The following is a 195,228-nucleotide window of genomic DNA, read 5'->3' as shown; positions in this document are numbered from 1 at the left end:
AGAGTCGTCTCACAAGTAGTAAAAACCTACTTATGGGACAGCCCCTTTCCACGTCATTGACATTACTCAAACGATTTAATGAAGGAAGCTTATTACAGCTCCAGCTTCCTCGCTTGTTCCTTGATGTAATCGGCGGTTCGCAGAGCCAGTGACATTACGGTATTCGTCGGGTTAGCTCCGCCGGATGTCACGAACATGCTGGCATCGCAGACGAACAAATTGGGAATATCATGGCATTGCCCATACGAATTGACGACAGAAGTCTGCGGATTCGTGCCCATTCGGCAGCCACCCATGAGATGAGCGGTATCCGGCACGACATATTTGACATCGCCGCCTTCCGCTTCCAGAATTGCGCTCATTTTGCCAACGGCATGCTCGATTAGCTTCCGGTCGTTCTCTCCATAGCTGAACGTTACCTTGGCCCGCGGTACTCCATTCTCATCCTTTTCACCGGCAAGCGTTACCCGATTGTCCGGGTTCGGCAGCACCTCTCCTACCATCGTAATTCTTCCGTAGTAATTATAGTCCAGCAGCTCTTCCTTAAGCCGGCTTCCCCAGATTGGGCCTGTCCGAGACTTGCTCAAGCCCTGAGCGAACCCGACGGGTCTGGCGCCATGTGCATGAAGGGTGTAGCCTCGCGCGAACCCCCTGCTTTTGTCTGTCTCATAGAAGTCTTGCGTCGTCGCCAGTACCGGAGTTCCCTTGTACAACCGTATATCGCGATCGAACTTGGCATATACATCTTCACTACTGTGCGGCATTATCGCTTTGCCAACCCAACCACTGCTATTGGCAAGTCCATCCGGATAGCGGTTATTCGCGGAGTGAAGCAGCAGTCTCGGCGTCTCTACCGCGAAAGCGGACAAGATGACTACTTTTGCCTTCTGCGAATAAGTCACGCCTTCATGCACGAACGCTACGCCCGTTACCTTGCCATCGCTTCCCGTTATCACTTGGGTTACCATGCAATCGGCTAGCACCTCCGCTCCTGCAGCGATAGCCTTCGGAATATGCACAATTAACGTGCTGAATTTCGAATTCGGCATGCATCCTTGGTTGCAGAAGCCCCTGTTGATGCATGGCGGACGGCCGTCGAACGGCGCGGATATGATGGCTAGCGGCGGAACAGACGAACGAATCCCCAAATTCTCGCAGCCCTTCATGAATAAATAAGCATTCGGACTCAGCGGATCCCGTTCTGGATACGGATAAGGCCCATGGTAGCTGCCCCAAGGGAAATGCTTCGGACCGGATACCGCAATCTCTTTCTCAATACGCGAGTAATACGGCTCAAGATCCTCATAACGTATGGGCCAGTCTTCTCCAACGCCATCCAGAGTCTTGGTACGGAAGTCAGATTCATGGAATCGAAGAAACACGGCCGTAAAATGCACCGTTCCTCCGCCTACACCGCGACCGGAGTTGTTATGACCCATCGTCAGCGGGTCTTTTCCGTCTACTATGCGGGTGTCCTGCCAGCCCAAGTTTTTCATGGTGAGCTCGTCGCTTGCAAAGTCCTGCTGCGGATCGCGAAACGGCCCGGCCTCCAGTACAACGACACGGAACCCGGCCTCGCTCAATTCCTTAGCAAGCACGCCGCCGGCGGCACCGGCGCCAACGATTACAACGTCCGCCTCATCAGCAAATTTACGCAGTATCATGCTTCTTCCTTCGCCTCCCATGGATCAAGCTGTCCGATATCGCCACGAACATAGCCGCGCGGGTATGCAGGGCCGGCATACCCCATCTCAGACCACACGATAGGATGCGAGCAATACGCCTCGACAGTCAGATTAAGCATCTTCACGAACCATTCGCGTTGAAGATTGCTGGGCCATTTCGAATAATCCGCTCGTCCATCGCTAATTTGCCGAAGCACCTCGGTAAGCTGCTGTGCTTCACATTTGCTCGCTTTTTTCCCCGTAACTTGCAACAGGAACTTGTCTAAATGCTGAATCCCTTCAAGAATAAGCATTTTGCGCTCCGGCACGCCCGTTCTGCGTTCCCCTTCTCCCGTCGTCGTATCCTTTAATGTCTGGTCTACGTGGGCGAGCACATATTGAATTACTTCCTCTCTCTCGTCATCGACGAGCGCGGAACATACCTGTAGCAGCAGCTTATATTCCTCACCATCTAACACGGTGCAGGACTGCGACTTACTTATTCTGCTCGTCACGATGGCTTGGGTATGGGTATCCCATGCCTCGCGTTCATCCAGTACATTGAATGAAGGATACCGAGTTCTTCTCACCATCAATCTCACTCCAGTACAGTCATCTTCAACCATTACGCTCGCCAATACAGCGCTATAATCCCAAGCAGGCTCATCGCGGTAATCATGAGCGGCATGATGACAGGAGGCCCAATTAGAAAGTTATGTGATTGATAACCCCCGACCCGCTTTCCTACACCACGAACATGAAAATAAAAACCGACCAGTCCCGCCAAAGCTCCAACCCACATAAGGATTTGGAAAAAAACACGCAGCCATGCCACGTGAAAGCAGACGAGAATCAACCCGAACACAAAAAACAACGGAGCTGCCAGCACGGGCACCCACATCGCTTTATGGTGAAAATTTTGCCGATAATGAGACATCGTCACTTGTATGCCGATTAAACAAAAGGCTAAACTGACGAATAAAATGAGCATCCGCTCGATTGGCCAACCTTCCCATCCCATCGCGTTCCCTCTTTCGTACGAATCATAATTTTTTTCTTTTGCGATAGCCGCTTATAAAAGTGTTCCAACATATCCCATACTTAAAACATAAGTCATCATTTCTATTAGGAGGTTGCTCTTGCTCATTCACAAGATCGACACGTACCCGTTGTTATATCGAATCCCCCATCCCTACGGAGATGCCAATGGCTTGAAGAAGTTCCGTTCCGCTTACCTGATCAAAATTACGACGAAATCCGGACTTACTGGATGGGGTGAATGTTCGGGATGGCTGCCTGCTCTGGAAGCTGAGTTTGAACACGCCGTCATTCCATTCCTACTTGGCAAGGATGCCCGGGAACGAAATGCCATTATCACTGCATTATCCAAGCAGAAGCATGATAGACCCGCAGCTGCGGTCAGCATGGCGCTGACGGAAATCGTTGCGCACAGCGCGAAATTATCAATTTGCGAGCTTTGGGGTGGCACGGTTAGACGTTCGCTCCCCTTGTACGCATCGCTTCAATCGTATTCAGATGCATCGGATTGGGTAGTCCAATCGCTAAAGGATATGGAGCAGGCGGTTCAAGAGGGGTTTATTAACGTGAAAATAAAAGTGGGCGGGAAATCACTCACTGATGATATTCGCCATGTCCGCGCCGTCCAAGAACAGTACGGGCAGCGTGTACGAATTGCATTGGACGCCAATGGAAGCTATGATGCTGCCACGGCCAGCAGCTGGAACTCCTTGGTCATTCAATACGAAAATTGGCTCTGGTTCGAAGAGCCATTGCCCTTGAACGCATGGGATCAATTCGCGCATTGTCGACTTCGACTGAACATTCCGGTTGCAGGCGGTGAAAATGCCACGACTCCCTCGCTATTCCATCAAGCCATCGTTCAGCAAGCGCTGGATATTGTTCAGCCCGATCCGCTTCATCTTGGCGGTATCGATGCCTATCGCGACGTACTAAAGCTCGCACGCACAGCGACCATTCGCGTATCCCCGCATACCTTCGATGGCGCTTTAGCCCGCTGCTACGCGCTATTCGCTCACGCTTGCTTGCCTGCCTGGAGCAAAATGGACGCCGACGAAGCGGTTGAACCGATAGAGTGGGACGTAATGGACAATCCATTTACGGCCTTGGTTCCGCTTCACATTCATCATGGAACCGTCGATATTCCGAACGGCCCCGGCATCGGGACAGCCATCGATGAAGACATGCTTAGCCATTACCGCTGGGACGGATCGCGTTTCTGGTAAATGAATCTGACCAGCATTTCTTTTGCGCAACGAAAAGAGGCGAAGCTCTGGCTTCGCCCAACAATATTGCAATCGTATTTATAGATCCATTTACGAGAAATATTATCGCTTCAGGCTCCTTGAACCTCGCTGTTTCTTCGGCCATGGGGCCAGCAGCAGCGTTACAGGCAGCAGCAGTAAGCCAACGATGAGCACGGTCCAAATGACGTCATTCTGCATATTTTTCTCATGGGCTATGATAGCATCCAGCGACGAACCTACGACATATCCTCTTTCGATCGTTTCCGGCTTGTCCTTCGGCGCATAGGGCGGCAAGCCTCCATACAAGACGGAATCCGTGCCATTTGGAAATGACATTGGCTTCAGCTGTCCTTCTTCTGCCTGCCCGAGTATGGTAACCTCCTCACCATTTGGAACGCCGGCATAGCTCAGTGCCGACTCATTCGGCGCCACTACCAGTACTCGGTTGTTCTCGACCTCTTCGTTCGGATTGCGGAGCGTCACCTCGTGCAGCGGCACAGTAAGATTGGTCAGGCGGAATACGGACGGCTGAAGTGGGATCCCGTTCACCGACAATCCGTTCACATCACCCACTGTAGTCGTCATTGTTGTCACATAACTGCACTTGCGAGAGTTGCATGACCACCTTCGATCCTCTTTCACGAGCAGCGCATAAGATGAAGCCAAATGTTCATCCAGGGCAGGATTTCGAGAGGTAAGCGTACCTGTTATCGCTACGATGCCTGTCATTTCTGGAGTCACCGTTTCAACAGGGACCGCATTCTGTAATTCCTTTTCCCAGGCGTTAGACTCACTGTACATGATAGCAAAGCCGCCGAAAACGAGCAGATCCGTTAGAAGAAAAAAGATAAACCAACCACTCACACGTCGTGACCTTGTCACTTTTCCTGTTGTACCTTGATGACGCAGCTTCGTCACGTTCTATCACCTTCTCTCAATCATTGCTTGCGCATCCTCATACCTGAATGGTCGATACGAGCAATGGTGGCATTGCAAAAAAAACAGAAATACGCCCTATGCCAATGCGTAAGGACGTTATGTTCTGCTTGAATGCGTATCGGAATCATCGCCTTGCGTATTCCTCCGCACTGGAAGCTCGCAGCCATTAGAGTTGCATTGGCCAGCAGGAACAATCGTGCGTCTTGAAGCGATGTATCGATATAGTTTCCCGCCAATTCCCAGCTTCATGCTGAGCCATATGAACGGACTAATCGGCATTAATATCGGCACCCTCATACAGAGTGCATGCACCGCCTCGATACCGGAAAGAATGCGTCCGCTGCTTGATTCCCGCGCATGCATGCTGTCCACCAGATTGTCCATGGACACTGGAATCCGTTCCATCACATGCTGATCGCGTATCGAGTAAAATCGCAGCACATGCAGCCAATCCCATCGTTCCAATCGTGAGCGTATTCCCGTACAAAGCGGACACCAACTATCATAATACACCTCAAGCATGCGGCGTTTACGTATGCTCATCTGTCCTCACCCGCTTCTTCCTTCAACAATTGTATATCCCTCACATCCCGTTACGAGTAGAACACCGTAAATTGCACGACCGCTTCCTCATCGCCTACATTGGCATACATATGCGTTTCGGTAGCGGAAAATTGAATGGAGTCAAATTGGTGCAGCGTATACGTATCTTCTCCAATGGTCAATTGCACCGTACCCGACATCACCGTAGCAATTTCCACTGTCCATGGGTGATTTGGCTCTGGTTCGTAGACGCAATTGGGCTTTAGCCGTGCACGCAGCATCTCCATCTTCTCGCGCAGATCCGTAAAAACAGGCTCCAATATCCATTGTCCGGATTCACTCTCATAGGTAGGGCCATGACCTGATCGAGAGATGCGCACTGACTTATCCGGCATGAGCAGCGTCATCAGAGGAACAGACAAATGCCGCGATATTTTCCACATCATCCCGATTGTTGGGTTCGTATCTCCACGCTCAATGTTGCCAAGAGTAAGCTTGCTAACCCCTGACAGAGCGGACAATTCCTCAAGACTTAGCTGCTTATCTTTCCTCAGCTTCCGCAAATTCGCGCCTACCGATTGCATCAATTGCTTCGTTTCGTGCTCATTCATCGAATGTTTCCCCCAATTCGAACGAAAAATTTACAATCATTATGCAAATATTTGTTACATTATACTTTACTTTAAAAATAATATAGTATATTATACTTTACTGGATACACAATTGAAAATGATTTTCAAGTAGAGGTAAGGTGAGCATCATGAGAGCCATATTTGTTGGCATTTTAGCATCCATGTTTTTTTCATCCACATTCATTATTAACCGCGCGATGAACCTGTCCGGAACAAGCTGGGCTTGGACCGCATCGCTGCGCTTTCTACTTGCGATTCCCATACTGCTTGCGATTGTCGCATTTCGCAAAAACCTTCCGCCTCTCTTCCGTGAAATGCGTAAGCATCCCTTGCAGTGGCTAACATGGGGTTCCCTGTGTGGAGTCGCGTTCTATTCGCTGCTCAGCTTTGCAGCAGTCTATGCACCGTCTTGGCTCACATCGGGAACATGGCAAATTACGATATTAATTGGCGCGTGCTTGTCGCCACTGTTCTTCGAGACACGCCAGACACCGAATGGCCCGGTAAGAGTACGCCAGTCCATTCCGTTCAAGAGTATGCGCATTTCCGTCATTATACTTATCGGTGTAGTACTCATGCAAGTGTCTGAAGCAAGCAATGTTACCTTATCGGAATTACTTCTGGGCTTCATACCTGTTATTATCGGAGCTACTTTCTATCCGCTTGGCAACCGTAAAATGATGGCGCTCTGCGGCAACAAGCTGGATTCCTTCCAGCGCACACTCGGCATGGCACTTGGCAGTATGCCTATAGCTATCCTGCTTGGCATATACGGAACTATGTCTGTAGGTTTGCCATCCGCCTCTCAGTTCGGACAAGCATTCCTGCTTGCCATCAGTTCTGGCGTAATCGCAAGTCTGCTCTTCTTCTTGGCAACAGACATGGCGAAGCATAATACAGCACTGCTTGCTGGAGTTGAGTCCACACAGGCTGGCATTCTGATCTTCACCGTGCTTGGTGAGGTACTGCTTCTGAACGGTACATTCCCGCAAGGCTGGTCGCTCGTTGGGATGTTCGTCATTATCGCCGGGATGATTGCAACGAGCTTGGCGAACCGTAAAATTGCGCCAGCAAAGCCGAAGCCAGCACCAACACTATCCAAGAGAACAGCCTAATACACAGAAATAGCGAAAGAGCGCCGCATACAGCCTATTAAGTATGCGGCGCTCTTTCTATTATATAAGGTGGAGGCAAAACTAACCATGGTAAGTTATTATTTTCACAAAGTATTTGAAACGAAAGTCATTTCTTGTTATGCGTAATAAGCATTCAGCAGTTCACGTGTTTCTTCTTCCGGCTTAGCTGCAAGACCCTGGTCAGCCCAGCATTGTCTGCACTCTTCTTCTGTCGTGCATCTGTCATTATCGTCACACATATAGCAAAGTTGAAGGAAGTTGCGAGTTACTTGATCCGTTGTGTCAAATGTTTTGAATGTTCTCATCTTTATCACTCCCTGTTCTTTATGGTTACACTATATCATGGAATTGAGTGATAGTATGTGAATTAAATCACAACACTATATAGTCATATATACAAAAGCTGCAGTCCCCTCGAAACCATATGGTTACGGTAGGACTGCAGCTAACTGCTGAAGCTTCTTATATTATTTATTTCGTGTCCTTCATTTCTAATCTGAATTTGGCTACATCGAATAAGTCCGCCGCCGTGACATAATCTGTTGGATTCTTCGTTAAATACTGGATAGCCCATTCAAAGTTCGTAATGCTGCTCTCTTCTAAATTTTTCTCGACCGACTTTAGATCTGCCAGTTCCGTCTTCAGCTTAGCTAACGGCTTCGAGAATTGAGCATCAATCTCTTCTTTATTAGCTTGAGGTGCACTCGCTCCCTCTTCCCCGTTCTTCTGCAGATTGTTCTTCGCAAGCTCCGCTTCGAACTTCTTCATCAGGGCAACATAAGATTGCTGCCACGCCTTGAATTGTTCTTGTTCTCTATCTTCCGCAGCCAACTTGTTCAGTTCAGCTAACATTTGCTTCATATTCGCTCCAAGTGCTTGCGCTTCATCAGCCGCAAGTTTTGCCGCACTATAGTTCTTCTTCGTATATAAAATCTCTGCAGCAGCTTTATATTGTTCAGGAGTGTGTGCGATACTCAGTGCTACATTTACATCTTTCTTCAAGAAATATTGGAATCGTTCACGGAAATCTCCTTCATCGAACACGTTGCGAACACCCCAATGTGTACTTTCGCTCGAGTTCTTCAGAACAGCTAGAACGGATTTCGCCTCATCATCGAAGGCATAAGCACCAGTGTCCATATATAATGCCTTCAAGTGGATGGAAATAGCTGCTAGTGTGTTCGGATCATTTGGCTTACCAGCACCCTTGTAATGCTTTTTCACCGCATTGATCCAATTATTCACTACGGAATCGAACTGCTTATTTGATTTGCGAAGGTTGGCATCTGCCTTCGTATACGCATTTTTCTTCGCGTTGATATTTTTTTGCATAGCAGCCGTTGGAGCACCAAATACGTACACATCAATCGTCTCTCCGAAAATATTCTTTTTCTTTTCAGTTCGGAGATAGTAATGATAGCCCGCATATCCATTCTGAGAGTATCCACTCTTGTCTGGATTCTGTATGATCATGCCCGCTGTGGATGAGTTTGCTAGCGTATGATTGCCTTCTGCGGTGCTCGAACCTATCACGTACAGCGGTGATCGTTGATCAATGTAACCTTGAACATAGTAAAGCTTATCGTTCAATGCCAACTCATATGCAGCTAGCGCCTTTTCGTATGTACTATACATTTGATGATATGGACCGCTAACTTTGTCATACGCGTTACTATATGCATCTTCATTTGGAATCGCCGCAACATGTACCTTGTCCAACTGATTCACGAGCTCCAGCTTCACATTATTCAGCAATGCACCGTAAGACAAAGGTACAGCAACGCCACCTTTCTCGAATAGAACAGCTTCAGGCAGCGGCAGTGCAGCTCCGTCCACCTTCCCCTGCTTGCTGTTGGCTGTGAATACGAAGGTATGCTCTTGATTTTTCAATGTCAATATCTTCGATGTTTTGTTCCAATCCGCTTGGAACCCGAAGATGTCTGTAAATGGCTTCAAGCCGAGATACAGTCCATCCGTAGATGTCTCTACATAGTGCCTGCCTAGGAACTCGCGCTTCCCGTTCCATTCCAGCAGTGAATAATCATACAGCTTCATTGTTCCTACGGTTGAAGAAGCTGCGGCAGCATAAGCTGGCTGTATACTGCTCCCAATTCCCGTTAGAAGCAATGACACAACCAGCAGCCACGTCCATATTCTCTTTCTCACGTTGACCCCTCCATCATATATCACCATAATTCGGCATAATCTACCAACATATTATAACATGGCGAGAATCATAGACGAGTGACTTTTTACCAACATTTTCGTTCCGTGAAGGTAGAAATGACTCCCCTTATCGCTTCGGCAGCAGCTGAACGTATTCATCCGACAGCTTCATAAGAGTGAGAATATAGTCATAGTCCTTGCGGTACGCTTCCTTCATAGGCACGGGCTGCAATGTCTTTAGCGATATCGCTGTACCATCATCGAACCCTTCACCAGGTACGAACATCACTTCATTGTTGAAGAAGGAGCCTGTTGGCAGATAGTAGCGCATACCGACTACATTATTTTCTGTATTCAACATATCGCGACCAAGTGCAAGGAATTGCTTCTCTTGCAGGGATATACCGAGCAGGTTGGCAGCTGTCGGCATAATGTCGATTTGACCGCCCGTCCTTTCGATTATCTTAGACTCAGCTTGCTTCGGCACATGAATGATCAACGGAATATTGAAGCGGCTTACTTCATTCGAATAGGGAACACCGAGTCGATCGGTTATTTCCTTGTCGCTTGCTTCCTTCGGATTCACGCCAAAGTGATCGCCATACACGACAAGCATTGTCTTATCCCATATCCCCTGCTTCTTCAACTCCTCGATAAACTGTCCCAGTGCATAATCGGTATAATTGATTGCCGTCAAATAGTTCCCTAGGTACGAGCCCTCCATATCGGCAGGAAGCGTCAACTTCCGCAGCTTGTCTGGCACAACAAATGGCGCATGACTGGATGTCGTCACGAATTGAGCGTAGAATGGCTGATTTCGCTTCGTCATCTCCCGAATTTGCTCCGCACCGACTCTATACAATTCTTCATCAGAAGCACCAAAATCATTGAAGAAATCGTTCGTGTAGTACGGCTTGTCATAATAATGGTCAAATGCTAGTCCAGGATAGAGCAAATGCCGGTTCCAGAATGTCACATCATTGACGTGAAACGTTGCCGCTTGATAATTCAAGTCATGAAGAAGACGAGGCATACTCGGAAGCTCTCTCTTCCCAAAGCCTGTAGACATCGCTACCGTTCCCGTCGGATATATGGACGTATTGGACAAGAATTCCGCATCCGATGTATTTCCTTGGCCGATTTGCTGATATATATTCGGGAAGTAATAGCTCTCCTTCACGAGCTTATTCAGTACAGGTGTAATCTCTTGTCCTTCCAGCTTGGCCTGGATCGGGAAGTTCTGAAAGGCTTCCAGTTGAACAACAATCACGTTGGCACCGCGGGCCAATCCGAAACCCTCCGGCTGTCCAGACGGATTGTTTTCCTTACGATAAGGATATGCCGCTTGGAGCTCTTGGATTTTCACTTTCGTCTCATCCAAATTCCCATTCGCAATGATCTCATTCTCACGTATGATTTTCAGCGCTGTTGCAGCTTGATAGTTGAGATAGCCAATCTTCTCTGACTTCACCGTCTCATTGCTGATCGATTCTGCCTTGTCTATTACGAACCAGGAATAGCTCATGCAGCCGATCAAAATCAGGGCAGCGGCAGTTCTCCACATCCAACCTGCATACCGTTGTGGCGGGGATGAATCCATCCAAGCTTGCTGCTGCGAATACGTCCTACGGATCAACCAACGAAATGCAACAAATATTCCAGCCACCACGATATCTGCAAAGTACAAAAAGTGTGAGAACTTCACAAGCGGCCCGATACTGCCGCGTATTTGTGGAACCTGTCCCATTTCATCAAATGCAGTAAAGGTTGGTACTGTATTAAAGTGAATATGGTACAGTGTTGCAGCAAACATCAAAATAGAGAAAATGACCTGAAAGATCCAATATAACGTACCTTTGCCGAATCGAGGCAGCACCATCTCGAAGAGACTGACAATAAGAAGTACGGAAATGATATCGGTAAGCAAGCCTGATACGGTAATCGAATCATAGACGAAGTGGCGCAGCAGCGTTAATTTGACTACCAGAAGCAGGGTCAGCAGCGCGCCTTGCGGAAGCTGAACCCGCTTGCGTTCCACCCTGGCCAATGAAATATTGCTCATAATCGTTCATCCTTTGCAATGATGTAGTGTCGTGGTGATGATGTCTCATCGTGCATAATAGCCGATTGGAGCTGCGCATATGTTTGCTTTACGGTATCCAGCACCTTCATATGTCCCATTATATTGCTCAATAGGGTGATGACTGCACACGCCGCTACAATGCCAGTAAGCACACGGCGAGCCTGTCCTCGCAGACGATGAATGAACCACGCCATTAACAAGAATAAGGCAAAGAGATAATGCCCCGCATATAGGTACATATCATATTCAAATGTTCGTAGACCGAAGCCGACGACAAGGTGAAGCAAAATGGCAAACAGCGGATACACGTTCAAGGACCACACTTCAGCCGAACGATACCCTTTCCCAATTGCCATCAAACTCAAGACGATGACAACTGCACCGACAAGATGACCGTACCATGGGAATGGATAAGCTAAATTTGTGACAAACGCCATAATCGAGTCGCTCATTAAAACAAGGTTCGGCGTAATAATCGGACTCTCGATCATGGAATAGACTGCCTTCCAATGATGCTGGAACGAGAATGGAGAGACATAGCTCATGCCCCCAGCTTCAATGTTGTGCTGCCAGGAGGATACCCACGTATTGCCGGTAAATAAGACATGCTGGAGCACCGTCAACAGCGCAACCATCACGGCAAATATCCCCGCAACCTTCACCCATTTCACAATAAACTGCTTGCCTTGTCCCAGTGAGCAGAAGAATAGGACACCAGCCGCTGTAGCAACATTCGTAATGGTAATCCCAAAGTTCAATACAAGCAGCAGCGCGACCGGTATAAGGGAAAATCGGTTATTCTGTCTGCAATACTGAGCATACAGTACCGTCAGAAGAATCCCGAATACCGCATATGGATAGGAGTCAGGAATAAGGGCAGTGAAAATACTGTACGAACTCGCCCCGAAGAATGCAGCAGTACTAATAGACAACCAATTACAGCACAGATTGCGGCGCAAGTAATAATACAGAATGACAACACAGAGCGCATTCATCATACTTTGAACTCCAACAAAGAGCGCATTGCCAATTGTTGCTTTGGCGAGTGCCTTCAAGGGTGTCGCAACAAAATTGAGCAGTGGATGAATGAAAGAAGACTGCGGCGCATAATAAAGCGACGGGTCAAAATTAAAGAGATTCAAGGTAAAGGGCGCGTCGTTAAATGGACTGCGCGGTAACAGTATGTCCTTATACTCTTCCATATAAGTTAAATAAGGAATATTCAATAGAATATAGAGCAGTGAAAAAATAACAAAAAGAATAAGCGCGGTGCGATTATCCTTCTTGTCAGCAAACACAGACTTCCAAAACTTCATGATGATATATCCTCCGTTACTACAAAATGACTAGAAATCATGATTAGGCGGGTATTCGTATGAGTACCAACTCGATCCCGACCTCATAGAATATTTCGCCTCCCTACCGATTTCCTCCTATGTACAACTAAGCTCGCTATTGAACTAGAATAACCAATCCTAACCCGATGACACCAATTCCCGCTACCTTATGCCAACCTACCGATTCCTTGAACCACCATTTAGCCAAACAGAGTGTCCACACATAAGTTAGCGCATTCGCTGGAAGAACAAGTGTATACGGCAAAAACCGCAGTAAATAGATATTGAGAAGCGCCCCTATCCCATACAGCATAAATCCGGTAAGCAGAATCCACTTGCGGTGGCGTATGGAGTACCATTTAAAGCACGCGCTTCCTAAAGAGCCGAACCATGTCATGAAGATAAGCAGCACCCACAACCATTCATTTCTCATAGCTGATCAACCCCACGCCAAGCATTAACAGCAGCACGGCAATTCCCTTTTGCAAGGTAATGGCTTCGTTCAAAAATAATCCTCCATAAATCAAAGCAAATATATAGCTGGTGGACATCAGTGGATACGCAACGGACAACTTCTCCATGGAAAGCGACTTGATCATGAGAAGCGCCCCCACGCCGTAAAAAACGAATCCGACTCCGACATATAAAATGTGGTGCACGCCCCACTTCCAAAAAAGTTGTCCTGTTGCCGTGCAGAAGGCGGAGAAGATCATAAGCAGCTTCCCCAAGTGTCGGGATGTTATCTGTTCCATCTACGTTCCTCCAATCCGTGAGCAGCCTCGGAAGCACGATTGACAACATAGCGGTGCTTCACCAATTGCAGCATAGGCAGGTCGCTCAAGCAATCCGAATACGCACAGGATGATTCATAGTCAATCGTGAACCGCTGTTCGCTCGCATATTGGCGAATACGAACAACCTTCTCATTCGCCTTGCAATTTACCCCGACAATGCGAGATGTATATCGATCGTTGCTCTTCTCCAGTTGGGTTCCAATGACCTCATGCACACAGCCCAGCTTCTTGAAGTATTTCATATAAGCATGCGGAGACGCAGACACTAGAAGTACATGGTATCCTTCCGTATACTTGCGGCGAATTTCCTCAACTGCCTCTTCATACACATCGTTGGCGAGAATCTTGTCATAGAAGGCCTCAAGATCTGCTTCGTCCATATAATTAATTGCACAGAAAAAGGCTTCCTTTGCCTTATCGGCAGGAATTCTCCCCGTCTTGTACAGCAGCAAATTCCATAACACCGAGGTCAAATGAACAGCAGCCCGCGGTCTGGTTGCGATGCCGTACTTCAAGAACAGCAGCATCGAATCGTGCTTCGTAATCGTTTTGTCAATATCAAATAAAGCTAGTTTAGTACGTGTCAAACCGTCCGTTCATCCCCTATCCAATTATTCAAAAATAAGCAGTATAGACAACACACTCGCGATATACAGCACTACCGTCACAAGAATATGCTTGTCCTCTACCAGCAGGCGATCCGGTGCTCCACCCTTGTTCTCGATGTGAATCAAGTACAAATAGCGGAAGATGCCGTAAATGACAAATGGGATCGTCCACATGAGATAAATCGTTCGGCCAGCTGTTAACGTGAATAGCGAGTAGCTAATAATCGTAGCCGTCGCAACGATGCTCGTTAGTTGGTCAAGCAGTGTGAACGAATACTTGTCCAACACCTTGCGATGGGCATCCTTCTGCTTGTCAAGCAAGAACAGCTCGTGCCGCCGCTTGCCAATTGCAAGGAATAGGGACAGCAGCATCGTACACAGCAAAAACCATGGCGTCAGATGCACGTTAATGGCCAATCCTCCTGCGATTGCTCGAAGCACGAAGCCTGAGGCGATCACCATAATGTCCATAATGACCACATGCTTCAGCTTAAGGGAATACGACACATTCATGGCAAAATAGACAGCTAACAAGAGCATCAAGAGCGGGTTAATCTTATACGATACCACCAATGAGCAAACGAGCAATATCCCCCCAAATACCAAAGCGCCTGTTGGATTCAATGCACCGGACGCCATAGGACGAAACTTCTTGACCGGGTGATTGCGGTCTGCTTCCCGATCCACATAATCATTCAATATATACACGCATCCTGATACGAAGCTGAATAGAAAGAAAGTCGTCAGGGTATTCACGATTGCCGACACGTTAATGGCTTTTAAGGAAAAGATAAGCGCTGCAAATACGAGCAAATTTTTCGTCCACTGCTTCGGTCTCAGCTGCTTGAACAGCAATCGAATAACCGAGCTTTGACTCACTTCCTGGTATGCCTCTGATCGATCAGCGGTATGACTTGCTTGCAACTTCATCACTTGCACCTCCTAGCTGTAGTAGCAATATTTACATCTTTACATACCGACCTATTATAATACAGAACCTATCGAATGAATATGGTTATTATGGATCACGAGGATATGATTACTAGTGAGTATTAGTGCTAGATTCCACTCCTGCATCATAAAAAAGCGCCCCAAAGAATTGGGACGCTTCATTCTATTTTGCCTGTTTCCAGTTGCTTTGAGACTACGATATAAGAAGGAGCAGAGCCATACTAAATTTGTGTGCTCTTCTTAAAGATGGCGATCTCGGCTTTAAGCTCCCGGACAGCTTCATTTACATTCGCACGCGTGTATCCTTCTGACTTCAGATGTCTCATGACCTCAATCGTTTTTTCTCCCAATTGCCATTTGGCCTGAATGAATTCACTACCTGTTTGCTGAAGCAACCACGATACCTCCTCATACAGCTGCTGAAGTTCAGTAGTATCTACGATCCCGCTGTCCCCTACTTGTACCGTAGAACGGAAGGTTTCTGACTTGCCATTGTAGTTCATTGTAACGTTAACCGCTGCCGTACCTGGTTTTACCCCCTTCATGGTCACGCTGTTACTGGATTCACTGATTTTCTCAACCGCATCACCGATGACTTCCCAATGATAGATAGCATCTTCTGTAGGTACAGCATATCCATTGGCATACTGGCTCAGCAATCTAATCGTTCTTTCCTGTGCTGGAGTAGAAAAGAATTGATAGGTTCCCTGCCAGCCAACCTTCTCTCCCTGTTCCAATACAACTGATTTGTTAAAGACTTGCAGGAAGTAGGATTTCCCATACTTCTGAGTAAAGACAATCGGTTGATCATCAGCCAGATATTGCAATTTACCAAGTCCGTAATTGCGATTCAGCGTCACGAGCAGCTGATGCTGGCTCCCATCCTGTACTGCTGAACTCAGCCAATACTTATCTACGTCTGGATGCTGGGCTTTCGTTCCCGAATCACTATACACACCCGAGCCGCTTCTGCCTACTTCCGTCTCCCCTGCATAGTAGCGTACTTCTTGATTCCATGCTCCGTTGACGGACTGCAATCCATAATAACGATATAACGTAATCTCTTCCAGAGGCATAATTTCCGTATGAACTTGTACTTTGCCGCCTTCGATTTCATACGTAACCGTCTCCTGCAAGATTTCACGACCACGTCCGTCCTGCTCCTTCGTATTGAAGCCCTGAATTCGATTCACAACCTCAATTTTCACCTTGGTCCCGGCGATTGCTGTCCCATCTTGAAGCTGTTTCCCGTCCACCCACACATTATATTTAACGGTTCTTCCTGTCGTAGAACTGTTCTCGCCGCCATCATAATTATGATTGCCACCCGTGAAATCCTGACCTTTGCCGTTGCCATTATCATTGGCACCAACGATATAAGGGCCAATCCAATCCGATATATCAGGCCACAACATAGTCGATGGGCGCGTCAAGTCGGGATCGGCATCCTTGTCCACATTCGGACTAAGCCTCCATTCTTTCATCCCGTAGAGCTTATTCGCACCAGCATGATCGAACACAATCCACATATCATTGCAGTCATTGTACTTGTGAGCAATCTTCAAGTTGCTGCCGGTTTTCATGACATATTGCGTTCCACCCTGCAATGGATCGTGAAGTACTGGATTTTGGAAGCCATGGTTGATAGATAGTGGTGTTTCATTCCCCATTATCTGATTATAGGCCCAAGGAGCAACCTCAATTACGACAGACTCCACTTCTACCGGACCTACTTGTGCGCGAATCACGACAGTTCCAGGCTTGATAGCCTGCAGCTTGCCATCTGAGGTCACTTCAACAATGCTTGAGTCCGAGCTCGCGAAGACCGCATGTACTTTCTTTTGTTGGGCATCATTTTTGTCGATTACAATAGGTGTCCACAACGCCCCAACATCCATGGTTTCCAGCTTAGAAGGAAGCATGATCCGATATTCCGGAGCAGTACGGTTCGCTTCATATTTTAATAGCTTCAGATCATCAAGGTAAAACGTGGCGTCCTCCGATTGCCTGTTGCGCATAAGGGCAAAGCGAATGATATTTTCCGTATTGATTCCTGCCTGCTTCAGCTCCTGAATCGACTTCGTAATAATGGTCCATTGACCAGGCGGGAACATGATGTTTCTGGCATAGGTCTTGCCCCAATCATATTCATACATATAGACCTCGCGAATCTCCTGTGGCTTGGAAGAAGCATTGTATACCGCATAGCTAACAGCATCATACTCGCTCCAATCCTTGAGTGCATAGGCTGGATAGGATTCTTCTGGAAGCTCCTTCTCGAACCCGTCATAATCGGAGTCGATATACGCCGCGATCCAGCTATGTGGATACGCCTTGAAATCAATCTTCAGCGACTTCTCTCCTTGCAGCACGTATGTAGCATCTGTAACCGTTGTCCGCTTGACATGGTCACCGTTATTCGTTCCAGATTTAATATCGCTTTCAAAATCTACGAGCGAACGAGATTCTGTTACTGTCGACTCACCAGAATTCTCTAGCATAATATCGCGATAAATCGTCTGCTTATCATGGATGTTGACGCCAATAGATTTGCTGGATAATCCTTGTTTCTCTACGACAAAGGAATTCTCTGTTGCATACAGACCGTTCATCGCGAACTGACCATCTGTATCAGTGGTGACAGCATTCCCTGCCTTATCCGTTAACGTTGCTCCTGCGATACCATTGCCCTGACGATCAACTACTCTGCCTGCAAAATTCCCTTGCGGAGGAATAAACTTGCCCGTGGCAAACCTGTATAGATCCGTATACATCTGCTTCGCCTCCGGTACCTCAGAATGATAGAGATCATAGATTGCGTACACGTCTTGATAATACGCAAGAAGAGACTGATTCATAAACTGCTTCTTCACACCTGTAATTAAATAGTTGTAAAATGCTTGACGATACCGCGGAGCGTCCACAATACGCTGATCAAGCTCTACTTTGACTCCCGCTTCATTGGCATAAGCCAAGTCCGCTATCTCTTCCACCCGCTCAATTGTGGTGCTGTCGTCGCCATAATGGTTCGGCTGAAGGGCTGAGAAGTCAAAGCCTAGCCGGTTCCCATTCGCCTTCTCCCCTGCACCATACCACGGAAGCCAGCCCAGACGCATGCCGTGCTGCTGCTGCAAATACTGGGATGCGAATGCCGTACTCTCCTGCTCCCCAGGTACAGTTGTATCGAGATCCTCTTGGAGCCAATAGAAGCCGCTCAGCTTCAAATGCTTATACTGCTGTTGCTCGAAACGAGCGGTTAACGTGTCGATGTACCAGCGGATTAACTCTTTGCGCGTGTTCAAGTTTTCTAGATTTTTCACTGTGCCATCGCCATTGAAATCCCCAAAGTTCTTGCTCTGTGGATCTGGGAAAGGCAATGTAACGTACACGTTTACCTTTTTATTTGGTTCATGCAAATCCTTCCCCACCTGTTCAACTGCTGCATCCAAGCCATCAAGCTGCAACCCCTTCTCGAACAAGCGATCTATCGACCATTTCCAATCCTGCCAAGTTCCTGGATTGCTTCCTGCCGCCCATGGGTAATAGCGAGTGAGACTGCCCTTGTAGGGGGATGTCTTCGTGAGCAGGAGGAATGTATCGAAGAACGCATCCTCTGCAATTCCATCTTGATTCAAGTATCCTACATAAGGGAGAAAATGATCCTTCCCGTACTCCCCTCTCTTCGTGCCATTCGTATTCTCTCGGTTATCATATCCGGTGTTCATAATCACAATATTCGAAGCGCCATTGGATTTTTCACTGTTTTTGGGCAAATAATCTGCAGACACTATTGTTGAGAAAAACGATGTCATGATCACAGAAGCAAGCATGAAGGAAGCAGTCAGCAGGCTTATGCTTTTCTTTACTTTCACAAATTCACTCTCCTTTAATCTTTGCAATAAAGCGTTTACATAAAATTGATAGCAAAACGCTTACAATTCTCTTCGTACCCACTCCCTTCATGAATCGACCTCTCATTTTTGGATAATTCAACCTATCTCATCATATCAAACTGGATAAACTATTCAACTAATAAATATTCTATTCTCTGAGAAGTCATGCAAAAGAGCTGCCATGCGGCAGCCCCATTTTTTAGAACATCTGTATTAGCACTTGCAGTTCCGTAATCTCATCATGCGGCTTCAAAAACACCGATGGATGACCAGAGTATGGCCCATAGAAATAAAAAGAAGATGAACCGGAGTGCACCGTAGCCATCTTCTATAAGCCGAACCAATTATCGAGGCTGCTTCTGATACGTACCCATCACAAATTGGTACATCCAATCATAAAGCTCACGAATCCGCGGATCACTGCTGCGAGAACTGTCGAGCAGGGCATCTACACCTTGGTAATAAGCCATGAATGCTTCGTTCATATAGCCAAAGTCGACCCCTCCATTCAAATAATCAATGTAATAGTCGCGTGATGCATCATTCGTGAATGCATCCTCATCCATCTCCATCTCAATACCTAGACCGTGATGCTTCGCTAAGTACGCCGCATCTTCAATCCGATCTGGGTTAGTTCCACCCCAATAATGGTTCGGCTGCAGCGCTGTCGCGTCGAACCCTATCGCACGTGCTGCATAGTTCCTGTTGCCACCAAAATTCGGAACCCAGAACAGCTTCTGTCCTCTCTTATGCACGATATCTCCAGCATACTTGACCAACTTCTCGTCCGATGAATTGTCTCGTCCCATCGATTCGGCCATCCAATACATTCCAACCAATTCCAAACGGTCGTATCGGCCTTTCATCCATTTTGTTCTTACTTGATCCAAATACCAATCAACAGCCTTTTTCCGATTCGTAAAGGATTGTTCCGCGCCAACATCACTAGGCACAAAGTTCTCAGAGATCCCGTCCCCATCGACATCTCCAAAATTGGAAATCGTCTCACCAGGATTCGGAATCATAATGACGACTTTCATCTTATGATGCGAATCATTCAGCTTATTCCCTGCTTCTGTCACAGCAGCATTTAACTCGCTCAAATCCCCGCCCGGCTTGAACATTTTGTTCAGATACCATTTCCAGTCATCAAGTACTGCGTTAATCCCAAAATCCCGCTGGTAATCCGCCGTACGAATGCCTAATAAAAGCGTTCCATCATACATCCAGTCCTGCGGCTCTCCGTTGATGTCAACATAACTGACGTACGGCATGAGCTTCTCCTTTGTCCAATTGCCGCGATCATTACTATACATACTGTTGTACATGAGCCACAGATCGTGAATGCCTGCCGTATCATTTCCCGGCTTCAAATAAGAAGATGTGACTGGGCGAAGCGCATATGCATCCGCTGTTTTTCCATCTACACCCCATATCTCCACTTCGTCCATGAACACCCAAATCTCTGTCGTAACGGCAATTTTCACATACCGGGCATAGATTTTCTTCGCTTGACTGGATGGATGGGGAACTCGATCTACCGCTGCGTCCCACACATAATCATAGGCTGCAGTCGGAATATTGGTCCAGAGCGGTACCGGAGAATTCATGTATTTTACAGGGGCCCAATTCATCCCGTCTTCTGAGGCATAATAGGAGACAATTTCTGGTGTATAGATGCCTACTTCATGATTGTAGAGAAAGTGAGACTTAATCTTCCCAATCGATTTGCTTTCGCCCAAATCAAATATGATTTCACGCGTCTTTCCTTTTAACAATGCGGTCCAGTTCGGATCCATAAAATCATTGGCATCTCCATACTTTCCATCTGTCAGCTTCGTTCCATCGTCTGGGTAATTTTCATCAGGTGGCTGATGGGTGAAGGAATACGAAATCCCGCTTGCCAAATTCCTCATCCCATCGGTGGCCACTGTAGGTTCAATATCTACCGCTAATGCAGCTTGGAAGGTGGACAGCAGCATGATAGAAGCTGCGACGAAGCTCACGACTCTCTTCAACTTAATCATCAATAAAAACCCCTCTCGTCGATTTTTCAATAAAATCGTGTATTGAGTAAGCATGGGTTGATCACCCATTCTTGATGACTTATGTCTATTCCGTGCTTCGCTGCGCTCCCCATTCATCGTTTATCGAGGCTTATCGAGGCTGCTTCTGATACGTCCCCTTCACAAATTGATACATCCAATCATATAGCTCACGAATCCGAGGGTCACTGCTGCGTGAACTGGTGAGCAAGGAATCAACTCCTTGGTAATAGGCCTTGAACGCTTCCGTCATGTATCCATAATCGACCCCACCGTTCAAGTAATCAATATAATTCCCGCGTGAAGCTTCATTCTCGAACATCGCTTCGTCTGTCTCTAACTCAACACCGAGACCATGATGCTTCGCCAAATAAGCTGCGTCCTCAATTCGTTCTGGATTGCTGCCGTCCCAGAAGTGGTTCGGCTGAAGCGCTGCTGCATCGAATCCCAGAGCCCGAGCCGCATAATTCTTATTCGCACCGAAGTATGGAATCCAGAACAGCTTCTGTCCGCGTTTATGCACAATTTCTCCAATATGCTTAATTAACCTTTCATCTGACGTCTTCCCGTTTGATACCCCTTCATCCAGCCAGTACATGCCGGAGATCTCCAAGCTGTCATAACGGCCTTTCATCCATTTTGTTCTGACTTGTTCCAAATACCAGTCAACAGCCTTCTGCCGATTCGCATAGGACTGCTCTTCCCCTACCTCACTTGGTACAAAGTTCTCAGAAATGCCATCTCCGTCGATATCTCCAAAGTTGGATATCCCCTCACCCGGATTCGGGATCATGATAACAACCTTCATCTTATGGTTCAGATCATTCAGCTTCTCTCCCACTTCTTTAACCGTGTCATTCAATGCGCTCAGGTCTCCGCCCGGCTTGAACGTCTTATCCAAATACCATTTCCAGTCTTCAAGATTTGCTGAATACCCAAAGTCCCGTTGGAAATCCGGCGTACGAAGGCCTAGCACGAGCGTGCCGTCATACATCCAGTCTGTCGGCTGACCATTACTATCGACGTAGCTGACATACGGCATGAGCTTCTCCTTCGTCCAATTGCCTCGATTATTATCGTACATTCCATTGTACATAAGCCACAGATCGCGGATTCCTGCTGTATCATTACCCGGCTTCAAATACGATGGTGTTACTGGACGAAGAGCATACGCATCAGACGTCTTGCCGTCAACACCCCAGATCTCTACCTCATCCATGAACACCCATATTTGTGTGGTGACTGCGATCTTCACATAGCGCGCATAGATCTTCTTCGCTTGACTGGAAGGATGAGGAACTCGATCTGTTGCAGCATCCCATACATATTCATAGCCAGCTGTCGGAATATCAGACCATAGCGGGGCTGGAGAATTCATGTACTTCACCGGAGCCCAATTCTGGCCATCCTCGGATGCATAGTAAGACACTATGGTCGGTGTATAAATGCCTACGCTGTTGTTATAGAGAAAGTGTGATTTAATTCGGCCGATCGACTTGCTCTCACCTAAGTCAAATGTGATTTCTCTCGTCTTCCCCTTCAACAATCCCGACCAGTTCCCATCCATGAAGTCATTGACGTCACCATATTTGCCATCTGTCAACTTCGTTCCATCATCTGGGTAATTTTCATGAGGGGGCTGAGAATAAGAATAAGATATTCCGCTCGCTACATTTCTCATTCCATCTGGCTCCTTGAGCTCATTTTCTTCGGCAAAGGCTGTGTGGAAGGTGAACATAAGCAGGACGGCAGCGACAATGAAGCTTGCCCATTTCTTCATCTTGTTCATCAATTCGACTCCTTTCGTTACATGAAATGTGTGAAATGCGAACTCCATCGCGAAGGAAGCGTTTTCAAGATGTTGCAACTATTATACCTGCTGTACAGGTTTATGGTTTTGATTATAGTCCATACTTATCGACTTATTGTCCACTTACCAGATACGAACCAAGAACTAGCACATCACCTTCCGAAGGAGACGGATTGAATCATTTACCAATCCAGCATGAAGTATGTTTACGACCATCACATATACCACCGTAAGATAGCATTTGGAACACAGCATGATGGTATTGTGGATCGGCTGCAGCGCCTATTATGGACGAATAAAAATAGGGCATGCAGATGCATCCCCTATCGAAACCAATACCTTATCGTTATGAGTATGGATTAGCGTTCTGGATTGTAAGTCACATGAACTGACTTGTATCCAAGCTGCTTAATCTGATCAGGTGTAACATAGAGTGTTCCTTCTTCCAGCACACTATTCTCCGCATTCAGCTCCATAGTTCGGCTGCCATTCACAAGCTTAAATCGATGAGCGCCATTCTGCTTTTTCAGCTTCTCTAGCTTGATAAGCTGCCAGCCGCATGCATCCGCGAGCGGTTTAACAGGGATACGAATATACCCTTTTTCTTCAAATACGATCGGCACGCGAATCGATGCCTTATCAACCTTAACCTCGTAATCGCGCTGGATCTTCATCGTTATTTTTTCCTCGGGCAATGCATCCAGATCGAAGTCAGTCGGCAAATCTGCGGTAGCATCCTTGGCATTGTCCATCTTCGGCAAATATGCCTCTGCAGCAGCCCAATCCTTCAACAGCTTGGATATCCGCTTCTTCAAGTCCAACACATATAGAGGACGATCCGGCTTATTCAATGTATATACCACGTATCCCTTCTCAGGATCAATGCCTCTAAGATTGCCGAATACGATCCGTTCCAATTGACTTGTTGCAGGGTCGAAGATCACAATCTCCTCTTGATTCGATTTCTCTCCATTCAACCGGCTGTATATGATGCGATTGTCCGAGAGCCAGACAGCCCCTGTCGAATAGCTAGTTCGAAGCCATTCCTTCGTATGCCCTGTTTGATTGTTGCGCAGTATATAGCTATGAACCGTGGTCATGTACCCTTCTGCAGTCGGTTCAAAATATAGCCGCTCATGGATTCCCCATTTGCGGTCTGGCGAGGAACGAAACACTTTACCCTTCACAACTCCCTGATCCTCAGGATCATACGTATACTGCATCCCGCCTTCAATATTATCTGCATAATTGGTCTTGAGCAGAGGATGCTGCTGACCCTTTTCTACTCGCATGCTCCGAATGCTCGGATCCCATTTCTTCCATTGCCCATCAGCCATTTGAACGACGACACGCTCCTCACGTGCCTCCAGATCAATTCGCTCAACATTATAATAGACCGCTCCGCTCTGCTGATCGGTGTACACCTTTTCGGCAGAGTATGTACCTGCTGCACCTGCGAGAGACGGCAAACTTAATCCCAAGAGGATCCCCCATGCCCATATCGTTGCTTTCAAGGAATCAACTCCTTTCCTCCATACCTTTTATACGAAATTAGTGATACGTCTGAATTGTATGCTCAGAGAAGTCCACATAAGTATCAACGTGATAGAACCAAAAATGTTTCATTTCATTTCATTTCCCCGAAGGGATAACGATACATATGGGACGCAACAGTAGGGGGTCTCCCCTTCATTCGTTGCATCATAGATAATAGCACATACAAAAAAACGCCCCCCGCAGATTGCGAAGAACGTCCTGATCTTCTTATTAACCAATCCATGCTGACCATAGATCGGGTTCTTACCTCTTACATAAGGAACATATAAATCGGTGTGAAAAGAATGGAGGTAATCAGGCCCGCTAACCCCATTGCCAATCCACTGAATGTCCCCTGCTTCTCTGAGTCCGCCAAGCTCTTCGCAGTCCCGAATCCATGCGCAGCCGTCCCCATTGCGATCCCAAGCGGCACTTCGCCGCGAATACCAGTCATCCGCAGGAAGGTTGTACCGAACAATGCACCAACAACCCCTGTGAATACGGTAAATACAGCAGACAGTTCAGGCATAGCACCCAATGACTTGGAAATTTCAACTGCGATTGGAGAACTGACTGATTTCGGCAGCATGCTCAGCATAACTTCCCTCGCCCCGTCTAAACTCATCATGATCGCCGCCACACTCACAATTCCCACGATAGAGCCGCACGTAATGGACAAGCAGATTGCAGCAAATTGCTTTTTGACTAGCTCGCGATATTTATAAATAGGAACACCGAGCGCGATTGTCGCTGGCCCAAGAATAAGTGCCAAAATATCTGCCCCATTTTTGTAATCCTGGAGCGGGATATTGCCAATGACGAGAAAACCGATCAACACCGCCGAGCAAAAGAGGATCGGATGCATCCATTTGAAACGCACATGCAGTACACGGGATAATGCATACACAACGATCGTTGCAGCTATTCCGAACAATGGCTGTTGTGTCCATGATAAAAGGTTCATGCTGCATCTTCCTTTCTTGTCGGCATCTCATTAGCTTCATCCGGTTTCTTCTCCATCTTCGAAGCAACGAAGCCTGTCATCCAGAGAACGACCAGTGTACTGCCTATAATTCCAGCAGAAATGCTGAACCAATGTGCACTCAAAACAGGCATAAATGCCATAATACCGACTACATAAGGGATGAAGAACAACAACATATGATCAAGCAGGAATTGAGCGGATTGTTCAACCCACTCCAGCTTCACCCACTTCATGCCAAGTGCAATCAGGAACAGCACCAAGCCAAGCACGTTGCCGGGCAGCGGGAGATGAAGCAAATTGTGCAGCCACACACCTGCGATGTTGAAGCCTAATAAAATTGCAAATCCTAGCATAAGGAACCACCTTCTGATGATAAGACTTTGATGAAAATCCGTTCCTATTCTGAAACACCCCTATTGTAACAGAACTATCGAGCGTGTCCCACCCGCGAGTACGGTCGAAAAGCAGAGCTGTAAGCGGTTTTTCACAATAAAAAAGGCCTGGAGCAGCCTCCAAGCCTTTTCATGTATTTTCTGTAACTTTCAAAATTTTATCATTTTCGTATGAAATGAATCACACTATCGCTGCAAACGCCGAATAATACGCGTTACCCGCCATACCGTCCAGTTCATATGACGCTGCTTGCGGAAAGCAATATACTGCGGCTCCCACGTAACATCGAATAATGCTAGCCATATTCTTCTATAGTTATTCATTGGATACAGCTCACGGATTCTTCGGAATATTGCAACGGCAGTTCGTTCTGTCCATAAATAGGGTGCACAATCCGATTCAACATGGGACAACGGTATTAATCCGCTGACTAGCTGCCTGCAATGATGATGCTGTCCGATCCATACGATGATATCACGTAGCTGCTGAAGTACTTCATCCTGTTCGGGTTGACATAAGCCGCGGCAAGAACGAATATCGCCGATCATTACCGTCCCAGAGGCCTCATCGACTCTCAGCACAACGTATCCAAGCAAGAGATCTCCATCCGTTTCATTAAATAAGCGAACGAGTTGGAGCGTGGCATCCGATACCGTCAGCAATCGTTGAAGCGTCTCGATATACCCTGGTGTCGCGGACTCCCAGCTGCTGGCCGCGTCTATGACTTGCTGAACATGTTCAGCTTCCAACGGGAAGCTGCTTTGCTCATACCGGTGCTCCGGCGATGCCATGCTCGGCTCGGTGAATTCATACCGTGCAATTTCCCCTACTTTGAAGAAGTCATTACCATAGTCATGAAGCAGTGGCATGCCATCTATGCCTGCTTGATAGAACACAATATCGAGACCGAAGCGATCCGCATGTTCGTACAGGGAATGAAGAGCATCATGTTCTTTCGCTTTCATCCGCTCCAGCTGCGGCATGCCAAGCATAATTACCCGCCGTCCCTTAATAATGAAGGGAAAGCGAATTTTGCCGCTGTTGACTGAGAAGACACGCTTGTCCGTAACATTCTGATACATCCAGCCATTAATGCCAGTCAGAAGCACTTGATCATCGCTACGCCAATCTCTACCTAGCGGCTTCTTCAGATGGCGCTCGAATACAAGTACCCCAATCACGTACATAATAGCCGCTACTAGCAGACCAGTAACTAGTGTTGTTGTAAATTGGCCATAGCTAAGTGTGTAAGTTGCTGCATCCGCAACCTTCTCATGGAATTCTGCTAGCATGTATCCCAGCATCATGTACAGAACCATGAGTAGTGATCCGAATAAGGTTGTGAAGAATATCGTACTCTTCGTTAACGGGAATCGATAACGAGTGAACTGTGAGCGAATAAGGAACAGGAACAGCAGCATCCCGCACAGCCACAACGTATGGCGAATCGTCGTTCCTAGCAGAAATGTCAGCAGCGTACATATCGCTAAGGCTGCCAGGGTCATCACATATGCCCGAATTGTGCGCTCGAAGAGTCCCTTCAATTGCAGCAGGATCAACAGGCTGGCACCAAGTAAGATACCATTCACAATCGGAAATACAGAACCATGAAATAACGGCAGAACGAACATGGATGATTCCCATGATGGCTCAGTGAACGTGTATGTAAATAAAAATATAGAAGTCATAAACAGCAAGATTACGACTGACCAAGCAGACAGCGAATTCCATAACGAGCGCTGTACGAACCACAAGATGCTGCCAGATTCAATATATGAACCTAACGTCGGGTGATCCTCGAACTTCTTGACCGCAACTTCGCCGAACTCGAATGCTGCGAAGATTAAGCCAAGTGTAAATGGGATGAAATAGTACACGGTCCGGTACAGCAGCAGTGCTGTAAATACTGTACTGTCTGCAACTCCTAATGCTTGCAAGCCGATTAAGAACGTAATATCGAATGTTCCGAATCCGCCGGGCACCATACTGATAAGGCCGGCTATGGCACTAACCGTAAATACACCGACGACTTCAGCGAAGGAGACGTCTGCTTTCAGCATAAGCAAGATAACGTATGCAACTGATCCTGCAGCGAGCCATTCGATAAATGACACAACCGTATATCCGAATGTCAGTTTGGCGTTCGCATTCGCTCTTCCCTTCCAACGTGAGAAGAGTAAATACACGGGGAAGAACAAAGCCACCCCGACTAGGACAACCCATAGCCACCCCTTGGCGGCGAGCAGTTCACTCGCAGGGAACACATGCAGCAGTACTAGGATGCCCAATAGGGACAACCCACTAATCATAGAAGGCGCCATCCATGCAATTGCAATCAGCAGCCTGCTGGCATCGCCTGTAAATTGACGATACAAAACGGTTCGAATCCCTACCCCTGCGATCCCACCAAAGCCGACAATCCCGTTAAAGGTATTCGCGATCCAGGATACTCGAAACGTTTTCCCTATGGTAACAGGAGCTTTAATTGAACGCAGAAGCAGGCGATCATAGAAAAACATGGTCGCAACCGCTAGTCCGCCTAGAACTATGAGCCCCGTAAAATACTCACTCGATATTAATCGTATCGCATGGAGCGATTCCCGAAGTGAAAATCTGGATAATTCCTTCTTTCCTTGAATAAAGACGAAAATGATGACTGCTAATGGAAAGGCTATTTTCAGCGTCTGAACAAGCCGCTTATTATGCAATAACGCTTGCAGCTTCGTCTTGATTGCATTCATTCAACCCCTCCTCTATTCCCTGATACCATATAGTGTGTAGTGAGGGCAGGTTCGTTATTCGTTTGCCTTCTTATTGTAAACGCATCAGCTGCATTGCTGCAAATATCTGCTTCAATTGATGAAGGTCAGCAGACGATTGATGGCTTCTTCTTTCTGCTTATCAGATACGTGAGTGTAGACCGTAGTTGTTTGAATGGAGGCATGTCCGAACATCTCCTGTACGGTTCGTATGTCTGCCTCGCTCTGCAGCAGCATCGTTGCAAAGGAATGGCTCACCAACCCGAAGACCCCCATATCCCATCAACATCAGAATTGCCAGATTGCGCTCCCGATACTTTCCTTCTGTCCGCACGAGAAGCTGGCGCAATTGTTCCGGGTTCATATACACTGGTGCACGATTCATCTCCGTCTTCGACTTCTTCACACCGATGGATGGATTCACATTCGTCAGCTCGAATTCATTTAGTGCTTTATAGAAACTTGTCACCGCACAATGCTTGCGATCCATAACGCATTTTCTCCCTCGATTATGCTGCAAAATAGCCTCAAAAAAACTGCGTATAATTGATATTATACGTAGTTTTGGATCTGAGTGGCAAATAAATCTGACCGCATCAATTGATTAAGCTAGCCTTTCAACCATTCATAGAAAAGCGACAACCATTACATTACATTACAATACCATAGCATCATAGCTATAGAGTCTTTGTTAAAAGAGAAGGCAGCATATGAAGGATCTTGGGGATTTTTCCAAGGTTCATTTTTATTTATATGGGTATTTCGACTTATCTAAAAAGGAATTGTTATCGTCCTGTCGAACTATTACATGGATCTACAAATTTCTACAAGGGGACGATTATGCATCATGTTTACAATCACAAATTGGAATAGCGAATTAAGCCATAGGCGATTCCGAATGAACTTTGCGCGCCTTGGGCTTTTTGCACTATTCCTTGCGCTAGTCTTTTACTTTATTTTTATGCCGCTTAATAAGGCAGCCGCAAACGCTGACTCAACGGCTTACACGCAGGATCAATTAGATGCCCTTGAGATGCTGAATGAGGTTCGCCTAAGTGTTGGCCTGCCGCCTGTAAAGCTTAATAAAGAAATAACGCAAGCAGCCATCAATCATGCAAAATATTATAATTTGCACGAACGCGGAAAGAAGGTTACCTTAAGTGCCCATCAAGAAAAAATGGGACTGGAAGGGTTCACGGGGACTGGACCTTTTGAACGAATGAAAGCCGCCGGCTGGAATTATGGAACTTCATACCGAACGGGTGAAGTCATGCATTTTGGACAGAAGAGCAGCACGATGGCCATGCAAGGATGGCTGGATACCGCCTATCATCGTGACATTATTTTAGGTTCTGCCTATAACGAGATCGGGATCGCGCTTGTTGATGGAACAGCTGTTGTGAATCTAGGCGGTTCATACCAGTCCTCCATGCAAAGTAACCGTATCTTTGTCTATCCTTATCAAGGGATGACCAATGTGCCAGTAGGATTCTACGGGAATGAAGTGCCGAATCCATTGGATCAGTTCAATGTCGAGCATTCAGGCTATATTATTTCCGCGTCAGTCCCTGGCAAGCTGGATTGGCATGAAGCAAGCATCTTGGACGAGAAGGGAAATAACGTTCCTTTTTATGCAGAAGTCTCGAGCGGGCGTACCCTATTCCTTTATCCGAAGTCCATATTACAGGGTTATCATACATATCGCATCAATCTGGCATACCGTACCGATAGCTCATCCGAGCCACAGCGCCTATCCTGGTCCTTCAAGACTGGCAAGGGCCATCAAATAGTAAGCATATCGGGAGCTCTGAAAGAGATTCTGATAAATGAAGGCGAAGAGACCTCCATTAAGATGATAGGACGATATGACGATAATGTCACGGAACCGTTGACAGACCAAGTACGTTATGTCAGCAGCAACGCAGCAGGTCTTAAGCTCGTGTCCACTGCTACCTTCAAGGGAATAAAAGCAGGCAATTATTACGTTACCGCTCATGTGGGGAATTTGTCCTCTGAACGAATTCAGGTCAAAGTGCTGCCGCGCTTAAAGACGAAGACTTATCCGCCACTCAATGCAAGTAAGCCTGCAAGCACGGTAACAGAGGCTGAATTCTGGATGATGTTCCTGCAACAGTATCAAATCCATATTGAGGATTACGCCCCATCTAAACAGAAGCATGCCGCTGATGCTGCCTACCGGATTGCTGAGATGCGAAACATCCCGCTGCTTGGATTGACCAGCATTCCAGCTAGAGATAAGCCAATTACGAGAGGAAAAGTTGCAGAAATTATAGCTGCGGCTGACGGCGTCCATTACGTCAATTACAATGCCATCTGGTATGTGCTTGGTATGAATTATATGAAAGGGACGACGGATTCAACGCTCACTGGCTTTGAGCCAGACCGTACAATGACTCGCGGAGAGGCTGTTCAATTGCTTACAGAACTGAAGCCGAAGCTGAAGTCATTGCGCGCAAGACCAGCCAGTCGGACACCTGTTGAATTCCTGCCTCCTTTACCTGAACGAGAAGTCTACAAAAAGCCTGAAGTGATCAAAGATTATACGCTTATCGCTACCTATCATCCTGATCGCACCTTAACGGTAGAAGGCAAATTCACCATTCTTGCTGGCCAACAGACGACGATGATGGTACAGACGGGCGGGAAGAAGCCAAAACAAATTGAAGATGTAACGGTATCCGTTGATCGTGAAGGCAACTTCAAAGTCACCTCTGGCCCGTACACAGAAGATTCCTTAAACCTAGACTTGAAGACACCTGGAGTTACGTATTGGATTTCTGTCGAAGCCAATGCGATGAATGTCAGTGAATATACACCCAAGCCATAATGCTAATAGTGGATTTTGTATGAACCTTTTTAGGGTGAACATATCTCGAATGTAATAAAACGAACTCCTTGTACTTTAGATGAACTATAACCCTTAATGTGAACAGGATAAAGAAAGCACTACGCTGCCAGAAGATGATTCCTATATTCGTTAGGAGTCATCTTCTTTAATGTCCATTGATATCGCTCGGTATTGTAAAAGTGAGTATACTCGTTAATGCGATTCCGAAGTTCGTCAATACTTGTACAATCTTTGTACTCTAATTCGTCTTTCATATGACCGAATTGACGAATGGTTCGATTAATTAGCTCGAAGAGCAATGGTGTGCTTAATGTTTGTCTTGCTTCGCCTGCCTTTCTAACGTACAGACCCGAGAGAGGCACTTGTTTTAAAGTGTCCATTTCTCGGCTCATAGTTCACCCAGCATCATGATTAGTGCTTAACAAAAAAAGCTCCCTTAACAGCAGCAGGCCCAAACATGAGCCTGTTTGCTATTAAGGAAGCTTCTTAAACGGATAATCGTCCACGCTTATTTCACAACTTATTCCTTAGTCACCAGCTTCAGCGGCGCAGGAATGGTTTTTTCCACTGTCTTGCCCTGCAGCACATCATATGCGGCTTGCACCGCAAGCTGTCCGATCAAGTCAGGCTGCTGTGCTACGGTTGCTGTCAGCTTGCCTTCCTGAATCGATTTTAATGCATCGTCATTGCCATCAAATCCGATAACCGGAATATTTTTGCCGGTGCTCTTAATGGCTTCAATCGCACCTAGCGCCATTTCGTCATTGTGTGCGAACACAGCTTGTACATCAGGATTTGCTTGAAGCAGGTTTTCCATCACGTTGAGACCTTTTGTACGGTCAAAGTCCGCCGTTTGCTTCGCAATAACTTTCAAAGTCTGGTCGGCCACTTCGTGGAAGCCTTTGCCGCGTTCACGGGTCGCCGATGCTCCCGCTACACCTTCAAGCTCAATGACTTTCGCATTTTTGCCGACCAGGTTCTCGATAAATTCAGCCGCCATGCGGCCGCCCTTGACATTATCTGAAGCCACCAGTGCTTCAACGTTGCCGTGATCCGCCGAACGGTCGAGCGTAATGACAGGAATACCAAGACTATTCGCCGATTGAACGGCAGTCGAGATGGCTGCGGAATCGGTAGGGTTAATTAGAAGTACATTAACGCCTTTTTGCATCAGGTCATCAACGTCATTGCTTTGTTTCGCCGAATCGTTTTGCGCGTCGACGACAATTGTTTCTATGCCGTGTTTTTTAGCTTCGGCTACAACGCCATCTTTCAAGGAAACAAAGAACGGGTTATTCAATGTAGAGACGGACAAACCGATTTTCATATCCTTTAAGTCCCCACCCGCTTTTGGCTTCGCCCAGCTTGGAGGCTCCAGAGAACAGCCGGTAGTTAAAATGAGCAATAACGCTGACAGTATTATCGTTAGCTTTTTCATGTGATTCTCTCCTCTCGCTTAAGCAGATTTCTTCCGGTCGATGAGCACCGCAATCAGAATAACGATACCTTTTACCACCATTTGATAGAAGGAAGATACGCCGAGCAGGTTAAGTCCGTTGTTCAGAGTACCGATAATGAGCGCACCAATCAGCGTACCGACAATTCGTCCGCGGCCTCCGGAAAGGCTTGTACCGCCCAAGACAACCGCAGCGATTGCGTCAAGTTCATAAGATGTACCTGCAGTCGGCTGCGCCGAGTTCAGACGCGAAGTCAAGATAGCCCCGGCCAAAGCGGAGAGCATACCTGCTAAGGAATAAATCATGATTTTAACGCGTGACACTTTAATACCGGATACGATAGCCGCTTTCTCGTTACCGCCGATTGCATAGGTTTTGCGTCCAAATGCAGTTTTGTGCAAAATCACCCACAATACTGCGAAGGCAATAATCATCGTGATTGCTGGAACCGGAATGCCGAACTGATAACCGCGTCCGAACAATTGGAATGTCATGCTGTCACCAAGCCCAGTAATCGGATTTCCGTCTGTATAAACAAGCGTCAAACCTCTAAATATCGTCATGGTTGCAAGTGTAGCGATAAACGGAGCCATTTTGCCCTGTGTAACCAGAAGACCGTTAATCATCCCCATCACACCACCGAGCAAACAGCCGGCGAGGATTGACAGAATTGGATCATATCCGGCTACGAGCATATTGGCTACAAACGCACTTGATAATGCCAGGGTTGAGCCGACGGACAAGTCGATCCCGCCCGTAAGAATGACGAAGGTCATGCCAAACGCAATCAGCGCGTTGATGGATACCTGCCGCAGCAAGTTCAAAATGTTAAGCGGTTCCAAAAAACTTGGGTTAAGAATGGATACAATGACAATCAGTATGAATAGACCAAGTAGTGGTCCGAGTTTCTGCGTCATTTGCGATAGTTGAAAGCCTTTGCTTGTTTTTGCATCGTTTATGGATGTCATATTACTGTCCCCCTGTCGCCAGCGTCATTATTTTTTCCTGTGTCGCTTCTGCTTTTGTTAATTCTCCAGTGATTCGCCCTTCGTGAACAACAACGATGCGGTCGCTCATGCCGAGCACTTCAGGCAATTCGGAAGATACCATAATGATGGCAACGCCATGGCCTGTCAGTTCGTTCATTAACTGGTAGATTTCGCGCTTAGCGCCAACGTCTACGCCCCGTGTCGGTTCGTCGAGGATTAACAGCTTCGGACCGATGCCTATCCACTTGGCAATAACCACCTTCTGCTGATTACCGCCGGACAAATTTCCAGCTGCGGTTTCCGCTGAATGTGTTTTGATCTGCAGCCGCTTAATTAAGGCATCCACGAACACCTTCTCACTTTGCGTCGAGATGATTCCTTTCTTTGTAAAACCGCTGATACTTGGAAGAACCATGTTATCCCGAACGGAAAAGTCCAGTACCAAGCCTTCGTCTTTGCGGTCTTCCGTAATGAAACCGATTCCATGATTAACTGCGTCGACCGGCTTTCTGATCTCGACCTTCTTGCCGAACATACGGACCTCGCCTTGATCCAGCCGATCCAATCCGAACAGTGCTCTCATGATTTCGGTGCGTCCAGAACCCATCAGGCCGGAGAAACCAACGATTTCACCTTGATGAACGCTGAAGCTTACATCTTCAAACGATCCTTTGCGAGTTGCATGCTCTACCTCCAGGACAACCTCACCTGGTGAAGGGTTGCGAGCAGGGTAGCGTTCGGTCAGCTCCCTGCCGACCATTTTCTTTACAACTTCATCGAAATTGGTTTCTGGAATTGGCTTGGTGTCTACCGTCCGGCCGTCACGCATAACTGTGATCCGGTCGCAAATTTCGAAGATCTCCTCCATCCGGTGTGAAATGTAAACAATCGATACTCCTTCTTTTTTCAAGGACTGAATGACTTCAAATAGTTTCTGAATTTCTCTTTCCGTCAGCGCAGAGGTTGGTTCGTCCATGATTATGACCTTGGTGTCCGTCAACAGTGCCTTGGCGATTTCAATCATCTGCTGCTGTCCTACCGAGCATTGTCCTGCTTCTATATTCAACGGTATATCAACGGAGAGTCTTTTGAATTGCTCAATTGCAAGCGCCTTCATTTCCTTGGATTTTAGAAGTCCCCAAGTCGAGGACATCTCCTTCCCGATGAACAGGTTGTCCACCACGGTCATGTCAGGCCATATATTTAGCTCCTGATGGATAAAAGCGATACCTTGCCGCTCCGCTTCTTTCGGATTGGCAAAATACGTTTCCTTGCCGTCGATCAGGATGGTTCCTTTATCTCTTGCATGCAGGCCCGTCAGAATGTTCATTAGGGTGGACTTGCCCGCACCGTTTTCGCCCATGAGGGCGTGAACCTCGCCTTCGCGCAGGTCAAAATCAACGCCGGATAGTACCTGGTTGCTGCCGAAGGCTTTGTGGATTCCTTTCATTTGAATCTGCATAATGGCTCCTCCTTACAAGTTTTGCGGAGCATGGCTCCTTTGATTGTTCTTCGCAGCAAAACTACTTCGGAAGCTTACGCTTAGTTTTGCGAACGTTGCTTCTCTGGATGTTCTTTGCAGCAAAACTTACTTCGTAAGCACTTGCTAACCGAAATAGACACCTGCTTGTAAAATGATATTGGCGAACGGTTTAGCCTCGCCCGTGCGAATCACAGCTTTGGCCTTGCGAGTCAGTTCCTTGAATTCTTCATGAGGACAATCCTCGATTTCACAATCTCCGAATTTATGCTGGATGTAAGCATTTGCTTCATGATTTTGCGCTTTGATTTCTTTCGCAATCACCACTTTTTCGATTTCCATATCGGCTGCAATGGCATTGACCGTTTCCTCAAAGCTTGGTGTACCTAACGTTAGCGCCAAATCAATTTTCTTGACCCCTTCCGGGATGGGAAGACCGACGTCGGCGACGACGATTGTATCTGTATGGCCCAAATCGGCCAAAATTTTCGAAATATGACTGTTCAAGATGCCTTGTTTTTTCATGTTACATCTGCGCCTCCACTTCTTGACGATATGGCATGCCGCCCTGCGCACCAAACTTCGTTACAGACAAGGAAGCTGCACGGTTGGCAAAACGGACGCTATCGTAAATCGCTGTTCCTTCAGCCAGTGCGACCGCAAAAGCGGCGTTAAAGGTATCCCCTGCGCCTGTCGTATCCACCACGGGCACTTTGTAAGATGGTACGAGTACTTCATTAGAGCCGTCGAAATAACGTACTCCGTTGCTGCCTTCGGTAATAAACAGTTTGTTCGGATATTTGCGCAGCGCCTCGGAAACGGTTAGAGATGAAAACAGGATTTTCGCTTCATGCTCATTTGGTGTAATATAAGCGGCATTTTCGATTACCTCATCATCAAGTGGACGTGCTGGCGCTGGGTTGAGCAGCAGCGGAATCCCAAGGTTCTTGCAGATCCGGCTGACATGAGTAACGGTTTCCACCGGAATCTCCTGCTGGATCATCACCATATCCGCTCCTTCAAAAGCTTCCCTCGTATGGTCGATATATTCCGGGGTAACTTCATTATTGGCTGCTTTCACAACAACAATACTGTTATCACCTTCTGCCAAAATGATATGCGCTGTTCCACTTTCCATGTGTGGAACCGGTTCCACATTGTCGACACAAACGTTGTTTTGCTTAAAGTTGTTCAAAATTTGCGCTGCGAATGCATCGTCTCCTACGCGCCCGATCATGGTTACGTCGGCTCCGAGCCGCGCTGCGGCAACGGCCTGGTTCGCTCCTTTGCCTCCAGGAACGGTTTTGAAGCTTTCCCCGAGAACCGTTTCACCGGCCCCCGGGCGTTTGGATGATGTAACGACCAAATCAATTGATGAGCTTCCTACTACAATAATTTTAGCCATGTTGCCCCACCTTCCTCATTGTTTCCCGCTCTGTAAATGTCACGGGCATTTGTATGATTTTCTGATCTACATTTTCATTCTCTAATAATTGTATTAAAAGGTCTGCCGAGGCTCTGCCCATATCATAAGCGGGCTGCCTGATCGTCGTCAGTGCTGGTGTTAAGAGACTGCTGAGCGGAATATCGTCAAAGCCGATGATTTGCACGTCATCCGGTACATTCTTGCCAAGCCTAAGCGCTTCATGAAGCACCGCCGTAGCAACAATGTCGTTGCTGGCAATGATGCCATCCGTGTCCGGATAACGCTCGAACAATTCCTTCGCCCATTTTCCTGCTTCCGTGAACGAAAACGATGTAGTCCGGATTACGTTGTAATCCATCCCATGACTGTTCAACACATCAATTGCGCCCTGATAACGATCCTGTGCCGGCCGAATGGAAGCCGGCCCCTGCATGACCGTAATCCGCTGACTGCCGCGGGCAATCATTTCATGGGCAGCTATTTTTCCACCTTCATGTCCGTCCGCATATACCGATGGGCGATTGTCCACCGTACGGTCGAGAAATACTACTGGAATCTTCAGCTTCCGATAAATATCTGCATCCGGATGATTCGTGGATGCAATCACGCCAACCACATTATTTTGTACGAAGGTCTGGATATATTCTTTTTCTTTTTGTATATTTTCATCGCTATTGCCAAAAATGATTCGAAAATCATTCTCCTGCATCTTATCCTCCACCCCACGCGCCAACTCAGGAAAAAAAGGGTTGGTGATATCAGGGAGTAGGAAACCGATCAGTCTGGATTTTCGCTTGTATAAGGATCTAGCTACTTCATTCGGCGTATAGTGAAGTTCTTTGATTGCGCTTTCAATCTTCCTACGGGTATCATCATGCACATATCCAGTATCGTTGATTACCCGCGATACGGTTGCTGCGGATACGCCCGCATGTTTCGCTACGTCTCTAATCGTTGCCATCGTTGTTAGTCACCTCTAAACATGAAACCGGTTACACATATAAAATAACACAATCATTTACCTTTGACAAGGTTTATGGCTGTTCCATTATCTAGGTAGGATGGCTGGCAGCATCTTTTTAGTGGTCATGGCAGGCTGCGGTTCTGATCAAGTAGAATCTGAGGAGTGTTTGTAGTTGAAAATCTACGACACAAACATTAGTCCTTGACCTTGGATTTCCACCCATTTAGTAAAGATGTTTTGAACCAATGTTTGTGTCGTTCTACAATCATCCTGTAATGCTGTAAAACGGAGGGCGGATCGCCTTCCTCCGAAATGAAGGAACTTTTGCTTGTTCGGAATCCTATCTCATGAAATCTTGAAGACTGATTTTTTGGACAATCTCATACCCATTCCCCGGCCCTTTGGGCTTAATCACAACAGTCCCCATATAAGGGATCTCACCGACAGCAACACCGGCAGGAAAAGCGTGACCGATAATTACTTTGTTCGTTCCAGACAGGGGTACTACCTCGAACATTTTCTCTACCTGCGTCACAATGCTTTGTTTCTCTGCAGCTGAAATTGTGCTATCGCTAAGCTTAGCGATAGCCGCCAAAGAAGGATCGACAGCCACATTGCCTGAACCAAAGGCAAGTTCTGCCGATTCTCGGGTTCGGCAATATGGACTCGCAACAACGGGATATTGAACAGGAATATTGAGTTTGCGCATAGACTCCCCAAGCATTTTAGCCTGCTCTCTTCCGGTATCACTCAGATTGCGCTGCGTCGAGCAATCATGAAAATCCACGGTCGGTCGATCCTGCCCAACCGTAGCTTCGCCATGCCTCATATACAAAATATATCCGCCTTTTTGTAAGGCGTGCACCACAGAGTCTAATTCATTTTCAGGCATATTCAATCGCACAATACTTCCGCTTTGGAAACCCGACATGAACATCAGAATAGCCATATATATTGGCAGGAGTACATGCTTTTTCATTCTCATATTGTTGGACACCCTCTCATGCACGTATGTACTCCTATGATTCGTTACATTCAGCTATTTATGCCTAGATTGATCCAAATGCTTCTTTCTGTGGAGCCACAACTGGTATTCCTCATCTAGTACCGTATACTTCTTATCTCCTGGTTTACACAGTGATAGCTCGGCTAAAATGTGGGATAACTTATGTTCTACCATTAACCGATCATACACCTCATCTGAGGAGGCCATCTGATCCGAACCTTGTCCATCATCGCCAACTTGCACTGCCTGACTTAATGAGCGTTGTGACAGTGTCACTTTGCCGTCATGAAAAACCAGCCATTTTTGACATACTCGTTCAAGAAAATACCGATCATGGGAAGCGATCAGCATCGTTCCAGAATACGAGGTTAACGTTTCCTCCAGTTGCGTCCTGCTCTGTAAATCCAAATGGTTCGTTGGTTCGTCCAAAACAAGAACGTCTGAACGATTGACGATCAAGTTCGCGATTTTGAGACGCATCCGTTCTCCTAGGCTCAGCTGCTTCATCGGCTTCATCAACATTTCTGCTTCAATCCCCATCTGAGCGAGTACCGTGCGTACTTCGGCAAGACTATCAGAGTCGTACCCGTACCATTCCAATGCGCATTGCTCCGCATCCAGATCGTCCAGCTCCTGAGATAAGTAGGCGGGCTTGATGCTTGGACTTAGCCAGATCTCTCCACGATCAGGTTGAAGCTGCCCTATTAACATCCGGATAAGTGTTGATTTCCCGCACCCATTTGGCCCTAGAAGTCCGATTCTATCTCCACGCTGAACGGTAAATGAACTATCCTGGAACAGCAGCTTATTCCCTGCAGATTTATGAATCCGATTGGCTTCCAACATTCGTCTCCCCCGTTTGTCGGGATGATCAAATTCAAAATAAATCTGCTGCTCCTTTCGCGGCTTCTGAATTCCTTCACATTCGATTCGACGAAGCCTTTTTATCCTCGATTTCACCTGTCGATCCATTTTCTTGGCCTTGGTACGATAGAACTCCTTGATCCCAGTACGCATCTCTACCATCTTGCCAACTTTGCCTGCTTCTCGATGCGCCTTGGAAGACCACTGTTCCAAGCGGTGGATTTCAACTTCTATTTTTGCCTTATACTTTTGCTCCGTCTCATATTGATGCAGCTGATTCTGATATCTTCGAGCTTTTTCATCCCGATACGCGCTGTAGTTCCCCATGTATTCATGAGCAACCCCATCCTCTAGCTCAATAGTGCGCTGAACCGTCCGATCAAGAAAATATCGATCATGCGAGATGACAAGCATCGAACCATCGTATGAATTCAGTTCTCGAATCAACCATTCCACACCATCCAAGTCAAGATGGTTCGTAGGCTCATCTAAAAGTAATAAATGAGGGCGAGTTGACCAGATATGAGCTAGCGCCAACTTTGTGCGCTCCCCTCCGCTCAGATGACGAGCTCTCTCCATTTCCCACGACTGCACCTGTCTTACGCCCATCATGCTTGTTGCAGTCATGAATGAGGAAGCCCCATCCTTCTCCAGCATGCACTCCGACATCTCACTGAACATTTGAACTGAATACGAAGTCGATTGCTTTAAATATCCAATATCAATCGAATCTCCGAAACAAGTGATCACACCTGTGTCCGGCTTTACTGTTCCATATAGTAACTGGGCGAGTGTCGTTTTGCCTGCACCATTGCATCCGACCAGTCCAATGCGATCCCCCTTGGCAATATCGAGCTGAACATTTCGTAGCACCTGTAAATCTCCAAAGGCTTTCGCTAAATTTCTGCAGCTTAACAACAACGTCATACGTTTACCTCCTTTATCCGCGCAACTAAGCGCAACAAAAAAACTCACCGGCCTCTGCCGATGAGTCACGATTAGATTGTGCGATAAAGAAACCCTAACGTAAACAAATAGCATACCCTCCATAAGCATTCTGTAGCTTACGCATAGGTACAAGTCGCGGCAAAACAAAACAGGAGCAAGCTAATTCAGCCTGCACTGCTTCCTCTGTCCGAACTATTACGATAAGGAGTATCTGTAAATAGGCACACGTGTTTTCTAACCATTCCACCATTGTGGCAGAGCACAGGATCGTTGTTATCCAATTCCATAACGAGTCCAATTAGTTAGTCCACATGTCCTTAAATAGATACCTCCTCTTACATATTCGTTTCTAGCCTATCACATTAAACTAAAAAAGTATACAAATATTGAACATTACTTCATAAATCTATTGCTTATTGAGTGGATATAATAGATGTGTTAGTTTCCATCTCTTTTGAAATAACTAACATCAAAATTACACACAGTTATTTGCCTAATTTGTACAATAACCATAGATTTTCAATCAAATAAAAGATGTATAATCCAATGACGATATATTTGTTGAATAGTCGCTTGGGTTGATGTTTGCTTTTTCGGCTCGGAAATGAATGGATCGTATCTTCACTCGCAAGTGTTTCTACTTTTGATCCAAATGAAGCGATTTTAGATAAAAGCAAACTAAACAAAATAACTTGAGACAGATAGCCGATAATCATTTGAATCACACTTATAATTTTCAGGAAACCCTTCGGTGAAAAATCTCCGTAACCAACTGTAAAAAAAGTAGTCGCACTAAAATAAATCGCATTCAGAAAACTAAGATTATATTTCACTCGTTCTATGGATTTGAAATCCACCTCACCATGTTCAGTACGTTTATATTCATTTTCCGGTATCGAGATATAATTACCCGTAGGCTCTTCAGTACGTATGCCTGATTCATAATTGAAATTGGGGAGTGCATAAGAGATTTCAGTTTGCGTTCTTATATTATTTGAATATCCCTGATATAGAATTCCGAACCCTGCAATAACAAGCATAATATAGAGAACGATTTCTGCGGTGACGAACAGCAAGCTTTTTGCTTTTTTTGAATATATAAAATAGACAAATTCTCCTATGCCAATCAATGCAAAGATGACAATAATCATCGGTGGTACCCAGAAAAACAATTGCCTCTCGTTATAACTATATATGCCTATTGTAGCTACCGCAGTCGTGATAAACCCCGCATAAACAGCAATGGTTCCTAATAGAGACCTATTTTTTGTATATAAAACAAAGATGAACATACTCACTACAAAATTCAGTATTACTAATGTAAGAGCAACATATACGAAGTTATTTTCACTCCACCCACCCGCATCTTTGATAAATACAGTAATATTCCATAATCCCGTTTTAGCATTTCTAGCTTCTTCTTGTTGAATCAATAAGTCAGGAAGCTCCTGATTGTCATTCGAAACAGTAACATAGCCTGACGTTACTGCAATTTGATTTAAGCTGTGCTTCTTGTCATGATCAAGGTAAACAATATAAGATTGACTTGTCCGAACTTCCTTAAGATACACACTTCTTCCAATCAATAATTCCTTATAAAATTGGAGCGCTCTATGTACCAAATGTTCGACCGATTCGCCTTTGAAATACGCCTTCGAAAATCCTGCGATGACCCCTGTCTCTGTCGGAAACAGAATCTCTTCTTTAAAAGATGTTACGTACTTTTGATAGTATTTACTATTTACGCCATACAACTTAATTTTTTTACCCTGATCCACTTCAATGGTCTCAAGGTCGATTACCGCATTTACTCGGGCTCTGATAAGTTCGCTTTCTTTCCCTATCGCATAGCTTCTCGATATTGGAGTGAATGAACTAATTAGTATGAAGAGTACGATGGTTACAGCCCATACTGCTCTAACTACTTTCATTCTCTTATCCCCCTATTTACTGGATTCATAAGGTACATGGATTATTCCCTTCAGTAAGTTTACATAATAAATATTGTTTAACGTATTGAACAGACGTATAAAGAACTACCCCTTAGATCAATGGATTACAAATAAAAACGGTATAAAAAACAAGAGAGCTGATGCCCTCTTGTTTTCATTGCTGCACTATTAAATCAATTTAATCAGTTTCTTTGTAAACCCTTCAGTACTCTCCGCTCTACAATTGCAAGCCGTGTGAACAGCGCAACAGCGCCTGCTGCTAGACCGCTAATCAGTCCGATCCAATAGCCATACGCTTGCAGATCCGTCCAGTTCGCCAGTACATAGCCTAACGGTAGACCAATAATCCAATACGAGGCGAAGGCGATCATGAACACGGCATTGACATCTTTATAGCCGCGAAGCGTTCCTTGCACCGGTGCCGCAACTGCATCAGACAGCTGGAAGAATATCGCGTACATTAGAAACGTCGATGTAATCTCGCGCACACCCGCTTCCTTCGTGTACATGCCTGCCACTTCATTATGGAACAAGAACAGAAATACCGCACAGAGCGAGGATAAGCCCACCGCTGTAAATATACCAAGTCTCGCATAGGTCTTCGCATCCTTGAATCGCTTAGCGCCTACCTCGAATCCAACGAGAATCGTTAATGACATCGCGATGCTCATCGGAAGCATGTATAATAATGAAGCAAAATTGAGAGCCGATTGATGTGCTGCAATTGTTGCCGTGTCATATTCACTCATGAATATGGTTACCATGGAGAAAATACTTACTTCAAAGAAAATCGATAATCCGATCGGCATCCCGATGCGAAGAATCTCTTTCCAATGGGTAAGCGATATCCCCTTCCAAGAACGAAACATGCCCATTTCCCGCATGCGATCGTTACGACGCAAAAATGCAAATGCGATGCATGTAATAATGAAATACGTAATTGCCGTTGCTATTCCAGCCCCTGCCCCACCGAACTGAGGAAGTCCCATTTTTCCGAAAATAAACAAGTAATTCAACAGCACGTTAATTGGGAAGGACAGCAGGGTAATGATCATCGTAACCCGAGTTAAGCCAAGTCCATCAATGCTAGCGCGCATTACGGTATAAAGGAAGGATGGAATGACTCCGAATCCGATTGCAGTCAAATATTCTCTTGCCACCCGGTGAACATCCGCATCCAGCTTCATAAAGGTTAGAATCGGATCAACCGCAAATATACCGATCCCAATGACAGCAGCTCCGAAGATAACCGCTAAATATGCTGCCTGGGTCACACTTGGAGCAATTAACTGCTTGCGTTCTGCTCCCATATGCTGCGCCACAATTGGCGTCACCGCAAGAAATATCCCGCTTATCCCTGTATATACAGGCACCCAAATACTCGTAGCGATCGCTACACCTGCCAAGTCAGAAGTTCGGTAGTTGCCTGACATGACCGTATCAAAGAATGTCATCAGCTGCATTGCCACTTGCGTTACGAAAATAGGCAATAAAATATGTAGCATTTGAATCAATTTTTGCTTTAATGAGTAAGTCTGTTTCATGTCTTCTTATCTCCTTGTATGCACAACTTTAACCATTGTAGCATCTCTCCCCATTGGTTTGAACAACTATTTGACCATTGGCTTCTTTACGCGGGATCACTCGTTCATTACAATAGAAGGAGTATGGAAGGAGGTCTCTGCCCAATATGACGATTCAGAAGACGAGAGACCGTGCTGTGCTTCAGCACAAGCTGCCGTCCCTGCCCTGGTACGTGCAACAATTTATTGAATATAAAATGCCCGATTTATCTCCATCCTCCTTGTTGGAATATGTGCGGGACTACGAAATATTTCTGGGCTGGCTCGTGTCCGAGCGATTAACCGATGCGCATGATCAGAAGGATGTTACCTTATTAGATTTGGAATCGCTTCGCATGGAGCATATCACTTCGTTTCGCATTTATTTGACGACATACAAAGAAACAACCAATGCTCGTGTGACCGTGTCCCGCAAGCTGTCATCGCTACGCTCCTTATTCCACTATTTGAGCCAAATTGCGGAGGATGAGAACTTCTACCCGTTATTGAAGCGCAATGTAATGGCCAAGATCGAAATCAAACGCGTGCATAAACCAAAAGACAGCGCCTCTAAGCTGAAGGGTAAGCTGCTTGAAGATAATGAGATTAACGGGTTCATTCATTATGTGCGGGATGGTTATGGCCAAGATGTAGCCAATAACAAACAAGCTGCATATGCGCATGCGCAGAATGCAGTTCGGGACGCTGCCATTGTCAGCCTAATCCTGAATTCAGGGTTGCGGGTTAGCGAAGTTGTGAATCTCAACATGGATGATGTCGATATGAACAACAAGCTCGTCTATGTATACCGCAAGGGTCATAATGATGAGACGTTCAAGACTCCAGTTTATTACCGTGACAGCGCAAGACAGGACTTGGCCGAATACTTGGAGGCTAGATCAACTCGGTATGCAGCGCCTAAAAAGGAAAAAGCCTTCTTCCTCGCGATCAAGAATGGCGAGAAGGAAGGAAACCGCATGACGAAGCGTGCTATTCAGCAGATGATTATTAAATATGCAAAGAGATACGGCAAGCCTGCTCTAACTGTACATAAGCTTCGGCACTCATTCGCCACAGATTATTATTTGCAAAATGACATCTACAAAACAAAGGAACAGCTAGGCCACGCTTCGACAGAGACAACGGAGATTTATGCACACCTGACAGATAAGACGATGTCTGAAGCTATTGAGCGGCGGCAGGACGAGGAAGAGTAATCTCTTCTAATTTCCCCCTGGAAGAATATCAGGAGGATTGGATGGAAAATCCATTGTGTACCAACTGTAATGAAATAGTATCAAATAAGAACCGCTCTTCTATCCTAGAAGAGCGGTTCTTATTTGCCTTCTGCTATCGCTTTCGGCGGAATATACTTCCCGAACCGGAACGAGTCTTCGGCGGTTTCGATTTTTTTACTTTCGGTGGATTATAACTTCCCCCGCTCCCCCCTCGTGATATGGAGCCGCGATTGCTATTATCCTTCGGCTGCCTTGAGAAGAACCCGCCCCCCGTATTCTTCGACGTATCTGTCGAGGAGCCTCTGCGGAAGATGGATCCCTTGCGATCCACTGTCATTGGAGGAGCCTTCTTCTTATCCTCCACCGTAGGCTTTTGGTATGATTTCGTCGGCTCGTATGTACGACGCTCATTATAACCCCGGTACTTCCCATACCCGCTTAATGAATCGAACAGTGTATCGAGAAGCTTGTATTGCAGGTACATCTCCAAGAAGCTTCGATCATAATTCTGCCTTACGTATTCCTGTGAAGCCACTTCAATAATCGAATCTTCTGGTTTGTCCTTGTCGCGCTGCACCTGAATGAGCTCATTATCATAGACGAGAAACATTCGCTCATCGCTCTGTTCAGAAGTCTGCTTCGGCTTGCGTTTATCCGCAATCTCCTTGGCCACTTCAGGCACGGTCGTATTCTCAGCGCGATAAATATAGGAAGTGCTCTTACCATCACGACTAACAGACTCCAGCGGATACGTTTCCGCTACATCATACTGTCCACAAGCCGTTAGCAACGGAATCAGTAAGCTGAAAATGACAAGCCATTTGATTGAATCCAATCCGAATTTTCGCATAGGCGCCTCTTAAGAACCGCGCAGAATACGTACGTCGGCGGATATGACGGAATCTCCTTCATACAACTGGAATCGTCCATCCTGCCATTCAATGCGAAGCAGCTTACGATCATCGGCTTGATAATGCCACACGTACTGCTCCCCAGATACGCCAAATGGCGTTTGTCCTGTACACACGACTCTGCCGTTATATTGGTCTTCCATGTAATACCACTTACCATCCAGTTCAATTTCTGTAGGAACTTCCTCTACATCATCCAGACGTCCGTCAATAGAATCGTACAGACTATAATAGGCCTGCTCTCTTTGCTCCACGAATAAATATTTAATGTGTGATCCGTCTCTCAGTGTCAGCCATGCAGAATTGCGTGTACGCCAATCTGTACGGCCAATAACTTCATAACTGACGAGTGAGATTTCACAAATATCCCCAGGGCCAAGCGTAGAGGGCGTTTTCTCTGGTTGAGGTGCTTCCGGCTTCGCCATAATATTTTTAATGCGTTTCCATAAGCTCATTAGTTCTGCCTCCTTCCTGTTGAATCCCTTGTTATATGCAGGCTGCAATAATTAACGCGCCAACCACATGCAGCGAACCAGCCACGAGTGCATACGACATATTGCCTTGCTTCGTCCCCTCTTCCAGGTTCATGTTGAATACAGTACGGAACAACAAGCGGATTAGCAATTCTAGAATAAGCAATATGACAAATGAGAAGAGAGACATCAACAATGCCTCGCCTAAGCTGTAAGCAACACGAATAGAACTAGATAAAATATAGCCTTGCGAGAACAGCTTCATAATAAAGCGAGTCGTTACCGCTACATTGCCTTGTCTCATTTCATGGACATCCTTATAACCTGTAAACAAGGAGTCTACAATCATGAGAATGAATAAGAGCACCGCTCCTATCGCTGTCCACACCGCAATACGCGGCACATTCTCCAGCAGGACTGACCAGTTTTCCAATCCGAAACTCAATTCGAATCCTCCCCCATTGCCCTTTGGACGAAAGCCTGCTTACACAGCAGTTTGTCCAGAATCGGCAATCTCGTGTAAAAGTGTGTTCTCTTCATTTTATTTCATTAACGAGCCCATATACCTGTACAAGAATAAAGAAAGACGCTTGTAACACAGATAACAAGCGTCTTCTGTATCCGATTATTCGGCAGATTTGTCGTACTTCTTCATCAGGGCTGCCAATTCATCCTCGACACCTTTATCCTTCGTCAAGCTCGCGAACTCATCATCGAGCGACTTGCCTCCCGCTCCACGGATTTCGTTGCTTGCTTCTGCTTGAGCTTCCATTTGAAGCATTTTGTCTTCCATACGCTTCAAGCCTGACATCGCAGTATCGGAGCTGAATCCCGCCATTGCTTTGTTGATTTCCGTTTGCGCCTTCGCAGCGTTGAAACGAGCGACCAACGTTTCGCGTTTGTTCTTCATATCTGTGTACTGCTTGCGCATTTCTTCCAGCTTCGCGCGAAGAGCGTCTGCTGAAGCTTTGTTCTGATCATAGCTCGCTTTGTACTCGTTCATTTTCGCTTCTGCTGCCTTCTTCTCTTCCAGAGCGCGGCGTGCCAATTCAATATTGTCAGCCTGTACTGCAATTGCTGCTTGCTCAGCACGCTTGTTCACAAGTGCTTCTTGCTCTTCATAGGACTGCTTGAAGCGCTTCTCGATCGCGATCTGCTGGGCTACTGCACGTTCTGCTTCTTCCAAATCCTCTTGCATGTCACGTAAGTATTGATCTGTCATCTTAATTGGATCTTCCGCCTTCTCGATCAAGGCATAAATATTAGACATCGTTAAATCACGCAAACGTTTAAATACGGACATTGTATTGTTTCCTCCTTTGTGTGCATAACCATTGAAACAAAATACCCATCAGCTCAATATTATGTTTCATTACACATTCATACGAATCAGTTCCGAAGTTGTTTCAAAAAAACAAAAAAATCATATCTCTATTGTATACGGAAATGTGGAAAATTGTATACTCCTCTCGCTGCTTAAAGAAATCTTCATTCCATTCATACTTTCTTTACATAATGACTCGTAGGTAGCCATAAAAAAAGAAGAAGATCAGGATTGCCCAATCTTCTTCTCCGTATTCTAACCATTGTGATTTAATCAAGGGTGGACATCATAATCAAAAATTGTGACCACGCATGATCAACAACTGCATCAATATGTGCCGAACTTAGATTATCATAATGTATCCCTGCACATACGGTAACCGTAGCCTGAAGCTGACTCGCCGCTTGCTTAGCCATTGGCTCTGTCAGTACATATTCTTTATGCCCAGGAACTCCATTCGTCTGCACAACCCATTCGTGCTCATCCGTACTCGGATCCCTATATGCGGTAGATACCGCCCCAATATGCTCGTCTCCCCCGGCAATGATGAACAGGTAGTCTCGCCCAATTTTGCGATATTGAATGGTTATGTCTGCACCCGGTCGTTGCTCCTGCATGTATTCAGAGCCCCCCCCTTTAATGAAATACATTTGTCCAGAAGGCCTTACTTAATAATGCCGCGAATCTCATCCAGACTTTGAATGTTCTCCATTTCCATGAAGCTTAGAAGACCAGCAAGCAACTCTTCGCCAGCACGCAAGTTCATGAAGTTGTATGTGCCTACTTGAACCACCTCAGCCCCGGCCATAATAAATTCAATAATATCCGAAGCGGAGGCGATGCCGCCCATGCCCATGACGGGGATGGATACATGCTGGGACACCTGATGAACCATGCGCAGCGCAATTGGCTTAATAGCTGGCCCAGACAAGCCCGCGTACGTATTGGAAAAAACACTGCGCCGCTGATAAATATCAATCTTCATTCCCGAGAACGTATTTACTAAAGAGACACAATCCGCTCCCTCGTCTTCACACATTACGGCCATTTCTACAATATTCTCAGCATTCGGCGATAGTTTCACAGCAAGCGGCAGTGAAGTGACTTGCCGTACTTCGCGAATGACCTCACGAGCAACGTCTGTTTTCACACCAAAGGCAATACCGCCTTCCTTCACATTCGGGCATGAAATGTTCAACTCAATCATATCTACAGCCCGAACACGTGCTTTGCGCCGCTCTTCTGCATCCTTCGTTATCTTCAAGGCCCCGAGGACGTATTCTTCTATATTACTGCCGCCAAGATTGGCAATTTTCACGGGCTCAATCGTTTCCCAGAATTCCATTTCCTCTTCCAAAAATGCATCGATACCAGGATTCTCAAGCCCAACACTATTCATCATGCCGCCTGGTGTCTCCCACACCCGGGTTCCGTTATTCCCTAGACGTGGATGTAGGGTGAGTCCTTTGCAGGAGATGCCCCCCAGCTTGTTAATATCATATAACTTGGCATATTCTTGCCCAAAGCCAAACGTTCCCGATGCCATCACGATCGGATTGTTGAACGGAATGCCGGCTACATTACAAGCTAAGTTCCGCATGCCATTCCACCTCCTCCGCCAAAAATACAGGTCCATCCGCACATACTTTGCGGTTGCCGTTTTTATTCTTTACTGAGCATACATAACAAGCCCCGATTCCGCAGGCCATACGTTTTTCAAAAGATACATACACCTTCGTATCCAAGCCTTCTGCTTGCAAGGCAACTGCCTTCATCATTCCCAATGGACCACACACCAGCACATTATCGTATTTACTTAAGTCCACGTCATCTAGGAGGTTGCCGTTTACACGGACAACCAACTCATTCGCGTAAGGTTCGTATGCTTCCGTTAAATAGGACTGCCCTCGAAAGCCAAGATAGATATCCGGTTTATCCAACTGCTTCGCCGTATATAATAAGGGTGCAATGCCAATACCGCCTCCGATAAGTGCAGTTCGTCCCTCCACTTGCGGGAAGCCATTGCCGAATGGCCCTTCTAGCTGGATACGGTCTCCATCACGCAGCTGTGCAATTAAACGCGTACCCTCTCCTGCAATCTTGTACAGGAACTGGATGCTATCCTTCTCCAAATTGCAGATGCTAATTGGACGAGACAGAATAGGTGCCGTATTCCAGGCTCGCAGCATAAAGAATTGACCCATGCTTGCTTGAAATTGACCCTCCACCGTCATGAGGTAAATGCCTTCAGAGATGCGTTCGTTGGAAAGAATCGTATACACAAGTATGCTCCTTTTTTCACGAGTAAGGACAGTCTGCATCCTTCTCACGTTTATTGAGATGTGCAGATTCCTGCTCGTAAGAAAAGCCCACATTCACAACCTTATGGAATGCTGCCTATATGGCCTATGCATAAGCTTTTCTCACCTTTACACTTCTACTATGCATGTTCTGGTTGACATCCCACTGTGACCCATGTCACATTAGCGTATGAATTGTGACAATGGTTTCGCAAATTTTCAGAATATTAGCAAGAAGTTACAAGTGAACATCCTAACAATTATAGTCGATGAGATTATTTCCCTACCGTACTAGGTAAGTGGAAGGGCATATTTCTACCACCCCAAGGACATAACAAGAACATTGAACTGTTTATGGAATGGGGGAATGGCGCTATGCAACATTGTCGAATCTGCTTATCTGTACTATCCCTTTGTTTGCTCTGTATTACTGGCTGCTTCCATCGTTCGCAGGAAGCAACGCCTCCCATACCCAATCTTCCACCAAGCAAGCCAAATCAGTCGGAATCGATCCATTCATCAGCAGACAGTCTGTGGAGACAAGATCGCACTCATCCAGTACCACGTATCTTCAAGGCAGACTCTGTGAACATGCATTCCCCACATGCTATGGAGAAGCAAGAGAATGCAGCTTCATCGGATCATCTTGAGATGCCTAAATTCACCATATCAGCTGAGCATAAAGAGCGTGATAACCAGAAAAGTCAGAAGAGACTGGAGTCGCAGCAGGCAGAGTCAGAATCTGGCCAGCAGAAACAGCGTTCTTCCTCTTCGAATGAACGCCAGCACAAGTGTCAGAAATCAACCCCGTCGCAATCTGCGGCGCAAGCTTCACAATCATCCCGCTCCAGCATGCATAAGATGAAGAAACAGCATCTCACGATTGCGGAACTGCGGTTGAAGTACCCACATATCTTTAAATTGAATGCGAAGCAGCGTCATGGAGAACGACAAGTTGCGCTCACCTTCGATGACGCACCGGATAACCGCATTACGCCGCTTGTATTGGATATATTGAAGGAGCACAATATCCGAGCCACTTTCTTTCTCGTTGGCTCTCGTGCCAAGGCTTATCCAGGACTCGTCGAGCGGATGGTGCGCGAGGGGCATGTGATCGGTAATCATTCGTACAATCATCCGTTGCTGACAAAGCTGACGCTTCCAGCTTTTGAACACCAGGTGAAGGATACTGAACGCATTATCGAGCAGTCTACCGGATATAAGCCTCGATACTTCCGTCCGCCATATGGAGAAATCAACGAAGAGCAATTGCGCTGGGCAGGAGATAATGGATACATGGTCGTCAATTGGGATGTAGATACAAACGATTGGCGTGGATTAACCGCTTCACGTATTTTGCAAAATGTGATGCGTGGGGTACGCCCAGGTTCCATTGTATTGCAGCATGCCAGCGGAAGCACACAAAATGGGTATCTGCATGGAACTGTGAAAGCACTCCCATCGATTATTCAGCAGTTAAGGGAGCGGAAATATGAATTCGTCACCCTGCCTGATCTGCTCCAAGATCAGAAGGAAAAGAAGGAATAAACAAACAAGCCCCGCCATAATGGCGAGGCTTGTTGTTCAATTGCTATTGTAAGTATTCATCTACATCTATATATAATAGTAGATATTATTTCAACACGTATACTTTAACGTCTTGCACGCCGAATGTGTTGCCTGTCTTCTTGCTTACCGGTACAAATATGTCAACCTTTTTCCCCTTGATTGCACCGCCTGTATCCGTAGCTACAGCAACCATACCGCCTGTCGGCAAGTGTTTGAAATCATATCCCGTAATATACAATTTCGTACCAAGCGGAATCACTTTTGGATCGACCGCAACTGTACCTAGTTTCAATGCATTACCCAAAGCATCTACTGCGCCCCATTTTCCGTTTTCACTCGGATGAGCGGTATAAGCTGTTGCACGCATGCTTATCGTTTTCTTGTATGTCGCTGTACGTCCAGAGGACAATTGAACTACATTTTTAGGAGCAGCTTGTTGTACTGCTGCTTTCTGATTATTCGAAGCCGTTTTGACTGCCTGTTCGTCATTTTTTGCTACACCCAAAGCATTATTGACTGGCATCCCTTCCAAAACCGACTTTTGAACAACAGGGCTTGGAAGTTCGATGGAGAGTCCACCATACAGATTTTTCGGATTAATTGTCGGGTTTGCCGACAATACGGATTCAACACTCATGTTGTAATTCTTAGCAATTGAATAGAACGTTTCTCCTTCTTTTACCGTATAGGGCTCAGCCTGTGCCGGCAAAATTTGAAGAATGGACGCAAGTCCAAGTAAAGCTGCTGTAATCGTTAGTGTAATTCTTTTACGCATATGTTTTGTTTTCCTCCTGTGCATTAGCCTGCGGGGTTAGTTGTCGGATTCGGGTCAAGGAGTTCCCCTACGCCATTCCAAGTTGCGGAATAAGCGATTCACCCCAAGGTGTTCTCGTAATATCGAACACCGGTCAATAGTCCCCCGTACGGGTGTGTCGTTTCGGCTCGGATTGCATCATATCACAATTTTGTAACCTGTGCGCAGGAATATGATGGTAAGTCTCTGGAACCCGCGCCCCCCAATGGATTGAAGCTTCAAACTTTTTTTATTTCATAACAAATTTGTAATCAGAGATGACATTTTTGTAATCTTTCTGTTTCTATCATAGCACATATTTCAGATTTGTAAACGAAAACGCTTACATAATAAAGCAAACAACAATAGGCACCCCCTAAGGATGCCTATTCGAACACCTATATATTTACAATACCTCTTTACAATACTCTGCTTAGAAAATCCTGCGTTCTAGCATGCTTAGGATGGTTAAATAATTGGTCTGGAGAACCTTCCTCCACAATATTGCCGCCATCCATAAACAAAATACGATCGCCCACTTCACGTGCGAAGTTCATCTCATGAGTTACGATTACCATCGTCATTCCTTCTCCGGCGAGTGATTTCATGACCTCAAGCACTTCGCCGACCATCTCTGGATCAAGCGCTGATGTCGGCTCATCGAACAGCATCACATGCGGCTGCATAGCAAGTGCTCGCGCAATCGCGATACGCTGCTTCTGTCCACCGGACAATTGTCTAGGGAATGCCTTGGCCTTATCCGCCAATCCAACCTTGCCAAGCAGCTCCATTGCTAGTTTATTTGCTTCAGCCTCTGGCACATGTTTCACCTTTATTGGAGCAAGGGTAATATTTTGCAGCACGGTCATATGGGGAAATAGGTTGAACGATTGGAATACCATCCCCATTTTTTCACGTGTTTTGTTAATGTTGTGCGACTTGTCAGTGATGCACTGATCCTCGAAGCGGATATCCCCTTGTGTCGGAGTTTCCAGCAAATTAATGCAACGAAGGAGAGTACTCTTTCCGGATCCGCTAGGGCCTATGACTACAACCACTTCACCACGATCAATAGAGACATTTACCCCTTTTAAAATCTCCAATTTATCATACGATTTATGCAAATTTTGAATTTTAATCATGCTCGCTCAACTTCCTTTCCAAACGTGCCACCACTTTCGATAAAGTGAAGGTTAGAATGAGATAGATACACGCTGCTCCAATCAGTGGTCCCATCGCTGAATAAATTTTGGCACGAACGATATTTGTCTCAAACATCAAGTCTGCAATCCCGATGGTGCTGACAATTGAAGTCTCCTTAATAATCGTAATAAATTCGTTGCCGATCGCCGGAATAACATTGCGGAACGCTTGTGGAAGTACGATCAAGCGCATCCCCATTGGTTTTGACATTCCGAGAGAACGAGCTGCTTCCAATTGACCGTGGTCGATCGATTGTATGCCGGCACGAAAGATTTCAGCCAAATACGCACCACTATTTAAGGATAGAGCAATCGCTCCAGATGTTAGTGCACTGAATTCTACGCCATACTCTGCAAGTCCATAATGAATAATGAATAATTGTACAAGCAGCGGTGTTCCACGGAACACCTCGATATAGGTGACAGCAAACCATTTAAGCGGCTTTATTTTAGACATCCGCATCAAGACAATGGCCACTCCCAATAGTAATCCGAACAGAACGGATATCGCGGATAGCAGTACGGTTATGCCAGCACCGGATACAAATCCTAATTTATACGTCCATAACATGTCGAACCAATCGAACATGACAAACTTCCCCTTCCCTATCTATCACGACTGTTAATCTGCATTTCTTCTATATAAAGAGAAAAAGCTCCTCACTGGTTGAATTCCCACGAGGAGCGAACATATCACATCGAGATCCGTATAGACCGCATATAGATGCAATCCATCTGATCTTATTGTTCCGCCAGTTGTACCGCTTGTGTAATGAATTCATCCAGCTTGCCCTGCTGCTTCAAGCGTTCAAGCGTCTTATTCACTTCATCACGCAGTTTCACACTGCCCTTGCGTACTCCAATTACATATCCTTCACTTACTGGCTTCAATTCCACCGGCGCGACAGCGACTTCCTTGCGATTCGCAGCAAATGCCGCTGCCACAGGCTTCTCCACAACGACAGCCTCTAAACGATTCGACTCCAGTGCAAGAACGAGGTCGTTCACCTTATCCAGCATTTCCTTCTTCGCATCAGGGATTTGCTGAACGACATCCTCGAAGGTTGAGCCAAGCTGTACGCCGATCTTCATGCCCTTCAAATCTTCAGGTGACTTATACTTATCCTTGTCTGCAGCACGTACAATAACCCCTGCTTCCGCCAAGTAATAAGGTGTAGAGAATTCCATTGCATTCTCCCGCTCAGGCGTTGGATCTAGTCCCGCGATTGCGATGTCAATCTTGCCTGTCTTCAGTTCCTCAGGCAATGACGACAGTGATGTATCCTTAATCTCTAATTCAGCGCCCAAATCCTTCGCAATTTCCTTCGCTATCTCAATATCGAAACCGACAATTTGATCCTTGCCGTCGATTGTTTTACGGAATTCAAATGGTGGATAGTCAGCACTCGTGCCGAGTACCAGCTTTTTATTCTCTTGTACAGTTGCTAGACGGTCTTCCTTCGCACCGCAACCAACTAATAATGATAGAATGAGTGTGCATGCTGCAACAATTTTTAATGATTTCATTGCTCCAACCCCGCTCTGTATATGTGTAATATTCCCCGCTCGCTCTTAGTGAGGTAACATCATTATACACGAAGATGCATAGTTATACAACCATTATTTCTTAGGAATTGGATTTAAAAGTAGAATATTAGCGCATAACTCTTCCATTTTATAATACATTGGTCAATTATGGCAACATCCAAACTATCCTTCTTGCTTCTTGCGGAATAGCGGGAGACTAATTATGATAACTGTGCGACCTGGCACTGATTCAATGATAAGGTCTCCTTCATGGCGCTCAACGATACTGTAGCAGATGGACAAGCCTAGTCCTGTCCCCTTCTCCTTCGTCGTGACAAAAGAAGTTCCTGCCCTGGATAAAACCTCGGCTGGGAAGCCAGGCCCTTCATCTTCAATACATAGAAGAACCCTATCCCCTTTCATACGAGTTCGAATCGTCAACACCTGGTTTTCACTCATCGCTTCAAGTCCGTTCCGAATGAGATTGTGAAGAAGCTGCTTCATCTCTTTCTCATCCATTTCAATAGAAGGAACTGGTGATATGTCCAGGCGGATATCCTGGCAGCGAGCCGACGCTGATGCTTGCACAAGCGGGTATAATTGTGTAATGATTTCATTCAAGCAATGAGGACGAAATTGGACGAATTTATGTCTAGCCAAGGTCAAATACTCCGTAATGATCATGTTCGCCCGCTCAATTTCCTCCATCATCGTACGGAAATAGACATGCTCATCCGCATGCTCCGGCTTATTGCGAAGCAGCTGCAGAAATCCTTTGATTGTCGTTAGCGGGTTTCGAATTTCATGACTAAGCGCGGCAGCCATCTCTCCCACAACCTGCAGTGCGCTCATACGCTTCATTTCTTGCTCCATCTGTGCCTTCTGACGCAGCGCCTCACTCATCCGATTCATATCTGAGCCGAGCTGGCAAAATTCATTATTGGATTCGATTCTCACTGTCACGTCATAATCCCCACCGGCAATACGATGAGACGCCTCGACTAATTGATGCAGTGGAGTCACGATCAAACGGCGGATCCACCAGTTTATTAGGATGTAAATCACAACAATAAGTAAACTGATCGTAATTAGGGTTACGACCCATACGTAAAGCAACACGCTGCTAATAACTCCCGCAGGCAGCATAATGATTGCTCTCCAGTTCGTCTCCTCAAGCGGAATTGAGAATATATACATGGAGTTCCCACGATAGTCATCAATGATAATAGACTCCTTAGAGTCATTTACTTTGCGTAATAAAGTCGCTGTATCTTCATTAAGATTGGTGTATATATTGTCATAAATCGTTCGTTCTTCATCTGGGTCGTATAATAAATTGCCTTGTAGGGAAGTAAGTAGAATCTTGCTGCTGGGGTGTACACTTAGCTTGTTTGCTAACTGCTTCAAATCGCCAAACCGTATATCAACTCCGGCTACACCGAGCAGTGTGCCTCCTGAGTCGTATACAGGCGTGCTGACGGATATCATCGGTAGGTTTACATAAGGATCAATGTATGGTGCTGTCAAATAGGTTCCATTCTTCTTCACTGAACCATGATAATAGTCGTATTGCGGGTCATCTCGATACTGAGGCAGTGACTCGTCCACATGTTCTTGTTTATTGAAATTACGGAGCAGACCGGATTCATCATGACCAAACCAGGATGTAAATTTCTCCTTCCATTTCGAACCGGTCTGCATGGTGAACCAGTACCCGAATACGAGATCCTTCGGTTGAAATGCATACCATTCTGTCAATTGATTCAATTCAGCCTTGATTCGCCCAGATGTGTCGAATATGCCCTGAATGACTCTCGCATACGTCTCCACCATTAGCTTGTGGTGACGAATGGCCGCTTCAACATCGTGAGCGGCCATCTTAACTTGATTCAAATAATTGTTCTGTATGCTCGTCTCAATAATCGAACGAACAGCTTCATACGAAAATGAAAAAATAATGGCCAACGCAGCCACTAGTGTCGTCACTACCCGGGCGCTTAGTTGGCTATGTATCGTTCTAAACATAACATCCTCCGATTGACAATTGTCAAGACAAGATATCGCAGCCCGTTACAGTCTGGATGATATGTACGCGCGCAGTTCTTCTAAGTCGAACGGCTTCGAGAAGAAGCCAATCGCTCCTGCCGCCTTCGCTTCGTTAACCTTGTCTGCATCGCTATAGGCAGACATCATTATAACTTCGGTATCTGGACGCATTGTACGAACCGTATGCAGTACATCCAGGCCATTCATATCCGGTAGGCTCACATCCATGAGCACAATTTTACTTGGACACGCACGCATTGAATTAAGCGCCTGCTCTCCCGTCTCTGCTTCCCTTACTTCCAGTGGCAGTTCATCAAGTGCTTCCTTCAATAAAATCCGTATAGGCATCTGATCTTCCACGACAAGAATGGAGCAGTGACTCGTCACGTCTTCAGCTTCGTCCATCTGTCCATGCATAAGCGCATTACGATCTACCGTAACCGCTGCTTCTTGTACACATGAACGCTGCTTGATGACAAAGTATAAGTAAATAATAAATGGGACAGACGCGGAAAATATAACGAATAAAAATAGTTCCACTATCCTATCCTCCTTCCGATGAGGACGACAACAATCGAGTTATTACGACAACATCATGGATGATTATGATACATATTATAGTATGTTTTGTCGAAGTAAGATATGCTATTTTCTTAATTTCCCCGAAAAAAAGACCTTTGCATGAATTAATCACGCAAAGGCCGTATAAATTCAAATGATATTCGAAGAGATCATAAATCCGTAGATTCCTCTATCGTATCTGCTTCAATCGGCATGTTGACCGGCAAGGTCACAATAACCGTCGTCCCTACCTCAGGCTCACTTTCGATGGACATTTCTCCTCCATGAGCCTTCACCAATTCGTACGTAATCGCCAGTCCGAGCCCTGTACCGCCATGACTAGGATTCACTTGATAGAACTTGTCCATTACTTTGGTCAAGTGTTCTTCGCTTATTCCAATTCCTTGGTCAACAATACGAACAACCACTTTCTCCGCATCCCACGACGTATGAATCGTGATCACCGACTCTTCTGGGGAGAACTTGACCGCATTATCAATCAGATTCAGGAATACTTGCTTCAATCGATTCGGATCCGCATTCAGAATTTGCTCGTTACCTCTGACGCGTTCCTCCAATCGAATTTGCTTCTTCTCTGCTTTCATTCTCACTTGCAGGATCGTGTCTTCGATAATTGTCGCGATGGATACCTGCCGCCAGTGGAACTGCAATTTATTCTCCTGCAGCTTCGAGAAGTCTAGCAATTCCTCAACAAGACCAATTAGGCGATCCGTTTCCTTATGAATAACGTTCAACCCCAGCTTCGTCTCCCCTTCATCTAACGGACCAGACAGCAAGGTCTCGCTCCATCCCTTGATTCCCGTCAATGGAGTCCGCAATTCGTGAGAGATCGATGAGATAAAGTCATTCTTTAATTGGTTGCTTCGCACAATCTCATGAGCCATGAAGTTGAGTGTCTTAGACAGCTCCCCAAGCTCGTACTTATATCCATCCTTGGCTCTGACATCGAATCGTCCCCGCGCCATCTGAGCGGATACAGCCGTAATCTCATTAATTGGCTTCACGATCGAATTCGCCAGTCCAAGGCTAATCACTAATACAATGATTAATATCGTAATCGAAATCAGTATAGACACGAGCACAATGCTATTCAACTGACTATTCACTACTTCTAGTGAGGTGACAAGTCTGACAATGTAGCTGATGTCGCCTCTCTCTAACAATGGAGCAGACACAGCCATTATCGACTCACCGGTTCCAGGCTGCTTGCCGATCCATTGTTCCAGCTTCCCTTGCTGCTGTACAGTAATCACATCGAGTGAGTTGATCGGCTTGTCGATTCGGAACCCACTGGAGGAGATAAGCACCTTCCCAGTCCGATCCAGAATTTGCACCTCGGCGCCCGGCAATTTGAATAATTCGAGCAGCTCCGGCAATATGCCTTGATCATCTTCACTGGAACTAAGACTTATATATTGCTGATAGTATTTCGTCGTTACGGATGCATGGTTAGTTAAATTGCTGGATACTGAATCATAATAATACGTTCGCACCGAGATGAGAAAGACCACTTCCAGCATCAGCATCGTCATAAAGACGACGATGAAGTAATGCATGACTACCGAGCGGCGTATGCCCGGCTTAATCAAGGAGTTGTTCCCTTCCATTTGTACCCGTGCCCCCATACCGTTTCAAGAAATCTTGGTGATGATGGCTCATCCTCAATTTTTTGACGCAAACGGCGAATGTTTACATCCACAATCTTAGGATCACCCATATAATCCTTGCCCCATACATGATCAAGCAGTACGTCTCGACTTAATGTCATCTCTTCCTTCTCCATGAAAAACTGTACCAGCGAGAATTCCGTAGGAGTTAAATCGATCGCTTGGTTATTTTTGGTAAATCGTTTCGCAATTAAATCAAGTGAGAACGGACCAGATTGATACACTACCTTCTGGGTAGTGTGCTGATAAGAGCTGACCCTGCGCAGCAAGGACTGAATGCGCGCAACGAGCTCAGTAGGACTGAACGGCTTGCTCACATGATCATCCGCACCAACAGATAAGGCATATACTTTGTCCTGTTCCTGCACCTTAGCAGTCAGGAAGATGATTCCGAGCCGCTCATTCTGTTCCCTTACTCGTCTACACACCTCAAAGCCATCAATACCCGGTACCATCACGTCTAGTAGTGCGATATCTATCGTCGGATCGCTCATGATCATTTGATAAGCATCATTGCCGTTATCTGCTTCCACCACATCGAATCCATTGCGCTTTAAATTAATGACAATAAAGCTGCGGATTGATTCTTCATCTTCAAGAATGAGTATTTTCGTCATCTCTACTTATCTCCTTACTTCATTTCCTTTAAGAATCACTATCACTTTTGTCTAGTTCTGGTATTTTAGGGACCCCTTGTTTCGCATTCAGTGGCTCCTTGCTGTAAATGCCGATAATCTTGTCACCAAATGAACTGAGGTACGTCCATTTCTCCTTATAAGACTCCCATGCCTCCGGTGTAAAGAATCGGATGATGGCGAACGTTTCGTTCGTATGAAGATCGACAAAGCGGAGCATTTCATCTTTTTTCGATTTTGTATCCACAGTCACACGTCCATACCAAGATTTTGGGAAAGAAAAATGGAAGCGATCCATATGGTCGCGGTATTGCTTCTCCACTAACTTCAAGCCATGCTGTCCATCCCATTGGAAGAAGTTTGTAAAATAAGGGATTTCATGAGATTGATACAGATCCCAGCCGTGAGGCTGCTCGGGAATACCGATCTCAATAATGCCATCGCCGTTCATGTCAGAGCTCTTAATACCGCCCCATTTGCTTTCCGTTAAGCCCTCTTGCAACAAGGATTCAAGCATATGATCCTTATTCATTCCGATAATATTTGATATATAGTAGTTGGCCCCTGCATCTGAATCAAGCACGAGTCCTTTGCGGTCTTTTGATATAAATCCAGACACCATATTCGTGTACGCATTAGCATTAGATGATAACCTCAACTCATGAAATTTAACCATCCTGCCATTTTGATAATCGAATGAAAAGAGGACAGGTATTTGACCTGAGCGGTTATTCAATATAAACAATCGATTCTTACCGTTTTGATCCAGATCATCGATCACGAATTGAGAATACGGCTGTTCGAACATTCTGACCATCTCTGTGTCTGTGAATCGATACACAACAAGTCCCTTATTCAGCTTCGGGTCATTGCTGCCATAACCTACCACAAGTTCAAGACTCTTATCACCTGTCAAGTCAACCAGCTCAACCCGGTCCAACTGAGTACCCTCACCATCGAAGTCGAACACCTTCGTCCATGTGTCACCATCTGATTTAAAGATCATACCATGGATTCGAACTTCCTTGTCTGGCGTCTCATAGAATACAATCGCCTCACCCTTGCCATCATTGTTCAAATCCGCAATGCGAATCGTGCTGCGATCGTCTGCATTGCGAGGCCGGATGATATTTGCTCCTTCAGGCTTTTGGGAGTCAATAATCGATTTTAAATTCGCTTTATCTGTCGACAATCGTGGTTCCTTAAGCATGGATTTGGGGTCTTGAACCCACTGACAGCCGCTTAACATGACACTAGCCAGTAGAAGGAGTAGCGATGCTTTTCGTATTGTTCGGCTTTTTATCATACATGCCATTCCTCCTTTGTTGCTTCTATTATTCGTTCTTTCGTCGAAACACATTACTCTTCGTCTTTGTAGCCTATTCACAGGCATACTCTCTCATTATAAAAAAAAAGAGTCACCTAATGGTGACAAACCCGTGACAAAGCGATGATTCATTGGGAAAGAAACTTCCTCCTTGCTCAGCACACATGCTTCGTACTATATTTGAGCCTCGATGCTTACCTCGATGCTTAGTATGACAACTTATCTATAATGCCATTATCCGCTTTAATGTCGTTCAACTCGTATACTGATATCGGGAAGTACAGAAATCCATATACATACGCCGCAATTTCGTACAACTGGAAGAAGAGAACGAGCGATTTATCCGTCATATAGAAATCTTGATCCGGACGAATCGACTTGAATGGCTCTAGCGTCTGGATATCCCGCGTCTTAATCTGTGCGGCGACATGCTTAGACAACACGTCTACGTAAGGGGCCCCCGGCTTGAACAAATCAGATAGCTTTATCAGCTTGCCTGTCTCTGTCTCAAAGGTCAACCCACGCTGATAGGTCATCCCATGGGCTGCATGATAGGGATAGTCATATACACTTAAAGTAAGACTAAGGTATCCTCTTTCGTTTAATTTGATTTCGTACCAACCTTGAACCTGAATATTCTTCGGATCTTCCTCATAGCCGGAAGTTCGAATTAATTCCCTGACCTGATTTTGTATGGTATGATTCATACGCTCCGCCGCTTGTGGATGCTTCGGATCCACAACGACAGGAACGTACACCTCCAGGTTCGGCTTGCGAATAACATGAGGCTCGATCGGAATCGGCAATGGATACAGCATAAATAAAGCCACCTCCTACGGATGCGTGAGTGTTCGGAGAGAAAAGAACGTTCTTCCCCCACCTTACAACATATGCATCCATAAGAGATGGCGTGACAATTGCCTATTTACTTTTTCCCAATCTTCATTATAATATGAGAGCCTTCTCTGATTGAAGAAGCCGTCTGCCCTTCACATCGACTGCGATAGTGCCGTCATGAAGTCCCCATAATCGTGTAGCGAATTTCTCTGCTAGTTCAACCTGATGAAATACCGCAATAACGATCTTGCGCTGCTTCGTGCACAGGTCTCGAAATGTCGACAATACAGATTCAGCCGATTGCGGGTCTAGTCCGAGAACAGGCTCATCTGCAAGCAGCACGTCTGCTCCGTGTACAAGCGCCCTGGCAATGGCAATCCGCTGCTTCTCCCCACCACTCAGATCACTACACTTCTTATGGGCCTTGTCCAATAGGCCAAGCTGTTCAATGGTATCCATTGCCCCCATGTAGTCGTCTGAGCGTATCATTCCGGTAGCCATTCTCCATAGCGGAGTTTGATGGAAGCGTCCGATTAAGACGTTCTTCAATGCCTTGCGATTGTCCGACAGCACTGGGTTCTGTTCCAAGTAGGCGAACTCCCGCTTCACCTTCCGTCTTCCGCTCAACTGCTGCGCGAAGATATCCACACCGTCAACGATAAATTTGCCGCTTGTCCATCTCTCCTGAAGCGCCAAACATTTCAGCAGTGTCGACTTCCCGCTGCCGCTCGCACCTACTACACCAATGAACTCGCCCGGCTGCACTTCGAAGCTAATATTTTTCAATACCTTCTGTTCAGGAGGGTACTGCTTCACTAACTGATCTACTCTAATCACCGTCAAGACTCCTCTCCATTCCGACAATGGCAGTTCGCTGCTTGTTTGCTGCGAGAGACTATTTATATGTGCGCAGCGGTTCACGAACATGTACTCTTAGTGTAAGGAAGGTAGCCCCTAACTTGCAAGCGTTTTATTGCGCCGTCTGAAGATGAAGCCGAGTAGTGAGAATCCAATATACCAAGCCCCGAGCAAGTAGAACATGCTCCCAATTGATACGTATTGAATCCCAATGCCCGCTAAATTCGGCCCAATGATGCTCCCTAAGCTGAAGTGAATGGATGCAATCACGTTAGCGGACGGCAAATATTCCTTAGGCAATATGTCTGCTGCATACGCGAGTCCTAATGAGAAGAAAGAACCAACCAAGCCTCCAACGAGCATGAACATAATGAGAATTCCCCAAATGTTCGTACCCACAAACGGGATGATAAGGAACCCTAATCCCCCTAAGATACCGCATGCCATCAATACTTTTTTGCGGTCGATGCGGTCGCTAAGCATGCCTAACGGCAGCTGCAGAATAAGTCCCCCGATCCCGAAGAATGGAAGCAAATACGATATCCAATGCTGTTCCATGCCGAGACGAAGCGCGTATACAGGGAAGTTGCTATTCATCGAGGCTTCCATGTAACCGTATAGGAATGCTGGCATCAGAGCGAACCAGGCCCATTGGTAGGAACGGCGATAGCGTTTCTCCGGTCTCGATCCGTCCTTCATCATCGCAGCTTCTTCATTTGGCAGCTTCACATATACAATTGCCATAACAATGAGGAACAGGAGAACAATCGCGATGAACGGTGCTGAATCATGGATAGACAACAAATTAATGCCTAATGGCCCGAAGCTGAAGCCTACCCCATACGCCATCCCATATAGGGAGATGTTTCTTCCCCGTCGATTCGCTGGACTGACTGACACGGCCCACAGCTGTGTCGCATAATGCAGCGCGCTGTCACCTAGACCAACAACAATTCGCAGAACGAACCATACCCAAATGTTCGGGAAGAACGGAAATAACGCTAGTGCGATCGTAACCGACACCATACCGGCAAGCAGCATTTTCTTATAGCCAAGCCGAATAAGTATCCGCTCTACTAGGAACATCATGGAGAATACCCCTAAGTAGAGGGCGGTAGCATTCAATGCATTCAGATCGGATGGAACCCCCATCCGCTCCAAGAAGATCGTAAGTAAGGGCAGCAATAACCCCTGACTAAGACCTGTAATCATAACAACAATAATCAGAATTATAAATTTCCAAGTTGGGGAATCTGTCGTGTTCCGCCAAGATGCCATTCTTAAACCTCCCCATTTATCTCTATCAAATGAACATTTCACAATTATAGTAGACAATGCTATGCAATACAATTCATAATAAATGTAGACACTCATTGTCATTACCAAGGAGGCTACGCAGGCATGACCTATCATGTTCGTATCGACTGTTCATCGGTATATGAACTTATTGGAAGCTTCATGCTATTTGTACACCGCAAATGGATTCGCAATGTTGACAACGGCATGACGTGGGTACGTCAAGCAGAGCAAATGATGCCCAGTGAATGGGAGGAGCATGCTCGTCAGGTGAAGCGTTATTCACTAACGGATTATGACATGCTGTATGCTATAGCGCTTGAATATACAGGCGGCAGTCATATTACAGGGTACATCGAGCATCTGGAACAGACAACTGATCAGCAATGGAAGCATGTTCAGGAGCAGTATGGCCTGCTAGACATTTCGCTCACCAGAGAGGATTGCCAACGATATTATGTACCCGCATTGAAATGCTGGTATGAGCATTACATCTCGCACACCTTGCCGCAATGGGAGCCTATTTTGCTGCAAGATGCGGATGAGAAGCGGCTCTTAATGAGCAAAATAACTCCAGAAGAAGTTGTCGAAGTTGCAACGAATGGCATCGTCATTCGTGATGAGAAGAATCATATTCGCGAATGCATTCTTGCTCCAATGTGGCACTATCGTCCGATGAACAATACGTGCACGTTTAAGAACAAGCTGCTTGTCCTGTACGCGGTTGACGAGCCCGCTGAAGATGATTGCGTGCCGTCTCACAGCCTGCTTCGCATGACGCAAGCGCTTGCTGACCAAGAACGGCTGCAGCTGCTGCGTTTCGTTAGTCAAGGTTCACGCTCATTCGCTGATATCCAACAGCATCTCTCATTATCCAAAGGAACCGTGAAGCATCATTTGGCCGTTCTTCGATCCGCTGGATACATACGTACCTATTGGGACGGCGATTCGGAATCCATCGCCCTTCGTCGGGAAGGGTTGTCCGACTTGTCCGTATTTCTAGAAGATTATGTGCAAGTACAATTGTAACGACTGACAAAGTATGCGTAATGGAAGGTTATCGCTATCCTCCTCACGCTTGTCATGTCTGAAAGGCGCAAGGAGGAAATCACATTGACTACATCAATGCCAAAACAAACAATACTGTTCGACATGGACGACACGCTCATTTATTGCAACAAATACTTTGACATTGTCATTCATCAATTTTTGGATACGATGACGACTTGGTTCAACTCATCGAACATGAGCGCGCAAGAAATCAAGTCCGTCCAATCTAAGTTCGACATCGCTGGCGTACAGAAAAACGGGTTTCAGAGCGAGCATTTCCCTCGTTCCTTCATTGAAACGTACAACCACTTGTGCAACTTGACAGGCAGAGATTCCTCTGATGAGGAGAAGGAACAGCTCTGGAAGCTCGGACTTAGCGTGTATGACATGGAAATTGAGCCTTATCCAGGAATGGTTGAAACACTAGAACTGCTTCGTGATCAAGGTCATGAATTGTACCTGTATACAGGCGGTGAGCCTGTTATCCAGCAGCGCAAGATTGACCAAATGAAGCTGTCCGCCTACTTCGGAGATCGCATTTTTATTCGTCAGCATAAGACAGCTGAAGCATTAGCAGAGATTGTGAAGGAGCAAGGCTTCTCACCTGCCAATACATGGATGATCGGCAACTCCGTACGGACAGATGTACAACCCGGCCTCTTAGCTGGACTTCATGTCATTTATTTAAAGCGTCCGAATGAGTGGCTCTACAACGTCATTGACATTGAGATCGAGCCCCAAGGAGCGCTGTACACTTTAGAGAAGCTTGCTGACGTACCTCGTGTTATCGAGGAATGGCTGCTCACCTCCAAGCTGAGCTAGATCAAGCAGACCCAAGTTCAATTCGGAACACAACATGAAGAAGCCATGCTGTCTCGTTTCCACCCTATGGGGCGGGCATATGGCTTCTTCATGTATGCTTCTAATGGAGAAACGAATATTCGTGTTCCGCTATTCTTCAACCACTTTCAAATCCCCAGTTGATCGATTGGCTAGAACCAATCTTCCTTTCACCGTTGCATTTCCTCTGGTAAAGCTAAGCTTCTTCGTGCTTCCCTTCTCCAATAGCTCGCGCATCATCACCGGAGATATCGTCTTCCCTGTAGCCAACTGCTTTTTCCACACAACGAACTTGCAGCCTAGCCTATAGTTCGAACAGCCGAACCCCTTGCGCCCTTCAATTATCGTACCGCCACAGCCTTCGCGAGGACATATGCCGAAGGTTTCAGGTGCTGCATGTTGTCCGCTTCCTTCTGATGAGCGGCTAGAACCAGAAGCTTGCGTCGCCGAACCCTTCACTTTGGAACTCTTCGATGTCTTGGCGCTGGTTTGCGGCTTGCCTCTCCCCTTGGATGACTTGTCCGATTCGATCAATGCAAGAACTTCGGCTGATACAGGGCTTTGCTTGCCGACACAATCAATGACATGAAGCGTGAACTTGCGCACAGCTTCCATGAATACATCTTCCGATGCCTCTCCTCTGGCAATCTGCGTTAATCGTCTCTCCCATTGCCCTGTCATCTCTGGTGAGGTTAGAAGATGTACCCCTGCCCCGCGAATCAGCTCAACAGCTGTCTTACCTTTGGTTGCGAGTGTAAGACGTTTGCCAGTCATCAAGATATATCCGACTTGCTTCAGCCGTTCAATTGTCGCCGCCCGCGTCGCAGGGGTTCCCAGCCCTGCATCCTTCATTACTTCACGCAGCTCTTCATTGTCCAGCTGCTTCCCTGCGCTTTCCATTGCCTTCAGCAATGTGCCCTCTGTATAAGACTTTGGCGGCTGTGTTGCCTTGGCAGCCATCTCCGCTTCGCGACAATGCACAGGCTGATTCTTGTCCAGGTTGAACTGCTCCGTATCGTTAAGTTCCTCTACTTGATCCGAGGATGATTGAGAATCCCCTTCATCCTCATCTTTCTTTTTCGAGCGCTTAGTGCGGGACTTCTCCTTATCATGATCATATAGGAGCTTCCAGCCCCGTATTCGCCATTGCTTCATGCTCGTCTTGAATGATTCCTGCTCGACCTCGGTTAACACCGTATAAAGTGTATACTCTGCAATTGGATAGAAGTGCGCCAGCAAGCGACGAACGATTAAGTCGTAGATTTTGCCTTCTTCAGGCGATAAGGTGCCCGGGCGCTTCGTCGTTGGCAGAATGGCATGGTGATCCTCAACTTTGTCTGGGTTGCACACGCTGCGGTTATTTTTATGAACCCGACTCGGTTCTGCTTGCGCCGCCAAGTCCGCATAACCCGGCATACTCATTAGCATCTTGAGCGCCTGATGCATGCCCCCAATATTTTGCTCCGTCACATAGTTCGAGTTCGTCCGCGGGTACGTAATCGCCTTGTGCTTCTCGTATAATGCTTGAGCTATATCCAGTGTCTTCTTTGCCGAGAATCCGAAACGCGCGTTAGCATCCCGCTGCAGCAGTGTTAAATCATAAAGCTTGTACGGATACTCCTTGCCTTCTTTGATCTGGTAATCGGCAATTCGTCCGCTCTTCCCTCTCACTTTGTCAGCAATCTCAGTCGCCTTTTGCTCGTCCGTAATTCGATCGCCCTGTCTAGTTCCCTTATAAGTTGTATCTCCCTGCTGAAATACAGCTGTAACCTCATAATAGGATTCGGATTGGAACGCCGCAATCTCCTGCTCCCGGTCATAAATAAGCGCAAGGACTGGTGTCTGAACGCGTCCAACCGACAATAGTGCCTTGTGCTTCGTTGTAAAGGCGCGAGAAGCGTTCATCCCAATAATCCAATCTGCCTGACTTCGGGCTCTTGCTGCAGCTGTAAGCCCTTCATAATACTCTGCACCCTTCATCTCTCCGAATCCTCGGCGAATCGTGTCTGCTGTCAGGTCGGATATCCATAAGCGCTTAACGGGCTGTTTCCATTTGTAGTGCTGTTGAATTAGGGCGAAAATATATTGCCCCTCGCGCCCGGCATCGCATGCATTCACGATTGTATCGCATTGTTTCGCCAACTCCCCGATCATTTTCAACTGATCCTTCGTGCGGCGTTCCGCCACAATCTTGAAGCTGTTCGGTAGAATCGGCAGATCGTAGAAGTTCCATCGTTTATATTTCGCATCATAGGCTTGCGGCTCTGCTAATCCGAGCAAATGGCCGATTGCCCATGTAATAATGTAGTGATCCCCTTCAATATGCGTCCGGTGCTTACGACCCCTTGGCTCGATGACAGAAGCGATGTTGCGTCCCATATCAGGCTTCTCAGCCACGACAAGTGTCTTCATCCTACCACCTCTTTCCATACACAACAGAAGAAGCCGCGCATGTGAGAATAAGCGCAGCTTCTTACTAACGTTACTATGTTCTATTATTCACTACTTTCACATTTAAGGCAATAGTGTAGTTCCCATCAAATATCGATCGACTTCTCTTGCAGCCTCTCGTCCTTCATTGATCGCCCATACGACGAGACTCTGTCCACGGCGCATATCTCCTGCGGCAAATACTTTACCTACATTCGTCGCATACTTGCCATAGTCGGCCTTCACATTCGTCCGACGATCGGTTGCCAGTCCGAGTTGCCCTGCAATGGTCTGTTCCGGCCCATCGAAGCCGATCGCAATCAGCACGAGTTGGGCCGGGAATACGCGTTCCGTACCGGGAATCGGCTGATAAATTTTCCGTCCAGTCTCATCGACAATCCGTTCAATCTGCACCGTATGCAGTTCCTTCACCTGTCCATCTTCATCACCGACGAACTTCGTTGTCATGATGGAGAATTCACGAGGATCTCTGCCATATAAGGCTTTGGCTTCCTCATGGGCATAGTCCAGCGTGTAGACGTTCGGGAACTGCGGCCAAGGATTTGTACTTGCATCTCGTTCTAGCGGAGCCTTCGCATGCGTACCAAATTGTGTAACACTGCGACACCCGTGACGGAGCGCAGTTGCAACGCAATCTGTTCCAGTATCTCCGCCTCCGATGACGATCACATCCTTGCCCTCGGCATTAATATACTGACCATCCTCCAGATTGGAGTCAAGATAGCTCTTAATCGTACCATTCAAGTAATCCATCGCATAGTGGATTCCGTGCAAATTGCTTCCTTCTATTTGGAACTCACGCGGCTTCGTTGCGCCTCCGCATAAAACTACCGCATCATGAGAGGCAACTAACTGATCAGCTGGGATGTCCTTGCCGATTTCCGTATTCGTCACAAATTGAATGCCTTCCGCCTCCAATAGCTGAATACGGCGATCTACAACTTGCTTCTCCAGCTTCATCGTTGGAATCCCATACGTGAGGAGGCCACCAAGACGATCTGAACGTTCGAAGACGGTTACGGAATGGCCGGCTTTATTTAATTGCGCGGCACAAGCTAGGCCAGCAGGACCTGATCCTACAACAGCCACATGCTTACCTGTTCGCTGAGCTGGAGGATCGGGCTTCACCCAGCCCTCTTCAAATCCTCGTTCGATGATAGCTTCTTCTATTGTCTTAATCGTAACTGGCTGTCCAATTAGCCCTACCGTACAAGAGCCTTCACATGGTGCAGGACATACACGCCCTGTAAACTCAGGGAAGTTATTGGTCTTATGCAGGCGCTCAAGTGCCTCCTGCCATAACCCTCGATACACGAGCTGATTCCATTCTGGAATCAAATTGTGCACAGGACAGCCTGATGTTCCTCCCGTCATTTCAATACCTGTATGACAATATGGGGTTCCGCAGTCCATACAGCGGGCGCCTTGTGTGCGAAGCTCTTCTTCACTTAAATGCTTATGGAACTCTTCCCAATCCTTCAGCCGTTCCAATGGATCGCGATCAGCCGGAATCTGACGGCGATACTCCATAAATCCAGTAGGTGTTGACATGCGATTTCCTCCATCCGTCCATCCGTATATTTGTATGAGTAAGGTCGATAGGTCATTCTTTTGTTGCGGTTTCATGGATTTTCATGCAGACATTCATTGCACTCTTCGACATGTTTTTCAACCTATCCTACTCAATTTACGCCTATATTCCAATGGAGTCATGAACAAATCATTTGCATTTCTTCACACAATAGCACATCAACACATTTACGATCTCAATTATTTTTTGCGTACAAAAGATTGGAACAGATGATCGTATTCATTCTTCTCATCAACGATTCCTGACTCTTCCCACTCAAGCTCCCATACACGCTCATCGTATTCTGGGAAATGCTCGTCGCCCTCGAATGTCTGCGCGATTCGCGTAACAAGCAGCTTGTCCGCATACGGCATAAACAAATTATAAATTTGGGCTCCGCCAATAATCATCACTTCTTCATCTTGAGCAAGCTCAAGCACGGAAGTGATGTCCGAGATCACCTCAGCGTCATCTGTACGCCACGCTGGGTTGCGCGTCAAGACAAGATTGCGCCGTTTCGGCAGTGCTCCGTTCAGCGAATCATACGTTTTGCGTCCCATCACAACAGTCTTGCCTTTTGTATTCTCTCGGAAAAACTTCATATCATTCGGTAGATGCCACGGCATTCCATTGTCCTTGCCAATAAGCCGTTGTTCGTCCATCGCCCATATCATCGTAATCGACAATTTCAATTCCTCCTTCGATCGTTCTTAGCAGAGTCACAGAAGTCGAATGTAATATTCGTGCGCGTTATTGCACAACAACCTTCGATTACACAGCGACAGGCGCTTTGATTGCTGGATGATATTCGTAGCCTTCGAACTCAAAGTCCTCAAAGCGGTAATCAAAGATTGATTCTGGCTTGCGCTTAATGACCAGCTTCGGAAGCGGCAATGGATCGCGCTGCAACTGCGTATTCACCTGTTCCAGATGATTCGAGTAAATATGAACGTCTCCACCGCTCCAGACGAACTCGCCTACTTCCAAATCACATTGCTGCGCCACCATATGCGTTAACAGCGCATAGCTTGCAATGTTGAAAGGCAAACCAAGGAACGTATCCACAGAGCGCATGTTCAACAAGCAGCTCAACTTGCCATCTGCCACATAGAATTGGAAGGAATAATGGCATGGAGGCAGCTTCATCTGATCGACCTCACCTACATTCCACGCGGATACGAGCAACCGGCGGGAATCCGGATTCGTCTTAATTTGCTCAATCACATTCGCGATCTGGTCAATCGTACGACCGTCTTTCGTTTCCCAGTTCCGCCATTGCGAGCCGTATACAGGACCAAGATTGCCGTTCTCGTCCGCCCACTCATCCCAAATCGTTACCTTGTTCTCCTTCAAATAGCCGATATTCGTATCGCCGCTAAGGAACCACAACAACTCATGGATGATCGAACGAAGATGCAGACGCTTCGTCGTTACGAGTGGAAATCCTTCATTTAGGTCAAATCGAAGCTGGCGACCAAATACGGAAATCGTACCTGTGCCTGTACGATCTTCTTTTTTCACGCCATGATCCAAAATATCCTGCAATAATGCCAAATATGATTTCATTCTCTATTCACTCTCTTTCCTTACCGTTCTGAAGTGTATCTTACCTAGTGTACCATTCCAGAGTAAAAAAATCATCGGTATCCCATTCCATTATGACAAGAGAGGCAAGCCTGACCATCAGCGGCAAGGCTTGCCCTTCAATTGTGCAATATTCCTTGAGCTATGTAGCTATGTCTGTTACACACGTAATAATACTGTTCTTCGAGATATTCATTTTTCTTTATATAACAGTTTAGATGTAGCAGATCATTGATGGAAAATTGAGGTATGTTGATATGATGATGTCCCTAGAAACGAATGTAGGCATGTTTTTGTCACAAACTCATGACATAAACATGCCTACAATAATGGATGATAAACTTGATTCATGGACATTCTATTATTCACATCATCTTACACTTTCCACAGACTCATGAAATCCCTTAATAACATGTTCGATATTTTGTAATTTCAGATTCTTAGGATAAGTTATTGACAATAAATAATCATCTTTGCAAGTAGAAAGAGTATAGTATTGGATAAAATTCTTATAATAGCAAATATAATAGTCCCCTACATTTGTAATATCACTTATCTCCAACACTTCAAATGGCACGGTCAATCCCGTTTTTAATACTTTTGAAAGAGACTCTTTTGCAGACCATATTATTGCAAGAACGCCAGATTCATTCATTCTATTTTCCGACTGCGAATTGAAAATCAAACTTTTTTCAGAGTTAGTGATTTGCGATATAAATCCACTTCGAGAGACATTTGAAATACACTCAATGTCTATGCCCATCGGACATGATTCTGGGAAAACTATTGCCCCTCCCATATCACCACTATGAGTTATACTAAGCTGCAAATTATGCGTAAATGGACTTCCAAACACAGGCTGACCAAAAACTCCACTTTTGATATATACATGTTGTAAGCTATTTTCGCTAGTTTGATGTAAAAAAGCTCGCTTAGCTACATATCTTCCGATCAGGTAACTTTTTATTCTATTTTCAAATTTCAACTTATTAAAATACTCTAACTCCTCAACATGGAGAAATGATTTCGCTTCACAATGTCCCACGATATAAGAATAGTTACAAAAACAAACACTACATTTATAGAGTGCACTATCCGAATCTACAACAATTATTTCCCCAATATACGGATTCATTATGTCTACTCCCATGCCTTCCCGCAAAAATTATTACATGAAAACACATGTTTACTAAATTTCATGCACACACAATAATTTTCTATGCGTGTAACTTTTTTCATAAGGATACCCATAGGCATTATTAATATAAAGAATTCCATCTTTCCATATTTTTCTGTTAATATGACTGTGTCCATATATATGTAAATCAGATCCCAATTCACGTATCTGTTTATCAAGCAACACACTTCCGAGTACTGGATAGAGAAATTGTTTACTCGTGGGAATATTGTAAGGCATTAAGTCTATTCTCGGAAGAAAATGAGAAAATGATATGATAAATCTATCGCCCTTCTGCATAGAGATATGATTTCGGTCTGTGAAATACTTCGTAATTTGGACTACATCATTTCCAAAAGGCCATTTGCAAGCGATGAAATCTACCCAATTACTTAGAATTTCTTGATTAGGGCTACCAAATGAATAATCGTACCACCCAAGTAGCGGAACAATCAAAACGTTCTCCATACTATATGGTTCCATAATAACGCCTGTATGTTGTGCTATTATTTCTATAGCTCTAAGCTTTTCCATGGAATTAGAATATTCATTTTTCACTACCCATAAATCATGATTCCCCGGCACATAAAAAACTTTTAAAAACTTTGCAGTTAAGCTTGTAAAAGTCTCCTCTATGTGTATGATCTGATTAGAAATGTCTCCTGCCAGAATCAAAATATCATTTTTGTAGTCTTCGCAGGATATTTGCTTAAGCCAATTGTAATTTTCAGGGAAATCTATATGTATGTCAGAAATAGCAAATATTCTCAAGGTATTCTCCTTTATAAAGGTATCATTCCAAACGAACAAAAGTAGATGAGCATAAATAAATCTTACTAAAGACGATGAATGGTAATAGCTATATTGACGGCAGTAAACAGCCGCTCTTGGTGAACGTTCAAATACTTGAAGCGCGGACCGTATACTTCCGTCACTTAATCAGTTCTCCCAAGGAAATATTCCTTTTTCGACGTACCTGCGAATGCCTTCAAGGTTTTGCGGATCAGAAAACACTTCTTTATTCGCTTCAACAGCTAATTGTTTGGACAGTTCAAGCGTCTCATCAAGCCTGCCCATATACCTTTTATACCTTAAGATCGCTTTTTTAGACAGCGGTCTTAAACGAAGTAGGTGCTTTCGAAGCAATGCTTGACTATCGTTATCACAGGCATCAACCATCCCACATTCAAGTGCCTGTTGCACTGAATACGGTTGGGTCATAAGCGTCAAATAATTAGCTTTACGAATCCCGACTCTTCTAATTAAAAAAGGCAAGACTGCTGCTGGGAAAACTCCGAATAATAATTCAGACAGGCTGAATTGGGCAGTCATATCCGAGAGCACAATATCACTGGCAGCAACAAACCCAACCCCCCCGGCATTTACCTTTCCCCTGACGTGTGAAATCGTTATGTATGGACCAGTGGCAAATCGCAACCAAAGATCATACAAGCGTTCCGGTTTGGGTTCGACCAGCTGACCGCTTGACAATTTTGCGTACATGTCCTGAAAATCTGCCCCAAAGCAAAACACTTCCGGTAGGCCTTCCAACACTACAATGTTTATAGATTCCTCACACTGATCCAGAACAGCATGACACTCTTCTATCAGAAGTTCATTTATTGTGTTTTTCTCATCCGGACGATAGATCTGGATGTAACATATCTTGTTTTGGAAATTGACTTTTATCGTTTGATAGTTCATTATATCCACCTGTACTCACGATGAAATTCCCGGATTTCCTCTAGCACAAGCCTCTGTTTTCCACGGCTTTTATCCAGGGCACCCGGAATCAATCCCAGATCCAGCTTGACATTTCGAGTTCCGAATTTTACCGTTCCACTCTCCAACAATAAATGTTCATATTCTTCCATGGATAGTTGGTAGCGTTCATTCAGTTCTTTTTCTATATTGAAGCGGCGCAAACGTTCCTGTCCCTGTTTCGTAACAACTCCACTATAAAATTCCGAACAGCATCCGGATCCATAAGAAAAACATCCAATCCGCTTAGGAGTATCAAAATTACCTTTATCAATTGTACTTGCCAAAGAAAGAAGTACCGTAGCCCCCATTATATTGCCTACCCGTTGGCAGTAGATTACTCCTGGCATTACACGCATCTCAAAATCTGCTTCAATCTCATCAGGCTTTGCTCTAGCCATTTTTCTCATCATAGTGCGATGGGCTCCCTTAACCATTCCTCCAAAAGGAGTATGAAAGCTAAGATAGTTAAAAGTATTCCTATAATCCACTCCAGCAACCTTTTTTTGATATTCCAGAAATGTCTGTTCACAACAATCGAGATAGGACATCAAAGACAAATCTGTATTGCCGGCTTCACTATCTGGAATAGGACGGCATGTGTCCATAACCTCAAAGCCATAATAACCGTTTGCACCTACATCAACTTGAAATACATAGGGCTGTTCACTAACTAATACCGCCACAGCCCCAGCACCACCGCTAGGCTCTGCATAGGACCAGTCTTCCGTCAGTGCATCTCCACCTTCAGCAACCAAAAACCGTGAAATGTCGCTTGCAATAACCAATGCTTTTGCTCCAGGAGAAGTCTGGGACAAAATGAAATTTACCGCCATTTGCAGACCTGCAGTTCCAGAATAGCAGGCTTGCTTCAACTCGAATAAACGGCAATTGCGATTTAATCCCAAGTAATGGTGAATATAGGTGCTCATTGATTTTCCAAAATCAATACCGGATTCCGAACAGGTAATCACTAGCTCAATCCGGTTTTTTTCACTTTCAGATAAAGAATCAATGATTGGTTTTGCTGCATTCACAGCGCAAGTAACCGGATCTTCATATGGCAATGCCACCGCTTTTTCCTTCATCAATAAATTCTTGAATCTTGGAGCGTCCAAATCCCGATGATTTGCCAGTTCCATTACATCAAGGTATGCCATTCCACCAAAAGCATTTATAGCTTCTATTCCTACGGAAATCATAAAAAACAATCCTCCCTTATTCTATCTATGTTTCTTCCGATTTTCTTCCTTTTCCTCATGATTTCATCATCATCTTTCTTTCTACCTTACAAGAAGTGGAGACCGGTAGTCTCCTAATTGGGTCGATCCAATAGGAATAGTTTCTCCCGGCCTCCTTAGGTGCCTATTACTTCATACCTACAGTGGGGTTCATATCTTCAAATATTAAGGACTTTCATTCCTGTCTTGCCAGATACTCGAGCACTTTCTGATTGTACTGTTGATGATGGGTGAGCATCGGAAAATGACCAGCGCCCTCCATTTCATAATATTGCGAATCCGGAATGCTCTTGCGGATCAATTGGGATTCCTGCATATCAACGCCCAGATCCTCTTTTCCAGTGATGACTAAAGTGGGAACCGAAATTTCGGGCAGGATACCCACCGTAGACAACCCATCTTCCGGAAATTGCTCTGCATATTTTATGGCTACCGGGTTGGTAATCTGACTTTCCATCAATAAATGGTAGTACTGGTGAGCGTTGATATTCTCGAAATCTTTTCGAACCCGGTCTTTTAGCTCGTTTTGATCGGTCATGTGCAACTGACACAGACTGCATGTTAGGATTAACGAAGCCACCCGGTCAGGATATTCTCTAGCAAAAGTCTGTGCAACCATGCCGCCCCAAGAAGCCCCAATCACATGTATTGGATATTGAATCGCGAGCTCATCGAGAACTTCCAGATAGGTTCTACAAAAACCAGTGAAGGATAGATCCCCGTTATCTTCGCTAAATCCAACCCCAGGCGCATGGATAACAATCACCTGATGATTTTGAGCTAATCCGGTCAACTGATAAGTCCATTGGGCAGCAGTCATTCCGAATCCTGGAATCAGTAGCACCGGTTTCCCTTCTCCGGCCATTACTACTTCCATACGGGCGGAATTTTTGGTTTTCACCCGCATGTGAGCGATTTGGCCGCGCTCTTTCCCTACCAGTTTCAGATATTCTTTCAGATAATCCACCTTCTCCGGCGCTCCTCCATCACTAGACCGGATTTGTTTCCAGTAATTATTGTGCTCTGTAACTAGTTGTTCACTGACCGCCATGATTTCAATTTGTGGGTCGACTGATTGTGATGTAAGCTCCCTATCAGATCCGCGTGCCTGGAATCCCGTAGAATCCCCAGAAGAAAGATTCACGGGAATTGTGAATATTCCCTCGCTAACTTGCGGCCCGGCGCACATGCTCACGCGGGCCTCGATGACGTTACCATAATGACTTACTAAATATGCGCTTAATTTTTCGATGGTGGGATGCTCAATCAATATGGTCACAGGCAATGTCCCGAAATCCCGTTCAAGCTGTTTGGAAATCTCCATGCCCACGATGGAATCAACGCCATATTTATCGAAATTCTCTCGGGAATTGATATCGTTTTTGCTAATTTTTAATATCTTGGCGAACAGGCTTTGCACGTAATCTCTGGCACTTTCCCGCAAATCTTCGCTTCGGGTTGCAGGTAACGCGGGGGCGATAGCTTGTCCTGGTTGCTCAACATCCACCGGCTTCCGTTCCCCATCCACAGCCTCCGTTGCCGGAGTTCCCGGCGAAATGACGAACCCTTCTCCTTGGCCGTGAAACTCAAAATGATCCGTGATTTCCCTGACCACCAGGCTATGCAGTTTCACACAGACCTGTCCGGAATCATCCAAAATCGCCATATTCAAACAGTTATCCCCTATTAGCTGAAAATAGGCGTAACCTTGAGCCCTTACCGGCTGCAGAACTTCCACCGCCTTGATAGCAAACGGAAGCAGAGGATGATGTCCCGCAACGGGACTACCGCCAAAGAAAGCCGCAATGATTGGCAGGCAGCCTTCCAACATAGCCGGATGCAGCGTATAAGCTTCCATTTCATTTTCAAACGCCTCGGGCAGGCGGATGCTTCCCAATGCTTCGAAATCATTGGCATAAACTTCATGAATAATTTGATAATACGATCCCAGTTCAAGTCCAGTCCGATTCAATTCCTCTACCAACGTTTCTCGATCCATCTTCCGGGTACAACGCCCTTTTACAGCCTCCGGGGATATTCGCTGCCCGATAGCAGAAGTTTTTTCAATTTGTTGTATTTCCCCTTGGGCATGAACCGTGGAATGTCCATTATTATTGCTGATGACCCTGAATAAGAACCGCTGATTATCATGGGTGATCTTGATGCTTACATCTGTCGCCGTACCTTCTACCCAAGGTTTTCGCCAACTCACGTCCGCTAAAATAAAGTTCCTATCTCCCCGGGTGTGATTAAATGCGCTGTATGCCATTTCCAAACAACTCATGCCTGGCAACAGTGTCCGGCCCAATATTTGATAATGATTTGTCAGCGGTTCGGAACTTTGAACTGTTTTTTGATAAACCAGTTCGGACCAAAGGCTTAATTCGGGCTGAAGCTTATCAATTAAAGGATGAATCCGCCCTGAAACTAACCCGAATTTTCCATGCGATCGGCGGTCGAGCCAATACCGTTCCCGTTTGAATGGATACAAGGGCAGGGAAATCCGACGCGGATAGGAACCGGAATATAATAATTTCCAGTCCAAATCCACTCCCGTCACCCAAACACTGGCCAGCTTGGCAAGCTTCCGGTTCCGGAACAACTGGTTCACAAACTCCATACCTTCTTCTCCGTCCATTAAAAACCTGGAAATACCTTCACTTTGGGGGATGCTCATAAATAAACCCGGAATATCAGTCTTATCCTCCAGGAAACCCATTAATTTATCCCGCAATTCATCAATATCCGATGCGATAATTGCCAAACGCTCTTCCATCACTTCCCGCCTTTGCAGGGTAAAGGCGATTTCTTCTAGGGATATGGATGCCTCGATCCCCGTTTCCAGCTGCACGCGACCTTCCGGTTCGTGATAGAGGCGGCGGAGTGCAGCCGGATAAGTACCAACCAAATATTGAGCAACCCCATCCAATGACCCGTAGTCGGAGAAGAGGGTGGCGGATAACTCCAAATTCAAAATTTCACTCATCCGTCCGGCCAGATTGGTCAAACCTATCTGATCCAGTCCATACTCGTTGATCTCATCCGTAGCAGATACTTCCGCTTCACTGATTTGTAATAGTTCCGTGGTGATCCGCAGCAGATCTTGTCGGAGTTTGTCCAGCAGGTCGAACTGGTCAGTGGTTACAAGAGTATTCTTCACCCCGGTGCGGTCTAAAAATTCTATCATGTTGCGGATATGTGCTTTCAGCCTCTCTTCATTCCGGGCGGAAAAGATAAACAATCGTTCTTTAGTCTCGTGAGCCACCGCATGGATCGGATTCTCATACTCTTCTAGAATAATATGCGCATTAGATCCTCCTGCTCCAAAGGCGCTAATACCCGCCCGCCTTGGATATCGTCTAGTAATCCCGCCGATGTTAATCAACGGTTGATCCCAAGGTGCCAATTCCCGCTGGACATAAAACGGAGAGTCTTGGAAATTGACATTCGGATTTACAACTTCAGAGTGGAGCGACGGCACTAATTGTTTATGCTTCAATTGCAGTAACAATTTGGTGATTCCTGCGATTCCGGCGGCTGATTCCAAGTGGCCGATATTGGACTTCGCCGAGCCGATCGAACAATACTGTTTATCGCTGGTATATTCTCCAAAGGCTTTCTTCAATCCTGCAATCTCGATGGGGTCGCCAAGCGCTGTTCCGGTTCCATGAGCTTCGATATAACTGATAGTCCTTGGATCGATACCGGATTTCTTAAAGACCTCTGCGATTAATTCTCCTTGTGCATTAGGATTAGGGACGGTATAACCGTTGGTCTTCCCGCCGTGATTCACAGCGCTTCCTTTGATGACTGCATAAATCTGGTCACCATCCGCAATAGCTTTAGATAAAGGTTTTAATAGTATTGCGCCGGTTCCTTCGCCAGGTACATATCCGTCACCGCCTTCTCCAAACGCCCTGCACCTTCCATCACTGGAAGTGAAGTTAGCCTGGCTCAATCCGATATACTTATCCGGATGGATAATGGCGTTGACTCCACCGGCGATGGCCAGTTCGCTCTCCCCACGCCGGATGCTCTCACAGGCCAGATGAATCGCCGTCAGGGATGAAGAACACATCGTATCCAAGGAGATACTTGGGCCATGGAAATTGAAGAAATATGATACCCGGTTGGCGATAGATGCATGAATGGAGTTCAGGGCCATTTGATTGCCCTTCAGGGTTTCCTCCACACCAAATAGCTGATATTGGGCGTACATTACTCCGGCAAAGACACCAATCTTCTTGCTCCACAACTGCTCACGCGTATAACCAGAATCCTCCAGAGTATGCCAGACTGTCTCCATAAACAAGCGTTCTTGAGGATCCAGATATGCGGCTTCACGAGGTGAGATATTAAAAAACAGGGGATCAAATTTATCCACATCAGGTATGAACCCGCCCCATTTGCTAATAGGTTCCCCTGCTTGGTAATCCCGCCAGTTCCAACGGTCTGGAGGTATCTCCGTGATGCAATCCCTGCCTGACTTCAGATTCTCCCAATATTCCGACAAATTCTCCGCCATCGGGTAACGGCCGCTTACGCCAATAATGGCGATATCTTCTTCTGCCAGGTTCCCGATTTTTCCTGAATCACTGGCAAATCGTGAACGCTTGATAGTTCTGGTACTCGGCTCTGTTATTTGTTGGGCATGGGCTTTACGTTCGAGTTTCACCCCGCCGCCCAATTTCTCTACCAGTACCTGCTGGTGGTTTTTCAAAAAATAGCCGGTAAGTTCACTGATGTTTTGATATTCAAAAAACAAAGTTTTGGACAATCCACCAAAATCCCGTTCTAGTTCCTGGGTTAAACTCATGACCATTACCGAATCGATCCCGTATTTCTCCAAAGGCTCCCGGGAACTAATTTTGTCCACCGACAGCTTAATCTCCCTGCCCAGGATTTCCTTAAGGAAATCTTCGGTTTTGACCCGCAGTCCGGCATCCTCAGGATTCGGAAGTTCGACCATAGCTTGAGAGGAACTTGAAATCTGGGCTTCTGGCTTGCCCCAGGCACGAATCTTCGCAGTATCCCCTTCCAGGATCATGAGTTGCGTAACATCAGCCTTTAATCCCACCTCAAAAGCTTCAAGACCCCTCCCGGTTTCCAGTGGAACCAGCCCCATGGTCTGTTGCATTAACCTAACCAAATCCTCCCCGATCTGCATGCCGCCTTCCCGCCATAATGGCCAGTTCAACGCAAGGCTCTTACCGGAGCGCTGATTTTCAGAACGCCAGCGGGCGTAATGATCCATAAAATGATTTCCATATGCGTAATCACATTGGCCTAAATTTCCAAGTACTGCGGCAGTTGATGAAAATAACACAAAGAAGTCTAACTTCTCTTGAATAGTCGCTTCATCTAAGTTAATGGTTCCAAAAACTTTCGGCCCCAGAACTTCCTCCATTTCTTCCCTTGATTTCTTAAGAATGAAGGAGTCTCTTAGTATTCCCGCACTATGAATAATCCCGTTCAATTGCCCAAAACGAGCTTTAATACTCCGGATCAACTCCGCAACTTCATCAGGCTTGGTAACATCCGTGGTCACATACATAACTTGGGCGCCAAGGGCTTCCAGTTCATAAAGCTTTTGTTCTTTGTCCGGGGACAAGGAGCTCCGTCCGGTCAGTACCAGCTTCGCTTTGACTTTCCCGGCCAAATATGAAGCAAAGATCAATCCCAGACCACCCGCGCCACCGGTGATTAGATATACACCGTGTTCCTTCAGCGGCAGTTCCCTGACTATTTCTGTATCCACCGCGACTTCTTTGAATTGGTTCACATAGCGGAGCCCATCTTCATATCTGACTTGGGTTGGATTATCCCCAGCCTGAAATTCTGATAGAATAATCTCCGCCAGCGGTGTGCGCCAATTTTTTAATGGCTTTCTACCAACTTCCAGTTCAATGGATTTATAGATAAACTTAGGATTCTCCAGCCGCAATGACTTGGCAAATCCGCCAATCGCCGCCTGCAAAGGACGTCCTGCTGTTCCGGCGCTGTACACGTATAGCAATTGAATGCTATCGGCCTGTTTTTGATCAATAATCGCTTGGGTCAAATACATCAACCCATAAATCCCCCGTTGAAGTTCGTTGCTTGCGGTTAGAGTCTGTCCCAAACTTTCGCCTGTCCAATGGTACACAATCCGGGTCGGTATAATGTTTCTTTGGGTTAAACCCTCCCATAACCGACGGTAGTCATCCCGGTTTTGTGGGTCTATCTCAAAACGGTTCCTCCCGATGGCTCGATACCCATTCCCCGGTTTGACAACTAGAACTTCCAGCGCTTTTTGACGTAAGCTTTCAGCCAATTCTTCGTTATCATCAAAAACGACGATCATTCCAAGGTCGGTGTTTGTAACCAATTCTGCTTCCTGCTCCATCCACTGGGTACTATAGTAAATAGGTAAAGTGGATTCAGTGAGTAACCCAGATTGCTTATCAGCAAAGGCTTTTAAAGAAAAATCATGCATCCGAGCCAAAATCCGACCCTGTTCATCAGCTAGGGTGATATGGAATTTGATTATTTTGGATTTTTCTGCCGCATCCTGCGCCATTTCGACATGGGCATAATATTTGGCTGGTAATGGGAGGATTAATTCCAATTCTCCCAAGGCGAAAGGCAGATATAAGCCTCCGTCCCCCTCGTCTTGCTTCCGGATCAACCCACTTACGGTCTGTAGTGCCCCATCCATTAGGGAAGGGTGCCAGTCAAACTCTGCCAGGCTCCCAGCCAGTTCATCTGGCAATTCAAGATACGATAAGGCTTCCGTTTCCGTTCCCCAAATCTCCCGGATGGTTTGGAAAGAGGGGCCATATTGAAATCCGTGGCTTTTAAACTCCCGGTAGCATTCCCGGCGGCTTTGATGACGGGTACAGCGACGTTTGATGCCTTCGATATCCATATTCACAAGATCTTTATTGCTATCGTCCTGATAGCTGATTCTACCCTGTGCGTGGATGATTTTCTGCTGATCCAATCCATAAGAAACGACTTCGTAATCCGCCAACATGTCATTCGGGTAGAGGTAGATCGCCACCTCACGAGAGCTTGACCCCATCACCACCGGAGCCGCCCAGATAATGTCTTTCAGCTTTCTGACCGGGCTACCGGAATTGGCTAATTTTCCAGCAGCTCTTGCCATTTCCAGATAGATAACACCAGGCAACACTTTGTCTGCGCCAATAATATGTTCCTTTAGGTAAAACTCGTTCCCCGTAAATATTTTAACGAAACTCTGTTCCTTGAAAGTTGAGTTGTTATAATCCAACACTGGATGCAGTCCGGTAAGGCCGCCATTGCGGTTTGACCGGTTCGCGGTTTCTGGAAGCCAGTACCGTTCCCGAGTGAATGGATACGTCGGCAACGAAATTCTAGGAGGTTTTGGCCCAGTGTGGAGCCTTTCCCACTCTATGTCGGCACCTGAAACCCAAAGCCGCGCCAACTTCTCCAATTCACCGTTATTCCATAAATCCTCCGTTGAACCAACCGAAGTATGAGTTTTCAACGCTGCGGCGCCGCAATTTCCCCGATGAATATGTTGAATAGTAGCCTTTCCCGCACAAAAGTTCTGTAACTCGCGAGTGAGCTCTTCTAATGTCGTGGCAACCACCGCTAGTCGCTCTTCCATAGCTTCCCGCCCTACTTGCAGGGTATAAGCCATATCCACCGGGGCACCGATTCGATCCGAGCCCTGTAAATACTTGACCATTTCCTCGGCATAGGCGACCAGTCGTTCTTTATTTTTGGCGGAGAATACAAAGATTTGTCGGTGCATCTGCGCGGTGGAGGTTCTAGTGGGCCCCGTAAACTCTTCCAATATGATGTGGGCATTCGAACCCCCTGCCCCGAATGAGCTAATCCCCGCTCGGAGCGGGTATTGCTTTGAGTTTCCGTTTTCAACGATGACCGGGTTCTTCCAAGGGGTTAATTCATGTTGAATATAAAAAGGCGACTGCTGAAAATGGATTTTGGCATTCATCGTACCGGAATGAAGGGACGGAACCAATTGTCGATACTTCATCTGTAAGATTACTTTGGTCAGTCCGGCAATACCCGCCGCCGATTCCAGATGTCCGATATTGGACTTGGCAGAACCAATGGCACAGTATTGGTTTTGTGTCCTTGAATCCCTATCAATGTCGGAATACTCTTGAAATGCTTTGGTTAAACCGGTAATCTCAATGGGATCTCCCAGGGAGGTTCCTGTTCCGTGAGCTTCGATATAACTAATGGTGCGGGGATCCACCTGAGCTCTGCGTAATGCTTCACTGATTACATTAGCTTGTGAGATAGGACTTGGAACGGTATAACCACTGGATGTTCCGCCATGATTTAAGGCACTTCCTCTAATCACAGCGTAAATCTGATCACCATCCGCCATGGCCTTCCGTAATGGCTTTAATAATACAGCCCCTACTCCTTCACCCGGTACATAGCCGTCGCCGCCTTCCCCGAAACTGCGGCATCTACCGTCACTGGAAGTAAACCGTAACCGGCTTAAATTCAGATATTTGTTAGGATGAATGGATAGATTCACTCCACCAGCTATGGCCACTTCGCTTTCGCCTTTGCGGATACTGTCGCAAGCCAGATGAATCGCGGTGAGTGCGGAAGAACACATGGTATCCAAAGCAATACTCGGCCCACAGAAATCAAAGAAGTAAGATACGCGGTTGGCAATGGAGGCATGCGCCTGCATGGGCGCTACCATCTCCTCCGATCTTTCCATGCCGAGTAACTGATATTCACTCCACATGACGCCTACAAATAAACCCACTTTGCGCTTCCGGAGGCTGGTCTTGGTATATCCCGCATCCTCAAGGGTTTGCCATACTACTTCCAAAAACAGCCGTTCTTGGGGATCCATGTACTCGGCTTCCCGGGGTGAAATATTAAAGAACAAGGGATCGAAGCAATCCACCTGATCGATAAAACCGCCCCACTTGCTGTACGTTTTTCCTTCCTTGCCCGGTTCTGCATCGTAATACCTGCGATAATCCCAGCGTTCTTTAGGAATCTCTGTAATGCAATCCTTTCCCGATTTTAGATTTTCCCAGAAAGTATCGATATCAGGAGCCATTGGATAACGTCCGCTCAAACCGATAATAGCAATGGGTTTCTCGGCATCTTGGGAGGGAATCTCAACAGGCTCCAAGGATTCCAACCCGCACTTCCTCATTACATAATCCCGCTGATCCTGCTCAACCGCTGTTGCGGGCATATTGACGAGATCTTCGTTTTTGGAGTGGCTTTGCAGGAAGACCTGCCTGATTTTTTCCGTGTCCCCCCCTACAACCATTACTTGGGGATCGGGAAGGGAAAATATTTGTTCAAAGGCTCGTATACCCTCGGGGTTACGTAAAGGAATCATTCCCGATTGGGACTGAATCCAGCGGCGGGATGATTCATCAACCCTCATTCCGCCTTGTTCCCACAACGGCCAGTTAATGGCGTACGTTTTTCCAGATCGTTGGCCAGCGGTTCGTAGCGCTTCCCGCCAGTGCGCGTAATGATCCATAAAACTATTGGCATACGCATAATCGGATTGTCCAACATTCCCGAAGAGGGCCGCTGTGGAGGAGAACATCACAAAAAAGTCCAGCGGTTCTACGGCCAATGCCTCATCCAGATGCACCGTTCCGTAAACCTTAGGAGCCAAAACGACTTCCATCTCCGAAAGGGTCTTTTTGAGAATCATCGCGTCCCGGGTTACTCCTGCACAATGAATTACACCGTGGATCTCATGGAATAGTGCCTTTATTTCCACAATCAGGTCATCCACCGCCGGTCGCTGGGAGATATCCGCCGGAATATAGTGGACTTGCGATCCGCCGTCTCCCAACTCACGTAGCTGCTGTTGTTGTTCCTCATTCAAGACGGAGCGGCCAGTAAGCACCAATCGAACCTGTTCTCTTTGGGTGAGATATTCGGCAAAAATCTGGCCTAATCCCCCCATGCCTCCGGTAATCAGATAGACTCCGCCTTTTTTCACAGGAACTAACACTTCGTGCTCTGATTTCTTTTCCTGAAGACGCTTCACCCACCGTTCCCCGCCACGGTATTGTATTTCTTCCACCCCACTGCTTTCCGTCTGGCACTCCCGCCGGATGGCATCCGCCATCTGCTCTGCTTTCACGGTGCCGTGGGATGAATGGATGAACTCTACCAGTTGTACATTGAAAATCGGGTTTTCGAGAAAGGCTGATTTAGCAAAACCACCAATAGCACCAAATAGGGGCGAAGTTGGCCCCGTGGTGCTTTGGGAAACGACCATGATGGTTATCTTGTCTTTGATTTTCTCTTCCAACATTGCCCGGTGGAGATAAAAGAGGGAGAATAACCCCTGCTCCATCTGGGCGGTAATCATCTCCGAGCACGATTCATAAGGGGCACTAGCCCAAAAGTAAATCATTTTCCGGGGCCATGTCCCCTGTTCTTTCAGGGCTTGAATCAAGTGCAAATAGTCGCCTGGCTGATGAGGGTTGATTTCAAAAGATTCATCCCCGGCGACTTGAAAATGGGTACCCGGTTTGACCAACGTGATGCGGGTAGAACCATCATTCCCGAAGCGTTCTTTCAGCATGCTTTGGAAATGATGACCCGTATCAAAAATCAGCAGATTGTTGCCGGGCGGGTAAAGCCCAGTAACATTGCACGGAGATGCCTCCCACATTGGAGCTGCAAACAGCACCGTAGATTTCTCTTCCAGATTCTGTTTGGGCGATTTACCACTTCTGCTTCCGGGAAAGGCATACCCATATTCCTTCAACAGGTATGCTGTGAGCTCCCGGATATTGGTGTACTCGAATAACAGGGTTGGATATAACTGCTGCCCTAGCCGGGCTTCCAATTCTCGAACCAATTGCAATAAATGATTGGAATCCAGCCCCTGTTCGTAGAAAGGGACATCCACCCGGATGGTCTCCGGTGCTTTGTTAATGAACACAGCCACCATCCGCTGCAAATCCTGTTCGATTTCCTCGAAGGACACAGAATCGGTTGCCGGAGAGAGGGATTCGATCCCTACGTCCCCCGGAACAGTAGTTGCGGATGGCGCCATTGTGATTGGCGGCTTGGAAACTCCCAAGTTTTCTTTGACTAGAAAAGCTGCCAGTTCCCGGATATTGGTATACTCGAATAATAGAGTTGGATATAACTGCCGCCCCAGCCGGGCTTCCAATTCCCGGACTAATTGCAGCAAATGATTGGAATCCAACCCCTGTTCGTAAAAGGGAACTTCCACCCGGATGCTTTCCGGCAGTTTCCCGAGTAAACCAGCGGCCATCCGCTGTAAATCCTGTTCAATCTCCGCTTGCCCGACCCCACCCGGTTCCTTCAGGGAGCCTTCCACTCGCTCTAGCAATCCCTGGGTCTTGTTACTTTCCGTAACGGGTCGATGGTGGGATTTGGTGGTTTCGGTCGTTGTCTGAAGTTTCGTAATTGCTGCTTTGGAGCGGATCTCCTTGTACGTCATTTTTTTTAAAACCGCCACCCGTTGGCCGGATTCATTATAAAGCTCAATATCAGCGTAAATCACATCCCGGCCGGGTACAAAATCCGTCTGCTGTTCCCGGATATACACGTAACATTTCCCCGCCAAATTTCCTCCGGACCAAAATGATTCAATAAACATAGGAATAAACGGCTTGAGTTCAGGACGTTCTTCCCCCGAGGAGGAGGGTTTATCCTTAAAGAATAAGAAACTCGGGACGATGGTGGCAGAGTCCAGAAACGCTGGATGGTAATAAAAATAATTCAGATATGGCTGAGCCGTTTCACTTAAGTGAAGTTCCGCCAGACAATAACCGTCACCGTGGTACACCTTCCCTTGTATTTTCATAAAATCATGATGCACAATATTGACTTTACGCTCATCGGCGTAAGCTTCCTCCATGTTTGATACCCGATGTGCATGGCTTTTCAATAAAGGAATGTCAATCTGCTGGGATAACTGTTCCGAATGAATATGGAGTTCCCCTTGCAGATTAATGTCCCACTCTGGGCCTAAAATCTGTCCGTTTTTCACTTTCCGACTTTTCCCGGTAATTATGCCATGATTCCCGGTGGTTTCATTTTTTTCAATGGCTATTTGAATCTCCTGATCATATTCCTCATCTGTGGCAATGGGTTTTAAGAATACTAAGTTGCGCAATACCACTTGATCGAGTAAAAATCCTTGTGTTTGCAACCCCCTGCAAATGATATCAAGGAAAGTAACACCAGGCATGATCCGGACACCATGCACCTGATGACTTTTAACGATGATGTTATCATGGGTCATCATTGAGCTAAAATTGATAGATATCGGCTTAACCATGGTCATTCTCCTCAATTTCCCAAGAATTTTAAAAAGGCGTCAGGTGTAGATGTTTCCACGGTTACATCCAGCGGAGCGACGGAGTCCGGAACCGGATCAGCGGTATTTCGTCTTTCGGCCCCATCGTCCAGACTGGGATTAGGATCAAACCATAACCATCTGCGGTTGAACTTTACCCGTGGCAGCGGTTGCCTGATTTTTCTCCACTCCATTTGGCCAGGAGTTTCACTGACGATCATATGAATATTGGTTCCTCCAAATCCAAATGAACTGATCCCCGCTCGGCGGATTCCCTCCCTGGGTTTCCACTCCTGTATCCTCGTATTCGGATAAAAAGGTGAACTCTCAAATTCAAAGCGCGGATTAGGAGTCTCACAATTTAAGGTTGGCGGCAATTGTTTGTGATGAAGGGATAATACTACTTTAATGAAGCTCGCTATCCCCGCCGCACTGAGCAGATGACCCAGATTGGTTTTTACGCTGCCCACCGCGCAGAATTGTTTTTCCATGGTGGATTCCTGGAACACCTTGGTTAGGGCTTTCAATTCAATGGGATCGCCGATCATGGTGCCCGTACCGTGGTTTTCAATATAACTGATGGAAGCAGGATTGACTCCGGCCTTGAGTAACGCTTCCTGAATCACATTACTTTGGGCTTCCGGATTGGGAGTGGTGATCCCCATGGTTCGGCCGTCATTGTTGATTGCCGAAGCTTCAATCACCGCATAGATTTGATCACCATCAGCCATTGCTTTGTCCAACCTTTTCAATAATACGGCCCCACAACCTTCACCAGGCACGAAACCATTGGCTTTTTCGTCAAAAGTATGGCATTTTCCATCCGGGGAGAGGGCCCGGCCTTCACTTAAGACAATATACGATTTCTCGTCCAGCAAGATATCCACTCCCCCGGCAAGAGCTAACTCAGATTCATGCAGCATTAAACTCTGGCAAGCCAAATGAATACTTACCATCGACGAAGAGCATGCGGTATCCACTACCATGTTCGGACCTTTCAGATTGAGGAAATGGGCGGCATAGGACGCGATGAAGTTCTGACCTGTGCCAGTAACACTATTTTTCAACATTTTGGGGATTCGGGAGGCAAAATACCCTACCCGCGAACCCGCGAAAATTCCAACTTTCTTGTTGGACAACTCTTCCCGCGTATACCCCGCATCTTGGAAAGTTTCGACGCTGACCTCCAAAAACTGACGGATGAGCGGATCCATTTGCAGCGCTTCATCTTCACTGATATTAAAGAATTCGGGATCGAAATACTCAATATCATCAATGAAGCCACCCCATTTGCTGATGCTCTTTCCAGACTGATATTCGGAGGAATAATATCGCTGGATATCCCAGCGGGAAATGGGGACTTCTCTGATACTGCTCCGCCCAGCCACCAAATTCGCCCAATAATTTTCTTTGTCGTTAGCCCCTGGGAAATGGCAGGCGATACCGATGACGGCGACCTTGAACCCCTCCGGTTCAACGGCACTGACAATACCATGATTTCGGCTACCCCCATTTTCTTTGGTTCGGAGCTCCCTACCGTTTCGGAACGTAATCCGGTATGATTTCCGCTCCTCAGGTACCGGTTGCGGCGCTGCGGAAACTGTTGGCGGTGGTGTCTCCTGATGCTCCTGACGATCCAAATAACTCCCCAACGACGATAATGTCGGATATTCTAAAAACACTCCAGGTTCCAGATTCCGCCGGAACCTGACCTCCACTTTTTTGACAAGTTCGGCAAGCAAAATGGAATCCACTCCAAAATCCGCGAAATTGGTAGTTTCATTTAGCTGATCTTCCGGAATTTTCAGTTCTTCCGCAAATAATGCTTTCAACGCGTGGATCGTACCCGTGGTGCCCCTTTCCGGTTGCGATTTAGGCGTTGGAATGGACTCATGTACGGTTCGTGCCTTCAAGGTTTGTTTCATATATAGCAATCCGTCCGGATTAAATTGATCCGCTACTGCCAAACATGGCATAATCTGTGATCGATTGGTGAATTGCAAGACATTATCGAATAATGCAAGACCTTCTGACACCAAAAGCGGAGCAAATCCTAACTTATAATAGAAAGGGGCGGTTTCGGAAGCCATTCCGGTACCCGTCCACACTGGCCAATTAATGGATTTGTAATATCCATATCCTTGCCGCTTCTGATAAGCAGAAAAATAATCGAAATAGGCGTTGGCGGTTGCATAATCGCTGACCCCCGCGGCCAGAGCTGGAATCAGCCCGGAAACGGAAGAAAATAAAATAAAGAATTGCAGCGGGTCGTTTTTGAAGAGCTCATGCAACACTTCCAAACCATCCATTTTCGGTTCTACTACTTGTTGGATGTCTCGTGCGGTTTTATGGATAAAAGCCGGATTGGTTTGGGTTAGGGTTCCCGCGCAATGAACGACTCCGCCGATATCTCCCATCCGCCGTCTTACTCCTTGGAAGAACTCCTCCAGTTCAACGCGCTGTATCAAGGAACCCGTGTATATCTCGAAGTTTGCCCCTGCGTCTTCCAGCGACAGCAAAGCTTTTAATTTTGCGGCAACTCCAGGATCTGTATCGGGACTGCCGGCTAACATCCGCCACTGGCTGCGGCTCGGCAATTGCTGAACTCCCATTAGAACCAGCTTCCGGGTTCCATTGCGGACCAGATGTTTGGCGATTTCCACCCCGATTCCCCGGGTTCCTCCGGTGATTACGATCACTTGCTCGGGATTTACGACAAGGCCACCGGCTCTTCCCATTCCCGGATCTATTCGTTTCAGATATGGAAGGTACCGCTTTCCTTCCCAGTAACCGATTTCGCCCTCTATGTCTTGATAGCCCAGCTCCCGCTGGATTATTTCTGCCCATTCCTCGGCCTGATCCAACGATAAATCAGTGTCAATGGTTTTGGAATTAACCTTCTGATATTCAGCGCCCAGCATTTTTACGAGTCCGGCCATGCCCGCTCCGTCTAACGACGGTTGAACCACTTGAAACCCATGTAATCCCCTGGTTGTATGAATGATAGTGAGCGGTTTAGGATTGATCGCTTTGATTAGTTCCTGCAGCAAGGACACTTTACCCATAGCCAAGCGGCCGGTTCCAGTAGGGCGGCTGTGCAAGTCGGATATATCAATTATCGTCGTAATTTCGGCTTTCTGTTTCAGGATTTCCTGAATCATCCTAGCACCTTGAGCCGGGTCATTGAAATTTAATCCATACTCTTGATTGGATTTCATTTTCATTTCGAAATTCCGTGTGTCTTCAATAAAAATATAAGAACCGGGATTTCCACTACGAAGCAGACCAACCAGCGTTTTCGTTTCTTCATTCCCCAAAATGATTGTAGTTCCTAGAGTTTTTCCGATATTAGAGCCAGTAATCTCTGATGCTCGCCATGATTTTTCGAGGAAATATTCAGTTTTCGTTCCTTTTCCCGATTGCGCCGTTTCTTGATTACGGTCAATATTGATGTCCGCCAATTGGATCTGTTCGATGACCGCCAAAATCCGGCCGTCAACTGAAGTAACTTTTGCATCAAATACTTTTTCTTTTGGTTCGGCAAGTTGATTGGAGACCTGAATATTTACATAGCCCGTTTCAGAGAGCGGTTGAACCAGTTTTACCCGGGCTGCTTTAAACAGGGCTTTCTTTTGGCTGTCCACCGCCCCAGTGTTGGCCCCAAGCGCCATGATGACCTGGGGGATCGCTTCCAGTATCACCGGATGGAGTCCCATTTCCGGCAATGTTGCTTTGGACTGGGAGGGAAGTTCGAAGCGGGCCAGAGCCACTCCATTATTGGCGAAAAATTCCCGAATCATTTGCAGCCCGGCTCCATACTTCATTCCGTTCCTTTCCATGAGTTGATAAAACTCCGACGCTTGGAATCGATATTGACAATCGGCTTGTAACGTTCCAATACTGATAAATTCCGGCGAGATAGAATCGGAGTCCGCGGTAACGGAACAATCTCCTTGGGCAGATATTTTCTTCTGTCCATCATTGGTTATCGTACGAATTTCCCATTTCATGCTTTCGCCGGAAGGATAGAAACCTATCTCCACTTCCCGTGTCTCATTCAAAGGAATCGGGGGACCCCAAGCCACATTCGTTAATTCTTTCACCTGAAGTGGTTGGTTTGCCAGGCTCCCAGCAGCCCAAACCATCTCCAAATAGATGATGCCCGGAACGACCTGCAGATCACCTATCCGGTATTCTGATACTAACTGTTCTTCGGCGGCAAATTCTTTCTTGAAGCATAGCCCGGCCACAGTGGACTCGTTACGGTCAATCAGTGGATGCAGCCGGGACACTAGCGGCTTGGCCTCCGTAGATTCCACCGGGGATACCCAATACCGTTCTCCGGCAAACGGATACCCTGGGAGAGTGATTCGGGCGGGAAAACGTCCAGGATATAACTGTTTCCAATCGATATCAATCCCGCTTATCCAAAGCTGCGCTAACTTCCCCAATTGGCGCTCTTCAATGATAATCCGCAGAAATTCCCGACCCTCCCTACCGCTGACAAGCAACTGGGAGTTCAGCCGGTTATCCCGGACATTGCCTGTATATGCATCCTGAATATCCGTATTACCTTCGCTAAAAGCGATTAACCGATCCACCAACTGCTCTTGACTGGAAGCGACAATTGCTAACCGCTCATCCATGGATTCCCGTGCGGTCTGAAGAGTAAAAGCCAGATCCGCCAAGGAGACTGGTTCCCAGACATCTTCTGAGGTTCCTGTGTCGGAATCCCTGTAGTAATTAGAGATATTATCTAGGTGGGTCTGGAGTAGGTAATTACTCAAAGCTGCAAAGGTTGGATAATCGAAAAATAATGCGGCACCGATCTCCAAATGATACATCTCATTCAGTTGGCTAGCTAAATCAGCCAGGCTAAACTGATCTAAACCATATTCAACGAACTCGGTAGCGGCCACTTCAGATTCGCTAATGCGCAATATTTCCGCAACCCTCTTCACCAAATCATGCTGCACCCGCTTCATTAAATCATTGTCCCGTGGTATAGCTTTAGATTCTCGGGCGGTGTTTTGCAAAAATTCTACCATTCTCTTGGCATAGACTTTAATCCGTTCATCGTTTTTGGCAGAAAAGACAAAGATAAATTCCTGATTGCCTGTGTAACTCTCCCGTACCGGAGGGGTATACTCCTCCAGGAGGATATAGGCATTGGAACCCCCTGCACCAAAGGAACTTACTCCTGCCCGTAACGGATAACGTTTCGCGATACCATTTTCCATGACAAGCGGATTTTCCCATGGGGTTAAATCATGCTGAACATAAAACGGCGTCTGCTCAAACTCGATATGCGGATTCAAGTGATCGGAGTGCAGTGAAGGAACCAATTGCTTATTCTTCATCTGCAGAATCACCTTGGTAATTCCAGCAATGCCCGCGGCCGATTCCAGATGTCCGATGTTGGACTTGGCCGATCCGATGGCGCAATATTGCTTCTCCCGTCCCGCGTCACCCTCGGTAAACCCTTGAAAAGCATTGACCAAACCGGTAATTTCAATAGGATCGCCCAGGGATGTTCCGGTTCCGTGTGCCTCGATATAACTGACGGTACGTGGGTCAATCTGGGCCTTCTTCAGTGTCTCCGCAATCAGTTCCGCTTGAGCGGTAGGGTTAGGAACCGTATAACCATTGGTCTTTCCTCCGTGGTTTACCGAACTGGCTTTAATAACCGCGTAAATCTGATCCTCATCAGCGATGGCCCGGTGTAACGGTTTTAAAAGGACTGCACCTACTCCCTCACCCGGCACGTAACCGTCCCCGCCTTCCCCAAAACTGCGGCAACGACCATCGCTCGCGAGAAATTTCCCTTGGCTCAGTTGCAAATATTTGTTGGGATGAAGGGATAGATTGACTCCACCGGCAATTGCAACTTCACTTTCCCCGTTACGGATACTGTCACAAGCCAAATGAATCGCAGTCAATGACGATGAGCACATCGTATCCAGCGCAATGCTTGGTCCCCGGAAATTGCAATAATAAGAAACCCGGTTGGCGATGGACGCATACGATGAGCCGGGAGATACCCCACTGCTACCCCCATCCAACAACTGATATTGTCCGTACATTACACCGACAAAAACACCAACTTTGTTTTTGGACAATTCCCCACGGGTATACCCCGCATCCTCAAGGGTATGCCAGACTGTTTCCAAAAACAGCCGTTCTTGCGGATCAATGTAGGCCGCTTCTCGGGGGGAAATATTGAAAAACAGCGGATCAAACAGGTCAACACCGTTAATAAATCCACCCCATTTGCTATAGCTTTTGCCTCGGACACTCTTATCGGAATCAAAATAATCTTCATACGCCCATCGTTCACGAGGAATCTCGGTTATACAGTCTTTGCCGCTTTTTAAATTCTCCCAAAATTCATGAAGATCAGCGGCCATAGGATACCGACCGCTAACGCCGATAATAGCAATGTCTTCGATCGCTTGGTTCTTCAGGTTATGTTCATCGAAACTAGTGGTAATAAATCGGGATCGGGATACCATTTCCCCCACCGGATCTGGGGCTTGGGCTTTGACTATCGGCTGTGCCGGTTTCTTGCCCAGCTTGGCCACCTTTTCCGGATGATATTTGATAAAGTAAGTAGCCAACTCCGCTACACTTTTGTATTCAAAGAATAACGTTTTCGAAAGACTACCGAAGAAACTTTCCAACGCCCCGCTCAAGTTTAAGACCATTACGGAATCTATCCCGTATTGTTCCAGCGGCGCCTGAGCATCCATTTTATGAACCGGCAGTTTAATCTCCTTGGACAGGGTGACTTTGATATAGGTTTCCACTTCATCCCGGAATTGTTCGGCGGACGAATTCTCTTGAACTTGCGACTGAGTTACAACAGGTTTTGCCGGCTCTGGATTAAGGAAACGGTTGATTTTTTCCGGTTCTCCCGCCAAGACAATCAGTTGGGAAAGTCCCGCGGCCATGCCTGTTTCAAAAATCCGTATGCCTTCGGCATCACTAAGAGGCATGAGACCGGCTTGACGCATAAGGGATATGGCATTCTCATCTACCCTCATTCCACCATTTTCCCAAAGCGGCCAGTTGATGGCCATGGTTTTCCCTGGCGCGTTCTCCCGGATTCGAACATCCACGAAATAATCCATGAAACTGTTGGCATAAGCGTAATCGATTTGGCCAATATTCCCGATGATGGCGGAAGTGGACGAGAAAAGTGTGAAAAAGTCCAGATTCTCCTCCCGGGTAGACTCGTGTAAATGAATGGTGCCGTAAATTTTAGCAGCCAGAACCTCATTTATTTCCTCGTTCGTTTTCCGTAAGGCTAATGAATCCCGGAGTACCCCCGCGCTGTGAATAATTCCGTTAATCTGGCTGAATTTGGACTTGGTTGTTCGCACCAGCTCAATCACATCTTCACGTTTGGAGACATCCGCTGCTACATACATGACCTCGGCACCAGACATTTCTAGGGCTCGCAATTTGCTTTCCGTTTCGGCAGTCAACTGGGAACGGCCCACCAGCACCAATTTAGCCTTAAACTGCTCTGCCAAATGACGGGCAAATATAAAGCCTAATCCCCCTACTCCGCCGGTAATCAAGTAGACACCCTTCTCCCGCCAAATGTCGGTGGATAGTTGCACTTTAACTTCCGGTTGATGTTCCTGAAGTTGATGAATATAACGAGATTGTGCATCATAACGTACTTCTACCGGAATATTCTGAGAGTGTTGAAGTTCCCGGCAAACTAACTCCGCAATCCATCCCATATGATTTGAATTGCTTCCAGGCGACTCCATATCTCCGCGGATTTCGACGATTTGGTAGTTCAATCCCGGATATTCAAGACGGATGGTTTTCATAAATGCGCCCAATGCCGCATCCAATGGCTGAATATCCTGATTAGGAGATTCATAGAGATACAACAGACGAATCTCTCGGTTCAGGTTCCTCTGGATTAAGGCCCTGGTCATTTGGAGCAACGAAAAAACGCCCTGGGTAAGTCGTGTTTTGATGGATGACTCCCGGGTGGTGAAACTTTCATATGGCATCCGGTAAATGATATTTTTCAAGTTACTATTTTGGTCTAGCAAATGATCTAGTAACTTCAGATATGCTTGGGGATCATCCATCTTCATGGAATATACTCCCGCTTCCAAATCCCGATCCGTTGCGCCCGGTTTGACGAGAATCACATGGGAACTGTCATTCCGAAGCTCGCATCTTTCCCGTAAAGAGCTGGCAAAGGCAGCCCCGCTATCAAAAATGATCGTATCCCCTAACGGTTGATTCCCCGGTTCAATCGCCAAGTCCATCGGGATCCAGTCATGTTGATAATAAATCGTGCGTTGAGAAGTAGAATTACCGTGCGGCAAAGCAGTCGTTGCAGCCGCTTTCAAAGTAAAACCCTTCAGCCGAATCAAAATATCCCCCGTTACATCAGCAAGTTCAATATTATATTTGGGCATTTCCGGAGTCGAATCATCTGAAACTGTAACATAGGCGAAGCATTTCAACGGTAACGGGCCGAAGATGACCAACTCATCCAGTGCATAGGGCAGAAACCGCATTTTCAGATGGGCCTCTGCTAGTTGGGTAAATCCGGCCACCGTTTGAAACGCCCCATCCAATAGGGATGGATGTAGAATATATTTTGAAAAATCGGCTTCCAAAAATCCGGCCACTTCCAGTTGCGCCAAACATTCATTCTCATTGATGAATAATTTTTGGATGGTTTGGAACCCGGGTCCGTATTGGAACCCAATCTTTTGGAACTCCGAATAGCATTCAGCCCCATCCTTCACCACAGAGAATCTTCGTTGAATCTTTTCCGGCTGAATGGAGCTAGTCTCCATCATCTCCTCTGGATTAGCGAAATACAGCTTACCGCCGGAATGAACCACACCAGATCGGCTCTCGGAATCGGTCATTATTTCAAAATCCACGCCGCCGCCTTCAGGATATAGATGAATCCGTACCTGTCTGGATTCATCGCTAATTCCAATGGGGCTCATCCATATCACATTTTGGATCCTGCGTACTTGCCGGTCTTGAATAGCCAAATTTCCTGCGGCAACGGCCATCTCCAAATATGCCGAGCCAGGCAAAATCATCCCCCCTGATATCATGTGATCCTGGAGATAGAACTCATCAGGGGTCATGAGTTTTTGATAACATTGTCGCTCCAAGGTCGATTCATTGGTGTCGATGAGGGGATGAAGGTTTGAAAAACCAACAGTGCTTGGTGTTTCTATGGTTGGAATCCAATAACGTTCCTCCTCAAAGGGATAGGAAGGCAATGAACCCCTCCGAGGCATATCATTTCCATATTCGACTTCCCATGGTATGGCAACACCGGATACCCATAATTTAGCGAGTTGTTCCGGTTCTCCTTTTTGAATCAGGGCATGCACAAAAGCTTTCCCCTCATCTCCTTCGATAGGGAGCAAGTTGGAAGCTGTCTTATCCCGGAGTGAACCAGAATACACCCCGTCCTGGTTCCCCCTGGTTTCTAGATACCGGGTCAGTTTCTCCTTCAGTTCGGAATATCCAGCGGCCACCACGGCCACACGCTCATCCATATCCTCACGCCCGACCTGCAACGTGTAGATGAAATCTCTAAATGGAATCATTCCTCTAGCATCCACCCGGGTTGGATCGCAGATTTTTTCTATCCAGCTATGAAAAACGTGCAAATATTTTCTCAGAGCGGCGGGGGTTTTCGCGGAAAACACCGCCACGCGGGGCTGTGTATCCAGTTTCGCCGGAGCATCCGGAGCAAGGTATTCCTCCAGTATGATATGGGCATTAGAGCCTCCCGCACCAAACGAACTAATCCCCGCCCGACGCGGATATTCCCGATCAGTACCATCCTCCCGGATTACCGGCCGGTTCCACCCGGTAAGTTCGTGCTGGACATAGAAGGGGGATTCTTGAAAATTAATATTGGGATTCAATTGCTCTGAATGAATAGACGGAACCAATTGCTGGTATTTCATCTGCAGAATGATCTTGGTCAGCCCTGCAATACCCGCCGCCGACTCCAAGTGCCCGATATTCGATTTGGCGGAGCCAATCGAACAATACTGCTTATCTTGGGTATAGTCCCGGAAAGACTTGATCAAACCTGCAATCTCAATAGGATCTCCCAGTGAAGTTCCAGTACCATGAGCCTCAATACAACTGATACTTCGAGGGCTCACGCCGGCATTTTTGATAGCACGGCTTATCAGATTCGCTTGTGCATTGGGATTGGGTACGGTAAAGCCGTTGGTCTTCCCGCCATGATTAATGGAACTCCCCTTGATGACCGCATAAATATGATCCCCATCCTGGACTGCCTGTTGAAATGGTTTTATCAGAATCGCACCTACGCCTTCCCCTGGAACATACCCATCCCCGTCAACCCCGAAACTGCGACACCTGCCATCGCTCGCTGCAAATTTCCCCTGGCTTAACTGCAGATGTTTCATAGGATGAATGGTGAGATTCACACCGCCAGCGATGGCCTGACTGCATTCGCCACGGAGAATACTCTCACAGGCCAAATGTATCGCCGTCAATGACGAGGAACACATTGTGTCCACGGCAATGCTCGGACCCTGAAAATCAAAAAAATAGGATATCCGGTTAGCGATGGCGGAGAAGGAAGATGTATTGGCAATCATATTCCCCTTTTGCATCTCTTCTGCACCGAATAACTGATATTGGCTGTACATCACCCCAACAAATACGCCTACGTTTTTTTGCAAGCCATTCCGGGTGTACCCGGCATCCTCCAGAGTATGCCATACGGTCTCCAGGAACAACCGTTCCTGGGGATCCATGAACTCGGCTTCAATGGGCGAAATATTGAAAAACAGCGGGTCAAATCGATCATAACCATCAATAAACCCACCCCATTTGGAGTAACTGACTCCGCGTTTGGTTTTGTCGGGATCATAGAATCGATGATAATCCCAACGCTCCGGAGGGATCTCCACAATGCTATCCCGCCCCATCTTCAGGTTTTCCCAAAATTCTTCGATATTCCTTGCTTCAGGATAGCGCCCGCTGACTCCAATAATAGCAATATCTCGGCTCTGAGCCGTCTCCACCTGATTAGCCCGGGAACGTTCATCCAAAAAACGGGTCCGCTTACGTTCCTGGTTTTTCACGCTATCTATCGGTTTCGCGTGAGGGATAGGCGGTTCAGACTGACGTTCGTTGCCGCCAATTTTGGTCAGTAATTGTTGTGAATGATTCTCTATAAAATAATTGGCCAGTTCATGGAGATTTTGATATTCAAAAAACAAGGTCTTGGACAATTCTCCAAAATGACGCTCCAATTCTCGGTTCAAACGGAGGATCATTCCCGAATCAATCCCGTATTTCTCAAACCGCTCCTGGGAATCGATTTTGGAGATAGGCAGTTTGGTTTGATCGGCCAATATTTCCTTTAAGAACGTCTCCGTTTTTTGTCTGAATCGAACTTTTGCTCCCTCATCCAATGCAATTACCGGTACATCGTTGGTATGGGCAGTCGTGTCATGATTCAGTTTCTGGATCCAGTTTTTGATTTTCCCGGCAGCACCGGTCAGGATCACAACCTGAGTTAAAGCGGAATTAAGCGCGGCGCAAAAAGCTTTGACTCCTGCCTCCGTACTCAAAGCTACCAGGCCGGTAGTTTCACTCATTTGACGGAATGAAGCTTCATCAGCGTTCATTCGTCCTTCTTGCCAGAATGGCCAGTTGACGGAGACAGTTTTACCAGGATGTCTCATCGCGGAGCGCCATCCAGAAAACTCATCCAAGAAATTGTTAGCGAAGGCGTAATCACTCTGTCCAACATTTCCGAAGACTCCAGCAATAGAAGAGAATACAGCAAAGAATTCCAACGGTTCGGTTTGGGTAAATTCATCCAAGTAAACTGTACCGTATACTTTTGGTGCTAATACAGCGTCCATCTCCGCCCGATCCTTTTTCAGTACAAATGAATCTTTTAAGATCCCTGCGCTATGAATTACTCCATGAATATTTTTAAACTGAGCTTTAGCTTTCGCTATCAATTGCTCCACGTCCGCCCTTTTGGCGATATCCGCCTGGACATAGATCGCTTCTGCACCCAAGGATTCCAGTTCCTGCAACAGGTGGCGTCCATGATCATTGATCTCGGAACGACCCACTAGGATTAGCTTTGCCTGAACTTCCTGTGCTAGGTATTTTGCGAAAATAGATCCCAGACCTCCGGTTCCTCCAGTAATCAGATAAACTCCACCGGCATGGAACGGTAACCGGTTCACTTCCGTATCCAATGTAACGTCAACATATCGTTTCACCTGCCGCAAGCCGTTCTCATAGCGAATCTCCGCCGTTCCCACTATATCCACGGCCATTTCACGCTTCAGCAATTCGGCTAAAGACTCTGACGTTCGCAATGAGTCTGAACTCGCATCCATCCCAATTGTCTTCACCGCAAATTGTGGATTTTCCTGGCAAATGGTCTTCGCAAAACCACTGACCGCTGCATATACGGGTTGGGGGAGGCTTCCCAGATCCCTGGGATGAGCCTCTCCAGAATAGGCATACAACAATTGAACTGGATGCTTCATTTTTTGTTCCATTAGCGTCCGACAAAGATGATAAACCGAATAAATACCATGTTCCAATTGCCTTTGCAAGGCAACCGCTTCGGGTGAAAAATAGGCGTTCGACCACCCATGAATGATTTTTTTGGGAGTCAGCTGCTGCTGCTCTAACTCCCGGAGTAATAACAAGTAATCATCAGGGATCCCAGGGTTGATTTCAAAGGTATCTTCACCCAGATTACGGTACCGTTCCCCGGATTTCACCAAAATCAACCGGGCGCCGGTGAGATTATGGAGGCTGGCGGCCAATGCGGTGTCGTCGGTGAAAATTACGATACAATCCACAGACTTGATAGGATCGGGGTTGAAATCCAGCACTGTCTCCCAATAACTTTGGCAATATAAAGTTGCCTGATCCATAGAGTCGGAACCCGCTGCGTTGGTTAGAACGCCTAGTTCACCACCGGGGTCGTGTTGCAATGCTTTGATCCGGGATAGCCCTTCTTCGGATGAAATTTGATGTTTGGCGACCATCTCCAATATTTTCATGCGTCCCTGTTCTGATCTAGTCATTTTAAAACCTCCAACAATCGATTTACCTCTTCAACCTGCATTTCGCCCTTTTCCAACCGGTATAGCAAATCCCGGATGGCTTCATCCACCGAAGCATTATCGCCATTATCCAGCGCCGAGTATTGTTTGGCTGAATCTCCCGATTCCAGTGGGTGGAATTCCCGAATGGCGTATTTTTGAATTTTGGCAACGACCTGTCCATCCATTGCGGCAATCTGGATGTCGAATGTCTGGAGCCCCAAGTTACCTGGGGATTCCGTGTTGGAGAAGGTAACATACGCATAACAATGAGCCGGAATTGGGCCGAAAATCTCCAGTTCCTCAATTGAAAAAGGAAGCATCAAAGCCCCTTCCCCAGCAGCGAAATCTCTTGCTAAGTGAACGACGGTCTGGAGAGCGCCGTCCATCAGCACCGGGTGTAGCCCGTAATCAGCCAACCCTTCCTGCAAGCACGATGGTAATTCCAGATAGGATAATACTTCGGTTTCATTCCGGTAGATGTAGCGCTGCGTCCGGAAACTCAATCCGAACTCGATACCGATTACCTGTAGTTTCTGATACATCATATCGTCAATCACAGTTTGTATAGATCGTTGTTTGATCGTTTCAATATTGATTCTTTCATCCTTCGGTGTAACAGATTGGTCAGTAGTGAAAATTGCCTGTCCCTGGGCATGGATCATTGAACCAACCCCGGCATGAGTGACGAATTCAATAGCTACAACGTTATGCTCGGGAACTAAACAAATATCTAGAGTTTGGGAATCGTCCCCCGCCCTGAAAGGCTGAACCCACATAATATTCTTTAGTTTGGCCACTGGCTGTTCTCCAGCAATCTCCGCTGCTGCCCGGGCCATTTCCAGGTACACCGCTCCTGGCAACACCTTGTGTTTATCAATTACATGATCCCGTAAAAAATACTCATCACCGGATAACAAAGTACTGAATTTTTGTTCCCGCAAGGTCGAGGTATTCCTATCAATACATGGATGCAGTTTAGCCGATGGATACAACCGATGTTGTTCTATCAACCCAGATTTTTCAACCGAGCCCGGAAGCCAGTAACGCTCCCTGGCAAAAGGATACGGCGGTAGTGGAACTCTTCCGGGATTTTTCCCTTCATGGCAAATATTCCAGTCGATTTCATTTCCGGTTACCCATAGTTGTGCAATTTGAACGTATTTACCTTCCGTAATCAGGGCTTGAACAAAAGAATTCCAACTTTTACCCTCAGATAAAAGCGGAGGCTTCCCCAGATCCGGTTTGGTATTCCCTGAAAATAAATTTTCAATGACAGGTTCACCTTGCAGATATTGCTGCAACTTATCAACCAACTCTTCCAAGCTTGATACCACCAACGCTACTCTTTCCTCCATGGCATCTCTGCCGGTTTGCAACGTAAAAGCGATACTAGGGAGGAAACGGTTCGGGTGACCCACCCCCGAGCCGACTAGCATTTTTTGAACATCATCCAGCATGGATCGGAGATAGACTTGCAACTGATCCTGATTCTTGGCGGAAAAAACGACAATATGTGGTTGACCGCTATATGTCCCGGATAAATCGATGGTATTCTGATGCTCTTCCAGGACAATGTGAGCATTGACGCCTCCAATCCCAAAGGAACTGATTCCCGCCCGCCGAGGGATTTCCTGTCCAGAACTATCCACTAGCGGCTCCCAAGGTTGGGTCTGTTGGATAATGTAAAATGGGCTTCCTTCCAGTTTGATATAGGGATTCAGTTCCTCAAAATGAAGAACGGGCGGTAATTTTTTATATTTCAGTGACAGCATGACTTTAAGGAACCCTGCAATTCCTGATGCAGATTCCAAATGGCCGATATTTGTCTTGACCGCGCCCAGACCACAATGAGGCGTTGGCGGGTTCTGTAAACCCCATTTCTGATAAAGATTGCGAAACGCATCTTTCAGTGCTTCGATTTCCACTGGATCTCCTAAGCTGGTACCCGTCCCATGAGTCTCAATATAACTAACAGTGGAAGGATCAATCCCTGCTTTTTGATAAACGTCGGTTAATAAATCTGCTTGCGCGCCGGCGTTGGGTGCGGTCAATGAAGTGGCATGACCGCCGTGATTTACGGAAGAAGCTTTAATCACCGCATAAATATGATCCCCATCCGCTAGGGCCTTGTGCAAAGGCTTTAATAGGATTGCCCCAGCACCTTCACCCCGGACATAACCGTTTGCCCGTTTATCAAACGTTTTGCAACGGCCATCCTGGGAAAGCATTCCGGATGCGCTTTGATACACATATAAATTAGGGCTAACAATAATATTTATACCGCCTGCCAGTGCCATCTCGCAGTTTCCTGACTGAATGGCCTCCACCGCCCGGTTAATGGCCACTAACGAACTGGAACAAGCTGTATCCACTGGTTCACTAGGACCATGAATATCCAGTAAATAGGAGATTCGGTTGGCCAGCAAGGAATGGGTTACGACGGGAGTCTTATTCTCTTTGATTAACAACTCTTTATAATCAGCATTGGACACTCCAATAAACATACCGGTCTGAGTTCCCGAAAAATCCTTCGCCTTATATCCCGCATCCCAAATGGTTTTCCAGACCACTTCGATCATGATCCGTTCTTGAGGATCCATCATTTCCGCATCCCGAGGGGCAATGCCGAAGAACAGGGGATCGAATTTATCCACTTCTCGCATAAAACCGCCCCATTTAATGTTCGTCTGAAATGACTCGCCGTTGGGTTCACCATAGATGGCTTCCCAATTCCAGCGATCCTCAGGAATCTCGGTTATTAGATCCTGCTGGCTCTCCATATTCCGCCAAAATCCGTCCAAATCATCAGATTGAGGCATCACGCCACTCATCCCGATTACAGCCACCGGTTCCGGGGTATTATCGTAACCTTCATTTCGCGGTAGACTCATGTTTTCGAACCGGGATCGAAATCCAATGTTAGGTTGTGTCTTAAGCTCTGCCGGATTCTCTGACTGGTTCCGTGACGGTTTCTCGGCGGCGAGTGGCGATTTTTTATGAAAATAACGAGCCATCGCTTCGTGATGTTCATTAATTAGGCACAAAGCCAACGCGCCCGGAGTCGTATGTTTGAAGAAAAGCGCTGGTGTAATGTCGATTTTGAATGTTTCATTAAGATGATTAGCAAGTTCAGTCAAGGTGATGGAATCAAACCCGATACCGCTCATATTGTCATCCAACTTGAGCTTCGCTTCGTCATATTTTAAGATTCCGGCCATGATATGAATCAGTTCTTTCCGGATCTGTGGCAGCAGGGATTCCCCCTGCCCGTGACCGGGCTGTGTTCCGGTTGCCGGAACCTGTTGGGGGATTTCCAAACGCAATAAACGTCGCAATTTAGAAAGGTCGCCTTGCAGAAAAACGAATTGAGACATGGATTCACCCAGCGCGGTTTCAAAAGCATTCAAACCTGTTTCATTGCTGATGGGAGTCATCCCCAAATTCGCCAGCATATTTTGGATTTTGTGATCCACCTGCATCCCGCCGTTCATCCATAAAGGCCAATTGAGGGAGAGGGTTTTCCCAGGGCGATTTTGTTCTCCCCGCCAAGCAGCAAAACCATCTAGAAAGCTATTAGCGTACGCATAGTCGCTTTGGCCGACATTTCCTGTAACAGCGGTAATGGATGAAAACAAGGCGAAAAAGTCCAACTGTTCGCTGTGAGTGGCTTCATCCAGGTATACCGCGCCATAAACCTTGGGCGCCAATACCGCTTCAAAATCCTCTAGGTTCTTCTCCCGGATTAAGGAATCACGGATGACTCCTGCGCTGTGTATAATTCCGTGAATTCCGGAGAATCGGTGTTTTACCCGGCTTATCAAATCCATTACGGCGTTCCGACTGGATAAGTCCGCGCTTATATATGTCACTTCCGCCCCTGCAGCTTCCAGCCCCTTGATTTTCATCAATAGTTCCGGAGACAACACTGGAGTCCGGCCGGTTAAAACCAGTTTGGCCCGGCACTTTTTCGCTAGGTACTCGGCAAAAATTAGCCCCAATCCACCAGTGCCGCCGGTAATCAAATAAACTCCCCGCTCCCGCAATGGCAAATCACTGAAGGACGCCGCATCCGGAATAAACTCCCGCCAAGTTCTAACCCACCGTTGGCCGTCCTGATAACGCAGTTCGATGTCTTCCGGATTGCCCTGGGTAAACTCTCGGAGCATCCACTCCACTTCACCCTCGTTGAGTGAATCAGGTGTGGGAGCGATCCGGTATCCTATCGTTTTTATGTGGAGATTGGGATTCTCCATGCGGTTGGTTTTGGCAAAGCCACCGACCGCCGAATATTGTGGTTGGATAAGATATTGCGTGCCCACGCCTTTTTCCCCCCGAAGAGCTTCAAAGTAAACATAGAGCAACTTCACGTTCAGGCCGGGATGGGTTTCCAAATACGCGCGGCTTACATACAACATTGAATCAATACTTCGGGCCAACTGATCAGCCAGCGTATCTCCTCTGCCAGTGAATGATTCCTGCGACCAAAGATGTAACACTTTTTGTGGAGTTTTTTTCCGCTCATGAAGTAACCCCAACAGTTTACGGTAATCCTCAGGACATGTGGGACGAATTTCAAAGGTGTCATCAGGCAATTCAGTAAAACTCCGACCCGGTTTAACCAAGATGACCTGGTGGAAACCGGAAAGCATTTTTTGCAATCGGACGGCTGTATGGTTCCCAAGATCAAACAACAGCAAAGTACCAAAGGATTCACCCAGAACAGGATTGGAGTTTTTCAAAGGTCGGTTCTCCCAGAGACTCCGAGCACAGATCAGATCCGTATTCACGGCTTTCCCCGCGCCCCCTTTTGCAGCATCCACATTCAAAGCACTGACGGAATAATCCGTTAGCTTGATTACAACTTGACCTTGCCGATCCAACAGCCATACTTGATAGCGCGAGGCGACAGGATCAAGATTCTCCTGCCCAGGCATTTTTTTGGCATATACATAGGTAATCCGCTCTCCTGGCCGAACCAATTCAACTTCTCCCAATACAAACGGCAAATATACCGTATTCGGATCCGCACCATTGTAATAGGCCCAAACCACCACCGTCTGCAACCCACCATCGGTCAGGGTAGGGTGCAATAAATAATCCTCCACCCCCGCTTCCAATTCGGGTGGAATGCCTACTTCCGACAAGGCTTCATTCTGATTGCAATAAAAGGCCTGAATCCCCTTAAATCGGTGGCCAAAATGAACCCCTATATTTTCCAGGTTTTGATAATAGGCATCCGCTTCTTCTTTGCCTCCCTGGCACCGTTCTTTGACCGCTGATACATCCACGAATTCCGGTTGGGCCGGGATGCTGACTCCATTTTCATAGATCAGCCTTCCTTGGCAATGAACGGTATAGGACTCATCTTGCCGCGAGGAATCATCTCCCCGGTGGGAAACCTCAAAGCGAATCTGATCGCCTTCAGGATAAAGTCCGATGGTAACCTGCTTTGGTTCGCCCGGATTTACAGCAATGGGGCTGACCCAGATTATGTTTTTCAGTTTTTTAACCTGAGCGGAACGATTGGCCAAATTGCCGGCCACCCGCAACATCTCCATGTAAACAACACCTGGAAGGATGTTGGAATGATCCTTAATAAAAAACTCTTCCCCGCTGAATGTCTTTCGATAGCATTGTTCCTCCAACGTAGATTCGTTGGAATCAATCAGCACATGTAGTTTGTTTGAACCCGATTGGTTAACGGGTTTGGCAACATGGGGGATCCAATAACGTTCTTTGACAAACGGATACACGGGCAGCGACAATCTGGTAGGTGCTGTTTCCCTGTATAGACCTTTCCAATCGACATCAACACCTTGAATCCAAAGATCGGCAAGGGCAGTTAACTCTCGACGCTGAAGCAAGCTGTTTAGGGACTCTTTCCCGCTACCGTCTTGAGTAATACCGGTTTTACCTTTATTTGCTCGGATATTTCCTTGCATCATCGCCGGAACCATTTGTCCGGAGCAATAAGCAGTCAAGGTCTCTATCAGTTCACTCCGATTGGAAACAACCCACGCCAGCCGTTCATCCATGGACTCTCTGCCGGTTTGCAAGGTATAGGCAATATTTACGAGAAACTCATCCGAGAGCTTCGGGTTGGCTTCAAAAAATGCCAGCATCCGGGCAGCGTATGCCCGAAGCCTTTCTGTATTTTTGGCGGACAATACCATTACGTGTCGGCGTCCGATTACTGGATCCGCCGCCGGCATGGAAACCGCGCCTTCCTCGATGATGATATGGGCATTGACTCCTCCAAAACCGAATGAACTGACCCCCGCAACCCGTGGAATCTCAGTGCCGGTTTCATCCTGGAGACGTTTCCATGGGAGGGTCTGATTCACGATATAAAAGGGAGAGTCCTGTAATTGAATATAGGGATTCCGTTCTTGAAAGTGGATATTGGACGGCAATTTCCCATGTTGCATTGCCAACAATACCTTAATGATCCCGGCAATGCCCGATGCCGATTCCAAATGGCCAATGTTGGTTTTAATGGATCCAAGCCCACAGTGAGGCAACACGGGTTTCTCACAATTCCAATCCCGGTAGAGCTGATCAAAGGCTTTTTTCAATCCGTTGATTTCAATAGGATCTCCCAAGCTGGTTCCCGTACCGTGAGCTTCAATATAGGTAGCCCGGCGCGGATCAAGACCGGACTTGCGCCATGCATCGATTAACAAATCTGCCTGCGCTATTGGATTGGGGGCGGTTAGCGAGTTGGTATGCCCGCCATGGTTTACCGCCGTACCCCGGATCACCCCGTACACGTGGTCGCCCTCAGCTATCGCCCGGTGCAATGGTTTCAGAAAAATGGCTGCGGCTCCTTCCCCACGTACATAACCGTTGGCCCGTTGATCAAAGGTCTTGCAACGTCCGTCTTCACACAACATCCCCGCCTTACCGAAGGTAATGTAAGTGGAAGGGCTGGCGATAACATTGATGCCTCCCGCAATGGCTTCGGAGCAATCTCCATTGCGGATTGCTTCCACCGCCCGGTGGATTGCTACCAGGGAACTGGAACAAGCCGTGTCCACAGGTTCACTCGGTCCATGGAAATCCAGGAGATAGGAGATCCGGTTGGGTAATACCGAATGAAAATTCCCGGTAGCCGTTTGAGCTTGAATACCTATACCCGATTCCTTTAATAAATCGGCATAATCCGCGCTGGAGACTCCGACAAACAACCCTAATTTAGTTCCCGCCAAATCGGAGGCCTTATAACCAGCATCTTCGATGGTCTTCCAAACAACTTCCAAAAAAATTCTTTGTTGAGGATCCATCATTTCCGCTTCGCGAGGGGAGATTCCGAAAAATTGGGCATCAAACTTGTCGACCTCTTTCATAAATCCCCCCCATTTGATGTTGGTCTTATTATGCTCCTTGGGGTCACCGTAACAAGCCTTCCAGTCCCAGCGATCCGCTGGAATTTCAGTGATCAAGTCTCGTTCAGCTTCAATATTGCGCCAAAATTCTTCAAAGTCCTCCGACTGCGGCATTACGCCGCTCATCCCGATGATGGCGATGTAGTTTCCATCTACTGTTCGAGCCGGTTCTGGCGCCGAGCCGGTTCCACAGTTCGTAAATCTCGACATAGGTGATGTTTTCCTATCTTCAACCACAGTTGCCTTACTTTCGGGTTCTGCCGTTGTTGCAGCCACCGAAGCGATTGTATCTTGATAATACTTGTCCAACTGCGGCTCGTATTCCGCCAGAATCGCCCGGGCAAAAGAGTCCAGGGATCGGTGTTCAAAGAAAAGTGAAGGTGTAACTCCTATATTGAACTGGTCATTAAGCAAATTGCTGAATTGGGTAAATGTAACCGAATCAAAGCCAAACTCGCTCATTTCCGCATGGACATCTACATCTTCTTCACTGATTTTTAGGATTTTCACAACTCCTGCCAGCAAATCCCGTTGAATATTGAGCAACAGTTGCTCCGATTCCATGTTATTCGATACAATTGTTGATTTGCAGAGTGGATCCACCGTTTCTATGCTTTCCAATACCTCTTGTTCTTCCACTGAAGCCGTTCCGGCAGAATTCTCATAAGCTATTAGAAACTGCGTCTGATACCGGGCCAACATCTCTTTAGAAAAGGAGATCAGAGATCGGAATTCAAACAAATCCGAAGGCATGATCCCCAAATTGAATCTCTCATTCAGCAGGTTGCTATATTGGGTAAACGTGACGGAATCAAAGCCAAATTCGCTTAAATCCGCCTCGATGTCAATTTCTCCTGGACTAATCTTCAGAATATCAGCGACTCCGGTTGCGAAGTCTCGTTGAATTCTTTGCAACAGCCTGTCTTCATTCAGCGCCACCTGCGGGGGAATAGCAGCGGATCCGGACGTGACAGGTGCAGATTTTCTACTGAAGAATCGGCGGATTTTACCACTATCCCCCTCAATTACGGTAATTTCAGATTCCGGCCGGCCAAGGCCCTCCATCATGATTTGGAACCCGGAGGCTGCGTTTATGGGTTTCATACCTACAGCGCCACGGAGCATAGCGGCCGTAGCATCATTGACCTTCATACCACCGTCTTCCCATAACGGCCAATGAATCGCCAACACCTTCCCCAACCGGGGTTCTTGCGACCGCATTGCCGCATATTGTCCAATAAAGCCATTAGCGAACGCATAGTCACTCTGACCGGGATTTCCGGTAACCGCAGCCAATGATGAGAACATTACAAAGAAATCTAGCGTTTCATCGACCAGCGCCTCATCCAAGAAAATAGTCCCGAATACCTTGGGCGCCAACACCTTTTCCGTCTCCGTCAAAGTTTTCCGGCGGATGGAGTTATCATGAATGACTCCGGCGCAATGGATTACCCCGTGAATCGTTCCAAACCGGGACTTGACCGTTTGCACCAAACGGGAAGCTTGATCGGACTTAGAAATATCTGCTTTTACATAGATGACTTCAGCTCCCAGATCTTCCATTTCCCGAATCCTTAGTTCCCGGGCGGCGTCCAAATCAGAACGGCCCGATAAGACCAGCTTCACTCTGCTATGCCGCGCCAGGCAATTTGCGATATTTAGCCCCAAGCCCCCTGCCCCACCAGTAATTAAATAGACACCGTTGGGTTTAAACGGAGAGATTTGAGATGCCACCGGTTCCGAGGAAACAGTCGGGACAAATTCCCGGATCTCCTTCACCCATCGTCCAGTGTCATCATAACGGATCTCCATTTCATCCGCATTGTAAGTTTCTAATTCCAGTTCAAGCATTCCAGATTGAGTTAATATTCCGGATGGATTCCTGGCTGTCCCGTCTTCAATGACCTTGCAAATCAAATCAGGACATTCCGCGTGAACCGATCGGACAAATCCGCTGACAGCAGCATATTGAGGTTGAATTCCGCTTGAATACTTTGATCCCGAGCTTGATGGATACAAATATAACAACTGAATCTTACGTCCGGATAGATTCTCAAGCAAAGCATGGATCAGATGAAATAAAGCATAAAACCCGGTTCGAAGCGTATTTTGTAACACTTCCGAATCCTTGTTAAACAGGACTTGCGACCAGCGGTGAATGAAAATGTCCGGCGTTAGATTGTTTTGCTGAAGTTCAACGATAAGACGCCCGTAATCTTCTGAGCTATCCGGATTGATCTCATATCGGAAATTGTCCAAACTCTGATACATTCGCCCCGGTTTGACATGGATAATCCGAGTTCCGAATCCATAAACTTGTTGCATTGCCGCCGGAAATTGATCATCCGTATCGAAAACCACCATTGTCCGATCTAGCTTCAGAGGGGATGCGCTCTGACCCAAATCCGCTTTTTTCCATTGGCCCTGGAAATAAAGCCGTTCGGCCATTCCGTTAGACACAACCGCTTCTCTGGATTCCTGTTCCAGAACCCGGAAGGAGAAATTCTTCAAAGATACTAGAACTTTACCCGTTTCATCAGCGATCTGGACATTGTATCGTCTCACCGGACTATTTCCGGAATAATCCTGCATGATAACATGGGCGTAGCATTTTCGGGGTAAGGAACCGTAAATCCGGACTTCATTCAATTCAAAGGGTACATATGTTTTTGCGGCATCATCTGTACTGGTGTCTTTCAGCGCAATAATCGACTGCAATGCGCCATCCATTAATGCCGGGTTTAACTGGTATTTTCCATATTCCGACGCAATTTGGGCTGGTAATTCCAAATCTGCTAGCACTTCCGACTTACGGTAATACAGTTTTCGGATAGCACGGAATCGAGTACCATAACGCAAACCACTTTGTTCATAAAGTTGGTAACAGGATTGATCGTCCATAGACTGGAATAATCGATTTTTTAGCGCGTCCAGATCAATAAATTCAGCTGAATCCAAAGGTTCGGATGGATTTGCATAAACTAACCCGCCTTGAACATGAAGGATCCGCTTTTCAGGTTCGGTACCGCTCCACACCTGATACTTCACCTCATCCTGTCCACCATACAGACTGATATTCAATTGAAACGGCTGGGTTCCCTCAGGGGTTTCCACCAACATTGCCGGTCTTATCCAAACCAGATTCCTCATTCCGGTCACTGGCCGGTTGCTGGACAACTTCCCCGCGGTTAGCGCCATTTCTATGTATGCAACCCCCGGAAGCACTTTTCGCCCGTTCACCCGGTGGTCTTCCGTAAAAAACTCCATCCCGGTAAGGGTGGTGCTGAACTTTTGTTCTTCCAGGGTTGAATGATTCCTATGAACCAAAGGATGTATCTGGCCCGACAACTGATGGCATTGTTCGTCCGTTTTCCTCCCGGTTTGCGACAGCCAGTAGCGCTTACCGTCAAAAGGATAGGTGGGTAAAGAGACAATGCGTGGACGGACTCCGGAGTATAACCCCAACCAATCCACTTCCGTCCCCTGAGCCCAAATCCGTCCTAATTCATGGAGTTCCCTGTTTTTCAACATGTGGCTCAAGTGATCCCCAGAAGGCTGTGTCTGTGTTTCTTTATTCCGTTTCCAGTTGCCCCAGAAAATAACCGCCGGATCGGAATGGTCTTCCAGGAAATGCGTTAGACTTTGAATCAGGCTATTCACTTCCGTAGCAACAATGGCCAGCCGTTCCTCCATGGGTTCCCGGCCAACTTGCAAGGTATATGCAACATCCGCCGGATTCAAATCTATTGGTGTTGCCTGAAGAAACTCCCGCAACCGCTTGGCGTATTGTTTGATCCGAGCTTCGTTTTTGGCGGAAAGCAAAAATAATTGCGGTTCGGTAGTGGCTGGTATATCTCTTGGCGCATGCGAATATTCCTCAAGCAATAAGTGAGCATTAGAACCTCCCGCGCCAAAAGAACTTATTCCTGCCCTACGCGGGCATGTTTTGATTTCATTGTCGATTTCCATCTCAGGTTCCGTCCAATGCTCCAATTTCCGCTGCACAAAGAACGGGGAATTCTCAAAATCAATATTGGGATTGAGACGCTCCGTATGTATAGAAGGAAGCAATTGTCGGTACTTCATTTGCAATAGTATTTTGGTCAGTCCGGCAATCCCTGCAGCAGATTCCAAATGGCCAATATTAGATTTCACCGAGCCTATGGCGCAGAAATGTTTCTTATCAGTATAGTGGCGCACAGCTTTGGTAAGTCCAGCGATTTCAATGGGATCACCTAATGTCGTTCCAGTGCCATGAGCCTCGATATAGCTGATGGTGAGTGGATCCACACCGGACTTTTGGAAAGCATCCAAGAGGAGCCGGGCTTGGGCGTTGGGGTTGGGAACCGAGTATCCGTTGGTTTTCCCACCGTGATTCACCGCACTTCCTTTAATCACCGCATAAATATGATCTTGATCAGCTACGGCCCGATGTAACGGTTTGAGTAAAACCGCCCCCACCCCTTCCCCGGGAACCATGCCATCAGCCTTATCTCCAAAACTACTGCATATTCCGGTTGGAGATAACATTTTGGCCTGGCTCATGCCGACATACTTGGACGGATGAAGGTAAAGATTGACCCCACCAGCCACCGCCAAGGAACATTCCCCATTTCTCAAGCTTTCGCAAGCAAGATGAATGGCAATTAGCGACGATGAACAGGCAGTATCTATCGGCATACTTGGGCCGTGAAAATTAAACACATAAGATATCCGATTGGCGATAGACCATGGCGATGAACTGAATGTGACCATGTTCCCGTTGGCCCATTCTTCCATGGCAGCCTGAGGATAGGTATTGGAGGTCGCCCCCACGAACACCCCTACATCCAAACCATTCTCCTTGGGCGCCAGCTTACGTAGTTTGTTGAAACTATATCCGGCATCCTCTAGAGTCGCCCAAACCGTCTCCAAAAAAATCCGTTCCTGAGGATCCATAGCTTCCGCTTCACGTGGGGAAATATTGAAGAAAAGCGGTTCAAATTTATCGAAATCTTCAATAAAGCCGCCCCATTTACAATACATCTTTCCTTCTTTCACATTGTCAAAGTTGGAATCATAATATTTCGCGAGATCCCATCGCTGGGGAGGAATCTCCGTAATACTATCCTTGCCGACAGTCAGATTGGTCCAGAACTCCTCTAAATCATTGGCCCCCGGATAGCGGCCGTTCAGACCAATAATGGCTATTTCTGTCGACATGGTACCATCTGCTGCTATGTCCCCAGCTGGGAGTGGGCTGGTCTGTGTTTGATAACTCATGTTTTTCCCTTGGAAACTGATGGGGGTGAGGGCTTTCCATCCTCTCGTCTCCAAGACGGCGCCAGTATGTTCCGTCCCGCTTTGGGTTGCTCCAAAAAACTCTGCTAATTTCGCGGTTTGGTTTTTCACCAGGTATTCAGTTAATGCATTGACGCTATGGTACTCAAACAGCAATGTCTTCGGCAATGCGCCAAGCTTTTTCTCAATTTCCGCATTGAAACGATTGACCACGATGGAATCGATACCATATTTCTCAAAATTGGTACTGGAATCGAGCTTATCCGCCGACAATCCGATTTCATTGACCAATATCTCTTTTAATAACGCTTCGGTAGGATGATACAGTTCCTGAGCAACCATGGTCTGTTGTGCTGGATATTGAGGAGTTTCCGGTTGCTTCGTACTACGAGAGAGATGCGGAAAAATCCGCGACTGGTCGCCATATGTCACAATGATTTGGTCATAGTCATACCGCATGGCGAAGTCTAAACTCGCCAGTCCTTCCCGAGTTGGCAAGGATTTCATCCCCATTTGTTCCCATAATGACCGCTGCTCTTCACGCTCCAGGGTCATCCCACCTTCTTCCCATAACGGCCAGTTGATGGAAACGGCTTTCCCGTGACGTTTGTTTTGCTTGCGGAATTGTTCCCGTATTTTGACGAAGTGATCCAAAAAGGAATTCCCGAAAGCATAGTCACTTTGGCCGACTTTTCCGAACTCACCAGCCAAGGAGGAACACACAATAAAAAAGTCCAACCGTTCGTCTCGCAATGCTTCATCCAAATAAACGGTTCCCCAGATTTTAGAATCCAGAACCTTATCCATTTCTTCCTTGCTTTTTTTCAGAATTAACCCATTTTGATAAATGCCCGCACTGTGAATTATCCCATCAATCCGATAAAATCTTGATTTAACCTGGGAAATCAATTGATCAACATCGGTTTTACTGGATATATCCGCCGGAATATAGATGATTTCCGATCCACTGGATCCCATTTTCTGTATTTTCTTATTTTTCTCAACCGTTAACTCTGATCTACCGATGAGGATGAAGGTAGCAGCCACTTTCTGAGCCAAATATTCGGCAAAAACCAGTCCCAAACCACCGGCACCACCGGTAATCAAATAGATTCCCTTATCCTTCAATCGTACGGATCCATCCTCCGATTGATCTGGATTTTCCAACTTCCGATATTGCTTCACTAAGCGGCGCTTGCCGTTGTAACGAACTTCGATATCATTCATGCCAATTTCACCAGCAATGATCCCGGCGACCGCGGTGTAAAATTCCGATCCGACAGCTTCCTCCTGATTTTGGATTCCTACTGTCTTATAAGCGAAATCTGGATTTTCCAGGTGGAGAGTTTTCACAAAACCGTTAACTGCAGCATATTGAGGTTGAACCTCGGTACCGCTATAAACATAATCCAAGGATACTTTTCTCCCTAGTTTTTGTTCCATCAACGATTGGGTGATATATAAGAGCGAAAATACACCCTGATCAAGCTGTTGTTGTAATGTTGATGACGCATAACCACCATATGTAGTCCGCGACCACCAGTGGATAATTTTATCCGGTATAATATTTCGTGCGACCATGATTTGAACAAGTTGCTGGTAATCTTCCTTCACTACCGGATTAACTTCGAAAAGGTCAGGGCCCAGTTCACGAAAAGAGGAACCAGGCCGCACAATCATGACACGAGCAGGTGAATCTTGCATTTTCAAGCCAACCGCCAAAGCATCTCCAGCCAGGCCATCGGTATCAAAGAACAAGATACGGTGAAATAGTGCAGCATTCTTACGGGTATCCGGCTCAGATTCTATCCATTCCTCTTGAAAATATCCGACATCCAGCTCTCCTCCAGAATGAGTCAGATGATTTACAGAGCCCTGATATTTTTGCAATAACTCGTTAATATGCCGGTATCCCTCCGCCGCTGTGATTACTCGCTTTTTCACCTGTTCCAATATGCTTCTTTGTTCAGAGAACCAGGGTGTTTCGGAACGCTGGATGCCAAAGTCATGAACGTCTTCCATATTCATGACTTCAACACATTCGGCTAGGGAATCTTCATGAAACGTATGATTAACATGGATCTCCACACGTTCCTCATCCTGTTGTCGCAATTTATCAAGGGTTTCCGGTTGGGTTTCCACTAAAGGAGCTTCATTTTTGGACGAAGTTGATTGCTCAGTCGGTTTATCCAAATATTCTTCGGATAAAATATCCCCCAATATTGAGAGCAAACTTTCATTTGTCTTTTTCTTAGCCATGGAGACTCGCCTCCTTGTTACGAATCCCCAGTTCAACGCCTTCGCATTTTTGAACAATTTCCTTAGCCAAGTTCAGAAATGATTGGCATCCGGATTGCCGAGAATCATATTGAAAAATGGTTTTACGTTCCACTGCGGCCGCCGTAATGGCTACATTTCTTCCAATAATGCTCTTCATCAGCCGTTCGCCAACCAATTTTTCCATCCCTTCGTAGAAGTTTTTAGCCAAGGCAGTTCGTTTATCATAATCAGTGATGATAACTCCCAGCTCTTTCAGGTTATTGTTGATCTTACACAGATTCCCGACGTATTCATCCACAATTTTTAATCCTTTGATACTATCCGCATCCGACTTGATGGGAATCATATATTTATCGGATGCAATCAACGCCAGGGTAGTCAGCATATCCACATCCGGGTGCAAGTCAATGAGAATATAATCATAACTTGATTTCACCGTTTCGATTTTATCTCTCAGACGAAACAAGGTTTCCGGATTGGAGGCCGGATCCAACTCCTTTTTAATCCGAACGATTTCCAGTTCTGAAGGAATAATCTGAACACCCTCCAACTGGGTATCGTAGATGCACATGTCGATAGCTAGATTGTCTTCGCGGAGCAAGTCATAGATGGTATGATTCACTGACTTGGGGTCGGCAATGGCCTTGTCTGATAAATTCTCTTGTAAATCCATATCAATTAACAGGATCTTCTTCCCTAACTTTTGTAAAGCGTGGGCTACATTTAAGATGATGGTTGTTTTTCCAACCCCGCCTTTGACATTGATAAAACTGATGGTAGTCGCCATGTTTACAGCTCCGCTCCTTTAACTAAAAACATCAAGCTTCGGCCTTGGTTATTTCATGATCAATTTTTCGATAATGATTTCATTGACCAGATCCACATCCAACTCACCAGCTTCAAGCCGTTGCAATAGTTCCTTCACTTGCGCTGGTTCCTCCGATGGGGGCAGGAATGAGCTTTCAAATTCATTGACTGTCAGTCCTCGGATTTGAATGATCTGGCGTCCATCCTCTGCCGCCAGCACCGCATCAAACTCCTGTTCGCTTGTCTTGGACTGAGTTACATGGATGTAACCCTGGTTCGGCAATTTGCTAGTAAACTCAATTTCGGCTATGGAGTATAACAGATAGATTTTGGAAACCTGTCCGTTTTGGGACAATAGCCAAGTAATGGTTTGAAGCACAGCTTCCAGCCAGGACGGATGTAATAAATAGAGATCCGAATCGTTATTCCAGTCTGTTGGTTGTTGAAAACGAACCAGTGCTTCCCCCGTTTGGCTGAAGATCTCATGCACTCCCCTTAAACTCGGACCGTATTCCAGTCCACAAGTAGCGATAGTGCGGTAAAAATCCAGACCAGCGGCACGGTTCGGACAGCGTGTCTGAATGGCTTTGACCGGCAAAATTGCCCCGATCGGCTGGGCACCTGATTCCGGTTCCCCCTCATACAAGAATTCTCCCTGGGCGGATATGGATTTCCGATTGTCATTCATGATGGCGGCAATCTCCCATTGCACATTGGAGCCGCCTGGATATAACCGAATTTCTAGCAACTTATCATCTGCCAAACTCACGGGTAAGCCCAGTATAATTTGGGAGAGTTTTTTGACCTGGGCGTGAGGATTGGCGATATTCCCCGCGACTCTGGCCATTTCGAGGTACAGAATTCCCAGCATAAGTCGATCACTGCACAACTGGTAATCATTCAGGAAAATTTCCGCCGAATGAATCGTTTTTATGAAGCGAAGCCCGTCCATGTTAGATTCATTGCGATCAATCAACGGGTGAAGCCGGGTACCTTCTCCTTGACCCGATGTTTTTTCCCGCCTAGGTGCGCTTGGAGTAACCCAATACCGTTCCCCCGCAAACGGATAGAGTGGAAGTGAGATTCGTTGCGGTGCCCCGTGAGGATACAACAGGTTCCAGTCAATCTCCACACCGGAAATCCAGAGTTGCGCCAGTTTATCCAGTTGCCGGTCATCAATGATGATACGGAGATACTCCCGGCCTTCCCTCCCGCTTAATAATAATTCCGCATTCAAACCGGCGGATTGAATATTTCCACTATATAGATTGGAGACCTCTGAAGTTCCCCGGCAATACTCGATCAACCGATGGGTAAGCTCCTCATAGGTGGCGGCGATGATTACCATCCGTTCCTCCATCGGCTCCCTTGCTGCTTGCAATGTGTAGGCAATATCCGTCAGTGTTGGGGCTGCCCTGTGTTCGTTTATTTCCGGCGACATAGTTTCGGATGGGTAACGACACTTAAGCAGTTCCGGGAACGTTTGGATAATGTATTGAGAAACAGCATCCAGAGAACGGCTTTCCGATAAAACCGCCAGAGAAATCTCCATGTTAAAGTATTCATTTATTCGCTGGGCCAAGTTTGCCAAATCCACCTGATTCAGACCAAAATCGGCAATCTCGTTCGTTACCGCTACTTCATTTTCATTGATCTGCAACAGTTCCGCGGCAATCCTGACCATATCTTTTCGAACCCGCTCCGGCAATCCGTCGGGAATCAACTCTTCCGAGGATTTTGGAGCTATAGTTTGCTGCAAAAACTTGACCATTCGCTGGGCGGATTCTTTAAGACGTTCCGGATTCCGAGCGGAAAAAACAAATAACTGTTCCTGTCCGCCTCGTTCAGTTTCATACACCCGATCGGGGCTGTCGTACTCTTCCAGAATAATATGAGCATTGGAACCTCCGGCTCCAAAAGCACTAATACCCGCCCGCCTCGGGTATTGTTGGATTACGCCCCCGGACTCGATCAAAGGCCTCTCCCATTCTGTCAGTTCTTGCTGAATATAAAACGGGGTATTTTGGAATTGAATATATGGGTTCAGGGTTTGAGAATGAATCGACGGTGCCAGTTTCTTATGTTTAAATTGCAACAAAAGTTTAGTGATTCCGGCGATTCCAGCGGCAGATTCCAAATGTCCAATATTGGATTTTACCGATCCGACGGAGCAGTATTGCCCAGCTTGGGTAGATTCACCGAAGGCTTTCATCAGTCCAGTAATCTCAATGGGATCTCCCAGTGATGTTCCCGTTCCATGAGCTTCAATATAGCTGATGGTTCGGGGATCAATCCTGGCCTTCTTCAACGTTTCCGTAATGATTTCCGTCTGGGCATTGGGATTGGGCACCGTATAACCGTTGGTTTTTCCACCATGGTTCACCGAACTCCCTTTAATGACTGCGTATATCCTGTCTTGATCAGCTATTGCACGCTGCAACGGTTTTAATAGGATTGCACCGACTCCTTCTCCAGGCACATATCCGTCTCCGCCTTCCCCGAAGCTACGGCAACGTCCGTCACTGGATGTGAAACTCCCCTGACTTAGCGAGATATATTTATCCGGGTGAATAGTCACATTCACCCCTCCAGCCACCGCGACTTCGCTCTCCCCTCGCCGGATACTTTCACAAGCCAGATGGATTGCGGTCAATGATGATGAACACATCGTATCCAAGGCGATACTGGGCCCATGAAAATTGAAATAATAGGATACCCGGTTGGCGATGGACGCGTAGATGGAATTAGTAGCCATAATATGGCCTTTGAGTGACTCCTCGGCACCCAATAACTGATACTGCCCATACATCACTCCGACAAAAACGCCCACCTTTTGATTCCATAGACCAGCACGAGTATATCCAGCGTCTTCCACCGTATTCCATACCGTCTCCAAGAACAAGCGTTCCTGAGGATCTATCAAATGGGCGACACGGGGAGTGATGTTGAAAAACAAAGGGTCAAACTTATCCACGTTATCGATAAACCCACCCCATTTGCAGCTGCCGGGAAAGTCCCGCCAGTCCCAACGCTGTGGCGGTATTTCGGTGATACAATCCTTGCCAGACCTTAAATTTTCCCAAAATTCGTCTACATCACGAGCCATTGGATAACGGCCGCTTACACCGATGATAGCGATATCTTCCATGATCGCACTAGCTTCATCCCTGACTGGGCTTTGGAATCTCGGCCGACGGATTTTTCCGGCCAGGTTCTCATGGGAAACAACAGGTTCTTTTGTCGAGGCTTTCGAGCTGTCTCCCAACATCCCCCTCAATATTCGGGGGAAACGTTGCAGAAAATATCCGGTCAGTTCGGCAATCGTTTGATACTCAAAAAACAAAGTTTTGGAGAGTTCACCAAAATCCTGTTCCAGTTCCCGGGTTACATTCAGCACCGTGACCGAATCGATCCCATACTTCTCCAGTGGTTCTCTTGAATGGATCTTTTCCATCGGCAGTTTAATCTGCCGCCCAAGTATTTTTTTCAGAAACTCTTCGGTTTTGTCCCGTAAATTGGCGTCTTCCAAATCCAGACCACTAGGGCGTGACTCGGCTTTCCCTGTTTGGTTAGCCGTTACATCCACCGGTTTTTCCTCGATAAGTGCACTGATCATGGTGGCGTTACCTTCCAGGATCATGATTTGGGAGCCTGGTTGCCGCAGCGCCGTCTCAAAGGCCATAATTCCGGTTTCAGTAAGTAGTGGAATCAATCCCGTGGTTTCTTTCATTTGCGCGATTAGATTCTCACCAACTTGCATACCGCCGTCCCGCCATAAAGGCCAATTTATAGAAAGACTCTTCCCAGGCCGTCCTTTGGCTTCACGCCACTTGGAGAAGTAATCCATATAACTATTACCAAACGCATAATCTGATTGACCCAAATTTCCAAATTCGGCTGCTGTTGATGAAAACAGCACGAAAAAGTCCAGTTTTTCATCAGCAGTGGCTTCATCCAAGAATTTCGTTCCAAATACCTTAGGGCCTAGAACTTCTTCCATTTCTGTTCGGTTTTTTTTCAGTACAAAAGAATCCCGGAGAAGTCCCGCACTGTGAATTACCCCATGTAAAGCCCCGAATTGCGCTTTCATGTTCTGGACTAACTTCATCACTTCATCTCGGTCAGTAACATCGGCAGAGACATAGATAACCTCGGCCCCCAATGCTTCCAGTTCATGCAATTTCTCAGCTATCTTCTTGGTTAGCGGACTACGTCCGGTAAGCACCAATTTGGCTTGGAATTCCCGAGCTAAGTAGGTGGCGAAAATCAATCCTAACCCACCTGCGCCACCGGTAATTACATACACGCCATGTTTTTTCAGAGGTAAGTTACGGTGATTTTCCGTTTCCACTTGCGCTTCGGCAAGGCGTTTCACATAACGGATGCCTTGTTGGTAACGGATCTCAACCCCGCTATCCCCAGTTTCCATTTCTGCTAGAATGTTTCGGGCCAATTCTTCCGGTAATCCCGGTCGTTCCAGGCGCAGCTCCACTATCTTATATAAAAACCTGTGATTTTCCCGATGCAGGGCTTTCGCGAAACCACTTACCGCCCCGTGGTGAGGTTCTCCCGCGTCAGTGGACTCGTATACATAGAATAAACGAATCTTCTCCTCTGTTTTTTGCTCCATCAGAGCCTGAGTCAACAGGAAAAGTCCATATATTCCAAGGTCAAGTTCCCGGCGTATTTCCGCTTCCATCTCGCTGAACCCTCTCTGGGACCAACGGTAGACGATCCTGCATGATTCCCAATGCTGGAGGTACAGACTCTCTAATAAACGTCGGTAGTCCTCCTGGATATAAGGGTCAATTTCGTAAGTCCCCTCACCTGTTACCCGATACGCTTTTCCTGGCTTGATCAGAATGACGTTAGCCACTTGCAACCTAATGACATCTTTTAGTTCCTCGTCGAGATCAAACAGGATGACCATTTCAGGTTTGGATCCTCGCACCTGTTTGGCTTCCATCGCCACCCATTCGGGCTTGTAGTAAATTTGAGATACATTTCCCCCTAGATCCAGCTGATGGGAAATCGCTTGTTTGACAGTAAATCCACGCATCCTTACCAAAATCCGGCCATGGGGATCCGTTAGTGTGATATTGTACTTTAATGTCCCAGATTTTCTCGCCTGCTCCGACGCAATTTCTGTGTGGGCATAACATTTTTGAGGCAATGATTGAATGAATTCCAATTCTTCCAAAGCAAACGGAAGATACATCTCTCCCCCTCTAGCGGATCTGGGGATTAGCCGGCTGACGGTCTGGAATGCACCATCCATCATCGAAGGATGCCAGTTATACTCGGAGAGAGTTGCGTTCATCTCTTCCGGAAATTCAAGATAAGAGATAGCTTCGGTTTCGCTGTTCCAAATCTGCCGGACGGCCTGAAAACTTGAACCATATGTAAACCCATAGCTCGTAAACTCCCGGTAGAAATCCCGGTAGTTTACATTCTGGTGACAACGTTGCTTAATCGATTCGATATCCAATTCCGTCGTTTCTGTGGTAGATTTCTCATCCCCATAGCCGATTCTTCCCTGAGCGTGAATCGTTCTTAAACGGTTCGCTCCGATAGTAACAATTTCAAAATCCGCCAAATCGCCATCCGGGTATAGGCAGATGTTGACCTCCTGAGGAGCTCCGGCCATGACCAACGGTGTCGCCCAAATAATGTCTTTCAACACTTTGACCGGATTGCCGCAATTCGCTAACTTCCCTGCGACCCTAGCCATTTCAAGATAGATAACTCCCGGCACAACAGGATTTCCATCGATACAATGATCTTTTAGGAAATATTCGCTTCCATTTAATACCTTGACGAAACGCTGTTCCTCGAAGGTTGAATCATTGAAATCAATAAGAGGATGGAGTCCGCGAATTGTACCCTTAGTTCCTGCCTGATCTGTCGGCTCCGGAAGCCAATACCGTTCCCGGATAAACGGATACGATGGCAATGACACCCGGCTCCGGTCACGATCCCGGAATAACCGTTCCCATGGAATGAATGATCCGAAGGTCCATAATGCCGCAATCTTTTCTAAATTCCCTTTACGAATCAGTGCAGTTACATATTCCAGATCCTCTTGCTCTTGCTTTATTAGTAATGAAGGATTAGCCGCCCGCGTCGGGTCATTCCAGAAAACCCCAGTGGAATCTGCTTTGCCGGCAAGAAATTCACTCAATTTCGATTGTAATTCCTGTGGAGTTCGGGCCACTATTGCTAAGCGTGCTTCCATGGCCTCCCGGCCAATTTGAAGGGTGTAAGCAACATTGCCGAACTGCACATCAGTACCGGTCACCATTAAGTATTTTTCCAGTTGCCGAGCTTTTTCCCTAAGCCGATCCTCGTTCCTAGCCGACAGCACCAAAATTTCGGGTTCCTGATGCTGCTCGGGCACAAACGCCTCTGCCTGATATTCCTCAAGAATAATGTGAACATTGGATCCCCCGGCCCCGAAGGAACTTAGTCCAGCGCGGCGGGGATATGTAACCTTTTCACCGTCAACTTCCAGTTCCGTGGGTTTCCACTGAGACAACTCGCGCACCACAAAGAACGGCGTATTATCAAACGGAATATACGGGTTGAGCTTTTCCGCGTGCAAGGACGGGAATATCTCCCCGTATTTCAGTTGCAGCAATAATTTAGTCAGGCCTGCGATTCCTGCAGCGGCTTCTAGATGGCCGACATTTGATTTGGATGAACCGATGGCGCAGAATTGCTGATCATTCGTCCACCGGCCATAGGCTTTTTTGAGCCCTTGAATTTCAATCGGGTCTCCCAGAGAGGTGCCGGTGCCATGGGCCTCCACATAGCCGATCGTTCTGGGGTGAATCCCGGAATTATTTAGTGCCCGGGTAATGACTTCCGCCTGGGCCACGGGATCCGGAACGGAAAAGCCCGAGGTCTTCCCGCCATGATTCATCTCCGAACCTTTGATAACCGCATAAATCGGGTATCCTTCCTGTTTGGCACGTTCCAAGGTAGTGAGCAACACCGCGCCCACCCCTTCACCCGGCACATAGCCATCCCCATCCGCTCCAAAACTACGGCAGTGCCCATCCGAAGCCAGAAATTGCGCTTGTTTCAAAAACATGTACTTATGGGGATGGGTCACTAGATTGACTCCCCCAGCAATGGCATAGTTGCATTCATGTTTGCGTATACTTTCACATGCCAGATGAATGGCAGTCAATGCCGATGAACACATCGTATCAACAGCCACAGACGGCCCATGAAAGTTCATGCAATAGGAAACCATATTGGAGATAGACGCAGGACTTATCCCGAAAGCCAACGGGGTCCCATATTTTTGAGCCATCTCTGCCGCGAATAGTTCATAATGGCTCCAGAAAACCCCTGCAAATACACCCACGCTTTGATCACTTAATGACGGGTAATGATGTTCGGTACGATTTTGATAAAATCCCGCGTCTTCGCAAGCCGCCCAGGCAATCTCCAAAAATAAGCGGGCTTGCGGATCCATCAGTTCCGCCTGGCGTGGTGAAATATTAAAAAAGAGGGGATCGAATTCATCGATTCCCTCAATAAAGCCACCGTGATTATAAAATTGATCCACATCCAGGGTAAACTCATAATTTTTCCAACGCTCTTTGGGTATTCCGGAAATGCAATCCTTGCCATCCCGTAGGTTTTGATAAAACTGTTCAATATTCTCGGCCATGGGGTAACGGCCCGCCAACCCGATAATCGCGATATCATCCTGGCTGTATTGAGATGGTAATGCCTTTTGCACGGAGCTGGAATTCAAGTTCACGGAACCTTGATTCATCGTAGCGGAATCCCTTGATTCTGGGATGGATATTAGATAAGGGCTGATGAAATCGTCAATTTTGCTCTCCACTCCGTAAAGAACCATAGTTTGGGTCTGAGATAGCCCCAGAATATGTCCCAACGCCGTCATACCTTCCCGAACTGGTAAGCTTTTCAGGCCGGACGTTGAATACATTATCTGTTCCATTCCATCATCGACCCGCATCCCGCCGTCCGCCCACAAAGGCCAGTTAATGGTGAAGGTTCTGCCATGGCGCAAGCCACATTGCACCATTTTCTGACGGTTTGCAGCGAAGATATCCATAAAAGCATTGGCGCTGGCATAATCCGCCTGCCCCAGATTTCCCAAAGCCGCTGACGTAGAAGAAAACAAGACGATAAAATCCAACGGCTCCTCACGGGTCAATTGATCCAAATTCCACAGCCCTTGGACTTTCGGTTGAAATACCGCGTGAATCTCAGACGTTTTTTTGTGGATGATAAGTTGATCGCGTAATACGCCGGAACTATGGAAGATACCGCTAATCGAACCGAATTCATTCCGAATTTTGGTCAGCGCATTGGCAAGTTCCACCTGCTTGCCCAAGTCAGCTTCCACATACAATACCTCTGCGCCTTTTTGCCGGAGCCTTTGAATATGTTCCTCCTTAGCTATGGACAGCTTGGAGCGACCAATTAGAGCCAATTTAACCTTAGCCTGCCTCGTTATATACTCAGCAAGGATGAGCCCTAGCCCCCCCATGCCACCAGTAATCACATACACTCCATTCTCTTTAATGGAAGTGGCGCAGTGCACCGCTTCCATCTTGGTTTTTTTCCATTTTCTAATACACCGCTGTAGCTCCTCGCCTTGGTAGCAAATCTCCGCCGCGCCTTTTTCGGCTGCCTCAGCCTCATCCTTAAGCAGTCGAGCAATTCCGACCACCGATTGGGTGCGAAACTGTTCCATGGTGATGATTTGGCTGTGAATCTTGGGATTTTCCTGGAATGCGGATTTGAAAAGGCCCCCTAATACATGAATATACTTGCCTTCCTCACCCGCATCTCCAATAACCTGCACCAGCAATCCTCCGTTACTCTTCGACTTCAGTTGTTCCTTAAGGATGGCCAATACGTTGTTAAATTTCACTTCCACCTGGGAAGGTATATCTTCATCCTCGGAATTCAATACCATAACACGGGGAGCTATGTTTGCCTGATTTAGCAATGGCATGATTTCTGCTCGGAGTGTTTCCCTCGGATCGTCAAGAATTATCAAATGTTGATCATAGAACTGGACTTCATTGCGACGATTTAGGTTTTGTTGACACCATATAGGTTGCAAATAGAGCAGCTCATGATTATTCTTCCCTCGACTCGTAGCGGAATCCCGTTCAGCCCGAACTCCATCCAGTTTGACTTGCGGCGAACCCGACAATGAGCTCGCCAAAACGGAAAGATCTTCACTGTTCTCCAACAGGAAATCCGCCAACCGCTGAATATTGGAGTATTCAAACAATAAGGTCGGGTAAAACTGCTGGCCTAATGTTTGTTCAAGCTTTTTGACCAGTCCCAGTAAATTAGTGGAATCCAGTCCAAGATCGTAAAATCCACAGGTAAGTTCTATCTTATCTGGAGACTGGTTCAAAATCCCTCCAATTTCTTTCTGTAAATACGTAATCAACCGTTGTTTGGGATCACCTGTAAATTGACGTTCATTCCCGGTCTCCACAGTGTTTTGAACGGAATGGTGGCCAGCCTCCTGAGTCGGAGATTCCGGGCTTACCGCTTGATTGGTTTGCGAAACATCTGTTTCCACCAATTTTTGAATCAACTGGGGTTCCCGGATCCGTTTTACCGTTAACTTCTCAAATTCAGCCAACACAGTGCCTTCTTCGTTGAATATCGTGATATCCGTGGAGATGATGTCCGGGGTCTCCACTGAATTGACACCGGTTCCAGTGTTTTTCGTGTAGCTATAAATGGTTGCCGGGAGCGGCTTATAAATGCAAAACCTTTCAATCATAAATGGGATATAGGGAGTGCGATCCTCGAACAGATTAGACTGGGTACCATCCATGCGGAAAGTTGCCCCCGCGAAGGTGGTTCCGTCCAAAAACGCCGGATGAGCGTAAAATTTACTCCGGTATTTTTCCGCCAAATCGCTTAAATGAAGCTGCATGAGCTCTTCTTGATCTCTTCGATAGACCGTTCCCATGGTTTTCATAAACCCATAATGTTGAATCTGCACTCGGCGCGCCAGTCCGTATATATCATCCATATCCCACTTCCGGGTATAGTTGTCCATGATGGCCTTCACATCCAGAGAGTGGCCGGAGTCAGAGCAACCCCGCAGAAAAAGCAGGCACTCCATATTTTCATCAGACTGTACGTCCATGGGAGTATTGCCCTTCATCTTTTGACTGGTGACAGTAACCTTCCAACGGGACTGCTCAGGGATAAAGGTGACCGAAACGTCGTTGTCAAACTCCTTGGAAGTTACAATGGGCTGCTTGAATACCACCTGGCGCAATTCAATGGCTTGCGTATCAAGATAAACAGTGGATAGCCGATAAATTAAGTCCAGCAAAGTGACTCCCGGAAGAGTCCGGATGTCATGAACCCGGTGATCCCGTACGATCAAATTTTTATCATTGATTATCTGATGAAATGTTTTCTTCGTTTGACCCGGCATAGCTTCCTCCCCCGATCATCATTCTTGATTGAACTTGAAAAATTCCAAAAACTCTTCTTCTTCATCTTGCCTGGACAGATCATTGTCATCCCTATTGATCTCGGAAATCTCCTCGGGCCAATACCATTTCCGGTTATACTCTATTTTTTCACCCCGTGGAACCACGGATGCTCTTAGATGAGCAGGGATTCCTTCATTGCTGATAATGATATGGGCATTATTTCCACCCAATCCAAAAGCGCTAATTCCAGCTCGAAGGATCCCGTTTGAAGTTGTCCAAGGCTTTGCGTCTTGAACAATATAAAACGGGGAATCCTGAAAATTAAATCGAGGATTCGGCTTGCCACAATGCAAAGTAGGCGGCAATTCCTGATGAATCATAGCCAGCAAAACTTTTATGATACTCGCAGCGCCTGCGGCGCTAAGCAAATGTCCAATATTACTTTTGACACTGCCAACTCCGCAGAACTGTTTTTGTGCTGAGTACTTGGCAAAAATATGAGTTAAGGCTTTCAATTCGATCGGATCACCGATTAAAGTTCCTGTTCCATGGGTTTCCACATAACTGATGGTCTCTGGATTAACCCCGGCGACAGCAATTGTTTTCTCAATCAAATCCCGCTGTGCTTCTGGATTTGGTGTGGTCACTCCCATTGTGTTTCCATCATTGTTGATCGCCGATCCGTCGATCACACCGTAGATCTTATTACCATCCTGAATTGCTTTGGATAGGGATTTTAACACCAATACCCCACAACCCTCACCCAATCCGATTCCATTAGCTTCAGCGTCAAAAGTTTTACAGCGTCCATCAGGAGACAGAACTTTGGCAGAACTGAGCGTAAGATATACCGCCTCATCCAGCAATATATCAACCCCACCCGCCAGTGCCAGTTCAGATTCTCCGCTTTGAATACTCCGAACGGCCGAATGGATTGCCGTTAAGGAGCTGGAACAAGCCGTATCAATAACCATATTAGGCCCCTTGAAGTTATAGATATGCGCCAAATGGGCAGCAATAAAGTTCTGCCCGGTGCCGATAATCCTGTCTTTGTCAGTTTGACAAAATTTGTTGCTAAAATTACCTGTTCTGGCCCCAGCAAAAACACCCACCGCTTTTCCCCATAAATCATTTTTGGAAAACCCTGCATCAGCCAAGGCTTCTGCACTTACTTCCAGCCATTGCCGTTGCAGCGGATCAATTTGGTGAGCGATGCCTTCAGCAATTTTAAAATACTGGGGATCGAAGTCCTCAATCTCCGCTAAGAAAGCTCCCCATTTGCTTATTGATTTTCCTTCCTGAAAACCGCGGGGATCATAGTACTTTTCCCAATTCCAGCGTGATTTCGGCACTTCCCGTATACTGTCACGACCGGTTCTTAAATTTATCCAGTACTGACCAACATCCTCCGCATCAGGAAAGTGGCATGCCAGACCTACCACGGCTATTCTATCCCCTATATCCTGAGGCGGATGAGGGACAACTGGGGTGCTCATCGTCAGTGGCATGGTTGCTGCCACTAGGAATTCGGGACTACACTCGGGTTCCATCGGACTGGTTTGATTTGTGGCGATGAGCATGGAATCAAATGCTTCTGGATAAGTTTTTACCAAGTAATCGGCAAGGCTCTTGATGGTTGGAAATTCAATGAGCGCCGACGGTTCCATGGCCACTTCTCCCAGCTTTTGATCTATTTTACGGACGACTTGCGCCAGTAAAACCGAGTCCAATCCATAATTTTGAAACTCCGTATCCAAGTCCAACTTCTCCGGATCAAGTTTCAACTCTTCTCCAAACAAATCTTTCAACCAATGATGCACGGCAGTTTCTACGGTATCCCCCCTATCCTTCACCCTTTGAATGCCAGAGGGCTTGGATTGGGTGACAGGAGATACAGTTGCCCCAGTGATCCGCTCTGATCCAGGGGTGCGCATAAGTAGTTCCGCCCTCCATATTTCCGGGTTCACTATTGCGGGGAGAACTACTGGCTCAATAGCCCTTGATAAAATATGATCCAGCAGTTGCAGGCCTTCCGCATTGGTCATGCTTAATAAACCAGTTTGTTGATAGACTCTACTTTTAATTTCGCCCATTCCGCTCTCTTTCCAACTAGGCCACTGAATAGACACCAATGGGGTTTCGCTGCCATAGGCTTCTGCAAAATAATCCATATAGGAATTGGCCATGGCATAATCGCTTTGTCCCACCGCTAATGTGGGAATGATGGACGATACGGATGAAAACAAAATAAAGAATTTCAATGGTTCATTTTTCAATGTTCGATATAAGGTTTCAAGTCCCACCACTTTGGGTTCAAGGATTGATTGAATTCCTGCCACAGTTTTCCGGATAAAAGCCGGATTATCCGCGTCGCCGATACCGGCGCAATGAATAATCCCTCCTATTGGCCCCATGGTATTCCGAATTTCCGCCAGATATCCTTGCAGACTCTCCTGATCGGTCAGCGGAACCGAACTGACTGATACATTAGCTCCTTCCGCTTCCAGCTCGCGAATGGCCCGAATTTTTTGAGACAACGGGGTATTCTTCCGCTCCAAGCCATCCCATTCCTCACGCGGAGGCAAAGCTTCCCGTCCGGTAAGCACCAATCTCTTGACGCCATAACGCGTCACAAAATGTTTGGCACATAAGTAGCCGAGCCCCCGGGTACCGCCGGTAATCCACAAAACATGATCCTTGGGGAACATGAAAGGATGGAGATTCTTAGGTTCGGCAATTTCAGTCAGGTAAGCCCGGTAACGCTCACCATTCCGGTAGCAAACTTCCGGATCCTGGCTATCCGCCAGGAATTCCATGGCAATTTGTTCAGCCCGCTCCAAGTCGCTGATTTCTGGATCCGTATCCAGGTGTCGCGAGCGTAGATAACTGTACTCGTTTTGCAGCATCCGATAGAGTCCAACCCGCTCGGCTCCGCAGAGACGGACGGTGGAATTATGGAATGTTTCCAAGCCACTGGTCACACCGAGCAACCTTAGTCTCTGGCCTTCCCTAGATCCATATTCAATCAAATGCTGCAGCCAGACAATCCAGTCCTGAGACTCATCAGAATCCGCTTCCCCGCCAATCAAGTCGATCCAGCCCCCGTAGTTCTTCCACTGTGATTCGGCCAGTTCGGTATGGATCTTGGAATTCTCCGGGCCGATGATCCGATGATTAGGGAAATATTTTGTAAGTAAAGTTGCCAGTGAACGATTTTGCTCGGTAGTACATATGACAATCGTCCGATCGGGCAGAATGTTCCGCGCTGATGGGCAGAGTTCCCATTGTTTTTTGAGAATGCTTCCTATCCGCTGGATTCCTTGATCTCCCCCAACATCTGACACAGCCTTTATGGGGTCGGTAAAAATCTTATCGCTGTCCGGGATCCAATATCGTTCTCTGGCAAAGGGATAGGTTGGTAAACTAATCCGCTTGGGTTGGAAATGGCCATAGAGCTTGTGCCAATCAACATTCAGCCCTTTTACCCACAAATCCATCAGTTTCGAATATTTCCCCTTGATGATCCAGGCTTCAATTGCCTTTTGTAAATCATCATCCGCTGCAAATACTTCCAGAGTGTCTTTGTTGCGTTTGACCTGCCCAAGATATAAGTCCTCGATGCCTTCAGTTCCGGCAATGAAACATTCCAGCTTCTCAGAAAGTTCTTGCATCGTCGACACGACCGTCGCCAGGCGTTCTTCCATGGCTTCTCGTCCAGTCTGGAGCGTATAACCCAGATCCACCAGACTCTCCTCCGGAACTTGCCGCTCCCGGATAGCAGTTAGCAACTGTTGCGCCCGGGCTTTCAGCCGGTCTTCATTTTTCGCCGACAAGACAACAATCACACGCTCTAGATCCGTGGGGCTCTTTGGAACCACCACGGGTTGTCCCATCTCCTCGGGAACATATTCACTGATCAGTACATGGGCATTAGAACCTCCGGCACCAAAGGATGAGACCCCCGCAATGATAGGATATTCCCTGGTTTCACCGTTGATGGTAACTACGGGCCTTTTCAATTCGGCAAGTTCCTGCTGAACTACAAAGGAAGTATTGCTAAAATCAATATTCGGATTTAACACCTCGGAGTGCAACGATGGCACTAATTGACGGTATTTTAATTGAAGCAGCACCTTGGTGATACCTGCAATGCCCGCTGCACTCTCGCAATGACCAATATTGGATTTTACCGATCCAATAGCGCAGAACTGATGGTCATTCGTATATTCTCGGAAAACCTTATTCAAACCGGCGATTTCAATTGGATCACCTAGAGATGTTCCGGTGCCATGAGCTTCCATATAGCTAATGGTCCGAGGATGAACACCGCTCTCAACAAAGGCACGCTTGATTACTTCGGATTGGGCATTAGGGTTAGGGACGGTGTAACTATTGGTCTTTCCACCATGATTAATGGCAGTTCCTTTGATGACACCGTAAATATGATCCCCATCAGCAACAGCTTTGGAAAGCGGTTTGAGCAATACAGCACCCACTCCTTCACCCGGTACATAGCCGTCCCCTCCCTGTCCGAAGCTTTCACAGCGACCTTTACTGGATACAAAATTGCCCTGGCCAAGCACTAAATATTTGTTGGGGTGAATGGAGACATTCACACCACCAGCAATAGCGGCCTCACATTCGCCTCTTTGCAGGCTTTGACAAGCCAGATGAATGGTCGTAAGCGAAGAAGAGCACATGGTATCCACTGACATGCTTGGCCCGTGAAAATCACAGAAAAATGACACCCGGTTGGCGATGGATGCGGGGTTCCCTGACAAGACCATGGGTGTACCCAAAATCTGAGCCTGAGCGGCGTAAAGCTGGTATTCTTCATACATCACGCCGACAAATACGCCCACATTGCCTGGCATCCCGTTTCCTTGATACGTGCCAAGGGTTTGCCGAGTATACCCCGCATCTTCCAAGGTGGAATAGACGCATTCCAAGAACAAGCGTTCCTGAGGATCCATCATCTCTGCTTCACGGGGAGAAATATTGAAGAACAGCGGATCAAATTCCGAGACCCCGTCAATAAATCCGCCCCATTTGCTGTAAGTTTTCCCAGGTATATTTTTATCTGCTTGGAAATATAACCGATGATCCCAACGATCATCAGGAATTTCAGTGATACAATCCTTTCCATCTCGGAGATTACGCCAAAATTCCTGTAGATTCTCCGCACCGGGGTAACGGCCGGAAAGACCAATAATGGCAATATCTAAAGCCTTCCCGGTTGCCTTTTCTTCCCGCTGTTCGGCGATAGTCGCAAACCGCGAACGGCGGCGGGCCACTGGTGGTGATGCCACTGGCAAGTTCAACACTCTCGCTGGAGGAATTTCCTTGCTGGCTACGGTCACTTTCTCACCGGATCCCAACAACTCCACCAATTTATGCTGATAATTCTCTAGGAAATAGCTTGTTAATTGTTGGATGCTCTGATACTCAAAAAACAGTGTCTTGGACAATGATCCAAAAGTCTTCTCCAAGTGGTTGGTCAATTCTAGAACCATTACGGAATCCAGACCGTATTTTTCCATATGCGCATCAGTTTCGATATGATGAAGCGGTAGTTTTATAAAGGATGAAATCAGTTTCTTAAAGTAATTCAAGGATTTTTCTGCTAACATATCCTGGGCTACTGGTGCCGTAACTTTGTTCTCTTCCCGTGATTTGGCAACGCTCATGCTATATTTCCGGAAAAGGGATGCTTCGTAATTGCTAATGAGATAATCCGCCATACCGTTCAGAGTGAATTGTTCCAAGAACATTCTCGCGGACAAATCAAGCTGATAAATCTGGTTCAGTTGATCCACTAATTCAGCCAGCAATACCAGGTTGAGTCCATATTCACTCAGTTCCACATCGGCATCAATATCCGCGGTGGTTACTTTGAGTAATTGCGCCAAAATTTGAACCAGCGTAGCTTGAACTTTTTCAAGTATATTGCTGGTATCCGACGCTACTACTTGAGAAGTAACCCGGAATTCCGGCTCGTTATGGTTTGGCGCCAATAACTTTTGATATAAATGGGTGCGGTCGCCTTCCAGTACCATGACTTGATCCCGCCCGAAGCCGAGGGCGTCATACAAAGCCTGGATTCCTGTCTCAGTACGTATTGGGCTGATGCCGGTATTCTCTCGGATGAATTTCTCCATTTCTGGATTGACACGCATTCCGCCTTCTTTCCATAAGGACCAGTTAACGGAAAGAGTTTTGCCATGACGTTTATTTGCCGCTACCAGTGAATTACGGTATCCGGCATAGGCATCCATGAAGGTATTCGCCATTGCATAATCGGCCTGGCCAGGATTCCCCAAGGTACCGGTGCTTGAAGAAAAGAGAATGAGAAAATCAATCTCAATATCCCGGCTTGCTTCATCCAGATTCAGCAGACCAGCGACTTTGGGCCCAAGGACTTCCTGCAACTCTTTGGGGTTCTTCTTTAGGATATAATTATCGTGAACTACCCCGGCGCTATGGATGATCCCATGGAGGTTGCCGTATTTCTTTTGGATGTTTTTTATAAGCGAGTCCACAGCCTCTTTCTGGGTCACATCCATTTGTTGATACTCAATACAGGCTCCGGATCGCTCTAATTGCTTTAATTGATCCAATTTCTCCTCGTCAAGCGTGGACCGGCCAGCAAGAATCAAGGTCGCATGCTGGGTCTGACGCAAGATCTCTCGAGCAAAAATCAGTCCCAGACCACCCGTACCTCCGGTGATTAGATACACTCCGTCATCTTTCCATGGAATGTGCCGGGATTCCGAAGGAATTTGCAATTCGTTCCAGCCTTTGCTATACCTTTTCCCTACACGGTAACTGATTTCCAAGTCCACGGATCGGTTCCTGTTTTCGGATAATTTCTCACCAAGGGTAACAGCGTTCTCGGTTGATTCCACCTCAATGATTTGCCCGATGAGTTTGGGATTTTCCAACTGGGCCGTACGCAACAACCCGGAAAATCCACGATAAAGAGCCGAGCCCCCTTGGGATGGATGCACAATCTGAATCAGCATTTTTCCTGAAGTTGTGGTTTGAATATAGTTTTGGATTTCCTCAAATAATTGAATAGCATATGTCTCAAAACGTTCAGCCATATTCTCAATCGGGTACGCGGCTTTGATCGCCAAGCATCGTGTATTGATCAGATTCTTTTCAATGGCTTGAGGATCAATTTCATTCAGATCGCATAAGACAACCAAATGCCGATTGTATTCCATGTCCGCAACCCCACCGGTAATCGGTGCTTCCCGCCAATACGGTTCGACCAGAAGAGTGCCTGTCGCCGTCTCGGAACCAACAGCCCCCGGCTCACCTTCCATAACCCGGGACGCGCAGCCTTTCATTCTTACACAAAGTGTTCCTTCTTCATCGTATAGCTCCAGATCCAGTTTCCGCATTCCGCCGCGTTCCCACCCCTGGATCCCGGCAGAACTGACTCCGTGATTCCAAATCAACGCCCACATGGTACTGGTACTCTTGCCGAATATCTCCACCTCATCTAGAGCAAAGGGAATTGACGGATTTTGCCCGCTGCAGCTTCCCAAGGAATGCATAATCCAACCGATGGACGACTGAAGAGCGGAATCCATCATCCCAGGATGCAATGCAAATTGCCGTCCCTGATCCGAATGGATGGAAGGTAAGGACAGTTCAGCCAATACCCGATCCTTAGCGACATAGATCTTCCTTATCCCTTGAAATTCCGTGCCATATTGTAGTTGCATCGAACGAAACTCTTCATAACATCGGGCACCAGAATAGGTTTGCTGGTAATCCGCTGACCGTAATGCTTGCAAATCTATAGCAGTACTCTGAGTAATAGGGTTCAACCGGGCCGTGCCTTGGCTATGGATGATGGGAGCCGATTCGAGCCCACCCGTTTCAGTATAGATTTCAAAAGCGATTTCATCGTCAGCCTCTGGAAAAAGACCGATATGAACCTTCACCGGCTGGTCATCAACCGTAATCGGCCGAGCCCAAACCATATTTTCTATCCGAATGCATGTCTGTTCGGAAACCCCCGCCGCCTGAGCGACCGCCGCCCGAACCATCTCCAGATAAGCGACTCCCGGCAGAACCCGGAGACCTTTTATCCTATGATCCGCCAAGAAAAACTCTCGACCGCTAAAGACGGAACTATAACGTTGTTCCATGAAGTCGGAAGTATTTTGATGCAATAACGGATGAATCACGTCGGTGACAGTCGTCACGATCTCTCTCAAGGTATTAGCCTGAGGCGCCCAATAGTTTTCCCGTGAAAACGGATAGGTTGGGAGATGAATCATGGACGGGCGTCGCTCCCCAAACAGCAAATTCCAGGCAAGGTCATATCCTTGACAATAAAAATCTGCCAGAGCACAAAGTATTTCCTGATACTTGCTTCGGTCATTCTGGACTGCCACGCTTTGGATCAATAGTTCCCGAGTATATTCGTAAATCGCTTTCTGTCCGGTGAATTCCCGGGATACCCTTCCCTGGAACAGATTCGGCAGCTTCTCCGTGCCTCCGGCTTGCTGCAATGCATAGACCGCATCCACCGGATCCTGAATCACTACTGCACAGCGGTAATCGAAATGTTGCCGCCCCTCCAATAAGGTATAACTCATGGATGACAGGTTGCGTGTTCCAGTCCTAAGATCTCGGAGCACCGCAATGATCTGGGCGATCTTTTCCTGCAATGCTTCGGGGGTGCGAGCTGAGACCGCTAGGATGGTGTACGGTGCTGGAACCCCTCCATCATCCCGGTAGTTTGATTGGGACTTCCCATCTAAATAACTCTGGACAACCAGATGAGCGTTGGTGCCACTCATACCAAACGCGCTGACCGCGCCCAGCCGTTCCTGACCAGGTTTCGCGGGCCAGCGCCGATTCGCCTTGTTTACATAAAATGGACTTCCATGCCAGTTGATATAATCATTTTCCTGCTCACAATGTAGGCTCGCAGGAATGGTCTCATGACGCAATGACTGAACCAGGGCGATTAAACTAACTAATCCCGAAGCCGCAAACGTATGCCCAAAATTAGTCTTGGTGGAAGTCACCGCGCAATAACCCTGTTTATGAGTATAATCCTTAAATGCATCATTCAGGGCGTTGATCTCAATGGGATCCCCCAATTTGGTGCCGGTACCGTGAGAGATGATGAATTCAATCTCCTCTGGATTCACCTGATATTGATTGTAGACGGATTTCAAAAGATTGACTTGTGAAACTCCACTTGGGGCAGTGATCCCGTTGGTCTTCCCGTCATAATTAATCCCGCTGCCACGGATAACGGCATAGATGGGATCACCGTCCGCTTGCGCCTGCGATAACCGCTTGAATACAACTACGGCAACTGCTTCGCCGGGAACTAATCCGTCGGCTCGCTTGTCAAATGCGTGACACTTGCCGCTTCCCGACAACATTCCCGCCTTGCTCATATTAATAAATGGATCCGGCGTCAACATTAAGTTAACTCCGGCGGCGATAGCCGTATCGCATTCCCCTGCCCTCAAACTCAAACAGGCTTCATGGGCGGCCACGAGTCCGGAAGAACAGGCTGTATTAATCGCCATCACCGGGCCACTGAGATTTAAAAAGTAAGCAAGCCTTGCCGCTAATATTGCAGTATGATTAGAAGTTACATTGCCCCTATCCTGAACCAGTTTCTGATAATCGCCATCCTCAACCCCAACAAACATGCCGATTTTACCGGCCTGAATTCGTGCTGGGCCGTAACCAGCATCCTCTAGAGCCTTCCAGGCTTCCTGCATTAACAACCGTTGTCTTGGATCCATCGACTCCGCTTCCCGCGGCGAAATTTCAAAGAACAAAGGGTCAAATTCAGCTGCGCCTGGTATGCAACCGCACCATTTAGAGTTGGTTTTTCCAGGTTCCGAAGGGGAATCTTGATAATATAAACGCCAATCAAACCGGTCACTTGGAATCTCTTTCACCGCATTCCGCCCTTCGGCAAGCAGCGTCCACATCTCCTCAATATTGTAGGCGTCTGGGAATCGTCCACTCATCCCAATAATGGCAATGGGTTCATCCGATCTCTTCGGAATAGCCTCTTCCGCAAACCGGAGTTTCTTGATTCCTTGGATTTTGGACACGGTTTGGACGGTGGATGTCGCCGGCTTGGCAGTCGTAGCTAGGACATATTCAGGAACATCCTCCGGATAAAACTCCCGGACTGCTTCTGCATGTTCCGTGATAAAATACTGAACTAATTTTTCCAAGCTCGCATGACCAAAAAATACAGCAGGCGAGATCTCAAATCCAAAATGGCCAGTTAATATCGTAGCGAAATTGGCCAAGTAAATGGAGTCAAAACCAAAATCGGCCAAGTTCTCCTCCCGCGTTATCTTCTCCCGGGAAATCTTCAACAATTTGCTAATTTGTTCTTTCAGGTCCCATTCAAGGCATTGGGCCAAACTTAACCCTTTTAATGCAACAGGCCGTTGTTTACCGCCTGAACGAACGGTTGTCGCCGGAAGTAACCAGGTCGGTTCCGATGACAGACCTAAAAAACGAAGCACTCGGCTTGGCTGGCCCGCCAACACCAAAAGTTGTTCCCGGCCTTGTCCCAAAATTCGATCAAATATATCAGTGCCTTCTTGGGAATCCAAATAACGCTGGCCGCTGGATTTTAGATACATTTCAGTTTGTTCATCTTCGAAGCCCATGCCGCCATCCCGCCACAGCGGCCAGTTGATGGCAATTGCCTTACCCTGCCGCTCACCTTGGTATTGCAATTGATTCCGATAGCGGGCATAAGCCATTTGAAAACGGTTGGCTACGGCATAGTCACAGGCGCCAAAATCCCCCAAGATTGCTGAAGATGAAGAAAAATAACAGATAAAATCAAGGGGTTCCCGACACAGTAAATCATCAATCAAGAGAGTACCTTTAATCTTTGAAGCTAAAGCAGCTTGAAATGTTTCGATTCCCTTATCAAAGATACTAAGTTGTATCGCGACCCCAGCCGCGTGAATTACACCATGAATTTCTCCAAAGGATTCTTTAGCCTGATGCAATCCCTTAGTCATAGCCTCCCGATCACCGATATCCGCCTGGAGATAAATGACGCGGCTGCCCAATGCTTGCAATCGATTGATTTGGGATTGTTTAGCGGAATCCAAGGCCGACCGACCAGTAAGAATCAAATTGACCGACTGGGCTTTCGCCAAATGTTCGGCAAACAAATATCCCAATCCGCCACAGCCACCTGTGATCAGATAGGTACCACCGGAACGGAACGAAGGTTTCTCTGCCGTAACCGTGGCTGGTTGGATCTGATACACATGGCGTTTTCCCGCTTTATATAATCCGCTTTGTGCTTTCGCAGCACCTAGTTCGGATCGGAGAGTTAGCGCCCAGTCACCCATAGAAAATTCTCGTTCTGCTGCGCTGTCTTCATGATAAATTGCAGCCACCTGTGTCTGTGGCAACACCAACCCCAAAGAACGTTCAAAACCAATCCAGGATTCTAGGTAACAACGATCCAGTGCATTCCTGATTTGCGCGGCCAGCAAGAATCGGCCGGGTTTTCGATTGAGCCCGGCAAAGGCTTGTAGAATATATACAATTGCTGAAGGATCTTGAATGCAGCTCTGATCTTCTAATGCCCACAGGTACAACACGGCGTCCATATTGCCAACATGGTTCTGGATGCTTTGCAAAGCTCTGCGATACGACTCGGGATCCATGGCCGATATCGAATATTCATGGGATGAACGCTTTATAAAGGCGGTATCTTTAGCTATGAAAATAATGTTGGTTCCCGGATCAGAGGCATCCCATGCTTTGGAAAATGCTTGCTGATTCTGGGGCTGTGACAGAAAACAAACCAAAGTTTTCACACCAGCAGAAATGCCAGGTTCCAAGCCCTTTTCCTTCCAAACTTCTTCAAAAGTCATGATCTCATAGGGTTCCGGTTGTTCCGACACAGGAGGAACAGAGTCCTTGTAGCCGCATTGGCTAATTGCCAATTTCGCCTGAGAGGCGATATCCAGATGCTGAGCCAACACCAGCCCCTTCACACCTGCAGAAACCTGAACCGGGTCTACCTCAACCCAAAAGCTCTCTTTGCCAAAAGGATAGGTAGGTAAACTTATCCGACGCGGTCGGTTACTGTCATAAAGCTGGTTCCAGTCGAGATTTAATCCCTTGACCCACAAACCTGCAATCTGGGTGAACTTTTTCTTGCGGAACCATGTTTGTGCCAGAGATTTGGCATCTGCATCCGACTCCAAGACCCCCAGGCTATCCTTACCCTTTTTCACCTGTCCGATAAGAATCCCTGGAACGGAGTTATGTTTCATAAACTCCATAAGTGCTTTTAAAACCGCTTCTCTGGAATCCGCTATCAATGCCAGTCGATAGTCCATGGCTTCTCGGCCAACCTGTAACGTATAGGCCATATCCGCCAAGTCAAGCTCCGGATGCAATTTCAGAAATTCAACCATGGAGCCAGCATAGACTTTTAATTGCGCATCACTTTTCGCCGATAATACAAACAGCGCCGGATTTCCCGAATGAATTTCCTCTTTACTCCGTTTGACCTCCGTAGGGGAGTACTCTTCGATGACAACATGAGAATTGGTTCCACTAAATCCGAAAGAACTGACGCAGGCCCGCCGAGGTACCGATTGAGCTGTTTCCCATGATTGCATCTGATTATTGATATAGAACGGAGAATCGGAAAGCGAAATATGTTCATTGAGTTTTTCATAATGGATGGTGGGAGGCAGCATCCGGTGCCGCATCGCCAGCAATACTTTGATAACCCCAGCGACGCCTGCAGCAGTCAAGGGGTGACCAATATTGCTTTTCACTGACCCCATGGCACAGTAATTCTTCCGCTGAGTATAGGCTTGAAACGATTTAGTAAGCGCTTCTACTTCAATGGGGTCACCCAGTTTGGTTCCGGTACCGTGGGCTTCCACCATAGATATGCTCTCCGGGTTGATACCAAAACGTTTATATACTTCTTTTTGTAAAAATATTTGGGAATTCACACTAGGGGCGGTTATTCCGTTAGTCCGCCCGTCCTGATTTATTCCCCAACCGCGAATGACTCCGTGTATATGATCCTGATCACGGATAGCATCAGCGAGCCGTTTTAATAAAACAACCCCGACCCCTTCACTCGGTACAAAGCCATTGGCTCGATTATCAAACGTAAAACAGCGGCCATCTTTGGACAACATTCCAGCTTTGCTGGTCATAATATGCATTTCCGGTCCAACCAGCACACAAACACCACCGGCCAGGGCCAAATCACTGGTTTGCAACACCAGACTGTTACAAGCTTCGGCGATTGCCACCAATGAGGACGAGCAAGCCGTGTCAATGGCCAGGCAAGGCCCTTTTAAGTTCAGATAATAGGATATCCGGGACGACAGAATCGAACTGGAGCCCCCCATGAGGCGTTGTGCATTCAACTCCTGCCCAGCGATGAATTGCCCGTAATCATTTGTGGCGCAACCCACAAAAACCCCGCAGCGGCTTCCAGACAACGAAGCGGGATTCAAACCAGCATCTTCAATGCTACTCCAACAATGCTCCAAAAATAGCCGTTGTTGTGGATCCATCAATTCCGCTTCGGCAGGCGAGATATTGAAGAATAATGGATCGAAAAGATCCGCATCCTCTAAAGCGCCCATCCATTTACAATGGCTTTTGCCAGGGGCTTCCGGATCCGGATCGTAAAATTGATCCACCGACCAACGGTTGGCGGGAACCTCGGAAATGCAATCCCTGCCGTTCGCTATGTTATCCCAAAATTCGGTGAGATTCCTTGATTTCGGAAACTGACCCGACACTCCGATTATCGCAATGCTATTCTGCAAGGCTTGATCCGGAGAACTGGATATTTTCATCGAAACCTCAGAAGAGATGGACGAATAGCTTTCTGACCGGGTTGAAGTGTTTAACCCTTCACAGGACACGCTATTCGACGTGTTGGATTGACCATCGGGAGAAAACTGTCCAAATAAAGATTGAATCCGATCCTTGACTTCGGCTTGATTCACAAAGGTCTGATCATGCATTCGGATTTCTTTCTCAATGGTAATAGAGATCCTCTCCCGCAAGGATTCCACCATATGATTTTTAAGTAAGATCAAAGCTTCCCTTGGGGATTCGGCCAATTCATTCGCCAATTGAATGGCATAGGGTAAAACCTCCGCCCTCGACAATACCGGGAATGGAATTCCCCGGGTTTGCAACTCCGAACCTCGGTACCTTTTACCCGTAAATAAAATTTCTTGAGCCAGACCAATCCCAAGCTTCTCTGGGAAAATTAAAGTGGATCCGAAACCGGGTGTAAAACCAAATTTCATAAAATTGGTGGAATAATAACTTTCCTGACTCATCACCACGAAATCACAGGACATTCCGAAACACCAGCCGGCACCAATCCCATGACCCTGCATTGCAGCGATAATGGGAATCTTACAATCCAAGGCAACCCGGTATAGATTCGAATCCGTATATTTTGCCTTTCCCTGAAAGATATCCAGAAGATTCTCCTGAGTGCCGCCCGCAGCGAAAAAGGTGTCATACCCGGTTAAGATAATGATCTTATATTTCGGATCCGTCTGAATGGATTCAATGGTTTGTATCAGCACTTGAATTAATTCTTCAGAAAACTTGTTCTTATTCATTCGATCCTGCATAGTTATCTGGATAACTCCGGAACCAATCTCCCGTAAAGCCACCACCGGTTGCTTCGAGACAACAGGTTCTTCAAACCGCTTGGTTTGATTCCCTTCAGGAGCAGGTGGAACCACATTGGATATTGGGATTGCCCTGGACGGAAATGGTGAAACAGGTGCCACCGTTGTTAACTCCAGCTTGCTAAGCGTATATTTTTTCGTCTTGTTTACTTCCTGTAGAATGAACCCAGTAAATTCAGCGATAGTGGGATAATCATAGACTTTGGTTACCGCAACGGAAGTGCTGTAACGCTCATTCACCTTATGGATCCATTCCACGCCGATGATCGAATCCAAGCCCAGATCAACAAACTTAGCATCATCATCGATATCACCAGGTTGCATGGATAAAGCTTCCGCCAGCCCGGCCTTCAACTCTTCCCGCAAGGTCTCAAAGGAGACAACAGCTACTGCCTGAATGGAAACCGGTTGATTCGCGGGTGAACTGCTTTTAGGCGATTTCACCTCACGGCGGTAGTCTGACTTTCCTTGTTTTTGTAGTTCCTGTGCCAAAAATTCGGCAAACTCATACAGGGTGGAATAATCATAAACTCTAGTTACCGAAATTGAAGTTTGATATTGCTCATTCACCTTCCGGATCCATTCCACTCCAATAATGGAATCCAAGCCGAGATCCACGAACTTAGCATTATCATCAATTTCATTGCGTTTCATGAACAGGGCTTCCGCTAGACTGGACTTTAAATCCTCCCGCAATCCTTCCATAGCGAAAGAGCCCCACAAACCCTCAAGAATGACAGGTTCAAGCGGTGGAAGACCCGTATCCCCGTATCCATCAAAGTCATCCGTCGGATCATCTATTGGTGGGTTTGCTACTGATTTTTCAAATTCAATTAACTTCCGGTCGGGTTGTTTATTTATTTCTCCGGCTATTAATCCGGTAAATTCGCGAATAGAGGGATAATCATATACTTTTGTCACCGCCAAGGAAGTATGATAACGATCATTAACCTTCCGAACCCACTCCACACCGATGATAGAGTCCAGTCCAAGATCGATGAATTTGGCGTCTATATCAATTTCGCCAGGATTCATAGCTAGGGCCTCCGCCAGGCTGATCGTCAGCTCATTCATCAGTACATCCATTGCAATGTCCGCCTCTGGCACTACGACTGCCGATAGCTGCGTGTTTTTCCATTCAGGCAGTTCTGAGGAAACATCGAGCGCCGCCAGGGTAATGCGTGGTTTACCTCCGGATTGGATATGAACCGATGGAATGTTAATGGCGGATAACGGTACTAAGCTAATCCTCTCAGCCTTATCGGTTGGATCAGTATAAACCGGAGGATTTTGAGGGAACGAAACAGGATTATTCTGAGAAGATTTCGGCGAATGCTCAATCTCCGTGATCACGTTTTTGGAAGTTGCGTCTTGACCTTTACTCCCGGGATCACCAATTGGAAACCAATACGATTCTCTGGCAAAAGGATAGGTGAGCAGATTGATTCGCTTCGCTAAATTTTTGGTGTACAGCAACTCCCACTCAATGATATACCCTTCAGTCCATAGTTCGGCTATTTTTTCCGCGGGGCAATCGGCGTACCATTGAGACTTTGATTCCATAGTGAATGATTCTACCTCCGGCAATTGGTCAAGACCTTTCACTTCCTTGATTTGCCCACCCCGCCAGCCATTAGCCTGATTCTCCTCATTTTGCAGAAATGCTTTGCATTGAGAAATAAGTTCCGGGACACTGCGAGTAAAAAAAATCACCCGTTCCGGCATGGCTTCTCGGCCCACCTGAAGGGTGTACGCCATATCCCGCAGGACAAGGTTGGATGATCTCTGTAAATACTCCAAAAACATGACTACATACTCCCGGAGCCGAGCGGCATTCCTGGCGGAAATAGGAATCAATGCGAAATCATTGCTATCTTCAAGCTCCTGTGTCGGTAACTCTGTTTGCGATTCTGGAACATACTCCTCTATAAGGATATGCGCATTGCTTCCACCGAACCCAAAGGAACTCACACCCGCCCGACGGGGAAACGGAGCATCCCCGAAGGTATTCCACGGAATAGTTTTATTTACAATATAAAATGGAGAACCCTCAAAGTTGATAATGGGATTTTTCTGCTGAAAATGGATACTGGCGGGCAACGTTCGATGTTTCATCGCGGCCAGTACCTTGATTACTCCCGCAATTCCCGCGGCAGCTTCCAGGTGTCCGATGTTGGTTTTTACCGATCCCAAACCACAGGTGGCTTCTTTGGGATCCTTCCCAACCTTTTGATATAAGTGTTTAAATGCATTCTTCAGGCCATGGATCTCAATGGGGTCACCGAGAGGTGTTCCCGGCCCGTGGGTTTCAATATAACTAACACTATCCGGACTTACTCCGGCTTTTTCGTAAACATCAACGATCAGTTCCGCTTGGGCTTTGGGATTGGTAATCGTTAGCGAGTTGGTTCTTCCGCCATGGTTGGTGCCCACACCCTTGATTACCGCATAAATCGTATCCCGATCCTCTATCGCTTTGTCCAAAGGCTTAAGTAATAAAACCGCCGCACCCTCCGCCCGAACATAACCATCGGCCTTCTCATCAAAGGCTTTGCATGAACCGTCTTTGGACAGCATGCCGCTTTTGCTGAGCGCAATAAAGCGTCGCGGCGACCAGCACAGATTGACTCCACCTGCCAATGCATATTCGCAATCCTTGTTTTCCAGAGAACGAACAGCTTGGTGAATCGCCACCAGTGAACTGGCACAGGCCGAGTCAATAGTAATACTGGGTCCTTTAAAGTCAAACCAATAAGAAATTCGGTTGGACAGTATGGCGTTGGAAGTTCCCGTCGGTACGTATGTATCGAAATCCTGAAGGTATTTCTCCATCATCTCTGTATAATCGGTGTTGCAAACCCCCATAAAAACGCCGGTTTTGGTAGATTTCAATGCCCCAGCCCTATAACCTGCGTCTTCAATGGCTTTCCAAGCCAGTTCCAAAGTGATCCGTTGTTGTGGATCCATATAGGTTGCTTCGCGGGGTGATATATTGAAAAAGGAAGCATCAAAACAATTGGCCCGATCAATAAATCCGCCCCAGATGCTGTTTGTTTTATTTACATCTTTTTGCGGATCACCGTAATAATCATTTTTATCCCAGCGCTCCAACGGGATTTCGGTGATCAACGAATCCCGGGATATTAAATGATCCCAGAACTCATCCAGGGTATCTGATTTCGGAAAACGAAGACTGATTCCAATTATCGCAATTCCTTGGCTTGTCTCTACCTTACTCACGATTTTACCCCCAAACGTCCCAAAATCGAACCTTATCTATACAGCTTTCTTGAGATACAATTCACAATGTCTGAAAACGAAACAAAAACATTGTCCAAAATCTCATCCTCAGAAAATTTAATATGAAATTCATTTTCTAAAAATGTTATCAACTTCAAATATCCAAAGGAGTCAATGATCCCAGCTTTAAACAGATCCGTACCCTCTGTGATATTATCATTGAACTCCAGTAAAAATGTTTCGTTCATAAAATCAAATATTTCTCCCTTCAATTCCACTACCTCCATAACTCTACCTCCCCATATCAATTTTCTATAAATCCCATAACCGTTTTCCGGAATTTTTTAGGTTTGTCGATGAATGACCATTATTTAAAAAATCCATAATCGTTTTCCGGAATTTTTCAGGTTCTTCGATAAATGACCAATGACCAGAATTTTCGAATTTAATCAAGGTGGAGTTGGGCAAGTCTTGATGTAGGATCAACTGATCCTTTATGGAAATCACGTCCTTATCCGCCTCCCCGTAAATAATTAATGTCTTTTTATCAAAACCCGGGAGTCGATCCTTCAGGCTAAAGTTTTGCATCGTTTTAAAGATCGACATCATCGGCGCATAACTTGCAGGGCCGAGATCCAGCTTTTCGCCACCGCCAGGATGATAGAAAGTAGTGTTGTAATACTCTGTCAACCGCTGATGATACCACTGATTAGTAGCTTCTGGGTCATTAATTGGCGGCAGCGTCCGATATAGTTTGAGCAACATTTCCGGTTGCATCGTGGATTGAATAAAGGGAGTGGAAACCAGTATAAGTTGATCGACATTTCCTGGATGATCCAGCGCATATTGGAGTGCTACAATGGCTCCAAAACTATGACCCAAAAGAGTTACTGGTTTCTTTTTTGCATAATCATTCACAATAACATCCAGATCATCCGTGAGATGTTGAAAACTATAATTTTGCAAATCACTCTTCGACTCGGAATTTCCGGTACCCGGTTGATCATAGAATATTACCTTGTTTTTTTGCTTCAAAAAATCCAAATAATCATGGAAATAATACGAGGATAATCCCGGGCCTCCATGAATGACGATGATGGGTTCACCATTAGGGTTTCCTGTCTCTTTATACCAGAGATTAAAACCATTTACAGGAATTATTTTACCTTCCTTGTCAGGGGTTCTGGCCGAAAATACCGCCGCTGCTTTCGGGGTTACCTCATTGACAATATACAAAATTGACACCGTCATCATTACCAGCAAAATCCCGACAACTAACAGGCTTACCTTTAGCAATCGCCGGGATTTTCTTTTCGTCTGCCCAACTTCCATAGATATATCTCTTTGCGTTTGGCTGGCTGCTTCCACAGATGATATACCTCTTTTCATTTTTTATTTATCGCCAGCACAGCGTCTTATTTATCTTTTGTAACCGGCGATGGTCAACACCTTGCGTTTCCAGAACAGTGTATCGTTTTCCGTGAAGAGCCATTGAGAGATGAGAGGATCATTCAATCCCATCCGCACCAGCTCGTCAATCTCGGCTTTGTCTTCTTCAGTTTGCACGGCGTGATTGACATATTCGTAAAAATTCAGTGTGGATACGGATACCAGTGCTCGAAAAACTTCAACATTATTTTGTTTATACAAGTCGACAATCTCTTGTTTGGAAAGCGTACGATGATGGCAGGAGTCGATTAACAGTTCCAACCGCTCAAAAAAATCGTCCAGTTTTGAATCCTCATACGAAATAATATCCTGGATACAAATTCGCCCTTGATTTTGGCAATAGCGTTTCATTTCCTGAAATACTGCCGGATAGTTTTTCATATGATGATATGCCGCTTTTGAACTGACACAGGAGAACTGCTCACTCTCAAATGACACCTTTTCCGCATTACTACAGATGAACCGGATGTTTTCCAATTGGCGTTCTCTGGCATTCGTAGTGGCAACTTCAATCATCCCTTCGGAGATATCCACCCCCCAAACCGTCCTGGCCCGCCCGGCCGCATAGATAGCAAATGCCCCCGTCCCACAAGCAAATTCCAACAGTTCGTCAGCAGCGCTGATATTATAAAATTCCATTAGAAACTGATGGGTTTTTTCATCCTGTGTTATCGTCCAATTGTCAAATTGGGTTGCCTGTTTATTAAACTGATCCCTGACGATCCAACTCTCAGCCATACCCATCACCTTACCTTTCCCGACCTCCGTGGGCCCGCCTGATGGCGTACAAAATGAATACAGCCATATCTTTAACTAAATCAAGCTTTCTTCAATGAAAACAGAATATAGATCTTATCAATTTCATGGGATTCTTCCAAAACCCACGAGGTTTGTGATAAAATTCGCTGCAACCCCTCCAGCCCCAGATATCGGATCTGCACGCCAATAAACTCTGTAAATCCCAGATATCCCGCATTTACATTTGCTCGGTCGAATATTAAGGAGCCTGTGACCCGGGCGTCTGCCGGGGAGTTGGTAAAGAAACGATTTAAATTTTCAATGATATCTGAATCCGAACCGTACTCAAAAAGCCCCCCCTCTGACGAACAGAGCTGAATCCAATCGGAACGTTCCAAACTCAACTTTACTAATGCCTCGGGTTGGCTCCAGTCATAGTGAACAATATTGAGGGTAATGTCCAGACCATGGAAGCGTTCACCCGGTTGCTTCAGAACATCAATGCATCGTTTTGAGAAATTTGGACCAACGGTATCGATATCTAAAATGTTTATCTCTATCTTCCGACCTTTGAGTAACTCCGGATCCGATTCCTGAATTAGAATCAGGGTGTTAATACTGTCGGTAGCGGACCCTCCGGCGATATTGAAGAAACAAAGGTTGCGCTCAGGAAATTGCTTTAGCTGAGGCAGCAATATTTTCGACTGGCTGCGGCAAAGATCTCTCAGCCTGATCCGTAGTCCCATAAAAGAGGTCTGTTTCACCGCCCACTTGTCGCGGAAACCTAATTTTATCCCCCGACTTAAGCCGGGGCCAAGTTTGTACAGCAACGTACGCATGCCGCTAAGATAAGAATTGTCGACATTTGACATTTTCACAAAGATGTTCCGAATAAAACCTGGCATCTTCTTTAGTGATTCAATGCTCCGAGCTGACTTGAGACAGTTCAAATGATACGCCTGTTCATCAATACTAGCGTTAAAAAGGGGATGAGTAATATCCAGGATTGGCAATTGAATTTCATTTTCGAAAGTCGCATAGAGAATTCGCTGATTTTGATTTGTATTCATGGTTTCCAACTCCACCTCACTTGAATGTTGATTTTTGATTTAACTTAAATCCAAAACTAGCATAATTAATTTTCCCAGAAGAAGTCCGGGGAATATGTTGCATTGGAATCACTTGAATGAGATCCATAGGGATTTTAAACCGAGTAAAAACTTCCTTCTTGATGTTATTCAGTATCACTTTGGCTACATCTTGCAACTCCTCCTGGTGGTACGCAATCAGAAGCAGTTCGTCCTGTCCACCAACATAACAATTGAACCCCAAACTCTGTAAATGATGCTCGATATCCGATAACCCGATACGTTTTCCCAGAATCTTCAGAAAACGGCTTTTACGTCCGGTAATATAAAAAAAACCTTCATTGTCGAAATATCCTATATCACCGGTTTTTAAGACGCCTAACAATTTATCGCTTTTCGCGAGATCTTCCCGACAATACCCATAACCCATCATCACATTCGGTCCCTCATAAATTAACTCTCCTTCGAGTAAGGGATCCGTAACCGGATTTCCCTCCTCATCCTCCAGCCAAAGTTTCCCACCGGGGATGGATTTCCCAATACTCCCCGATTTGGAGACGCTGTACGCCGGATCCAGGTAAGCAATTCGAGCCGTAGCTTCGGTAGCACCGTACATCACCCAAAAATCAAATTTCTTTAATCGGGATAGTTCAGCATATTCCAGCACCAATTCGATACTGAGTTTCCCGCCCGCCTGGGTCATATAGCGTAATGAGGGTAACTCCATTTGAGAAAATCCCATTCGTTTCAAAATTTCATAGGTATACGGCACCCCAGTGAGGGATGTTCCTCCTTCGGCTTTGAAGAAGTCCCAGAATTCTCTTTTGACGATGGGGGTATCCGTTAGTAGAATGGTCGCGCCTACAGTCAAATGACTATTAATAACCGATAATCCATAGGAATAATGCACTGGCAAATTAGTGATTGCTCGTTCTGTCTCATTTAAATGAAGAAAAGCGGCGATGGATCTAGCGTTAGCAATAACATTTTGCTTCGTCAGTCGCACCAGTTTAGGTGAACCAGTCGATCCCGATGTGGAAAGCAACACGGCGATATCCGAGTGGATTTCTGGCTGCTGTTCCCATCGATAATCTATTAATTCGTATTCTTGGTATCCGAACACACCGTCTCCATTTTCAGGACGCCAAATAAAATCTGGCTGGTATGTCGAGATTAGATTATTAAGAATTTCACTGTCTAAATGGGCATCAATCATCATGGCAGCATTATTGCTTTGCACTGCGGCCAAATAACCAATTATGGTTTCGATATTATTTTTGGCAAGGATCATCACTAGTTTTTTATCCCTTGATTCAAAAAACGGTTGGAACCGATCACATTCTCGGATTAAGTCATCATATGAAAAATGTTCACCCGATTGAGTGATGATTGCCTTACGATCTTTAAATGCCGCAAAGTTAAATAATAAATTCATTTCTGACACCACCATCAATTCCGAATCTAGCCATTAATCCAAAACTGACTATTTGAGCCGTAAGAAACAATTAAACCGCACACTAAAAACTCCCCATAAAGCAGAAGGTTTTTGTTAATTAACCTGTCTACTTTATGGGGAGCATCCCTATCAAACACCAGTTCAATTACGAACCAATGAATTTCCCCTGATTCGATTTAGGCTCGCTTCCCGGAAAAATACTACGGAAGAATATCGAGAAAAGCGAAATTTTCCGTTGCCGTTTCAGCATAAGATCCGTGATATTTTGGTAACACAATTTCAATCCAGGGCCGCCCGAAGAGATAATCGTAAACAGGGTAATGATCAAAAAGGCCAAGATAGTATCTCCAACTTTTAGAACGGGATAAATTCTCTCGCCTCCAATGACCGTAGTAATCGCCCCTGAACCCAAATAGATTCCGGTATTGCCAACGATTAGAACCAGCACCACCACCATTATCAAAGCAGCCACCATGGCGATGATAGACAAAAAGTAAAATTCAAAGAAAATAATCAAGAAACTTTGAAAACGGCTATAGCCAATCGCTCGAATAGTCCCAAATTCCTTCATTCGTCCAAACAGGTTCATTTTAATGGTGGAATAAATGCCGAGCGCGATGACACATAAAAAGAACACCACAAAAACTTCAAAGGATGCTTTTAACATAGTTGAAGTATTGGTGAAAAACGAGGAAGCCATCTCCGATGACTCAGCCCGCAATATGGGACTTTCGGAGGTTAAATATTGATCCATTGTCTCTGCAAATCTGCCCCTCTGATCTGGATGCTTCAAAAAAATCCTTCCTACATCGAAGTAACCGGATTCGAAATCAAAAAGTTCCTTGGCATTGTTATAAGACATAAAAGAGTATTTATTGTCATAGATAGCCATGTTGCTGTAAATACCCGTGATTACAAAATCCAGCGATTTACTGGTTCCATCGGGAGTTATCGCCTCAAACATGACCTTGTCGCCTAATTTCAGATGATTGGCTTTCGCCTTGTCGGCACTGATGCAAATGGAATAAGGTTGATCCGATAATAGCACTCCCTGATCCATTTTCACGGTTTCGCTGGCAAGGAGCATATCTTGGTATTGCGGAGTCAAGCTAAATACTTTGGCGGTATCCACAGTGTTACCCTTGGTCATTTGAGCATTCCGGATAATGGTGGGATAATATGCCTGGATCTCTTCCGAGTGATCCTTTACAAAGGTCTCCAATCGGCTAATCGCCTGTTGATTCTGATCTTTTTTCTCGGCCTCAAAAGCTTGAATGGCTAACAACCGAGACGGATCACTGTTCTTGACCTTTTTGGTGTTTTCCCAAATTACTGCCACATCCCCGGACTGAAGATTGACATAACTTTTGGAAACTTGCTTTTGCGCGCCATTCATAATGGCATCAGTGGTCATTAGAAGGAATAACGACAGCCAAATCGCCAAACCTATTAAAATGGAGCGTTTTTTCTTTGCCAAAATATTCCGAAAGGCAATTTTAATAATATTTTTCATGAAATCATTCCCCTTTACTAGATTTCCTTTAAGGTCTCGACTGGTTTTAACGAGGCCGCCTTATATGTGGGATAGAGCGACGAAATCAAGGCAAAGAAAAAGATGATGATGAATTGAGGTATAATTTGGGAAAATTCAAACTTCATGAAAAAGTGTTCTCCTAATAATTTTCCCAGCACGGGCCCAGTATTCATACCTACTTTTGAAAAGTATAAAACCAGAGCGGACCCAGCGATGGTTCCAATTAAAGCAAAACAAGTTACGATAATCAGAATCTCTCCCATAAAAATCTGAATGATCCGGAAGCGGCTGAAACCAATGGCTCTTAAAGTTCCAATATCCTGATACCGCTCCAAACTCATCATATTCACCAAATTGATAATCAATAAGCAACTAATCAGCATTAGAATAAAGAGGAAACTATAAAAGGTCATGACATACAAGTCGACACCGCCCAAAATAGTGCCACCCATGGTTTCCCAGGTGGATATTTTTATCTTGTCCAATGGGAATCCTGAAGTGCTTAAATCTGAGTTTATGGCGTCAAGCGTCTGCTCGATTGTCGTGCGGTCTTTGGTATAAATAATAAAATCGGTAACCTCCCCAGCCTTAAGACCCATTAATTCCTGGGCGCTTTGCAGATCCACATAGGCATAGTCAAACTGGGCCACCGCAGAATTCAGCTCCAGACTACCAACCCCAACCACTTTCAAATCCAACTTGATGGGATGTCCGTCCTTCGTCTGAGCCAACACGCTAATGTCATCCCCAACTTTGACTTTGAATTGTTCGGCTTGAGATTCGGTAAGCATAATCTCATGGGTTTTATTAGGAGCCAAATACCGACCGTCAATCAGTTTATAAGATTGTTGATAATTGGTTGCAGTTGTGTCAAGCCCGATAATCATCGCGGGGACTTTCCATTTATCGTGGGTTAACATGGCATTTTCACGTACCCGTTTGACATAGCTCAGCCGTTCCGTCTGGGAATCCAGATACTTTTCCAGTAGCGCCACTTGATCCCCATTCAGATAGTTAATCTCTCCCCAGTTTTTGTTGGTTGTGGCCATGTCTCCTTCTTCTGATTGCGAGGAACGGAATTGAATCTCTCCAGTCAGGGAATTGATGAGGTGCCCCTCCATATTAGCCTTCATGGTTGAAACAAAGGACTGAAAAAAAACCATCAAAAAGCTAATAAAAAAAATGAATGAACCCAAAATCAATGTCCGCCATTGAGTTACAAAGATATTTTTGATGGAAATTAAAAATATCTTCATGATTTTCCCTCACTTTCAATCACACCGTCTTGCAAATGAAATATCCGGTTTGCCTTTTGCATAACCTTAGGATCATGGGTTGAGAAGATAAATGTAGTTTGTTCTCTCCGGTTGATCTCTTGCATCAAATCAATAATTTCCATCCCCGTCCGGAAGTCGAGATTGGCCGTAGGTTCGTCTGCTAAAACCAATTTGGGTTTGGTAACCAGCGCTCTGGCGATGGCCACTCGTTGCCGTTGCCCACCGGAAAGTTCGGACGGTTTATGTTTTGCTTGACCGGAGAGCCCAACTTCCTGAATAAAATAGTTTACCCGTTCTTTGCGCTCTGCCGGTGAGACTTCTTTCATAATGAGAAGCGGCAGTTCAACATTTTCGTACACATTCAACACTGGAATCAGGTTAAATGACTGAAAAATAAAGCCGATAGTATACAGCCGGATACGGTTTAACGCTTTCTCCCGCAGATCACTTACTTTGGTATTGTGAATCCATACTTCACCGCTAGTTGGATAATCCAAACAGCCAATCAATTGGAGCAAGGTTGACTTACCACTCCCTGAGGATCCGGCGATTGTAACAAAATCGCCTTGATCAATTTGTAAATCGATCCCGCGCAAAGCCGGTACAATGGTTTTCCCTAAATGATAGTTTTTGGTGACATGTTTAATGTTGATCAATGTAATACCTCCATCAAAAAATAATGTTTTCTGCGTTTTCCTGGCTCTTACACAGATTTTCATCTTTGACACTCAAACTGCCTTAGATAGGTTTTGATGAGGAGAAACTTACCGATCTTGATCAGTTCGAACATCTCATCCAAAATGGATTTGAGTTTTATGCATCAACTGAAGTTTCCTTCTGTTTCCCACTTATGAAATTTTGCTTAATAGCTCACTCTTCACATCTAAATAATTGGGTTTAATGGTTAATCCATGAATAAAAGAAATAACAAAGACATCTCATATTGTTGGTGTAGTAAATTTACAGAGTAAACACTACCAAACAGAAGAGATGTCTCCTAATATGATAGAGTATTGTATAAATTCTATTGATTGGAAATTATGTTCAAGGTAAAAGAGGGGTTATATGATCTGGTCATACAAGATGGAAAATGAAATTGAAGGTAATGTTGCTTGTGTTCTATTTCTTTAAATTACGCATTCATAAGTATTTCTTTGTAACGCTTGTTGAGCAATTCAGCAGAACCATGCATAATTTTTAGTGCAATATCATCTACGTGGCGGTTTCTCCAGTTTTCTAGCTCTGTTCCCTTGACCCATTGGTTAAATGCACCTAAAGAAGGGCCGCAATGCACCTGATAATCCACCTTGCATTCAATATTCCCACTTAGTGCTAATTTAGTACTATAAGCGAAATACCATTTGAAAATTAATGCCATTTTATGCTTGGGATTATTTTCTGCCTTCTCTATATCACTATGAGGATAATAACTTTTCAATTCCTCAAATACACTTTCAAAACTGCGTTTAAAATATTTTTCCTGTATCTGTTTTTTTGTTTTTTCATCTATATCAACAATTGAATTATGCTGACAGTATAAATGATAAAGTTTATTCGCCCTGGCAGGAAAGAATAAACCTTTCTTCAAGACCTGAACCTTAGCTCCAAATTCAAACATATCTCCAGCAGGTGCTAATTCAGTATCCTGTACATTCATTTGCTGCAGCAAATCCTTTACTGTATCGTGAGTATTAGCCTCCACCGTACATTGGTTGATCGATCCGGTTACAATAAAATCCGCTCCCATTACAAATGCAGCAGCTGCGGCTTGTGGAGTTCCGATCCCTCCTGCAGCTCCGACACGCACGGGAGTAGTATATCTATACTTGCTCATCATCTCATCTCTAAGTACAGTAATCGCAGGCATTAATGCATATGCTACACCACTATCCGTGTGTCCCCCAGAGTCTGCTTCTACACTTAGGTCATTCGCCATAGGTACATTCTTCAATAATTCAGCTTCATTCGCTGTAATCACGTTCTCATCCAGCAGCTTATCAACAATCCGCTTTGGTGCTGGGCTCAAAAAAGCTTCCGCGACTTCTGGCCTGGATATTTTGGCGATAATCCTGTTGTCAGTTATGACATTTCCATTTCCATCTCGCCTTAAGCCTTTAGCCTTATATTTCACTAATGATGAGGTAATTCCCAAAAATGCCGAAGCTTCAATAGTTCTTACTTTATATTTCAATAACAAATCAACAAGCTGATGTTCCTTATCCGGATTGTTAAGATTATACAAAAAATTCAAACCATAGGCCTGTCCTTCTGACAATTCCTTTTGAATGAATTGAATATCTGCTTCAATTGCAGCCAAATGCATACCGCCGGTACCCAAAAATCCCATCATTCCGGCTTTTCCCATCTTCACAACTAATTCCTTTGAGGCCACACCTCTATACATAGCACCTGTTAGATAAGCATACTTCAAACCATAATTCTTTTTAAATTCCTTATTCCCCAATGAAGCAGCAATAATTTCAAAAGGCTTTTGTACGACTTCGTCCACAGGTTTCTTAACAACTATTTCTTCGTGTATAGCTAATACATTTCCCAACTTATTACTTCTATCGAAATTAGGAACCTCAATTTCCTCAACTTCAGTAATCGGTTCAGCTTCCCTTTTTATACGATTGAGCATACCCGTAAGAATCTTGCCTGTTCCTATTTCTTCAAAATTCATCTCGCCACGGCCTAATAAGTAACGTATACTGTCAGTCCATTGTACAGAATGGGTTATTTGCTTGATCAAATTTGTTTTTATTGACTTTTGAGTATAGGGCCTAGCATAGACATTTGAAATCACAGATATTTCAAGTTGTTGAATCGGCATCTCATCTATATATTTTTCAAATTCCTGCCGGGCATTTTCCATATACCTTGAGTGAAATGCACCACTAACCTTTAAAGGGGAGTACATCCTAACATGATTATTTGATTCGAATACGGATTTTGCTTTGTCAATATCTTCTTTTGGGCCGGATATTACGATTTGTGTCGGAGAATTGTAATTTGCAATATCAATTTTTGCTAGCCTTTCAGTATCCAGTACCTCACGTACCTGATCGCCCGTCAAGCCTATAACCGCGGCCATTCCGCCGCCATAAGCTTTACCCATCAGTTCCCCTCTTTTTTTGACTAGTTTCAAACCTGTCTCGAAGTTAAACGCATTTGCAGCGAAAAGTGCATTATATTCACCCAAGCTATGACCTGCAACATAGTCCGGTATTTGTCCAGTCTCCAGACGTTTCTTGAGATATAGTAACGAATTGACAACAAACAATGCAGGTTGAGTAAACTGTGTAAAGCCTAATTTGTTTTCAGGATCCTCCAAACACAACTCCTTAATCGAATAACCTAATATTTGATCTGCTGCATGAACCATATCAGGAAACTCATCAAATAAATCCTTTCCCATTCCCTTCTGTTGAGATCCTTGTCCTGGAAACAAATATGTGATCATTGCAACCCTCCTCGTGTACACAATGTTAGACGCTCATTGAAAACGTTATTACTTCATTTCCTATTCCTATTCAATATTCACCTTTGCGAATGATAAGACTTGTGTTGATTCCCCCAAAAGCAAAAGAGTTACTTAAGGCTACTTTGATAGATACATCATTGTAGGTTTCTTTACTAAATCTAAACGTTTCGTCTATAGGCCTTTCCAGATTGAGATTTGGGTGCACAAATCCCCCATTTAACTGTAGAACTGTTGCAATTGCTTCTATCACTCCTGCAGAGTATAAACAATGACCTGTTAGACTTTTCGTTGAGTTAATCCATATACGCTCTTTTTCGTTTCCACATATCTTTGAAATAGCTTTTAACTCAGTCCTATCCCCAAGAGGAGAAGAACTGCCATGAGTATTTATATAGTCTATCTCGCCAATCCTTATATTTGCCTGCTTAAGAGCGCTGGCCATGGCTCTTTCTTCTCCATGTACATTTGGGTCAGACAGTTTGTTTCCATCCAGAATAATCGAACTCCCTAGTATTTCTGCCAGTATTTTTGTTTTTCTCGCATTGGCGCTTTCCATAGATTCAAGAATTATACATCCACTGGCTTGCCCATAGATGAATCCTTCATGGTCAATATCGAAGGGGCGACAAGACTGTTCAGGTCGATCATGATATATTTTCCCTCCCATCGCTCCAATATTGTAAAATGCCTGGAGCTCCATAGGAGAGAAAACGGCCGCTGCACCCACTACAACACAAACATCAACGATTCCAAGCCTAATTAATTGCAGACCCTTGATTATTCCCACATTACCACTTGCTGAAGCTCCGCCTACCGTGAAACCTTCCCCATTAATTCCAAAGAGTTCGCTCAATGTGCCTACATGATCTGTATCCATAAATTGTAACGCATAACTGGAAGATACAAATTCGGGATTCTTTTTGAATTTTTCATATAAGTCATATTGTAAGTGTTGGTTAAGATTATTCCCTGCTACTACAAGTCCAACCCTTTCCATATCAAAATCGACATCACAAATACCCGAACTTTCCCACGCTTCTATTGCAGCAGCAACAGCATAGTGAAGGGGTTCAGGAGAACGTCTCACACATTTTTGAATTTTGTTAATAATTCTCTCCATTCTAGGATGGATAGTCCCTTTTTTGTTCTCGAGAGTAAAGCCTCTAATTTCTGCTCCGATTTTGACAGGGATGTCTAAATCAATATTCCTTTGCAAATATCCAATTCCGCTTTTACCCGTTTGAAGAGCAGCTGCAAAGCTTGTTATGTCTTGCCCAATGGAGCTAACTACACCCATTCCGGTGATGGCAACAGAACGATTATTCCTCATTTTATCACCCAGATGTTTATTTCTTTGCATCAAGAAGATCTATTATGCCTTGGATATTACTCAGTTTACCAAATTCCACAAGTGGTACTTTTATGTCTGTCAATTCCATTGTTCTTATAATAATATCCATCCTATCTACAGAGTTCGCGCCTATGTCCTTTAAACTCATTTCAGGTTGAACCTCATGCACTTCTATATCTGGAAGAATCTCAACAATTGCTTCTTTAACTGCATTGAAAATTGATTCTTTTGTCAACCAAAACACCTTCCTTCTCGTTTTTTTCACTTCCACTCTAACTGTTTTCTTATAAACTTATTACAAATAAACTCAAATCTATCTATATCATTTGAAAATGGAGTCCCAATTGCATGAGTCTCCGATGCCGTATGACGATTCAGGTTATACTTAACAAAATTTGATAACGTACCTGATGGGCCGAAATCGAAATAGATACATTCCTCTTTTTTTTCAAGATACTCTACTGCATCTTGAAATAGAATAGGCTTTCTGACTACATCCCATATGTAATCTTTTGTTTTATCACCTGTTATTTCGTTTCCATACGATGAAGACAAGATTTTTACTTTCGGACGTTCAAATTTTATTTGAGATGCATACTTCTTAAATTCAATTTCAATGGAATTGATTAAGCTTGAATGATAGGCAAAAGATACAGGCAGCATTTGACACGTTATCTCCTTGCTACGCAAATATTTCTCGATCATTATCAAATTCTCATGCGTACCAGATATCACATAATGGGAATTAAAATTAATAGCTGCTAACTCGCTATTATTATGAATCAGAGGTATCTCATCATAGGAATGAAAGATGTTTAATATAGCCAACATGGATCCCTTCATACAAAATCCCTCAAATAGCTGAGCTTGCCTGATAACGATCTCTAACATCTCCTCAACATGTACAACATTAGCAATCGATAAAGCCGCATATTCTCCTAAACTTGAACCAAATACATAATCCGGTTCCAATCCAAGTTCTAAAAAAGTCATCGCCATTGAATACTCGAACATAAAAATGGCCGGATGACTAAATAGTGTCCGGTTAAATAGGTCAATTTTTCTTTTTTTATTGTCAAACAGATGTTCTAGAATTGAATTTCCAATCATGTCTAACGCGATTCGATCTAACTTCTTCATGTACCTTTGAAATATTTCGTTATTATGAAAGAGGTCTTCTCCCATGTGATAATACTGAGAGCCCTGTCCTGAGAACATAAAAACTTTTCTTCTCCTATCCATTCCCCAACACTTCCTACATATCAAAATGTATATCCCGTCCAATTTCTGTATTACATAGTGACTCGGATATTACTTAAAATGCAATAAATTTTTCTGGTTGTTACGCATCCTGAACTGAATAAAATACTCCTCTTTTTCTATTTGAAAGTATATGTTGTTATGCATCAGATAACTCAAAGGATATCCAGGCTCTTTTCCGTACGAATGTCCTGGACAGATACAAACATGAGGCTTGACGGTTCTTTTTATCTTACAGATACTTTCAAACATCTGTTCCGGTGATCCCCCATTGGATGTACACGCACCACATCCCTCAATGAATATGGTATCACCTGTAAATAAATGATCCGTCAATAGAAAACACATTCCCCCTACAGTGTGGCCAGGTGTCAAGAGAAAAGTTAGTTCCGTAAATCCCAGATTAAGAACATCAAAATCATGCACGGAATTTAAATTTTTACATCGAAACCCATAAAAGTTGATTTCCTCAGCGGACATAAAAACTTGTGAGTCATACCGTTCCACTAATGGATTCACCATATTAACATGATCCATATGCGAATGAGTCAACAGAATTGACGCAGGTTGAACTCCTAGGTGTTCAAATGTCCTTACTATTAATTCTAAGTCCCACGATGGGTCTACTATTGCAGCTTGACCGGAAACTTTATCTATTATGATATAGTTGTAATTTATAAAATTAAGAGAAGAGGTCTTAAATTGATGGAGTCTATAAGCTTTATTTTCCACACTTTTCATCCCCCTAAATCAAAACCGCCCGTGTCAACGGGCGGTTTTTTAAGCGGCAGCATCTTTTTTTGTCCATAACAACTCAGATATTTTTTCATACTTCTATCTGTTTTGATATGCCATCATACCATCTACAGTAAATAACATCATTTGTTTAAGGAAAGGTCTCAACTAATACAAAACAATAATGTACAGACTCGTGCTGAAATAGTGACTTTATCCAATAGATAGACAAATTGATAACCTCTATAATAAAAGAGGAGTGTTACTATGGGACAGTCAAGGCAGTGCGGTAGCAGTTCAAGGAGCAGGATATTTACGTTTAAAGGATGGCTTAATCTCGCAAATGCAATGGAGCTGTATGAGTGTAGGATCTTAGGTTAGGCGATGGATAGCCGGATGAAAACAGAACTTGTCTCGGCCGTGCTATAACAACTTAGGATTCCCCGATGGAATCCTTCTGAGGAAGCTCAACATGGAATGGCTGAATGAATGAATTTTTAAGACTCACAAGCTGAACTGCACCGTTTTTTTCGCTTCCATCTATCATTTATAGACAAGGTCATAGCTTCGCCCTGTCGTCTAAATGTAAATTTACACTACCGCAATCAGCTCATTATGATCTCAAAGTTACACCTACGCACCGAAGCAGCGATAGAATTTCACTTTGATTCTTTTATTTTTTATTCCAAAAGATTAATACCTACATCAAACCTGACTTCTTTCCCCATAAAATTCAATTCGATACGGGCTCTTCTCTTACGTTTGTCAATTTTCTTAATGATTCCTTCTCTACCCTTTAGAGGACCGTCGCGAACAATTACTTTGGCATTTTCCACATAGACATTGGAATAATCGATCTCACCATTTTTACTGATAAGATCAATGATGTACACCATTTCCTCATCGTCAATTTTATGGAAAACATGCTTTCCTGTACTTTCATCAATGAAGTTAAATTTGTTCAGAAGCCGATAGCACCTGGGTATATTTTTGAGTTCATAGTAAGTATCCACATTCAGCACCGTATGTACAAACACATATCCGGGGAACATCGTCCTGCACACTTCGTAGAATTTCCCTTGTCTTCGTTCTTTTAATTTCCGTTTCGGCACAATTGCTTGAATCAGGGACTGATCGAAAAATTTATAAATCAATGCTTGAACCATTTCTTCATTTCCTGTTTCGACAAAGAGTGCATACCAATCCATTGTTCCTCCTGCAAACTTTAGTATTATAAATACTTATTTGGAAGAAAAATATAACAGGCGTACAAGGATTCCGTATATTTCAATATTACCGTATTTTTCTAATGCAATCAACAGATTTTTACATTTGCAACCCTTTAGTTTAGGTAGTAGATTACCATTTTTTACTCACTATTTGTGTTCTAAACTACTCATAGTATCGTGTAGGCAACTAATCGTAACGCCTCTTCAAAGAATTGCCTACACAAGTCATTGCGCTGTATTTACCTAAACTATGCAAGATAAGAGGAAGTGATTTGAGATTCTAATAATTGATCTACATGATGATACAACAAGCATATTTGTGTTAGATTATACTTCATTACTTCAGAGGCTTCCGCAACAATTCACGTTCTCGTTAGCCTTCCCTATTCTGACCCTCACCCTCCTCTCATTTTCAACTTGTTTTTTATTCCAGAACTATTATTACAGACATAATATTATCTTATCCTATTTGTGTCAATATATTGTATTTTTTGATATAGTAAATATACTTTCATTCTTAGACTACGAGGTACCATCGACCTTCCCACGCTTGAACAGAGGCTGTATGACCTCTATAGTCTTGGTGGTGTATAATCGACAAGATACCTGTTCGCTAACCTATGCGTATTTCCATCCCTGTCACTGAGCCATATTCGAATTAACTGATCGCCTTCCATCAGCTTCACCTGCATGGAAGTGATTTTCCCATCCTTCGGTTTTTCAAGGTTTTGGTCATACATATCCTAATCTGCCATCGTAATTCGAATATTTGCCCTCTTGGAGTTTAAACGTTATATTCACTTCAAGGATATGTGCAGATGTTTTCCTGCCTAACACTTCCTGTTATATCCACAATATCAGAATGGTAATACGGCCATTTCCAAATGTCCATAATTGATAGTTGACATAAAAAAGCCCCGCAGTACTACTGCAAGGGCGAAAATAATTTCAATGCATAAACCGTTACAGAACGTATACAGATCTGCTATTTAAATTATTCTTCGAATTTATGACCACATTCCGCACAGAAGCTCGACCCTTTATCACTTGCTACCTGACACACTGGACATACAACCATCACTTTTATATCTACAACTTCCTCTTCTGAAAAATGCCCTACAAAATGATGTCCGCAGCCTGAACAGAACTTTGTATCTAATGTAGCAGGTTTACTACAAGACGGACACAGTTTCTCATTCTGCACCGTACGAATCCGATTTTCAACATCCTGAACTTCTGCTTTCTTCTGATTGATCTGTTCACTAAACAGCAGCAGTTGATCGCTTATTTCTTCTATTGTCCCATTTTGCATGGCATGATACACACATTCTCCCATACGACTGTAAATACCCGTAATTTCTTTTTCCTTTGAAGAAATTTGAAATTTCAACCGATTTACCTCTATCGTGGACTGTGCTTTTTTTCCTGCTTCCGCTGCACCTTGCTTTAATTTATCAAAAAAACTGCTCACCGTAATCCTCTCCATTCCGTAAATGAGTACTGATCATGATAACTTTAGATATTAGTAATATAGAGAAAAACATCTCTGTTTATTACATGAATCACCTTACATAACCAGTACTATTCACATCTCGGTAAAAAAAAGCCCCCGCAGCGCTGCTGCAAGGGCAAAAGCAAATCAAATATATAAACAGAACCGTAACAGAACGTATACAGAACCCTCAGAGAGAGAGGGGATTACTTACCTACTGTGTGGATTGGGTGACCAAGAACAACTTCAGCAGCTTCCATCACGATTTCACCAAGTGTTGGGTGAGCGTGGATTGTCAACGCCAAGTCTTCTACAGTTGCAGCCATTTCAACTGCCAAGCCCATTTCCGCGATCAAGTTCGATGCTTCAGGACCTACGATTTGAGAACCGAGGACGATACCTGTGTCAGCATCGGATACGATTTTCACGAAACCGTCAACGCTTCCGCCGAGGGACAACGCACGACCGTTACCTGCATAAGGGAATTTACCAGCTTTTACTTTGAAGCCTTTTTCCTTCGCTTCGGATTCAGACAAGCCTACGCTTGCGCACTCTGGATCTGTGAAGCATACTGCAGGGATGCACTTGTAATCTACAACGCTAGGCATTCCAGCGATTGCTTCTGCAGCCACTTTACCTTCGTAAGAAGCTTTGTGAGCCAATGCAGGGCCAGCAACGATATCGCCGATAGCGAAGATGTGCGGAATGCTTGTGCGTCCTTGGTGGTCAACTTCAATCAAGCCGCGATCAGTCATTTTCACGCCGATCATGTCCAGACCAAGCTCACCGTCAGTGTTCGGACGACGACCAACTGTTACGAGCAAGTAGTCAGCTGTCACTTCTTTGAACTCGCCGCCAACTGTGAATTTCACAGTAACGTCTTTGTCTGTTTGTGTAGCAGATTCTGCTTTCGCACCAGTGAAGATCTCAACATTGGATTTCTTCATGTTTTTCGATACAAGTTGTGTCATGTCTTTGTCGAAGCCAGGAAGAACCATGTCCGCGCCTTCGATAACAGTTACTTTCGTACCGAACTTGGAGTACATTTGACCAAGCTCAGCGCCGATGTAGCCGCCGCCGATAACGATCATGGACTTAGGAACTTCTGGCAATTCCAAAGCTTCTGTCGAAGACAGGATGCGTCCAGTGAATGGGAAAGGCTTCAATTCGATTGGACGGGAACCTGTTGCGATGATGCAGTTTTTGAACTTGTAGCGCGGTGCTTCTTGATCGTTGAAGACACGTGCTTCATTTTCATTGATGAACATGCATTCGCCTTTGAAGATTTGAACTTTGTTAGCTTTCAACAAAGCGCCTACGCCGCCAGTCAATTTCTTAACTACGCCGCCTTTAAATTCTTGCACTTTTGTGAAGTCCACTTTTACGTTTTCTGCAGTAATACCGATTGCAGAAGCGTGTTGTGTTACTTCATATTGGTGTGCAGCACTGATAAGCGCTTTGGATGGGATACAACCGCGGTTCAAGCACACACCGCCGAGTTCGGATTTATCTACGATGAGTACGCTTTGGCCGAGTTGGGCAGCGCGAATCGCTGCCACGTAACCGCCAGGGCCTGCCCCGATAACCAAAGTGTCAATGTTCAAAGATGCGTCTCCTACTACCATTTGGTTACACCTCCATAACAAGCAACTCAGGATTAGCAAGCAGTTGCTTGATGTAGTTCATAAAGTTTTGAGCTGTCGCGCCATCGATCAGACGGTGGTCGAAGCTGAGGGACAATGCCATAACTGGCGCTGCCACGATTTCGCCGTTCTTCACAACTGGCTTCTCGGAGATACGGCCTGTACCCAAGATTGCAACTTCTGGGAAGTTGATGATTGGAGTAAAGAACATACCGCCAGCGGAACCAATGTTTGTGATTGTGATTGTGCTGCCTTTCAGTTCGTTCGGAGCAAGTTTGCCTTCACGACCGCGGCTAGCCAAATCTTTAATATCGTTAGCGATCATCCAGATGCTGCGACGATCTGCATCATTGATTACAGGAACCATCAAGCCGTTGTCTGTATCTGTTGCGATACCGATATTGTAGTACTTTTTGTACACGATTTCGTTGTTTGCTTCGTCGATCATTGCGTTCATCGCAGGGAATTGACGGCAAGCTGCAACGAGTGCTTTTACGATGAATGGAAGGTAAGTTACTTTTGTACCTTTCTTCTCCATCATTGGCTTCAAGCGTGTGCGGAATGCAACAAGCTCGCCAACTTCCACTTCGTCCATGATTGTAACGTGTGGAGCTGTGTAAGCCGATTTAACCATTGCATTCGAAATCGCTTTGCGAATACCTTTGAACGGTACGCGCTCTTCTTCAGCATCGCGTCCAGTTGCTGCTGCCGCTGGAGCTGCTTTTTTCGCTTCTTCTGCTTTAGGTGCCTCAGTTGCTGCTGGAGCTGTTGCAGGTGCTCCGCCGTTAGCGAATGCTTCTACATCTTCACGAGTGATTTTGCCGTTCTTGCCAGTAGCAGGAACTTCAGCAATGTTCACGCCAAGATCACGAGCATGCTTGCGAACGCTTGGAGTTGCAAGTACATCACGGTTAGGTGCTGCTGCTACGCCTTCAGCTTTAGGAGCTTCAGCTGCTGGTGCAGGAGCTGCTTCCTCTTGAGCTGCTTCTTCTGGCATATCTTGCTCAGGAATTTCACCTTCAGCGTCGATGATCGCTACTACTTCGCCCATGTGGCATACTTGACCATCTTTCGCGAATACTTCCAATACCGTACCATTTACAGGGCAAGGAACTTCAACGATAGCTTTATCGTTTTGTACTTCCATGATGATATCATCATCAGTTACCTTGTCTCCTGCTTTAATGTGCATTTTGATAATTTCGCCTTCGTGAAGGCCCTCCCCTAGTTCAGGGAAGCGATACTCAAATTTAGCCACAGTAAAATCCTCCTTCTCTCTGTTCCGGTTCTATCTTAGAAGTTCAATACTTTGTTGACGCCTGCTACGATACGAGCTGGTGATGGCAACCATTGATCTTCGATTTGTGCGAAAGGATACACTGTATCTGGACCTGCAATACGAAGTACAGGTGCTTCCAGATGAAGAATCGCTTTTTCGTTGATTTGTGCAATAACTTCTGCAGCTACGCCGGAAGTCTTTTGCGCTTCTTGTACCACAATTGCGCGGTTCGTCTTCTTGATAGACTCAACGATTGTGTCGATATCAAGCGGCGCCAATGTGCGAAGGTCGATAACTTCTGCTTGCACGCCTTCTTTTTCAAGTTCAGCAGCAGCTTTCATTGCTGTGTGAACCATCAAGCCGTATGCAAGAATTGTTACGTCTTTACCTTCACGAACAACTTTGGCTTTACCGATTTCAACTGTATATTCGCCTTCTGGCACTTCATCACGGAATGCATGATACAAGTTCAAGTGTTCCATGAAGAATACTGGATCATTGTCACGGATTGCGGAAATCATCAATCCTTTTGCATCGTAAGGGTTGGAAGGAACAATAACCTTGATACCTGGTGTTTGTACCATCAAACCTTCAAGGGAGTCTGTATGCAATTCTGCAGCTTTTACGCCGCCACCGAATGGTGTGCGGAATACGATTGGCGAGTTGTAGCGGCCGCCGGAACGGAAGCGCATGCGTGCTGCTTGAACGCACATTTGGTCAAGTGCTTCATAGATGAAACCTACGAATTGGATTTCAGCAACAGGACGGAAGCCTTGAACGCCCAAACCTACTGCCATACCGCCGATTGCGGACTCTGCAAGCGGAGTATCAAATACACGCTCTTCACCAAATTCTTTTTGCAAACCTTCAGTCGCACGGAATACACCGCCGACATGGCCAACGTCTTCACCAAAGACCACAACATTAGGGTCTCTTTTCAATTCAACGCGCATTGCGTCGCGAATTGCTTCTTTCATATTCATTTGTGCCATTGCTTGTTTCCTCCTTACCGTTATCACAGAACCATATATGGATTCGTTGTCCTCGCATCAACGAGGCCCGTTAACTTTCAGAACGTTGTCCGAATTATTGGAAATCCGCTTTTTGCTCTTCCAAGAATTTCGGAGTAGTTTCGAACATGCTGTCGATCAAGCCTGCAACAGTCATTTTCTCTGTTTTTTCAGCACGTTTGATTTCTTCGTTCACTTTTGCTTTTGCTTCATCTTTTACGCGAGCTGTGTCTTCTTCTGTCCAAAGACCTTTTTTCTCCAAGTATTTGCCGAAGCGCACGAGTGGATCTTTGATTGCCCATTCTGCTTCTTCGTCTTTTGTACGATATTTTGTAGTATCGTCCGCCATGGAGTGTGGACGGTAACGGTAAGTCAACGCTTCGATCAACGTTGCGCCTTCACCTTTGCGTCCGCGTTCTGCAGCGATTTGAACAGCCTTGATAACGGCAAGCACGTCCATGCCGTCTACTTGCATGCCATGGATACCTGCTGCAACGGATTTATGAGCGATCGACTTCGCATTTGTTTGTTTCGCAAATGGAGTTGTGATTGCATAGCCGTTGTTTTGTACGAAGAAGATAACTGGCAAGTTGAATGCACCTGCGAAGTTCAAGCCTTCGTAGAAGTCGCCTTCGGAAGAACCGCCGTCACCTGTGTATGTGATTGCAACCTGTGCTTGCTTTTTCAACTTGAAGCCCATTGCAATACCCATCGCGTGCAAGATTTGCGCGCCGATGATGATTTGCGGCATCATTACGTTAACGCCTTCTGGAATTTGTCCACCATGTTGATGACCACGGGAGTACAAGAAAGCTTGGTACAAAGGCAATCCGTGCCATACGATTTGCGGCATGTCACGATATGCTGGTACAACAAAGTCTTCTTTTTGCAAAGGATATACGCTTCCTACCATGGAAGCTTCTTGACCGGACACCGGTGCATAGAAACCAAGGCGGCCTTGACGGCCCAGGTTGATTGCGCGATCATCCCATGTACGTGTAAATACCATACGGTACATGATTTCTTTCAATTGTTCGTCAGTCAGATCCGGAACCATATCCGGGTTAACAATTTCTCCTTCCGGAGACAAGACGGACAACGGTTGAATCTCTTCCGTCTGAACTTCAAATGGGAACTTGCTCATGTTTTTCACCTCAATAAAAGTTTGAAGATTTTGTTTCGCTGTTATAGAATTATTATACACCTGTTTTAGTCGATTGGTCAAAAGAAAACGCGAAAAAAGTGAACATTTTGTTGAATTGTTGTTATAACAGCTGTTGTTAATGACTATAACAGGGTGTTACAAATTTGTGAACTCACTCACATAGTCGATACTTGTTCGCGGAACATTATATAGTAGAAAGTCAAAGATTCTTATTTCTTTCCTATAGTGAGTCCCTAATCAAGACCATCGAAATTAGTATTCACCAACATTGATAAAATTTTGCATGAGGCGGTGCTATGCATGTCAGATTCTTCAATATTCAAGAGAACCATTGTAAAACACGACATTCCAAGCAAATATCTTGAAGGAGGCAGTCGTCACGTTCGCGTCTATTTGCCGCCAGGATATCAGGAAATACTCAGTTATCCCGTTGTCTATTGTCAGGACGGAGAAGATTTCTTTAATTTTGGTCGTATTGCGACACACGCGAATCAGCTCATTATCGAAGGTGACATGGAGCCATTCATCATCGTTGGAGTTGATGTGAATAAGAAAATCCGTACTTCTGAGTATTCCCCGGATGGAGAACGATTTGAATCCTATACTCGCGCCTTTGCAGAAGAGATTGTACCTGCAATTGAGCGAATGTATCCAGTACGCACCGATTGGACAGAAATCACGCTCGCAGGTGATTCACTCGGTGGCACTGTTTCCCTACATCTAGCGCTAAAATATCCTGACAAATTCCGTCAGGTAATCTCCTTGTCCGGCGCCTACTACCCATACTCGCAGCAGCTTATCGCGCAGGAGCAGGATCTATCATGGCTGCATCTCTTTATGATCGTCGGTCTGCAAGAGACTGCGTTCACAACCGATACAGGGACTTATAATTTTGTTGAATTAAATCGGGATACACACAAGCTGTTTACGGATCGAAATGCTCATGTTCTCTATGGTGAGCATGAAGGGCATCATTTGTGGGGATTCTGGCAAAAACACGTCCCAGATGCTCTTCGTCATTTTCTTGACTAGCTGCTTGTCCATTTCCATATGAGCATACAAGCATTGATGAGGAACACCCCTATTAAACATAAAAAAAGTAGTGGCATACAAGGATGTATGTCACTACTTTTCATCAAACCCATAAATTTTTTATGACATCAAAGGATGTTTCTCTTTAATCCGCTCTAACAATCGTACACACCCTGCTTGAACTAAACGATATACTTCTTCAAAATTGCCTGTATAGTACGGATCAGGCACCTCTTCCAGGTTCTCTTCAGGAAGCAAAGTCATAAATCGCAGAACTTCAGATGTTCTGTTGTCCGAGCCTTCCCACGCCAGCACATTTTGTTCGTTGCTCGGATCCATACATACGATGTACGTATAGGTTTGAAAATCTGTCGGATGAAGCTGTCGTGCTCTCATCCCTTCATAAGTAATCCCGTGTTCGTCCAATAGCTTGCGAGTTCCTTCATGCGGAGGATGACCTATATGCCAATCTCCTGTACCTGCTGAATCCACCTGAATCACCTGATCTAAGCCTGCTTGCTCCACTTGCTCACGGAATACAGCTTCAGCCATAGGAGAACGGCATATATTTCCCAGGCATACGAACAACACGTTCACCTTCGTACTTTCAGCCACGTAACATTCCTCCCTTTTCTATATACCATAGCTTCTTGCCTTACTTAGTGTTTCATTATGTAAGGTGTATATCCTGTTAAGATTCACTTATTGTATCGGCAGTCTTTATTTATTGCAAATGGATATATTTATTTGGTTCCCCATTCAAATTTCGATATAATGGGAGGGATTCAACTTGTCATCATACTCATTGCGATATAAAGGAAGGTCATAACGTTGTCAAACGATCAACAGGTTACTTCAACACCCGCTCATATTGCCATTGTAGCGGGTGGAACCATTTCCGAGAAAATAGCAGACCAGATTCGTACGATGGATTACATCATCGGCGCTGATCGAGGAGCTCTCTATCTGGTACAGCACAACATTATTCCCGATCAGGCCTTAGGAGATTTCGACTCCGTAACAGAGGATGAACGGGAGCATATCCGCGCTTCGAGCCGGAAATACATGGATTGTGACGCCGTCGATAAAAATTATACCGACACCGAACTTGCTTTCAATCATGCTCTCGCAATGAAACCAACGCAAATTACGCTATTCGGCGTAACCGGCACGAGACTTGATCATACGCTGTCTAATATTCATTTATTGCGCAAAGCCGTCGATGAAGGAATTAAGTGTCAAATCGTTGACGAACACAATATCATTATGCTAACGAATTCGAGTGTTACATTACAGACGAATTCCTTCCCGTATGTATCATTGCTGCCACTGAGCTCAACAGTAACTGGTATTACGTTAACTGGATTTAAGTACCCGCTTTATGATGCAACCCTGCAGATTGGACAATCCCTAGGAATAAGCAACGAATGGGATGACGGTGATACTGCTTCGGTTCGTGTGCGAGAAGGCTACCTCTTAATTATTTGCAGTCGCGATTAATATAAAGTGGATTTCAATCTCTGTCAAAGTGTCATTCGTAAAAGGAATACGCCATTCAATCGTTCAATGATGTAACTACCTGCGAACGTTCGAATGGCGTATTTTTTATTTGTAAATAATCTTTACATCACCGCTTACAACAACAGTATACCTAGCATGGCTGACAGCAGAACGGTAATCCAGGGCGATTGCCTCCATACAATTAGTGATAATATACCAATTAGCACGATACACATGTGAATCGGACTCGTTACCGATGTTGTGAGGACAGGATCGTAAAGTGCTGCAAGCAGCAACCCTACAACAGCGGCATTGATCCCTTGAAAAGCTGCCCGAACACTTCTCCATTGCCGAACATGCGACATATAAGGGAGTATTGCCCCCATTAGCAGGTAAGAAGGGAGAAAAATAAATAAAGTAGCAACGATGGCAAGAACGATTCCAAATCCACCTGAATGAATAGAAGCACCTACAAATGCTGCAAATGTAAACAAAGGCCCTGGTACTGCTTGTGCTGCCCCATACCCTGCGAGCAGTGAAGAATCATCCAGCAACCCTGCCGTCATCAGTTCATGCTTCAGTACAGGAAGAACAACATGTCCGCCACCGAACACCGCTGACCCGGTACGATACATGATTTCCATAAGCTGTGTCACTACACTTGGTATATAATACGCCAGCATTGGCAACCCGATAAGCAGTCCGAAAAATAACAGAGTCATCCATTTTGCAAATGTACGTGAAATGTTTGACTTCCCTTCTTCAATGCACTCATATTGGTTTTGATTGGTCCTGATCGCTGGTTCGCTATTTTCCGCCCGATTTCGGAATAGGACGACACCTGCAGCAAGTGCCCCCCCCATAATAAGGAGCTGTCCGTAAACGCCGATAAGAAGAAGGGATAGGATTGCGGCAACAATTGCGATCGTTCTTCGAAGCGCGTCAGGTGTCAATTGTTTATTCATTCCCCATAACGCCTGAATAATAATCGGAACTGCCGCAAGCTTCAATCCTTGCAGCCACCCAGGATCTTGATTGGGCAGCCAACTAATTCCGAAGGCAAATAAGGCAAGCAGACAAGCAGACGGCAGCGTAAAGCCCAACCACGCCATCGCCCCTCCAAGCCATCCAGCTCTCTTCATACCTATTCCAATTCCAAGTTGGCTGCTGGATGGGCCGGGAAGCATTTGACTAATCGCCTGCAATTCAGCAAACTGCTGATCGTCTAACCATTTCAACTGCTGTACATAGGTTTTATGAAAGTAGCCTATATGCGCAGCCGGCCCTCCAAAAGAAGTCAATCCTAGCCGCAATGCGGTCACAAATGTTTCTCTAACTCCATGCCAATAGGTTCTCATCCGATTCCTGTTACTCCTCTTCTATTTCGCACGAATATATCTTCATTGTTCCTTCATTTCTTATATGATGAGGTACCATCCGAATTGAAGCAATAGATTTACATAATCTTATTATTGTGCAAACTGCGTTTAAATTTGTGAATCAGAAGCAGCCCCAGCAAATTTACAGTAAAATAAACAACCGCCCTGCTGTTTTCAGGACGGCTCATTAAAACGTCGCTTTGCGATATGTATTACAGCAAAGACCCCTATTAAGTTGAAATAGCATTAGGGACATGATTTCAAAAAATATCCTTGTTTGGCCGCATCAGCTGCTGAATGATAGGATTCCAAAGCATTCGATGGAGCGCATTTTTCGGGGAATGCATACTTAATGCCATTCATGATTACGCCATGATAATTGTTTCTCTTAAGCAGCCGTGAGCCGCCGAGAGCATAATGATTATACGAAGAATAGCCTAAAGGCAAACCTTGTATGAAGGCCATAACACCCACGTCGTTGATGGTATTATGCCATTCTTCATCTGAAATGGAAGGCAAGGTGAACGTATAGGAGACACCATTTCGTAAAGCCCGTTCGTTGTGTTCATTGATGGTGTTGGCCAGCGCTTGTTGAATGGTATCTACGATTGTCGTACGTCTTACCGCATCAAATAACTGATCATCCTGTAGTATCGGAACATCTGCAGCCGTGCTTTTTAACTCCCGTTGATATCCTGCAAGCCAGCTCCCCGATGATGGACGATACACGGTAATATAATCATCTAACGTAAATCCGATCACATTTCCACCTTGATCCATAAACCCATAAGGCAACTTCGGCTTCCATACATGCTGCATCTGGGATTCACCATTTTGGCCGATATATTCATCCTCAGCATACATATCAACACCATCATAGCCAATGATTGCAATCACCGGAATATATCGCTTCAATTCATCCTGCTCTTTCTCCTCATTCCATAAACCAAAGTTAAGAAATAACGTCATAAAGAATGAATTAATCGCATCATTACGACGCAGTTCCAGCCGCTTCTGTGACTCATATCCTTCCTCCGTTTCCTTCCACACAGCAGATATCTGCAGTGTACGGGCTGCATCATCAACGGCTTGATTCATAGCGTCATTATACTTCAGTTCAAGCTGCAGCTTGCTCGCTTCCTCTCTTGCTTGTAGCTTATTCACCCAAAACAAAGGGAAACAGATCAGAACAAAGAGTATTGAAAATTTAACTACTTTCATTTCGTACCATTCCTCCGACAGGAATGTGAATCCGTTCAGTTGGGCCAAATGAGCCTGTCAGCCAGTCCAAAATCATGGTCGCACGTGTTCGATTCGTATTGCTTACGGACACATAGAAATAATCTCCAATGCTCAGCTTATGCGTACGGGACGGAGATTCAACAGATTGTCCATCTCCCGGAAACAGCTTTTCCATCAGCATCACTTTATTGTTTAGTTGGTAACGGATTAGAAAGTCCCCAGTAAATGTATTGACTTGAACGGGATCCCTATAGATCGGATCATACTTTTTCTCATAATGCTCAACAACCACATCATATACATTACCTGTCTTCTCAATTTCCGCCATAAAATCATTCCACATGACAGGAGTGATCACTCCCTTATCCCTTACGGCATCTGAGAATGTAGATGCACTTCGCTGCACATACATCGCAGCTAGGTCATCCTGCTGCTGATATGATTCTAATATCGGGTAAAGAAAGAGCAGCAGCACTCCTATCATCACACCAAGCAGCTTAACCACTGCATTGCCCAATCCGCTACCTCCTACCTGAAGATCATTTTACGGATGTCGCCATCGTCATTTCGTTCGATATGAAGATGATATTGTTTCGTTCGTGATATCGAATTGAACTGAATATCCTCAAGGAGGATTGTAGATTTGACGCTCATGCCTTCAACCTCAAGCTCAACATTCTCCCTCAACTGACTGATAAATAGAATGACATCAGCTCCCGTTAATGGCTTAGATCGTATAGGCTCCATCGTAGATCGAACATTCCGATCCTTCACTTGATTGGCATGATCTACTTGTCGAATCGTATAGGACGTACTTCCAATGAGTTGTAAGGCCCCCGTCAATGCGACCAAAAACAGTATCGATGCTACTGCTAGTTCAGCTATTCGACTCGCATTATGCATACTGCCTCCCTTTTCAAGCACTGATGTCAAAATATAAGTTTCCCAAAATTCCACAGTGGAGATATGTATATAAGAAAACTCAGGGTGACACCCCAAATCCTACTGCTGTTCAAATACAATCCCTCTTGTAACGTTGCTGGAGTCCACGATTAGCTTTGCTTTAAACTTTCCGCTAGGATTCACGTAGTTATCAGATGATTCATTCAATGCCAAATCTATACTGTCATTTCGATTGTTCCCCGCAATCTCACCGTTCGGCAGCACGTAATATCCATAATGATTTCCATCCGATTTTCCTGCACGATTTTTACCAGTTACAACACGAATCCCGAATTGATCTTGCTTGAAAAATTTACGTATTGCATTAATGACCTGAGAACCGCTAACCGAGGTATTATCATAAACCGTAAATGATGCCTTGCTTAACTCTGTCTGGATCGATGAAAATTCATTTTGAGCCGTTTTTGTCGCTTCCTGCGCACTAACGAACAACAACACAACAATCGTAATTAGCGCAATGGTAAGAAAAATTCCTGCTGCCACCTTCAATGCAGATTGGGCATTATTCATACTTTAAACACTCCTTTGTTATAGAGATTGGATTTGTTCAAAGGAAGAACGCATTTGCTCTGCGCTCATCCATACAAGGGGTACCACGAGATACAAAAAAATTAAGGTATACATCGGAGCGAACCCCAGCCACCTTCCCCAGCCTGCTTTGGCTTCGATACTTGTCTCATAATGCTGTCTAAGCATATCCTGTTCATAGAACCAGTCTTGCTCTGCATCATCGAACGCCTCATTAAGCGGAATATGATTGTGGGCTAGCTCCAGCTTGTCCACAAGCCTGACGAAGTCTGGATATGGCGCATGGATTCGCAGTTGTTGAAGCGCATGATCCGTACCGCTCTCCCAATTAAGCAGACATATTTGTAAAGGGCGACGGAACAAAATCGTGCAGCGACTCATCCACTCCACCATCGATTCTGCCGTCATCCGCTCGAAAGCACGCAGCAGCATGCAAAGAGACTGCATTTGACTGATCTCTGTACGCATATCCAAATGTCGAATCCGAATACGGATCCGCAGAATCATAACAAATGCATAATATGCACCCCACCCAACGGTGAATGGAAGCAGAACTTCCCACCATGAAACTCTCATCTCTCGATGATAAATAGCAAGTGGTACGAGCGACTTCGTCGATTGTTCGATTCGTTGATAGCTCCAGTCTGGGTGTTCCTTCAAGATCGCAGTTTTCAGAGCGAGTTGAAGTCCGTGATTGTCTGTCTCTGGGTTGGAACTTAGTATCCATTGCTTAGTTAACTCCATACTTAGTCCCGCTTCTAGCGATTTGGTATTCAGCTGATTCCATATCCATTGCGTAGATCCCAAGTGCAATGAAACAATTAACACAAAGCAGATTCCACAAGTTACGATCGCTTGTATGAAGCGATGGCCATAGAAATGCCCTAAGGTCATCGATTCGTTTGCTTCATGTAATAAGCGCTGAGCACGCTTCAGCGACTCGATCTGCCTACTGTTCACCCAGACATCCAGTAATCTTCGAATGATTCGCTGCTCCAGCAATCTTCTGATCCACCCAGTGCGCTGTGATTGATCCTCAGCCATCGCGCTTCTCCAATGAAGCTGTTGTAATATGCGATGGCACATCAAGACGGAACAGAAAACTGTTAGTTGCAGACACCAACCAAGCTTCGAATGATAAAACAATTCCATAGATGGAAAATAGGTCGTCGCCCACCTTTCCAGTGGATCTGTGAATAGGACGGGAATAACGGCAATTGCTTTTAATCCCCCAAGCAGATAATCGAGTCGTGCACGCATAACGAGCTCCGTTTGCATTTCACGAACAATCATGGCAAGTCCCTTCAAATAGGAAGAACCATCTGTTCCCTTCGGATCACCATACTCAGCTACCAACTTGGATAAGCCTCCAAGCATCTTATAATAACGATTCGGAGCTGCCTCCTCATAAGCAGCCATAGCGGAATCGGAATCGGGATCGCTAATCAACTTCGCAATACGCTGTAAATGTGGTGCGAGCATCGGGTGCGAGCATTCAATCGTATCTTCTAGTGCAGCATCCACCATCTTGTACCGATGATAGGCATGTCTCATATGCCCAATCGACATGGATGATAAATGAAGAAGCTTCACTTCGGCACGTGTGATCATAACGTCACGATATAGACTTTCCGCCACACTAAGTACAACAATAAGCATGATCCATGACAGCAGATTTTGATCGAAGGAGACGAATATTGAGAGCGCAATGAGAATCGCTATTCCACTCCCTAGCAGTATGGAGGCTGTTCGCTCACGCAATAGCCACTCGTCATAACTGTATAACGGTGCAAGCTGTTGGCGGAGTGACGCCGTCTTCTTTTTTAGCATAGGAACTCTCAAGCTCCAACGATAGACATCCCTCAGCAGTTTTTTATACAATTGTGTGAGAGCCTTAACTCCATTCTGATTTCCATGGGTACGTAACCTATTCTCAGCAATCCCAGTCGACATTAACTTTCTAGACAACATCCATAACATGAAAGAGACAGCTATTGCCCCGCTTGCAATCCATAGTAATAAGCTGCTAGCTAGCAACCGAATATCCTCCCTCCTGAGCAAGCCAATCGCGGAATCGTTGCTTATCCTCAGCAATCATTTCGGCTTCCATCGCTTCTCTCTGGTTCACGGATATCGGGTTCACGAGGTAATATCGGCCTTGATGATATTCGATAATATTTCGGTAAGTGAAGGTTCGAGTTCGCATCATATGTCGGTGCACACGCTTCGAGGATTCGATATAGCGATCCCATGTCATGTTCGCATCACTTTGTGTGTCAATCATTTCTTCGCCTTCGTTATGATTAAGAAGTGGAATACATTCTGTAATGCGCTCAATATATCGTTTGCCCTCGGCATCCCGAGAGAGATGAACATCGAAGTGAATCACTTGGCTTACCTGCTGCTCGGCTATCGACTCATTATGGAACATTCCCGTCTTAACCAACGAGTTCCGAAGCGACAGCACCAAATCAGGAAATGTCTTGGCATGATGCGTGAAGACGGTGAACAGGCTCGCGACTTGAGCCATCTGTACCATCCAAGCTGCAACCGGATCCGTTGCCACCTCACCTAAAATATGCACAGTTCCGTCTGTCTTCTTCTGTACGTCCAAACCAGCCTGCCCCGCTATGCGCTCTGTCTCTCGGAGCGTAAGGATATTCCTGTTGGGATATAACTTACGAAGATTCAGTTCAAATGCCTGTTCCTGTACTCGAAGCGGATAGAACGCATAAATCGATTGAATTAATGCCATTAACAGAGTCGTCTTCCCCGATCCTTGCGCACCTGTGATGGCGGTCACTCTCGCCCCTCGCATTAAGAAATGAAGCAATTCAGTAGGAAGCTCAGCGTTCTTGTCTCGTATGAGCTGCTGAAGTGTTACAACCTGCGTATCAAACTTACGAACAAAGAATGACCAAGATTCTGCAAATGGCGGACGCAGCACAACGACACGCGACCCGTCCTTCATATGATTGATCCGATAGCCGTCCGCTTCCGTTAATGATCCGGGTGTCTGGTATTTATATATGTTGTGGCATACCCGCCGCAGTTCAGCTTCCGATCCAAATGATAGGAAGGAGAGTTGAATCGACTTACCCTTATAAAAGATCCACACACTATCACATGCCCGCTGTAGGCCGCCAGCAACTAAATCTCCTTGATTCTTTGCCGGTGAAGCTTTGTTTGGACTCTGCCAGTCCCCTCTTGTCATAGCATCATCTGGTATACCACTCACACCACCTGAGACACCATCTATCCGCATGTCGCGTATCTCATCAATAACAGAGAATCCCTTATAACGTTGATACAACCGCTGTGCGATTATCCAGATCCGATCCTCCCAACTGAATTGAAGCCTTTCTAACCGATATGCTGCATCGATATCTTCCTCCGTAATTACATCGTGCATTTGATGAACACCCTGTGCCATCGGTATGCGTTTACGCTCACTCCAGCCATATTTATCGATTAACCTATGCAAGGCATCGAAGCTGTACCGCTTTTTAAAGGCATACAGTAATAGATCAAATTTGTCTTGTGAAGTTAAAAGCTCGGGTCGATCTATCGGTAATAACTGTTCGGAATTTCCTTTGCTGAGCTTAATTTGCTCTTTGAGCATATCCACAATCCATTCCTTAATGTACTCTTTATCCGCGACATCCCCACTGCAGCATGTACGGAGAGTTTTGCGGAGAGAAACACGCCGATTCATTTCACGAGAATATTCTTCTTCATTACGGTACAAATCCAGCGGCAGATCACTCGTCCATGCAAGAAACGTATCCTTCACTGTTTGATCCAGCAAGTCCCATGTCCATTCATCCTTAGTAGGATAAGAGGTGTGTCTGTTAGGGTTACGGAACAAGCGCCAACAAACGAACATCGCTAGGAGCAGAACCGAAACACCCAAAATTGAGGATCCTACATAACCCCAAATTGACATCCACTATCCACCTGCCTTTCTCCCTTGATGATAGCCGGACTCTTCCAGAATATATTTACTCAGCTTCATATTCTCTAAAATGAATGGGCAGCGTTTCCCTCGTTCATGGCGCTGAGATTGGCGCAAATACCAGTCCATCACCATTCTATCGTCTGCAGCATTGCGGTAAGCTGCTGCATACGGCATTGTGAAAAAGGGCTGGTGGAGCGAATACATACGTTTTACGTTCATAGGATTTACCTTAACATCCGCATCATACTGTCCTATCACGAATGCATCTGCGCTTTCTCCTGCTTTCTCCATTGAGATATGGATCTCAGACCGGTTCTGCGGCAACACTGCGATGGTACCTTGCATATTCATTTTGCCAATGAGTTTCAGAGCGGTTATATCCTGCTCATTCATATCCCACAGCACAAGATCATATCGTTTGCTCACTAGCTTCTGCACATGAAGCAGAAGCTGCTCATGCAGTGTATCTCCCATCTCCTCTGAGTCATAACCAGGGAGAATATCTAATCGACTCATCACACTTATCATATAGGAGGAGATCGATTCTTCCTCAACTTGATGGTGACGAAGCATGCGTGCAAGAGCACTCCAGCCGTTCGGAGTTATTAGCCGCCCGCCTGCTCCTGCCTGGCGCATAACATCAAGAGTGGGAGGAAATAGCTTCTCAACTCCTTCCCCTCTTCCTTTGACATGTATGAGCAGCACTCTCATCCGATAGTGCCAAGCGAGACTAATTGCCGTACACGCAGCAACTGTTGTTCCTCCAGCCATTCCTCTTCCGATTGACGAAATCATCCAATGTTTACAGAGCGACATGTTTCATTCGTCCCTTCTTAGGTGTTCTTAAACACTGCTTCCAAGCCCGTTCTGTCAGTTTACCGGTGAAATGCTCTGTAAGGATGCGCCAAGCACGCTTCGTAGCACGTGGATAGTTGGATGCGTGCAATTGACCATCCTGAATATCTGACATGCGTGCAGTCCAATTACGCTCATCTTCTTCAATAGCGATACATTCTCGAGCCCACCGGTGCTCAAATACGGAATAATACCATTCGATCATAAACGCAAACTCATCCTCCGGCATGAGCGAACGCAGGATCATGGGCACGAATTCAAGCTCCTCATCTCCGTCGTATTGCTGCTGGAATGCTTGCAGCCATTCTCTGTTCTTCTGCAATGAAAAGCGTTCCATCGTCTGCACAAGCAAGCGAGTGTCGATCTGCTTCCATTGTTCAGCATTACAAAACAATGCGCGATCCGTGTCAATAATGATATGGTCGTAGCCTTCAACACTGCTGCCATGCCGTTCAAGCAACTGAATCATATCGTCCCAAGATATAGCTCCTGACAGCACATCATAACCATTCCAGTGCATAATAGGTTGCTGAGATTGCATGAACAGCCCTGTCTCAGTCCCAATCCGTCTTGTTGTTGTTGCATCAACAATAAGCACCTTCTTCTCTAATCTCGTTAGGAACGTCGCTAGCGCCACTACATGATCGCTCTTATCACAAGCGCCCACGAATATACCGATCGTCATTTTCCTAACTCCTCCTGTATATTCATCTATGTAACTACTCTTTGACAGAAATCCTCTTCGCTACTGCTTCTTTGAGCTCGGTATCGCTTCTGAGAAAATAGAGCTGACCTCTTCCCCTGTCGATACCTCTCCCGTCGATTCTTTATTCAGATTGTCCCGGTTCAGTATCTTATCTTGGTGATTCTCGGCATCATGAGTAATAGTGCTCCCCTTCTTAGCGATCCCTTGCTCACCATTCTTCGGATTTGGCTGTTTGCGAGTATCGTTATCTTGTTGGACTACACCCGTCTCCCGTTGATTTTCATTAGATGACAGATCCGTGGACTGCACGGAATTAGAACCAGGCTGTCCAACAAATGGTGAATTACGAATAGGTGCCCCAGCTCTGCCGGTTAAAGGTGAGTATCCTGAAACTTCAGCCGAACCCTCTCCATGCGTAGAAACATAGCTTACATTTGTTCGGTTCCCCTCCATGTTGTTCCAACCATCTGCTAGACTCTTGTTGGCACTCTGTCGTTCCCATTCCTTCTCCATCCGTGATCGAACCAATCGTGTCAATGCTGTATCTGCCTTCTTTACAATACTCGGATCCGCCTCAATCAACTTCAACACTTGTTCATTGGCCGGATAATTTGGCACCGCTTCATTTTGTATTTGAGGTTCAATGTATCGCAGCGCATAGATTTGTCCACCATTAACAAAAGCATCGACACAAGCACTTGAGAACAGCAGCCTTTCTTGTTCGTCCATATGTGCCCAAATGGTCGGATATTGCATGCTCTTAATCTCTTTCTTGCTAAGGATGATATAGTCTTGACCATTCGGAAAGCGGATTCGTACGTCAATCATATCCTTCTCTTGCAGTCGTAAAGGAAGCTGAATAACCGCTGTCTCCACCCAGCGCAAATCATCAGACATCTTCCCATCTTCATATAGCATTGTAGATATCACGGGTGTTCGGGGAACCGTGTCAATCTTCAATACTTTCCCGATAATTTGATCAGGATGATTCAACGCCTGTTTCGGGGCTAGGTCTGACGACATCTCAATCTTGGCAATATCATCGGATCGAATGCGCTTGCCTGCAAGAAGTGGCTGATTGAAAACCCAGACGCTTGTTCGTTTTTGCAGTTCAGCATCTGCAAGCTTGCGCAGCTTGGCAATCTCATCTTCATATTGCGCTGCTGCCTTACGCTGTGCCGCATCATTCTGGCCAATTGCCCAATAGTGATACCCTCCTACAAGCAGCCCAGCTACCGCTGCTCCTCCTACCGACGCCGCAATCATCTGCTTGGTCTTTCTCGTCCATCTTCTCAACTTCTTCTCTCTCCTCTCTCTGTTCTATTCCGACTCATCCATCGCCGCAAATGATAGATAAGCCCTCCCCGTTGTATCGGACCAACTAATTGTTCCACCCAACGGGCTGTATCGTCCGAACATGCGAACGGATCTGCTTGAATCGGAATGTAGGAGGTAACCTTTGCTCCTCGTCCTTTCACTGTTCCACCAGGATAAGAACGATTCGAATAAGGAATGCCTAGTACCCAACGATGGAACCCTCTTCGCTCAAATCCCCCAACGATTGTTGTACAATCACTCTTTCTCCAAGGAGCCAGGCTTCCCACGAGCACAGGGACATGAGCCCTCATGAATTCATCCATTCGTTCTCCATGATCATCACAACCAAGGTCTAACACAATATAGTCATAGAATCCGAGCAAGGGTGGCATTGGATTCGCACCATACTTCCATTCCATGCAATCCACTCCAAACAATTTGAACATATCCCCATCAGCTAAATACAGTTCCTCTTCACCCTCATATTCCTGAGCCAATAATGGAACAAGAGATGGATCTTTAACATTAGCATCGATATATAGCGTCTTCCGCCCCTTCTTCGCAAGCATGGCGGCACACATGAGCGCTGATTGTGTAGTTCCAAGTCCTGAAGCAGCACCCAGAAAAGCAATCACCACCCCTGCATTCGAGGCTTGCCATGTCTTGACCTCATCACGGTTAACTCCTTGGCTTTCAGATTGTCCTGAATAGTAACGTCGTAGATGATCAATTAGTTCATCTGCAGTTTGATAGCGTTCTTCAGGCCGCTTTGCGAGTAATCGTGTCAGTACCGAAAAAACGCTCTCTGGCACATCTTCTGCCAGCATGGATGCAGTTAGCGGACGCTCTCCCTTCCATATGCCGCCGGTCAACATATGACTAATGAGTGCACCTACCCCATATAGATCTGTTCTTGCATCGGTCTGTTGTCCCCGATATTGCTCCGGAGCAGCAAAGCCTACTGTACCAAGCTTAACCGTGTCTTGATCAGATAAGGGATTCACATTCCTAGCGATTCCAAAATCAATGAGTTTCACCTGGCCATCCTTCGCCAGCATAACATTAGATGGCTTTACATCTCGGAATACAACGGGCGGATTCTGCCGGTGCAAATAAGCAAGCGCTTCACATACCGGAATGACAATATGCATCGTCTCTTCAAAACTTAGCGGCTTCATGCGCAGCCGATCCGCTATCGTGTGCCCTTCAATATACTCCATCACCAGATATGCTCTGCCGCCGGCATCAGGTGGATAGAAATCCACAATAAGCGGAAGATGTGGATGTCGAAGCGATGTTAAAATAGATGCTTCATGAACAAGCTGTCTCACATCTTGAGCCGCTGGTCTCGATTCCTTAATCGCCCACTGCTTGCCGATCAATCGCTCGTCATTGGCTAAATATACAACGCTCATTCCCCCTGATCCGAGCAACCGAACGATTCGATATCTGTCTTGCAATAAGTGTCCAGCCTGCAAATGGTTCGTTATGGAATGCGCCACAATTCTCCCTCCAGGCGACAAAAAAAGCACCCTGATTGCAAACCTATCGGTTTGGAACAATCAGGGTGCTTCCCTTCGCTCATATTCATTTGTTGTTATTTTATGCCATTCGGAAGTATATGTCCAGTCTTTTTTCTAAAGAATAGTAAACTTCCCAATCAGGCAATGCCAGTACACCGCAGCATACGCTACATCTTCATCATGTACAGAGTGATTTCATCGCGATTATGGAACAATTGTTTCGCGCGAATTATGTGAAGATGCTCAAGGAACATTTCCTTCACTTCCCGTATCGTCTGCAGCGGTTTTTTGTGCATCAGCTTTACAGTCACAATGACAGTACCGCCTTGCATAACCGAATCCAATAAGCCAATAACAAGCTGCGCTGTAACTTTAGGGCTCCAGCTCATGTCGCATACGAGCAAATCGAATTCTCCAGGTTCCAGAGCCACGTCCCCTGCATTGCTCTTATAGTAAGTCAAGTTCGGATGATCAATCAGGCTCGGATGCATTGCAGCAGGATCGACTGCAGTAACTTGCACACCTCGCTCCAGAAGAAGGCTTGTCCAACCTCCTGGCGCAGCTCCAATATCAAGGGCATTCCGATAAGCCGTAAAGTCCAAACCGAAAGTCCGTTCCGCCTCAAGAAGTTTGAACTTTGCTCGAGATACCTGCCCCTCTTCCCTGCGGAAGCGTACCGTACCTCCTGGCCAATCTGAACCTGCTTCAGCTGTTGTCATGAGGCCTGCATAACCAACGCCATCATGAATAAATAAGGATACAATTCGCTCGGGATCTTGGATCGCGACAGACGCTCCAGTACGCTCAACAGCAGCACGCAGCGCATCTCGAAGTTCCTTGTCGAGTGAATCACCCGATGCGCTGGAACGAACATGGACGCCTAGTCGCATGCCCTCTATAGAACCTTCTAGATCATGAATCAAATGAGTAAGCAAACTGTCAAATGATTGAACTGTGTCAGTCTGCAATGCTTGAATATCGAATGCAATGTCAACCGGTTGCAAATAGCGAATGAACATCGTCGGCTCAGACTCCATCGCTTGGAATACTTCGTTGCGATCAACAGGCAATTCCATTAGTGCAATTTCACCAGAAACCATCATTCGACTCTTCAACTGACCGAACCTTCTTCGCCACTCTTCCTGCGCGTAGGCAATATAGCCATGATTGGACGTGACGATCCAGTGTGATCCATATTCATAATTTGTGTCTAATTGTAGCGGATGTAATAATTCCAAGCAGTGCAACCTCCAAATGCTAAGCAACTTAACTTGCTTCAGCTGTTTCCATTTCATTATGTTAACCAATTGCAATCTATTTACGTCATTAATTATCTGCCGAAACTACACGGTTCGGAACATTTCCTTGCTTAAGACAATCAACACGAGACACCCAATCAGGTGTACCAGATCATTCTGCGTCCGGCCATTGACCAGCATAATCCTTGCATGAAGAACAGCCCTATAAAGAACATTCAAATATTCTCTACTGAATGATTGAGTTACGAGCTACTCCTTGCTCACATTAGGATTAAATTTATGAAGAGGTCTCCTCTTCTCTCCTAGGATTCAAACGTTCATAAATGTGAGATACAGAATGAAAGGCATATATCTTGTCAACGCTGCCCATGCCTTCTCGATGATCCCATACAAGCAGACAAGGGACACTTTCAATTCGTAATGTGTTCACCCATACAGGGATAGAGCTAACATTGACCGCTGCGATTTCCAACTTCGGATTCGTTACTTCTACAATGTTCAGCATGCGCGATGCTAACTGGCAAGTCCCACAAAAAGGACTATGTATGAATACTGCATCCCATTGCCTAAAAAACAGCTCTACAGCAGACAAGCTCTGTGATTGTACCTGTGCTGCCTTCAGCTGCATTTCCGAAATTTCAATCATACCTTATTTCCTCGTATCCGCATCAGCAAAGACTCTGGCATCGGCCCATTAATCAGTTCAACATGCTCAGGCTTATTCGCATAGAGCATCTCGAACATTCGCTTTCTACCAATCATACTCGACGTATGCAAATAAATCGCAGTCTGCGGATATAAGCCACTTACAACCATTTCTCGAACTAGTTCCGTTCCCGTTCGCTCATCTTCACCCAAATCATGATCCAAGGACAGGATCCCCACTTGTTCATGTTCCAATAGCAGAAGGCACTCTTCCGCATTGCGAGCAAGCACGAAGCCTTCTGGACAGCGACGGTAATCATCCAAGTACACATGTATCATCATTATCACTTCCTTACCTATCTGATGCCCATTGATAACAAGCAGCAGCATAACTACCGTACAATGATTGGCCTACTGCAAAATATCCTGGATAAGCTTCCATTCCCGCATATGCCCTCCAGAAGCATCGCCCGGCGTCTCCAGCACGAACATACTTCGTTTCAATTCCTTCGCTCTGAGGAGCTCCGTAAATCCGTCAATTCCAATATACCCTTGCCCCAAATTTGCATGACGATCTTGCTTGGAACGATAGGGCTCGCGAGAGTCATTCAAATGAACTGCATGCACATGTTTCCAAAAGTCATGACGGTTCCCCGCCATGAGAAGTTCACTCGTTGCAGAGGGGTTCCACAAGCCACTTGCGTACGCATGACAGGTATCGAAGCAAAAACCGATCTTATCGGGATATTGACTGAATTGCCGGATACTCACCAATTCTTCCAACGTAGCACCTAACCCACCGTGATTCCCGGCCTGATTCTCAATCAGCAGCTTAGCTCGACCACTCCATACGGAAAGAACAGTGTTCAGTGTAACAATAATATTTTCGTAGCAACTCAGCTTCTCCGCATCTGTGGCGGGTGTACTTGAGATCCCCTTATACGAACCAAAATGTACGACAATCCCTACCGCTCCACAAGCCTCTGCAATCATAAGATCGTTCAGTAATGACTGAACCGTAAGCTGAAACTTCTCAGGTGAACGGCTTGCATCCACAGCTAAATTTGTCGGATATGGCGTATGAGCAATGGACTGGATGCCATGCTCTGAACAGATTTCACGTGCAGTCTGAGCATCGGCCTCATATCCGCTTTTGATCGATAAACCTCGCGGATTTTTGCTAAAAAACTGATAACTTCGAACTCCTGCTTCCTGCTGCAGTTGAACTGCCAATCGCGCTGCGTGTGCATATCCTCCCCGTAATGGCAAATGACAACCAAATGCGCGCGCAGCATGGCGGGATTCATTCTTGTTCGGAGCCATCCGCTGCAGGATCAATCTGGCAATGTGGACAGAAGTTCGCAGGACGACGTTGAATCATCGTGACTTCAATCGCTGTGCCGCATTTCGGACAAGGTTCTCCTGTCTTGCCATGAATGGTTATGCCCGTTGTTTCCCCTGTTTCGGGCTGGTGTTGTTGTGTCTGCGTATTCACTAAACCATCTTGCTCAATTTCAATATGCAACACATCAAGCATCGCGTAAAACACACGATTCCAATGTTCTGATTCAAGCTTCTCCGTACGTACAGTTGGGAGCAGTCCAGCAGCAAATGCGATATCATCCGCCAACTGACTTCCTATCCCAGCGATAATGTTCGGATTGGTCAATGCGGACTTCAAAGTCGTACGACGCTTAGCGAACCGCTGAGCGAAGCGCTCTGCTGTCAAATAGCGAGATAATGGGTCTGGCCCCATCTCGAGATGCATTTCCTCCACCTGCTTCGCTGTTAACCACATAATCTGGCAGCTTCGTGCACCATGAATGTACATCTGTGCATGATCGGTAGTAATTGCGAATTGTGCATGGGAGACATCAAGTTGTTGTTCTTCATCTGGTTCTATATGTCCTGATGCTCCTTGAGCAACTGCTTGAAGGGTAGAAACTGCTTCCATACGACTACCGGTTCCTACATGAAGAACAAGCCTACGGCCATCATCAAGATGCAATATTAAATCTGTCCCTTTGCGTTCAATATACAGAATCTGTCTCCCCACCAAGCCATTTGTCAAGCTATGGAGATCCGTATTCAACCAAGATTCACGCTGTACATGAAGGCTGCGAATGCGTTCTCCAGTAATCAACTGATCCAGCTGTTTGCGGTAGCGTTCCATTTCTGGAATTTCCGGCACCTTGCATCTTCCTTCCTAATCACATTCATGATCGCCATGTATTTTATGTTATTAATTAAATCATTCACATTTCAAGATATACATTATAGCATTTCCTTAATGAACCATTCACGTACTTGCTTCATGTTATGAAACACCATGTTTGGCTCCACACCGGCACGAGCACAAAATGAAACATAATTGTCAGGCGTCGTTACTCCTGTATAGGTTAGTGCTGTGCGGCATCCTGCATTCGCTCCGGCAAGAATATCAGTCATCATATTGTCTCCAATAACGATAACGTCCTGTGCAGCACACCCAAGCCTATTCATTGCTTCATCCATAATAATTTCACTTGGTTTCCCAATAATAATAGGTTCCACACCAGAAGCGGATTGGAGAGCGGCACCTATTGTACCTGCACCAGGGGAAAATCCACGATCTGATGGCAGCATAACATCTGGATTAGTCAAGATGGATACAGCTCCCCCACGTAGAGCACAAGCAGCTGCCTCCAATTTGGCATAGGTCAAGCTTCGATCCAAGCCCTGAACGACAACTCCAATCTCAGAGTTCCACACATCATCTACTTGATCCGTCCACGATATTCCGGAATCCTCCAGCGCTTGCTGCAAGCCAAGCTCGCCTATCATGAATACCATTTTATCCGAAAATCTCTTCTGAATATACGATGCAGCCGCTTGAGCAGAGGTGAGAACATCTTGAGCACCCGCAGAAATACCAAAATGCTGCAAGTGATTGGCCACTTCTTCCGGCGTGCGCGTTGAATTGTTTGTTACGAACAGATAAGGAACTCTAAGTTGACCAAGCTCATCTATTAGCTTGTCCGCTCCTTCAATCGGAGAAGTCCCATGATACATGGTTCCATCTAAATCGATAAGCGCATATATGCTGTTGCGCGATTTTTCTGTCATCATTTCTATACACGTTCCTTCCTTGCCTAACACATGTCTGCAGCATGCTGTGGAAAATAGCAACCTACCTGCAAGAACAATCGTTCCACCATCTAATGGGAAGTACTCATCAAATCATCGAATAGAGAATCTGAAAATCCCCCATCACATATTGGATTCAAAATCAAAACCTGTCTGGAGTCCCCCACAGATTGCTGCCCTGATATCCATAGCATCAAAGCCCATACAGTTGAATCAATGCTAGTATACGCAATTCCGAGCCAAAAGGACAGAGCCCCTTATCAAATCCAAGGGCGATTCCTATTCGCTTCCTATTGATTGTAGAGAACTCCCGCCGCTAGTGAGTGTTCCGATACATAGAACAGACGCGATGAAATAGAACAACTCCCGCTATTCCCATGTAGAGGGGCGGGAGCCATGCTTGGCGTGTTGGGATTGAATATCTTGCGCCTACATTCTGTGTGCTTCTGAACGTTTACCGCTGCTTCCGTGCTTGTGAGGCGTGAATCACTTGATCTACCAAGCGTTCTACGACAAGCCCATCTTCAAGTGTTGGAGCCAAGTTATCCCAACGTTCATCCCCGCAGTGGCGCAAAATAAAGTGATGCAGCGCAGCGAAATGACTGTCCTGGAATATGCCCATTGTTGCCTTCTCATCAGGAAGCAGTGCAAGTGATTCTGGTTCTGGTGTCGCCCCATGACGACCGCTGACTAGATGCAGCTGCGGTTTCTTATCGGTTTCCAAATCGCAAGTGATGCTTCCCTTCGTTCCAACAATGTGCACACGGAACGCATCCTCACCTAATGCAATACGGGATACTTCCACGATTCCTTGAATGCCTTGCTCTGTTACATAATTCATAAGTGCCCAATCATCTACATGAACAGCCAACCGTTCGTCCGTTCCGTTTCCTGCTCTACGGCTCTTAATAAATGTTTCGGTATTGCCATCCACACTCTTCATTTCACCAAACCAATGACGGAGTAAATCAAGTGCATGAACACCGATATCCGTAATAGCTCCTCCTCCAGATAATGAGTTGTCTACCCGCCAACTGTAAGGCCTGGCATCACTTAAATATCCTGAACGCAAATATGCCAGTCTGCACTGAAGCACATCGCCGATAATCCCCTCTTCCAGCCATGCCTTTATCCGCATAACTGCCGGATGATAACGATAGACAAATGCAAGCTGCTGTGTCAGTGTTGAAGGGACATCCTTCAGCACTTGCGCGGTAGAAGCGGCACTTTCTGTTACTGGCTTCTCGCAATAGAGGGCTTGATTATATTGAACCGCCATACGGACTTGCTCAGCATGGAGCGCATTTGGCGTGCAAATGCTAATTGCTTCCGCTCCATCGTATTGCAAAGCTTCTTCCAAGGAGGAAGTAACATGTACAAAGCCAATTTGGCGTGCCTGATCCAACGTCTGTTCAGGTCGACGGGTAACGAGTGTATTCAATACCGGTGTAACGGGAAGCTGCTTGATAATCGGCATCGTACGCAGTGCAATCATATGCGTCTTAGCGATATTTCCGAAGCCTACGATCGTAAATCCAAGTGTATTCATAGCAGATCCACCTTCCATGTATCCAGCAACGACTAAGATGTTTCGAATAGAAGTGCCTTGGGAAATGAAATAACTTATTTCTACATTGTAAATAACCATTTCAAGGCTGGCAAGAGCATATATACGGCTCAACAAGGCGTCGCTTCGACGAAGAGTGATGTCAGAGACTGTCGATTGCAGGCAGTGCGTGATGCAAACAAGCTGCAAGCCGGACTATTTGTCAGGTTCTGCGCTTTCCCGGGAAACTTTTATGTACAATTGCCTTTCTATTCCCCTGCTTTTCCCCTTCCGCTCGTTTCAGACTGCTGGATCTCAGGTCAATCGCCAACGACTTGTACCATAACCTTGATGAAAAAGAAAGAAACGGATTGCTCCGTTTCTTGTAGATGAGCCAGTTATTCCTAATGTAGATTCACTGTGCATATTATTCTCAGTTGGAATGTTGCAGCCTATTCAAGCAGTACGTTTCTGTTATACATAAGGAGGCTCCCAGCCTTTTTTGCTCCAACCGACTTTCGTTCTAACTACTCGAAGCTGCTCATCAAGCTCTACCTCAACGCCGAACGGCAGCCCTCTTCGATGCCAGAAGCGAACATCATTCCATATGATTTTGTAGCCATCGCTCCAGCGCTGTGTTCGAACGATCACTCGTTCAGCAAATCCAAGAAATGCCCGTACTCCATCTGTCGTTAGGGCCGGCTCCATAACTCGGTCGTCTATGAACATTTTGTTGTATATGCTGTGTTTCTCAAAAGTTACAGCTGACGATAACCGCAACGGATTGCAGTGCCGTATCCAACCTGTCTCATAATGCTGTTCATACTCAACAACGTACTGCCAGCTAAGCCAAGTGACCTCTGGAACAAGTTGATAATGAAGGCCGCATGGAAATTGCTCCTGCAATCGATGCAGGAGACGCTGGTGAACCTTCCAACGCCACACGATATACAACAGAGTCGCCGCATATCCTCCGATAAATAACCATGCAGCATCTGTTCGCGTCAGCCATAACCAGCTAATAACCCCTATTAGATGAACGACAAATAAGAAAGGATCAAACAAACATAACACATCAGCATGAAGCCATCTGAGCGAAAAAGGCCTTCCAGCTTGAACTCCATATGCATTCAGCCAGTCCAAGCCAATGTGCACCATGATTGCAAGCCAAGTATACAGCAGAACGAGCGGCCATTCGTCCCCCACTTGAAATAACCATGAGATCGGCAGACCAATGACAATTGGCCATACGAACCATGCTGGAATCGCATGAGTAATGCCCCGATGGTGGCGCAAATAGGCTGCATAGCTGCGAACTCGTGTAATTGCATCAAAGTCAGGTGCATGTGAAGCAATGAGTGTGGCGGTCAAAATTGCAGAGAACAATCCCGGCTGCTCCGCAACCTGAGGGTGCAGACAAGCAGCTCCAGCCAATGAAGTCCCAAGCAGCAAATGACTCGCTGTATCCATCCATAACTCCTCCTTAGCATCACGGTTGCTGAACATACAATTGCCTAGGCAATTGCATATCCAACTAACCCAGTTATGGATAGCGTATCGAGGAACCATTAACGGTGCATTGTGGTGATATTAAGATGTTGTAACGATCATATGTTCATCAGCAAGAACGGTATTAGAAAATAATTCGCACGCCTCCTTCAGCAGTTCCTCCATCCGTTCATCATTGTATCGCGAGCTGAAATGGGTTAACGCAAGCTTCTTAACGCCTGCTGATACTGCGATTTGTGCAGCTTGCCGAGCCGTACTGTGGCCAAACTCATTTGCATTTTCACGTTTATCGTCCATGAAGGTCGCCTCATGCACAAGCAGATCAACACCTTGAGCCAACTTGATTGCATTCTCACATGGACGAGTGTCGCCGAGTATCGTCACTGACTTACCGGGAATTGGGCTTCCAAGAACAGAAGACGCTTCTACCATTTCACCAGATGGCAGCACAATATCTTGCCCTCGTTTCAGTTGACCATATAACGGCCCCGGCAGCAGATTCTTTTCCTTTAACAGATTCAAATCAAGTCTGCCTGGCCTCTCCTTCTGCTGCACTCGATAACCTAAGGATAGAACACGGTGTTCAAGAGGCAGTGCCGTAACTGCAAATTGTTCATCTTCCCAGATGACTCCTGACTCCACCTCCTGAATATGAAGCTCGTAAGGCAGATGCGTTTCACTTAATTCGAACACAGTATGTATAAATCGTTGAAGTCCCACCGGGCCAAAGACGGTGAGTGGAGAAACTCCACCTTGATAGGCACGACTGGACAATAGTCCCGGTAACCCGAAAATGTGATCCCCGTGCAAATGGGTGATAAAAATAAATTCGCACTTGCCTAGCTTTAATGGGGATTGCAGCACTTGATGCTGGGTTCCCTCCCCGCAGTCGAACATCCAGAGGGATCCGCGTTCCTCATACAGACGCAGCGCCATACTACTTACATTGCGCCTAGTTGTCGGCATACCCGCTCCTGTTCCCAAGAAGTATATATCCATACTCGTGTAATACCTCCTACTTCTGAAGTAATCAATCCAGCTAAGATTGGTGATATGTATATTTTAAACCTAGTTAACTATTTGTTGTATAAATGATTAACGTGCATAGTATGCCTCACTATGCAAAGATATAATAAGCTCCGCACGCCTACCGGCAATACGGAGCTCATTGTGTATCTGTAGATAAGAGGGTGTCCCTAATATAGACAACTTACCATTTCCGTTGATAAATCGAAAATGAATTAGAATTATGCCTTATTTATGCTTTATCCACGTTAAAGTATTGCGCTTGCGGATGAGCGAAGACCATCGCGGATACAGATGCCTCTGGCTCCATCATAAATCCTTCTGTTAAGTGGATCCCGATATCCTCAGGCTGCATGAGCTTGAATAATGGTTCTTGATCCTCAAGATTTGGACAAGCTGGATAGCCAAATGAGACTCGAATGCCTTGGTATCTAGCACCAAATCTCTCCTTCATCGTCATCGTTTCTGGATCAGGATAGCCCCATACTTCGCGCATCATATGGTGAATTCGTTCTGCCAGTCCTTCTGCAAGCTCCAACGCTACAGATTGAAGCGCATGAGAACGCAAGTATTCCCCCTTCTCCTTCCATTGATCGGCCTTGCCGCGAACATCATCCCCAGCAGTTACAACCAAGAAGCCTACATAATCCATTACTCCGCTTTCTTTCGTACGGAGGAAGTCTGCAAGACACAAGTAAGGTTCAACCTGCTGACGTGGGAAGGTAAAGGTATGCAGTACTTCCTGAACGTTGTCCGGATTGTATATATGAATAGAATCCCCTTCCGATTGAGCCGGGAAGAAACGATACATCGCGTTCGCTTTTAGCACACCTGCTTGTGATTCTTCCACTAAAATCTGATCAACGGTTTCTTTCAAATCAACAGTCTTAGGATCCCGGTTCTTCAGAAGCTGTTCCACAGATCCCTTCAATCCTAAATGATGGCCAAGCAGCATCTGGAAGTTCAAATAAGGGATGACTTGAGGAATTGGAATATCTCGAAGAACATGACGCTCCAAATCCGGCGGAATGTATACTTCTGCTTCTCTTATGTCCGAGCGTACCGCACGTGTAAGCTCTGGCAACTTCGATTGATTTTCCGCTTCACGAGCTAGACGCTCTTTATGAGCGCGAAGCTCTTCCACTAGAATCTTGCGCTCTGAAGAATCCATAATTTTATTGGCAAGATCAAGACCGTCCATGGCATCCTTCGCATATAAAACTAATCCATCGTATTCGGGGCTAATCCGATTCTTGGTAAATTTCCGCGTCAATGCCGCTCCGCCAACAAGAATCGGCACATCGATTCCAGCTGTTCGCAAATCTTGTGCGGTTATGACCATCTGCTGGGCAGACTTCACAAGCAAGCCCGACAGACCGATTGCATCTGGCTTCTCCTTGCGATAGGCTTCGATCAATTGATCTGGCGGAACCTTGATACCTAGGTTGACGATTTCATACCCATTATTCGATAAGATGATTTCAACTAGATTTTTGCCGATATCATGCACATCGCCCTTAACCGTTGCGAGTAGAATTTTCCCTTTGACAGCAGACTCGTTCTTCTCCATATGGGGTTCCAAGAAGCTTACCGAAGCCTTCATGACTTCTGCACTTTGGAGCACTTCTGCAACGATAAGCTCATTGTTGTTGAACAGTCTTCCGACCTCTCCCATCCCTTCCATTAAGGGACCATTAATGACCTCAAGCGGCGAGTACTTCTGAAGCGCCTCCGTTAAGTCAGGAACAAGACCTTCCTTCGTGCCTTCTACTACATATGAAGCTAACCGCTCTTCAAGCGGCAGGTTGCTAGTCTTTTCTTTCTTCTCGACTTTACGGTTGCGGAACGCAGCTACGAATGCAGCCAGTGTATCATCGTTTGTGTCGTACAATAGATCTTCCGCAAGCTTGCGTTCATGTTCTGGGATGGATGCATAGCGTTCCAACTTCTCCGTATTGACGATCGCGTAATCCAATCCAGCCTTCGTGCATTCATATAGAAAGACGGAATTCAATACTTCACGCCCAGCCTCAGGCAAACCGAACGAGATATTACTGATTCCTAGAATCGTTTGAACCTTTGGAATGGTCTCCTTAATGAGGCGAATCCCTTCCACTGTTTCTTTTGCAGAACCAATATATTGTTCATCGCCCGTCCCAACTGGAAACACGAGTGGGTCGAAGATAATGTTTTCAGGCTGTATACCGTAATCATTTACAAGGATGTCGAAGGATCGCTTCGCCACCTCAAGTTTATCTCCACGCGTAATCGCTTGACCACGTTCATCAATCGTACCTACAACCAAGGTTGCACCATAACGATGAACAAGCGGTACGACGTGGTCGAATTTCTCTAGTCCGTCCTCTAAGTTAACAGAGTTAATAATCGCTTTCCCTTGTGAATACTTCAACGCCAGTTCCAATACCTTGGCATCTGTCGTATCGATGACGAGCGGTGCCTTAACCTTCTTTACAACTTCCCGCAGAAATTCCTTCATATCAAGAGCTTCGTCGCGATCCGGATCCTGAACGCACACATCGATGACATGTGCTCCATTTTTCACCTGTGCACGTGCGACTTCAGCGGCTTCTTCGATTTTACCTTCAGCGATCAATCGCTTGAATTTGCGCGAGCCGAGAACATTTGTACGTTCCCCTACCATATAAGGGCGGCTCTCATCTTCCACATATACCGTCTCAATCCCGGATACAGCCGGAGGATGTTCGCCGAATGCAGTACGTGGAGCATAATCGAGCAATGTCTCTCGTAGTACGCGAATATGTTCAGGTGTTGTTCCACAGCATCCCCCTGCAATATTCAGCCAGCCCTGCTCAGCAAAGGTTGCGATTTTGCGGGCAAGCGATTCTGGTGATTCATGATAGTGACCATTCTCATCGGGAAGCCCTGCATTTGG

General features: G+C 45.9%; 115 protein-coding genes, 3 pseudogenes and 1 riboswitch (1 of these 119 only partly in view). Of the genes and pseudogenes, 9 read left to right on the top strand and 109 right to left on the bottom strand.

The window, feature by feature from the left end; translation table 11 throughout:
* Positions 1 to 92 precede the first annotated feature (92 nt).
* From PBN151_RS07570 to PBN151_RS07560, 3 genes are read right to left on the bottom strand one after another with little or no spacing between them, the layout of a single operon-like run.
* Complete coding sequence (locus PBN151_RS07570; RefSeq protein WP_072728466.1) at positions 93 to 1,664, bottom strand: GMC family oxidoreductase; 1,572 nt, start codon at positions 1,662 to 1,664, stop codon at positions 93 to 95.
* Positions 1,661 to 2,257, bottom strand: a complete 597-nt coding sequence (locus PBN151_RS07565) for a gluconate 2-dehydrogenase subunit 3 family protein (RefSeq protein ID WP_072728465.1) — start codon at positions 2,255 to 2,257, stop codon at positions 1,661 to 1,663. The genes PBN151_RS07570 and PBN151_RS07565 overlap by 4 nt, the downstream gene beginning before the upstream one ends.
* Positions 2,258 to 2,289: 32 nt before the next feature.
* Entirely contained in the window at positions 2,290 to 2,685 is a 396-nt protein-coding gene (locus tag PBN151_RS07560; protein WP_044355921.1) for a hypothetical protein, read from the bottom strand.
* A 118-nt stretch (positions 2,686 to 2,803) separates the two neighbouring features.
* On the opposite strand from PBN151_RS07560, the gene PBN151_RS07555 reads away from it, so the two are divergent.
* Positions 2,804 to 3,928, top strand: coding sequence for a mandelate racemase/muconate lactonizing enzyme family protein (locus PBN151_RS07555; protein WP_072728464.1), 1,125 nt, complete (start codon positions 2,804 to 2,806; stop codon positions 3,926 to 3,928).
* A 102-nt stretch (positions 3,929 to 4,030) separates the two neighbouring features.
* Here PBN151_RS07555 and PBN151_RS07550 read toward each other — a convergent pair whose 3' ends face one another.
* From PBN151_RS07550 to PBN151_RS07540, 3 genes are all read right to left on the bottom strand, one after another.
* Positions 4,031 to 4,867 (bottom strand): hypothetical protein, encoded by an 837-nt coding sequence (locus PBN151_RS07550; protein ID WP_072728463.1) that lies wholly within the window; start codon positions 4,865 to 4,867, stop codon positions 4,031 to 4,033.
* Positions 4,868 to 4,984: 117 nt separating this feature from the next.
* Entirely contained in the window at positions 4,985 to 5,431 is a 447-nt protein-coding gene (locus tag PBN151_RS07545) for a thiol-disulfide oxidoreductase DCC family protein (RefSeq protein ID WP_072728462.1), read from the bottom strand.
* Between the two features lie 50 nt (positions 5,432 to 5,481).
* A complete protein-coding gene (locus tag PBN151_RS07540; RefSeq protein WP_021253831.1) occupies positions 5,482 to 6,042 on the bottom strand; it encodes a helix-turn-helix domain-containing protein in 561 nt (186 codons plus the stop codon).
* A gap of 149 nt (positions 6,043 to 6,191) precedes the next feature.
* On the opposite strand from PBN151_RS07540, the gene PBN151_RS07535 reads away from it, so the two are divergent.
* Complete coding sequence (locus PBN151_RS07535; RefSeq protein WP_072728461.1) at positions 6,192 to 7,178, top strand: DMT family transporter; 987 nt, start codon at positions 6,192 to 6,194, stop codon at positions 7,176 to 7,178.
* A gap of 137 nt (positions 7,179 to 7,315) precedes the next feature.
* Here the strand turns inward: PBN151_RS07535 and PBN151_RS07530 are convergent, their stop codons facing one another.
* From PBN151_RS07530 to PBN151_RS32420, 17 genes and pseudogenes are all read right to left on the bottom strand, one after another.
* Positions 7,316 to 7,504 carry a hypothetical protein gene (locus PBN151_RS07530; RefSeq protein ID WP_065292076.1) on the bottom strand — a complete coding sequence of 63 codons (189 nt, stop codon included), beginning with the start codon at positions 7,502 to 7,504 and terminating at the stop codon, positions 7,316 to 7,318.
* A 166-nt stretch (positions 7,505 to 7,670) separates the two neighbouring features.
* A complete protein-coding gene (locus PBN151_RS07525; protein ID WP_072728460.1) occupies positions 7,671 to 9,365 on the bottom strand; it encodes a stalk domain-containing protein in 1,695 nt (564 codons plus the stop codon).
* Between the two features lie 127 nt (positions 9,366 to 9,492).
* A complete protein-coding gene (locus PBN151_RS07520; protein ID WP_072728459.1) occupies positions 9,493 to 11,427 on the bottom strand; it encodes an LTA synthase family protein in 1,935 nt (644 codons plus the stop codon).
* Positions 11,424 to 12,764: a DUF6080 domain-containing protein gene (locus PBN151_RS07515; RefSeq protein WP_072728458.1), complete on the bottom strand. Its 1,341-nt coding sequence runs from the start codon at positions 12,762 to 12,764 to the stop codon at positions 11,424 to 11,426. Before PBN151_RS07515 ends, PBN151_RS07520 begins: the two co-directional genes overlap by 4 nt.
* A 136-nt stretch (positions 12,765 to 12,900) precedes the next feature.
* Positions 12,901 to 13,218, bottom strand: coding sequence for an EamA family transporter (locus tag PBN151_RS07510; RefSeq protein WP_072728457.1), 318 nt, complete (start codon positions 13,216 to 13,218; stop codon positions 12,901 to 12,903).
* Positions 13,208 to 13,537: an EamA family transporter gene (locus PBN151_RS07505; RefSeq protein WP_072728456.1), complete on the bottom strand. Its 330-nt coding sequence runs from the start codon at positions 13,535 to 13,537 to the stop codon at positions 13,208 to 13,210. Before PBN151_RS07505 ends, PBN151_RS07510 begins: the two co-directional genes overlap by 11 nt.
* Positions 13,525 to 14,166 (bottom strand): HAD family hydrolase, encoded by a 642-nt coding sequence (locus PBN151_RS07500; protein WP_072728455.1) that lies wholly within the window; start codon positions 14,164 to 14,166, stop codon positions 13,525 to 13,527. The genes PBN151_RS07505 and PBN151_RS07500 overlap by 13 nt, the downstream gene beginning before the upstream one ends.
* 24 nt (positions 14,167 to 14,190) lie before the next feature.
* Positions 14,191 to 15,117 carry a decaprenyl-phosphate phosphoribosyltransferase gene (locus tag PBN151_RS07495; RefSeq protein ID WP_072728454.1) on the bottom strand — a complete coding sequence of 309 codons (927 nt, stop codon included), beginning with the start codon at positions 15,115 to 15,117 and terminating at the stop codon, positions 14,191 to 14,193.
* 242 nt (positions 15,118 to 15,359) lie between these two features.
* Entirely contained in the window at positions 15,360 to 19,010 is a 3,651-nt protein-coding gene (locus tag PBN151_RS30355; protein WP_083545026.1) for a DUF4855 domain-containing protein, read from the bottom strand.
* Between the two features lie 220 nt (positions 19,011 to 19,230).
* Positions 19,231 to 19,356, bottom strand: a complete 126-nt coding sequence (locus PBN151_RS32260) for a hypothetical protein (RefSeq protein ID WP_265332079.1) — start codon at positions 19,354 to 19,356, stop codon at positions 19,231 to 19,233.
* 19 nt (positions 19,357 to 19,375) lie between these two features.
* Positions 19,376 to 21,058, bottom strand: a complete 1,683-nt coding sequence (locus PBN151_RS07475) for a DUF4855 domain-containing protein (protein WP_072728453.1) — start codon at positions 21,056 to 21,058, stop codon at positions 19,376 to 19,378.
* Between the two features lie 130 nt (positions 21,059 to 21,188).
* Positions 21,189 to 22,865 (bottom strand): DUF4855 domain-containing protein, encoded by a 1,677-nt coding sequence (locus PBN151_RS07470; protein WP_175560644.1) that lies wholly within the window; start codon positions 22,863 to 22,865, stop codon positions 21,189 to 21,191.
* A gap of 380 nt (positions 22,866 to 23,245) precedes the next feature.
* Positions 23,246 to 24,400 carry a hypothetical protein gene (locus tag PBN151_RS07465; RefSeq protein WP_072728451.1) on the bottom strand — a complete coding sequence of 385 codons (1,155 nt, stop codon included), beginning with the start codon at positions 24,398 to 24,400 and terminating at the stop codon, positions 23,246 to 23,248.
* Positions 24,401 to 24,693: 293 nt separating this feature from the next.
* On the bottom strand, positions 24,694 to 25,386 hold the full coding sequence (locus PBN151_RS07460) for an LrgB family protein (RefSeq protein ID WP_021253842.1): 693 nt from the start codon (positions 25,384 to 25,386) through the stop codon (positions 24,694 to 24,696).
* On the bottom strand, positions 25,383 to 25,760 hold the full coding sequence (locus PBN151_RS07455) for a CidA/LrgA family protein (RefSeq protein WP_021253843.1): 378 nt from the start codon (positions 25,758 to 25,760) through the stop codon (positions 25,383 to 25,385). The genes PBN151_RS07460 and PBN151_RS07455 overlap by 4 nt, the downstream gene beginning before the upstream one ends.
* 225 nt (positions 25,761 to 25,985) lie before the next feature.
* Complete coding sequence (locus PBN151_RS07450) at positions 25,986 to 28,541, bottom strand: flippase-like domain-containing protein (protein WP_072728450.1); 2,556 nt, start codon at positions 28,539 to 28,541, stop codon at positions 25,986 to 25,988.
* 111 nt (positions 28,542 to 28,652) lie between these two features.
* Positions 28,653 to 29,046, bottom strand: a pseudogene (locus PBN151_RS32420) (tyrosine-type recombinase/integrase); the annotation flags it as partial.
* Between the two features lie 360 nt (positions 29,047 to 29,406).
* Between PBN151_RS32420 and PBN151_RS07440 the strand changes: the two are divergent.
* A complete protein-coding gene (locus PBN151_RS07440) occupies positions 29,407 to 31,407 on the top strand; it encodes a CAP domain-containing protein (protein WP_175560642.1) in 2,001 nt (666 codons plus the stop codon).
* A gap of 119 nt (positions 31,408 to 31,526) precedes the next feature.
* Here PBN151_RS07440 and PBN151_RS31805 read toward each other — a convergent pair whose 3' ends face one another.
* From PBN151_RS31805 to PBN151_RS07385, 11 genes are all read right to left on the bottom strand, one after another.
* Positions 31,527 to 31,808: an IS3 family transposase gene (locus PBN151_RS31805; protein ID WP_072728448.1), complete on the bottom strand. Its 282-nt coding sequence runs from the start codon at positions 31,806 to 31,808 to the stop codon at positions 31,527 to 31,529.
* 140 nt (positions 31,809 to 31,948) lie between these two features.
* Positions 31,949 to 32,866, bottom strand: a complete 918-nt coding sequence (gene rbsB, locus PBN151_RS07430) for a ribose ABC transporter substrate-binding protein RbsB (protein WP_028533030.1) — start codon at positions 32,864 to 32,866, stop codon at positions 31,949 to 31,951.
* An 18-nt stretch (positions 32,867 to 32,884) separates the two neighbouring features.
* On the bottom strand, positions 32,885 to 33,853 hold the full coding sequence (gene rbsC, locus PBN151_RS07425) for a ribose ABC transporter permease RbsC (protein WP_072728447.1): 969 nt from the start codon (positions 33,851 to 33,853) through the stop codon (positions 32,885 to 32,887).
* 1 nt (position 33,854) lies between these two features.
* Complete coding sequence (locus tag PBN151_RS07420) at positions 33,855 to 35,336, bottom strand: sugar ABC transporter ATP-binding protein (protein WP_072728446.1); 1,482 nt, start codon at positions 35,334 to 35,336, stop codon at positions 33,855 to 33,857.
* Positions 35,337 to 35,480: 144 nt separating this feature from the next.
* Entirely contained in the window at positions 35,481 to 35,879 is a 399-nt protein-coding gene (gene rbsD, locus PBN151_RS07415; RefSeq protein ID WP_021253850.1) for a D-ribose pyranase, read from the bottom strand.
* Between the two features lies 1 nt (position 35,880).
* Positions 35,881 to 36,759 (bottom strand): ribokinase, encoded by an 879-nt coding sequence (rbsK, locus tag PBN151_RS07410; protein WP_072728445.1) that lies wholly within the window; start codon positions 36,757 to 36,759, stop codon positions 35,881 to 35,883.
* On the bottom strand, positions 36,752 to 37,741 hold the full coding sequence (locus PBN151_RS07405; RefSeq protein ID WP_072728444.1) for a LacI family DNA-binding transcriptional regulator: 990 nt from the start codon (positions 37,739 to 37,741) through the stop codon (positions 36,752 to 36,754). Before PBN151_RS07405 ends, rbsK begins: the two co-directional genes overlap by 8 nt.
* A 343-nt stretch (positions 37,742 to 38,084) precedes the next feature.
* Complete coding sequence (locus PBN151_RS07400; RefSeq protein WP_227774472.1) at positions 38,085 to 38,693, bottom strand: histidine phosphatase family protein; 609 nt, start codon at positions 38,691 to 38,693, stop codon at positions 38,085 to 38,087.
* A 90-nt stretch (positions 38,694 to 38,783) separates the two neighbouring features.
* On the bottom strand, positions 38,784 to 40,541 hold the full coding sequence (abc-f, locus tag PBN151_RS07395; RefSeq protein ID WP_072728443.1) for a ribosomal protection-like ABC-F family protein: 1,758 nt from the start codon (positions 40,539 to 40,541) through the stop codon (positions 38,784 to 38,786).
* Positions 40,542 to 41,047: 506 nt separating this feature from the next.
* Positions 41,048 to 42,493, bottom strand: a complete 1,446-nt coding sequence (locus PBN151_RS31800) for an ion channel (protein ID WP_072728442.1) — start codon at positions 42,491 to 42,493, stop codon at positions 41,048 to 41,050.
* A gap of 203 nt (positions 42,494 to 42,696) precedes the next feature.
* Complete coding sequence (locus PBN151_RS07385) at positions 42,697 to 44,058, bottom strand: MATE family efflux transporter (RefSeq protein WP_072728441.1); 1,362 nt, start codon at positions 44,056 to 44,058, stop codon at positions 42,697 to 42,699.
* A gap of 146 nt (positions 44,059 to 44,204) precedes the next feature.
* Here PBN151_RS07385 and xerS point away from each other — a divergent pair, with 146 nt between their 5' ends.
* A complete protein-coding gene (xerS, locus tag PBN151_RS07380) occupies positions 44,205 to 45,293 on the top strand; it encodes a tyrosine recombinase XerS (RefSeq protein WP_072728440.1) in 1,089 nt (362 codons plus the stop codon).
* 133 nt (positions 45,294 to 45,426) lie between these two features.
* Here the strand turns inward: xerS and PBN151_RS07375 are convergent, their stop codons facing one another.
* From PBN151_RS07375 to PBN151_RS31795, 8 genes are all read right to left on the bottom strand, one after another.
* Positions 45,427 to 46,164: a DUF4247 domain-containing protein gene (locus PBN151_RS07375; protein ID WP_021253857.1), complete on the bottom strand. Its 738-nt coding sequence runs from the start codon at positions 46,162 to 46,164 to the stop codon at positions 45,427 to 45,429.
* A gap of 9 nt (positions 46,165 to 46,173) precedes the next feature.
* Positions 46,174 to 46,680, bottom strand: coding sequence for a DUF4178 domain-containing protein (locus tag PBN151_RS07370; RefSeq protein ID WP_072728439.1), 507 nt, complete (start codon positions 46,678 to 46,680; stop codon positions 46,174 to 46,176).
* 31 nt (positions 46,681 to 46,711) lie between these two features.
* Positions 46,712 to 47,143 (bottom strand): DUF350 domain-containing protein, encoded by a 432-nt coding sequence (locus PBN151_RS07365; RefSeq protein WP_021253859.1) that lies wholly within the window; start codon positions 47,141 to 47,143, stop codon positions 46,712 to 46,714.
* Positions 47,144 to 47,323: 180 nt separating this feature from the next.
* Positions 47,324 to 48,001 carry a PspA/IM30 family protein gene (locus PBN151_RS07360; RefSeq protein WP_021253860.1) on the bottom strand — a complete coding sequence of 226 codons (678 nt, stop codon included), beginning with the start codon at positions 47,999 to 48,001 and terminating at the stop codon, positions 47,324 to 47,326.
* Between the two features lie 290 nt (positions 48,002 to 48,291).
* Positions 48,292 to 48,639 (bottom strand): prenylated flavin chaperone LpdD, encoded by a 348-nt coding sequence (gene lpdD, locus PBN151_RS07355; RefSeq protein ID WP_072728438.1) that lies wholly within the window; start codon positions 48,637 to 48,639, stop codon positions 48,292 to 48,294.
* Between the two features lie 47 nt (positions 48,640 to 48,686).
* The gene (locus tag PBN151_RS07350; RefSeq protein WP_021253862.1) at positions 48,687 to 49,622 is read right to left on the bottom strand and encodes a dihydroorotate dehydrogenase; all 936 of its coding nucleotides are present in this window, start codon (positions 49,620 to 49,622) and stop codon (positions 48,687 to 48,689) included.
* Positions 49,603 to 50,304 (bottom strand): dihydroorotate dehydrogenase electron transfer subunit, encoded by a 702-nt coding sequence (locus PBN151_RS07345; RefSeq protein WP_021253863.1) that lies wholly within the window; start codon positions 50,302 to 50,304, stop codon positions 49,603 to 49,605. Before PBN151_RS07345 ends, PBN151_RS07350 begins: the two co-directional genes overlap by 20 nt.
* 445 nt (positions 50,305 to 50,749) lie before the next feature.
* A complete protein-coding gene (locus PBN151_RS31795; RefSeq protein ID WP_227774469.1) occupies positions 50,750 to 50,887 on the bottom strand; it encodes a hypothetical protein in 138 nt (45 codons plus the stop codon).
* Between the two features lie 44 nt (positions 50,888 to 50,931).
* Between PBN151_RS31795 and PBN151_RS07340 the strand changes: the two genes are divergently transcribed.
* The gene (locus PBN151_RS07340) at positions 50,932 to 51,870 is read left to right on the top strand and encodes a polysaccharide deacetylase family protein (protein WP_227774467.1); all 939 of its coding nucleotides are present in this window, start codon (positions 50,932 to 50,934) and stop codon (positions 51,868 to 51,870) included.
* Between the two features lie 85 nt (positions 51,871 to 51,955).
* Here the strand turns inward: PBN151_RS07340 and PBN151_RS07335 are convergent, their stop codons facing one another.
* The 12 genes from PBN151_RS07335 to PBN151_RS07280 all read right to left on the bottom strand — a co-directional run bounded on the left by PBN151_RS07335 (position 51,956) and on the right by PBN151_RS07280 (position 64,643).
* On the bottom strand, positions 51,956 to 52,666 hold the full coding sequence (locus tag PBN151_RS07335) for a 3D domain-containing protein (protein WP_021253865.1): 711 nt from the start codon (positions 52,664 to 52,666) through the stop codon (positions 51,956 to 51,958).
* 9 nt (positions 52,667 to 52,675) lie between these two features.
* Positions 52,676 to 52,844: riboswitch (cyclic di-AMP (ydaO/yuaA leader) on the bottom strand.
* Between the two features lie 259 nt (positions 52,845 to 53,103).
* The gene (locus PBN151_RS07330; protein WP_065291663.1) at positions 53,104 to 53,826 is read right to left on the bottom strand and encodes an amino acid ABC transporter ATP-binding protein; all 723 of its coding nucleotides are present in this window, start codon (positions 53,824 to 53,826) and stop codon (positions 53,104 to 53,106) included.
* Positions 53,819 to 54,475, bottom strand: coding sequence for an amino acid ABC transporter permease (locus PBN151_RS07325; protein ID WP_021253867.1), 657 nt, complete (start codon positions 54,473 to 54,475; stop codon positions 53,819 to 53,821). Before PBN151_RS07325 ends, PBN151_RS07330 begins: the two co-directional genes overlap by 8 nt.
* Positions 54,476 to 54,627: 152 nt before the next feature.
* A complete protein-coding gene (locus PBN151_RS07320; RefSeq protein ID WP_021253868.1) occupies positions 54,628 to 55,413 on the bottom strand; it encodes a transporter substrate-binding domain-containing protein in 786 nt (261 codons plus the stop codon).
* A 183-nt stretch (positions 55,414 to 55,596) separates the two neighbouring features.
* Positions 55,597 to 57,438 (bottom strand): HAMP domain-containing sensor histidine kinase, encoded by a 1,842-nt coding sequence (locus tag PBN151_RS07315; protein WP_072728436.1) that lies wholly within the window; start codon positions 57,436 to 57,438, stop codon positions 55,597 to 55,599.
* Between the two features lie 45 nt (positions 57,439 to 57,483).
* Complete coding sequence (locus PBN151_RS07310; RefSeq protein ID WP_083545017.1) at positions 57,484 to 57,999, bottom strand: response regulator; 516 nt, start codon at positions 57,997 to 57,999, stop codon at positions 57,484 to 57,486.
* 191 nt (positions 58,000 to 58,190) lie between these two features.
* Positions 58,191 to 59,648: a sensor histidine kinase gene (locus tag PBN151_RS07305; protein ID WP_083545014.1), complete on the bottom strand. Its 1,458-nt coding sequence runs from the start codon at positions 59,646 to 59,648 to the stop codon at positions 58,191 to 58,193.
* On the bottom strand, positions 59,627 to 60,325 hold the full coding sequence (locus PBN151_RS07300) for a response regulator transcription factor (protein ID WP_021253872.1): 699 nt from the start codon (positions 60,323 to 60,325) through the stop codon (positions 59,627 to 59,629). The genes PBN151_RS07305 and PBN151_RS07300 overlap by 22 nt, the downstream gene beginning before the upstream one ends.
* A 28-nt stretch (positions 60,326 to 60,353) precedes the next feature.
* Positions 60,354 to 61,649 (bottom strand): hypothetical protein, encoded by a 1,296-nt coding sequence (locus PBN151_RS07295; protein WP_227774465.1) that lies wholly within the window; start codon positions 61,647 to 61,649, stop codon positions 60,354 to 60,356.
* 227 nt (positions 61,650 to 61,876) lie between these two features.
* Complete coding sequence (locus PBN151_RS07290) at positions 61,877 to 62,488, bottom strand: DUF3298 and DUF4163 domain-containing protein (RefSeq protein WP_072728435.1); 612 nt, start codon at positions 62,486 to 62,488, stop codon at positions 61,877 to 61,879.
* 127 nt (positions 62,489 to 62,615) lie between these two features.
* Entirely contained in the window at positions 62,616 to 63,344 is a 729-nt protein-coding gene (locus PBN151_RS07285; RefSeq protein ID WP_072728434.1) for a phosphonate ABC transporter ATP-binding protein, read from the bottom strand.
* 117 nt (positions 63,345 to 63,461) lie between these two features.
* Positions 63,462 to 64,643, bottom strand: coding sequence for an MFS transporter (locus PBN151_RS07280; RefSeq protein ID WP_021253876.1), 1,182 nt, complete (start codon positions 64,641 to 64,643; stop codon positions 63,462 to 63,464).
* 123 nt (positions 64,644 to 64,766) lie between these two features.
* On the opposite strand from PBN151_RS07280, the gene PBN151_RS07275 reads away from it, so the two are divergent.
* Both PBN151_RS07275 and PBN151_RS07270 read left to right on the top strand, forming a co-directional pair.
* A complete protein-coding gene (locus PBN151_RS07275) occupies positions 64,767 to 65,690 on the top strand; it encodes an ArsR/SmtB family transcription factor (protein WP_072728432.1) in 924 nt (307 codons plus the stop codon).
* A gap of 84 nt (positions 65,691 to 65,774) precedes the next feature.
* Complete coding sequence (locus PBN151_RS07270) at positions 65,775 to 66,533, top strand: HAD family hydrolase (protein ID WP_227774464.1); 759 nt, start codon at positions 65,775 to 65,777, stop codon at positions 66,531 to 66,533.
* Between the two features lie 129 nt (positions 66,534 to 66,662).
* On the opposite strand, the gene PBN151_RS07265 is transcribed toward PBN151_RS07270, so the two are convergent.
* The 33 genes and pseudogenes from PBN151_RS07265 to pdhA form a co-directional block, all read right to left on the bottom strand.
* Positions 66,663 to 68,963, bottom strand: a complete 2,301-nt coding sequence (locus tag PBN151_RS07265; RefSeq protein ID WP_072728430.1) for a type IA DNA topoisomerase — start codon at positions 68,961 to 68,963, stop codon at positions 66,663 to 66,665.
* A 102-nt stretch (positions 68,964 to 69,065) separates the two neighbouring features.
* Positions 69,066 to 70,553: a glutamate synthase subunit beta gene (locus PBN151_RS07260; RefSeq protein ID WP_021253880.1), complete on the bottom strand. Its 1,488-nt coding sequence runs from the start codon at positions 70,551 to 70,553 to the stop codon at positions 69,066 to 69,068.
* Between the two features lie 219 nt (positions 70,554 to 70,772).
* Positions 70,773 to 71,258 carry a dihydrofolate reductase gene (locus PBN151_RS07255; RefSeq protein WP_072728429.1) on the bottom strand — a complete coding sequence of 162 codons (486 nt, stop codon included), beginning with the start codon at positions 71,256 to 71,258 and terminating at the stop codon, positions 70,773 to 70,775.
* An 85-nt stretch (positions 71,259 to 71,343) separates the two neighbouring features.
* Entirely contained in the window at positions 71,344 to 72,138 is a 795-nt protein-coding gene (gene thyA, locus PBN151_RS07250; RefSeq protein ID WP_065291672.1) for a thymidylate synthase, read from the bottom strand.
* Between the two features lie 388 nt (positions 72,139 to 72,526).
* Positions 72,527 to 73,291, bottom strand: a complete 765-nt coding sequence (locus PBN151_RS07245) for a 4'-phosphopantetheinyl transferase family protein (protein WP_175560641.1) — start codon at positions 73,289 to 73,291, stop codon at positions 72,527 to 72,529.
* Positions 73,292 to 73,345: 54 nt separating this feature from the next.
* Positions 73,346 to 74,104, bottom strand: coding sequence for a metallophosphoesterase (locus PBN151_RS07240; protein WP_072728427.1), 759 nt, complete (start codon positions 74,102 to 74,104; stop codon positions 73,346 to 73,348).
* Positions 74,105 to 74,272: 168 nt separating this feature from the next.
* Entirely contained in the window at positions 74,273 to 75,037 is a 765-nt protein-coding gene (locus PBN151_RS07235) for an enoyl-CoA hydratase/isomerase (protein ID WP_072728426.1), read from the bottom strand.
* Positions 75,037 to 76,296 (bottom strand): hydroxymethylglutaryl-CoA synthase family protein, encoded by a 1,260-nt coding sequence (locus tag PBN151_RS07230; RefSeq protein WP_072728425.1) that lies wholly within the window; start codon positions 76,294 to 76,296, stop codon positions 75,037 to 75,039. Before PBN151_RS07230 ends, PBN151_RS07235 begins: the two co-directional genes overlap by 1 nt.
* A gap of 262 nt (positions 76,297 to 76,558) precedes the next feature.
* Positions 76,559 to 88,621: pseudogene (locus PBN151_RS07225) on the bottom strand (SDR family NAD(P)-dependent oxidoreductase); the annotation flags it as partial.
* 47 nt (positions 88,622 to 88,668) lie between these two features.
* Complete coding sequence (locus tag PBN151_RS07220; protein ID WP_072728423.1) at positions 88,669 to 101,796, bottom strand: SDR family NAD(P)-dependent oxidoreductase; 13,128 nt, start codon at positions 101,794 to 101,796, stop codon at positions 88,669 to 88,671.
* A complete protein-coding gene (locus tag PBN151_RS30635) occupies positions 101,793 to 116,741 on the bottom strand; it encodes an SDR family NAD(P)-dependent oxidoreductase (protein ID WP_072728422.1) in 14,949 nt (4,982 codons plus the stop codon). Before PBN151_RS30635 ends, PBN151_RS07220 begins: the two co-directional genes overlap by 4 nt.
* Positions 116,734 to 117,549 (bottom strand): ParA family protein, encoded by an 816-nt coding sequence (locus PBN151_RS07210; RefSeq protein WP_072728421.1) that lies wholly within the window; start codon positions 117,547 to 117,549, stop codon positions 116,734 to 116,736. Before PBN151_RS07210 ends, PBN151_RS30635 begins: the two co-directional genes overlap by 8 nt.
* A 186-nt stretch (positions 117,550 to 117,735) precedes the next feature.
* Positions 117,736 to 128,013, bottom strand: a pseudogene (locus PBN151_RS07205) (SDR family NAD(P)-dependent oxidoreductase); the annotation flags it as partial.
* A 39-nt stretch (positions 128,014 to 128,052) separates the two neighbouring features.
* Positions 128,053 to 146,010 carry an SDR family NAD(P)-dependent oxidoreductase gene (locus tag PBN151_RS30630; protein WP_072728419.1) on the bottom strand — a complete coding sequence of 5,986 codons (17,958 nt, stop codon included), beginning with the start codon at positions 146,008 to 146,010 and terminating at the stop codon, positions 128,053 to 128,055.
* A 32-nt stretch (positions 146,011 to 146,042) separates the two neighbouring features.
* Positions 146,043 to 146,297, bottom strand: coding sequence for an acyl carrier protein (locus PBN151_RS07195; protein ID WP_072728418.1), 255 nt, complete (start codon positions 146,295 to 146,297; stop codon positions 146,043 to 146,045).
* 25 nt (positions 146,298 to 146,322) lie between these two features.
* Complete coding sequence (locus PBN151_RS07190) at positions 146,323 to 147,378, bottom strand: alpha/beta fold hydrolase (protein WP_072728417.1); 1,056 nt, start codon at positions 147,376 to 147,378, stop codon at positions 146,323 to 146,325.
* A gap of 51 nt (positions 147,379 to 147,429) precedes the next feature.
* Positions 147,430 to 148,197 carry a class I SAM-dependent methyltransferase gene (locus tag PBN151_RS07185; RefSeq protein ID WP_175560640.1) on the bottom strand — a complete coding sequence of 256 codons (768 nt, stop codon included), beginning with the start codon at positions 148,195 to 148,197 and terminating at the stop codon, positions 147,430 to 147,432.
* 80 nt (positions 148,198 to 148,277) lie between these two features.
* Complete coding sequence (locus PBN151_RS07180; protein ID WP_072728415.1) at positions 148,278 to 149,267, bottom strand: hypothetical protein; 990 nt, start codon at positions 149,265 to 149,267, stop codon at positions 148,278 to 148,280.
* 16 nt (positions 149,268 to 149,283) lie between these two features.
* A complete protein-coding gene (locus tag PBN151_RS07175; RefSeq protein WP_072728414.1) occupies positions 149,284 to 150,720 on the bottom strand; it encodes an AMP-binding protein in 1,437 nt (478 codons plus the stop codon).
* 166 nt (positions 150,721 to 150,886) lie between these two features.
* Entirely contained in the window at positions 150,887 to 152,254 is a 1,368-nt protein-coding gene (locus PBN151_RS07170; protein ID WP_072728413.1) for an ABC transporter permease, read from the bottom strand.
* Positions 152,255 to 152,271: 17 nt separating this feature from the next.
* On the bottom strand, positions 152,272 to 153,531 hold the full coding sequence (locus tag PBN151_RS07165; RefSeq protein WP_072728412.1) for an ABC transporter permease: 1,260 nt from the start codon (positions 153,529 to 153,531) through the stop codon (positions 152,272 to 152,274).
* A complete protein-coding gene (locus tag PBN151_RS07160; protein ID WP_227774462.1) occupies positions 153,528 to 154,208 on the bottom strand; it encodes an ABC transporter ATP-binding protein in 681 nt (226 codons plus the stop codon). Before PBN151_RS07160 ends, PBN151_RS07165 begins: the two co-directional genes overlap by 4 nt.
* Before the next feature lie 476 nt (positions 154,209 to 154,684).
* Positions 154,685 to 157,015: an ACP S-malonyltransferase gene (gene fabD / locus PBN151_RS07155; RefSeq protein ID WP_072728411.1), complete on the bottom strand. Its 2,331-nt coding sequence runs from the start codon at positions 157,013 to 157,015 to the stop codon at positions 154,685 to 154,687.
* A 70-nt stretch (positions 157,016 to 157,085) separates the two neighbouring features.
* Complete coding sequence (locus PBN151_RS07150; RefSeq protein WP_227774460.1) at positions 157,086 to 158,396, bottom strand: beta-ketoacyl synthase N-terminal-like domain-containing protein; 1,311 nt, start codon at positions 158,394 to 158,396, stop codon at positions 157,086 to 157,088.
* The gene (locus PBN151_RS07145) at positions 158,383 to 158,622 is read right to left on the bottom strand and encodes an acyl carrier protein (protein WP_072728410.1); all 240 of its coding nucleotides are present in this window, start codon (positions 158,620 to 158,622) and stop codon (positions 158,383 to 158,385) included. Before PBN151_RS07145 ends, PBN151_RS07150 begins: the two co-directional genes overlap by 14 nt.
* Before the next feature lie 26 nt (positions 158,623 to 158,648).
* Positions 158,649 to 159,605: an acyltransferase domain-containing protein gene (locus PBN151_RS07140; RefSeq protein ID WP_227774488.1), complete on the bottom strand. Its 957-nt coding sequence runs from the start codon at positions 159,603 to 159,605 to the stop codon at positions 158,649 to 158,651.
* Between the two features lie 93 nt (positions 159,606 to 159,698).
* Complete coding sequence (locus tag PBN151_RS07135) at positions 159,699 to 160,379, bottom strand: MBL fold metallo-hydrolase (RefSeq protein WP_227774457.1); 681 nt, start codon at positions 160,377 to 160,379, stop codon at positions 159,699 to 159,701.
* 683 nt (positions 160,380 to 161,062) lie between these two features.
* Complete coding sequence (loaP, locus tag PBN151_RS07130; RefSeq protein ID WP_072728407.1) at positions 161,063 to 161,590, bottom strand: antiterminator LoaP; 528 nt, start codon at positions 161,588 to 161,590, stop codon at positions 161,063 to 161,065.
* Between the two features lie 1,015 nt (positions 161,591 to 162,605).
* On the bottom strand, positions 162,606 to 163,082 hold the full coding sequence (locus PBN151_RS07125) for a zinc ribbon domain-containing protein (RefSeq protein ID WP_065291673.1): 477 nt from the start codon (positions 163,080 to 163,082) through the stop codon (positions 162,606 to 162,608).
* 227 nt (positions 163,083 to 163,309) lie between these two features.
* Positions 163,310 to 164,728 (bottom strand): dihydrolipoyl dehydrogenase, encoded by a 1,419-nt coding sequence (gene lpdA, locus PBN151_RS07120; RefSeq protein ID WP_072728406.1) that lies wholly within the window; start codon positions 164,726 to 164,728, stop codon positions 163,310 to 163,312.
* Between the two features lie 4 nt (positions 164,729 to 164,732).
* Complete coding sequence (locus PBN151_RS07115) at positions 164,733 to 166,004, bottom strand: dihydrolipoamide acetyltransferase family protein (protein WP_072728405.1); 1,272 nt, start codon at positions 166,002 to 166,004, stop codon at positions 164,733 to 164,735.
* A 35-nt stretch (positions 166,005 to 166,039) separates the two neighbouring features.
* Positions 166,040 to 167,017 carry an alpha-ketoacid dehydrogenase subunit beta gene (locus tag PBN151_RS07110; RefSeq protein WP_021253886.1) on the bottom strand — a complete coding sequence of 326 codons (978 nt, stop codon included), beginning with the start codon at positions 167,015 to 167,017 and terminating at the stop codon, positions 166,040 to 166,042.
* Positions 167,018 to 167,111: 94 nt separating this feature from the next.
* The gene (gene pdhA / locus PBN151_RS07105) at positions 167,112 to 168,179 is read right to left on the bottom strand and encodes a pyruvate dehydrogenase (acetyl-transferring) E1 component subunit alpha (RefSeq protein ID WP_021253887.1); all 1,068 of its coding nucleotides are present in this window, start codon (positions 168,177 to 168,179) and stop codon (positions 167,112 to 167,114) included.
* Between the two features lie 321 nt (positions 168,180 to 168,500).
* Between pdhA and PBN151_RS07100 the strand changes: the two genes are divergently transcribed.
* A complete protein-coding gene (locus PBN151_RS07100) occupies positions 168,501 to 169,232 on the top strand; it encodes an alpha/beta hydrolase (protein WP_065291674.1) in 732 nt (243 codons plus the stop codon).
* Between the two features lie 120 nt (positions 169,233 to 169,352).
* On the opposite strand, the gene PBN151_RS07095 is transcribed toward PBN151_RS07100, so the two are convergent.
* Positions 169,353 to 169,847, bottom strand: coding sequence for a low molecular weight protein-tyrosine-phosphatase (locus PBN151_RS07095; RefSeq protein WP_072728404.1), 495 nt, complete (start codon positions 169,845 to 169,847; stop codon positions 169,353 to 169,355).
* A gap of 216 nt (positions 169,848 to 170,063) precedes the next feature.
* Here PBN151_RS07095 and PBN151_RS07090 point away from each other — a divergent pair, with 216 nt between their 5' ends.
* The gene (locus tag PBN151_RS07090) at positions 170,064 to 170,732 is read left to right on the top strand and encodes a thiamine diphosphokinase (protein WP_083545000.1); all 669 of its coding nucleotides are present in this window, start codon (positions 170,064 to 170,066) and stop codon (positions 170,730 to 170,732) included.
* A 134-nt stretch (positions 170,733 to 170,866) separates the two neighbouring features.
* Here the strand turns inward: PBN151_RS07090 and chrA are convergent, their stop codons facing one another.
* The 21 genes from chrA to metH all read right to left on the bottom strand — a co-directional run.
* On the bottom strand, positions 170,867 to 172,090 hold the full coding sequence (gene chrA, locus PBN151_RS07085; protein ID WP_072728403.1) for a chromate efflux transporter: 1,224 nt from the start codon (positions 172,088 to 172,090) through the stop codon (positions 170,867 to 170,869).
* Positions 172,091 to 172,357: 267 nt separating this feature from the next.
* A complete protein-coding gene (locus PBN151_RS07080) occupies positions 172,358 to 173,275 on the bottom strand; it encodes a hypothetical protein (RefSeq protein WP_227774455.1) in 918 nt (305 codons plus the stop codon).
* A gap of 43 nt (positions 173,276 to 173,318) precedes the next feature.
* Positions 173,319 to 173,870: a hypothetical protein gene (locus tag PBN151_RS07075; RefSeq protein ID WP_072728401.1), complete on the bottom strand. Its 552-nt coding sequence runs from the start codon at positions 173,868 to 173,870 to the stop codon at positions 173,319 to 173,321.
* An 11-nt stretch (positions 173,871 to 173,881) separates the two neighbouring features.
* Positions 173,882 to 174,256: a hypothetical protein gene (locus PBN151_RS07070; protein ID WP_072728400.1), complete on the bottom strand. Its 375-nt coding sequence runs from the start codon at positions 174,254 to 174,256 to the stop codon at positions 173,882 to 173,884.
* Positions 174,257 to 174,355: 99 nt separating this feature from the next.
* Positions 174,356 to 174,826, bottom strand: a complete 471-nt coding sequence (locus tag PBN151_RS07065; RefSeq protein ID WP_021253895.1) for a hypothetical protein — start codon at positions 174,824 to 174,826, stop codon at positions 174,356 to 174,358.
* Positions 174,827 to 174,844: 18 nt separating this feature from the next.
* Positions 174,845 to 176,674: a GTPase SAR1 gene (locus tag PBN151_RS07060; RefSeq protein WP_227774453.1), complete on the bottom strand. Its 1,830-nt coding sequence runs from the start codon at positions 176,672 to 176,674 to the stop codon at positions 174,845 to 174,847.
* Between the two features lie 196 nt (positions 176,675 to 176,870).
* Positions 176,871 to 178,790 (bottom strand): ATPase, T2SS/T4P/T4SS family, encoded by a 1,920-nt coding sequence (locus PBN151_RS07055; RefSeq protein WP_072728398.1) that lies wholly within the window; start codon positions 178,788 to 178,790, stop codon positions 176,871 to 176,873.
* Between the two features lie 3 nt (positions 178,791 to 178,793).
* Positions 178,794 to 179,597 carry a hypothetical protein gene (locus PBN151_RS07050; RefSeq protein ID WP_175560637.1) on the bottom strand — a complete coding sequence of 268 codons (804 nt, stop codon included), beginning with the start codon at positions 179,595 to 179,597 and terminating at the stop codon, positions 178,794 to 178,796.
* A gap of 7 nt (positions 179,598 to 179,604) precedes the next feature.
* A complete protein-coding gene (locus PBN151_RS07045) occupies positions 179,605 to 180,342 on the bottom strand; it encodes a ParA family protein (protein WP_072728396.1) in 738 nt (245 codons plus the stop codon).
* A gap of 60 nt (positions 180,343 to 180,402) precedes the next feature.
* Positions 180,403 to 181,659, bottom strand: coding sequence for an SAF domain-containing protein (locus tag PBN151_RS07040; protein ID WP_072728395.1), 1,257 nt, complete (start codon positions 181,657 to 181,659; stop codon positions 180,403 to 180,405).
* On the bottom strand, positions 181,656 to 183,182 hold the full coding sequence (locus tag PBN151_RS07035; protein WP_072728394.1) for a serine/threonine protein kinase: 1,527 nt from the start codon (positions 183,180 to 183,182) through the stop codon (positions 181,656 to 181,658). Before PBN151_RS07035 ends, PBN151_RS07040 begins: the two co-directional genes overlap by 4 nt.
* A gap of 188 nt (positions 183,183 to 183,370) precedes the next feature.
* Positions 183,371 to 184,441 carry an SAM-dependent methyltransferase gene (locus PBN151_RS07030; protein ID WP_072728393.1) on the bottom strand — a complete coding sequence of 357 codons (1,071 nt, stop codon included), beginning with the start codon at positions 184,439 to 184,441 and terminating at the stop codon, positions 183,371 to 183,373.
* A gap of 298 nt (positions 184,442 to 184,739) precedes the next feature.
* Positions 184,740 to 185,108: a thioredoxin family protein gene (locus PBN151_RS07025; protein WP_072728392.1), complete on the bottom strand. Its 369-nt coding sequence runs from the start codon at positions 185,106 to 185,108 to the stop codon at positions 184,740 to 184,742.
* A complete protein-coding gene (locus tag PBN151_RS07020) occupies positions 185,105 to 185,446 on the bottom strand; it encodes a cyclic-phosphate processing receiver domain-containing protein (RefSeq protein WP_072728391.1) in 342 nt (113 codons plus the stop codon). Before PBN151_RS07020 ends, PBN151_RS07025 begins: the two co-directional genes overlap by 4 nt.
* A 72-nt stretch (positions 185,447 to 185,518) precedes the next feature.
* Positions 185,519 to 186,430, bottom strand: coding sequence for a deoxyribonuclease IV (locus tag PBN151_RS07015; protein WP_072728390.1), 912 nt, complete (start codon positions 186,428 to 186,430; stop codon positions 185,519 to 185,521).
* Complete coding sequence (locus PBN151_RS07010; RefSeq protein ID WP_072728389.1) at positions 186,411 to 187,298, bottom strand: DNA-formamidopyrimidine glycosylase family protein; 888 nt, start codon at positions 187,296 to 187,298, stop codon at positions 186,411 to 186,413. The genes PBN151_RS07015 and PBN151_RS07010 overlap by 20 nt, the downstream gene beginning before the upstream one ends.
* A gap of 83 nt (positions 187,299 to 187,381) precedes the next feature.
* On the bottom strand, positions 187,382 to 188,212 hold the full coding sequence (locus PBN151_RS07005) for an HAD-IIA family hydrolase (protein ID WP_139295302.1): 831 nt from the start codon (positions 188,210 to 188,212) through the stop codon (positions 187,382 to 187,384).
* 475 nt (positions 188,213 to 188,687) lie between these two features.
* Positions 188,688 to 189,782, bottom strand: coding sequence for a Gfo/Idh/MocA family protein (locus tag PBN151_RS07000; protein ID WP_072728387.1), 1,095 nt, complete (start codon positions 189,780 to 189,782; stop codon positions 188,688 to 188,690).
* 471 nt (positions 189,783 to 190,253) lie between these two features.
* On the bottom strand, positions 190,254 to 191,249 hold the full coding sequence (locus PBN151_RS06995; protein WP_072728386.1) for a metal-dependent hydrolase: 996 nt from the start codon (positions 191,247 to 191,249) through the stop codon (positions 190,254 to 190,256).
* A 120-nt stretch (positions 191,250 to 191,369) separates the two neighbouring features.
* Positions 191,370 to 192,287 carry a ribonuclease Z gene (gene rnz / locus PBN151_RS06990; protein ID WP_072728385.1) on the bottom strand — a complete coding sequence of 306 codons (918 nt, stop codon included), beginning with the start codon at positions 192,285 to 192,287 and terminating at the stop codon, positions 191,370 to 191,372.
* A gap of 259 nt (positions 192,288 to 192,546) precedes the next feature.
* Positions 192,547 to 195,228, bottom strand: partial view of a methionine synthase gene (metH, locus tag PBN151_RS06985; protein ID WP_072728384.1) — the 3' portion only. 756 nt of this gene lie beyond the right edge of the window; the window shows 2,682 of its 3,438 coding nt (coding positions 757-3,438); the start codon falls outside the window, past its right edge — the gene reads right to left on this strand; the stop codon is at positions 192,547 to 192,549.

It is taken from the genome of Paenibacillus sp. NAIST15-1 (assembly GCF_001894745.1).
Classification (GTDB): domain Bacteria; phylum Bacillota; class Bacilli; order Paenibacillales; family Paenibacillaceae; genus Paenibacillus_B; species Paenibacillus_B suaedae.
Note: the sequence above shows the minus strand (reverse complement) of the source record. Positions and strands in the feature narration are given on the sequence as shown.

What these genes read in the sequence shown, in the direction of transcription:
- PBN151_RS32260 (WP_265332079.1), bottom strand. Translation starts at nt 19,356, where the DNA reads ATGGCTACGGTGCACTCCGGTTCATCTTCTTTTTATTTCTATGGGCCA.
- PBN151_RS07405 (WP_072728444.1), bottom strand. Translation starts at nt 37,741, where the DNA reads ATGGCAACGATTAGAGACGTAGCGAAACATGCGGGCGTATCCGCAGCA.
- PBN151_RS07245 (WP_175560641.1), bottom strand. Translation starts at nt 73,291, where the DNA reads ATGAATCCGTATATTGGGGAAATAATTGTTGTAGATTCGGATAGTGCA.
- PBN151_RS07065 (WP_021253895.1), bottom strand. Translation starts at nt 174,826, where the DNA reads ATGAATAATGCCCAATCTGCATTGAAGGTGGCAGCAGGAATTTTTCTT.
- chrA (WP_072728403.1), bottom strand. Translation starts at nt 172,090, where the DNA reads ATGAGAACCTATTGGCATGGAGTTAGAGAAACATTTGTGACCGCATTG.
- PBN151_RS07260 (WP_021253880.1), bottom strand. Translation starts at nt 70,553, where the DNA reads ATGTCAACACCTACTGGATTTATGGAGTATCGCCGTCAGATTCCGGCT.
- PBN151_RS07340 (WP_227774467.1), top strand. Translation starts at nt 50,932, where the DNA reads ATGGAGAAGCAAGAGAATGCAGCTTCATCGGATCATCTTGAGATGCCT.
- PBN151_RS31805 (WP_072728448.1), bottom strand. Translation starts at nt 31,808, where the DNA reads ATGGACACTTTAAAACAAGTGCCTCTCTCGGGTCTGTACGTTAGAAAG.
- PBN151_RS07545 (WP_072728462.1), bottom strand. Translation starts at nt 5,431, where the DNA reads ATGAGCATACGTAAACGCCGCATGCTTGAGGTGTATTATGATAGTTGG.
- rbsD (WP_021253850.1), bottom strand. Translation starts at nt 35,879, where the DNA reads ATGAAAAAACAAGGCATCTTGAACAGTCATATTTCGAAAATTTTGGCC.
- PBN151_RS07295 (WP_227774465.1), bottom strand. Translation starts at nt 61,649, where the DNA reads ATGATAAAAAGCCGAACAATACGAAAAGCATCGCTACTCCTTCTACTG.
- PBN151_RS07320 (WP_021253868.1), bottom strand. Translation starts at nt 55,413, where the DNA reads ATGAAATCATTAAAAATTGTTGCAGCATGCACACTCATTCTATCATTA.
- PBN151_RS07360 (WP_021253860.1), bottom strand. Translation starts at nt 48,001, where the DNA reads ATGTCCGTATTTAAACGTTTGCGTGATTTAACGATGTCTAATATTTAT.
- PBN151_RS07170 (WP_072728413.1), bottom strand. Translation starts at nt 152,254, where the DNA reads ATGAAAAATATTATTAAAATTGCCTTTCGGAATATTTTGGCAAAGAAA.
- PBN151_RS07175 (WP_072728414.1), bottom strand. Translation starts at nt 150,720, where the DNA reads ATGAATTTATTATTTAACTTTGCGGCATTTAAAGATCGTAAGGCAATC.
- PBN151_RS30635 (WP_072728422.1), bottom strand. Translation starts at nt 116,741, where the DNA reads ATGGCTAAGAAAAAGACAAATGAAAGTTTGCTCTCAATATTGGGGGAT.
- PBN151_RS07520 (WP_072728459.1), bottom strand. Translation starts at nt 11,427, where the DNA reads ATGAGCAATATTTCATTGGCCAGGGTGGAACGCAAGCGGGTTCAGCTT.
- PBN151_RS07070 (WP_072728400.1), bottom strand. Translation starts at nt 174,256, where the DNA reads ATGCATAATGCGAGTCGAATAGCTGAACTAGCAGTAGCATCGATACTG.
- PBN151_RS07280 (WP_021253876.1), bottom strand. Translation starts at nt 64,643, where the DNA reads ATGGCATCTTGGCGGAACACGACAGATTCCCCAACTTGGAAATTTATA.
- PBN151_RS07305 (WP_083545014.1), bottom strand. Translation starts at nt 59,648, where the DNA reads ATGGAAGGGAACAACTCCTTGATTAAGCCGGGCATACGCCGCTCGGTA.
- PBN151_RS07290 (WP_072728435.1), bottom strand. Translation starts at nt 62,488, where the DNA reads ATGCTGTATCCATTGCCGATTCCGATCGAGCCTCATGTTATTCGCAAG.
- pdhA (WP_021253887.1), bottom strand. Translation starts at nt 168,179, where the DNA reads ATGAGCAAGTTCCCATTTGAAGTTCAGACGGAAGAGATTCAACCGTTG.
- PBN151_RS07370 (WP_072728439.1), bottom strand. Translation starts at nt 46,680, where the DNA reads ATGAGCTTATGGAAACGCATTAAAAATATTATGGCGAAGCCGGAAGCA.
- PBN151_RS07195 (WP_072728418.1), bottom strand. Translation starts at nt 146,297, where the DNA reads ATGGAGGTAGTGGAATTGAAGGGAGAAATATTTGATTTTATGAACGAA.
- PBN151_RS07045 (WP_072728396.1), bottom strand. Translation starts at nt 180,342, where the DNA reads ATGACGATCGGTATATTCGTGGGCGCTTGTGATAAGAGCGATCATGTA.
- PBN151_RS07385 (WP_072728441.1), bottom strand. Translation starts at nt 44,058, where the DNA reads ATGAAACAGACTTACTCATTAAAGCAAAAATTGATTCAAATGCTACAT.
- PBN151_RS07100 (WP_065291674.1), top strand. Translation starts at nt 168,501, where the DNA reads ATGTCAGATTCTTCAATATTCAAGAGAACCATTGTAAAACACGACATT.
- PBN151_RS07015 (WP_072728390.1), bottom strand. Translation starts at nt 186,430, where the DNA reads ATGGCTCCGAACAAGAATGAATCCCGCCATGCTGCGCGCGCATTTGGT.
- PBN151_RS07265 (WP_072728430.1), bottom strand. Translation starts at nt 68,963, where the DNA reads ATGAAGACACTTGTCGTGGCTGAGAAGCCTGATATGGGACGCAACATC.
- PBN151_RS07025 (WP_072728392.1), bottom strand. Translation starts at nt 185,108, where the DNA reads ATGATTGAAATTTCGGAAATGCAGCTGAAGGCAGCACAGGTACAATCA.
- fabD (WP_072728411.1), bottom strand. Translation starts at nt 157,015, where the DNA reads ATGATCACATATTTGTTTCCAGGACAAGGATCTCAACAGAAGGGAATG.
- PBN151_RS07420 (WP_072728446.1), bottom strand. Translation starts at nt 35,336, where the DNA reads ATGCAGATTCAAATGAAAGGAATCCACAAAGCCTTCGGCAGCAACCAG.
- PBN151_RS07235 (WP_072728426.1), bottom strand. Translation starts at nt 75,037, where the DNA reads ATGAACTATCAAACGATAAAAGTCAATTTCCAAAACAAGATATGTTAC.
- PBN151_RS07150 (WP_227774460.1), bottom strand. Translation starts at nt 158,396, where the DNA reads ATGCAAAGAAATAAACATCTGGGTGATAAAATGAGGAATAATCGTTCT.
- PBN151_RS07110 (WP_021253886.1), bottom strand. Translation starts at nt 167,017, where the DNA reads ATGGCACAAATGAATATGAAAGAAGCAATTCGCGACGCAATGCGCGTT.
- PBN151_RS31800 (WP_072728442.1), bottom strand. Translation starts at nt 42,493, where the DNA reads ATGAAAGTAGTTAGAGCAGTATGGGCTGTAACCATCGTACTCTTCATA.
- PBN151_RS07560 (WP_044355921.1), bottom strand. Translation starts at nt 2,685, where the DNA reads ATGGGATGGGAAGGTTGGCCAATCGAGCGGATGCTCATTTTATTCGTC.
- loaP (WP_072728407.1), bottom strand. Translation starts at nt 161,590, where the DNA reads ATGGATTGGTATGCACTCTTTGTCGAAACAGGAAATGAAGAAATGGTT.
- PBN151_RS07005 (WP_139295302.1), bottom strand. Translation starts at nt 188,212, where the DNA reads ATGACAGAAAAATCGCGCAACAGCATATATGCGCTTATCGATTTAGAT.
- PBN151_RS07450 (WP_072728450.1), bottom strand. Translation starts at nt 28,541, where the DNA reads ATGAATGCAATCAAGACGAAGCTGCAAGCGTTATTGCATAATAAGCGG.
- PBN151_RS07180 (WP_072728415.1), bottom strand. Translation starts at nt 149,267, where the DNA reads ATGAATACAAATCAAAATCAGCGAATTCTCTATGCGACTTTCGAAAAT.
- PBN151_RS07460 (WP_021253842.1), bottom strand. Translation starts at nt 25,386, where the DNA reads ATGAACCTTTTATCATGGACACAACAGCCATTGTTCGGAATAGCTGCA.
- PBN151_RS07060 (WP_227774453.1), bottom strand. Translation starts at nt 176,674, where the DNA reads ATGCTAAAAAAGAAGACGGCGTCACTCCGCCAACAGCTTGCACCGTTA.
- PBN151_RS07230 (WP_072728425.1), bottom strand. Translation starts at nt 76,296, where the DNA reads ATGATTTCCGTAGGAATAGAAGCTATAAATGCTTTTGGTGGAATGGCA.
- PBN151_RS07210 (WP_072728421.1), bottom strand. Translation starts at nt 117,549, where the DNA reads ATGGCGACTACCATCAGTTTTATCAATGTCAAAGGCGGGGTTGGAAAA.
- xerS (WP_072728440.1), top strand. Translation starts at nt 44,205, where the DNA reads ATGACGATTCAGAAGACGAGAGACCGTGCTGTGCTTCAGCACAAGCTG.
- PBN151_RS07000 (WP_072728387.1), bottom strand. Translation starts at nt 189,782, where the DNA reads ATGAATACACTTGGATTTACGATCGTAGGCTTCGGAAATATCGCTAAG.
- PBN151_RS07300 (WP_021253872.1), bottom strand. Translation starts at nt 60,325, where the DNA reads ATGACGAAAATACTCATTCTTGAAGATGAAGAATCAATCCGCAGCTTT.
- rbsB (WP_028533030.1), bottom strand. Translation starts at nt 32,866, where the DNA reads ATGAAAAAGCTAACGATAATACTGTCAGCGTTATTGCTCATTTTAACT.
- PBN151_RS07325 (WP_021253867.1), bottom strand. Translation starts at nt 54,475, where the DNA reads ATGTTCGATTGGTTCGACATGTTATGGACGTATAAATTAGGATTTGTA.
- lpdD (WP_072728438.1), bottom strand. Translation starts at nt 48,639, where the DNA reads ATGCAGGAGCAACGACCGGGTGCAGACATAACCATTCAATATCGCAAA.
- PBN151_RS07375 (WP_021253857.1), bottom strand. Translation starts at nt 46,164, where the DNA reads ATGCGAAAATTCGGATTGGATTCAATCAAATGGCTTGTCATTTTCAGC.
- PBN151_RS07510 (WP_072728457.1), bottom strand. Translation starts at nt 13,218, where the DNA reads ATGAGAAATGAATGGTTGTGGGTGCTGCTTATCTTCATGACATGGTTC.
- PBN151_RS07535 (WP_072728461.1), top strand. Translation starts at nt 6,192, where the DNA reads ATGAGAGCCATATTTGTTGGCATTTTAGCATCCATGTTTTTTTCATCC.
- PBN151_RS07570 (WP_072728466.1), bottom strand. Translation starts at nt 1,664, where the DNA reads ATGATACTGCGTAAATTTGCTGATGAGGCGGACGTTGTAATCGTTGGC.
- abc-f (WP_072728443.1), bottom strand. Translation starts at nt 40,541, where the DNA reads ATGACGTTGTTGTTAAGCTGCAGAAATTTAGCGAAAGCCTTTGGAGAT.
- PBN151_RS07335 (WP_021253865.1), bottom strand. Translation starts at nt 52,666, where the DNA reads ATGCGTAAAAGAATTACACTAACGATTACAGCAGCTTTACTTGGACTT.
- rnz (WP_072728385.1), bottom strand. Translation starts at nt 192,287, where the DNA reads ATGGATATATACTTCTTGGGAACAGGAGCGGGTATGCCGACAACTAGG.
- PBN151_RS07505 (WP_072728456.1), bottom strand. Translation starts at nt 13,537, where the DNA reads ATGGAACAGATAACATCCCGACACTTGGGGAAGCTGCTTATGATCTTC.
- PBN151_RS07315 (WP_072728436.1), bottom strand. Translation starts at nt 57,438, where the DNA reads ATGTTTAGAACGATACATAGCCAACTAAGCGCCCGGGTAGTGACGACA.
- thyA (WP_065291672.1), bottom strand. Translation starts at nt 72,138, where the DNA reads ATGAAATCATATTTGGCATTATTGCAGGATATTTTGGATCATGGCGTG.
- PBN151_RS07220 (WP_072728423.1), bottom strand. Translation starts at nt 101,796, where the DNA reads ATGACTAGATCAGAACAGGGACGCATGAAAATATTGGAGATGGTCGCC.
- PBN151_RS07475 (WP_072728453.1), bottom strand. Translation starts at nt 21,058, where the DNA reads ATGATTAAGTTGAAGAGAGTCGTGAGCTTCGTCGCAGCTTCTATCATG.
- PBN151_RS07455 (WP_021253843.1), bottom strand. Translation starts at nt 25,760, where the DNA reads ATGCTAGGATTTGCAATTTTATTAGGCTTCAACATCGCAGGTGTGTGG.
- PBN151_RS07400 (WP_227774472.1), bottom strand. Translation starts at nt 38,693, where the DNA reads ATGGCTATTCTGATGTTCATGTCGGGTTTCCAAAGCGGAAGTATTGTG.
- rbsC (WP_072728447.1), bottom strand. Translation starts at nt 33,853, where the DNA reads ATGACATCCATAAACGATGCAAAAACAAGCAAAGGCTTTCAACTATCG.
- lpdA (WP_072728406.1), bottom strand. Translation starts at nt 164,728, where the DNA reads ATGGTAGTAGGAGACGCATCTTTGAACATTGACACTTTGGTTATCGGG.
- PBN151_RS07350 (WP_021253862.1), bottom strand. Translation starts at nt 49,622, where the DNA reads ATGCGGAACTTAGCTTGTAATGTAGCCGGCATTCCGTTCAACAATCCG.
- PBN151_RS07565 (WP_072728465.1), bottom strand. Translation starts at nt 2,257, where the DNA reads ATGGTGAGAAGAACTCGGTATCCTTCATTCAATGTACTGGATGAACGC.
- PBN151_RS06995 (WP_072728386.1), bottom strand. Translation starts at nt 191,249, where the DNA reads ATGGATACAGCGAGTCATTTGCTGCTTGGGACTTCATTGGCTGGAGCT.
- PBN151_RS07020 (WP_072728391.1), bottom strand. Translation starts at nt 185,446, where the DNA reads ATGATACATGTGTACTTGGATGATTACCGTCGCTGTCCAGAAGGCTTC.
- PBN151_RS07440 (WP_175560642.1), top strand. Translation starts at nt 29,407, where the DNA reads ATGTTTACAATCACAAATTGGAATAGCGAATTAAGCCATAGGCGATTC.
- PBN151_RS07515 (WP_072728458.1), bottom strand. Translation starts at nt 12,764, where the DNA reads ATGAAGTTTTGGAAGTCTGTGTTTGCTGACAAGAAGGATAATCGCACC.
- PBN151_RS07470 (WP_175560644.1), bottom strand. Translation starts at nt 22,865, where the DNA reads ATGAACAAGATGAAGAAATGGGCAAGCTTCATTGTCGCTGCCGTCCTG.
- PBN151_RS07530 (WP_065292076.1), bottom strand. Translation starts at nt 7,504, where the DNA reads ATGAGAACATTCAAAACATTTGACACAACGGATCAAGTAACTCGCAAC.
- PBN151_RS07140 (WP_227774488.1), bottom strand. Translation starts at nt 159,605, where the DNA reads ATGTTCTCAGGACAGGGCTCTCAGTATTATCACATGGGAGAAGACCTC.
- PBN151_RS07165 (WP_072728412.1), bottom strand. Translation starts at nt 153,531, where the DNA reads ATGAAGATATTTTTAATTTCCATCAAAAATATCTTTGTAACTCAATGG.
- PBN151_RS07330 (WP_065291663.1), bottom strand. Translation starts at nt 53,826, where the DNA reads ATGATTAAAATTCAAAATTTGCATAAATCGTATGATAAATTGGAGATT.
- PBN151_RS07540 (WP_021253831.1), bottom strand. Translation starts at nt 6,042, where the DNA reads ATGAATGAGCACGAAACGAAGCAATTGATGCAATCGGTAGGCGCGAAT.
- PBN151_RS07050 (WP_175560637.1), bottom strand. Translation starts at nt 179,597, where the DNA reads ATGATTTCGTCAATCGGAAGAGGAATGGCTGGAGGAACAACAGTTGCT.
- PBN151_RS07185 (WP_175560640.1), bottom strand. Translation starts at nt 148,197, where the DNA reads ATGGCTGAGAGTTGGATCGTCAGGGATCAGTTTAATAAACAGGCAACC.
- PBN151_RS07055 (WP_072728398.1), bottom strand. Translation starts at nt 178,790, where the DNA reads ATGTCAATTTGGGGTTATGTAGGATCCTCAATTTTGGGTGTTTCGGTT.
- PBN151_RS07495 (WP_072728454.1), bottom strand. Translation starts at nt 15,117, where the DNA reads ATGAAGTTGCAAGCAAGTCATACCGCTGATCGATCAGAGGCATACCAG.
- rbsK (WP_072728445.1), bottom strand. Translation starts at nt 36,759, where the DNA reads ATGGCTAAAATTATTGTAGTAGGAAGCTCATCAATTGATTTGGTCGTT.
- PBN151_RS07275 (WP_072728432.1), top strand. Translation starts at nt 64,767, where the DNA reads ATGACCTATCATGTTCGTATCGACTGTTCATCGGTATATGAACTTATT.